We start from the raw sequence: 170,643 nt of genomic DNA, 5'->3' as shown, positions 1-170,643 counted from the left end.
ACCCGCTGGTGAAAACCTTCCAGGGCGTGTCCGAGTCGATGTTCAAAGTCACTCACATGATCATGAACTACGCGCCAATCGGTGTGTTTGCCCTGATCGCCGTGACCGTCGCCAACTTCGGCTTCGCCTCCCTGGTGCCATTGGCCAAGCTGGTGGTGCTGGTTTACGCGGCCATCCTGTTCTTCGCCTTTGCGGTACTGGGCCTGATCGCCAAGCTGTTCGGCTTCTCCGTGATCAAGCTGATGCGCATCTTCAAGGACGAACTGGTACTGGCTTACTCCACCGCCAGCTCCGAAACCGTGCTGCCGCGCGTGATCGAGAAGATGGAAGCCTACGGCGCACCGAAAGCGATTTGCAGCTTTGTGGTACCGACCGGCTACTCGTTCAACCTTGACGGTTCGACCCTGTACCAGAGCATCGCGGCAATCTTTATCGCTCAGCTGTACGGCATCGACCTGTCGCTCAGCCAGCAACTGCTGCTGGTATTGACCCTGATGGTCACCTCCAAAGGCATCGCCGGTGTGCCGGGCGTGTCCTTCGTGGTGCTGCTGGCCACGCTGGGCAGCGTGGGTATCCCGCTGGAAGGTCTGGCCTTTATCGCCGGTGTTGACCGTGTGATGGACATGGCCCGTACGGCCCTGAACGTGATCGGTAACGCCCTGGCGGTACTGGTGATCTCCCGTTGGGAAGGCATGTACGACGACGCCAAGGGCGAGCGCTACTGGAACTCGCTGCCGCACTGGCGCAGCAAGGAAGCCCTGCCAAAAGGTGAGTAACCTCGCCTGGTAGTGCAACTCCCACAAACCCCGGCCCAGGCCGGGGTTTGTTGTTTCTGGGGGTAGGCCGCTATCATTCGCACCATCTTCCAGGAGTTTTCTTGATGCTCAACGGCCTATGGCTCAGCTTTTTCGTCGTCGCTACGGTGTCGGCGCTCGCCCAATGGCTGGTGGGAGGCAATGCGGGGATCTTCTCCGCGATCGTGGAAAGCATCTTCGCCATGGCCAAGTTGTCGGTCGAAGTGATGATTTTGCTCTTCGGCACACTGACGTTATGGCTGGGCTTTTTGCGTATTGCCGAAAAGGCCGGGATCGTGGACTGGCTGGGCAGGGCGCTGGGGCCGCTGTTCAAGCGCCTGATGCCGGAAGTCCCGCCCGGCCACCCGGCGCTGGGCTTTATCACCCTTAACTTTGCCGCCAACGGCCTGGGGCTGGACAACGCCGCCACTCCCATCGGCCTCAAAGCCATGCGCGCCCTGCAAGAACTCAACCCGAGTCCGACCAGTGCCAGCAATGCGCAAATCCTGTTCCTGGTGCTCAACGCCTCGTCCCTGACCCTGTTGCCGGTCACCATCTTTATGTATCGCGCCCAGCAAGGGGCTCCTGACCCGACGCTGGTGTTCCTGCCGATCCTGCTGGCGACCAGTGCCTCAACCCTGGTCGGGCTGCTATCGGTCGCCGTGGTGCAGCGCCTGCGGCTGTGGGACCCGGTGGTGCTGGCGTACCTGGTGCCTGGCGCGTTGATCCTGGGCGGCTTCATGGCGCTGCTGGCGACCCTGTCGGCCACGGCGCTAGCCAGCCTGTCCTCGATCCTGGGCAACCTCACCCTGTTTGGGCTGATCATGTTGTTTCTGGTGATTGGCGCCTTGCGCAAGGTCAAGGTTTACGAAGCGTTCGTTGAAGGGGCCAAGGAAGGCTTCGACGTGGCAAAAAACCTGCTGCCATATCTGGTGGCGATGCTGTGTGCAGTGGGGGTGTTGCGGGCATCCGGGGCCCTGGACTTTGGCCTGGACGGCATTCGTCATGTGGTCGAGTGGTTGGGGTGGGACACCCGTTTTGTCGACGCTTTGCCCACGGCGATGGTCAAGCCTTTCTCGGGCAGTGCTGCACGGGCGTTGCTGATCGAAACCATGCAGACCCAGGGTGTGGACAGCTTCCCGGCGCTGGTGGCGGCCACGGTGCAGGGCAGTACTGAAACCACCTTCTATGTGCTGGCGGTGTACTTCGGTGCCGTGGGTATCCAGCGAGCCCGGCATGCGGTGAGCTGCGCCTTGCTGGCTGAACTGGCGGGTGTCGTGGCCGCTATTTTGGTGTGCTACTGGTTCTTTGGCTAAGATCACACCGTTTACAGCACTGTAGTCGCTGCCGAAGGCTGCGTTGAGGGTCGCGTGAAATTCAGAATAACGGGTTGCTCCGCAACCCTTCGCAGCCTTCGGCAGCGACTACAGGGCTTGTGCAGCGGGCTTGCGCCACACACTCACCAGCCACGGCTGCTGGTCACGGGGCAAGCCCGCCGGGCGATAGTAGTGTTCAAGTTCGGCAAAACCGGCTGCCACCAGCATCGCACGCCAGTTCTCCAGATCGTGATAAGCGCCATAACGTTCACCGTTCCAGCCTTCACGGTTGTCGCCGCGAGGGTTGGAACTGAGCAGTACACCTCCGGGTTTCAAGGTGGCGTGCAGCTTGCCCAGTACCTGGCCCAGTTCCTGGGTCGGCACATGGAACAACGAGGCGTTGGCAAAAATGCCGTCGAAGCGCTCAGCGGGCAAATCAAGCTTGAGAAAGTCTTGGTGCCACACTTCGCAGCCGCTGTCCTCGCGGGCCATTTGGGTGAAACGCTCGGTGCCGTCCAGCCCGACCGCGACATGACCCAGCCGGGTGAAGGTTTGCAGGTCGCGACCCGGACCACAGCCAAAATCCAGAATCGAAAACGGCGAACTGCCCTGGATATGCCGCAGCAGAGCGTTGATGTTCTGGCTCACGTCGTGGTCGCGGGTGCCTTCACGGAAGCCTTCGGCACTCTGTTGATAGTGGCCAAGTGTGATGGCAGCAATCTGTTCGAGGGTCTTTGGATCGAGGGTCATCGCAGGCTCAGTCGGCGTCAGTCAGGCCGCCGACTATACCTCAGCGTTTGTTCAGTGCCAGGGCCAGGCGGTCGCCGCCGAGCTGGATCACGGCCACCAAAATCACCAGCAATACGATCACGGTCAACATCACTTGCGAGTCGAAGCGCTGATAGCCGTAGCGGTATGCAATGTCACCCAACCCGCCTGCACCGATCGCGCCAGCCATTGCCGAAGAGTTGATCATGGTCACCAGGGTGATGGTAAAACCGCCGACGATACCGGGTAAGGCTTCGGGCAACAGCACATGCCAGATGATGTGATGACGCTTGCAGCCCATCGCCTGGGCGGCTTCGATCAATCCGTGATCAACTTCGCGCAGGCTGACTTCGGCAATCCGGGCAAAAAACGGTGTAGCCGCGATGGTCAGTGGTACGACTGCAGCCCAGACCCCGTAGGTAGTGCCTACAATCAGGCGGGTAAACGGGATCAGCGCCACCATCAAAATCAGAAAGGGAATTGAGCGAAACAGATTCACGAACGCACCCAATGCCTTGTTCAGCGTAGGGGCCTCGTAAATACCACCCTTGCCGCTGGTGACCAGAATCACCGCCAGCGGAATACCCAGGATCAGCGCGATCAGCGAAGACACACCGACCATCAAGAAGGTGTCGATCACCCCCTGCCATAAACGATCAAATCCCATAACCCACCACCTCGACCTGTTGTGCCCATTGACCGGCGCGCTTGCGCAGTTCGTCCGCGCCCAGCGACGTGCTGGTCACGCTGAGCAGCAGTTGGCCCAGGGCATGGCCCTGGATGTGCTCGACACCGCCGTGCAGCAGTCGCACCTGCCCACCCAGGGCGCTGAACAACGCGCCAAGATCCGGCTCTTGCGCCTGGTTGCCGGTGAAGCGCAGACGCAGGATCACGCTGGATTGCGAAGACAGCGGTTGCGCGCAAATACGCTTTTGCAGGGCTTCGGGCAGGGTGTCTTGCAGCGGCGCGAGCAGGGTTTTGCTGACATCGTGCTGCGGGTCGCCAAACACTTGCCACACCGGCCCTTGCTCCACCACCCGGCCTTGCTCAAGCACCACTACGCGGTGGCAAATATCCCGAATCACAGCCATTTCATGGGTGATGAGGATGATGGTCAGGCCCAGGCGCTGATTGATTTCGCGCAGCAAGCCCAGAATCGACTGCGTGGTTTCGGGGTCCAGCGCCGAGGTGGCTTCGTCGCAGAGCAGAATCGCCGGGTCGTGAACCAGCGCCCGGGCAATGCCGACACGCTGTTTCTGCCCGCCCGAAAGCTGCGCCGGGTAGGCCGTGTGCTTGCCTTGCAGGCCGACCAGCTCCAGCAGTTCGCGGACTTTCTGCTCGCGTTGCAGCTTGGGAACCCCCGCCACCTTGAGCGGCAGTTCGACGTTCTGCCACACGGTCTTGGCCGACATCAGGTTGAAGTGCTGGAAAATCATGCCGATCTTGCGCCGCAGTGCGACCAGTGTGTCTTCGTCAAAACCGGCGATATCCACCTGGTCAATCAGCACGCGTCCGCTGCTGGGATGTTCGAGGCGGTTAATGGTACGAATCAGCGACGACTTGCCCGCGCCGCTGCGGCCAATAATGCCGAATATTTCACCCCGTTGAATCGCCAGGTCGATGCCTTTGAGGGCATCCACCGGGCCCTGGCGGCCGTCATAGGTTTTGCCGATACCGATAAAACGCACATGGGCGTGGCTCAGCTCGGGGTGCAGCTCGGTGTGGTTCGCGCTGGGCTGCGGCTGATCGAGCCGCTCGCGAGCAATGGCCACGCTCATGATCAGCCTCCCCAGCCGGGTTGGTACAGGTTGCCGTAGGTCTTATCCAGTTGGGCCTTGACCACGGGGGAGTGCTGATAAATGTCGATGAACTTGGCCAGGCGCGGGTCGTCCTTGTTTTTAGGCTGGATCACGAACTGAATCACGTACTCGGGGTGATCGATGCCGTCGAACAGCAACGCCGACTCGGCATCAAAGGTTTTGGCCAGGCGGATGTAGGCAGGGTAGCCCTGAACCAGATCGGCATCGTCGTAGGCACGTACCAGTTGCACGGCTTCAACCTGCAGGATTTTGATCTTCTTCGGGTTGGCGATGATGTCTTCTTCGGTGGCCTTGTAACCGACGCCGGGCTTGAGGGTAATCAACCCGGCCTTGGCCAGCAGTTGCAAGCCGCGCCCGCTGTTGATCGGGTCGTTGGCGATGGCGACAGTGGCGCCTTCAGGCAAGGCGTCGAGGCTTTTGTATTTTTTCGAATACAGGCCCACGTTGTTGATGATGCCTTTGGCGTAAGGCGTCAGGTCAAACCCGGCAGCGGCCTTGGCGTTTTCCAGAAAGGGGATGTGCTGGAAGTAGTTCACGTCGATATCGCCGCTGGCCAGGCTGACGTTAGGTGCGATCCAGTCGGTGAACTCCACCAGTTCGACCTTGAGCCCTTGCTTGTCGGCCTCGGCCACTGCGGTTTCCAGCGGGATGGCGAAAGCGGCGGTGGTGCCGACCTTGAGGGGCTTGTCGGCTGCGTGGATGAGGCCGCTAAACAGCCCGAGGGCCAGAACCAGTGCGTGTTTTTTGTTCATGGTGTTTTCTCAGTCAAATAGTCGGAATTCAAACCCTGTAGTCGCTGCCGAAGGCTGCGAAGGGTTGCTCTGCAACCCGTTTTCTCGAAATCCCCGCAGGCCTGATCGCAGCCTGCGGCAGCGACTACAGGTCTTGATATCTGTAAGCCGCGCCGGTATGGCGTTGTGGCAAGTGCGCATCCCCGTCGACAAACAGCTTTTGCCGCAGGCTGCCGGTGTCATAAGCGGTTTTATAGGAGCCCCTGCGTTGCAGTTCGGGTACCACCAGGTCGATAAAATCGACGTAGCTTTCAGGGGTGACGATGCGGGTCAGGTTGAAGCCATCGAGGCCGGTTTCTGCGATCCACGACTCCAGTTCATCAGCCACGTGTTCCGGCGAACCCACCAGGGTGATGTAGCGCCCTCCCAGCGCGTGCTGTTCGAGCAACTTGCGCCGGGTCCAGTCATTGTTTTGCAGCACTTTGGTCGCCGACTGGATCGCGTTGCTCTTCACGTACTGGATCGGCTCGTCCAGTTCATAGTCGGCAAAGTCGATGCCCGTGGAGCTGGAAAAGTGCGCCACTCCCGCTTCGGCGCTGGCATAGCGCAAGTACTCGTCACGCTTTGCCTGCGCCTGTGCCTCGGTCGGTGCAACGATCACGTTGAGGCCCATGAACAATTTGATGTCGTCAGGGTTGCGACCCGCCGCCACGGCGCTGGCGCGAACCTTGTCGACCTGGGCTTTGGTGGCGGCCTTGGTCTGGCCACTGATAAACACGCACTCGGCATGGCGCCCGGCAAATACCAGCCCGCGATCCGAGCTGCCCGCCTGAAACAGTACCGGGGTGCGCTGGGGCGACGGTTCGCAGAGGTGATACCCCTCCACCTGATAGAACTCACCGTCGTGTTTGACCTTGTGAACCTTGTCGGGCCGGGCGTAGATGCGCTGCACCGGGTCATTGATCACGGCGTCGTTTTCCCAGCTGCCTTCCCAGAGCTTGTAAAGCACTTGCAGGTACTCATCGGCCTGATCGTAGCGACGGTCGTGCTCGACTTGCTCGGTCAGGCCCATGGCCTTGGCTGCGCTGTCGAGGTAGCCAGTGACAATATTCCAGCCTACGCGGCCGCGGGTCAGGTGATCCAGGGTCGACATGCGGCGCGCGAATAAATACGGGGTTTCGTAGGTCAAGTTGGCGGTCAGGCCAAAGCCGAGGTTTTTGGTGACGGCAGCCATCGCCGAAACCAGCAGCAGCGGGTCGTTGACCGGCAACTGGATCGCCTCTTTGAGGGGGACATCAACCGACTGTTGATAAACGTCGTACACGCCCACGATGTCAGCGATGAACAGCCCGTCAAACAGTCCTCGTTCCAATAGCTGAGCCAGCTCTGTCCAGTACTCCAGGGTGTTGAAGGTGGTCGAATTGTCCCGTGGGTGCGTCCACAGCCCGTGATTGATATGGCCAATGCAGTTCATGTTGAAGGCATTGATCAGGATCTTCTTTTTACTCATCAAATGGTCCCCCGCAGTGGCGGGTTGGCATCGTTGAGGTAGTAGTTGCCCACGGCGTGGTACTTCCAGCGCACCGGGTCATGCAGCGTATGGACCCGGGCATTGCGCCAGTGGCGGTCGAGACCGTGTTCGGCCAGGGTGGCCTGGCTGCCCGCCAGCTCGAACAGAGTGCTGCCCGCGGCCAGGGAAATTTCAGTGCTCAGGGCTCGCGCCTCAGCGATGGCTATCGAGGCGGCAGCCACGGTGCTGGCGCTGGTGTCGGTCTGGGCGCTGTCGAGGAATTCCCCGGCCCGCTCCAGCAGGGCCTCGGCAGCATGCAGGCGCACACTCAAGTGGCCGAAGCTTTTCAGGGTCAGGGGGTCTTCGCTGGCGATATCGGTGGTGGCGTCGATCCAGGGCCGGGTTTTGGTACGCACAAAATTCAGGGCGTCTTCAAAGGCGGCGCGGGCAATACCGGTGTCGATGGCGGCGTGCAGAATTTGCGCCAGCGGGCCAACCGGGGTCGGACGCTCGAAGGCGCTTTGAAACGGGATCACGTCCTGGGCGGCGACCGATACGTTGTCGAATACCACCGAGCCACTGCCCGTGGTGCGCTGGCCAAAGCCGCTCCAGTCGTCGATCACGCTCAGGCCGTCGCTGTCGCGGTGGACAAATGCCAGGTGCTGGATACCGTTATCGTCCACCACCGAGGTTGGAATCCGCTGCGCATACAGTGCGCCGGTGGCGTAGAACTTGCGGCCGGTGATGCGATAGCCGTGTTCGGCCTTGGCCAGGTGGGTGGTGCGATCGTGTGCAGTCTTGGTGCCGATTTCGGCCAGGGCATTGCCGAAGCGTTGCCCGGCCAGCACTTCGGCATACAGCCGCTGCTTTTGCTCGTGAGTGCCATTGACCCGAAGAACTTCAAGGGCATAAAAGTGATTCTGCGGGATTTGCCCCAGCGAGGCATCGGCCGCAGCGATCAACGCGACAACCTGGGCCAGGGTGACATTGGACACACCGGCACCGCCGTAGGCCTTGGGCACGGTGATGCCCCACAGGCCGGTGTGGGAAAACAGTTCCAGCTCATCAAAAGGCAGGCGTCGCTCACGATCGCGCAAGGCGCTGTCGCGTTTGAAATGCGCCGCCAGCTCACGGGCTACGCTCAGGGCCTCGGCATCGCTGTGGATAACCGGGACCTGTTTGGATATCAGTGACATGGGTGTCTCCAGGGTCAGATCCAGGAATGCCGGGCAGGCAAGGTGCCGTTGAGGCGGTAAGCGCCAATGGCGTGGTACTTCCAGCGCACCGGGTCGTGCAGGGTATGCACCCGGGCGTTGCGCCAGTGGCGGTCGAGGTTGAATTCGGCAAGGGTGGCGCGGCTGCCGGCGAGTTCGAAGAGCTTTTCGCTGGCCAGCAACGACAGCTCGGTGGTCAACACTTTGGCCTCGGCCACGGCAATGGATGCGCGGGCAGCGGCGGGAGCGTCAATCGCAGCGGCGCTGACTTCGTCCAGCACGCGACCGGCTTTGCGCAGCAGGGCCTCGGCGGCGTGCAACTCAATGTGCAGCTTGCCGATGTCGGCGATCACGTAAGGGTCATCGCTGTTGCGTTCGACCTTGGCGTCGATCCACGGGCGTGAGCGTTCGCGCACAAAACTGATGGTGTCGGCGATGGCGCCCCGGGCAATACCCAGATCGATGGCCGCCTGGATCAACTGCGACACCGCGCCTTGAATATTGGGTGCATCGTTGAGGCGCGAACTGTCGACCACCAGTTCGGCTTCAACTCGAACATTGTTGAGCAGTACGGTGCCGCTGGCGGTGGTGCGCTGACCAAATCCGGACCAGTCATCGACAACGCGCAAGCCCGGTGTGCCGCGACGAACAAAGGCCATGACCGGCTTGCCGTGATCGTTGATTGCCTTTACCGCAATCCAGTGGGCGAACAGGGCCCCGGTGGAATAAAACTTTTGACCGTTGATGACGAAATCGTCGCCATCGGCGGTGATCCGGGCCTTCAGGTCGAGGGTGTTTTTGCTGCCGCGTTCGGGACCTGCATTGCCGATGCGCCAGCCTTGCAGCACGCTGGCGAACAGTTGTTCTTTTTGCGCCTGGGTGGCCGTGGCAGCGATCAGGCTGAGAATGCCGACCTGATTCTGCGGGATCTGCCCCAGCGCCGGATCGGCAGCAGAAATAATCGCGAACACTTCGGCCAGGGTCACGAATGACACCTTGGGCCCGCCAAACTCGCGGCCAATGGAGATACTTCCCAGGCCACTACGGGTAAAGGCTTCTATATGCGACCACGGCAGCTTGCGTTGCTGGTCGCGTTTGCCCGCGTGTTCCCGTGCGCTGGCAGCCAGCGCGCGGGCGGCTTCAAGGGCTTCGTTGTCGGTGCGCAGAACCTGCGCTGCCAGCAACAGAGGCGCGACATCCTGGTCGCTTTGCAGGTGTGCATTGGCCAGATTGGACATTAGTACCGCTCCTTGGCTGCACTCAATGCCCTGGCGTTATGCACAAGGGTGATTGTTTTACGGACCATACCTACCTCACGTTTCATGGGAGCGCCGCTTGAGCGGCGCGGATAAAAGCAGAGAGTCCGGTGGTCCGGTCTATATACCCTAATCGAGTATAAAAATTAAAAGAACTAACTTTTAGGAATATAAATAGATGATTCCATTGCGTCCCCGGCCCTAGCTGCGCCAGTCGGGGTGTGTCTCTGCCGCGTGCAGTGCCTCCCGTGGCGTGGGCTTTAGATAGCGTTTTGGGGCGCCTACCTTGAGTATTCGTGCGGGCGCCCAGCGCGAATTGTTGCCAGCACGGTCGATCACGCAGTAGGTGACTTCCAGTTTGGAGTCTTCACCGGCTTCCTGAATGATGTGTGGGGGGACGAACACGCCCACAGGCTTGTCGATATCCACCTGGCGCAGTTTGGGCAGGTCCAGGCGTACGTCGCCCCACAGCAGGGTGATCGCGTCTTCGCAGGCCATGTTGCGGTAGGGCTCGATGGTCACGGGTACGCCGCGTCTCATCTGGCTGGAGTTAACCCCGTAACGCTGGATGGGCTCGGGAATGATGAGTGGGGCGAGGCCCTGATTTTCATCGCCGACGGCTTCCCCGCCCGGGCAGTCAAGTTTGACAAAGACCTTGAGCTGGGCAGAAAGAGCAGGGGTACTGCCGATATGCATCACACGGTAATAAAGACGTGCCGAGCCACTTTGAATAAAACTTTGAGGCACTCTTAACAGCACAGGGTGGCCAATGTCAGTGTTTAGAATTTTCTGCGAGGTTACATAACAGCCGTCCCAAAACAACTCGACGAGGTCGCCTTCCTCCATGTTTTTATAAGGCGTTATTGTGATAAGCAAATGTTCAGCGGCCCGTGCGCAGATCGTGTTTTTTTCAGGGTTGGAAAGTGCGGGAGGCGCAAGTTTGTTTATGCATGAGGTAAAGGGCATATATAAAAGATTCCTTTCTGGCTGGTCAGTGGGCGACAGGCGTCGCACAGGCGAGCTCCGGGCCTGGTGCCGTGTGATGAAGGGCCTGCGATGAATGTGCGTGGTGGCTGGTGTTAGCTGCACAGTAGGCGATCGATATATAACTACTTCAGTAAGTCAGCCGAGCCGGTTGTTTTATTAGATAAGAGCCTGGAAGTCTGAGTGTCAAGGGAGAATGGAATGCGTGTGAATGTCTTTGGGTTATTCGGAAATCTCCTACTGGTAGAGCGTGTAGATAATGAAAGGCAAGTGCTAGTTGTTCGGTATTAGTGTCTGTGGGGTACTAAAAGTTATAGAGAGTCAGGCCCGAGAGTGGATGGGCGTCTATTTTTATACCTGTGAAGTGAACCGCGCTTTCGATCAATGGCACTCGTTCAATCAGCAAGGACCAGTGCCATCAAGTTTTTTGGCATTTTTACTATTAATTTCACACGCCTTTTGCATAATCATTGCGCGCGAGGCAGTCGGTTTGCCCGCTTTGTGATGTCCAGCATCAGCCAAATCTCATGGAAGCCCACTCAAATGGCAACAGACCCTCAGTTGATTCCGCCTCTCCCCAAGTCCTCTCGCTTGCGCATGCGCTGGTATTACTGGTTATTGCTGCTTGGCGCATTGCTCTATGGACTGGCGTCGATCATGCATTGGGATGACCGCGGTGCATTGTGGGTGCTGGAACGGTTTGAAAGCCCGTCTGAGCAGAACGAAAGTGTGTGGCTGCCTGACTACACCGTGGTGATTGATGCCAAGGTGCTGCCGGGGATGGAAAAGGACGAAGCATCAGATCTGGCTTATAACCCGCTGAGCAAAACGCTGTTTTCGGTGATGGGCAAGAATCCGTTCCTGGTGGAGCTGACCCTTGATGGCGATGTGCTGCGTAAAATTCCTCTGGTGGGCTGGAGCAACCCCGAAGGCCTGACGGTGATGGAAAACGGTCTGCTGGCCATTGTTGACGAGCGTGAGCACATGCTGAGCATCGTTAATATCGATGCCGACACCAAAACCTTGAACATTGCCGACTTCCCCAAGTACGACCTGGGCCCGTCGAAAAACCAGAACAAGGCGTTTGAAGCCATTGCCTGGGATCCCCGCCGCCAGCAGCTGTTGCTGGGTGAGGAGCGTCCGCCGCAGTTGTTTGTATGGAAAAGCGATGGCGGCCAGGTACTCACCGGAAGCAAGCAAAAAGTACCCAGCGATGAACTGGATCTGCGCAATCTGTCTGCCCTGAGCATTGACCCGCGCACGGGGCACACACTGGTGCTGTCGGCTGATTCGCACATGCTCCTTGAACTTGATGAGCTGGGCGAGCAAGTCAGTTTCATGACCTTGCTCGGCGGTTTCAACGGTCTCAAGAACACCATTCCCCGGGCCGAAGGGGTCGCGATCGATGAGCACGGTACGCTCTACATGGTGAGCGAGCCGAACCTGTTTTATCGTTTCGAGAAAAAGGCCAGGTAACCAGCCGTCTTGCGCGCCAGACACGTTGTGTATTGAGGGTTAAGGTTGAGTTCAGGCAGTGGTGGTATTTCTCCTGCCTGATTTTTTAGAGTTCGACCTCAATGCGCCGTGTCAGCCGTCCTTTTGCTCTTGTTCTGGGTGTAATGCTCGTGGCTCTTGTGGCCGCCGGATTCGCCGCGCAACACTTTCGAATCTTTGAACGAGCCTGGTTTCAGGCCAGCCAGCTGTGGCAACCCGCCGATCCGGCTGCGATCAATCTGGGCGAGTACCGCGCCGTGCTGCAAGGCAAGGTGATCGAGGGGCTTGAGGACGATGTGTCGGCCCTGACCTACGATCCGCTGCGCAAAAGCCTGTTCACCGTCACCAATAAAAAAGCCGAGTTGGTCGAGCTGTCCCTCGATGGTCGTCTCTTGCGGCGCATCGCGCTGGTCGGGTTTGGCGACGCCGAGGCCGTTGAGTTTATTGGCGAGAACACTTACGTCATCACCGATGAGCGTCAACAGCGGCTGATCAAGGTAAGGATCGATGACAGCACCCAGGTGCTGGATGCCAAAGATGCGGAGCAATTGACGCTGGGGATCAACCGGTCGGGCAACAAGGGCTTTGAAGGCCTGGCCTATGACTCTGTGGGCAAGCGCCTGTTTGTGGCAAAGGAGCGCGACCCGATGTTGATTTATGAGGTGCGCGGCTTTCCTCAGGCCAATGCGCAGCAACCTTACGCCACCCATGTGGTGACCAATCCGCGACGTGATGCGCGATTGTTTGTGCGGGATTTGTCGAGCTTGCAGTTTGACGAACGCACCGGGCATTTGCTGGCGCTGTCGGATGAGTCCAGGTTGTTGCTGGAGCTGGACCTGGAGGGGCGCCCGATCAGTGTGTTGTCGCTGAAAAAGGGCCGTCATGGCCTGAAGAAGTCAGTGCCGCAGGCAGAAGGTGTGGCCATGGACGAAGACGGGACGGTGTACGTGGTGAGTGAGCCGAATTTGTTTTACGTGTTCAAAAAAACCTGATTTGTAGTCGCTGCCGCAGGCTGCGATGGGTTTGGTGCGCCACTGCGACGCAGCGACCCTGCTTAAAAGCGAAGGCCCTGCGGTCCTTATCGCAGCCTGCGGCAGCGGCTACAAGTTTTGCAGTTACTTGCTCAGGGTTTTGACGCCTTCAGGCGTACCCAGCAACAGCAGGTCAGCCGGGCGGGCGGCGAACAGGCCGTTGGTCACGACGCCAACAATGGCGTTGATCTGACGCTCCAGCTCAACCGGGTTGATGATCTGCATGTTGAACACGTCGATGATGATATTGCCGTTGTCCGTCACCACGCCTTCGCGGTAGACCGGATCGCCACCCAGCTTGACCAGTTCGCGGGCCACGTGGCTGCGGGCCATCGGGATCACTTCAACCGGCAGCGGGAACGCCCCCAATACCGGAACCAGTTTGCTGGCGTCGGCGATGCAGATAAAGGTCTTGGCCACGGCCGCCACGATCTTCTCGCGGGTCAGGGCTGCGCCACCGCCTTTGATCAGGTTCAGGTTTTCGTCGCTTTCATCGGCGCCATCAACGTAGAACTCCAGGTCGCTGACTGTGTTCAGCTCATACACCGGAATGCCGTGGCCCTTGAGGCGGGCAGCGGTGGCTTCCGAGCTGGCCACGGCGCCGTCGAATGCGCCCTTGTGCTGGGCCAGGGCGTCGATGAAGCAGTTGGCCGTGGAGCCGGTGCCGACCCCGACGATGCTCTTGTCATCCAGTTTTGGAAGGATGAAGTCGACTGCAGCCTGGGCTACGGCCTGTTTGAGTTGATCCTGGGTCATGCGGGCTCCGGGGCGGGAAGGTTAAACAAACAGAAGGGCGCAAGTATAACCCAAGCATGTAAAACCTTTGGATTCGTATGGTCGCCCGCGTAAACGCTGGGGTAGACTCCTTGGTCCCTGCCAACCCGCCCAGTGAAGCTTCCCGATGCTCGAACAGTACGTTAAGAAGATCCTAAACTCGCGTGTTTATGACGTTGCCGTAGAAACCCCGTTGCAGCTGGCCAACCAGCTGACTGAGCGGTTGGGCAACCAGATTTGGCTCAAGCGTGAAGATTTGCAGCCGGTGTATTCGTTCAAGATTCGTGGCGCTTACAACAAGCTGATGCACTTGAGCGACGCCGAGCGCGCTTGCGGTGTGGTCACGGCCTCTGCTGGCAACCACGCCCAGGGCCTGGCCCTGGCGGCCAAGGTACTGGGTGTCAAAGCCACTATCGTCATGCCGAAAACCACACCTGAGATCAAGGTCGAAGGCGTGCGTTCCCGTGGCGGCATTGTGGTGCTGCACGGCGATTCCTTCCCGGAAGCGCTGGCCTACTCGCTGCAACTGGTTGAGCAAAAAGGCTACGTCTACGTCCATCCCTACGATGACCCGCACACCATTGCCGGGCAGGGCACCGTGGCGATGGAAATTCTGCGCCAGCACCCGGCGCCGCTGGATGCGATTTTCGTCCCGGTGGGCGGTGGCGGGCTGATTGCCGGTATTGCGGCGTACGTGAAATATCTGCGTCCGGATATCAAGATCATTGGTGTCGAGCCCGATGACTCCAACTGCCTGCAAGCTGCGATGGCGGCAGGCGAGCGCGTGGTACTGCCAACGGTGGGGATTTTTGCCGACGGTGTTGCTGTGGGCCAGATTGGCCAGTACACGTTCGACATCTGCAAAGACTATGTGGATGAAGTGATCACCGTCAGCACTGACGAGATCTGTGCGGCAATCAAGGATATCTTCGACGATACCCGCTCGATCACCGAACCTGCCGGCGCGTTGGGTGTGGCCGGGATCAAGAAGTACGTTGAGCAACGGGGCGTGCGGGGCCAGACCCTGGTGGCGATCGATTCCGGGGCCAACGTCAACTTCGATCGTTTGCGCCATGTGGCCGAGCGTGCAGAGCTGGGTGAAGGCCGCGAAGCCATCATCGCCGTGACGATTCCAGAAGAAGCAGGCAGCTTCAAGGCGTTTTGCCAGGCCATCGGCAAGCGTCAAATCACCGAATTCAACTACCGCTACCACACCGGCAGCGAAGCGCACATTTTCGTGGGTGTGCAGACTCATCCTGAAAACGACCCGCGCAGCGCACTGCTGGCCAGCCTGACAGAGCAAGGCTTTCCGGTGGTCGACCTGACCGAGAACGAACTGGCCAAGCTGCACATCCGCCATATGGTGGGCGGGCATGCGGCGAAGGTCAGTGATGAATTGCTGTTCCGTTTCGAGTTTCCGGAGCGTCCGGGTGCGCTGTTCAACTTCCTGAACAAGCTGGGCGGGCGCTGGAATATTTCGATGTTCCATTACCGCAACCACGGTGCGGCCGATGGTCGGGTCATGGCGGGCCTGCAAGTGCCTGCCGACGAACGCCATCTGGTGCCGGCGGCACTGGCGGAAATCGGTTATCCGTATTGGGATGAGAGCGATAACCCGGCCTATCAGCTGTTTCTTGGCTGATAGCCGCTACGCTGATTGAACGGCTCAAGGGATTAACATATGGAAACGTTCACAGCGTTAAAACTGCTGCATGGCGTGTCGACACTGCTGCTGTTTGTCAGCGCCATTGCCTTGCTGGTCCTGGTGATTCGTCGTTGGCGTGCAGGGGACAAGAACCTGTCGGGCGGGCTGGTGCAGCGGCCCTGGAGCTTTGTCTGGGCGTTGATGGGGGTGTGTTTGCTGGCGTTGCCGGTCAGTGGCTGGTTTCTGGTGCACTTGGCCGGTTGGCCCCTGAGCCAATTGTGGTTACTGGCGGGCAGCTGTTTGTATGTGCTTGGCAGCTTGAGCTGGTTGTGGCTGGTGGTGCGCCTCAACCGGCTGCGGTTGGGACGAATGGCCAGGTATCCGGGCTTTACGCTGGTTTTGGCGATTTTTTGTGCCGTCTGCTTTATCGCCATTGCCGGGCTGATGGGCGCCAAGCCGGTTTAAGAACACTTGCTCGCGATGGCATCACTGCGGTCTTGCAGAAAAACCGCGGCGATCCTATCGCGAGCAAGTCGAATCGTCGCACCGCCGCTCCCACACAGGTTGTGTGTCAGTCGCGCAGCGAGATGACTTCCCAGCCACGCTTGATGGCCTCGGCTCGCAAGTTTGGATCAGGGTCCACTGCCACCGGATGGTCAACCTGCTCCAGCAACGGCAAGTCGTTCATCGAGTCGCTGTAGAAGTAGCTGTCTTCAAGGCTGTAGCCGTTTTCGGCCATCCAGCGGTTCAGGCGCGTGACCTTGCCTTCACGGAAGCACGGTACGTCGGTGCTGCGTCCGGTGTAGCGGCCATCGACGATTTCGCACTCGGTGGCAATCAGATGTTCCACGCCAAGTTTCTGGGCAATGGGGGCCGTGACCACGCGGTTGGTGGCGGTGATGATCACCAGCGTGTCGCCCGCTTCACGGTGCTTGGCAAGCAGGGCCTGGGCCTTGGGCAGCATCAGGCCGTCGATGCAGTCGCGCATGAACTCGCGGTGCCACTGATCCAGTTGCGCCATGTCATGGCGGCCAAAGATTTCCATGCTGAAATTAAGATAGGCAGCGTTGTCGAGCTTGCCGGCCAGGTAATCCTGGTAGAACTCGTCGTTGCGCGCCTTGTAGGCGTCGCCATCGAGAATGCCCCGTTGGCACAGGTAGTCGCCCCAGGCGTGATCGCTGTCACCGCCCAGAAGGGTGTTGTCCAAGTCGAATAAAGCCAGACGCATTGAGGTTACCCGTTGAGTTGCCTGAGAAAAGGCCACAAGAATACGGTCTTTTAATAAGAGTGCACATAAGGCAGGAAGGCGCGTTGCTGCTTTCACAACCTTTGTGGAACAATGCGGTGACATGCGTTTGCGAGGTTGTTGCCGTGATCGACCCCGATGGTTTCCGCCCTAATGTCGGGATTATTCTGACAAATGACGCTGGTCAGGTACTTTGGGCTCGCCGTATCAATCAAGACGCCTGGCAGTTTCCACAGGGAGGCATCAACCCTGATGAGACGCCGGAAGACGCCTTGTACCGTGAGCTGAACGAAGAAGTTGGCCTTGAACGCGAAGATGTAGAAATACTCGCCTGCACGCGAGGCTGGTTGCGTTATCGTTTGCCGCAACGACTGGTGCGTACCCACAGCCAACCGCTGTGTATCGGCCAGAAGCAGAAGTGGTTTTTGCTGCGCCTGGTCTCTAACGAGCAACGGGTGCGGATGGATTTGACCGGTAAACCGGAGTTCGATGGCTGGCGTTGGGTCAGTTATTGGTACCCGTTGGGCCAGGTGGTGACATTCAAGCGCGAGGTCTACCGTCGCGCTCTCAAAGAGCTTGCCCCGCGCCTTTTAACGCGCGCCTGACACGGAGTTCGACCCCGAGCCATGCTCAATACGCTGCGCAAGATCGTCCAGGAAGTTAACTCCGCCAAGGATCTCAAGGCGGCGTTGGGGATTATTGTGTTGCGCGTCAAAGAGGCCATGAGCAGCCAGGTCTGCTCGGTCTATTTGCTTGATCCAGAGACCAACCGCTTTGTCCTGATGGCCACCGAGGGCTTGAACAAGCGCTCGATCGGCAAAGTCAGCATGGCGCCCAACGAAGGCCTTGTGGGCCTTGTGGGCACCCGTGAAGAGCCTCTGAACCTCGAAAACGCCGCCGATCACCCGCGCTATCGCTACTTTGCCGAAACCGGAGAGGAGCGCTATGCCTCTTTCCTGGGTGCGCCGATCATCCACCACCGCCGTGTGGTCGGGGTTCTGGTCATCCAGCAAAAGGAGCGTCGCCAGTTCGATGAGGGTGAAGAAGCCTTCCTGGTGACCATGAGCGCCCAGTTGGCAGGGGTTATTGCCCATGCCGAAGCCACGGGGTCGATTCGCGGTCTGGGCCGTCAGGGCAAGGGTATTCAGGAAGCCAAGTTCGTCGGCGTGCCGGGTTCTCCGGGTGCGGCGGTGGGTACTGCCGTCGTCATGTTGCCTCCGGCGGATCTGGACGTGGTGCCCGACAAGGCCATCACCGATATTCCTGCCGAAATCGCGCTGTTCAAAACAGCCCTCGAAGGCGTGCGCAACGACATGCGCGCCGTGTCGAAAAAACTCGCCACGCAGTTGCGCCCCGAAGAGCAGGCGCTGTTCGACGTGTACCTGATGATGCTCGACGATGCGTCGCTGGGCAGCGAAGTCAAAAATGTCATCAAGACCGGTCAGTGGGCCCAGGGCGCGCTGCGTCAGGTGGTGACTGATCACGTCAACCGTTTTGAATTGATGGACGACGATTACCTGCGCGAGCGGGCGTCGGATGTGCGCGACCTCGGTCGTCGCCTGCTGGCCTACTTGCAGCATGATCGCCAGCAGAGCATGGTCTACCCCGACAACACCATTCTGGTCAGCGAAGAACTGACCGCCACCATGCTCGGCGAAGTGCCTGAGGGCAAGCTGATAGGCCTGGTGTCGGTACTGGGTTCGGGCAACTCCCACGTGGCCATTCTGGCACGGGCCATGGGCATTCCTACGGTCATGGGCCTGGTCGATCTGCCGTACTCCAAGGTCGACGGCATCCAGATGATCGTCGATGGCTATCACGGCGAGGTCTACACCAACCCCAGCGAAGTGTTGCGCAAGCAATACGCCGAGGTTGTCGAAGAAGAACGCCAGTTGTCCCTGGGGCTGGACGCCCTGCGCGAGCTGCCGTGCATCACCCCGGACGGGCATCGCATGCCGCTGTGGGTCAACACCGGCCTGCTGGCCGATGTGGCGCGTGCGCAGCAGCGTGGCGCCGAAGGCGTAGGTCTGTACCGCACCGAAGTGCCGTTCATGATCAACCAGCGCTTTCCAAGCGAAAAGGAGCAGTTGGCGATTTATCGCGAGCAACTCGCCGCCTTCCATCCGCAACCGGTGACGATGCGCAGCCTGGACATTGGCGGCGACAAGTCACTGTCGTACTTCCCGATCAAGGAAGACAACCCGTTCCTCGGCTGGCGCGGGATTCGCGTCACCCTCGACCACCCTGAAATCTTTCTGGTTCAGGCCCGCGCCATGCTCAAGGCCAGTGAAGGCCTGAACAACCTGCGCATTTTGCTGCCGATGATCTCCGGCACCCATGAGCTCGAAGAAGCCTTGCACCTGTTGCACCGTGCCTGGGGTGAAGTGCGTGACGAAGGGACCGACGTGCCGATGCCGCCCATTGGCGTGATGATCGAAATCCCGGCGGCGGTCTATCAGACCAAGGAACTGGCGCGCCAGGTGGACTTCCTGTCGGTGGGTTCCAACGACCTGACTCAATACCTGCTGGCCGTGGACCGTAACAACCCACGGGTCGCGGATTTGTACGACTACCTGCACCCGGCCGTACTGCAAGCCCTGCAATCGGTCGTGCGCGACGCCCACGCTGAAGGCAAGCCGGCGAGTATCTGCGGTGAAATGGCCGGTGATCCGGCGGCAGCGATCCTGCTGATGGCGATGGGTTTTGACAGCCTGTCGATGAACGCCACCAACCTGCCAAAAGTGAAGTGGATGCTGCGCCAGGTCAGCCTGAGCCGCGCCAAGGAGCTGTTGGCTGAAGTGATGACCATCGACAACCCGCAGGTTATTCGCAGCACCATCCACCTGGCCCTGAAAAATATGGGTCTGACGCGGATGATGAACCCGGCGGCAATCAAGCCGTATTGAGAAGCGGCCACGTGTGGGAGCGGGCTTGCTCGCGATAGATTCAACTCGGTCAATCAGTCAGACCGTGGTGTCTGTATCGCGAGCAAGTCCGCTCCCACAGGGTTTATGCCCTCAGGCTTCTATCCTCACTTCCCCCAGCCGCCCCCCGAGCGGTCCGAAGCTGTGCTCCACAACCAACCTTGAACCGTCGGCATTGATGATCAGCGCCGTGCTGGCGCGAGTGCCGTAGCTGGGACTGGCAATGAACACACTCGACAGCAGGCTTTCTGTGGCCAGCCCCACACCGGTATCCGGCAGTTCGCTAAAGGGTGCGGTTTGCGAGTCTTTGAGCAAGGCCAGCAGGGCTTGCGGTTGCGGGTCGTCGAGTACCTCGGCCAGCGCTGCCTTGGCCTTCATCAGCTTGGGCCAGGGAGTGTCGAGCCCGGCATTCGACAAGCCATAAATACCTTCGCCCAGCGGCTGTGGCGCCAGGTCTTTGGAGTTGAAGTGCCAGAGTTGATCGCGGGTGCCCAAAAGCAGGTTAAAGCCAGCATATTCGACGGAACGTCGCCCAATTTGCGTGAAGTACTCTGCAATGGACTGGTTGCCGGTCAAGAAGTCCGCCACCAATTCACCTCGGGAACGCCGCGAAGGTGGCTTGTGGGGTTCGCGGATATTGGTCAGTGCCGCAAAGCGCCCGTCAGCACCAATCCCCAGCCAGGTTCCGCCCGCCTCAAGGTCGCGGCCAGCATACACCTGGGGTGTATTGGCCCATTGGGCAAAGGGTTTGGCGGGGCGCGCATAAAACTCATCGCGGTTGGCCGCAACGACCAAAGGCTGTGCATGGCCGGGGCGCCAAGCGAAGACAATCAGACACATGGGCAGTCCTTAATGTTTTTTTAATCACTCTACTTATAGATTGCTCAGGCCGGTCGCGCCATACCACTGCAGCGCAGTGGAGCCAAAGCCCTTGCTCCGTTACCATGCGGATCAAATTTGGGGGGCGTCATGGAATTTCTGCTCTATCTGGTGCTGGGAGGTTTTGCGGGCGTGCTGGCCGGGCTGTTCGGGGTCGGTGGCGGAATAATCATCGTGCCGGTGCTGGTGTTCAGCTTCACCTTGCAGGGTTTTGACAGCGAGGTGCTGACCCATCTGGCCGTGGGTACGTCATTGGCCACGATCATTTTTACCTCGATCAACTCGATTCGTGAGCACAACCGCAAAGGCGCCGTGCGCTGGCCGCTGTTTGTCTGGATGACACTGGGCATTCTGATCGGCGCGGGTATTGGTGCGATCACGGCAGAAGCGATTGCCGGTCCTCACTTGCAGAAAATTATTGGCGTGTTCGCCCTGTTGATTGCCGTGCAAATGGCCCTGGGGTTGCAGCCCAAGGCCAGCGGCACGGTGCCGGGCAAGCTCGGTCTGACCCTGGCGGGCACCGTGATTGGCTGGGCTTCGGCGATTTTCGGCATTGGTGGTGGTTCGCTGACCGTGCCATTCCTGAGCTGGCGCAGTGTGCCGATGCAGCAAGCCGTAGCCACCTCGGCGGCCTGCGGATTGCCGATTGCGCTGGTGGGTGCATTAAGTTTCATGATCATTGGCTGGCATAACCCCGACCTGCCCGCGCATAGTCTCGGTTTTGTCTACTTGCCGGCGCTGCTCGGGATTGCCCTGACCAGCATGTTTTTCGCCCGTTTTGGTGCGCGACTGGCCCACAAGCTTTCGCCACGCCTGCTGAAACGGCTGTTTGCCGCACTGTTGTTCTGTGTCGGTTTGAGTTTCCTGATCTAACAAGGAGTCGCAATGCTGCCTTACCCGCAGATTGACCCGGTGGCACTGGCCATCGGACCGCTGAAAATCCATTGGTATGGCTTGATGTACCTGATCGGCATTGGCGCTGCCTGGCTGATCCTGTCGCGACGCCTTAACCGCTTCGACCCGACCTGGACCAAGGAGAAACTCTCCGACCTGGTGTTCTGGGTGGCCATGGGTGTGATTGTCGGGGGTCGTTTGGGCTATGTGCTGTTTTACGACCTGAGCGCCTACATCGCCAACCCGCTGCTGATTTTTGAAGTGTGGAAAGGCGGCATGGCGTTCCACGGTGGCCTGATCGGCGTGATGCTGGCTGTCTGGTGGTTCGGCAAGCGCAACGGCAAATCGTTCTTCCAGATCATGGACTTTATCGCCCCTGTGGTGCCGATTGGCCTGGGTGCGGGGCGCATCGGCAACTTCATCAACGCCGAACTGTGGGGCAAGGCCAGTGATGTGCCGTGGGCGATGATCTTCCCTACCGACCCGCAGCAACTGGCGCGCCATCCGTCGCAGCTTTATCAGTTTGCGCTGGAAGGTGTGGCACTGTTCCTGATTCTTTGGCTGTACTCGCGTAAACCTCGGCCAACCATGGCAGTGTCCGGGATGTTCGCCCTGTTATACGGCATCTTCCGCTTTATCGTCGAATTCGTCCGTGTACCGGATGCCCAGCTAGGCTATCTGGCGTTCGGCTGGGTGACGATGGGGCAAATTCTCTGCATCCCGATGATCGCGGGCGGCCTGTTCCTGATCTGGTGGGCTTACCACCGCGATCCAGCGGCTAACAAAGCTGCGCTTTAAATTCGAATCGCAGGGCGCACAACGCCCTGCATTCAAACGGTAGGAAAACCATGAAGCAATATCTCGACCTCGTTGCCAACGTCATCAAAAACGGCACCCTGCAAGCCAACCGCACCGGCGTGAAGACCATCAGTCTGCCCGGCGCCATGTTGCGCTATGACCTCAAGGAAGGCTTCCCGGCCATCACCACCCGACGCATGGCGTTCAAATCTGCCATTGGCGAGATGTGCGGCTTCCTGCGTCCGGTCAACAGCGCCGCCGATTTCCGTGCGCTGGGTTGCAAGGTGTGGGACCAGAACGCCAACGAAAACGCGCAGTGGCTGGCCAACCCGTTCCGCCAGGGTGAAGACGACCTGGGCGAAATCTACGGCGTGCAATGGCGTAAATGGCCGGCTTACAAGCAAATCGAGCGCAGCAACCAGGCGGCTATCGAGTTGTGCCTGAGCCAGGGCTATCGCCAGATCGCCGAAGGTGAAGAAGACGGTCAGGCCTACGTGGTGCTGTACAAAGCCATTGATCAGGTGCGCCAGTGTGTCGACACCATCATCAATGACCCGGGCAGCCGCCGTATTCTGTTCCACGGCTGGAACTGCGCCCAGCTCGACGAAATGGCTCTGCCGCCGTGCCATTTGCTGTATCAGTTCCATCCGAATGTCGAGACCAGGGAAATTTCCCTGACCCTGTACATCCGTTCCAACGACCTGGGCCTGGGCACACCGTTCAACTTGACCGAAGGTGCTGCACTGCTGAGCCTCATCGGCCGTCTGACCGGCTACACGCCACGCTGGTTCACCTACTTCATCGGCGATGCCCATGTGTATGAAAACCACCTGGACATGCTCAATGAGCAACTGACCCGTGAACCGTTCCCGATGCCTAAGCTGGTGATCTCGGATCGCGTGCCGGAATTCGCCAAGACGGGCGTGTACCAGCCGGAGTGGTTGGGCCTGATCGAGCCAAGCGACTTCAGCCTCGAAGGCTATCAGCACCACGCGCCAATGACCGCGCCGATGGCGGTGTAAACCCTCAACGCCAACCCTGTAGTCGCTGCCGCAGGCTGCGATCGAGCCCGAAGGGGTCGCGCTTTTTCAAGAGCGAAGGTCCTTCGGCCCTTGTCGCAGCCTGCGGCAGCGGCTACAGGGTGGTGTCAATGCCCGTGGCTTCTGCCCACATGGCTGGGCTCGCCTTCCGGCGTGCTGACCGATCCGCTGACTTCCAGCTGCTGCAAAATTCCGCAATGTTCCCCGTTCGGCCCTTCGCCACACCGTTGGCGCAGGTCGAACAGTTGTGTCTGCAAGGCCAGCAAGCCGTCGATCCGTGCCTTGACGTGATGAATATGCTCGTCGATCAGCGCGTTCACGCTTTCGCACTGGTCCTGCGGGCTGTCGCGCAGGTTGAGCAGGCTGCGGATTTCTTCGAGGGTCATGTCCAGGCTGCGACAATTGCGGATGAACGTCAGCCGCTCCACGTGGGCCTGGGTGTATAAACGGTAGTTGCCTTCACTGCGCGCGGGCTCCGGCAGCAACCCTTCGCGCTCGTAATAACGGATGGTTTCGACCTGACAATCGGTCAATTTAGCCAGTTCACCAATTTTCATCGCGATTATCTCCGAAAGGTTGCTTGACCCTATAGTGGCTACAGGGTCTTTACTTGGCAACAGGCACCTTTTCCGGACGCAACCTGATGAGCGATTCCATTCACACCCCGCACAAGCACGACCACGATCACGATCACGATCATGGCAAAAAGCATGACCACGCGAGTCATGGCCACAGCTGCTGCTCGACCGCGGCGGGCCCCAGCGTGATCAAGCTCGGCGCTGCCCCTACGGCGGGGGCTCGGCTGAGCAACTTTCGCATCGAAGCAATGGATTGCCCCACCGAGCAAACGCTGATCCAGAACAAGCTGGGCAAGCTGGCGGGTGTGCAGCAGCTGGAATTCAACCTGATCAACCGGGTGCTGGGCGTGACCCACGACCTGCCGTCGACCGAACCGATTATCGCGGCGATCAAATCCCTTGGCATGGTGGCCGACCCCATTGAGTCCGGGGCAGAGGCGGCCCCGGCTGCGCCACCCGTCAAAAAACACTGGTGGCCGCTGGCGGTAGCCGGTGTGGGGGCTCTTGCGGCGGAAGTCCTGCACTTCACCGATGCGGCGCCTACGTGGGTGATCGCGCTGGTGGCCTTGGTGTCGATCCTCAGCGGCGGCCTGACCACCTACAAAAAGGGCTGGATTGCCCTGAAAAACCTCAACCTGAATATCAATGCGTTGATGAGCATTGCGGTGACTGGCGCGGTGTTGATCGGTCAGTGGCCAGAAGCTGCCATGGTGATGTTCCTGTTTACCGTGGCTGAGTTGATCGAGGCCAAATCCCTCGACCGCGCACGCAATGCCATCAGCGGACTGATGCAAATGGCACCGGACAAGGCCACCGTGCAACAGGCGGATGGCAGCTGGATCGAGCTTGAGGTCAAAGACATCGCGCTTGGCGCTATCGTGCGGGTGCGCCCCGGCGAGCGGATCGGCCTTGACGGCGAAGTGATCGCGGGCAGTTCGACGATCGATCAGGCGCCGATCACCGGTGAAAGTTTGCCCATCGAGAAGACAGTGGGCGATAAAGTCTTCGCGGGCACCATCAACCAGGCCGGTGCCCTGGAGTACCGGGTGACGGCAGCGGCCAACAACTCGACGCTGGCGCGGATCATCCACGCCGTGGAGCAAGCCCAGGGCTCTCGGGCGCCAACCCAGCGCTTCGTCGACAGCTTCTCGAAAATCTATACCCCGCTGGTGTTCGTTTTCGCCTTGGCAGTGGCTGTGATTCCGCCCCTGTTCATGGGCGGCGTCTGGTTCGACTGGATCTATCGCGCACTGGTGCTGCTGGTTGTGGCGTGCCCGTGTGCGCTGGTGATCTCGACACCGGTCACCATCGTCAGCGGCCTGGCGGCAGCGGCCCGCAAGGGGATTTTGGTCAAAGGCGGTGTGTACCTGGAAAGCGGCCATAAGCTCGACTTTCTGGCGCTCGACAAGACGGGCACCATCACCCACGGCAAACCGGTGCAAACCGATTACCTGCCCCTTGATCCGTTGGTCACCGACAGCGCCGTGTTGTTGGCCGCAAGCCTGGCCTCGCGCTCCGATCACCCGGTCTCATTGGCGGTCGCCACGGCGGCTGTGGATAAAAACCTGCAACTGAGCGTTGTGGATAACTTCGCCGCCCTGGCGGGTCGCGGTGTGCGTGGCGAGATAGACGGCAAGCTTTACCACTTGGGCAACCACCGTCTGGTAGAGGAGCTGGGCCTGTGCTCGCCTGCCCTTGAAGAAAAGCTGTTTGCCCTGGAAGAGCAGGGTAAAACGGTCATCTTGCTGTGCGACAACTCAGGTCCGATGGCGCTTTTCGCGGTAGCAGACACCGTCAAGGAAACCAGCCGCGAAGCGATTCGGGAATTGCATGAGCTGGGCATCAAAACCTTGATGCTCACCGGCGACAATCCGCACACCGCCAGTGCCATTGCGGCCCAGGTCGGCATCGACGAAGCGCAAGGCAACTTGCTGCCGGAGGACAAGCTCAAGGCGATCGAAGCCCTGTATGCCAAGGGGCATCACGTAGGCATGGTGGGTGACGGAATCAACGACGCCCCTGCCCTGGCCCGCGCCGAGATTGGTTTTGCGATGGCTGCTGCGGGCACGGATACTGCGATTGAGACGGCGGATGTCGCCCTGATGGACGACGATCTGCGCAAGATCCCGGCATTCATTCGCCTGTCACGCCAGACCTCCAGCATCCTCAAGCAGAACATTGCCCTGGCATTGGTCATCAAAGCGATCTTTCTTGCGGTAACCTTCCTCGGTATGGCCACCATGTGGATGGCCGTGTTTGCCGACATGGGCGTGAGTCTGTTGGTGGTGTTCAACGGTTTGCGCCTGCTGCGCAAATAGAGCAAGAGAGGCCGCTGTGCTGAGTGCCGAGCTGAAAGCGTTTTACCGGGTGGCCCAGTTGGGCAGCATTACTCAGGCCGCAAAAAAGCTCGGGCTTAGCCAGCCGACTGTGACCACGCAGATCCGTAACCTCGAAAGCCAGTACGCCGTGGAGCTGTTCTACCGTGGCGGCCGGCGCCTGACACTCAGCGATGAGGGCGTGCGTCTGCTGCCGATGGTCAAGGCGCTGCTGCAGCAAGAAGCCGACATCGAGTTCTTTTTGCGCAACAGCGGCCAGGGCAACGGCACCTTGCGTATCGCCGCCACGGCACCGTATTACATCCTCGATCTGGTGAAGGCCTTTCGCGAACGCTTGCCGCAGATCGAAGTGTCGGTGGACATCGGCAATTCCCAGCAGGTGCTTGAAGCGCTGGATGAATACCGGGTCGACATTGCGGCCTCGTCGCAATTACTCGAAGACCCGCGCCTGATTCGCCGCGTACTCGGCGCCGATCCGCTGGTGCTGGCGGTGCATCGCAATCACCCGCTGGCCAACCTTGAGCACGTGCCGTTGAGTGCGCTGGCCGGGCATTGTCTGTTGATGCGCGAACAGGGTTCGACCACGCGCAAGTTGACGGAAGAACTGCTTGAAAGCGCCGGTGTCAGCTTTGGCCCGCTGCTGGAAATCGGTAGCCGGGAATCGATCCGCGAGGCGGTGCTGCGCAACATCGGCATCAGCATCATTGCCCGGCAAGAAGTGCCCCACGACCCGCAGCTTCGGGTGCTGACCCTGGAACATGCGCCGGTCATCCACGAATACCTGTACTGCCTCAAAGAGCGTAAATCGGCGCGTTTGCCAGCGGCTTTTCTGGGGCTGGCGCAAGAAATGGCCCCGGCCTGACCACAACCACTGTGGGAGCGGGCTTGCTCGCGATGCAGACGATGCGGCCTGTCAGGCAAAACGCGGTAAGGCCATCGCGAGCAAGCCCGCTCCCACAATGACCCTGCACCCATACCCAAATCCACCAATACCACTATCGGCAGCTTTGGCCTTGCTGCCATATCCTGTACGCATTGCGTCTCTAGGATGACCCCCATCTGCTTGATGAGGTGCATCCATGAACAGCTCGAACGCAACCGCTTTGACCCAACCCGGCGTACCGATGAGGGTGCGCAATGTCAGCAAACGCTTTGGCGCCTTTACCGCGCTGGACAGCGTCTCGCTGGAGGTGGCCGCAGGCGAACTGGTGTGCCTGCTCGGGCCGTCAGGTTGCGGCAAGACCACGCTGCTGCGGTGCATTGCGGGGCTTGAACGCCAGGACGACGGCGCGCTGTATCTGGGTGATCGCGATGTGTCCGAGCTGGCACCGCAAGCCCGTGACTACGGGATTCTGTTTCAGTCCTACGCCTTGTTTCCCAATCTGACCGTTGAAGCCAACATCGCTTATGGCCTGGCGGGCAGCAATCGTGATGTGGTGCGCAAGCGCGTTGGCGACATGCTCGAACTGGTGGGCCTGACCGGCAGCGAAAAGAAATACCCGGGGCAGTTGTCGGGCGGTCAGCAACAGCGCGTTGCCCTGGCCCGCGCCCTGGCTCCTTCGCCGTCCTTACTGTTGCTCGACGAGCCGATGTCGGCACTGGATGCCCGTGTGCGTGAGCACTTGTGTACCGAACTGCGCCAACTCCAGCGCAGCCTGGGCATCACTACGCTGATGGTGACGCACAACCAGGACGAGGCCATGTTGATGGCCGACCGCATTGCCGTGATGAACAACGGTAAGGTCGAGCAATACGCCACCCCGCAGGAAATCTACGACAAACCGGCCACCCCGTTCGTGGCCGAGTTTGTGGGGCAGGGCAACTGGCTGCCGTTCCAGCGCAACAGCGCCAGCCACGCCCAGGTCGGCGGGATGAACATGCGCCTGGCAGACGATGCCGGACGTGCCGCCTCGGGCCGCCTGTTTTGTCGCCCTGAAGCCATCAGCGTGAACCCGGTGCTGCATCAGGAAAACCTGTTCCCGGCGCGGGTGCGAGAAATCACCTTTCTGGGCAATCGTTGCCGCATGAGTTTTGAACTCAACCACTTGCCGGGCCATGCGCTGACTGCCGAAGTCGGCAGCCAGGACTTGCCGCGCCTTGGCGCCCCGGACATTTTCGTCGCCCTGCCTCCGGGCAGCTTGCAGGTGTTTGCCTGAGATGGCTGCTGATATGGCCCTGCCACTGCCCGGCAACCTGCCCCGCAAAACTACCCGCGCTGAGCTCGGCGACCGCATGTTTGTAGTCGGCGGCAAACTGCTTTTACTGCTGCTGCTGGGGGTTGCCGTGCTGATGCCGTTGCTGGCGATCTTCTGGCGCGGCTTGAGCGCCGAAGAGGGGCAGGGCGGTGGTTGGGTTGCCGCTCGGGAGCTGGTCACCAGCGATAATTTCCACTGGCTGGTGGGCAATAGCCTCAAAGTGGCGCTCAGCGTAGCGGCCATTGTCGTACCGCTGGCCTACCTGTTTGCCTACGCCCTGCAACGCACCCTGATTCCCGGCAAACCCATCTGGCGCGGCATGTCCCTGTTGCCGCTGATGGCTCCGTCGATGTTGCCGGGCATTGCGCTGGTCTACCTGTTCGGTAATCAGGGCATGTTGCGCGGGCTGATTTCGGACAACATCTACGGCTTCTGGGGAATCGTGCTCGGCGAAGTGATTTATACCTTCCCCCACGCGTTGATGATTTTGCTGTCGGCCTTGTCGCTGGCCGATGCACGTTTGTTTGATGCGGCATCGAGCATGGGCGCCGGGCCATTCAAAGCCTTTCGCAGCATCACCTGGCCGGGCACCCGGCAGGCGGTGTTCGCAGCGTTCTGCCTGGTGTTCACCCTGACCATCACTGACTTCGGGGTGCCTGTGGTGGTGGGCGGTGACTATCAAGTGCTGGCGCTGGAAGCCTACAAGGCCGTGGTCGGTCAGCAGCAATTCGGTCGCGGTGCCCTGATCGGCATGGTCTTGTTGCTGCCTGCGCTGTTCAGCTTCGGGGTCGATGCCTGGCTGCGCCGCCAACACGGCGACGCCATGAGCGGCCGCGCCCAAGTGTTCAAGCCCGTGCCTTCCAAGGTGCGTGACCGCTGCTACCTGGCCATCGTGCTGCTGATTTGCGCCATCCTGCTGCTGGTGTTCGGCATGGCCGTGTACTCGTCGCTGGTCACGTTCTGGCCGTACAACCTGTCGTTGTCGCTCAAGCACTACCAGTTCGGCGACACGGCCGGCGGCGGCTGGCTGGCCTATCGCAACAGCGTGACGATGGCGCTGTGCACGGCCTTGATCGGCAGTGCAGTCATCTTCACCGGTGCCTACCTGATGGAGAAAACCAGGGGCCAGAAGGGACTGACCCTGGCCCTGCGCATGCTCAGCTTCGTGCCGATGGCGGTGCCCGGCCTGGTGCTTGGCCTGGGCTACGTGTTCTTTTTCAATTTGCCCGGCAACCCGCTTCACGTGCTCTACGGCACCATGACCCTGCTGGTGGTGTGCACCATTGCTCATTATTTGACCACCGCACAAATGACCGCCACCACTGCGCTGCGCCAGCTCGACGGCGAATTCGAAGCGGCCGCGCTGTCGCTGAAAGCGCCGCTGTACCGCCATTACTGGCGCGTCACCGTGCCGATCTGCCTGCCAGCGCTGCTGGACATCATCCGCTACCTGTTTGTCTCGGCGATGACCACCGTGTCGGCGGCGATCTTCCTCTACAGCCCCGACACCATCCTTGCAGCGGTGGCGGTGCTGAACATGGACGACGCCGGCAACGTGGGCGGCGCGGCGGCCATGTCGACCCTGATCCTGTTCACCTCGGCGGGTGTGTCCCTGCTGCTGGCCCGGGCTTCGCGCGGCTTGCTGAGTCGCTCCCAGGCCTGGCGCCAGGGCGCTCCTGCGCAATGATGCGTGCCCACACAACCCTGCCCCTACAACCATAAAGGAACCGCACCATGTTCAAGCCACTTGCTCTTGCCGCTGCTGTCCTCACCGCTTTTAGCTTCAATGCGTTTGCTGCCAAAACCGAGCTGACCGTATACACGGCCCTCGAAGCCGAGCAGCTCAAGACCTATAAGCAGGCTTTCGAGAAGGCCAACCCGGACGTTGAGATCAAGTGGGTGCGCGATTCCACGGGCATCATCACGGCCAAACTGCTGGCTGAAAAAGCCCGCCCGCAAGCCGATGCCGTATGGGGCCTGGCTGCGTCCAGCCTGGCGATCCTGGATCAGCAAGGCATGCTGCAAAGCTACGCGCCCAAGGATCTGGCCAAGATTGGCGTCAACTACCGCGATGCGGCCAATCCGCCTGCCTGGGTGGGGATGGACGTGTGGGCTGCGACCATTTGCTTCAACACCATCGAAGCCGAGAAACAGGGCCTGACCAAGCCGGTGAGCTGGCAAGACCTGACCAAGCCCGAGTACAAGGGCAAGATCGTCATGCCCAACCCGGCTTCATCCGGTACCGGTTTTCTGGACGTGAGCGCGTGGTTGCAGACCTTTGGCGAGAAGCAGGGTTGGCAGTACATGGACGACCTGCACCAGAACATCGGCCAGTACGTTCACTCCGGCTCCAAACCCTGCAAGTTGGCCGCTTCGGGGGAATTCCCGATCGGTATTTCGTTTGAATATCCGGCGGTACAGCTCAAGCGCCAGGGTGCCCCGCTGGACATCGTGTTGCCAAAAGAAGGACTGGGTTGGGAAATCGAAGCCACTGCCGTGATCAAGGGGACGCCCCACGAAGAAGCCGCCAAAAAGCTGGCTGACTTCTCCGCCAGCCCCGCAGCGATGGAGCTTTATAAAGAGAACTTCGCCGTCCTCGCCCAACCCGGCATTGCCAAGCCACAGACCGAACTGCCAGCCGACTACGAGCAGCGCCTGATCAAGAACGACTTCGCCTGGGCCTCGCAGAACCGCGACAGCATCCTGGCCGAGTGGCGCAAACGCTATGACGGCAAGTCCGAGAAAGCGGCGCAGTAGTTTTGTAGCCACAAAAGACCTGTGGGGGCGGGCTTGCCCGCGATTGGATAGCCGCAACGCGGCGTTTGTATCGCGAGCAAGCCCGCTCCCACAAGGGAAGTGAAGTTGCCCTTCAGGACATCGTGATGACTCAACCAATCCTTATCGTCGGCGCTGGCATTCTGGGCTTGTCCCACGCCTACGCCGCTGCAAGACGCGGGCTCAAGGTGCGCGTATTCGAGCGTACGGCTACGCCCTTGGGCGCTTCGGTGCGCAACTTTGGCCAGGCCCTGGTCACTGGCCAACCGCCTGGCGTAATGCTCGATCTGGCCCGGGCCAGTCGCCCTGTCTGGGCCGACTGGGCGCAGCGTGCAGGTTTCGAGCTCAAGCGTAATGGCTCATACCTGTTCGCCCGCACCGAAGCCGAAGAGCACCTGCTGGACGCCTTTTGCCAAGGCCGCGCTCGTGAATTCGGCTATCGTGCCGAACTGTTGCGCGGCGCAGACCTGGACGCGCTGTACGGCGGTCAATTCAGCCATCACCGTGCTGCATTGCATGGTCTGGACGATCAGCAGGTCTATTCCCGGGAGGCGATCCCGGCATTGATTGCGTATCTGCAGCGTGACCTGGGGGTCGAGTTTCATTTTTCGACCCTGGTACGCGAGGTCGAGCCCGGCCAAGTCCACACCACAGCGGGCAGTTTCAAGGGCTCGCAGGTGATTGTGTGTTCGGGGCACGATTACCTGACTTTACTGGCCGAGCCGCTGGCCCGGCTCAACCCGCAGATTTGCCGCCTGCAAATGCTGCGTGTGAGACCCAAGGTCGATTTGAAGTTGCAACACGCCCTGCTGACCGGGCTCAGCTGTGTGCATTACGGTGCCTTTGCCGACTTGCCAGAAGCAGCGGCGGTGCAGGACGAAATCCTGCGAGGCAGTCCCCATCTGGATCAGCACGGCATACATCTGCTGATCAGCCCAACGCCCTACGGTGACTTGATTGTCGGTGATTCTCACGATTACAGCCGGGATCCGACACCCTTTAACGGTGAACAGGTTGATAACTGGATGCTGCAGCTGTGCGAGGAAACCCTGGGCTGTGAAGTCCGGGTGGTTGAGCGTTGGCAGGGTGTCTATGGGGCAAAAGGGGCCAAGCCGTTCACCTGGCTGGAGGTGGAGCCGGGGCTGAATGCGGCGCTGATGCACACCGGCGTGGGCATGAGCGTGGGCCCGGCGATGGCCGAGGGCAATATCGCCCGGATGCTGGAGAACATGTGATGACAGCTGCGCAGCAAGTGGTTGAAGAGGTGTTTGGCTTGTATCGGCAATACGGTACTGACGATTACATCGGCGAGCCGGTGTCCCAGATCGAGCATATGTCCCAGGCCGCACAGTTAGCGTTGGCCGAAGGCTGTGACGATGAAGTGGTATTGGCGGCGTTCTTTCACGATATTGGCCACTTCTGCGTCAATGATGCAAAGAACATGGATGGCTATGGCGTGGTCAGCCATGAACGGGTGGGCGCCAATTATTTGCGCCGTGCAGGTTTCAGCGAGCGGGTGGCCAAGCTGGTGGAATACCACGTACAGGCCAAGCGCTACCTGACCTTGCGCCAGCCGGGGTATTACGACTTGCTGAGCGAGGCCAGCATTCGCACGCTGGGGTATCAGGGCGGGGTGATGAGCGAGGCCGAGGCGGATGCATTCGAGCAAGATCCGCTGTGTGCGTTGAGCCTGCGCATGCGGGTCTGGGATGAGCAGGCCAAACAAGAGCATGTCCCCATCATTGACCTGCAAATGCTTAAGGACAAGGCCATCCGCCTGCTGAACAGTTAAAGACAAACTCTTGTGGGAGCGGGCTTGCTCGCGATGCAGGCGATGTGGTCTACCTGCATGACCACGGTGATGCCATCGCGAGCAAGCCCGCTCCCACAGAAAATGTCTTCAGATGTGTGTGGTCAGCCACTTGATCTGCTCCTGGCGCTCGGCCTGGTTCAACTTCGGATGGGGGTTCAGGGACGACCATTGTGGGTGCGCACGGGCTTTGTTCAGGGCTTCGGGCAATTTGCCCTCGCGCCAGGTTTTGTCCTGTGGGGTGGCGACCTTGATGCTGTCGACAGCGGCATGCCCGCGGGCATTGAGGGCGTGCAGCAATTGCCGTTGGCGCAAGGCCAGCAGGCGCAACACGCTGTCGTCCACGGTCAATTCACGCTGGCCCTTTAGTTTGCCCAGCAAGCGGCTGCCATAGCTGCGTGCGGTCTGCAGCGCACCGCCGGCAATGGCGCCGGCCAGTGCGGCCGCACCCAGGGTCAGGCCGCCGACCATCAGGTCCACACCGGCCCCGGCCGCCGCGCCTGCAGCAATCCCGCTACCGACCCGCACACCCAGTTGCTTGAGGGTCTCGGGGTTGAACAAGTCATCGCCCCAGCGCCCGTCAAGCAACGGCAAATCACTGGCCGCCGCATCGCTGGTACGAAAGCCATACAGTTTGAGCATGGCTTCAACGCAGCGCTGCTCACGCTGGCGGATGGCTTCGCGCAGTTGCTGGATGGCCTGTTGTTCGGCGGCTTTTTCGCTGATCACGCTACGACGGCACGCGGCGCAGTCGATCAGCAACTCGGCGATCAAGCGCAGCGCACTGTGCTTGCGGGCTTCTCGTTGAGCCTCCTGGTCTGAAATCAGGCGCTGCAACGCCTCCCGTGAATGCTCCAGCAGCAGGGCCAGGCTTTCATACAAGCGGCGCTCGCCATCTTCGGGCGGGGCCACGCTGTCAAACCGCACCAGAGCATGCAAACCAAGGCGTGCCAGGGCTTCGCGCCATTCAGGCTCGCGGTGCTGCGGGCTGCTGACAAAATTGAGCACCGGCAGCAGCGGCTTGCCGCAACTGGCCAGCACACTGAGTTCGTCGCGGTATTTGGCCAGGACCGGCTCGCGGGCGTCGATCACATACAACCCTGCGTCGGACGCCAGCAGTTGGCGCAGTACCTTGGCCTCCTGCTCAAAACGCTGGCGTGCCTCGCTGCCTTCAAGAAACCGGGCCACCCGCGCCGGGCCATCAAGGCGTTCGCCGGGGTGGTCGAGGCGCTCAAGGTAGTCGAGCAGGGCGATGGCATCTTCAAGCCCCGGGGTGTCGTAAAGCTCCAGCAGGGGCTCGCCGTCTACCGACAATCGTGCACCTTCGACATGGCGCGTGGTACTGGGACGATGGGACACCTCGCCAAAGCCGACATCCCGGGTCAGGGTGCGCAGCAAAGAGGTTTTGCCGACATTGGTGTGGCCGACTACGGCCAGCGTCAGTGGCTTAGTCATGGCCTGTCTCCAGCCAGTTCAAGGGGGCACTGGCGGCGAACGGCAGCCCCAGTTGCTGCAGCGCAGTGTGCCAGTCGCCCAGGCGGTCGGCATCCAGCGCCTGGCCGGGCGGGGCTTGCAGCAGCCACACGCGGGTCTCGCTGGCACTGCGGGCCAGTTCGCCGATCAGCGCCAGGCTGCCGCGGTCCGGCGAGCGCCGCGGGTCGCAAGCGATGGCAAGCCGGGCCGGAGGGAAGCGGGTCATTTGTTCGAGCAGTTTTTGCCGGGACTCGCGGCTGTCGAGTATGCCCGCATCCTTGACCGTGGGCGGCAAGGTGGGTGGCCACGGATGCTGGTCGTCCAGTTCAATGGCCACGATCAATGCGCCATCGGTGTGCAGGTCGCTGTGCCCGCCCTGCACGCTGTGCAATTGCTCGGGGGCGATGTCGTTGACGCCCAGGCGTTCGCTGCTGGGCATCAGCCGTTCGCGCAACTGGCTGTAGCCGGGCAGGTTGAGATCCAGCTCCAGAGCGTTGCGCCCGGTTTTCCAGCGCCACAGGCACAAGGCTGCCAGAAGCAGGCGCGGCAGTACGCCGTAAATCAGTACCACGCCAACCAGCCAGACCGCCCAGGCCTGACGCACCAGTTCGTTGTTGTAGAGGCTGGTGTCGTTGCTGATGCGGATCATCTCTACGGTCGGCACGCTCATGCCCAGCCAGTTGGGCAATGCGCCAAGGGCGCGGGTGGCGGCGACAAAGACGTCGGCGCCCAGAATCGTGGTCTCCCAGATAAACCCGTAGCGGCGGGTGGCCATAAGCAACAGCATCATCACCAGCGCGCTGAGCATTGCCAGCAGCCACAGGCCATTGACCAGTGTGCCGAGCGCCCAGCGATTGAGTTTGCGCCGTTGCAGCAACAGCAGTAACGCGGGGGCCAATTGCGCGGCCTTGGCGTCACGGGCGAGTTTTTCACTGAGCCACAGCCACAGGCGGCCGAGGCTGGCGCCGTGTTCACCGGCAAACAGCAGGCCGGTTGCCCAGCTCAGAAGCAGTATCAGGTTGAGCCCCAGCAGGCTGCCCAGTGCCCAGAACACATTGACCGGGGTTTGCCCGTCGCCCAGTGCCGCAAATGCAAGGCCGGCGCCGCTGATCACGGCCAGCACGGCCAGCACCAGCAACGCCAGCCGGGCGCCTTGCAGCCAGTGCTGCATGGCACTGAGCAAACCATCGCGTTCGGCCAGCCACAGGGCACGGTTTTGCAGGCGTGTGGATAAGTCGCCAGCCGTGGTTCGGGCACGGCGATTGGCTTCCAGGTCGTCCAGCGGGCCTGCGTGTTCTTCGCGCAGGCGTACGGTCTCGGTCAACCAGAGGCGTTGTAATGGGGAAAGTTGAGTCACGCGACATTCCATTCAAGTGAACAAGGAGCATAACCGCTGTTAGTCAGGCGGGGTACTGTCGGCGCAGGTCGCTCTGGTATCCTCGGCGCCATGAAAAAATCACTCCCCCTAAGCCTGATCGCGGCACTCGCTGAAAACCGCGTGATCGGCGTCGACAACAGCATGCCGTGGCATTTGCCTGCGGATTTCAAATACTTCAAGGCCACCACCCTGGGCAAGCCGATCATCATGGGTCGCAAAACCTGGGATTCCCTGGGGCGCCCGTTGCCGGGTCGATTGAACCTGGTGGTCAGTCGTCAGACCGATTTGCAGCTCGAAGGTGCCGAGGTGTTTGCATCACTTGAAGCCGCGGTTGAGCGTGCCGAGCAGTGGGCAACCGAGCAGGGCGTAAGCGAAGTCATGTTGATTGGCGGCGCGCAGCTGTACACCCAGGGCATGGCGGATGCCGACCGGTTGTACCTGACGCGGGTGGGGATGAGCCCGGAAGGCGATGCGTGGTTCCCTGAGTTTGATCAGGCGCAATGGAAGCGGGTGTCAGAAGAGCTGCATGCCGCCGCGGATGACAAGCCGGCGTTCAGCTTTGAGGTGTGGGAAAGGGTTTAAGGCAACCCATTACCCTGTGGACCTGGCTTGCTCGCGATTGCATCACCGCGTTGGTACAGACAAACCGCGTTGCCTGAATCGCGAGCAAGCCCGCTCCCACAAGCGTGGGCGCGGGGTCAGTCAGGTGTTACGCGTGCGCCAGATCACCATGGTCGTCTTCAGCCAGAATGGCCTTGTCGGTCTGGTGCAGAATCTGGCTGGTCACCGTACCGGCGACCATCGAACCGCTGACGTTCAGCGCCGTGCGGCCCATGTCGATCAGTGGCTCAACCGAAATCAGCAACGCCACCAGCGATACCGGCAAGCCCATCGCGGGCAATACGATCAGTGCCGCGAAGGTCGCACCACCGCCCACACCGGCCACACCCACTGAACTCAAGGTCACAATCGCTACCAGCGACGCGATCCACACCGGGTCCAGCGGGTTGATGCCAACGGTCGGGGCAACCATCACCGCCAACATGGCCGGGTACAAGCCGGCACAGCCGTTCTGGCCAATGGTGGCGCCAAACGAGGCGGCAAAGCTGGCGATGGAAGATGGAATCCCCAGGCGACGGGTTTGCGCTTCAATGCTCAGCGGGATGCTGGCCGCGCTCGAACGGCTGGTGAAAGCAAACGTCAGTACTGGCCATACCTTGCGGAAAAAGCGCAGCGGGTTAACGCCGGATACCGACAGGATCACGCCATGAATCACGAACATCAGGGCCAGGGCGATGTAGGACACCACCACAAAGCTGCCCAGTTTGATGATGTCTTGCACGTTGGACATGGCGACCACTTTGGTCATCAGGGCCAGAACACCATACGGGGTCAGTTTCATCACCAGGCGCACCAGGCGCATCACCCAGGCTTGCAGGGTGTCGATGGCGCTGAGGATCTTGCCGCCTTTTTCCGGTTCATCCTTGAACAGCTGCAGTGCAGCAATACCCAGGAATGCAGCGAAAATCACCACGCTGATGATCGAGGTCGGCTTGGCTCGTGCCAGGTCGGCAAACGGGTTCTGCGGGATAAACGACAGCAGCAACTGCGGCACGTTCAGGTCCGACACCTTGCCCACGTAGTCGCTCTGGATCACTTGCAGGCGGCTCATTTCAGCCGCGCCCGCCACCAGGCCATCGGCGGTCAGGCCGAACAGGTTGGTCAGGCCGATGCCCACCAGCGCTGCGATCATGGTGGTGAACAGCAGCGTGCCGATGGTCAGGAAGCTGATCTTGCCCAGGGATGAGGCGTTATGCAGTCGGGCCACAGCGCTGAGGATCGATGCGAAAACCAGCGGGATCACGATCATTTGCAGCAGTTGCACGTAGCCGCTGCCTACCAGATCGAACCAGCCGATGGACGTTTTCAGGGTAGGGCTATCAGCACCGTAGGTCATGTGCAGGCACAGACCGAAGACCACGCCGAGAACCAGTGCCAGCAAGACTTTTTTAGCCAGGCTCCACGCGGTGTGGCGGGTCAGCGACAGGCCAAACAGCAACGCGAGGAACACCAGCAGATTGAGGATCAGCGGGAAATTCATGAAAACTCCGAGGGGACGACGTGTATCAGTATTTGTATGCAGCTATTGCGAACCGGAAATCGTAACAGTTTGAAATAACAGGAAATATACCGTTGTGGAATGACAACCTTCGTTTTTGGAATAAGGCGGTGGCGCATTCACGACGATAGCCGTCGTGTCCGAATCAAAAATTGTCACACAGGTTTGTTAGCTTCGATGCCTTTGACGTGGAGCATAGCTGATGAAACTGACCGCCAAGTTGATCGCTGCAACCCTGTGTCTGGGCCTGACGGGCCAGGCACTGGCCACAGAACTGAAACACTGGCCCGCTGACCAGGCCAGGCAACTGGAGGCCATGATCGCCGCCAACGCGAACAAGGGTAACTTCGCGGTCTTTGACATGGACAACACCAGCTATCGCAACGATCTGGAAGAGGCCCTGCTGCCTTACATGGAGAACAAGGGCCTGATCACCCGTGAAAGCCTGGACCCGTCACTCAAACTGATCCCGTTCAAAGACACCGCTGACCACAAGGAAAGCCTGTTCAGTTACTACTATCGCCTGTGTGAAATCGACGACATGGTCTGCTACCCGTGGGTGGCCCAGGTGTTTTCCGGTTTCACCCTGCAACAGCTAAAGGGTTACGTGGATGAGTTGATGGCGTCGGGCAAGCCGGTGCCGGTGACTTATTTCGAGGGTGATGTGGTCAAGACCTCAGAGGTTCAGCCGCCCAAGGTGTTTACCGGTCAGGTCGAGCTGTTCAACAAACTGATGGAAAACGGCATCGAGGTCTACGTGATGACGGCCGCCTCGGAAGAGCTGGTGCGCATGGTGGCGGCCGATCCCAAGTACGGTTACAACGTCAAGCCGCAGAACGTGATTGGCGTGACCACCTTGCTCAAGGACCGTAAAACCGGGGAGCTGACCACGGCACGCAAGCAGATCAGTGCGGGCACCTATAACGAAAAAGCCAACCTTGGGCTGGAACTGACGCCTTACCTGTGGACTCCGGCGACGTGGATGGCGGGCAAGCAAGCGGCGATCCTGACCTATATCGATCAATGGAAAAAACCGGTGCTGGTGGGCGGTGATACGCCGTCCAGTGATGGCTACATGTTGTTTCACGGGGTTGACGTCGCCAAGGGCGGGATTCACCTGTGGGTCAACCGCAAGGACAAATACATGGCGCAGCTGGAAGGCATGATGGCCAAAAACGCAGCGGCCCAGGCCAAGGAAGGTTTGCCGGTGACGGCGGACAAGAACTGGGTGATCGTCAAGCCTGACCAGATCCAGTAATTCCTGTGGGAGCGGGCTTGCTCGCGATGCAGGCGGCGCGGTCTGCCTGCATGACCACGGCGATGCCATCGCGGGCAAGCCCGCTCCCACACGGGTGGTTATGTTGCCCATAAAAAATCCCGGCACCTGGCCGGGATTTTTGTTGTTGCAGGGTGGCTTACGGCACCAGCTTGTCCAGCAATGCTTTGTCACGCACCGCGCCCTTGTCGGCGCTGGTGGCCAGCAGGGCGTAGGCCTTGAGGGCGGTGGTGACTTTGCGCGGACGCACTTCAACCGGCTTCCAGCCTTTCTTGTCTTGTGCGGCACGGCGTGTCGCCATTTCTTCGTCGCTGATCAGCAGGTTGATCGAGCGGTTTGGAATGTCGATCAGCACTTTGTCGCCGTCCTGCACCAGACCGATCGCGCCGCCAGCCGCCGCTTCCGGCGAAGCATGGCCGATGGACAGGCCCGAAGTACCGCCCGAGAAGCGGCCATCGGTGAGCAGGGCGCAAGCTTTGCCCAGGCCTTTGGATTTCAGGTAGGACGTCGGGTAAAGCATCTCTTGCATGCCCGGGCCGCCTTTCGGGCCTTCGTAGCGGATGATCACGATGTCACCGGCCTGCACTTCGTCCGCCAGAATGCCGCGCACGGCGCTGTCCTGGCTTTCGAAGATCTTGGCATTGCCTTCGAACACGTGGATCGACTCGTCTACGCCCGCCGTTTTAACGACGCAACCATCCAGCGCGATGTTGCCGTACAGCACGGCCAGGCCGCCTTCTTGCGAGTAGGCATGCTCGACACTGCGGATACAGCCGTTTTCACGGTCGTCGTCCAGGGTGTCCCAGCGGGTCGACTGGCTGAACGCGGTTTGGGTTGGAATACCGGCCGGGCCTGCACGGAAGAAGGTATGCACGGCTTCGTCGTCAGTCTGGGTGATGTCCCACTTGGCGATGCCTTCGGCCAGGGTCTTGCTGTGTACGGTCGGCAGGTCGGTGTGCAGCAGACCGCCACGGGCCAGCGAGCCGAGGATGGAGAAAATGCCGCCGGCGCGGTGCACGTCTTCCATGTGGTACTTCTGGATGTTCGGCGCGACTTTGCACAGCTGCGGCACGTGACGCGACAGGCGGTCGATGTCTTTCAGGTCGAAGTCGATCTCGGCCTCTTGGGCAGCGGCCAGCAAGTGCAGGATGGTGTTGGTCGACCCGCCCATGGCGATGTCCAGCGTCATGGCGTTTTCGAATGCCTTGAAGTTGGCGATGTTGCGCGGCAGTACCGATTCGTCGTTCTCGACGTAGTACTGGCGGCACAGGTCTACGATGGTGCGACCAGCTTGCAGGAACAGTTGCTCGCGGTCGCTGTGGGTCGCCAGTGCCGAGCCGTTGCCCGGCAGGGCCAGGCCCAGGGCTTCGGTCAGGCAGTTCATGGAGTTGGCGGTGAACATGCCGGAGCACGAACCACAGGTAGGGCAAGCGCTGCGCTCGTACTCGGCAACCTTCTCGTCAGAAGCGCTGGAGTCGGCCGCGATGACCATGGCATCTACCAGGTCCAGGCCGTGGCTGGCGAGCTTGGTCTTGCCCGCTTCCATTGGGCCACCGGAAACGAAAATCACCGGGATGTTGAGGCGCAACGAGGCCATCAACATGCCAGGGGTGATCTTGTCGCAGTTGGAGATACACACAATGGCGTCGGCGCAGTGGGCGTTGACCATGTACTCGACGGAGTCGGCGATGATCTCGCGGCTCGGCAGCGAATACAGCATGCCGTCATGGCCCATGGCGATGCCGTCGTCTACGGCAATGGTGTTGAATTCCTTGGCAACGCCGCCAGCGCGCTCGATCTCGCGGGCAACCAGTTGACCCATGTCCTTCAGGTGGACGTGGCCGGGTACGAACTGGGTAAAGGAGTTGGCAATGGCGATGATCGGCTTCTTGAAGTCGGCATCTTTCATCCCCGTGGCGCGCCACAAAGCGCGGGCACCGGCCATGTTGCGGCCGTGGGTGGAGGTTTTCGAACGATAGTCAGGCATGGAACAACTCCGGGCGGCTAATCAGGTAACAAACAGGGAAGTGAGCTTCTAATGACTGGCAGACCACACAGAAAATGACTACGTGTCAGCTAGCTGCCTTAAACGCTGCGGGATCGCCGCGCGCCTGGGCCTGAGCTCATAAACCCGCCGGGGATGATTGGCGATGAATCCGTCGATTCTACACGGCTGGCGGGCGGAGGGAATGGGCAGGGCAGTTACGCCAAGGTACAAATGAATGACTCGTGAAGATGTATGGGGCAATAAGTTCTAGTAAGGCGGGACCTACTTTACTGTGGGAAAGAACTATTTTTAAAAAGTGGCAAGATCATTTAATGGGAACCAAGCAATAGTGTGCGATTGGTTTTTTGGTGAGGAGTGCAAATGCTGACGCTTGATCGATCCGTCAAAACGTATCTGGTCATCGGCCTGGTGCAAGGGCTGTTGCTATGGCTGGGCACCGCCATAGGCGAGCCGGGAGTCCAATATGGGCTGATGACTGCAGTGCTGGTGGGTGGCATCAACCTGTTGCTGCTGGGCGAGAAAATCCGTCAGAGCGGCACTGTAGGGTTGGTGCTCGGGCTTACGGCAGTCATGACGGCAATCAGTGCCTGGGTATTTTGGGGCGGCGATGAGTATTGGCGCTCAGGCAGTTGGCTGGTGGGCAGTTGGACCTTCTTCGCCGTCGTCATTACTTATGTGTGCACGGTTTTTATGCTGAGCTGGCCGACGCGCGAGGGGCGCTACCCACGCTACGAAGACCTGTTCCGCCATGCCTGGGACACAGTGTTTATCGTCATGCTGGGCCTGCTGTTGAACGGGGTGTTCTGGGCATTGCTGTTGCTGTGGGGCGGGCTGTTCAAGATGCTCGGCATCGTGACGCTCAACAAGCTGTTCTCAACCGATGGGTTTATCTGCGTCAGCTCGGCGATGGTGTTTGCCCTTGGCGTGCATATGGGCCGCGAAAAAGAGCGGGTTGTCGGCCAGCTGCGCGGGATTTTGCTGGCGCTGTGCCGCTTTCTGCTGCCGTTGAGTGCGCTGATTGTCATTGTGTTCACTTTCGCCTTGCCCTTTACCGGGCTGGAGCCGATCTGGGATACCGGCTATTCGACGCCAATCATGTTGTGGCTGGTGGCGGTCAGTCTGTTTTTGCTCAATGGCGTATTTCAGGATGGCAGCCAGGGCAGCGGTTATCCGGCCTGGCTGGTGCGGGTAATCGACCTGTGCCTGCTGTGCTTGCCGGTGCTGGTGGTGTTGGCGGGGTATTCGACCTGGCTGCGTATCGAGCAGTACGGCCTGACCCCGTCGCGGATTCTGGCCATGGCGCTGGTGCTGATGATTTTTGTTCATTGCCTGGCGGCGGTTTGGGCCGTGTTCGCCACCAAGGCTGTCTGGCTGGGTAGCTTGCGTGCCAGTAATCCGTTGATTGCGCTGCTGTGTGTGGTGTTGCTGCTGGGGCTGCATACGCCGTGGTTCAGCCCGCTTAAGTTGAGCGCGAACAATCAGGTGCAGCGCGTGCTCAGCGGCAAGGCTGCGGTGGATACCTTTGATGCTGATACCTTGCGCAATCGTCTGGGGCCACAGGGCAAGCAGGCGTATGACGCGTTGTTGGCGCAAGTCGAGCAAGGGGTGGTACTGACCGGGCCGAAGCGGCAAGTCTTGTTGAAACGTCTCAAGGAAGCAGGAACGGGCAATGGCCCCAGAGGGTCGGAACGGTTGCTGGAATGGATCGGGCCCAAGGTCGAGGGCAGTGAGCAGTTTGAGGACAAGGAGTTTGACGGGCAGTTGTGCCTGGCGCCAGGTTGCGCCCTGTGGGCCGTGGATCTGGATCAGGACGGGCAGCCGGAGGTGTTGCAGTTACCCAAGAACAAGTGGTCCGAGCCGTTGCACTTCTTCAAGCGTGATGCTCAGGGCAAATGGCGGCGAGCCGGTACTTATGCGGGTGATGAGAGCGCGCTGGAACTGATCGAGAAAATCCGCCAAGGCAATGTGAAGGTGGTGAAACCGAGTTATCAGTCATTGCAGATTGGCGAGGTTGAGCTGACGCCGAAGCTGGAGAAGCCTAGCAAGCCCTGAGCCCCCCGTAACAGCTGCCTTCGTTCCTCGGCAGCTGTTACGGGGCGATGCCCGCCTTACTTAGCTGTTAGGCAGCAAACGGCAGGTGATGCTCTTGATGTAGCGTGTTTCGTTGATGGCCGGGTGTACCGGGTGATCCGGACCCTGGCCACCGCGTTCCAGCAGCTGGATGTTGCGATCCAGATGACGGGCGCTGGTCAGCAGAATGTTCTGCAGGTCGTCTTCCGGCAGGTGCATCGAGCACGATGCGCTGACCAGAATCCCGTCCTTGGTGAGCAGGCGCATGGCTTGCTCATTCAGGCGGCGGTAGGCACCTTCGCCGTTTTTCAGGTCTTTTTTGCGTTTGATGAAGGCCGGCGGATCAGCAACGATCACGTCGAAACGCTCTTCGTTGGCTTTGAGTTCCTTGAGGGCTTCAAACACGTCGCCTTCCATGCAGGTGACTCGCTCGGCAAAACCGTTCAGGGCCGCGTTGCGCTCAACACCGTCCAGGGCGAACGATGAAGCGTCGACACAGGTCACTTCGCTGGCGCCGAAAGCAGCCGCCTGAATGCCCCAGCCACCGATGTAGCTGAACAGGTCCAGGACCTTTTTGCCTTTGACGTAAGGCGCCAGGCGGGCACGGTTCATGCGGTGGTCGTAGAACCAGCCGGTTTTCTGACCGGTCATGACCGGCGCTTCGAACTTGACGCCGTTCTCTTCCAGCGCAACCCACTCCGGCACCAGGCCGAACACGGTTTCGACGTAGCGCTCAAGGCCTTCAGCGTCGCGGGCAGCCGAGTCGTTCTTGAACAGGATGCCGCTTGGCTTGAGGACTTGCACCAGCGCTGCGATCACGTCGTCTTTGTGCTGTTCCATGGTGGCCGAGGCCAGCTGGACCACCAGGATGTCACCGAAACGGTCGACTACCAGGCCCGGCAGCAGGTCTGAATCGCCGTAAACCAGGCGGTAGTAAGGCTTGTCGAACAGGCGGTCGCGCAGGGACAGGGCCATGTTCAGGCGGTGAACCAGCAGCGATTTGTCCAATGGCAGCTTGATGTCGCGTGACAGCAGGCGTGCACAGATCAGGTTGTTGGGGCTCATGGCAACGATGCCCAGCGGCTTGCCGCCGGCGGTTTCGAGTACCGCTTGGTCGCCGGCCTTAAAACCGTTCAGCGGTGTGGCGGCTACATCGATTTCGTTGCTGTAGACCCACAAGTGGCCGGCGCGCAGGCGTCGATCGGCATTGGCTTTAAGGCGCAGGCTTGGCAGGGACATGACGTCGCTCCGGGTATTGAAAAGGGCGCGATTATAGCCTTAGACGTAACCTTGAGGCTTGGCTGATTCACCGCATTGCGTCGGATCACGGAGCTAGTCGCGCAGAAATTTCCGTTAGAATCGCCAGCTATTCCAGAGTACGGAGCCCCCATGCCTGAATTACCTGAAGTCGAAACCACCCAGCGTGGCATCGCCCCGCACCTTGAGGGGCAGCGGGTCAGCCGGGTGATTGTGCGCGAGCGCCGTCTGCGCTGGCCGATCCCCGAAGACCTTGATGTACGGCTGTCAGGGCAGCGCATTGTGCTGGTCGAGCGCCGGGCCAAGTACTTGCTGATCAACGCCGAAGTGGGGACGCTGATCAGCCATTTGGGCATGTCCGGCAACTTGCGGCTGGTGGAGGCGGGCCTGCCCGCTGCCAAACATGAGCATGTGGACATTGAACTGGAGTCCGGGCTGGCCTTGCGTTACACCGACCCGCGCCGGTTCGGGGCAATGCTCTGGAGTCTGGATCCGCTGAACCACGAACTGCTGGTGCGCCTGGGGCCGGAGCCGCTGACGGACCTGTTTGATGGCGATCGACTGTTTCAGCTGTCGCGCAAGCGTTCGATGGCGGTCAAACCGTTCATCATGGACAACGCGGTGGTGGTGGGCGTGGGCAATATTTACGCGACTGAAGCATTGTTTGCTGCCGGGATCGACCCGCGTCGCGAGGCCAAGAGTATTTCCCGTGCGCGCTATTTGAAGCTGGCGATTGAGATCAAACGGATTTTGGCCGCCGCCATCGAGCGTGGTGGCACGACCTTGCGCGACTTTATCGGTGGCGATGGCCAGCCCGGTTACTTCCAGCAGGAGCTGTTCGTGTACGGGCGCGGGTATGAGCCCTGCAAGATCTGCGGCACTGAACTGCGTGATGTAAAGCTGGGTCAGCGCGCCAGCGTGTTCTGCCCGCGTTGCCAGACGTAGCCACCAGTCCTGCGCTGAACGCTTGTGGGAGCGGGCCTGCTCGCGATGCAACCACCTCGGTCGAACGGGTCGATCGCAGTGAATCTATCGCGAGCAAGCCCGCTCCCACACAAATCGCATAGACGATGAATCAGGCCTTCCCGGTAATTGCCCGGTACTTTTCCATCAGCTGTTCTTCGGTTTCCGGGTGGGCTTCATCCAGCGGGATGCAGTCAACCGGGCAAACCTGTTGGCATTGCGGTTCGTCGTAGTGGCCAACGCACTGGGTACACAGGTTGGGGTCGATCACGTAGATCTCTTCGCCCTGGGAAATGGCAGCGTTCGGACACTCGGGTTCGCAGACGTCGCAGTTAATGCAATCGTCGGTGATGATCAGGGACATGGGTACTCCGGCCGGGGCGGTCGGCCCGGGCAACTGAAATCGAATGCGGCAATTGTGCCGCATTGGCGCCCGCAGTGCACGCGGGCGCCGCTTCAGTGGTTATTTCTTGCGAAAACGCTCGGTCAGGGCATCCGCCACGGCCGGGTGTACGAATTTGTTGATATCGCCGCCCAATGCTGCGATTTCGCGCACCAGCGTCGACGATATGAACGAATAACGCTCTGACGGCGTGAGGAACAGACTTTCGACATCGGGGGCCAGTTGGCGATTCATGTTCGCCAGCTGAAACTCGTATTCGAAGTCCGACACGGCACGCAGGCCACGCAGAAAGACATTGGCGTTCTGTTCTTTGGCGAAATGCGCGAGCAGCGTCGAGAAACCGACCACCTCAACATTGGGCAGGTGTTTGGTGACTTCACGAGCCAGCTCCACACGCTGTTCCAGTGGGAATAGCGGGTTTTTCTTGGTGCTGGCAGCGACAGCAATGATCACGTGATCGAACAGGCGCGAAGCGCGTTCGACCAGATCGCCATGGCCCTTGGTAATAGGGTCGAATGTACCTGGGTACAACACTCGGTTCATCGCGTCGTCCTGGCGGGAATCCGTTGGGGAGTCGGATGGTATCGCAGCATTACCGGTCGGCCAAGTCGCCATTCGAAGAAGAAAGCACTATAGACGCGACGAATTAACTGCTTTTTCATGAACTTTTAAGGCGTTCGGCCAGTTGCGTCGCGAGTTTAGCCGTCAATCCGTACACCGATAATTGTGGGTTGGCACCAATGCTCGTGGGGAATAAAGAGCCGTCGTGGACCGATACATTGCGCAATTGATGATGGCGGCCGAGGCTGTCGGTGACGGCCATCTGCGGATTTTCACCCATTGAACATCCGCCCATCACATGGGCACTGGCCAGGCGGGTTCGATACAACTCAAGGCTCAAACTGTCGATCTGGTCACGTGTTTCGCGAAGGCGTGTCATGTAGCGCGCATCGCTGTGCAATGGCATGACTGCGCTGGCACCCGCCGCAAACTGGATTTCGGCCATGCTGTGGAAGGCGCGCTTGAGCCCCTCCCAGCCGTAGGGCGTGAGGGTGTAATCGAGCACCGGGCTGTCATCGCTGCGCAACTCGACACTGCCACCAGGGCTGTCAGGATGAAAACCGTCGCGCATCAGCGCCAGCATCATGTGGGTGGTGGGCAGTTTGGCCATTTGTTCAGCGCTGCTCTGGCCAAAGCCTGAAAACAAGGTGGCGGCCAATGCCGGGTGCAGCGGTGGTACTTCGAGTTTGTAGCCCATAGGGCCTTTGGGACCGTCTTTCCATTGAAAGTGATCTGAGTAAATCGACTGCGGGGCGCCGTAGAAAGGATTGATTGCAGTAGGAAATTGCGCTGCGGAGAAGTTGACCAGATGCAGAAATGTCCGCTTGCCCAGTCGCTTGTGTGGGTCGGGTGCGTCGGAGCGCATCAGCAGGCCGGGCGTATTGATGCCGCCGCCTGCCAGAACGTAGTGGCGGGCCTTGACCGTAATCGTGTGGCCGTTGGGGGTTACGCAGCGGCTGTCCATTGCCTGGCACTCCAGGCCGGTGACATGGTCGCCACTGATGGATAACCGCCACGCGCGGGCCAGATACAGCAGTTCGCCGCCGTTCTCCAGAGTCGCGGGAATGGTTGTGACCAGCATTGATTGTTTGGCGTTGGTCGGGCAGCCCATGCCGCAATAGCCCAGGTTCCAGCAGCCCCGCACGTTGCGGGGGATCACATGCCAGCTGTAGCCGAGCTTTTCGCAGCCGTTGCGGATCACTTCGTTGTTGGCGTTGGGCGGGACTTGCCAGGGCGCAACACCCAGGCGCTGCTCCATGTGTTCGAACCAGGGAGCCATCTGTTCCTCGCTGTGACCTGCGACTGCGTGCTCGCGGGCCCAGTGTTCCAGGGTGGGCGCCGGGGTGCGAAAGCTGGAGGTCCAGTTCACCAGCGTGGTGCCGCCCACGGCCCGGCCTTGAAGAATGCTGATGGCGCCGTCTTTGCTCATGCGCCCCACACCTTCCTGATACAGGCTGGCGTAGGCCTCGTCCTCGAGCAGCTTGAAATCGCTGCTGGTCTTGAGCGGTCCTTCTTCGATCAGTAGGACCTTGTAGCCCGCTGCGCTGAGGATTTCAGCCGTGGTGCCGCCGCCTGCACCGCTGCCGACAATGGCGACGTCTGCCTCCAGTGTCAGGTCGCCTTCCAGTTGCGAGCCATCATGGGTTTTCCAGCCTCGGGCCAGGCCTTCGCGAAACGGATCGGTTACGGGCATCAGGGTTACTCGAGATGAGTGCGGGAACGTAAGTGTTTTTATATTTTTGGCGGACCCGGGTAGCCGCAGGCCGCCCATGATTGCGGGCACTCGTACCAACTCATCATGACCAGCTGCACCAGCGAGCCATGACCCATTTTCAGCAAGCCCAGGCTGCTGTTTTGCCAGCGCTGGAGAAAGTGCCGGATCTGCTCGGGGCTGGCGTTTTCCCAGTGCCCCCAAACGCCGGTCAACGGGCCGCGTGTCATGGGCATGGCCAGCACGTCGAACAGTTGTTGGGTAAGGCTGAGCAGCGCGGGAGACAAGTGGTTGAGGTTGTCGTCCAGAGTATTCAGCGTGGCCTTCGTAGCGTCGGGCATTGAGGACGCAGGCACGCTGCCAGCGAGCATGACCGGGATCAGCGCGCGCAAAAAAATCAGGTCGCTGCTGCGCAATACCGCAAAGCCACTGGCGCTGCTGCTGGCCGAGCAACCGCTAAGGCTGGCACTTAGCCCGGCAGTCGCCAGTAATGCACTGGCACATGCACCGACCTTCAAGACCCCGCGACGTGAAAGCAGGGCGTTCTCGACACTGAGTACAGGCATGGCCAAGGCTCCGCTAGCGGATGAACAGTTTCTGGATCAGGCGCACCAACTGCCGGCCGTAAGGCGGGTAGATCATCAGCGAGCTGTTCCAGCGCTGTTTGACCAGGACCCCTTTGGCCTTGCTGAAGGTCAGAAACCCTTCGTGACCATGGTAATGGCCCATGCCCGAGTGCCCGACCCCGCCAAAAGGCAGGTCGTCGATGGCCACGTGCAGCAGTGTTTCATTGATGCTGACACCGCCCGAGTGGGTGTGCTGGATGACGCGCTGTTGCTCGGCTTTGTTGTAGCCGAAGTAATAAAGCGCCAAGGGGCGAGGTCTGGCGTTGATGTACGCCAATGCCTGATCGAGATGGGTATAGGTCACGACGGGCAGCAGCGGGCCAAAGATCTCGTCCTGCATGACCTGCATGTCGTCGCTGACCTCCAGCACCAGTGCGTGGGGCATGCGTCGCCCCTGGCCTTGTTCATATAACGGAATCAGGCGTGCGCCCTTGAGGGTCGCATCGGCTTGCAGTCGTTCAAGGCGCGCCACCTGGCGTTCGTTGATGATTGCGGTGTAGTCCGGGTTATCGATCAGGGTCGGATAAAAGCTGTGGACCGCCTGGCGGTAGGCGTCGATAAAACCGTCGACCCGGTCCTGGGGCACCAGCACGTAATCCGGAGCGATGCAGGTTTGTCCCGCGTTCAGGGTCTTGCCCCAGGCGATGCGCTGGGCGGCATCCTTGAGCGGTACATCGGCCGACACAATGGCAGGAGATTTGCCGCCCAGTTCCAGGGTGACGGGGGTCAGGTTTTCAGCGGCCGCGCGCATCACCTGCTTGCCCACGTGGGTGGAACCGGTGAACAGCAAGTGATCAAACCCCAGGCTGGAGAACGCTACAGCCACATCGGCTTCGCCCAGCACCACCGTCACCATGTCTTCGGGAAAGATGCGCCCCAGCAAATCCTTGAGCAAACGCCCTGTGGCCGGGGTGAACTCGCTGAGCTTGAGCATGACCCGGTTGCCGGCGGCCAATGCCCCGACCAAAGGGCCAATTGCCAGGTACAGCGGGTAGTTCCACGGCACGATAATTCCGACCACGCCCAGTGGCTGGTACACCACCTTGGCGCTGGCGGGGACAAACATCATGCCGACGCTGCGCGTTGAAGGCTTCATCCAGCGCTTGAGGTGTCTGAGGGTGTAATCAATGCTGTGCAGGCAAGGCATCAGCTCGGCAAACAAGGTTTCGTCCGGACTGCGGTGGCTGAAATCCTGACTGATGGCGTCGATCAAGACTTCACGCTCGGCACTGAGCAGTCGGCGCAGACTTTTTAACCATTGCTGGCGTTGCGCAAGAGGTGCAAACGGATGGGCTGCGTAGGCCTGACGCTGTTTGTCGAGCAGTGAATTGAGCTCATCCTGAAGGGCTGAGACGTTGTGATCGTAGGCACTGTCGACAGACATGGTTGCTCCAGGCGTTTTTTCTATGGGTTTTTATCGTTGGAGAGCAGTAATGTTTTTAGAGCTTGTGCTCTAAGTTGTCAATCGCCGGGCCTGACACCCGTGTTGTTTATCGATTCAAGGTTAGGCCGTAAGATGCCTTTCGTTTTTAAATTAAGCGCAAGCCCATGGCCATACGACTAAAAACCAGCCAGCGCATCGCCAATAGCAGCCTGGAGCTTTTTAACCAGCTGGGCGAACGCAGTGTAAGTACCAACCACATTGCGGCCCATATGGAAATTTCGCCGGGCAATCTGTATTACCACTTCCCGAACAAGCAGGCGATCATCTCGGTGTTGTTCAGTGAGTACGAAGCACTAATATTGAGTTTTTTACACCCGCCAGAAGGGCGTTTGCCCACCGTTGCCGACAAGCGCCATTACTTGCAGCAACTGCTGGATGCCATGTGGCGCTACCGTTTTTTGTACCGCGACATTGAGCATTTACTGCACAGCGATTCGGAACTGGCCATCCGCTATCGACGCTTTTCACAGCACTGCCTGGCTCAGGCGCAGGCGATCTATGCCGGATTCGTCGAGGCCGAAATCTTGCGTATGACCTCCCAGCAAATCGAATCCTTGAGCCTTAACGCGTGGATTATTCTTACCTCGTGGGTCGGATTTTTATGCACCACCCGTGAGAACAGTGAGCAGCTCAGCGAGCAGGCGATCAAGCGTGGTGTGTATCAACTGCTGGTGCTGGAGGCGGGGTTTGTCACCGACCAGGCCCGTGAAGCAGTCGATGACCTGATCAAGGAATATTACGTTCCCCTGGAACATGCGCTGTACGCTCAATAACTGCATTTCACCCCCTCACAGGAGTTCACTATGCCCGTTGCGCAACTGATCAGCCCTCAAGCCCTGAATGAACGTCAGGCGCAGCCCGGTCTGGTTATTCTGGACTGTCGCTTTGCCCTGGAAGACCCGGATTATGGCCGTTGCAGTTATGCCGAAGGGCACATTGCCGGCGCACAGTTTGCCGACCTTGAGCGTGACCTGAGCGGGCCGGTGATCAAGGGCGTGACAGGTCGCCATCCGCTGCCCGATCCGCGCACCCTTGTGGAGCGACTGCGCGCCTGGGGTGTAAATGCCGACAGCGATGTGGTGCTGTATGACGATGGTCCCGGTGCCTTTGCTGCTAGGGCATGGTGGTTGCTGACCTGGCTGGGCAAGCGCGACGGCGTGTTTATCCTGGATGGCGGCCTCAAGGCCTGGCATGGAGCGGGCTTTCCCCTGAGCCTGGATGCGGCCCCGACGTTGCGCGGTACGTTCGAAGGTAAACCTGACAGCCATATGCTGCTCAGCGCGGAGCAACTGCAAAAGCGCCTCGGCAAACCGCAGATGACCTTGATCGACGCCCGTGCGCAGCCGCGCTTTCGAGGCGAGGTGGAGCCCATCGATCCTGTTGCCGGACATATTCCAGGTGCGCAGTGCGCAGCGTTCAGCGAAAACCTTGATAGCACGGGGCGTTTTTTGCCTGCCGAGCAACTCAAGCAGCGGTTCGCCGAAAAGCTGGGGGATCGCTCGCCCGAAGAGCTGGTGGCCTATTGCGGGTCCGGCGTGACGGCGTGTCATAACCTTTTTGCGCTGGGGCTGGCGGGTTATCCGCTGGGCAAACTCTATGCAGGTTCGTGGAGTGAATGGATCAACGATCCGGCGCGTGGCATTGCTACCGGCGATTGATCAACCGAGGGCGGTTTAGTGTGTGGGAGCGGGCTTGCTCGCGATTCAGGCGGCGCGGTCTATCAGGTGAATTGCGCTGATGCCATCGCGAGCAAGCCCGCTCCCACAGAGGCGGAGTGCAATCATCGGCGGTCCGAGTTGGCACTGGCCAAGCGATACGCACCAGGGCCAACGCCATAGACCTTCTTGAATTGCCGGCTCAGGTGGCTCTGGTCGGCAAAACCCAATTGCGTCGCCACTTGTAGCGGCAAGCAGCCTTGTTGCAACAAAGCCCGGGCATGGGCGATGCGCTGCTGCATCAGCCAGGTGTGTGGCGGCATGCCAGTGGCCCGTTGAAACACCCGGGCAAAGTGGAACGCAGACAAGTTGACCGCTGCGGCGAGCTCTTCCAGTGAGGGTGGCTCTGCCAGCCGGGCGTTTAACAGTTCCTTGGCCCGGCTTACGGCGCGATGCTCGACGCCGGGTTTTGCCGGCATCGGCAGGCGGGCATGGCGATTGAGCAGGGCTAGCATCATCTGGCGCCATACAGTTTGCTGGTGCAAGGCCGTTTCTGGCCCTTCGAGCAATTGATGCAGTTTGAACAACCCGTGAAACAGGTCGCTGTCGTACAGCAATGTGTCATTGAAGGTCGGCAAGTGCGTGGCGGGCAGTTCGAGTTCTTCGAGCAATTGTTGAATTTGTGCGTTGTCCGGGTAAAAAGCCCGGTAGCGCCAGCCCGCATCATGGCCTTTGTGCCCATTGTGGACTTCGTCCGGGTTGATCAGCACCAGCGTGCCCGTGGCGGCCAGGTGTTCGGCGCCCCGATAGCGATAACGCTGGGCACCCTCGACGATCATGCCGATCACAAAACCATCATGCACATGGGGCACGAAGCGGTGCTCGATATAGCGCGCCGTGAGCAATTCGACGCCCGTCAGGGGCGGCGTCTGCCAGAAGCGAATCGACTCACCCTGCTGTGCGTCCATTACTCGGACTCAAGCCGCAGCGCGGCCAGCCATTGGGGAATCCGTCGCTCAAGGTAGTAACCCGGCCTGGTCGGCGTACCTTCCAAAAAGCCGACATGTCCGCCTTTGGCGTGCAATTCAAGTTGCGTGCTGGGCGACAGCTCGCTGGCTTCAGGGATACTGTGCTTGAACACGAACGGATCGTCCGTGGACTGGATAATCAGGGTTGGGGTGTCGATAGCACCGAGGAAATAACGGCTGGAGGCGCGACGGTAGTAATCATCGACGTTGAGATAGCCGTTAAGGGGGGCTGTCACACGGTCATCGAATTCCCAGAAGGTGCGCATCTTGCCCAGCGTCTTCACTGAACCCAGCTCGGCCAGCCTGGCCAGGCCTTCGTGTTGGGCATCGAGCTGGAACCGGTGCTTTTTGACTTTGACGTAGGCCAGCATCTCGCGCATGAAATGAGCCTGGTAGACCCTCGAAAACCCGAGGCCGATCCGGTCTGCACACTGGTCAAGGCGGAACGGTACCGACACGGCGACGGCACCTTGCAAGCCACTCTCGTGGCCGCTTTCGCCCAGATACTTGAGCAGCACATTGCCCCCCAGCGAATAGCCCACGGCATACAGCGGCGCCAGCGGGTGTGTGGCGCGCAAATGCGCCACGGCTTCGGCCAGGTCTTCGCTGGCGCCTGAATGATAGCTGCGAGCCAACAGGTTGGGTTCGCCCGAGCAGCCTCTCCAGTTCAGTGCAGCACTGGTCCAGCCGCGTGCGGCAAGGGCGTTTTGCAGCCCCAGAACATAGTGCGAACCCGATGAGCCGGTCAGGCCGTGCAGCACCAGAACGACGGGGGCATATGCCTGCGGCGTGCCGTGCCAGTCCAGATCGAGAAAGTCGCCATCCTTGAGCCAGATGCGTTCGCGCCGATGTTCGATGGCAGGTTTTGTGCGCCATAACGGTCCCCATAACGTCTGGATATGGGGATTACCCAAACCCGACGCCGTGACAAACGGCTTGAGGGGTAAAGCATGGCTGGCTGAAAAAGGCACGGTGGTTCTCATCGGATGACAGGTACGGCGGGTGTCTAAATTGCCACATAGCAGCCCGGCGCCCAAGTGTTGCGTAATGGCCTGTTAGTTATCTGATGGCTGGCATGCAACGGGGTCCCATCAAAAGAACCGGCTGAGCTTGCGAAGGCAGGAGAGGGTGTTGCGCAGGGATTGTGTGTTTGCAGGCGCGCTCAAGGCATCGCTCGGACCGTGGAGCCGCTGCCGTAGGCTGCGATAAGGGCCGAAGAATCTTTGCTCTTGAAAAAGAGCGATCCCTTCGGGCTCGATCGCAGCCTGCGGCAGCGGCTACAGGTTATTGTGCGGCCGCAGCCTCACGCTGCCACAGGGCGTAGTTCACGCCCCCGGCTTTTTGCTCGCGGTGCAGGCGCCAGTTGGCAGGCAGGCTCAGTTCCGATGGACGGACTTCGCTTTCGGTGTAAACCCATGCGTCATCGGCCAGCCAGCCGCGTTGCTCCAGCAGGTCGCAGGCCGGCTTGAGCAGGTCCTTGTTGAACGGCGGGTCCAGGAAAACCACGTCGAACGTGTCAGTTGCCGTCGCGTCCAGATAACGAAGGGCGTCGGTCTGCTGCACTTCGCCGACCGTGCAGCGCAGGATGCCCATGTTCTCGCGAATGTTGGAAATCGCATCGCGGTTGCTGTCCAGTGCCACGCCTTTGGCTGCGCCGCGGGACATGGCTTCAAGGAACAGCGCGCCGCTGCCGGCGAATACGTCCAGTACCTTGGCGCCGCCGATGTGCGGGGCCAACCAGTTGAACAGGGTTTCTCGCACGCGATCCGGTGTCGGACGCAGGCCCTCTACATGGGGGAAGTCGAGCTTGCGGCTGCGCCATTCCCCGCCAATGATGCGTAACTGACCCGCACCTGAGTGCGATGTGTTTTTTGGCTTTGCCATTAATGCTCCGGAACCCCAAGAGGTTGCTCTGAAGGTTTGTCGGTAGGAGGTGGCAGTGGTTTTTGCGGCACGGTTGGGCCAGCGGTCACTACGACCATTTTGTCGGCGCTCAGGTGCTTGTTCATGGCGGCCTTGACCTGATCGGTGGTCAGGTCCTGGGATTTCTGCATGAAGGTTTCAAGATAGTCCAAAGGCAAATCATAGAAGCCCATTGCGCCAAGTTGGCCGACGATGGCTGAGTTGCTGGCAGTGGACAGCGGGAAGCTGCCTGCCAGTTCACGCTTGGCATCGTCGAGTTCTTTTTGCGTCGGACCATTTTTCAGGTAATCAGCCAAAATGTCTTGCACCAATTTGAGCGTACCTTCGCTCAATTCGGCACGGGTTTGCAGGTTGATCATGAACGGGCCACGGGCTTGCATCGGGCTGAAGCCGGAATACACGCCATAGGTCAGGCCGCGCTTTTCACGCACTTCAGTCATCAGACGCGTGCCGAAACCGCCGCCACCCAGGATGCTGTTGCCCAACGCCAATGCGGCATAGTCGGGGTCGTCACGGTCAATGCCCAGTTGGGACACCAGCAAGTGGGTTTGCTTGGACGGGAACTCGATGTGGGTTGCGCCGGGTTTTGGCTCGCTCGGTTGCACTGTTTTTGCAACGGCCGGGCCCTTGGGCAGCGCGGCCGAAACCTGGGCTGCGATGGCTTCTGCTTCAGCGCGAGACAGGTCGCCAACGATCGCAATGACTGCGTTGCCAGCGGTGTAGGCCTTGTTGTGGAAGGCCTTGAGCTGATCGATGGTTATAGAGGTGATGCTTTGGGCGTTGCCATCGCTGGCGTGAGCGTACGGGTGATCGCCGTACAGGCGCTTGAACAGCTCATCGCTGGCCAGTTTTCCAGGGTTTTGCTTCTGGAACTCAAAGCTGGCGAGCAACTGGTTTTTGATCCGCGCCAGGGAGTCAGCCGGGAATGTCGGCTTGCCCACCACCTCGGCGAACAGATTGAGCGCCGGAGTGCGTTTGTCCACATCGCTCAGGCTGCGCAGTGAGGCAACGGCCATATCGCGATAAGCACCATTGCCGAAGTCGGCACCCAGGCCTTCAAAGCCCTGGGCGATGGCGCCTACATCTTTACCGGCCACGCCTTCGTTGAGCATGGCGTTGGTCAGCAGAGCCAGGCCGGGGGTGTTGTCGTCCTGGCTGCTGCCGGCGGCGAAGGTCAGGCGCAGGTCGAACATCGGCAGCTCCCGTGCTTCGACGAACAGCACTTTGGAGCCTTCGGCGGTTTTCCAGGTTTGCACGTTCAACGCACGGTGGCTGGGTGCCTTGCCGTCGAGTTCGGCCAATGACTGGAGTTTTTGCTCGGTCTTGGCCTTGTCCAGCGCCTGGCTTGCAACCGATTGGTCGGGATTGGCAAAAAAGTAGCCGAGTGCGCCAACCAGAACGGCAGCGCTCAGACCGAGCAGGGCGAAGCGGGAGGCTTTACGCTCACTCATGGGTTTTCTCCTCGGGCAGAACATGCGCAACGCTCAGGCGGTCGCGAGTGAAATAGGTGCGGGCGGCTTGCTGGATATCGGCCGGTGTGACCTTTTGCAGGTCAGCCAGCTCGGAGTCCATCAGCTTCCAGGACAGGCCGACGGTTTCCAGTTGGCCAATCGAGGTGGCCTGGCTGGTGATCGAGTCGCGCTCGTAGACCAGGCCGGCAATCACCTGGGCACGCACGCGCTCAAGTTCTTCAGTGGTAGGCGGGGTCTTTTTCAGGTCGTCGAGCAAACGCCACAAACCCGCTTCGGCCTGGGCCATGGTGACTTTTTTCTGGCTGTTGGGCATTGCTGAAAGCATGAACAGGCTGTCGCCACGGGTGAAGGCGTTGTAGCTGGACGATGCCCCGGAGACCAGTTCTTCACCGCGCTCAAGCTGGGTCGGCATGCGTGCGCTGTAGCCGCCGTCCAGCAGCGCAGAAATCAGGCGCAAGGCATTGGCGGTGATCGGGTCTTTGGCCGTCGCAATGCTTGGCACGTTAAAGCCCAGCATCAAGCTTGGCAGTTGGGTCTGTACGTGGATCTTGAGCAGGCGCTCGCCAGGGGTTGGCAGCTCCAGCGGGATTTTGGCGACAGGAATTTCGCGTTTTGGAACAGGCCCGAAGTAGCGTTGAGCCAGGGCTTTGACTTCATCCGGGGTCACGTCGCCGACCACGACCAACGTGGCGTTGTTGGGCGCATACCACTCTTCGTACCATGCGCGCAGTTCGCCAACGCTCATGCGCTCAAGGTCCACCATCCAGCCGATGGTCGGAGTGTGGTAGCCGCTGGACGGGAAGGCCATAGCACTGAACAGCTCGTAGGCTTTGCTCATGGGCTGGTCGTCGGTGCGCAGGCGGCGTTCTTCCTTGATCACTTCGATCTCGCGCTTGAACTCTTCAGGCGGCAGGCGAAGGCTGGCCATGCGATCGGCCTCAAGTTCAAAGGCCACGCCCAGGCGGTCGCGGGCCAGCACCTGGTAATAGGCGGTGTAGTCGTCGCTGGTGAAGGCGTTTTCCTGGGCGCCAAGGTCGCGCAGGATCAGGGAGGCCTCGCCGGGGCCGACCTTGTTGCTGCCCTTGAACATCATGTGCTCAAGGGCGTGGGAGAGGCCGGTCTTGCCGGGCGTCTCGAAACTGGAACCCACTTTGTACCAGACCTGGGAGACCACTACGGGCGCGCGATGGTCTTCGCGCACAATGACTTTCAGGCCATTGTCCAGGCGGAATTCGTGGGTCGGCTGCGGTTCGGCCGCCAGGGCCGAAAGCGGAAGTAAAACTGTGCTGAGCAACAGGCCAGCAGCGCGGCGGGCTAGATTCATTCGTTTTTTAACCTGTTGGGCTACCTGCTCGGCCTTAGCGTCTGCAGGTGAGGAGGTGCTAGGATACTGATCCGTTTTACTGGCGGCCACGCCTATCAGGCCATTGACGATCAGACTAAGGTTGATCGGGCAGTATAGGAGCCCGCTTGGAAGTGTGGATGTATCCCGGTAAATTTCGCATTTTTGCCGACTTTCCCGTGACAGACCCGAGTTAAGACGAAGTTCACGAGGTGCGTTTTACCCTCTGAACACAGTTGCGTGCGAACAAGCTGACAAAATTACAGTCTGTTTCACACCGAATATTATTTGCCGGGGCGCCACAGTGGCGCGCCGCTACGATGAGATAGCCGTCCTCCATGTTTGGTTCCAACGACGACAAGAAGAACCCAGCTGCGGCTGGCGAGAAAAAAGGCCTGTTCGGATGGCTGCGCAGAAAGCCGCAGGAAACCGTCGTGGAACAGCCCGCGCCTGCGCCCGAAATTACCCCGCAGCCGTTGATTGAGGCCACTGTGGTGGTCGTCGAGGCAACGCCTGAAGTGGTCGTCGTGGCCGCAGCACCAGCGGTTGAGCCAGCCATTGAACCGCCTGTCGCCCTTGAGGCGGCGCCCTGGCCGCCGTTGCCTGTTCCCGAAGAGCCGGTGGCACTGGTTGCCGACGTGCAAGCGCCGCATGTCGTGCCTCCGATTCCTGAGCCTGAGGTGGTTGTTCCCGAGCCGGTGATTGCCCCGGAGCCTGTGATTGAAGAGCCCGAGGTGGTTGAACCCATCGTTGAGCCAGAGCCAGAGCCAGTTGCCGTTGTTGAGCCGGTTATCGTGCCAGCTCCGGTGGCTGCAGCCGCTCCTGTGGTTGAAGCCCCGGTGCCGGCTCCGGTGGTTGCCGCTGAACCCAAGACAGGCTTCTTTGCCCGTCTCAAGCAAGGTCTGTCCAAGACCAGCGCCAGCATTGGCGAAGGCATGGCCAGCCTGTTTCTGGGTAAAAAGGCCATTGATGACGATCTGCTCGAAGAGATCGAAACCCGTTTGCTGACCGCCGATGTGGGCGTTGAAGCAACGTCGGTGATCATTAAAAACCTGACGCAGAAAGTCGCACGCAAGCAATTGACCGATGCCGACGCACTGTACAAGTCGTTGCAGGACGAGCTGGCGGCCATGCTCAAGCCGGTTGAACAGCCGCTGAAAATCGAATCGCAAAACAAGCCATTCGTGATTCTGGTGGTGGGCGTCAACGGTGCCGGTAAAACCACCACCATCGGCAAGCTGGCCAAAAAGCTGCAGCTTGAAGGCAAGAAAGTCATGCTGGCGGCCGGTGATACCTTCCGCGCCGCGGCCGTTGAGCAGTTGCAGGTGTGGGGCGAGCGCAACCATATCCCGGTCATCGCCCAGCACACTGGCGCTGACTCGGCATCGGTGATTTTTGACGCCGTGCAAGCCGCCAAGGCCCGTGGCATCGACGTATTGATCGCTGATACCGCCGGTCGCCTGCACACCAAAGACAACCTGATGGAAGAACTCAAGAAAGTTCGTCGGGTTATCGGCAAGCTCGACGCCGATGCCCCGCACGAAGTGTTGCTGGTACTTGATGCCGGCACAGGGCAGAACGCTATCAGCCAGACCAAGCAGTTTGATCAGACCGTTGCCCTCACAGGCCTGGCGCTGACCAAGCTGGACGGCACGGCAAAGGGCGGGGTGATTTTCGCCTTGGCCAAGCAATTCAATATCCCGATCCGCTTTATCGGTGTGGGTGAAGGCATTGATGATTTGCGTGACTTTGAGTCCGAACCCTTTGTCCAGGCTCTGTTTGCGGAGCGGGAGCGTCCATGATTCGTTTCGAGCAGGTCGGTAAGCGCTATCCAAATGGACACGTGGGCCTGCACGAGCTGAGCTTTCGGGTCCGTCGGGGCGAATTCCTCTTTGTGACCGGCCACTCCGGCGCAGGTAAAAGCACGCTGTTGCGCCTGCTGCTGGCAATGGAACGTCCGACCACCGGCAAGTTGCTGCTGGCCGGGCAGGACCTGGGGCAGATCAGCAATGCGCAGATTCCTTTCTTGCGTCGCCAGATCGGCGTGGTGTTCCAGAACCACCAGCTGTTGTTTGATCGCACGGTGTTCAACAACGTCGCCTTGCCGCTGCAGATTCTCGGGTTGTCCAAACCTGAAATCGCCAAGCGAGTCGACTCGGCGCTGGAGCGTGTTGCGCTGTCGGACAAAACCGATCTTTATCCAGGTGACTTGTCCACAGGTCAGCAACAACGCGTGGGCATTGCCCGAGCCATCGTCCATCGTCCGGCCTTGCTGCTGGCCGATGAGCCCACCGGTAACCTCGATCCGCGTCTGGCGGCGGAAATCATGGGCGTATTTGAAGACATCAACCGTTTGGGCACCAGCGTACTGATCGCCAGCCATGACCTGGCCCTGATCGCACGCATGCGCCATCGCATGCTGACTTTGCAGCGCGGGCGATTGATTGGCGACGGGGAGGCCGCTGTATGAGTGCAACACGCAGCTCCAAAGTGTCCGAACGCGTAGCACCCAAGGCAGCCGATCCGCAGCCACCGAAGAAAAAACACGACGATGACGATGGTCCGACCTTTGGCATGTTGTTTCACGCCTGGGTTGAGGCTCACCGTGCAAGCTTGCTAGATAGCCTCAAGCGCCTGGGCAAGCAGCCCATTGGCAGTTTTTTTACCTGTCTGGTGATGGCCGTTGCTCTGAGTCTGCCCATGGGCTTGTCGTTGTTGCTTAACAACGTCGAGCGCTTGGGAGGTTCCTGGCAGCGTGCAGCGCAAATCTCTCTGTACTTGCAGATGGATGCCAGCAGCGAGCAGGGTGAAAAACTCAGCGATCAGATAAAAGGTATGGCGGGGGTGGCTGACGCAGAATTCATCAGCCGTGAAAAAGCCCTTGAAGAGTTCCAGCAGCAGTCAGGGCTGGGCGAAGCGCTAAAAGAACTGCCCGATAACCCGTTGCCGGGCGTAGTGCTCGTGACTCCGGCCGAGGTCGATAAAGCCACGCTTGAGGCGCTTCGCGAGCGTCTTGCGCAGTTGCCAAAGGTGCAACAGGCGCAACTTGATCTAGTCTGGGTCGAGCGCTTGGCGGCCATCTTGAAATTGGGTGACCGTTTTGTGTTTGGCTTGACGGTGTTGCTGGTATCAGCTTTGCTGCTGGTCATCGGTAATACGATTCGTTTGCATATCGAGAATCGTCGTATCGAAATTGAAGTCATCAAGCTGGTCGGTGGTACTGACAGCTATGTGCGCAGGCCATTTCTATACATGGGCGCGCTGTATGGTTTCGGTGCGGGAGTGCTTTCCTGGGGCGTTTTGGCTTTCGGCCTGAATTGGCTAAACGACGCGGTGGTGGGATTGGCTGGTCTGTATGGCAGCAATTTTGCCCTGGCGGGTGTGCCGGTAGCCGATGGTCTGTCTCTCTTGCTTGGCGCGGTGTTGTTAGGGTATATCGGTGCATGGATTGCAGTCGCGCGTCACTTACGTGAGCTTTCGCCCAAGTAGTGTCTTTACACCTGTTGACCTTTTCAGCTTTTTTTGGGAACTTTTTTCCAGGTTTCCGGTCAACTTTCGCAGTGCTGAACTGCACGAGTTATGTAAGACGGAGGTTTTTTCGTATGACCACTTCTTTGCAACCTGCGTATGCGTTGGTCCCTGGTGCGAACCTTGAGGCCTATGTCAACACGGTGAACAGCATTCCACTGCTGACACCGGAGCAGGAGCGTGAACTGGCCGAGAGTCTCTATTATGAGCAGGATTTGGGGGCGGCTCGGCAGATGGTGCTCGCCCACCTGCGTTTTGTTGTACACATTGCCCGTAGTTATTCGGGCTATGGCCTGGCTCAGGCTGATCTGATCCAGGAAGGCAACGTCGGCCTGATGAAGGCGGTCAAACGCTTTAACCCTGAAATGGGCGTGCGTCTGGTGTCGTTCGCCGTTCACTGGATCAAGGCAGAGATCCACGAGTTCATTTTGCGTAACTGGCGGATCGTGAAAGTTGCGACCACCAAGGCTCAGCGCAAACTGTTCTTCAACCTGCGCAGCCAGAAAAAACGTTTGGCCTGGCTGAACAACGACGAAGTTCATCGTGTGGCTGAAAGCCTCGGCGTAGAGCCTCGTGAAGTACGCGAGATGGAAAGCCGCCTGACCGGTCATGACATGGCCTTCGACCCGGCAGCTGAAGCTGACGACGACAGTGCATTCCAGTCGCCAGCCAACTACCTGGAAGACCATCGGTACGACCCGGCGCGCCAACTGGAAGATGCTGACTGGACCGATAACTCCACCAGCAACCTGCATGAAGCGCTGGAAGTGCTGGACGACCGCAGTCGCGACATTCTGTATCAGCGCTGGCTGGCTGAAGAGAAAGCCACGCTGCACGACCTGGCACAGAAGTACAACGTGTCTGCCGAGCGGATTCGTCAGCTTGAAAAAAGCGCGATGAACAAGCTCAAATTGTCGATTGCCGCCTAACCCGGCTCGATAAAAAAACGCCCCGGCTCGCAAGAGTCGGGGCGTTTTTGTGTGTGTTGCAGTTGCGTTCATTCTACGGCGCGGATGGTGTGGGAGCGGGCGTGCTCGCGACGGCATCACTGCGGTTGGCCTGACAAACCGAGCGCTGCGCATCGCGAGCAAGCCCGCTCCCACAAACTCATGGGCGGGGGGCCGCTTCAGTCAGCCCACGGCGCCTTGCGCGAGTTATTCAGGGTGTCGAGGTAGCTATCACCGCCCAACTGGCGCATCTGCTGGCGAATCCAGCCTGCGCGGCGGCTCACGTAGGTGCTGGGGTGGCTGGCGCTCCAGTTCAACGGGCTGGGCAGCACCGCTGCCAGGTAGCTGGCCTGCTGGGTTGAAAGGTTCTTGGCACTCACGCCGAAGTGATGGCGAGCTGCCGCTTCTGCGCCGAATACACCTTCATCCCACTCTGCGCTGTTGAGGTACACCTCAAGAATTCGCTGCTTGGGCCAGAGGATTTCAATCAGCCCGGTAAACCAGGCTTCCAGGCCCTTACGTAACCAGCTGCGGCCCGACCATAAAAACAGGTTCTTCGACACTTGCTGGCTCAGCGTGCTGGCGCCGCGCAATGTGCCGCCCTGCTCGTTGTGCACCAGGGCAGCGCGGATTGCACCGAAGTCGAAACCCCAGTGCTCGGGAAATTTCTGATCCTCGCCAGCCATGACTGCGACTTTGAGGTCGTTGGAGATTTCATCCCACGGCCGCCAGCTGCGCTGCAGGTCGATGGGCTCACCATCGAACCAGGACTCGACCTTGCGCTCGACCATCAGTGCAGTGCCGGGTGGTGGCACCCAGCGAAAGATCAGCACCAGCAATGCGCTGCCCACTGCGAACCAGAGCAGGGCTTTAAGAAAGCGGTGAACAAGAAAACGCAGCATAGATGGCTTGGCCGAACCCGTTGAGCGGGCCATTATACAGACCCTGCGCCATTCGATGATCCTGACTGGAGTTACCCCATGCTGCGCACTTATTTGATGCTGGCCGCTTTCTTTGGCTTTACCGGTGTTGCGCTGGGCGCATTCGCCGCCCACGGCCTGAAAGGTCGCTTGAGTGAGCAGTATCTGGCTATTTTTCATACAGGCGTGACCTACCAACTGGTCCACACCCTGGCCCTTTTCGGCGTGGCATTGCTTGCCACGCATCTGCCCGGACGCCTGGTGACCTGGGCAGGTATCTGTTTCGCCCTCGGGATCGTGCTGTTCTCGGGCAGTCTGTACCTGCTGACCATGACTGGCATCAGCAAGCTGGGGATCATTACACCCTTCGGTGGCCTGGCATTTTTGGCCGGCTGGCTGTGTTTGGGGCTGGCCGCCTGGCGCCTGAGCTGAGGCCACAAGATGAATGGCTTGGGTCGGCCTGACTGATCGGGCTAGAATGCTGGCCCCTTAAAATGAAGGCAGCGTCGCGCATGCTCATTCAGTTGAACGGTGAATCCTTTGAACTACCGGACGGCGAGACCGTCGCGGATCTGCTGGCACGCCAGGAGCTGACGGGCCGTCGGGTCGCGGTCGAGCTCAATCTGGACATTGTCCCGCGCAGCCAGCATGCCGAAACGGTACTCAAAGCAGGCGATCAGGTTGAAGTGGTGCACGCCATCGGTGGCGGCTAGGTTTTGCCACACACTTCACGCCCGGCCCACAGTGCACATAATTAAAGAGGATTCCCGATGAGCAACGTTCGCAGCGACAAGCCCTTTATCCTGGCTGGCCGTACCTATCAGTCGCGTTTGCTGGTAGGCACCGGCAAGTACCGTGACCTTGAAGAAACCCGCCTGGCCATCGAAGCCTCGGGTGCTGAAATCGTCACTGTTGCTGTGCGTCGCACCAACATCGGCCAGAACCCGGGCGAGCCCAACCTGCTGGACGTGTTGCCGCCGGATCGCTACACCATCCTGCCGAACACCGCCGGTTGCTATGACGCGGTCGAAGCCGTGCGCACCTGCCGCCTGGCCCGTGAACTGCTCGATGGCCACAAGCTGGTCAAGCTCGAAGTGCTGGCAGATCAGAAGACCCTGTTCCCCAACGTCATCGAAACCCTCAAGGCCGCCGAGATTCTGGTCAAGGACGGTTTTGACGTCATGGTGTACACCAGTGATGACCCGATCATTGCCCGCGAGCTTGAAGCCATGGGCTGTATTGCCGTGATGCCGCTGGCTGGCCTGATTGGTACAGGTTTGGGGATCTGCAACCCGTACAACCTGCGCATCATTCTTGAAGAAGCAAAAATTCCGGTGCTGGTCGATGCGGGTGTGGGTACTGCCTCCGACGCGACCATTGCCATGGAAATGGGCTGTGAGGCGGTGCTGATGAACTCGGCCATCGCCAACGCCCAGCACCCGATCATCATGGCCGAAGCCATGAAGCACGCCATTGTGGCGGGCCGTCTGGCGTATCTGGCCGGGCGCATGCCGAAAAAACTCTATGCCAGCGCCTCTTCGCCGCTGGATGGTCTGATCAAGTAAGAGCCACTGATGACTGAATCACTAGACACCCCAATCCCGGAAGAAGGCGAAGATCGCCAACACCGCCGCATCAAGAGTTTTGTGATGCGCGCCGGGCGCATGACCGAAGGCCAGCAACGCGGCCTCGATCAAGGTACGCCGCTCTATGTACTGCCGCTGGCTGACGCGCCGGTCGATTTTGATCAGGTGTTCGGCCGCTCCGCGCCGCGTACCCTCGAAATCGGCTTTGGCATGGGCCATTCCCTGCTGGAAATGGCGGCTGCTTCGCCTGAGCAGGACTTCATCGGGGTAGAGGTTCACCGCCCGGGTGTGGGCGCGCTGTTAAATGGCGTGCTGACCCAGGGCCTGACCAACCTGCGGGTTTACGATTGCGATGCGATCGAAGTGCTGACCCGTTGCGTGGCAGACAACAGCCTTGACCGTCTGTTGCTGTTCTTCCCGGACCCTTGGCACAAGAGCCGTCACCACAAGCGCCGGATCGTGCAAGCATCCTTCGCCGAGCTGGTGCGCTCCAAGCTCAAGGCCGGTGGTGTGCTGCACATGGCTACCGATTGGGAACCGTACGCTGAATACATGCTGGAAGTGATGAACGTCGCGCCGGGCTACCGCAACCTGGCTGAAGATGGCCTTTGCGTGCCGCGTCCGCCTGAGCGCCCGGTGACCAAGTTCGAACGCCGCGGCGAACGTCTGGGTCATGGTGTGTGGGATTTGAAGTTCGAAAAACTGGCGTAAGCGGTTTTTCTGATACCGGCCTCACCCTGCTTTGGGGCCGGTCAAGATGTGGGAGCGGGCTTGCTCGCGATGCAGACGGCGCGGTCTACCTGCAGACCCCGGCGATACTATCGCGAGCAAGCCCGCTCCCACAGCAGTTATGTGGTCTCAGCGTCGATCCGCCACAACCCCGATCAACACCAGCACCACCAACAACACCGGCGCCAGGCTGTAGTTGTTGAACTGGCTCAATCCGCGCTCCACCCACGGCGTGGCATAGATCAACGCAGCGCCGCTGCCGATCAGGCACAGCAAGGCCATCAGCGGTACGCGCAAGGCGCCGGCGATGCTGCCCAGACGTTGTTCGACCCAGCCCTTGAAGTCGGCACCAAACAGCACCAGCACACAGCCAATCAATGCCAGAGCGATCTCCGAGAGATGGCTGCGGCTCCAGCGCGATACGGTGGCAAGCAGGTCAAGTACCAAGTCCATTCGAGTTCCTTAGGTCAAAAAGTGCTGCAACAAGTCGTTGAGAAACAGCTGGCCCCGGGCGGTTGCCGCCAGGCGTGACGGTTCGACCTGCAATAAGCCACTTTGTTCGGCTTCTTTGCGTCCAATGCTCAGGCTTTCCAGGGGCAACCCGGTGCGCTGAGGGTAGAGCACCGAGTCGACGCCATCGGTCAGGCGCAAGGCGTTCATTAGAAACTCGAAAGGTAGCTCTTCGGCTGTAAGGGTTTTCTCGCCTGCTTGAAAGTTTTTAGCTGGATTCAGGTAGTCCTTCGGCAGGCGGGTTTTCCAGGTGCGTACGATACGGCCATCGGGATGGCTCAATTTGCCGTGGGCTCCGGCGCCGATGCCGATAAAGTCGCCAAAGCTCCAGTAGTTGAGGTTATGCCGCGCCGCACGACCGGGCTGGGCATAAGCCGAAACTTCGTACTGGGCGTAGCCGTGTTCGGCGAGCAGGGCCTGGCCGGCTTCCTGAATATCCCACAGGGTGTCGTCTTCAGGCAGAACCGGCGGCTGGTTCCAGAACACGGTATTGGGTTCCAGTGTCAGCTGATACCACGACAGGTGGGTCGGCTTGAGTGCGATCGCCTGGCGCAGGTCGCCCAGGGCGTCTTCCAGCGACTGATCGGGCAAGCCGTGCATCAAGTCCAGGTTGAAATTATCAAAGCCCGCCTGACGCGCCATCCCGGCCGCACGCACGGCCTCGTCACCGTTGTGGATGCGGCCCAGGGCCTGCAGTTTTTCTTGCTGGAAGCTCTGGATACCAATCGACAGGCGATTGATCCCCAGTTGGCGGTAGGCCACGAACTTTTCCTGCTCGAACGTACCGGGGTTGGCTTCCAGGGTGATTTCGATATCGCTGGCAAACGGGATACGCGCTTCAACACCCTTGAGCAAGCGCCCCAGGGATTGCGCGCTGAACAGGCTGGGTGTGCCGCCGCCGAAAAATATCGAGCTCAGCTCACGGCCATAGACGGCATGCAGGTCCTGATCAAGATCGGCCAGCAGCGCGTCGACGTACTCGTCTTCGGGCAGCACCGGGCTTGCGGTGTGGGAGTTGAAGTCGCAGTACGGGCATTTGCGCACGCACCACGGGATATGGATGTACAGCGACAGGGGTGGCAATTGGCTCAGCGGCGCGCGCGGCGCCTGCTGGGTAAAGCCAGCCGCGCCCAGATAGAGCGGCTGTGGAGGTGTGTCGTGGGTCATTTCAGGCCCAAACGCTGACGCAGAAGAACCATGGCCCGGGCACGATGGCTCAGCTGGTTTTTCTCGATCGGGCTGAGTTCGGCGCTGGAGCAGTTGCGCTCTGGGACCCAGAACAGCGGGTCATAGCCAAAACCGTGTTCGCCACTGGCCACAGGCAGGATGCGCCCGTGCCACAAGCCTTCGCAGATAATCGGCAGCGGATCATCGGCGTGGCGGACGAGAGCCAGCACGCAGACAAACTGTGCGCCGCGCTCGGCTTCAGGCACGTCCTTGAGGGCGTCCAGCAGCTTGGCGTTGTTCGCCGCGTCACCTTGGCCGTCAGCGTAACGCGCCGAATAGATGCCCGGCGCGCCACCGAGAAAGTCCACCGCCAGCCCCGAATCGTCGGCCAGTGCCGGCAAACCCGAGATGCGCGCCGCATTGCGGGCTTTGAGAATCGCGTTTTCAACAAACGACAAACCGGTCTCATCCGGTTCGACGCTGCTGAACTCTCCAATCGAGCGCAACTGCACCGACTCGCCGAGCATGGCCTGAAGTTCTTTGAGTTTGCCGGCGTTGTGGCTAGCCAGTACCAGTTGCGTGAGGTTCATCATTCGATTGGAGCGACCATTTGAGAAAATTGGATGGTTTCAGAGGTTGCGCCGCCAGCCTTCACATCCATCTTGAAGGTGAAGGTTTGCGGTCCGGCCACCGGGAACTGGGCCAGATAGTTGATTTCGCCGTTCTTGCCCACCTGCCGGAACGTCAGCGGTGTCGGTTTGGCGTCGCCACTCTGGACCGTGCCCTGAACGTTGGCGGCAATGTTTTTGCCGCCCTTGTTCAGGGTGATGTTCAGGACCGCATTGGTTTTGCTGCGGGTGACTTGAAATTCGTTGGCGATGTCCGGCGTCAGGAAAGTCGACGGGAACGCGTTGTAATACACCGTTGTGTCGCCAAACGTCTGCTGACGCTGGGCAGAGGTTCCGTCACCGGCAAACGCCTGCATGCCAAAACACATTGAAAGCAGTAGTAATCCAATACGACCCATTGTCACTCTCCTTGAACTTGCTGGTTTAGACCGCGACCTGATGATCTTGAAGGCCAGGGCTGCTGACACGATAAATGCCAATCTCGCCCAACAGGTTAGGCCATATCTTGCTTGCCCACCCGTGTCGGTGTTGTTGATCCACGGCAAGACGGTTGATCACCCGGGCTTCACGACCACGGCACAGCGCTTCGAAGTCTTCGAAGGTGCAGAAGTGGATGTTCGGCGTGTTGTACCAGGTGTAGGGCAGAAAGTCGGAAACCGGCATCCGTCCCTTGCTGGCCAGGTACCAGCGGCAGCGCCAGTGGCCGAAGTTGGGGAAGGTGATGATGCATTGGCGACCCACGCGCAGCATCTCGTCGAGGATCCGGTCGGGGTAATGCACGGCTTGCAGCGCCTGGGTCATGACCACGATGTCGAAACTGTTGCTGGCGAAGTTGCCCAGGCCTTTGTCGAGGTCTTGCTCGATGACGTTGATGCCCTTGGCAACGCACTCGGCGATATTGTCCGGGTCGTTTTCCAGGCCGTAGCCGGTGACTTGTTTGTTGTCGCGCAGCCAGCTCAGCAGCTCACCATCACCACAACCGAGGTCGAGCACGCGGCTGCCGGCGGGGATCCAGTCTTGGATGATTTCCAGGTCGGCTCTCATGGCGTTCTCACAGTTCTATTCGGTTCATGTAGTTGCGAAAGGCTTGCAGGTAGCGCGGAATCGGGATCAGGAAGGCGTCATGGCCCTGCGGAGCGTCGATTTCCAGATAGCACACGTCTTTTTTCGCGGCCATCAGGGCATCCACCAGCTCCCGCGAACGGGCCGGCGAGAAGCGCCAGTCGGTGGTGAACGACATCACGCAAAAGCGCGCCTTGGCACCGGCAAAGGTTTTGGCCAGGTCGTCGTCGAAATTGGCCGCGGGGTCGAAGTAGTCCAGCGCCTTGGTCATCAGCAGGTAGGTATTGGCGTCGAAACGGCCGGAGAACTCTTCACCCTGATAACGCAGGTAACTCTCGACCTGGAACTCGACGCTGTGGAAGTCGTAGTTGAGGTTTTCGTTTTTCAGGCCACGGCCGAATTTTTCACCCATCGAGTCATCGGACAGATAAGTGATGTGCCCTACCATGCGTGCCAGCATCAGGCCGCGCTTGGGGATTACGCCTTTTTCCTGGAACGAACCGCCGTGGAACTCGGGGTCGGTGAGGATGGCCTGGCGGGCGACTTCGTTGAACGCGATGTTTTGCGCAGACAATTTGGGTGCCGAGGCAATCGCCAGGCAATGGCGCAGGCGATCCGGGTAGCTGATGCTCCATTGCAGCGCCTGCATGCCGCCCAGGCTGCCACCGATCACGGCGGCCCACTGGTAGATACCCAGCCGGTCGGCCAGACGTGCCTGACTGTGGACCCAGTCTTCGACGGTCAATACCGGGAACTCGGCGCCAAACGGGCGACCGGTTTCGGGGTTGGTGCTGCTGGGGCCGGTAGAGCCGTTGCAGCCGCCCAGATTGTTCAGGCTGACGACGAAGAACTTGTTGGTGTCGATTGGCTTGCCGGGACCGATGCAGCTGTCCCACCAGCCGGGCTTGCGATCATCGGCGCTGTGATAGCCCGCCGCATGATGGTGCCCTGACAGCGCATGACAGATCAGTACCGCATTGCTGGCGGTGGCATTGAGCTGGCCGTAGGTTTCGTAAATCAGGTCGTAGGCAGGCAGCGAGCGGCCGCAGGCTAACGCCAGGGGCTCGTTGAAGTGCGCCGTTTGCGGCACAACCAGACCAACGGAATCGGGGGGAAAGGCAGCTGGCATCGACCTGCTCTCATTTAAATGAGGCGTAAGTCTAATGAGCGGGGGACCCAGCAGCAAGGACAAGAAATTCCGTAGCAGCTGCCGAAGGAACGAGGCTGCGTTCGGCGGCGAAGCCGTCGTAATTTCAGGTAATGCGGTGTGTCAGTTAAAAAGGACATGCTGGTTTTATGATCGCTTCGCAATCGAACGCAGCCTCGTTCCTTCGGCAGCTGCTACGAAAGTGTGGGCCTGGCCAGCCCCGGCAGGTCCGGCAGTTTTTTCGGGCCGTGCAAGCGCACCCGTTTCTGACGGTTCAGTTCGCCGCTGATCAGGCTTACCTGGCTTTTGGAGATGCCAAACGCCTTGGCCAGAAAAGCCATCAGGTGGGCATTGGCCTTGCCTTCTACCGGCGGGGCAGTGAGGCGGATTTTCAGACGATCACCGTGCAAGCCAGCGAACTCGTCGCTGCTGGCCTTGGGTTGCAGGTGACAGTCGAGAATCAGGTCCTCGCCGTCCCAACGGAAGTAGCTCATCAGATCAGGCCGAACAACACGACCGGCATGCCGACGTACATCGCCAATGGCGGGATCACGTAGCTCTGGATCAACTGGATGACCATGAACGCCAGGATCGGCGAGATATCCAGGCCGCCCATGCTTGGCAGGAAGCGGCGAAACGGTGCCAGGGCAGGCTCGGTGATCTGGTTGACCAGTTCAGCGCCCGGGCTGGTGCTGCCCGGTGCAACCCACGACAGGATCACGCTGATGATCATGGCGAAGAAGAACACCTTCAAAAACAGTGCGGTCACGCCAATGATCGCCCATAACAGCAGGCCCAGCACGTTGAACGACATGTAGCTGAGCGTCAGTACCACGGCGAAAATCACCATCTGCACGACGATTGCCAGTACCAGGGACGACATGTCCAGGCCGAACAGGCTTGGAATCACCCGGCGCAGAGGCTTGAGCAAAGGCTGGGTGGCCTTGACCGTGAACTGGCACAGCGGGTTGTAGAAGTTGGCGCGCACCAGCTGCAGGATGAACCGCAGCAGTACGATCAGCAGGTAGAGGCTACCCAGGGTTTGAATTACGAAAATGGCTGCGCCATTTAGTCCTGACATCATGTGCTCCTTATTGACCCAGTTGTTCGGCCATTTCGGCCGAGCGGTGCGCGGCGGCACTCAATGCTTTTTCGACCGAGGCTGCGAAGCCGTCGGCCTGGAATGATTTGATTGCAGCTTCGGTGGTGCCGGCAGGCGAAGTCACGCGGCGGCGCAGTTCGGCGGCGTCGACATCGCTGCCCACGGCCATGTGCGCGGCGCCCAGGGCGGTCTGCTCGGCAAGCTGCTTGGCGACTTCGCGGGGCAGGCCGAGCTTGACGCCAGCCTCGGTCATGGCTTCGATCAGCAAGAAGAAGTACGCAGGACCACTGCCGGACACGGCGGTCACGGCATCGATCTGCGCTTCGGTATCAACCCACACCACAATGCCCACGGCGCTCAACAGTTGCTCGGCCAGCTGGCGTTGCTCGGCGCTGACGCCGGAGGTGGCGTACAGGCCGCTCACGCCTTTGCCCAGCAGCGCCGGGGTGTTGGGCATGCAGCGTACCAGCGGTTGGTTGCCCAGCCAGTTGAAGAGGCTGGCGCAGGTAATGCCTGCGGCAATCGATACCAGCAACTGATGCGGCAAGAGGTGCGGGCGCAGGTCCTGGCACACGGCTTTCATGGCCTGTGGCTTGACTGCGATCACAATCACATCGGCGTCTTGAATGGCTTGGGCGTTATCGGCAAACAGCTCGACACCGTGCTCGGCGGCCACTTTGGCCCGGGTCTCGGCACCGGGATCGCTGGCGCGGATCTGTGCTGCATCCAGACCTTTGGCCAACAGGCCGCCGATCAGGCTGGAAGCCATGTTGCCGGCGCCGATAAAGGCAATACGCGTTTTGCTCATAACCGATCCTTATAAAAAAAGAGAAGGCCCCTTCAGGCCTGGCCGTAGTCGCGGGCGCCAAATAATGCGGTGCCAATGCGCACCCAGGTGGCACCTTGGGCAATAGCCGACTCAAGGTCGTGGCTCATGCCCATCGAAAGCGTGTCGAGCCCCATGTTCAGGCTCTCTTGCAGCGTGCGTACCGCCGCAAATGCGGCGTCCTGCTCGGCGCGGTCTTGCGTTGGTTCCGGAATCGCCATCAAGCCGCGCAGTTTCAAACGGGGCAGCGCGCTGATTGCGGCCGCCAGCGCAGGCAAGTCTGCCGGGTTACAGCCCGATTTACTGGCCTCGCCACTGACATTGACCTGAATGCAGATGTTGAGCGGCGGCAAGTCTGCCGGGCGCTGGTCAGACAAGCGCTGGGCAATCTTGAGCCGGTCAACGGAATGCACCCACGCAAAATGCTCGGCGATGTCGCGCGTCTTGTTCGATTGAATGGGGCCGATGAAGTGCCAACACAAGGGCAGGTCGGCTAATTCGACCTGTTTGGCGCGGGCTTCCTGCAGGTAGTTTTCGCCAAAGTCGCGAACCCCTGCGGCATAGGCTTCACGCAGTGCGGCGGCAGGTTTGGTCTTGCTGACAGCGAGCAGGTGAATGCTCGTTACATCACGTTGCACAGCCAGTGCTGCTGCACGGATGCGAGCCTCAACCTGTGCAATGTTGCCTGCTATCGTGGACATTCGTTTAAGCCCGCCGTTGTGAAAGTCTGCGGCATTCTACTGGAATTGGGAGGGGGGATGGATATCGCCGACCTGTTGGCGTTAAGCGTCAACCACGGGGCTTCGGACTTGCACCTGTCAGCGGGCATGGTGCCGATGCTGCGCATTGACGGTGACATGCAGCGTTGCGATTTGCCGGTGCTGGAGGCAGGGCAAGTGCGAAGGCTAGTCCAGGGCGTCATGAGTGAAGCACAGCGCCGAGGGTTTGAGGCGCTACTCGAAGCCGATTTTGCGTACGCCCTGCCGGGGCTGGGTCGCTTCAGGGTCAATGTTTTCGAACAGCAGCGCGGCCCCGGAGCCGTGTTTCGCCGCATAGCCGAGACAGTGCCCAGCCTTGAATCGCTGGGCCTGGGCGCCGTATTCAGCCAGCTCTGCCAGGCACCCCACGGGCTGGTCCTGATCACGGGCGCGACGGGCTCGGGCAAGACCACCACCCTGGCGGCGATGATTGATCACCTCAACCGCACCCGCCAACGGCACATCCTCACCCTTGAGGACCCGATCGAGTTTATCCACCCGCCGCGTCAGTCCCTGATCAGCCAGCGCGAGGTGCATCGCCACACCCACAGCTTTGCAGCCGCGTTGCGTTCGGCCATGCGCGAAGACCCGGATGTGATCATGCTGGGCGAGATGCGCGACCTGGACACCATCAGGCTGGCGCTGACAGCGGCAGAAACCGGGCATCTGGTGTTTGCCACGCTGCACACATCGTCGGCGGCCAAGACCATCGACCGGATGGTGGATGTGTTTCCCGGCGACGAAAAGGCAATGGTGCGCGCCCTGCTCTCGGAGTCACTGCTGGCCGTGGTTTCCCAGACACTGGTGAAAAAAGCAGGAGGGGGGCGTGTGGCAGCTCACGAAATCATGCTGGCCACGCCTGCGATTCGACATCTGATTCGGGAGAACAAGGTGGCGCAGATGGTTTCAGCGATCCAGACCGGCGCGGCGGTGGGCATGCAGACGCTGGAAATGGGCCTGAACAGGCTGAGGGAGCAGGGACTGACGCAATAACGGGGTGGGGGTGTTGTTTCTGTGGGAGCGGGCTTGCTCGCGATCCAGGCGGCGCGGTTCAGCGGGTGAACCACATCGCTCCCATCGCGAGCAAGCCCGCTCCCACAGCTTTAGCGTTGTACAACCTGCAGCGGGGCTTTCTCTTTAGGCAGTACGCGCTTGGCGACCACGTAGTGGCTCTGCCAGTAAGGCTTTTTCAGCGTGTCGATAGTGACCGACTTGCCGCGACGCGGAGCGTGGATGAACCGGTCGTTGCCCAGGTAGATGGCAACGTGGTTGACCTTGCGGCTCTTGATGTTGAAAAACAGCAAGTCGCCAGGCTTCAGATCCTTGCGTTCGACCTTCTGACCATGACCACTGGCCATTTCGCTTGAAGTGCGCGGCAAGTCGACTGCTGCAACGTCATTGAAGGCATATTTGACCAGGCCGCTGCAGTCAAACCCTTTGCTTGGGCTGCTGCCGCCCCAACGATAAGGGGTGCCCAACACGTTTACAGCGCGGCTCAGGACCGTGCTGCTTTGCTTGTTGGCGGCTGCCAGTGAAGCGGTCGCAATTTTGCCTGGGGCTTTGCGGTGGGCTTTACTGGCTGCAGGACGTGCTACGGTCTTGCTGTTAGAGGCAACGTAAGCGGCGCCCGCAGATGACTTTGCGGTGTAGCCGGTGAAGCCTGAAGGAAGATGTTGCTCACGATTGGTGGCGTGGGCGGCCAGTGGCAATAATAGGCAAATGGTTAGCCATGTCTTGAATATAGGACGCATTCGGCAGGGCTCAATGGTTATAAACGCGAAACTTTATAACAGCTTTTTTGTCCTTTCTCAGGCCATTTGTCAGTTGGACTATGGGGTCAAATTCAGCAAAGGTGGTGGCAAATTGTCACATGGTGACGGCGCAGGTCAGGTCCTATAAGGCTTTGCGCCATTTCTTGTAAGACACTTTTACCTTTTGCACGACAGTAAAAAAGTCACAAAAAACTTCACAATATTTTTCTATCAGCAGCAACGAGGGCATTTATGAGCGGCTATCGAGACGATATACAACGCGATACTCACAGCAAAGTGCTGGGCTACCTGCTGTGGATTTTCGGTTTTCTGGGGGCGCATCGCTTCTATTACGGCAAGCCGGTGACCGGGACGATCTGGTTTTTCACCTTGGGCTTGTTGGGAATTGGCTGGTTGATCGACTTGTTCCTGATCCCGAGCATGGACCGTGAAGCTGACTTGCGATTCACCTCAGGCGACACAGACTACAGCGTGGCCTGGATTCTGCTGACGTTTCTGGGGTTGTTCGGCGTACACCGCATGTACATGGGCAAATGGATCACCGGGATCATCTACCTGTTTACCGGTGGTTTGTTCTTGATCGGTATCCTGTATGACTTCTGGACCTTGAACGAGCAGATCTCGATCAAGAACGCAGAGCGTCGTTAAGCCGTCGCACATTAAAGCCTGTGGGAGCAGACTTGCTCGCGATTCAGGCACCTCGGTCTTTCTGAAAGACCGAGTTGATCCAATCGCGAGCAAGCCCGCTCCCACAGGGTGCACTTCAGGCTTCAGCCTTCGTAACTGATCCGACCATCCACCAGCGTGTAACGCACGGCACTCGGCAGGCAATGGCCGAGGAACGGGCAGTTATCGCCTTTGGAATGCCATTTTTCGCCGACCAGGGTCGAGGCCGCCGGGTCAAACAGCACCAGGTCTGCAGCCGAGCCTACCGCCAGCTTGCCGGCCGGTAGGCGCAGTGCCTGAGCCGGGCCTGCGCTGAGACGAGAAAGCAGTGTCGGCAAGTCCAGCAGGCCGTCTTCTACCAAGGTCATCGCCAGCGGCAGCAATACTTCAACACTACTCATGCCCGGTTCGGTAGCGCCGAACGGTGCCAGTTTGGCGTCACGTTCGTGGGGCTGGTGATGGCTGGAGATGGCTTGCACCACACCCGACTTCACCGCCTCGCGCAGGCCATCTCGGTCGGCACGGGTACGCAACGGCGGTTGCACGTGGTAAACGCTGGAGAAATCCTCCAGGGCCTCATCCGTCAAAATAAGCTGATACAGCGCCACATCGGCCGTGACCTTGAGGCCGCGTGCCTGGGCCTGGGCGATCAGGGCCACGCCCCGTGCACTGGTCAGTTGACTGAAGTGCGCGCGCACGCCGCTTTGCTCAACCAGCAGCAGATCCCGGGCCAGCGCCACGGTTTCGGCGGTTTCCGGGATGCCCGGCAAACCACGGAACGCGGCCATCGCGCCATCGTGGGCAATACCGCCTTCGGCCAGGTCACGGTCCTGGGAGTGGAAAATCACCGTCAGGTCGAACGTGGCCGCGTATTCCAGTGCCCGGCACAGGGTGCGGGTGTTGGTGAAGCTGTTGAGGCCATTGCCAAACGCCACACAGCCGGCATCGCGCAAAGCGATCAGCTCTGCAAGCTGCTCGCCCTCCAGGCCCTTGCTCAGTGCGCCAATGGGGAACACTTTGCAGTTTCCGGCTTCGCGGGCGCGGTCCAGGATCAGCTCGGCCACCGCCGAGGTATCCAGTACCGGCTTGGTGTGCGGCGGGCAGCACAGGCTGGTGACGCCACCGGCTGCCGCAGCACGGGTTTCGCTGGCAATGGTGCCTTTGCGGCTGTAACCCGGCTCGCGCAGGGCGACGTTCAGGTCAACCAGGCCGGGGGCGGCCACCAGGCCCTGGGCCTCAATGGTTTGAGTCGGGGTGAAACCGGCTGGCGCTGCGCCAATGGCAATGATCTTGCCGGCTTCCAGATGCAGGTCAGTCACTTGATCCAGCTGGGTGCCCGGATCAATTACACGGGCGCCGAGAATGCTGAGCTTCACTGGGCGTTCTCCTGTTCGAATTGGCGCTGGGCGGTTTGTCCGCTCATGGTCATGGACAACACGGCCATGCGTACGGCAATGCCGTAGGTCACTTGGTTGAGAATCACCGAGTGCGGACCGTCGGCCACGGCGGATTCGATTTCGACCCCGCGGTTGATGGGGCCCGGGTGCATCACGATGCAATCGGGCTTGGCGCCGGCCAGGCGCGCAGTGGTCAGGCCGAACAGACGGTAGAACTCGCCTTCGCTCGGCAACAGGCCGCCGGACATGCGCTCGCGCTGCAGGCGCAACATGATCACCACGTCGACGTCTTTCAGGCCTTCGGTCATGTCGGTGTAGACCTTCACGCCATATTGCTCGATGCCGATCGGCAGCAAGGTCTTGGGTGCAATCACGCGGATGTCAGGGCAGCCGAGGGTCTTGAGGGCGATCATGTTCGAGCGCGCGACCCGCGAGTGCAGGATGTCGCCGACGATGGCCACCGACAGGTTCTCAAAACCGCCCTTGTGCCGACGAATGGTCAGCATGTCGAGCATGCCCTGGGTCGGGTGCGCGTGACGGCCGTCGCCACCGTTGATGATCGCTACCTGAGGGCACACGTGCTCAGCAATGAAGTGGGCGGCGCCGGAGTCGCCGTGGCGTACCACGAACATGTCAGCGGCCATGGCTTCAAGGTTGCGCAGGGTGTCGAGCAGGGTCTCGCCCTTGCTCGCCGACGAGGTCGACACGTTGAGCGTGATCACGTCGGCAGACAGGCGCTGGGCGGCCATTTCAAAGGTGGTACGGGTGCGAGTGGAGTTCTCGAAGAACACGTTGCATACGGTCTTGCCGCGCAGCAACGGGACTTTTTTCACCGCTCGGGCACCGACTTCAAGGAACGAGTCAGCGGTGTCTAGGATTTCAGTCAGCAGCTCGCGGCGCAAACCGTCGAGCGACAGAAAGTGGCGCAGCTGGCCCTGATCATTGAGCTGCAGCGGGCGCTTGGCGTCTGTAGGCGTCATCGCAATGGTCTCATCTCTTAATGGGCAGGAAGGGCTAGGTCTTGAAGTTCGAGTGTCAGTGGCGCAGGGCCGGACAACTTCACCCGCTCGCTCGGCTTGAGGCACAAGGTCGCCCCCACCACATCCGGCCGGATCGGCAGCTCGGCCGCGTCCAGGTCCAGCAGGCTGACCAGCGTCACGCTGGCCGGACGTCCATAGTCGAACAGCTCGTTAAGTGCCGCGCGGATGGTGCGACCGCTCATCAGCACGTCGTCGATCAGCACCAGGTGCTGGCCTTCGATTTCGAACGGCAGCTCAGAGGGACGCACTTGGGGGTGCAGGCCGTTCTGGCTGAAGTCATCGCGGTAGAACGATACGTCCAGCGTACCCAGCGGAGCATCGCTGTTGAGCGCCCGCAGCAGCGCCTGGGCAACCCAGATGCCGCCAGTGCGGATACCGATAAAATTCGGTTCAGTAATGCCGCGACGGGCAAGGTGGGCCTTGAGATCAAGGGCCATCTGGGAGATCAGTTCAGCGGGAACAGGCAGGATCATGGTGGCTCCTTTAAAGGCCCGCGCAGCAAAACGTGCAGCGGCGGGCGCAAACAACGGGGCGGGTCAAGTGATACAAGCGCCGGGTCAGTCCTGGGATTGAGCCGGGTTTTCGTCGAGCCAGCCTTGCAGCACCAGCTTGGCGGCGATGGCATCGACGGGGTTGTCGCGGTAGCTGCCGCGCTGGCCGCCCTGGGCCCGGCGTTCGCCCTTGGCCTCGAAGGTGGTCAGGCGTTCATCGTGGGTGAAAACGGGCAGATTGAAGCGGCCATTCAGACGGTTGGCAAATTTTTGCGCACGGGCGCAGAAGTCGCTCGGGGTACCGTCCATGTTCAACGGCATGCCGACCACCATTGCGTCGGGCTGCCATTCCTTGATCAGCTTTTCAATTTCTTCCCACCTGGGAATGCCATTTTCGGCTTTCAAGTTGCATAGCTCGCGGGCTTGGCCGGTAATCATCTGGCCGACAGCGACACCGATGGATCGGGTGCCGTAGTCAAAGCCCAGCAGTAAACGAAGGCCGGCCATCAGGAATGGCCTGCTTGGGTGCTTAACAAATTGAGGTTCACTCCGAGGTGTTTCGCGGCCGCGTCGAGGCGCAGCTCGCTAGGGGTTTCAAACAGGACATCAGCGGAATACGGGCAGGTCAGCCACGCATTGTCGACCAGTTCGGCTTCCAGCTGGCCAGCGTCCCACCCGGCATAGCCCAGGCAAATCAGGCTGCGGTTCGGGCCGTGCCCGTCGGCAATGCTGAACAGCACATCGGCCGAGGTGCTGAGGGCCAGCCCGTCAGCCAGCTCGACGGTGGCGTCAAAGCTCATTCCCGTGGGGTGCAGGACAAATCCACGGTCAGTCATCACTGGCCCGCCGCCATAGATCGGAACGTGCTGGCACAGGGCCGAGGAGAGTTTTTCCGGACGCAACTGCTCAAGAATGTCCGCCAGGCTCAGTTCCAGCGGGCGATTGATCACCAGTCCCATGGCCCCACTGGCCGTGTGCTCGACGATGTAGGTCAAGGTGTGGGCAAAATTCGGGTCGGCCATGTGCGGCATGGCGATCAGGAATTGATGCTTGAGGTAAGTCGGTGCGTGGTTTTTCATGAGTCTTAGTGTGGCGCTGGCAACGTGAACTGACAAGTTTGAGGATGATAAAAGCCCTGTAATCACTGCCGAAGGCTGCGATAAGGTCCGCAGGACCTTCAAAAGCCAGGGCCGCGGTGCGCCCCATCGCAGCCTTCGGCAGCGACTACAGGTTTTACCTCAGTTGCTCGAAAGCCGATCGCCCTGGGCGAACTTCCAGGTGCGGATGATTTCGAGCCGGTCGATGTCCGCCAGGTCGCCCGTGAACGGTGCAAAGGGTGCGGCCAGGCGCACGATGCGTTGAGCAGCCTGATCCAGCAGCGGCTGGCCCGATGATTCAAGCACCAGCACTTCATGCAGCGAACCGTCCCGGTTGATCGACACCAGCAGTCGCAGCTTGCCGTAGATTTTTTCGCGACGTGCCTGTTCGGGGTAATTCAGGTTGCCGATGCGCTCGATCTTCTTGCGCCAGTCCTCTTTGTACCAGGCGCCCTTGTCGCGCATGGTCGAGGCCGCACTCATGCGGTAGATCTTCGGACGCTTGGCGTACAACTGCTGCTCGTTGGCCAGTTCGGCCTCCAGGCTGGATATCTCGCTGGACAGCTGGGAGCTGTCGAACGTTGGAATGCTGGCCTTGGGCGCGGCTTCGGTCTTGACCTTTTGCGGCTGGCTCGGGGCTTTTTTCGGGGCTGGCGCCACGGTGGTCACGGCAGCCTTGGGTGCGGTTTGGGTCTGCTCGGGCTTGGCGGCCGGCGGCGGAGTGACCTTTTTGACGCTGTTGTCCTGGAAAGGAGCAATTTCAGTGGTCTTGGGCACGGCTTTTTTATCCAGCGTGCCGCTGCCTTGCTGATTGTCCTGAGCCAGAAAGTCCGCTTTCTCCGGGGCCTTTTCGCTTTTGAATGTGGAGAGCGTGATCTCCAGGGTTTTACTGATCTGTTTGGGTTCGGTCATGCTGAAACCCACGCCCACAATCACCGCGATATGAATCAGCGCCGCCACAAACAGGGTAAATCCAAGGCGATCGGCCGCTCGCACGCCTTTATGGCTGAGTTCGGGGGGCAGGTCGCTGGGGAGTGTCATGGCAAAAAGACCAACATCGCGGGTTTCACAGGGTGCGCATGATAGCGCAATGTTGGTCGATTACTGGGTGTTGCAGATCAGCGCGCGGCGAGCTTGCGCTCAATCGCGTCCATCAGCAGGGCGCCGATATTGGTACCGAACGCATTGTCGATCTCGCGGATGCAGGTCGGGCTGGTGACGTTGATTTCGGTCAGGTGCTCACCGATCACGTCCAGGCCGACAAACAGCAGCCCTTTTTCACGCAGCGTCGGGCCTACCTGAGCTGCAATCCAGCGGTCCTTGTCGCTCAACGGACGGGCTTCGCCCCGACCGCCTGCAGCCAGGTTGCCACGGGTTTCGCCAGCTGCCGGGATGCGCGCCAGGCAATACGGAACAGGCTCGCCGTCGATCATGAGGATGCGTTTGTCGCCGTCCTTGATCGCCGGTAAATAGCCTTGAGCCATGATTTGCTGGGTGCCGTTGGCGGTCAGGGTTTCGAGAATCACCGACAGGTTCGGATCGCCCACACGGTGACGGAAGATCGACGTTCCGCCCATGCCATCCAGGGGTTTGAGAATCACGTCACCGTGCAGGGCGGCGAACTCACGCAATACATCGGCGCGGCGGCTGACCACGGTGGGCGGCGTGCACTGGGTGAACTGGGTGGCGAACAGCTTTTCGTTGCAGTCGCGCAGGCTTTGCGGCTTGTTGACGATCAGTACGCCATCACGCTCGGCCTGCTCCAGCAGGTAGGTGGAGTACACGAACTCCATGTCGAAGGGCGGGTCCTTGCGCATCAGGATCACGTCCAGGTCGCTCAGGGCCGTGTCGGTTTCGGCGTCCAGCTCGAACCATTTTTCAGGGTTGGCGAACACCTTCAGCGGCTTCATGCGCGCCCGTGCCTTGCCTTCATTCAGGTAAAGGTCTTGCTGTTCCATGTAGAACAGGGTCCAGCCGCGATCCTGGGCGGCCAGCAACATGGCCAGCGAGCTGTCCTTTTTATAGGAGATGCCCGCAATGGGGTCCATGACAATCCCGACTCGAACGCTCATGGCAAATTCCTCAATAAATAATGGGCAAAAAGGCTCTGAAAAGTGGCGCCAGAGTGGCGCTGAGTGTGGCCCCGGTCAAGGAAAAACCACCTGCTCCAGCACGCCTTGGGCGGTTCGATAGATTGACGGTCGTGACTGTGCTAAAAAGGCTGGCACAGTGCTTTGAGCCCTTGTCCATCAAGGAGTTGGGGTTTTAAGTCGCACAGTTGTAACAAAATGGGTCGCCGTGGCGATGGTAGAGCACATATGGAAAAACATTCCAGCGCCTTGAAGGTGATGGTAATCGACGATTCGAAAACCATTCGCCGCACCGCCGAAACGCTGTTGAAAAACGTGGGCTGCGAGGTCATTACCGCCATCGACGGTTTCGATGCGCTGGCCAAGATTGTCGACCATCATCCGCACATCATCTTTGTCGACATCATGATGCCGCGTCTGGATGGCTATCAGACCTGCGCACTGATCAAGAGCAACCGGGCGTTCAAGTCGACCCCCGTGATCATGCTGTCGTCCAAGGACGGCCTGTTCGACAAGGCCAAGGGACGAATTGTGGGTTCTGATCAATTTTTGACCAAGCCCTTCAGCCGTGATGAATTGCTGAGCGCAATCAAGGCCCATGTGCCAGCCTTCAACATCGTACAAAGTGCTCAATGAAGCCCGGCCAGCCGGCCAACCACCTTATAAATGGGGAACACCATGGCTCGCATTCTGATCGTCGATGACTCGCCGACTGAAATGTACAAATTGACCGGCATGCTGGAAAAGCACGGCCATGAAGTGCTCAAGGCTGAAAACGGCGCCGACGGCGTTGCCCTGGCACGCCAGGAAAAGCCCGATGTGGTGTTGATGGACATCGTGATGCCGGGCCTCAATGGTTTTCAGGCCACGCGTCAGCTGACCAAAGATCCGGAGACCAGCTACATCCCGGTTATCGTTGTGACGACAAAGGATCAGGAAACCGACATGGTCTGGGCCCAACGACAAGGGGCCAAGGGCTACCTGACCAAGCCGGTCGATGAAGAGCAACTGATCCTCAAGGTGAAAAAAGTCCTGGAAGAAAACCCTCCAAAATGACGGCCGCCTTATGCCTGGCTCACTGACGGCCTTCGAACTGCTGCTTGAAATCGACCAGCGCTGTCGCCAGCTGGCAGCGGGCCTGGTGCCTGCACAAGCGCAACTCGATACCTGGAGCGGGATCGGCTTTCGCATCGGCGAGCATTGTTTTGTGGCGCCGATGGGCGAAATTGCCGAAATCCTCCATGAGCCGCGATTCACCTTGTTGCCCGGTGTAAAGCCCTGGGTCAAGGGCGTGGCCAATCTGCGCGGGCAATTGCTGCCGGTCATGGACCTGTGCGGCTTTTTCGGGGTTGAGCTGTCGCCCTTGCGTAAACAGCGCCGGGTGCTGGTGCTGGAATATAAAGACGTGTTTGTCGGGTTGCAGGTGGACGAAGTGCAGGGCATGCAGCACTTTGCCCATGCCGATCTCAATGCCGATACGCACGCGTTGCCTCATCCGATGTTCGCGCCTTATGTGCAGGGGCATTTTGCTGGCGAACACCCTTGGTGGGTATTCAGCCCGTTTGCCCTGGCTCAGGCGCCGCAATTCTGGGCGGTGGCCGTGTGATCAGGCCTCGCGCTTTAAAACGGGATCTCAGGACCTGATTGATGACCACAGCCAATACCGCTAAACCAATGGAAGGGTCGCGCAGTCGTTCGCAGATCATCGTGCTTTTTATCGCCCTGATCGTGTTCATCATGCTGTTGTTCGCCAACTTTGCTTACCTCAACACCCAATCCAACTACGACAAGCAATACATCAGCCACGCGGGTGAATTGCGTGTCCTGTCCCAGCGTATTGCCAAAAACGCCACTGAGGCCGCAGCCGGAAAGGCTGCCGCGTTCAAGTTGCTGATCGATGCGCGAAACGATTTCAGCCAGCGTTGGGGCTATCTGAAAAAAGGCGATCCGGTCACTGGCCTGCCTCCCGCGCCTCCTGCAGTCCACAAGGAAATGCAGGCGGTTCAGCGTGACTGGGAGCTGTTGCTGAGCAACGTCAACGCCATTTTGGCCAGTGAGCAAACCGTACTGTCATTGCATCAAGTGGCCGCGACACTGGCCGAAACCGTGCCGCAGCTGCAGGTCGAATACGAAAAAGTCGTCGAAATCCTGTTGCAGCGTGGCGCGCCAGCCAGCCAGGTGGCCCTGGCGCAGCGTCAGTCATTACTGGCCGAACGCATTTTAGGCGCGGTGAATACGGTGCTGGCCGGTGATGAAAATGCAGCCCAGGCCGCCGGTGCTTTCGGGCGCGATGCCAACCGCTTCGGGCAAGTGCTCAACGGCATGCTGGAAGGCAATGACGGGATGAGGATTACCCAGGTCGAAGACAAGGACGCCCGTGCCCGCTTGCAGGAAATTTCCGAGCTGTTCCAGTTTGTGTCGGGCTCAGTGGATGAAATCATTGAAACCTCGCCGCAGCTGTTCCACGTTCGTGAAGCCGCAAACACCATATTCAGCCTGTCGCAAACCCTGCTTGATGAAGCGTCGACCCTGGCCAACGGCTTTGAAAATCTCGCCACCGGGCGCTCGCTCGACATCATTGGCGGTTACGTATTGGGCTTGCTGGCACTGGCATCAATCATCCTGATCGGGCTGGTGATGGTGCGCGAAACCAATCGCCAACTGCGTGAAACGGCCGAAAAGAACGAGCGCAACCAGAACGCGATCATGCGTTTGCTGGACGAAATTGCCGATCTGGCCGACGGCGACCTGACGGTGACGGCCTCTGTCACCGAAGATTTTACGGGGGCCATTGCCGACTCCATCAACTACTCGATCGACCAACTGCGCGAGCTGGTGGCCACGATCAACCACACCGCAGGTCAGGTCGCGGCAGCCGTGCAGGAAACCCAGGCAACCGCCATGCAGCTGGCTGAGGCTTCCGAGCATCAAGCCCAGCAAATTACCGAGGCTTCGGGAGCCATCCAGCAAATGGCCCATTCCATCGATCAGGTGTCGGCCAACGCTTCGGAGTCTTCAGCGGTGGCGGAGCGCTCCGTGGCGATTGCCAACAAGGGCAATGAAGTGGTGCATAACACCATTCATGGCATGGACAACATTCGTGATCAGATCCAGGACACCGCCAAGCGGATCAAGCGGTTGGGCGAGTCTTCCCAGGAAATCGGCGACATTGTCAGCCTGATTGATGATATTGCCGATCAAACCAATATCCTGGCGTTGAACGCGGCCATCCAGGCCTCGATGGCCGGCGATGCCGGGCGCGGGTTTGCCGTGGTGGCCGACGAAGTCCAGCGCCTGGCCGAGCGCTCATCGGCGGCTACGCGGCAAATCGAAACCCTGGTGCGGGCGATTCAGGCCGACACCAACGAGGCGGTGATTTCCATGGAGCAAACCACCACCGAAGTGGTGCGCGGTGCCCGTCTGGCCCATGACGCCGGAGTGGCGCTGGAGGAGATCGAAGGCGTGTCGCAAAATCTGGCGGACCTGATTCAAAGCATCTCCAACGCCGCGCAGCAGCAGACCACTTCGGCGGCGCAGATCTCCCTGACCATGAACGTCATTCAGCAAATCACCAACCAGACCTCGTCGGGCTCCACTGCAACCGCCGACAGCATCGGTAATCTGGCCAAAATGGCCAGCCAGCTGCGGCGTTCGGTATCTGGCTTCACATTGCCTGCGCCGCCTAAAGACCTTGGTCCACAGTAATGCGCTGCAATTCTGACTGGAGTCGTTATGGTTGACCGGCACGACTATGTGGCCCTTGAGTGGGTCAAAGGCGAAATTGCCCACACGCTAAAACAGGCCCGCGTGGCGCTGGATGCCTACGCGCAACAGCCTGCCGCCGACACGCTGGAGCAGTGCCTGGCCTGTATTCATCAGGTGCATGGCAGCTTGCTGATGGTCGAGTTCTACGGCGCGGCGTTGCTTGCAGAAGAGATGGAGCAGTTGGTCATTGCCTTGCAACAGGGCCGCGTCAGCCAGCTCGACGAAGCCCTGCGGTTATTGCAGCAAGCCTTCAGCCAATTGCCGTTGTACCTGGACCGTGTACACAGCGCCCGACGGGATTGGCCATTGGTGGTGTTGCCGTTGCTCAATGACTTGCGCAGCGCCCGTGGCGAAGCCCTGCTCTCGGAAACCAGTCTGTTCAGCCCGCCCTTGCAAGTGTTGCCCCCATTAGACCCGGCCGCCCTGGCCCGTTTGCTCCCCGCTGACTTGCCGCGGGAGCTGCGGATTCTGCGCCATACCTTGCAAACAGCGTTTTTGGGTTTGCGCCGTGGCGAAGCCGTGCAGGCCCATCTGGAAATGATGGCCGGGGTGTTCGCACGGCTTCAAAGTCTGTGCCTGGGTTCGCCGCTCAACGCCCTGTGGAAAATAGCCGCGGCCCTGGTCGATGGCATGCTCAAGGGGCGGGTCCCGAACAGCCCGGCCCTGCGCAGCCTGCTTAAAAAGTCCGACAAGGAACTCAAGCGCCTGCTGGAGCAAGGTATCGAGGCCGTCAATCAGCCTGCGCCCGAAGAGTTGCTCACCAGCCTGCTGTTTTACATCGCCAAGGCCGAGCATCCGACCTCGAAAATGCTCGCCCTGAAAAACCATTACGAACTGGATCAGGCCATGCCCGATGCGGCGATGGTCGATGAGGAGCGGGCGCGGCTGGCTGGCCCCGACCGCGACGCGATGCGCTCAGTGGTTGCGGCATTGTGCGAAGAACTGGTGCGGGTCAAGGAACGCCTCGACCTGTTTGTGCGCAGCGACCGTTTGCACGTCTCGGAACTGAGCAGCCTGATGGCCCCGTTGCGCCAGATCGCCGACACCCTGGCGGTGCTGGGGTTTGGTCAGCCGCGCAAAGTCATCATCGATCAACTGGCGGTGATGCAAAGTCTGGCCCAGGGCCAGCGCGAGCCAACCGATGCGGTGTTGATGGATGTCGCGTCAGCCTTGCTCTACGTAGAGGCCACATTGGCTGGCATGGTTGGCAGCGTTGAGCCCTCGCAGCGCGAAGAGAGCCGTTTGCCCACCACCGACCTCATGCAGATCCATCAACTGGTGATCAAGGAGGCGCGTATCGGCCTTGAGGAAGTGAAGGATCTGATCGCCGATTACGTGATGGCCGGCCATGACCGCCTGCACTTGCAGCCACTGCCTGCGCTGATCACACAAATCCGTGGCGCGCTGGCAATGATCCCCCTGAGCCGCGCTGCCAGCCTGCTGCAAGCCTGCCATGACTATCTGAGCGAGCGCCTGCTGCAGGGGCCTGATATCCCGACAGCGCAGCAACTGGATCATCTGGCCGAAGCCCTGAGCAGCATCGAGTATTACCTGGAGCGTCTGTCCCATGACCCGGGAGCCGCGGGCGAGCGGGTGCTGGATTGGGCCGAAAACAGCTTGGCCAGGCTGGGCTATGCCCCGGCCGAGCCTGCCGGACCGTTGCTGGATGACGCCTGCAGCCCCGCGGATCAACCGCTGATGCCGGATCTGCAGGGGAACCTGGCCGATGTGCTGGCGAGTCCGCTGTCTGCGCTCAATCCGCCTGCGCAGCACATGCCCGCCAGCCTGCTACCGCCGCCGATGGATGAAGAGCCCCTGGATGAAGAGTTGCTGGACGTCTTTCTGGAAGAGACCGACGAAGTACTGATCACCCTGCACGATTGCCTGCCGCAATGGGTCGCCAACCCGGCGGACAGCGCCGCACTGGCTGAACTGCGCCGCGGCTTTCACACCCTAAAGGGCAGCGGGCGCATGGTGCGTGCGCTGGTGCTGGGGGAATTGGCGTGGGCGGTCGAGAACCTGCTCAATCGCGTGATTGAGCGCAGCGTGGCGCCGTCCCCAGAGATCTTTCAACTGCTTGAAGACGTGCTGGTGATGCTGCCCGAGCTGATCCAGGCGTTTGCCGAGCAAAGCCAGCGTCAGCGCGAAGACGTCGACCAACTGGCCGCTCAGGCACAGCGCCTGGCCAAAGGTGAGCCGCAGCCGCTGCTGATTGCCCAGGACGCCAGCCATTTCGACCCGCAGTTGCTGGACATCTTCCGACAGGAAGCGCAAACCCACCTTGAGCGTCTTGACCGGTTTCTGGATCGGGCCCGCGAGCAAATGCCGCTGTATGCCAGCGACGACCTGCAACTGGCCATGCACACCCTCAAAGGCAGTGCGCACATGGCGGGCGTGGTGCACATGGCCGAACTGGCGGCGCCACTGGATCATCTGGTCCGTGAGTACAAGGCCCATCATCTTGCCCTCGGGCAGGAAGAAATTGAGCTGTTGCGGGAGGCTGATGGCTTGTTGCATCGCGGCCTCAAGCAACTGGACAGTGACCCGCTGGCCGAGATCAAGGGGGCCCGCTCCCTGATCGAGCGCACCGAGCGACTGATCGCCACCCGTCTTGAAACCCTGCTCAATACGCCCACCAGCAGTTGGGTGGCCCAGCGCGACCCGCAACGGATTACCGAGTTTCTGGGCGAAAGCATGGACATCCTGTTTGACGCCGAAGAGCTGCTTAAAAACTGGCATCAGAACCCCCAGCAGCGGGAGGGCCTGGATACCCTGCTGGACCAGCTGACTGCCTTGGCCCAGGCCGCACACCTGCTGGACCTGCAACCCATTGATGCCGTGTGCGAAGCCTTGCTCGACCTGTATGGCGCCGTTGAGGAAAGCAGCCTGGCGGCCAGTGAGCGGTTCTTCGAGGCGGCCGATGATGCTCAGGAAGCGTTGATCAACATGCTCGATCAACTGGCGGCGGGGCAAGAAATCATCCCGCAACCTGAGCTGATCCAGACCTTGCATGCGCTGCTGCACGAAGGGCTGGCGCCTGACGCCACGGGGCTGATTCGCCGTGATGGCGGCCAGACGCTGGACATCACCGAACTGGGCGCCGCGACTGACCAGTTGGGGGCGGGGCTGGACGATGATGTCGACGAGGAAATCGTCGAAATCTTTCTCGAAGAGGCGGTGGATATTCTCGACAGTGTCGGGCAGGCCCTGCAGCGTTGGCTGGGCGCTCCCGACAGCCTCGCTTCGCTGTCTTCCTTGCAGCGCGATTTGCACACCCTCAAGGGTGGGGCGCGCATGGCCGGGATCGAGCCGATTGCCGATCTGGCCCATGAATTGGAGCACCTCTACGAAGGTCTGCTGGACCGGCGCCTGAGTGAAAGCCCGGCATTGAGCCACTTGCTTGAGCGCAGCCATGAGCAACTGGCACTGATGCTCGATCAGCTCAAGCACAAGCAGCCGTTGAGCGAGTCTTATGAACTGATTGAGGCCATTCGCGGGTTTCGTCTCTACAGCCATTCGCCTGTCGAGCCGGGCAATACTGAAGCCGAGCCCGCTGCAGCGTTGAACACGGCCGACCCTGAATTGCAGGATATCTTCCTCGACGAGGCTTTCGACATTCTCGAAAGCTCGGGCACGGCGTTATCGCGCTGGCGGGCCGACCCCCAGAGCCACCTCGAAGTCGAAAACCTGCTGCGTGACCTGCATACCCTCAAAGGTGGGGCGCGGATGGTTGAGGTTGCCGCCATTGGCGACTTTGCCCATGAACTTGAAACCCTCTTCGAAGATATTTCGGCTGGCTTGCTGGCACCCAATGCCGAGCTGTTTGTGCTGCTTGAGCGTTGCCATGACCAGCTTGCACAAATGTTCGATGCGTTGCGCAGTGGCCAGCCGCTGCCTTCGCCTCAGACGCTGATAGAAAAAATCCGCAGGATTGAACGCAACACCCGTCAGGAGGCTCCCGCAGCTTCCAAGTCCGAGCCTGTGGCGCCGCCATTGCCCGAAGGTGAGCGCACGGGGCTGGACACCCTCAAGGTGCCGGCCGAGTTGCTGGAAGACCTGGTCAACCTGGCAGGCGAAGCCTCGATCATCCGTGGGCGCGTTGAGCAGCAGGTCAACGATGGTCAGATCGCTCTCAACGAAATGCAGACCACCCTTGAGCGGATGCAGGACCAACTGCGTCGCCTCGACAGCGAAACCCAGGGGCGCCTGCACAGCCGCTCGCACACCGAAGCCGATGGCGTGGCTTACGACGAATTCGATCCCCTGGAGATGGACCGTCATTCCCTGCTGCAACAGCTGTCCCGTGCATTGTTCGAATCGGCTTCGGACTTGCTCGACCTCAAGGCCACACTGGCTGCGCGCAATCAGGATGCCCACGGCCTTTTGCAGAAGCAGGCGCGGGTAAATACCCAGCTGCAGGAAGGCCTGATGGGTACGCGCATGGTGCCGTTCGAGCGCGTATTGCCGCGCCTCAAGCGGGTCGTGCGCCAGGTGGCCAGTGAACTGGGCAAGCAGGTCGAATTCAGCGTGATCAATGCCGAGGCCGAAATCGACCGCAACGTGCTTGAGCGCATGGTGGCGCCGTTGGAACACATGTTGCGCAACGCCGTCGACCACGGTCTCGAGCCTGCAGATATCCGTCACGCCAGCGGCAAGCCGGAGCAGGGATTGATCAGTCTGGAGCTGTCTTACGACGGTGGCGACGTGGTCTTCGACATGCATGACGATGGCGCCGGCGTGCCGCTTGAAGCTGTACGGCGAAAAGCTATTTTGCGCGGCCTGCTGGATCCGCAGGCGACGATCAGCGACCGCGATGTCTTGCAGTTCATCCTGCAACCGGGGTTCTCCACCGCTGAAAAAATCACTCAGATTTCCGGGCGCGGCGTCGGCATGGACGTGGTTCACGAAGAAGTCCGGCAGTTGGGCGGCAGCATGACCATCGACTCGGTGGCCGGGCAGGGCGTGCACTTTCAGATCCGCCTGCCCTTCAGCGTCTCGCTCAACCGGGCGCTGATGGTGCAATGCGCCGACGAGCAATACGCCATTGCCCTCGACACCGTCGAAGGCATCGTGCGAGTCATGCCCAATGAGCTGGAGGGGTATTACCAGCTCAATCCCCCGCTGTATCACTACGGCGGGCAGACCTATGAGTTGCGTTATCTGGGGGAGCTGCTGCAAACCGTGGGCAAACCCAAGCTCGTGGGCGAAAGCCATTCGTTGCCGGTGTTGCTGGTGCATTGCCAGGATCAGCGTGTGGCGTTGCAAGTCGATGCGCTGGCGGGCTCGCGAGAAATCGTGGTCAAAAGCCTCGGCCCGCAATTTACCGGGGTGCAGGGGTTGTCGGGTGCGACCATTCTGGGGGATGGCCGGGTGGTGCTGATCCTCGATCTGCTGGCTTATATTCGCGCCCATCAGGCGCGTCAGCCATTGCAGCGGGCGCATCACGAAGCCGTCGGCGCGCTGGAGTTCACCCCGGCCGTGCGCCCGCCGTTGGTGCTGGTGGTGGATGACTCGGTCACGGTGCGCAAAGTCACCAGTCGCCTGCTGGAGCGCAACGGCATGAACGTCATCACCGCCAAGGACGGGGTCGACGCCATGAGCGTGCTCGAAGAACACACCCCTGACCTGATGCTGCTGGACATCGAAATGCCGCGCATGGACGGCTTTGAAGTGGCCACCCGCGTGCGCAACGACCCGCGTCTCAAAGACTTGCCGATCATCATGATCACCTCGCGCACCGGGCAAAAACACCAGAACCGTGCGATGGCCATTGGCGTCAACGACTACCTGGGCAAACCGTATCAAGAGTCGGTGTTGCTGGAGCGCATCGCCTACTGGAGCAACTTTCATGCTTGATCATCGTGTGGGCAGCCTGACCGGTTTGCTGCTGCCGCTGGCTGACCGCTATCTGCTGCTGCCCAACGTTGCCATTGCCGAACTGATCGGCTGGCAGCGCGGCGACCCCAGCAGCGACTCACCGCCCTGGCACCTGCGCCAGATCACCTGGCGCGACCACCAGCTGCCGTTGATCAGCTTTGAAGCCGCCTGCGGCGGGCCGCTGGTGATCGGTGAGCGTGCGCGGATCGTCATCCTCAACACCCTGGGCGGCGACCCGGCGCTCAAGTTTATCGCCTTGGTGGTACAAGGCATCCCGCGTTCCTATCGCCTCGACAGCCAGCTGAGCTTTGTCGACGTACCGCTCAGCCTGCTGGAGCGTGCGGCGGTGCAAGTGGGGGACCACGTGGCGAAAATCCCGGACTTGCTGGCGCTGGAAAGGTTGGTGCGCGGGGCTGCGGATTAATCCCGCTCTAACAGGTCAAGCTTGATCAGTCCCTAAAAGGGACTTATCGTTCCCTTTTTGGGACTCTTAGGCGGAGCCGTCAACATGTTATCGCTCAGTGATGCGCTCTTTACCACCACGCAGCAAAAAGTGCTGGGCCTGCTTTTTGGCAAGCCAGGCCAGAGCTTTTACGTCAACGAAATTGCACGTTGGGCAAAGGTAGGCAAAGGCAGTTTGACGCGCGAGCTGGGGCGTCTAGAGCGATCAGGCATTCTCACTGTGACCCGTCAGGGAAATCAGGCTCACTACCAGGCAAATGCACAGTGCCCGATTTATCAGGAGCTGCTGAGCATTATCCGCAAGACCTCGGGGCTCTCTGAACCGCTGCGTGTGGCGCTGATGCCTTTCGCAGAACAGTTGCAATGGGCATTTGTATATGGCTCGGTTGCCAAGGATCAGGCACACGTCGGCAGTGATATCGACCTTATGCTGATGGGTGAAAACCTGCATTACAGTGACGTCATGGAGCACCTGATGCCGCTTGAAGAATCGTTGGGTCGTACCATCAACCCGACGCTCTACACCCCTCAAGACTGGGCCGCCAAGCTGGCTGCCGGAAACAGCTTTGTCGTGAGGGTTGCGCAACAGGAAAAAATCACGCTGATCGGTCATGACCCGCTGGAGCCCGTGGATGGAGAAAAATGAAAACCTGGAAAATCTGGTACGCACTGGAGGCTTGAAGGTTGAACCACCCGATCGCAAGGAGTGTGAAGGGCTGCTGCGTTCGGCGGTTGATCGCCTGAAAGATGCAGGCAGCGCCCAGTTGTCTTTCGCCAGTCGTTTCGATCTGGCTTACAACGCAGCCCACGCCATTGCACTGACCGCCTTGCGGCTGTATGGGTATCGATCAGACCGGCGCTATCTGGTTTTTCAAAGCCTGATCCATACGTCAACAATCGACAAAGTGCAGGTGCGTTTGTTTGCCTTGTGCCATGAGCGCCGTAACCTCGCGGAATACGAAGGTTACATGGATGAAGATGAGGGATTGTTGGCGAGCCTGTTGGGCAGCACGCAGCAGTTGCTTGAACAGGTGCTGATGCTGCGGTTTGAAGCATTTGGCGATTAACGAGAAGCGCCTGCAGCCAACGCTGGCGAGTTTCTGGATCATGTGGGAGCGGGCTTGCTCGCGATGCAGGCGATGCGGTCTTTCAGTTGAACCGTGGTGCTACCATCGCGAACATATCGAATCGCGGCATTGCCCTTTAACTTCACACCCCTGACCCTTATCTAGTAACCGGGTGACACAGTCGCACTGTCAGTTTTTGAGGATGTTGCACATGTATCACGGTGAAAAGCTCAACGCCTGGACTCATCTGGTGGGTGCGGTTGCAGCAGCAGTGGGCAGTATCTGGTTGCTGGTGATGGCGTGCCTGGATGGCAGCCCGCAAAAGATTGTCAGTGTGGCCATTTATGGCGTCACGCTGGTGCTGTTGTACAGCGTATCGACCGTGTACCACAGCGTGCGCGGGCGCTCCAAGGTGATCATGCAAAAGTTTGATCACTTGTCGATTTACCTGCTGATTGCGGGCAGTTACACGCCGTTTTGCCTGGTCACGCTACATGGCCCGTGGGGCTGGTCGCTGTTCGGGATTGTGTGGGGCATGGCGGTGATCGGCATGCTGCAAGAGATCAAGCCACGCTCCGAGGCGCGCATTCTGTCTATCGTGATTTACGCGGTGATGGGCTGGATTGTGCTGGTGGCCGTCAAGCCGTTACTCGCGGCGCTGGGCACCGCGGGCTTTATCTGGCTGGCCACGGGCGGGGTGATGTACACCGTGGGGATTATCTTTTTTGCCCTGGACCACCGCCTGCGCCATGCCCACGGTATCTGGCATCTGTTCGTGATTGCCGGCAGCCTGCTGCACTTTGTGGCCATCGCGCATTACGTGATCTGATTCAGGGCAGTTTTTTAGTGTCACTGCGAACCTGCGCGTGACTGATCAGGGCAAAAATAAAACTGCCACCGATGATATTGCCGGCCAGGGTAGGGCCGGCAAAGATCAGCCAGAAGTCTTTCCAGGGCAGTTCCCCGGCAAACACCAGATAGGACACTTCGGCCGTACCGACCACGATGTGGGTGAAGTCGCCCAGCGCCATCAAGTAGGTGATGAGGATGATGATCCACATCTTGGCACTCTCCATGGACGGGATCATCCACACCATGGTGGCGATCATCCAGCCCGAAACGATGCCCTTGGCAAACATCTGACTGGCGTCGTTTTCCATGACCTTGCGGCCGATTTCAAGAAAGGCCTTGTCGGTTGGCGTGTCGAAAATCGGCAGGTGCAGCATGACGTAGGCCACCAGCAGGGTGCCCATCAGGTTACCCACCAGCACCACCCCCCAGAGCCGCAGCAGGCGCCCGAAATTGTTGAGCGTGGGTTTGCTCATGACCGGCAACACGGCGGTCAGGGTGTTTTCGGTGAACAGTTGCTGGCGGGAAAGGATGACGGCCAAAAAACCGGCGCAGTAGCCGAAGCTGGCGATGACCTTGAAGGCTTCGCCGTCGGGCAGACGCGAGTTGAGCAAGCCCATGGCCATAAGCGACAGGCCCATGGTCAGCCCTGCAGCGAGAGCCGACCAGAACAGGGCGGCGATGCTGCGCTCCAGCTCCTGATCGCCCTGCAAGCGAATGATCTCGTGCAGGACGGCGGCGCGTGGTGGCTGGTTTTTGGTGACGTCGTGCTCTTCTTCAGCCGACAGGTTGGGGGTTTTGCCGGACTTTTGGGTTTCCATGAGCTTCATGACCGTGGCGTGTGTAAAGGTACGACACGCAGGGGCTGTAGCTGTTCACTCAAAACCTGTAGTCGCTGCCGAAGGCTGCGATGGGGCCAATGGGCCTCCAATTAAACGGGTTGCTGCGCAACCCTTCGCAGCCTGCGGCAGCGACTACACAGGCCAGGCATCAAACCCGGTCATCAGTCCTGAAACTGGTCTTTGACGTATTTGATCTCGGTGCGCCCGTGCGGTGCGGGCAGGCCGTCCTCGCCCAGGTTGACGAAGACCATCTTGTCCACCGTCAGGATGCTTTTGCGGGTGATCTTGTTGCGCACTTCGCAGGTCAGGGTGATCGAGGTGCGGCCAAATTCAGTGGCGGTGATGCCCAGTTCGATGATGTCGCCCTGGCGCGATGCACTGACAAAGTTGATTTCGGAGATGTACTTGGTGACCACGCGCTGGTTGCCCAGTTGGACGATGGCGTAAATCGCGGCTTCTTCGTCGATCCAGCGCAGCAAGCTGCCACCGAACAGGGTGCCGTTGGGGTTGAGGTCTTCGGGTTTAACCCATTTGCGGGTGTGAAAATTCATATTCGCTCCTGACCGTCTTGCCTTAGATGCGGGCCATGATGTCAGACCACGGCACTTAGCTCTATTAACCTTGGACTATGGTCTCGATAGGGTCAAAGAAAAAGCCTTGGGATCACTTGCCCGGATGGCTATAATAGCCCCCGTTTCAAAACGGTCATTTTTACCCAGTACCGTTCCCGCCACCTGTCCGAGGGGCGCTGCAGCAGGTTCAACCTGTCAGGCTCGGATGGGGCGTTGTTTGATCAGGGTCCCCTGTTCAGGCACTAAACGCACAACGGCGCCCATTCGCGATTAAACGAATGGAGGCTCTTGATGAGCGCTGTAAACACGCCTGCAGGTTTTACCGACTATAAAGTCGCTGATATGTCCCTCGCCCAATGGGGCCGTCGCGAAACGTTCATCGCCGAGTCCGAAATGCCAGCCCTGATGGGTCTGCGCCGCCGTTATGCAGCAGAACAACCGCTCAAGGGCGCGAAGATTCTGGGCTGCATTCACATGACCATCCAGACCGCCGTACTGATCGAAACCCTGGTTGCCCTGGGTGCCGAAGTGCGTTGGTCCTCGTGCAACATCTTCTCGACTCAGGATCAGGCTGCCGCTGCTATCGCTGCTGCCGGTATCCCGGTTTTCGCCTGGAAAGGCGAGACTGAAGAAGAGTACGAGTGGTGCCTTGAGCAAACCATCCTCAAAGATGGCGAGCCTTGGGATGCCAACATGATCCTCGACGACGGCGGCGACCTGACCGAGCTGCTGCACAAGAAATACCCGGCCATGCTGAAAAAGATCCACGGCGTGACTGAAGAAACCACCACCGGTGTTCACCGTCTGCTGGACATGCTGGCCAAAGGCGAGCTGATGATCCCTGCGATCAACGTCAACGACTCGGTCACCAAAAGCAAAAACGACAACAAGTACGGCTGCCGTCACAGCCTGAACGATGCCATCAAGCGTGGTACTGACCACCTGCTGTCCGGCAAGCAAGCACTGGTCATCGGCTACGGTGACGTGGGCAAGGGTTCGGCCCAGTCCCTGCGTCAGGAAGGCATGATCGTTAAAGTGTCCGAAGTTGACCCGATCTGCGCCATGCAAGCCTGCATGGACGGTTTTGAAGTGGTTTCGCCGTTCATCAACGGCCAGAACGACGGCACTGCTGCCAGCATCGACGCTGCGCTGCTGGGCAAGATCGACCTGATCGTGACCACCACCGGTAACGTCAACGTGTGCGACAAAAACATGCTGGCTGCGCTGAAAAAACGCGCCGTAGTGTGCAACATCGGTCACTTCGACAACGAAATCGACACCGCTTTCATGCGCAAGAACTGGGCATGGGAAGAAGTGAAGCCACAGGTTCACAAGGTTCACCGTACTGGCCTGGGCGAATTCGACCCACAGAACGACGACTACCTGATCCTGCTGGCCGAAGGCCGTCTGGTTAACCTGGGCAACGCCACAGGTCACCCAAGCCGCATCATGGACGGTTCGTTCGCCAACCAGGTTCTGGCCCAGATCTTCCTGTTCGCCCAGAAGTACGCTGACCTGCCAGCCGAGCTGCAAGCCGAGCGCCTGACCGTAGAAGTTCTGCCGAAGAAGCTGGACGAAGAAGTGGCCCTGGAAATGGTTCGCGGCTTCGGCGGCGTGGTCACGCAACTGACCAAGCAACAGGCTGACTACATCGGCGTCACCGTCGAAGGCCCGTTCAAGCCAGACGCTTATCGCTACTGATTAAAAAAGGCGGTCAGGCTTGCACTGACCGCCTTTTTTTTGTGTGAGTTCAGCGTCAGGGGGCATCACTGGCCTCCTTCGCGTACGCAAGGGTATTCCCATGTCTCAAGACCGTCGTTTCAGCTTCGAGTTCTTCCCGACCAAGACCGATGCTGGACATGAAAAGCTGATGAACACGGCTCGCCAACTGGCGACCTACAACCCGGATTTTTTCTCCTGCACCTATGGTGCCGGTGGCTCGACCCGCGACCGCACGATCAATACTGTGCTGCAGCTGGAGAGCGAAGTAAAAGTGCCTGCTGCACCGCACCTGTCCTGCGTGGGTGACAGCAAGGCCGATTTGCGCGGCCTGTTGGCCCAGTACAAGGCTGCAGGTATCAAACGCATTGTTGCACTGCGCGGCGACCTGCCTTCGGGTATGGGCATGGCCAGTGGTGAGCTGCGCTACGCCAATGACCTGGTGAGCTTCATTCGTGAAGAAACCGGCGATCACTTCCACATCGAAGTGGCCGCCTACCCGGAAATGCACCCGCAAGCGCGCAACTTCGAAGACGATATCAGCAACTTCGTACGCAAGGCCCAAGCTGGCGCTGACAGTGCGATCACCCAGTACTTCTTCAACGCCGACAGCTACTTCCGTTTTGTCGAGCGCGTGGAAGCTGCAGGCGTGATGGTTCCCATCGTGCCGGGCATCATGCCGATCACCAACTACAGCAAGCTGGCGCGTTTTTCTGACGCCTGTGGTGCTGAAATCCCGCGTTGGATCCGCAAGCAACTTGAAGCCTATGGCGACGATACGCAGAGCATCCAGGCGTTTGGCGAGCAGGTCATCAGCGAAATGTGCGAGCGCCTGCTTGATGGCGGCGCACCGGGGTTGCACTTCTACACCCTGAACCAGGCTGATCCGAGCCTGGCGATCTGGAACAACCTCAAGCTGCCGCGCTAAACAGAAAACGGTAGTCGCTGCCGCAGGCTGCGAGAAGGTCCGATGGGCCTTCGAGGGAACGGGTTGCTTCGCAACCCTTCGCAGCCTTCGGCAGCGACTACAGGTTTTTTGGCTTCTCTTGAAAAAACCGTTGGGCAGCATGAAATCGGCGCGCCGTGATTGCTCTGTTATACTCCGGGCTTTCCGCCAGGCTTACGCCCGGCCGCTCGTCCTTGTACAAGCCACTCAACCCCCGCTACTGCGCAGCTCTTGCCCGCGCGAGCGGTGCGCATGAGCCTTGTGGACTGGAGCAGGACCGGACGGGATTGCGTCATCTTAAACGCCATTCACGCCAGGCAAGACTATCCCTTTGGGCCAAGCCCTAACTAGAACAGGATTTCTCATGTCCTTTGCTTCCCTCGGTCTCTCCGAGGCTTTAGTCCGCGCCATTGAAGCTGCGGGCTATACCGAGCCTACTCCGGTGCAACAGCGGGCCATCCCCGCCGTGTTGCAAGGTCGCGACCTGATGGTTGCGGCTCAGACAGGTACTGGTAAAACCGGCGGCTTCGCTCTTCCGATCCTGGAAAAGCTGTTTCCCAATGGCCACCCGGACAAATCCCAGCGCCACGGCCCACGCCAACCACGCGTGCTGGTCCTGACACCGACCCGCGAACTCGCCGCCCAGGTGCACGAGAGCTTCAAGCTCTATGCCCGCGACCTGAAGTTCGTCAGCGCCTGCGTGTTCGGCGGTGTGGGTACCAACCCTCAGGTCCAGGCTCTGGCCCGCGGTGTTGACGTACTGGTTGCCTGCCCGGGTCGTTTGCTCGACCTGGCCGGTCAAGGCAGCGTAGATCTGTCCCACGTTGAAATCCTGGTGCTCGACGAAGCCGACCGCATGCTCGACATGGGCTTCGTCCATGACGTGAAAAAAGTCCTCGCGCGTCTGCCAGCCAAGCGTCAAAACCTGCTGTTTTCGGCGACGTTCTCCAAGGACATCACCGATCTGGCCGGCAAGCTGCTGCGCAACCCGGAACGTATCGAAGTTACGCCACCCAACACCACGGTCGAGCGTATCGAGCAACGGGTTTTCCGTCTGCCCGCTACCCACAAGCGTGCCCTGCTGGCGCACTTGATCACCGCAGGCGCCTGGGAACAGGTTCTGGTCTTTACCCGGACCAAGCACGGTGCCAACCGTCTGGCCGAGTACCTGGACAAGCACGGCCTCAGCGCTGTGGCCATCCACGGCAACAAGAGCCAGAACGCACGAACCAAAGCCCTGGCCGACTTTAAAGCCGGTGCCGTACGCATTCTGGTAGCGACCGATATCGCCGCTCGCGGCCTGGATATCGATCAGTTGCCACACGTGGTCAACTTCGAGCTGCCAAACGTCGACGAAGATTACGTTCACCGTATCGGCCGTACTGGCCGTGCCGGTCGTTCGGGTGAGGCCATCTCGCTGGTCGCTCCGGACGAAGAAAAACTGCTGAAAAGCATCGAGCGCATGACCCGCCAGAAAATCGCCGATGGCGATCTGATGGGTTTTGACTCCAGCACCGTAGAGGCCGAAAAGCCTGAAGTACGCGAGCGTCCAGATGTGCGTAACCCGCGCAACACGCCACGCGGTCCACGTGGCGACGGTCCGGGTAACCCGGGCGGTGGCGGCGGTCGTAAAGACAAGGGCAAGGAAAAGAGCAAAGAAAAACCGGCGGCTGCTCGCAGCGAGCGTCCAGCTCGTGAGCAAAAGCCACGCGAAGCTCAGCCTGCCCGTGAGCAGCGTCAGCCAGCGCCTCGTTCAGACGCCAACCGTGCGCCGGACGAGTTCCGTGATGACGATGTGGACAACTTTGGTAACCGCGCTGATTACGTCAGCCCGTACCAGAACAAAAACAACCAGAGCCGCGGCCGTCGTCCGGGAGCTCCGGCTCAAGGCACTGGCGCAGCACCTGCCGCGCGTACCGGTGGTCGTCAGAATGCTCCACGTACTGGCAGCGGCGCTACCACTGGCACACCGCCTGCCAAGCGCAGCGGTCCACGCAGTGGTGCCCCGCGTGACGGTCAAGCCCGTCGCGAAAACCGCCCGGCCCGTGACGATGCCCGTCAAGAGCCAGCGGTTAAAGGCCCACGTGAGAATCAGCCGAAGATCATGCACAAAGAGTCGAAAAGCGATCGCTTCCCGACGCCTGAGCAGCTCGATCAACTGCCGAACCGCCCTCGTGGCGAGAAGCCGGCACTGCTGACGCGTAACCGCTAAAGATTGTGGGAGCGGGCTTGCTCGCAATTCAGGCACCTCGGGTTAACGGCTACACCGAGGCGACCCAAGCGCGAGCAAGCCCGCTCCTACGACAGTACACAAAAAAACGCCCCGGCTTTCGCAAGCCGGGGCGTTTTTTGTTAGCCGTATAAAAGCGCTATTACTTGGCCTTCACGCCTTCGAGCGAGATATCCAGGCTCAGGGTCTGATCCTTGCTTGGGGATTTGATGCCGAAGTCGCTCAGGTTCACAGTCGTGGTCGCGTTGAAGCCAGCGCGTTCGCCACCCCATGGGTCCTTGCCTTCGCCGTTGAACGTTGCCTTGAAGGTCACAGGCTTGGTCACGCCGTGCAGGGTCAGGTCGCCTGTCACGTCAGCTGTTTTTTCGCCAGTCGGCACAACCTTGGTCGACTTGAAGGTCGCTTCCGGGTACTTGCTCACGTCCAGGAAATCTTTGCTGGCGATGTGCTTGTCACGTTCTGCGTGGTTGGAAAACAGGCTGGCGGTTTTCAGGGTCACGTCAATCTTGCTGTCGGCAGGCTTGGCTGCATCCCACGAGAATGTGCCGCTCCAGTCCTTGAAAGTACCGTGAATGAAGCTGAAGCCCAGGTGGCTGACTTTCCAGTCGATAAAGGCGTGCTGGCCTTCTTTGTCGATGGTGTAGTCAGCAGCCATGGCCTGGCCTGCGGTCAGCAGTGCGGTACCGAGAGCGAGCGCAGCGAGGGTCTTTTTCAACATGCTTTCTTTTCCTTTTGAGTTGAGGTCGAGCATCAGGCTTTGCGCCCCAGCATACGAGTCAGGGTCGCATCACGATCTATAAAGTGGTGTTTCAAAGCGATCAGACCATGCAAACCGGCAAAAATCACCACGGTCCACGCCAGGTATAAGTGCACGACACCGGCCACATCGGCCTGGTCGGGCAGGTTGGAAATCAGTGCAGGGACTTCAAACAGGCCGAAGACCGGGATGCCCACGCCTTCTGCGGTGGAGATCAGGTAGCCGGCGATCATCACGGCAAACAGGCTCAGGTACAAAAAGCCGTGGCCGAGTTTGGCCCCAATACGCGTTGCCTTGCTGTAACTGGCCAGTGCCGGTGGCGCCGGGCTGATCCAGATCCACAGGACACGCAGCACCATCACGGCGAGCAACGTCAGCCCAATGCTTTTATGCAGGTCAGGGGCTTCTTTGCGCCAAGGGCTGTAGTAGTCCAGACCGACCATCCATAAACCCAGGGCGAACAGTCCGAACACCGCGAGCGCAACGGTCCAGTGCATGAGAATGCTGACGGCACCATATCGAGAAGAAGAGTTACGTAGCTGCATTGCCAACATCCTGTAGGAACTTGGATCTAAGACTAATGGTTTACCTATCGATTGAAAGCTCATTTTTTAGCTGCAAGGTATCGATAAATACGATGTGTAGCCTGTGAGGCAATAATTAAGCAAACGTTAACAATATTTAGTGTCCTTCTTGCCAGTCTGCAAGCGTCTATACGCTGCCGGAATTTGTAATGGGTTGTGACACGCCTGCGTATTGCATAGGCTTGCGCGATTGTTTACCCGCAGATGCCGGGAACCAGCGCCAGGAGAGTGGAAATGGGCCTGAATAATCAGTGGATGCAGCGCGACCTTGCCGTGTTATGGCACCCCTGCACCCAAATGAAGGATCACGAGCAACTGCCGTTGATCCCGATCAAGCGCGGCGAAGGTGTGTGGCTTGAAGACTTCGAAGGCAAGCGTTACCTGGATGCGGTGAGTTCCTGGTGGGTCAACGTGTTTGGCCACTGCAACCCGCGTATCAATCAGCGCATCAAGGATCAGGTCGATCAACTGGAGCATGTGATCCTTGCCGGTTTCAGCCATCAGCCGGTGATCGAACTGTCCGAGCGTCTGGTGAACATGACGCCTGAAGGGCTGACTCGTTGCTTCTACGCCGATAACGGTTCGTCGTGTATCGAAGTTGCGCTGAAGATGAGCTTTCACTACTGGCTCAATCGCGAACAGCCGAACAAAAAACGCTTCGTGACCCTGACCAACAGCTACCACGGCGAAACCATGGCGGCGATGTCGGTGGGTGATGTGCCGTTGTTCACCGAAACCTACAAGGCATTGCTGCTCGACACCATCAAAGTGCCTAGCCCCGATTGCTACCTGCGCCCCGAAGGCGTGAGTTGGGAAGCGCACTCGCGCACGATGTTTCTGGCCATGGAACAGACACTGGCCGAGCACCACGACACGGTTGCGGCGGTGATCGTTGAGCCGCTGATCCAGGGCGCGGGCGGCATGCGCATGTACCACCCGGTCTACCTCACACTGCTGCGCGAGGCCTGTGATCGCTACGGTGTGCACCTGATCCTCGATGAAATCGCCGTGGGCTTTGGTCGAACCGGGACGATGTTTGCCTGTGAACAGGCGGGCATCACACCGGACTTCCTGTGCCTGTCCAAGGCGCTGACCGGTGGCTATTTGCCGCTGGCTGCATGTGTCACCACGGACGAGGTGTACAGCGCGTTTTATGACGACTACCCGACCTTGCGCGCCTTTCTGCATTCCCACAGCTACACGGGCAATCCGCTGGCCTGCGCGGCGGCCCTGGCGACGTTGGATATCTTCGAAGAAGACAACGTGATCGAAAACAACAAGGCCCTGGCGCAACGCATGGCCAGCGCCACCGCGCATCTGGTAGACCATCCCCATGTTTCGGAGGTGCGTCAGACCGGTATGGTCCTGGCCATTGAAATGGTCCAGGACAAAGCCAGCAAAACCGCATACCCGTGGCAGGAACGTCGAGGCCTGAAAGTCTTCCAGCACGCGCTGGAGCGGGGCGCGTTGTTGCGTCCATTGGGCAGCGTGGTGTATTTCTTGCCGCCTTACGTGATCACCCCGGAGCAGATCGACTTTTTGGCCGAGGTGGCCAGTGAAGGGATCGACCTTGCGACGCGCAACGACATCAGCGTGGCCGTGCCGTCGAACTTTCATCCAGACTTCCGTGACCCGGGTTAAACCGGGCCGTACTTATATCCACTGTGGGAGCGGGCTTGCTCGCGATGCAGGCTGCACGGTATTGCTGAACCACCGCGTAGATACAATCGCGAGCAAGCCCGCTCCCACAGGGATGTGTGATCAGCACTCGAATTTCCAGAGAATATAAATGAGATTGTCCCGCTTCTTTATCGATGCTCCCTTGAGCCTTGGTGAACATGAGTTGCCTGAGGCCCAGGCGCATTACATTGGCCGCGTGCTGCGTATGGCCGAGGGCGATGCCCTGCAGGTATTCGACGGCTCGGGCCAGGAGTTTCTGGGGCGCTTGCTGGAAGTCGGCAAAAAACGCGTGCGCGTGTTGCTGGACGAAACCTTTGTCGGGCAAATCGAATCGCCATTGGCCATTCACCTCGGCCAGGGCCTGTCCCGTGGCGAGCGCATGGACTGGGCGATTCAAAAGGCCACTGAACTGGGGGTCACTGAAATCACGCCGATCATGAGCGAGCGCTGCGAAGTGCGGCTCAAGGACGAGCGCGCCGACAAGCGCCTGGCCCACTGGCGGCAAGTGGCGATCAGTGCGTGCGAGCAATGCGGCCGTTCGCGGGTGCCGGTGATTCATCCGCCAGTGCTGCTCGGCGACTGGATCAAAACCACGCAGGCTGACTTGAAACTGGTGCTGCACCCGGTATCGGAGCCCTTGGCCAGTCACGCCAAGCCTGCGACGCTGGCGTTCTTGATCGGCCCTGAAGGCGGCCTGACCGACAACGAAATCGATCTGGCCCAAGCCGCCGGCTACCAGCCTGCACGCCTTGGTCCACGGGTGCTGCGCACCGAAACCGCGCCGGTGGTAGCCCTGGCCGTGGCGCAGCAGTTGTGGGGCGATTTCTAAGTCAGCCTCAGCCCTTTTTTGCTTTTGTGGGAGCGGGCTTGCTCGCGATTGGATCGACGCGGTTATCCAGATAAACCGCGGCGCCTGCATCGCGAGCAAGCCCGCTCCCACAGAAGGGTGTGTTAAAGCAGCACGCGCCTGAGTGCAGCAGGCGCGTCTTGGGACAGCTGGTTTGAAGGTGAGGGTGTAACGGAAGACTTTTTTTGACGCCCTTACTCCACCGGATCACTCACCGGTTTGGCGATGATCTGTTTTAGCTCGGCGGTCATCGGGAATTCCAGGTTCAGGCCGTTAGGCGGGATCGGTTGTTCGAACCAGCGCTGGTAAATGCTGGTGATTTCACCGGACTGGTACAAATCAGCCAGGGTCTTGTTGACCACCGCCAGGAACTGCGGGTCGTCCTTGCGCACCATGCAGCTGTAGATTTCCCGGGATTGTTCATCCCCTACAACCACCCATTTGTGCGGATCACGGGCTTTGGCGCGTTCGCCGTAAAGCAGCGCGTCGTCCATGTAAAACGCTACGGCGCGGCCGGTTTCGAGCATCTTGAAGGCTTCGCCATGGTCTTTGGCGCTGATGACGTTCATGCCCATTTTGTGGTCGGCGCTGTAGCTTTTGATGAAGCGCTCATTGGTGGTGCCAGCCGTCGTGACGACGTTCTTGTCCCGCAAATCATCGAAGCCCTTGATGCCGCTGTCCTTGGCGGTCAGTAATTGGCCTTTGACGTAAATAAACCCATAGGAAAACGCTACCTGCTTTTGCCGCTCGGTGGTCACGCCGGTTGAGCCGCATTCCAGGTCAACGGTGCCGTTCTGCACCAGCGGGATACGGGTTTGCGAAGTCACCAGGTTGTATTTGACCTTCAGCGGTTTGTCGCCCACTTGCTGCTGGATACGTTCAACGATTTTGTTGGCCAACTCCACCGAATAGCCCATCGGTTTGCCGCTGTTGTCCCCGACATACGAAAACGGCACCGAGGCATCGCGATAACCCAAGGTAATACTTCCGGAGTCGGCGATTTTCTTTAGCGTGCCTTGCAGCGGCGTCTCATTGGCTTGCACGGTGTGGCTGATCAACAGGCCCAGGGTGCAACTGATCAAGGTAAGTTTTTTCATGTTGTTGTTTTCCCTTAAAACAGATTAATGACGAACGGCAATCACGCTTATTTCCACCAACACCTGAGGCCGTGCCAGTTCGGCTTGCAGGGTGGTGCGGGTAGGCGCCTTGCCTGCCGATAGCCAGGCTGACCACACGGCATTCATGGCGGCGAAGTCGCGCTGAATGTCTTGCAGGTAAATGGTGGCGTTGAGGATGTGGTCCTTGTCGCTTCCGGTTTCGGCCAGCAGTGCGTCGATTTTGCTCAAGACCTCTTGAGTCTGTGCCGTGATGTCCTCGCTTTGCGTAGGAACTTGTCCGGACAAAAATACCAGCGCCTCGAACGTCGCGGCGGCGCTCAAACGGTCATTGCTGTTGATGCGGTCAATCGTCATCGGGCATTCCTTCTGGTTGGGAGGGTGCACTCAGGCAGCCAGGCCTTGCAGGTCAATGGACGTTTTACGGTGTGCAATTAGCTCGCTCAGCAAGCGCCCGCTGCCACAGGCCAGGGTAAAGCCCAGCGCGCCGTGGCCCAGGTTGAGCCACAGGTTGCGGTAGCCACTGGCGCCAAGAATGGGAACGCCACTCGGGGTAGCAGGACGCATGCCAGCCCACTCGATAGCGTCGTGATAATCGCCCGCTTCCGGGAAAGTACTGCTGGCCAGTTGGCGCATTTGCGCCAGGCGCTTGGGGTCCAGCGAGGGATCGAAGCCGACAATGTCGACCATCGCGGCAATGCGCAATTGCTCGCCAATACGGGCGTAGACAATTTTGCGGTCGTAGTCGGTGATGCTCACCTGTGGCGCTTTTTGCGGGTCGGTCAGGGCCAGCGTGAGGCTGTAGCCTTTGAGCGGGTACAGCGGCAGGTTCATCCCGGGCAGGCGCAGGGCCGGGCTGTTGTGCCCCGCTGCGAGCACAAGTTGATCCACTGCCAGCACTTCGTCGCCCATTTCCACAGCCTGGACTTCACCGTTGGCATGACGCAGGCGGGTGACAGTTTTACCCAGCAAGAACGTGCAACGGCCACTGGCCTGCAAGCGGGCGACCAGTTGTTGGCAGAACGCGTGGCAGTCACCGACCTCTTCGCTCGGGGTGTAGATGCCTCCCACAAATGCCGAGCCTTGCAGGCCGGGTTCCAGGCTGGCGCATTCGCTGGCGGACAGCGCCTGTTGAAATGAGCTGTGGATAACTTTTTTGCGCGCTTTGTCGAAGTGGCTGCGTTCACGAAACGCCACCAGTTTGCCGTTGCGCTGCCAGGCGAAACCGTCCAGCTGATCTTCTTCGCGCCATTGCTGCAATGTGGCCTGGCTGAGCAATGCCAGACGCAGCAAATGCGCGCCATTGCGCTGGTTCACCGAACTACGGCACGCGGCCATAAACGACGCCAGCCAGCGCCATTGGGCCGGGTCCATGCGTGGGCGCAGCTTGAGCGGCGAGTCGCCGCGCAGCATCCAGCCCACCGCTTGCAAGGGCACTCCGGCATCGGCCAGCGGGGCGACGTAGCGGTAGGAAAGCTGACCGCCATTGGCAAAGCTGGTCTGGCTGCCCAGGGTGGGCTGGGCCTCGATCACGCTCACGTCAAAGCCGTCGCGCACCAATGCATACGCCGTTGCCAGCCCGATAACGCCCCCGCCGATGATGCAAACTCGCTGTGCCATGTCAGTCCCTAGCCACTGTTGAACAGGCTTCAGGTTAGGGGCAGGTGACAGGCGGCGAACAATGAATAAAGATGGTCCTCCCATAAACAAAGGTTATGGACTGCTGCCATGCGCTTGCGTCATATCGAAGTGTTCCAGGCGATTCGCCAAACCGGGTCGGTGAGTGCGGCTGCCCAGTTGCTGCATGTCTCCCAGCCTGCAGTGAGCAAGGTGCTGCAACACGCTGAACAGCGGTTGGGGTTCCCGCTGTTTCTGCGGGTGCGCGGCAAGTTGCAGCCCACCCCCGAGGCGCTGTTGCTGGAGCGCGAAGTCGACAAGGTGACCGAGAGCCTGCAAGGCGTGCAGCGCCTGGCCGAAAGCCTGCGCCGTGAGCCGGGGCATCGTTTGCGCATTGGCAGCACGCCCGCGCTGGCGTTGTCACTGTTGCCGCCGGTGATCAGCGAGTGGACCCGTCGTTATCCCGATATCAACTGTGAACTGGCCAGCGCCCACAGCCGTGAGTTGGTGCAAAACCTGTTGATGCGCGAACTGGACGTGGCCCTGACCTTCAAGCTGCCCGATCATCCGGGGCTCAAGGCGCGGGCGCTGGCCCACGGTGTACTCGTAGCGCTGGCGCCGCGGGGTTACTGGGCGGATGAAAGCGAAGGCGTACCGCTGGCACTGGATGAGCTGGCGGACGCGCCGTTGATCGGGCTGAGCAGTGCCGATCCGCTGTTTGCCCGGCTGGACAGCTACCTGCAAGCAGTAGAGCCACCGCCGCGCATCAGCATCGCGGTGCAGACCTATTCGCTGGCGCGGGCGATGGTGGAGTCGGGTGCGGGGTTGGCGGTGATTGATCCGTTTACGGCGTTGGGTGCTTCACGGGCAAGCACCTTGATCCGGCCCTTGAGCCCGGCGCTGCCGATTACGCTGTACGCGGTGACCCGGGTGGACGAAGCCCCGGCGCATACGCTGGAAGGGTTGCTGCAATTATTCGCCGAGCGGGCCAGCGAGCAGTTGCAGCGGTTGGCGGGCTGATCAAACATCCGTGTAGTCGCTGCCGCAGGCTGCGATCGAGTCCAAAGGGTTCGCGTTTTTTCCAAGAGCGAAGGTCCTTCGGCCCTTATCGCAGCCTGCGGCAGCGACTACAGGTTATTTCCTGTTACTTGGGCAGTGCGTACACCACCACCTGGTCCCCTACCTGATCTTTCATGATCGAGTTGCCGCCTGCCACAAACGCCACATATTGTCGGCCTTTGTATTCATACACGGCAGGGTTGGCGACGGCAGGGGCCATGACGATGTCCGACCACAGCTCTTTGCCGTCTTCCAGGGCATAGGCACGGACCTTGGCATCCATCGATGCACCAATGAACACCACGCCACCTGCGGTCACAGCCGGGCCACCAATGGTCGGCGAGCCCATGTCTTCAGGCATGTACCAACCCCACTGCTGGACGGCGCCCATCGGACGACGCCATTTCACGTCACCGGTGCGCATGTCGATCGCCACGATTTCACCGAAAGGCGGTGCCCAGCACGGCATGCCAGCCCAGTTCTGCGCGTTGAGCAAACTCATGCCGTAAGGCGCGCCGATCTGTGGGTAGAAGCCGTTCTCGTTGCCTGCAGTTTTGGGTTGCTTGTCGTAGGAGGCGCGGTCCCACAGCTTGATCATCTGCACAATGTGCGAGGTGTTCACAATGGCGACCTGGCTGACCGGATCAAACGCTACACCGCCCCATTGCACGCCACCGGCACTGTCCGGGTAGGCCAGTACGCCGTTGCCTTTGGTGCTGGGCGGCGAATACATGCCGTTGTATTCCAGGCCGTCCCACATTTTCGTGCACTGGCCAAAACCGACAATGTCGGCGATTTTCCAGATCGCCGGTTTTTTCGACTGATCCATCAACGGTGCAGGCTTGGTCGGGAACGGTTGGGTTGGCGAGTACACCTCTCCAGCAGCATCACCCTGGGGTACAGGGCGCTCTTCAATCGGCCATACGTCCTCGCCGGTGCGGCGGTCAACGGTGAACAAAAAGCCCATCTTGGTCGCTTGCACCAGTGCTGCCACGGGCTTGCCGTTGACGGTGATGTCCATCAGCGTCGGGGCCGAGTTGATGTCGTAGTCCCATATGTCGTGGTGAACCCACTGACGAGACCACACGACCTTGCCGGTGTTGATATCCAAGGCCGTGGTGGAAGTGCCCAGCGGAATCGGCTTGGTCCGGTTGCCGCCCCAATAGTTGGGTGAAGGCGAGGACACGGGGATATACAGCAAGCCCAGCGCCGGGTCATACGACATGGCTGTCCAGATGTTGGCAGTGCCGGTTTTGCCTGCTTCTTCCTCGGGGATCGGCTTGAATTCCCACTCCAGCGCGCCGGTGCGGGCATTGAGGGCAAACAGCGAGCCTGGGGATTCAACTTCGTATTCCCAGTCTTTACCGGCCCAGCCCACGATCAATTTGTCACCGATGACGGTGGGTGGCTGCAACTGCGACAGCGGCCATTTCGCGTTCATGGTGTTCCATTGGTTGACGTCCACCACCCCGTTTTTGCCGAAGCCTTCGCAAGGCTTGCCGGTGTCGGCGTCTACCGCGTAGAGCTGCGCGGTCATGTTGCCCAGGTAGACGACCTTCTGGCAGGCCACGCCCGCTTGAGGGGTTTTTTCCTGCCAGTAGGCCACGCCACGTGATTTGAGCGCGGGCTGGGTTTCGGCGACCAGTTTCGACTTGGTGTCGTAGGTCCACTTTTCTTTGCCGGTCTCGGGCTCCAGGGCAATGATCCGGTAAAAAGGCGTGCCGACGTACAACGTGTCATTGGCAAAAATAGGTGTCGCGGACCAGACCGACGGCGGGATTTTGCCGGTGCCCGTGGACATGTCGCCGGTGAAGTATTCCCAGACCTTGGTCAGTTTTCCGACGTTGTCTTTGTTGATTTGAGTCAGGGGCGAATACTTTTGCGAGCTCAGTTGTCCGTGGAAACTGTCCCACTCCTTGCCGCTGGGGATCGGCAGTTTTGCGTCCTCGGCAGAGATGCTGGACGGTGCCAGCAAAGTCGGCGGGACGGTGTAGGTGTCTTGCGCGTGGACGCTGGAAACACCCGCCAGCAAGCACAAGGCCGGAGCTGTCAAAAACTGTTTTGTGATCGCGCTCATATCGCGCTCCTTGTTGGCTTGCCGGCAAAGGTTTCAATGATCACACCCAGGGCGTAGATCCCCAGAACGGCGGCTGTCCACCAACCGTGCAGCAGGCATGCGGCAAACGTTGTTCCGATCACACCGACCCAGGCCAGGAAGAGGACGAAATTTCGCAGGCCTCCCGCCCTGGCTTGAGCCAGCACCACCCCCAGGACAAACAGCACAAACTCGGCCAGCATCGCCGTCATTGCCCCCCCGGAATCTGTCACCCCGGACAAGGGAGTGAAGAACCGCCAGGCGGTAATGCCCAGAGCAATCAATGCCGTGATGATCATGATGTTGGCGCCCAGAGGGCGCCTGGGTGGTGCATAGGCAGCAGAAGTACTCATCCCGTTCCCCTTTGTGTGTCATGCCTTAAGGCCTCAGGAACGTGAGTGTAGCCAAGGCGGGGGAAAACACCGGGATCAGTGCGCGTGCTCAACCTCTACCGGCGCATCCTTGGTCACGTGCTTGACCAGTTTGCCGATGGTCAAACCCTGGAACAGGATCGAGGACAGCACCACGATGTAGGTGATACTCAGGATCAGGTCACGCTCCGGGCCCAGTGGCAATGCCAGGGCCAGCGCCACCGAAACACCGCCGCGCAGGCCACCCCAGGTCAAGATGCGGATGGTGCCCCGTGGCACGGTACGCCAGCGGCGCAGCAGGACAATGGCCGGTGCCACGGTCAAGAGGCGCGACAGCAAAATGGCCACGGCCAGAACGCTGGCCGCCAGCAAATGCAGCCACGAGAACGGCAGCAGCAAGAGTTCCATGCCAATCAGCGCGAACAGCAGCGCGTTGAGCATGTCATCAAGCAACTCCCAAAAACCGTCCATGTAGCGACGGGTCATCTCGTTCATGGCCTTGTTGCGGCCCAGATTACCGATGATCAGACCGGCGACAACCATCGCGATCGGCGCCGACACATGCAGTTCACTGGCCATGGCCGAGCCGCCGATCACCAGTGCCAGGGTCAGCATCACTTCGATCTGATACTGCTCGATGCTCTTGATCATCCGGTACACCAGGTAACCGATCAAACCACCGAACACCACGCCGCCGATGGCTTCGTGAACAAACAGCATGGCCGTGGCACTCAGGCTCGGGGTTTCGCCCAGTTGCAGGATGCCGAGCAACACGGTGAACACCACAACAGCGGTGCCGTCATTGAACAGCGACTCGCCCACGATGGTGGTTTTCAGCGGTTTGGAGGCGTTGGCGGTCCGCAGTACACCCAGCACGGCAATCGGGTCGGTGGGGGAGATGAGTGCGCCGAACAGCAGGCAGTACAGGAAACTGATATGCCAGCCGAACAGGGCAAAAATCCAGTACGCCAGGCTGCCGATCACGGTGGTGGCGATCAGCACACCGACGGTGGCCAACAGGCCAATCGGCCAGCGATAGCTGCGGACATCATTGATATTGACGTGCAGGGCGCCTGCAAACAGCAGGAACGACAGCATCCAGTTCATCAGCAGATCGCCGAAGTCGATCTGGCCGATCAGTTCTTGCACGCGCTCTTCAAGGCCCGGATAACCGATAAAGCTCAAGCCTTGCAGCAGCAACGAAAACATTAGGGCAGTGACCATCACGCCAATCGTCGGCGGCAGGCCGATAAAGCGGAAGTTCACGTAAGTCAGTAGTGAGGTCAGGCAGATAAACGCAGCAACAAGCTCAAGCATCCGGGATCCTGTGGTGGCGAGAGTGAATGGAAACCCGATCAGTACGGGCTATGTTTGGATGCAGGCGCGGGCATCAGGGGCACATCCCCGGGGTGTGGCAAATGGGCGCGATGTGCGAGGTCATTGACCACGCAGTTGCACTGAGGTTGCATGTGCGCACTGGCGCTGTAGCAGGCCACCCATACTCGTGTTGAAACTTTAAAAAGGAAATTCCAATGACGGTTGCCTTCTGGTGTGTGCTGATTGCCTTCTGTTTGACCTATGTGTGTACCGCTTTTGCCAAGTTCAGCGACGGCAAGTTCGGGCCCAAACAAAACCATGATCCACGTACGTTTCTGGACAACCTCCAAGGTTTTGCCAAGCGTGCCCACAGCGCCCAGCTCAACAGCTTCGAAGTGACCCCGGCCTTTGCGGCGGCGGTGATCATTGCCGATATCGTAGGGAACGCCCAGCCCGTGACCATTGATGTGCTGGCGGTTTTGTTCGTTACCAGCCGCATGCTGTACATCATCTGCTACCTGGCCGACTGGGCGATCCTGCGCTCCATCGTGTGGTTTATCGGCATGGGGCTGGTGGTCAGCTTCTTTTTTGTGTCGATGTAAACGCAAGCCAATGACGAATGTGTGGGAGCGGGCTTGCTCGCGATCCAGGCGATCCGGTTTGCCTGATGCACTGCGGTGATGCCATCGCGAGCAAGCCCGCTCCCACAAAGGTTTGGTTTCATTGCATGCAGGTGGTTTTACTGCGGCAGCGCCGCGCCTTTCGGCCATAGCAGCCAGATATTGCCCTTCTGCTTCATGTCGCCCGCAATCTTCCCGGCTTCAGGGCCGGTGCCCACGAAGAAGTCGGCCCGCACTTCGCCAGCAATGGCGCCACCGGTGTCCTGGGCGGCTACCGGGCGTACGATGGGCTGGCCATCAGCCTGGGTGGTCGACAACCACAGCAGGCTGCCCAGCGGGATGACCTTGCGGTCCACCGCCACGCTGTAGCCAGCCGTCAGCGGCACGTTCAGCGAGCCGCGCGGGCCTTCGTTGCTGTCCGGGTTCTGGGTGAAAAACACGTAGCTCGGGTTGCTGGCCAGCATCTCGTGGACCCGTTGCGGGTGAGCCATGGCCCAGGCGTGAATGGTGCCCATGGTCACGTCTTCTTTTTTCAGCTCGCCCTGTTCAACCAGCCAGCGGCCAATCGGCTTGTACGGATGGCCGTTCTGGTCGGCATAGCCGATGCGCAGCTGGCGGCCATTGTCGAGTTGAACCCGGCCCGAGCCCTGGATTTGCAAAAACTGCAGGTCCATCGGGTCGGTCAGCCACGCCAGTACCGGTGCTTGCAGGCCTTTGCTGTTAATGGTCTCTGCGGTGTCGTAAGGCTTGAGCACACGGCCCTCAAGGCGACCGCGCAGGCGTTTGCCTTTGAGCTCGGGGTAGATGCTGTCCAGGTTGACCACGATCAAGTCAGCCGGTACGCCATAGATGGGTACGTTGGCGGCCTGGGTCGGCTTGAGACTGCCGGGGTAAACCGGTTCGTAGTAACCGGTGATCAGGCCGTCGCTGCTGCCTTCGGCCGAGCGCAGGCTGTACACGTCGAGGTGGGTTTGCAGGAAGTTGCTGATGTCGGCCACGCTCGGGCTGGCAGGCAAGACGGCTGCGTCGCTGCACACGGGGCCCCAGTTGGGGTCGGCCTTGAGTCGGGTACAGGCGCTGCGCCATGAAGCAAAACCGCTTTGCAGGTCGCTGCCCGTCACTTCAGGCAGTGCGCTCCAGTCAGCCTTGCTGTAGGTCGTGTGGGGTTCTGGCTGGGTGGCATTTTTGTCGGCGTCCTTGTCGGTGCCGTTACATCCGGCCAGCAACAGGGCAACGGGCAACGCCCAGGCCAGAGGCTTGAAAAATGTGTTCATTGGCGAAATTCCTTCGAGGTTTGCCGAGGCCGGGTAACCCTCTGGCAATCCTTGTATTCAATAGGGGTATTGGTCTTTGCAGGTGACGCGAGGATACTGGCGACCGATTTCCGTGACCTGAAGCGACCATGACTTTTAAACGATTGACTGTTGTTGTGCTGGCCTGCCTGACGTTGTCTGCGTGTGGCGGGGTGGATCCCGATTCGCCGCTGGGCCAGCGTAAAGCGATTTTCAAGCAGATGCTAAAAACCAGCGAAGACCTGGGGGGCATGTTGCGAGGTCGGATTCCCTTTGACGGTCCGCGCTTTACCGAAGGTGCCCTCAAGTTGGACGCTTTGGCTCACGAGCCGTGGAAGCATTTCCCACAGGTTAAGGAGTCTGACCTGACCAGTGCTACCGATGATGTCTGGCAAAAGCAGGAGCGTTTTCAACAACTGGCGCGCCAGTTGGAGGGCGCAACCGGTGAGTTGGTGATCGCCAGCCAGGTACAACCCTACAAAGCCAGTAACCTGACGCCTGCCGTGCAGAAAGTGGAAGACACCTGCAGTGCGTGCCACAAGGAATTCAGGAATCACTGAGTAAAGATCAGCCGGTACCCGCCTTCTGTGGGAGCGGGATTGCTCGCGATAAGCACGACTCGGGACTTCTGAATCACCGAGGTGCTGCCATCGCGAGCAAGCCCGTTCCCACACAGGAGATCTGTATCGCGAGACTTATTTATCCAGCTGATCCAGCGCTTCTTGCAGTTCTTTGCGCGATTCAGCCAGCTTGTTTTTGCGTTTGTCGATTTTCTCCGGGTCGCCTTTCTTCATGGCTTTGTCCAGATCAGCCTGGCGTTTGCTCACTTCGTGCTTGGCTTCCAGCACCTTGTTTTCACGTTCCTTGCGCAGGCCAGCGTCAGTGCAGTGCTCGGTGACTTCGCTCAGGGCTTTTTCCAGGCCCGCGACCTGGTTGCTGTTGCCGTGCGCGCGGGCCTGCTCAAGTTGCAGGGTGATGGCTTGTTTCTTGGCAGCGCAACCGGTCAGTTCCGGCGCTGCGTCTGCGGCCATCAGAGGCGTTGCCAGCAGGCCGCAAACAGTCAACAGGGCGAGCGGTGAAAGTAATTTCATAAATGGCTCCATGACAAAAGATGACAATTAAATAAGGCTGAAAAAACGCCACGCAAGCGCGTTTCGGCGGATCCAAACCGTGGATGTTAGCAGCATCCGCAGGCAAGCAATCCGTCGAACGTTACCCATGAGCAGCAAAAAGCCCCGAACAGTCACCTGTCCGGGGCTTCTGGTGCAGCAGGCTTAATTACAAACCGGCGGCAGCGCGCAGCTCTTCGGCGCGGTCGGTACGCTCCCACGTGAACGTGGTGAAGGTATCGTCGCCAACGGTCTTGATCTGCGGCGTGCGACCGAAGTGGCCGTATGCTGCAGTTTCCTGGTACATCGGGTGCAGCAGGTCAAGCATGGTGGTGATGGCGTATGGACGCAGGTCGAATACGTCACGTACCAGCTTGATGATTTTCTCGTCGGAAATTTTGCCAGTACCAAAGGTGTTCAACGAAATCGAAGTCGGTTGAGCGACGCCGATAGCGTAGGAAACCTGAATCTCGCAGCGCTCAGCCAGGCCGGCAGCCACGATGTTCTTGGCCACGTAACGACCGGCGTAAGCAGCCGAACGGTCAACCTTGGATGGATCCTTGCCCGAGAACGCGCCGCCGCCGTGACGGGCCATGCCGCCGTAGGTGTCAACGATGATCTTGCGACCGGTCAGGCCGCAGTCGCCCACCGGGCCACCGATGATGAACTGGCCGGTAGGGTTGATGTGGAACTGGGTGTCCTTGTGCAACAGCTCGGCTGGCAGCACGTGCTTGACGATCAGTTCCATCACGCCTTCGCGCAGGTCGGTGTACGACACTTCAGGGTTGTGCTGGGTCGACAGCACGATGGCGTCGATGGCGACAACCTTGCCGCCTTCGTAACGGCACGTTACCTGGGACTTGGCGTCCGGGCGCAGCCACGGCAGCAGGCCGGATTTACGGGCCTGGGCCTGGCGCTGTACCAGTTGGTGCGAAAAGGTGATCGGTGCAGGCATCAGCACGTCGGTTTCGTTGCTGGCGTAGCCGAACATCAGGCCCTGGTCGCCGGCGCCCTGATCTTCAGGCTTGGCACGGTCAACACCCTGGTTGATGTCAGGGGACTGCTTGCCGATGATGTTCATCACGCCGCAGGTCGCACCGTCGAAGCCGACGTCGGAGCTGGTGTAGCCGATGTCGGTGATCACGTCACGAACGATCTGCTCCAGGTCGACCCAGGCCGACGTGGTGACTTCGCCCGCGATGATTGCTACGCCGGTTTTCACCAGAGTCTCGCACGCCACACGGGCGAACTTGTCTTCAGCAATGATGGCGTCCAGCACCGCGTCAGAAATCTGGTCGGCGATTTTGTCCGGATGCCCTTCAGACACGGACTCGGAGGTGAAAAGGGAGTATTCGCTCATCTCGACGGTTTCCTAATATTTACCGATGGTGAGTGTCGCCAGTTGGCCGCTGAAAGTGGCGGACCTGAAGCTGGAAACCATTACGTAAGCCTACATAGAGGCTTTCCCCGGGAACGAGTCCCGCAGCGGTGGCCCAATGGGCCAGATCATCTTGTTCAAAACCCAGCCACAAATCACCGCATGCCTCGCGGGCCCACGCCTGATTATGGCTGCACAACTCTGTTATCAGCAGGCTGCCGCCCGGCTGCAGCAAGGTTGCCAGTTGCTGAAGTGCTTCGGCCGGTGCGGCGAAATGGTGCAGGACCATGTTCACGACAACGCAGTCGGCTTGCAGCTGTGCATCGTGTAACGCGTCGGCCAGGATCAGGCTGACGTTGCTCAGTGACTCGCGTTCACAGAGCTGGCGGGCCAGCCCAAGCATGACCGGGCTGTTGTCCAGCGCCGTGACCTGATGGAAGCGGCGAGCCAGGTCGGGCAAGAAGCTGCCATCGCCGGGGCCGACTTCCAGGGCCGTGGCCGCCGGGTCGAAGCTCAGTTTGTCGAGCAGCGTCAAAACGCTGTCCCGGTATTGCGGCAAGCCGGCGATCAAATCCTGTTGAGCGCGAAACTTCTCGGCTACGCGTGAGAAAAAGTCCTGACTGGCGGCTGCACGCTGTGCATGTACTGCGCTGATTCGCGCTTGTACATCGGTGGGCAAGGTCAGGTTATCGACCTCTTCCAGCAGCGCAGCGTGGAGTTTTCCGCCTGGTTGTTCGGTGTGGGGCAGGGCACGGCGATAAAAAATCGCATTGCCTTCGCGTCGTGTTGCGACCAGCCTGGCTTGAGACAGCACCTTGAGGTGGTGACTCATGCCTGATTGGCCAGTGGCAAAAATCTGCGTCAGCTCCAGCACACCAAACGAATCGTTGGCCAACGCGCGCAGCACATTGAGTCGCAGCGGATCGCCTCCAGCCTTGCACAGGGCAGAGAGCTCGTCGCTATCGTCATGGCGGATTGAAGGCACGCGTAAGTTCATGGGGCCGCAGTCTAGTTACCCCGTACAGCCCCCGCAAGTTCAATATCGAAAAGTTTTGATATTGGTCGATAAGTGGCGCGCTTGTCGGAGAGTGTGTGCTTATTAACGAAACGAAATGTCCGATCCTTAACAGGTTGAACGGTTAAGCACAGGAAAAACGCCTCTTGCGACTATCTGTCATTGCCCCGAGGGCGTTGCCTGAGGGAAAATGCTCGCCTTTTTTCCGTTTCGATTTAACTTTCAATACCCAGGAGAACAGCGATGCCCAGCCGTCGTGAGCGTGCCAACGCCATTCGTGCACTCAGCATGGATGCCGTGCAAAAAGCCAACAGCGGCCATCCAGGTGCCCCTATGGGTATGGCGGATATCGCCGAAGTACTGTGGCGCGATTATCTGAAGCACAACCCGAGCAACCCTTCGTTCGCTGACCGTGACCGCTTTGTGCTGTCCAACGGCCACGGTTCGATGCTGATCTACTCGTTGCTGCACCTGACCGGCTATGACCTGTCGATCGACGACCTGAAAAACTTCCGCCAGCTGCACAGCCGCACCCCGGGTCACCCGGAGCTGGGCTACACGCCGGGCGTTGAAACCACCACTGGCCCGCTGGGTCAGGGCCTGGCCAACGCTGTGGGCTTTGCCCTGGCAGAAAAAGTCATGGGCGCTCAGTTCAACCGCCCTGGCCATAACGTCGTTGATCACCACACCTACGTGTTCCTGGGTGATGGCTGCATGATGGAAGGCATTTCCCACGAAGTTGGCTCGTTGGCCGGCACTCTGGGTCTGAGCAAGCTGATCGCGTTCTACGACGACAACGGCATCTCTATCGATGGCGAAGTTGAAGGCTGGTTCACCGACGACACGCCAAAGCGTTTCGAAGCCTACAACTGGCAAGTGATCCGTAACGTTGACGGTCACGACCCGGAAGAAATCAAGACCGCGATCGAAACCGCACGCAAAAGCGACCAGCCAACGCTGATCTGCTGCAAAACCACCATCGGTTTCGGCTCGCCGAACAAGCAGGGCAAGGAAGACTGCCACGGTGCTCCACTGGGCAACGACGAAATCGCCCTGACCCGCCAGGCCCTGAACTGGAACCACGGTCCGTTTGAAATCCCGGCTGATATCTACGCCGAATGGGATGCCAAGCAAGCCGGTGCTGCGGTTGAGTCCGAGTGGGACAAGCGCTTTGCTGCCTACGCGGCCGAGTTCCCTGAACTGGCCGGCGAGCTGTCCCGTCGCCTGAGCGGCAAACTGCCTGCTGACTTCGATGCCAAGGCCAACGCCTACATCGCTGAAGTTGCGGCCAAGGGCGAAACCATCGCCAGCCGTAAAGCCAGCCAGAACGCATTGAATGCCTTTGGCCCACTGTTGCCAGAACTGCTGGGCGGCTCCGCTGACCTGGCCGGTTCCAACCTGACCCTCTGGAAAGGCTGCAAAGGTGTTTCGGCTGAAGACGCCAGCGGCAACTACGTGTACTACGGCGTACGCGAGTTCGGCATGAGCGCCATCATGAACGGTGTTGCCCTGCACGGCGGCCTGGTGCCTTACGGCGCGACCTTCCTGATGTTCATGGAGTACGCCCGCAACGCCATCCGCATGTCGGCCCTGATGAAGCAGCGCGTGATCTATGTGTTCACCCATGACTCCATCGGTCTGGGCGAAGACGGCCCGACGCACCAGCCGGTCGAGCAACTGACCAGCCTGCGTACCACGCCGAACCTGGACACCTGGCGCCCAGCCGATGCGGTGGAATCCGCAGCGGCCTGGAAATTCGCCCTGGAGCGCAACGACGGCCCGTCCGCGTTGATCTTCTCGCGTCAGAACCTGAACCACCAAACCCGTGATGCTGGCCAGATTGCCGACATCAACCGTGGTGGTTACGTGCTGAAGGATTGTGCAGGCGAGCCTGAACTGATCCTGATCTCGGCCGGTTCCGAAGTGGGCCTGGCGGTTCAGGCTTACGAGAAGCTGACCGAGCAAGGCCGCAAGGTACGTGTTGTATCGATGCCATGCACCAGCGTGTACGAAGCTCAGGATGCAGGCTACAAGCAGTCGGTTCTGCCGCTGCAGGTGAGCGCCCGTATCGCGATCGAAGCGTCCCACGCGGACTACTGGTACAAGTACGTGGGCCTGGAAGGCCGCGTCATCGGCATGACCACCTACGGCGAGTCGGCGCCTGCGCCTGCCTTGTTCGAAGAGTTCGGCTTCACCCTGGAAAACATCCTGGGTCAGGCTGACGAGTTGCTGGAAGACTAAGTACTAAAGTGTGCCGTCTGGACTGCCGCTTTCGCGAGCCAGCCCGCTCCCACAAGGATTGTGAAGATCCTGTGGGAGCGGGCTCGCTCGCGATCACGGTGGTTCAGTCTCCGCTGTCATGAAGGTTTCACCCACAATAGAGAACCCCATGCCTCAACCGCGTCCTTACAAAGTTGCACTCAATGGCTACGGCCGGATTGGTCGTTGCGTCTTGCGTGCGTTGTTGGAACGAGGGGCGGATGCCGGGTTTGAAATTGTTGCACTCAATGATTTGGCCGATATGGCCAGTCTCGAATATTTGACGCGCTTCGACTCCACCCATGGCCGGTTTCCCGGCGAGATACGGATCGAAGGCGACTGCCTGCATATCAATGGCGACTGCGTGAAAGTGTTCCGCAGTGCCACCCCCGAGGGGATCGACTGGGCTGCCCTGGGAGTTGACCTGGTGCTGGAATGCTCCGGCGTCTACAACACCCGCGCCGACGGCCAGCGTTTCCTTGATGCCGGGGCTCCCCGCGTGCTGTTTTCGCAACCGATGGCCAGTGACGCCGATGTCGACGCCACCATCGTCTACGGCGTTAACCAGCACAGCCTGACCGGCGAAGAACGACTGGTGTCCAACGCCTCCTGCACGACCAACTGCGGCGTGCCGCTGCTGCGTTTGCTGGATGAGGCATTGGGTCTTGAGTATGTATCGATTACCACCATTCACTCGGCGATGAACGATCAGCCCGTGATCGATGCCTACCATCACGAAGATCTGCGTCGTACACGTTCGGCCTTTCAGTCGGTCATTCCGGTCTCTACCGGCCTGGCCAAGGGCATTGAGCGTTTGTTGCCGGAACTTGCCGGCCGAATTCAAGCCAAAGCGGTGCGGGTACCGACATTGAATGTGTCGTGCCTGGATATCACCCTGACCACGGCACGGGACACCGATGCCGCAGAGGTGAACCGCCTGCTGCGCGAAGCGGCCACCTGCGGCCCGCTCAAAGGCTTGTTGGCCTACACCGAGTTGCCCCACGCCAGCTGTGATTTCAACCATGACCCGCATTCGGCCATTGTCGATGCCAGCCAGACCCGCGTTTCCGGCCCCCGGCTGGTGAACCTGCTGGCCTGGTTCGACAACGAATGGGGTTTTGCCAATCGAATGATCGATGTGGCAGAGCACTATTTGCACGTTACCCACCCCAAACCCGCTCTCTAACATTAGAAACTCAGGAACTGCGACCCATGACCGTGTTGAAGATGACCGACCTCGATCTGCAAGGTAAGCGCGTACTGATCCGCGAAGACCTCAACGTCCCAGTCAAGGACGGTGTAGTCACCAGCGATGCGCGCATCCTTGCTTCGCTGCCGACCATCAAGCTGGCGTTGGAAAAAGGCGCGGCGGTTATGGTCTGCTCGCACCTGGGACGTCCGACTGAAGGCGAGTTCTCGGCTGAAAACAGCCTCAAGCCTGTAGCCGATTACTTGAGCAAGGCCCTGGGCCGCGAAGTGCCGCTGGTCAGCGACTACCTCAATGGCGTCGACGTTAAAGCGGGCGACATCGTGTTGTTCGAAAACGTGCGCTTCAACAAGGGCGAAAAGAAAAACGCCGACGAGCTGGCCCAGCAATACGCCGCCCTGTGCGACGTGTTTGTGATGGATGCTTTCGGTACTGCCCACCGCGCCGAAGGCTCGACCCACGGCGTGGCCAAGTTTGCCAAGGTTGCGGCTGCTGGCCCGTTGCTGGCTGCCGAGCTGGACGCACTGGGCAAGGCACTGGGCGCCCCGGCCAAGCCGATGGCCGCTATCGTTGCCGGCTCCAAGGTGTCGACCAAGCTTGAAGTGCTCAACAGCCTGAGCCAGATCTGCGACCTGCTGATCGTGGGTGGCGGTATCGCCAACACCTTCCTGGCAGCTGCCGGGCACCCGGTTGGCAAATCGCTGTACGAACCTGATCTGCTGGACACCGCCCGCGCCATCGCCGCCAAGGTCAATGTGCCTCTGCCGACTGACGTGGTCGTGGCCAAGGAATTCGCTGAAAGCGCTGCTGCAACCGTCAAGCTGATCGCTGATGTGGCTGCCGACGACATGATTCTGGACATCGGCCCACAAACCGCCGCGCATTTCGCCGAGCTGCTGAAGTCGTCAAAGACTATCCTGTGGAACGGCCCGGTAGGTGTGTTCGAGTTTGACCAGTTCGGTAACGGCACCAAGGTTCTGGCCCAGGCCATTGCTGACAGCGCAGCGTTCTCGATCGCGGGTGGCGGCGACACCCTCGCGGCTATCGACAAGTACGGTATTGCTGATCAAATTTCCTACATCTCCACCGGCGGTGGTGCCTTCCTTGAGTTCGTTGAAGGCAAGGTACTGCCTGCTGTCGAAATTCTGGAAAGCCGCGCCAAAGCCTGAAGGTGTTTCAGGCCCTGAAAGGAAGCATGGACATGGTCAAGTTGTTACCGCTGTTGATGATCGTGGGCTTTTTGGCCGGTTGCGCCAGTTCGGGCAAGCCGACGCCCGAAGCTGCAACCCCTGAAGAGAGTGGTTGCTACCAGGCAGACTGGCAGGCGCAAAGCGTGCCGCTGGTCAATAAACGCTCAGGTCCTGAAGCGCTGGAAAAATACGAGTCGCCCAAGGCTTCACAAGAGCGTGGGTGCCCTTGATTTGATATGGGTTTTTGCGTGGGAGCGGGCGTGCTCGCGATTGCATCACCGCGGTTCGGCAAATAGACCGAATTGCCTGCATCGCGAGCAAGCCCGCTCCCACAATCAGGCCGCATAGCTATAGCTGGAGCTGTATCGTTTCAGCTAAATCGGATTGGCAGAATGGGGCACAACCCCCGATCTGCAATAACTTGAATAGCAGCCGCCGCTACGGCAGGCTTGCACGATTAACGACCCTTGTCCGGGAGAGACACTCACAATGGCACTTATCAGCATGCGCCAGATGTTGGACCACGCCGCCGAATTCGGCTACGGCGTTCCAGCCTTCAACGTAAACAACCTTGAGCAGATGCGCGCCATTATGGAAGCCGCTGACAAGACCGACTCCCCGGTGATCGTTCAGGCTTCGGCCGGTGCGCGCAAGTACGCAGGTGCTCCCTTCCTGCGTCACCTGATCCTGGCTGCAATCGAAGAATTCCCGCATATCCCGGTGTGCATGCACCAGGACCACGGCACCAGCCCTGACGTGTGCCAGCGCTCGATCCAGCTGGGCTTCAGCTCAGTCATGATGGACGGCTCGCTGGGCGAAGACGGCAAAACCCCAACCGACTACGACTACAACGTTCGCGTTACTCAGCAAACCGTTGCCCTGGCACACGCGTGCGGTGTGTCGGTTGAAGGCGAGCTGGGCTGCCTGGGTTCGCTTGAAACCGGTATGGCTGGCGAAGAAGACGGCATCGGCGCAGAAGGCGTTCTGGATCACAGCCAGATGCTGACCGACCCGGAAGAAGCCGCTGACTTCGTCAAGCGCACTCAAGTGGATGCCCTGGCCATTGCCATCGGTACTTCCCACGGCGCTTACAAGTTCACCAAGCCACCTACTGGCGACGTGCTGGCGATCGACCGCATCAAAGAAATCCACAAGCGTATCCCGAACACTCACCTGGTGATGCACGGTTCGTCTTCTGTTCCACAAGAATGGCTGGCGATCATCAACGAGTTCGGCGGCGACATCAAAGAAACTTACGGTGTGCCGGTAGAAGAAATCGTTGAAGGCATCAAGCACGGCGTGCGCAAGGTCAACATCGACACCGACCTGCGTCTGGCATCGACTGGCGCCATGCGTCGTCTGATGGCAACCAACCCGAGCGAGTTCGACCCGCGCAAGTTCTTCGGCGCCACCGTAACGGCCATGCGTGACGTGTGTATCGCTCGTTACGAAGCTTTCGGTACTGCCGGTAACGCTTCGAAGATCAAGCCGATCTCCCTGGAAGCCATGTACCAGCGTTACCTCAAAGGTGAGCTGAACGCCAAGGTCAACTAAGACCGGCGCGTACTAAAAAGCCCGCAGCGATGCGGGCTTTTTTGTGGGTGCGATGTTCATGCAGATCGGTGTAATTGTTCCGGATCAACGCCATTGGCCTTGAGCAGGGCACTCACCAGCGAGCGGGACATCTCGACCGAATGCACCAATGACCATATCAGCCCGCGCTCAATGCCACTGGCATACTCGGTGATTTCATCCGAGACCTCTTCTGCGCTCTTGAGCATCAACCAGATGTGAGACAAGGCCTCTATTGCCCGGATATCAGGCCGCACGGCAAAGGGTGATTTGGGGCTGACATGTTGCGCATTGGTGGGCTTGAGGCTGTCGAGGTCAACAGGCGGGGCACTGAGCACGGCATCGAGAATACGGCGGGTGGCCTCATCGTGCTGATGATCATCACGGGGGGTGTGATTTGTTTTGGGATCGTCGGGCGTCGTCTTTTTCATGTCTCTTCCACGGGGATCATCGGCGACTGGTGAAGATAGCCCCGAGGCTTTTCGGGCTGCAAGCGACGCTTGTCGGCACCGGGTTTTCTCGGAAATGTCTGGCTTTTGTTCGCGTAAAAGTCTGACGTGGGCGCCTTTGGGTCGAATTCGCTACACTGGCGCCCTTCTATGCTGTGCGTTGGCGTCCCATGACCGTTCTCAAGTACCTCCAGGCCTACCCCCAGACCTTGCAAGAGCAGGTTCGCCAATTGATTGAGCGCGATCAGTTGGGCAGCTACCTGAGCGAACGCTACCCGCAGCGTCACGCGGTGCAAAGTGACAAGGCGCTGTATACCTACGCGCTGGAACTGAAGCAGGAATACCTGCGCAATGCGCCGTCCTTCGACAAGGTGCTGTTTGATAACAAGCTCGACCTGACTCACCGTGCGCTGGGATTGCATACCGCCATCTCGCGGGTTCAGGGTGGCAAGCTCAAAGCCAAGAAAGAACTGCGTGTGGCCTCGTTGTTCAAGGAGGCGGCGCCTGAATTCCTGAAGATGATCGTGGTTCACGAACTGGCCCATCTCAAGGAGTCGGACCACAACAAGGCCTTTTACAAATTGTGCGAACACATGTTGCCGGGTTACCACCAGCTGGAGTTTGACCTGCGGGTGTATCTGACGTGGCGTGACTTGGCAGGAAACCCCCAACCCTGAACCCGCTCCCACAGAAAGCCAGCAATCATCCGCATCAGGAGTTCTGAATGGACGTCAGCAAAACCAAAAGCAGCTTTTACCGGCGCTTGTACGTGGCCTGGTTAATCGATAGCCAGATTGCCAGCAGCGTGCCCGCACTGACCGAAGTGACCGGGATGCCGCGCCGTACCGCGCAGGACACCATCGCGGCGCTGGCTGATCTGGATATTGTCTGCGAGTTCGAGCAGCAGGACGGCGCCCGTAATCATGCCGGGCGTTATCAGATTCACAGTTGGGGCCCTGTCGACAAAACCTGGGTCGGCGAGCATCTGGTGCAGATCAAGCAGGTGCTGGGTTATCCCTGAGGTGTCAGGCGCATGCCGATGTGCGGGATGTCATCTTCAAGATACATTTCGCCCTCGGCGCGAAACCCGTGTTGCCCGTAGAACGGCTGCAAGTGCGCCTGGGCGGACAAGAACACGGGCTGCCCCGACCAGTAATCCTCGATGTTTTCCAGGGCTTTCTCGATCAGGACATGCCCCAGCTTTTGCCCGCGACCCTCGGGGGCAATGATCACGCGGCCGATCACCACGTCGCCGCCCTGGGATTCAGGGTCGAGCACGCGGGCATACGCCACCAGTTGATCGTTCTGCCAGCCCATCACATGCAACGTGTCCCCCGTCAGGTCTTGCCCGTCGACGTCCTGGTAGGCGCATTTCTGCTCGACGACGAATACTTTCGAGCGCAATTCCAGAATAGCGTAGAGCTGTTCCTTGCCCAGGTCGTTGTGGTGTTTGCAGAGCCAGTCGGTGGTCACGATCGCGTCCTTCTTGGTGAGTGTATGACCCGATAGTAGGCGCGATGTGTACTCGCGCCAAGTTCTAAGGTGCCTTGACCAAATGTGCGGCCAGGGTGCGCAGCGGCCCGAGCTGACGGCAAATCAACGCCAGTTGGGTTTGCACCAGACGCTGGTTTTCATCGATCTCGTCGGGCATTTGCTCAAGCTCGCTGGCCAGTGCTTCTTCATCATCACTTTGTACCGCCACCGCCTGTTTGGAGGCCAGATCCTGTGCGATCTGGTCAATGCTGTCGGCAATCCTGCGTCCGGCGCCCTCGATCAACTGTTCCCGCACTTCACCGGGCAGCTCGGTGTCACGGTGAGCGCCCAGTCCTGACAAATAGCTGAGCAAGGTGTGGGACAGCACCAGAAAGCGGAAGCCCATGTCGGCATCCTTACGGAAGTGCCCCGGTTCCATCAGCATATTGGCCAGTGTGGTCGACAGCGCCGCATCGGCGTTATGGGCGTTACGCCGCGCAAGGCGATAGGCGAGGTTGTCGCTTTTGCCCTGGGCGTACTGCTGCATGATCTGGCGCAGATACTGGCTGTTGCAGCTCAAGGTATTGGCCAGTACCTGATTCAGGCGTCGGCCCTGCCAGTCCGGCAAGAACAGGAATACCGCTGCCGCCGCAATCACGCTGCCCACCAGGGTATCGAACAGTCGCGGCAGGAACAGCCCGTAGCCGTCGCCCACCTGGTTGAAGCAAAACAGGATCATCAGGGTGATGGCTGCGGTGCTCAAGGTGTAGCGCGTGGTGCGGTTGATAAAGAACACCACACCGGCCACCACTGCAAACATCGACTGCACCAGCGGGTTGGGGAACAGATCGAACAGCGCCCAGCCCACGGCCAGGCCGATGGCCGTGCCGATAATGCGCTGGCTGAATTTGCGTCGGGTGGCGCCGTAACTTGGCTGACACACGAACAGCGTGGTGAGGATGATCCAGTAACCCTGGCTCGGGTGAATCCAGTGCACCATCGCAAAACCGATGCTCAGTGCCAAAGGCAGGCGCAAGGCGTGGCGAAAGATCAGCGACGTGGGTGTGAGGTGCTGACGCAGGCGCGACCACACGTCCTTGAGGTTGCGTGGCGAACGGTCCAGCAGGCTGCTGTCGGTGGCATCTGCCAGGTTGTCGGGGTTACTGGCGTCGCTCAACAAACGGTCGAGGGTGCCCAGGTTGGCGGCCAGCGCCCGCAGTGAACGCAACAGTCCGCGCCAGGCCGGGTTGCTCTGGATGCGCAAGTGTTCGAGGGAGGCGTGCAAGTCGCTCAGCGCTTCGGCAAAGCTGTCGTCGTAGACAAACGGCTGGCGCAGCTTGATCGACTCCGACAGGCGCTGACAGGCCACGCCTTGCTGGCGCAGCAGGCGTTGGCAGCGGAACATCACGTCACTGTGGAAGAAGGCTTCGGCCAGGGCGTTGTAGGGGTAGTGCGAGGAGCTGGCGCGTTCGTGGATGTCCTGCGCCAGGAAGTACAGCTTGAGGTAGCGGCTGAGCTTGGAGCCCGGCCGGGAGTTGCCGACCCGGTGCAGAATGATCTCTTTGGCGGTGTTGAGCGCGGCCACCACACGTCCGTTTTGCCGCGCCAGTTCCAGTCGGCCGGCTTCGACATCCAGCTTGCGGATCGGCTCGAACAGCGACGATTTAATCTTCAGGTACAGGCCCAGCTCCCAGAACAACCGCGCCAGGCTTTGCTGTACCGGTTGATTGGAAAACAGCGCCTGCCACAGTACTGACAGCATCCCGTACCAGGCCGCGCCCGCCACCAGCAGCAAGGGTTCATGCCAGAAATTTGTGACTTCGCCACCCCGTTGGTCGACGCCAATCATGGTGTACACGGCCAGAATCAGTGTGGCCGAAGCAATCGCCCCGTAGCGCTCGCCCAGTGCACCGAGCATGGTCAGGCCGAAGCTGGCCAGGGCAAGCGCGCAGACCATCAGCCAGGGATAGGGGAAGAGCAGTTCGACACTGAGTGCCGAGGCGGTGAAGCACACCAGCGTTACCAGCAAAGCGTTCAGTCGGCCTTGCCAACTGTCATCAGTCTCGGACAGCGCGCTGGCGATAATCCCCAGGAACAGCGGGATCAGCAGCGACATTTCATCCTGATACCAGCAAAAAGCCATGCTGCCGGTCAGGGCGACAAACACCCGCACGCTGTAACTGAACTTGTCCAGCGCCCACAAGCGGCGCAGGGAATGCTGAAAGCTTTTCGATGACATGGAGTGGCGGTGCCTGGCTCGTGATTCGCTAACTTGAGCCAGTTAAGACGACAGCGCAATGGCACTGTCACATCGAACACGAAATATTTTTAATGCCGCCTGGCGTTAAACGTACTGCGCCGCCGCATACCCCGAAGCCCACGCCCACTGAAAGTTGAAGCCGCCCAGGTGGCCGCTCACATCCAGCACTTCACCCACAAAGTACAGGCCGGGGCTTTTCAGCGACTCCATGGTCTTGGAAGACACTTCGCGGGTATCAACCCCGCCCAGGGTCACTTCAGCGGTGCGGTAGCCTTCGGTGCCAGCCGGTATCACTTTCCAGCTCGCCAGTTTGTCAGCCACGTGCGCCAGTTCACCCGGGGTGTACTGCTTCATGGGCTTGGACTCGAACCAGTGCTCGGCCAACAGGTTGGCCATCTTCTTGGTGAAAAGCTCACCGAGCAGGGTTTTCAGTTCGCTGTTGGGGCGTTCGGCCTGCTGGGTTTGCAACCAGCTCAGCGCGTCGAGGTCGGGCAGCAGGTTGATTTCAACCGTGTCGCCGGTATTCCAGAACGACGAAATCTGCAAAATCGCCGGTCCGCTCAAGCCCCGATGGGTGAACAGGATATTTTCCCGGAAGCTCTGATCGTTGCAGCTCACCAGGCAGTCGACTGACGTGCCCGAGAGTTCGGTACAGATCTCTTTGAGCTGGTCGGTGATGGTGAACGGCACCAGGCCCGCGCGGGTGGGCAGCAAGGTGTGGCCAAATTGCCTGGCGATTTGATAGCCGAAGCCGGTGGCACCGAGCGTCGGGATCGACAGGCCGCCGGTGGCGACCACCAGCGACAGGCAATCAATCGGCCCCAACGTTGTGTTGAGGCTGTAACCGTTGTCGGTTTTTTCGATCTGCTCGACCGAGGTGTCCAGGTGCAGGCTGACGCCTGCTTTTTGGCACTCATCGAGGAGCATTTCCAGGATGTCGCTGGATTTGTTATCGCAGAACAGTTGGCCGAGTTTTTTCTCGTGATAGGGCACGCCGTGTTTGGCGACCATCTCGATAAAGTCCCACTGGGTGTAGCGGGCCAGGGCCGACTTGCAGAAGTGCGGGTTCTGCGACAGGAAATTGTTGGGTTCGGTGTACATGTTGGTGAAGTTGCAGCGGCCACCGCCCGACATCAGGATCTTTTTGCCCGCCTTGTTGGCGTGGTCGATGAGCATGACCTTTCGCCCGCGACCGGCAGCGGTCAGCGCGCACATCAAACCAGCGGCGCCAGCGCCAATAATCACAACGTCGGTAGAGCGCAAAGCGGTGTCCTCACAAAATTTATAGTCAATCCAAACCTAATGTGGGAGCGGGCTTGCTCGCGATTGCAGCACCCCGGTGATTCAGCTGAACCGAGTTGTTTGCATCGCGGGCAAGCCCGCTCCCACATGTGATCGCCAGTGTTCAGGCGATCGCTTACAAAACCCGAACGCGCAATACGCGGCCTTTGATTTTGCCTTCGCTCAAGCGCTGGGCAGCCTGTTTGGCCACGGTGCGGTCAACGGCCACGTAGGCCTGGAAGTCAAAGATCGCGATCTTGCCAACCTGGGCACCCGGGATGCCCGCGTCACCCGTCAGGGCACCGAGGATATCGCCCGGACGAACCTTGTCTTTACGACCGGCACCGATCACCAGCGTGCTCATGGCCGGTAGCAACGGTGCGCCGCCCTGGGAGGTCAGGGTGTCCAGGGTTTCCCAGTTCAGCGGGGCTTTCTGCAGCTGCTCGATGGCCTGGGCGCGGTGCGCTTCGGACGGGGCAACCAGGCTGATCGCAACCCCTTTTTCGCCAGCGCGGCCGGTACGGCCAACACGGTGAATGTGGATTTCCGAATCACGGGCCAGCTCAACGTTGAGCACCATGTCCAGCGCGTCGATGTCCAGACCACGGGCCGCTACGTCGGTGGCAACCAGTACTGAAGTCGAGCGGTTGGCAAACATCGCCAGCACCTGGTCACGGTCGCGCTGTTCCAGATCGCCATGCAGGCCAACAGCCGAAATGCCTTTGGACGTCAGGTGATCAACGGTTTCCTGAACCTGCTGCTTGGTGAAGCAGAACGCTACGCAAGATTGCGGGCGGAAATGGCCCAGCACCTTGGTCACAGCGCTCATGCGCTCTTCAGGGGAGATTTCGTAGAAGCGTTGTTCGATCTGGCTGTCAGTGTGCAGCGCCTCGGCTTTTACTTGCTGAGGGTTGCGCATGAACTTGGACGACAGTTGCTTGATACCGGCCGGGTAGGTGGCCGAGAACAGCAGGGTCTGGCGACGCTCCGGGGTTTTTACAATGATGTCTTCGATGGCATCGTAGAAACCCATGTCCAGCATGCGGTCCGCTTCGTCCAGTACCAGAGTGTTCAGACCGTCCAGTACCAGCGAGCCTTTGCGCAAGTGCTGCTGAATGCGGCCCGGCGTGCCGACGATGATGTGCGCACCGTGCTCCAGCGAGCCGATTTGCGGACCGAAAGACACGCCGCCACACAGGGTCAGCACTTTGATGTTGTCTTCGGCGCGGGCCAGACGGCGGATTTCCTTGGCAACCTGGTCAGCCAGTTCGCGGGTCGGGCAGATCACGAGGGCCTGGCAGCCGAAGAAGCGCGGGTTGATCGGGTTCAGCAGGCCGATGCCGAAGGCGGCAGTTTTGCCACTGCCGGTCTTGGCCTGAGCGATCAGGTCCATGCCTTTGAGGATCACCGGCAAGCTCTGCGCCTGAATCGGCGTCATCTGGGCATAACCGAGGGAGTCGAGGTTAGCCAGCATGGCGGCGGACAGAGGCAGAGTGTTAAAAGCGGTGGCAATGGTGGTCACGGGACTGGCCTGCAAAACAAAATGTCGCGCAGTGTACCAGTCCCATGCCCTTTGCCTGAACATTCTGGACGAGATGTCATCCAGTTCTGATTAAAAAGTCGCTTAATGTTCCAGGTCATGCTCCGAGTTGGCCTTGGGTTTGCGGCCGTCCTGCGGTGACAGTTGCAGGAAAATAGCCGCCGCCAGCATCGCCATAATCCCGACTGTGAGGAAGGTCAGCTGGAACGCCCCGAGCACCGTGTCCACCCCGTCGCTGCCGCCATCGCCAGTGAAGCCGCCGAGCAATGCCCCGGCGCAGGCCACGCCCAGGCTCAAGGACAATTGCGCCACCACCGACAGCAAACTGTTGCCGCTGCTGGCGCTGGCGTCATCGAGGTCGATCAGGGTGACGGTATTCATCGCGGTGAACTGCAACGAGTTGATCGCCCCCAAAACGGCCAGCATTGACAGCAACAGCGGGTAGGGCGTGTGTTCGGTGACCAGGCCCATGCTGGCCAGCATCAGGCCCAGGGCAAAGGTGTTGGCCGTGAGTACCGTGCGATACCCCACGCGCTCGATCAGCGGTCGGGCTATCCACTTGGCCAGCATGGCGGCTGCGGCCAGTGGCAGCATGCTCATCCCGGCTTGTGACGGCGAGTAGCCCAGCGCCACTTGCAGCAGCAACGGCACCAGGAACGGCAGCGCACCGCTTCCCAGGCGAGCAAACAGGTTGCCCAGAATGCCCACCGCAAAGGTTTTGGTTTTGAACAGTGCCGGCGAGAACAGCGGGTTGCTGATATTGCCCGCCCGCAACCAGTAGGCCGCCAGGCACGCCATCCCGGCGAAGAGCAGCAACATCACGCGCAAGTGCGGCATGTGCAACTCGCCCAGCCCCTCCATCGCAATGGTGATAAATATCATCGCGGCGCCAAACAGCACGAAACCCAACCCGTCGAAGCGGGTGCGCTCGCTGCCGCGCAGGTCCGGAATGAAGTGCCAGACTGCCCAGCAGCCCAGAACGCCCACCGGCAGATTGATCAGGAAAATCCAGTGCCAGCTCAGGTACTGCACCATCCAGCCGCCCATCGTGGGGCCGATCAATGGACCGAGCAGGCCCGGGATGGTGATAAACCCCATGATCCGCACCAACTCCGAGCGCGGGTAAGCCTTGAGCACCACCAGCCGTCCGATGGGCAGCATCAGCGCACCGCCCAGGCCCTGGATGATCCGTGCGCCAATCAGCTCGTTGAGAGTGTTGGACAGCGCACAAAGCAACGAGCCGAAACTGAACAGCAGAATGGCGCTGAAGAAGATTTTCTTGGTGCCGAAGCGGTCGGCAATCCAGCCCGAGGCAGGGATCAGCAGGGCCACGGTAAGCATGTAGGCAACGATCACGCCTTGCATGCGCAGCGGGTTTTCTTTCAAGTCCCTGGCCATGTCGGGCAGGGCGGTATTGAGGATGGTGCCGTCGAGCGACTGCATGAAAAACGCGATGGCCACAACCCACGGCAACCAGCGCAGGGTTTCAGGACTCAGAACCGGGCGTACGGGCATAAGACCTCTTTTTTATGGCGATTGGAGATGGAGATCCTGTGGGAGCGGGCTTGCTCGCGATGCGGCGCCCCGTTGCATCTGGGCACCGCAGTGATGCTATCGCGAGCAAGCCCGCTCCCACAGGGTTACAGCGTCAGCGTGAGCTTCTTGACCAACGCTCCCGGCAGCAGATTCGACGCAGTCTGGCGCTGGTCGTAGGTGCTGGCCGACAGCAACAACTCACGATCTGCCGTCAGTGCCTCCAACTGCGAGCCCAGCAGACTATAGACGCTGTCATCAAAACGCATGGTGTTGACCGGGGCCTTTATCTCGCCGTTTTCGACCCAGAAGGTGGCAAAACGGGTCATGCCGGTCAGGCGCGCGGCCGGTTGGTCCGAGTAGTTCAAGTACCACAGGTTGCTGATGTACAACCCGGTGCCCAATTGCTTGAGAATATCGGCCTGCTCCAGCGTACCCGCCGCCATCGCCAGTGCGCTCGGCGCCTCGCCCTGTGGCGCGCCGTTGACCTCAAGGCCATATTCGGCAGCACTGCGCGAACCCACCAGTTGCTGGTTGGCCTTGCCGTGCTTGACCAGGGACAAGTCCTGGCGCGGATACCCTTCGCCGGAAAACGCCGGGCTCAGGGACTGGCTGACCTGCTCGTCAAATGACACCAGGGGGCTCAGTTGCGCATCACCGCCGTACAGTCGCTGCAATGGGCTGGATTTGCTGGCCAGCGCCTGTGCCGAAAAACCGCCCCAGCACAACATGCTCATCACTTCTTCCAGCGCCGCCGGGGCCAGGTAGGCCCTGTACTCGCCGGGTGCCAGGGCATGGAGCGGGCGATCCAGAAAGCTCAGTTGCTCACGGGCCAGTTGCATGCGCTGGGCGAAACGTTCGCTGTCCCAATCGGCCCCGGCGTAGCTGGCTTTCACCGCTTGGCCGTTGCTGTGGAAGAGGCTCCAGTCGAAGTTGAAACTGTTGGCCTGATGCCAGCCAAACGCACCTTCGGAACTGGCGTAGCCATAGCTGATCGGGCCGCAGGCATAAAACCCCACCAGATCGACGCCTTCGCACGCACGGCGGATTTCATCCAGCACCCGAGCGGTGTCCGGCAGTGGATGGTCCTGCACCTCATGACTGTGCCAAGGCTGGGGGTTCAGCAATAAATAAGGGTCGGCGGGCAACAACGGCAAGGTGTCACGCAGTTGTTGCACCGCATCGGCCAGGCGCTGTTTGTCGACATCCGGCTCACCGGCCAGGGTAAGGCGGATATCCCCGTGGCGACCGTCGTTGATCAGTTTCAGGCTCAGGCTGGCCTGCTGCACACGCCCGGCCTGGCGCACCTTGCCCTTGTTGAAACGGATGAACTCCGAGGCTTCGGCGTCGTAGCCCAGGGTGAACTGCTCTGGCGGTCGAATGGCCTTGCCCAGCCATTCGACCAACGCCTTGAACTGCTCGGCCTGACTCAATGGGGTACTCATCAGGCATCGCCTCCAAACACATCAATTTGATTGAACACGCACGCGGGTGACGCATGCCCCACGCGAATCACCTGATTGGGTTCGCCCTTGCCGCAGTTCGGCGTGCCCAGCACCTTGAAGGTACTGGCGTCACCCACGGCGCTGAGGTTGCGCCAGAACTGATCGGAAATACCCCGGTAGTTGGGGTTTTTCACCACGCCCTTGAGTTCGCCGTTCTCGATCAACTGGCCCCACTCGCAACCGAACTGGAACTTGTTGCGCGCATCGTCAATCGACCAGGAACGGTTAGTGGCCATCAGGATGCCGTGTTCAATGCCGCCAATCAGTTGGGCCATCGACTGGTCGCCAGGTTCGATATTGAGGTTGGCCATGCGGTCGATCGGAGGGCGGTTCCAGCCGCAGGCGCGGCTGTTGGCCACGCCATCAAGGCCCGACCGGAACTGCGACAGCGCACCGCCCAAAGGCCGCAGCAGCAGGCCTTCGCGGATCAGGAACTCCTTGTGGGCCGGTGTGCCGTCATCGTCGAAGCTGTAGCTGGCCAACTGCTCGGGAATGTCAGGGTCGAAGGTGACGTTCAGCAGTTTGGAACCGTACTGCAGGCTGCCAAAGTCGCTGGCCTTGACGAAGCTGGTGCCTGCGTAATTGCGCTCGTCACCGAGGATGCGGTCCAGTTCCAGCGGGTGGCCGATGGATTCGTGGATTTGCAGGATCATCTGGTCGGGCATCAGCAGCAGGTCGCGTTTGCCGCTTGGGGCATTGGGTGCCAGCAGCAATTGCAGGGCCTGGTCGGCGACCTTTGGCGCGGCTCCGATCAACCCGCAGCGGCTGATCACGTCGGCGCCACCTTGCTGACCGAAGTTTTCGCGGCCCAGGCTGCGGGTCTGGCTGTCGTTGCCGTCATAGGCGGTGACGCTGATGCCCGGGTAGACAAAACGTTGTGCCCGGCGCAACTCGGCGCCAGCGCTGTTGAGATAGATCTGCTCGACGTGATTGAGGCCCAGCGAAACGTCCCAGCTGACCAGCCGCTCGTCCTTGGGGACGGCAGCCGACTCAGCGCCCAACAGTTCAAAGCATTCGTTGAGTGACGGGAATGCTTGATCGAGATGGGGCGAGTAGTAGTCAGCGCGTTCGTGGGACACCGGCTCCTGGCTCAGATCGAGCAGGGCGTGGGCAGCAATCAGTTGAACCTGTGCCTCGGCACGTTCCAGAGCTGCCTGCAAACCGGCTTGCGACAGGTCATTGGTGGCGGCGTAGGCTTCGACACCCTTGAGCCGCACCGTGAGCATCGCGCCCTGATCGTGATTGAATGAAGGGGGTTCTGCGACGTTCTTGCGTACCGACAGGTATTGCCCGGACTCGCGCACATAACGCAGCGAAAAGAACTCGGCCCGGGTGCGCAACGCGCCAAAGCGTTGCTTGAGCTGAGGGTAAAAATCGAACATGCACTGACCTCCGAAAAACGGGAAACGTATCGAGGTTTGGAATAGGGGAGCGAAACGAGGCAACAGAGTAGGCCTGCGTTGAGGCCGGGGGCAAGCGGGGGGGAGATGAAATCAAACACGGCGACAAACCTGTAGTCGCTGCCGAAGGCTGCGATCGGGCCCGAAGGGTTCGCTCATTTCAAAAGCGAAGGTCCTTCGGCCCTTTTCGCAGCCTGCGGCAGCGACTACAGGGTGGTGTGCTTACTGCGCGGTACGGCTGACTTCACGCAGCGGCTTGCCGCGAACCGGTGCATCGCCTGCCACGTAGTAGTCGGCAGTGCTGCGCGGCAACGGCTGGCGACCACGGATCTTGTCGGCGATTTTCTCGGCAATCATGATCGTCGGTGCGTTGAGGTTGCCAGTCGTGATCAGCGGCATGATCGACGCATCGACCACACGCAGACTCTGCATCCCATGCACGCGGCCTTCGGCGTCTACCACGGCCATCTCGTCGGTGCCCATCTTGCACGAGCAGGACGGGTGGAATGCAGTCTCGGCGTGTTCGCGGATAAAGGTATCCAGCTCTTCGTCGGTCTGCTTGTCGATACCAGGGCTGATTTCTCGGCCACGGTACGCATCCAGCGCAGGCTGCTGCATGATTTCGCGGGTCAGGCGGATGCCGTCACGGAATTCCTGCCAGTCTTGCTCGGCTGCCATGTAGTTGAACAGGATGCTCGGGTACTCACGCGGGTCCTTGGACTTCACGTTGATCCGGCCACGGCTTGGCGAACGCATGGAGCCCATGTGCGCCTGGAAACCGTGTTCTTTTACGCCATTGCTGCCGTTGTAGTTAATCGCTACCGGCAGGAAGTGGTACTGAATGTTCGGCCATTCGAATTCTTCGCGGGTGCGGATAAAACCACCGGCTTCGAACTGGTTGCTGGCACCAATGCCTTTGCCCAGGAACATCCACTCGGCGCCAATGGCCGGCTGGTTCCACCACAAGAGCGACGGGTACAGCGAAACTGGCTGGGTGCAGGCGTACTGCAGGTACAGCTCAAGGTGATCCTGCAGGTTCTGGCCAACGCCCGGCAGGTCGTGAACGACCGGAATATCGAGGCTGTTGAGCAGTTCGGCCGGGCCGACGCCGGAGCGTTGCAGCACGGTTGGCGAACCGATTGCGCCGCTGCACAGCAGCACTTCTTTACGGGCCTTGGCCTGGATGCGGGTGTCGCTGTCGCCGACCATGTAGGAAACGCCAACGGCGCGCTTGCCTTCAAAAACGATCTTGTCGGTCAGGGCGTGGGTCACGATGGTCAGCGTCGAGCGCTGCTTGGCGGTGTCCAGGTAGCCACGGGCGGTACTGGCGCGACGACCGTTAGGCGTCACGGTGCGGTCCATCGGGCCAAAACCTTCCTGCTGATAGCCGTTCAGGTCTTCGGTACGCGGGTAGCCGGCCTGTACGCCTGCTTCAACCATGGCGTGGAACAACACGTTGTTCCCGGCTTTGGGCGTGGTCACGCTGACCGGGCCATCGCCACCGTGGTAATCGTTGGGGCCGATGTCGCGGGTTTCGGCTTTACGGAAGTACGGCAGGCAGTTCAGGTAATCCCAGTCTTCGAGGCCTGGCAGTTTTGCCCAGCCGTCGTAGTCCATCGCGTTGCCACGGATGTAGCACATGCCGTTGATCAGGGACGAACCGCCCAGACCCTTGCCACGGCCACATTCCATGCGGCGATTGTCCATGTGTGGCTCTGGATCGGTTTCGAAGGCCCAGTTGTAGCGACGACCCTGCAGCGGGAATGCCAGGGCGGCCGGCATCTGGGTACGGAAGTCGAAACGGTAGTCCGGGCCGCCCGCTTCAAGCAGCAGCACGGTGACGCCTTGGTCTTCAGTCAGACGGGTCGCCAGGGTGTTACCGGCAGAGCCGGCACCAATGATGATGTAATCGAATTCTTGGGACATAAAATGCACCCTCTTTGAAATAAACAAGCCTGTAGTCGCTGCCGAAGGCTGCGAAGGGTTGCTCAGCAACCCGTTTTCCCGAAGCCTTCACGGACTTCATCGCAGCCTGCGGCAGCGACTACAGGTAATCGGCTGCCAGTTGGGTTTAGAACACCGAGACGTAGTCGCCCAGCTCTACCTGTACCGATTTGATCCGGGTGTACTGAGCCAGCGAGCTGATGCCGTTTTCACGGCCAATGCCCGATTGCTTGTAGCCGCCTACCGGCATTTTTGCGTCGGACTCGCCCCAGGCGTTGATCCAGCAAATACCCGCTTCCAGTTGATGGATGACGCGGTGGGCGCGGTTCAGGTCCCGGGTCACGACGCCCGCAGCCAGACCGAACTCGGTGTCGTTGGCGCGGCGGATCACTTCTTCTTCGGTGTCGTAGGTGAGGATGCTCATCACCGGGCCGAAGATTTCTTCTTTGACGATGGTCATCTCGTCGGTGCAGTCGGTGAACACGGTAGGTGCCACGAATGCGCCCTTGGCCAGGTCGCCCTGGGTCAGACGTTCGCCGCCGCACAGGACGCGGGCGCCTTCTTCTTTGCCCTTGGCAATGTAGCCCAGCACACTTTCCATGTGAGCAAAGCTGACCAGCGGGCCGAAGTTGGTGTTTTCGTCTTCCGGGTTGCCGATGCGGATGCGCGCAACGCGCTCCAGGATCTTGGCTTCAAACGCAGCCTTCATGGCCGTCGGGATAAACACGCGAGTGCCGTTGGTGCACACCTGACCCGAGCTGTAGAAGTTGGCCATCATCGCGGTATCTGCGGCGCGATCCAGGTCGGCGTCGTCGAAAATGATCAGGGGCGACTTGCCGCCCAGTTCCATGGTCACATCTTTCAAGGACGAGCTGGTGGCGCTGGCGGTGACTTTCTTGCCGGTGTCGGTGCCGCCAGTGAACGAGATTTTTTCGATGCGCGGGTGCTCGGTCAGCCAGGTACCGACTTCACGGCCACTGCCGGTCAGTACGTTGAACACGCCATCCGGCAGGCCCGCCTGGGTGAAGACCTCGGCCAGCTTGAGGGTCGTCAGGGAGGTGACTTCGCTTGGCTTGAAGATCATCGCGTTACCGGCAGCCAGTGCCGGTGCGGCTTTCCACAGGGCGATCTGGATCGGGTAGTTCCACGCGCCGATACCGGCTACAACGCCCAGCGGCTCGCGGCGGGTGTAAACGAAAGAGGTGGTGCGCAGCGGGATTTGCTCGCCTTCAATGGCGGGTGCAAGGCCTGCATAGTATTCGAGTACATCGGCACCGGTCACGATGTCGACGTAACGGGTTTCGGAGTACGACTTGCCGGTGTCCAGGGTTTCCAGGGCGGCCAGTTCATCGTTGCGCTCGCGCAGGATTTCAACGGCGCGACGCAGGATGCGCGAACGCTCCATGGACGTCATGGCGGCCCAGATTTTCTGGCCCTTTTCAGCGCTGACAACCGCGCGCTCGACGTCTTCTTTGGTTGCGCGTTGCACTTGAGCGAGGACTTCGCCGTTAGCCGGGTTGATGGCATCGAAAGTAGCGTCGCTACCGGCGTCGGTGTAGCCGCCGTCGATGTAGAGTTTTTGCAGTTCGAAACGGGCCATAAAATCCTCGCAAGTGCATAAGTGGTTGGCGTTGATCGTGAGCCGGGTGCCATCTGATTGGGGCAACTCAAACTCACGACAGTTCAGGGGTTAAGCATTTATTGGGGCCTAACTCACCTGTTTCGCCAGTTGTAGATCCATGTATTCGTAGCAGATGCGTTGTGCCTGTTCGGTGTCGAACGCGTCTCCCGACAGGGCACCCCGCAACCATAGACCATCGATGAGAGCTGCCAGGCCCCGTGCTGCATTGCGGGCCTGGGCCTGCGGCAGTACGCGGCGAAACTGGCAGCACAGATTGGAATACAAGCGGTGATCGTTGATCCGCTGCAATCTGTGCAACGACGGCTGGTGCATGCTGGCGGCCCAAAAGGCCAGCCAGGTTTTCATTGCCGGGCCACTGACCTGGCTGGCGTCGAAGTTGCCTTCAACAATCACCTGCAGATGAGCCCGTGGGCTGTCATCGCTTAACGCCAGGCGGCGCTCGGTGACGTTGTCGATCAAGACGTTCATCAAGTACCGCATGGTGGCGGCAATCAGACCGTTCTTGTCTTTGAAGTAGTGACTGATGATGCCGTTCGACACACCGGCCAGACGGGCAATCAGCGCAATGCTGGCATCTGCCATCCCGACCTGATCGACCGCCGTCAACGTGGCTTCGATCAACTGCTGGCGGCGTATGGGTTGCATACCGACCTTGGGCATTTCGCAAATCTCCTTGGGCCGGCGAGCAGTGCATAAGCATCACTGAACGACAGCCAGTCTATTTTGTTTTGATTGAACGTTCAATCAACAAAGAATAAGCTCTGCGACAAATCGTCGCGATTTATGTCGTTTCCCTACGCATGAATGGCGCAAAACGACACGGTAAATTCCCATGGAACCTAGGCAGAAGCTGGCTTTCGCAGGCGCTGACAGGAGGTCCAAACAGGCATAACGCACCAGACCACGCGGGGCAGCCCTTGATTTCAAGGGGACGCACACAGGTTCTGAACGCGGTCTGGGCGGGTCCGGTTTTTTAGCGGTGTCTTTATATCACTCGACCGTTGGTCGTAATCCAACCCTTTGGTCGAGTGGTGCGTTGCCTTAAGTCCTTGTCTCGCACTGCCTGGAGCACCCGTGCAATGAGTTCTGCCTCTCTTATAAAGACCCCGCCGCAAAAGGTGACGGTCAATGGTTGGGTGTTTTACACCTCCACTGCCTTGATATTGTTGTTGACTGCCATCTTGATCATTGCCCCCGAAGAAGCGGGTCGTATTCTGGGTGTTGCCCAGGAATGGCTGTCGCGCAGCTTCGGTTGGTATTACATGGTGGTGATCGCCGCTTACCTGATCTTCGTGGTCGGTCTGGCGTTTTCGTCCTACGGCAAACTGAAGCTGGGCACCAAGCAAGACACCCCGGATTTCAGCTATGGCGCCTGGGCCGGGATGTTGTTTTCGTCCGGTATCGGTATTTCCTTGCTCTATTTCGGCGCTTCCGAGCCGCTGGATCACTACTTCAACCCGCCTGAAGGCGTGTCGGGCAGCCACGAAGCCGCGCGTCAGGCGTTGCAACTGACCTTCCTGCACTGGGGCCTGCACGGCTGGGCGATTTACGCGCTGGTCGGCCTGGCCGTGGCGTATTTTGCCTACCGTCACAACCAGCCGCTGGCGCTGCGTTCGGCGCTGTATCCGTTGATGGGCGAGCGTTGGGTCAAAGGTGCTGCTGGCCATGCGGTGGACGGCTTCGGCATGTTCGTAACCCTGCTGGGGCTGGTGACCAACCTGGGCATTGGCTCGATGCAGGTGTCGTCCGGGCTTGAGAACCTGTTCGGCATGGAACACAGCAATACCAACCTGCTGATCGTGATCATCGTGATGAGCACCGTGGCCACCATCGCCGCTGTCTCTGGCGTTGAAAACGGCATCCGCCGGTTGTCCAACCTGAACATCGTGTTGTTCAGCGGCTTGCTGATTTTCGTGTTGTTGTTCGGCCCCACCCTGCACCTGCTCAACGGCTTTGTGCAAAACACCGGTGACTACCTCAACGGTATCGTCATGAAAACCTTCGACCTGTACGTGTATGAAGGCGACAGCAAGAAAACCGAGGGCTGGCTGGGTCTGTGGACCCTGTTCTACTGGGCGTGGTGGATTTCCTGGGCACCATTCGTAGGGATGTTCATCGCGCGTATTTCCCGTGGTCGTACCGTGCGTGAACTGGTGGCGGGCGTGTTGTTGATTCCGCTGGGCTTCACCCTGGCCTGGCTGTCGATCTTCGGTAACTCGGCACTGGACCTGGTGGTTAACCACGGTGCGGTGGAGTTGGGGAAAACGGCGCTTGAACAGCCGTCGATGGCTATTTACCAACTGCTTGAGCATTACCCGGCGTCGAAAATCGTCATCGGCGTGTCGATCTTTGTGGGCTTTGTGCTGTTCCTGACCCCGGCGGATTCCGGCGCGGTGATGATGGCCAACCTGTCGTGCAAAGGCGGCGATGTGGATGAAGACGCGCCGCACTGGCTGCGTATCTTCTGGTCTGCGGTGATCACTCTGGTGACCATCGGCCTGTTGTTCGCCGGTAACTTTGCGGCCATGCAAACCATGGTGGTGCTGGCCGGTCTGCCGTTTTCGGTGGTATTGGTCCTGTTTATGTTTGGCCTGCACAAAGCGATGCGCCAGGACACCCTGGTTGAGCAGGAACAAGCCGAGTTGGCCGCCCGTGGTCGTCGTGGTTTCAGCGAGCGTTTGACTGCCCAGGACCTGCAACCGACCCAGGCGGTGGTGCAGCGCTTCATGGACAAACACGTGACCCCGGCCCTGGAAGATGCGGCAGAACAGCTGCGCAGTCGGGGCCTGGAGGTGCAAACCCTGCTGGGCAGTGCCAAGCGTTGCATGGGCGTGCGGGTGGAGATGGAAGAGGGCAACCCGTTTGTCTACGAAGTCAGCCTGGACGGCTATCTGGCCGCACCGAGCGAATCCGAACAGGATGAGGTGCGCAGTCGTTATTACCGGGCCGAGGTGTATTTGCACAACGGCAACCAGGAGTACGACCTGATGGGCTTCACCCAAGAGCAAATCGGTCGTGACGTGCTCGATCAGTTTGAAAGCCATCGCCAACTCCTTGGCAGGGTGTACAGCTAAACCGCGTGTGGGAGCGGGCTTGCTCGCGATAGCATCAACGGGGTGTACCTGATACGCCCCGTTGACTGCATCGCGAGCAAGCCCGCTCCCACAGGATGAGTGCGCGTCAGCCCAGGTTCTTGCCCAACAACGCGTGATACAACTCGGTATCGCCCAGTATCCCCACCACTTTCTGGTTGTCGTGCAGCACCAGTTTGTTGCCCGTCTGGTAGCGGATTTGCAGCGCGTCGCGCATGCCAATTCCCGAATCCACCAGGGTCGGCCCCCGGCCCAGACCTTCCACCGCCTGCCCGCTGCTCCAGCGCTGCAGCTCCACGGCACCGGCGCCCTGACGCACACCCTTGATGGTGTTGCCTTCCGCCAGATCAATCCACGAGTCATCCCCCGGATCGATGCACACCGAGCCGTTGATGCGTTTGCAGTTGTCCAGCGTGCGCATCAGGCTGCGCCCGCACAGAACGTTCAACGGGTTGGTGTGGGCGACGAAGGTGCGCACATAGTCGTCGGCAGGGTTGAGTACGATCTCTTCGGGCTTGCTGTACTGCACGATCTTGCCGTCTTTCATGATCGCAATGCGGCTGCCCAGCTTGAGCGCTTCGTCAAGGTCATGGCTGACAAACACAATGGTCTTGTTCAGCTTGTGCTGCAGCTCCAGCAGCTCATCTTGCAGGCCTTGGCGGATCAACGGGTCGAGGGCTGAAAAGGGTTCGTCCATCAGCAGAATATCGGCATCCATTGCCAATGCTCGCGCCAGGCCAACCCGTTGCTGCATGCCGCCGCTCAACTCATCGGGCTTTTTGTTGCGCCATTGGGTCAGACCCACCAGCTCCAGCTTTTCATCCACCAGGGTACGTCGTTCTTTCTCGGGGCGGCCCTGCATCTCCAGGCCGAAGCTGATGTTCTCGCGCACTGTCAGCCAGGGCATCAGGGCGAACTTCTGAAACACCATGGCGATGCGCTTGGTGCGCATCATTTTCAGTTCGGCGGGGGTACATGAAGCAATGTCGATCTGCTTGCCTTCGTGCTCCACATACAACTGGCCACGGCTGACCGTATTGAGTCCGTTGATGCAGCGCAACAGGCTGGACTTGCCCGAGCCGGACAAGCCCATCAGCACACAGATTTCGCCTTTGTCGATATCCAGGCTGGCCTTTTCGACGCCCACAATCTGCCCGGTCTTTTTCAGGATCTGATCCCGCGAAAGGCCTTGATCCAGCAGGCTGAGTGCCTCACGGGGGTCTTTGGCGAAGATGACGTCCACATTATCAAAACGAATAATACTCATGCGTCGGCTCCTGTCTTGGCTTCCGGCTGTTTGCAGATCCGGTCGAGCATGATTGCCAGCAGCACAATCGCCAGCCCTGCTTCAAAGCCCAGCGCAATGTCGGCGGTATTGAGTGCGTTGACCACCGGTTTGCCCAGGCCATCGGCGCCTACCAGGGCAGCGATCACCACCATCGACAGCGACAGCATGATGCATTGGGTAATCCCGGCGGCGATGCTCGGCATGGCGTGGGGCAGTTCAATGCGTGTGAGCAACTGGCGGCGTGAGCAGCCAAACGCCTTGCCGGCATCCAGCAGTTCATGGGGCACGTCGCGAATGCCCAGGTACGTCAGGCGGATGGGCGCTGCAATCGCAAACACCACCGTGGAGATCAGCCCCGGCACCACACCCAGGCCAAACAGGGTCAGGGTCGGGATCAGGTAAACGAAGGTAGGTACGGTCTGCATCAAGTCCAGTACCGGGCGCATGAAGGTATAAAACATCGGCTTGTGGGCGGCGAGAATCCCCAGCGGCACGCCGATGATCACGCACACGAAGGTCGCGAACAGCACCTGGGCCAGGGTTTCCATCGTTTCTTGCCAATAACCCAGGTTCAGGATCAGCAGAAACGACATCGCCACGAAAACAGTGAGCCCCCATTTACGTTGAATAAAGTGGGCAAACAAGGCGATCAGGCCGATGAACACGAAAGGGTTGAACCAGGTCAGCGCAAACGTCACGCCGTGGATCATCGTTTCAAGTGTCAGCGCAATGGCATCGAAGGTGCTGGCACCGTTTTTGGTCAGCCAGTCGACGAAGCTTGCGATGTACTCGCCCAGAGGAATTTTTTGATCAATCAGCATGGTAGTGAACGTCCGCATGCAGGGGGATTAAAACGGAGCCAGGCGGGGTTGGCCGCCTGGCGCCCGCGATTACTTCGCGAGGCTGGCTTGAACGGCTGCAAGACCCGGTTTGCCATCAATCGTGGTTACACCTGCGAGCCAGGTTTGGAGCACTTGCGGGTTCTGTTTGAGCCAGGCCCTGGCGGCCACGTCCGGTTTGATCTTGTCGTCCAGGACCTTGCCCATCAGGGTGCTTTCCATGTCGAGGGTGAACACAAGATTTTTCAGCAGTTGACCGACGTTGCTGCACTCTTCGCTGTAGCCCTTGCGGGTGTTGGTATAGATGGTCGCCTGGCCATAGTTGGGGCCGAAGAAGTCATCGCCGCCGGTGAGGTATTTCATTTTGAAACGGGTGTTCATCGGATGGGGTTCCCATCCCAGGAACACCACTTCAGTGCCACGGCGCTGGGCGCGATCGACCTGCGACAACATCCCGGCTTCGCTGGATTCCACGACCTTGAAGCCCGCGTCTTTCAAGCCGAACGCGTTCTTGTCGATCATGGTCTGGATCATGCGATTGCCATCGTTGCCCGGCTCGATGCCATAGATCTTGCCGTCCAGTTCCTTCTTGAATTTGGTTATATCCGAGAAGTCCTTGAGGCCCTTGTCATAGAGAGCCTGGGGGACAGCGAGGGTGTATTTGGCGTTCTCCAGGTTGGCACGCACGGTCTCGACGGTGCCCGCCTCGCGGTAAGCCTTGATGTCGTTTTCCATGGTCGGCATCCAGTTGCCCAGGAACACGTCCATGTTCTTGCCATCGGCGAGCGACTTGTACGTGACCGGTACTGAAATCATGGTGGTTTTGGTTTTGTAGCCAAGGGCCTTGAGCACTTCGCTGGTGACTGCGGTGGTGACGGTGATGTCGGTCCAGCCGACATCCGAGAAGTTGACCGTGCTGCATTGCTCCGGTTCTGCTGCCTGGGTGATGACGGGCAGACTCAGCAATGCAGCCAACAACAACGATGAGGAATGTTTCATGGAACGACTCCTGTGTGTCTGGGATGCGGTTTTCGATCGAAAGCCGCACGTATCAGTTGCGGTTGGGTGATGCACGGCAGGGGTGTTGCCAGCGCATCTTGCAATCGAGTCAGGACTGATCATGTAACAGCGAAAATCAAACGCCTACAGGGGGCGTCGCATCCAGTACAGGCAGGGTCGTATCTGATACTTGGGAGGTCGTATATAGACGTTTCATGAGTAAAAACCGCTTTTTTCATGCCTCTGCACCGTATAAAACGTCGGGGGCGCTGGCAGGCAAAGGTGAGTCGTAGCTGGACGTTTTTGCAGATCGCAAACACCCCATGATGCGGGCACACACCCTTAAGGTTCGTGCTCATGGCTATCAGCGTATTTGACCTGTTCAAGATCGGTATCGGTCCCTCAAGCTCCCACACCGTAGGCCCGATGCGGGCTGCTGCGCTGTTTGTGCAGGGTTTGCGCGAACGGGACCAACTGCAGCAGGTACATCGCATCGAAGTGCAGCTCTATGGCTCGCTGTCGGCCACCGGCATTGGCCACGGCAGTGACAGCGCGGTGATCATGGGCCTGATGGGTGAGTGGCCCGATGCAATTGATCCGGCGCAGATAGCCCCGCGCATTGCCCAGCTTCATCACAGCCAGACGCTGCTGCTGGATGGGTACATGCCGATCCCGTTCGTGTGGTCGCAAGACATGCGCCTGATCGACGAAAACCTGCCGTTCCATCCCAACGCCATGACCCTGGTCGCAGAAACCGAAGCCGGTGAACTGCACCGCGACACTTACTACTCGGTGGGCGGCGGTTTTGTGGTGGACGCTGCGCAAGCGGCAAGCGGTGTGCTGGACATGGACCGCACCGAACTGCCCTACGATTTCAATTCTGCCGTCGAGTTGCTCGACTTGTGCCGCAAGCACCATCTGAGCGTGGCGGCATTGATGATGGCCAACGAACGCACATGGCGCAGCGAGGACGAAATTCGTTGTGGCCTGATCAAGCTTTGGCGCGCCATGCAGGACTGCGTTGAGCAGGGTTTGAAACACGAAGGCATCCTGCCCGGCGGCCTGAATGTGCGCCGTCGCGCTGCCCGCCTGCACCGCAGTCTGCAGGAGTTGGGCAAACCCAATGTGATCGGTTCAACCCTGAGCGCGATGGAGTGGGTCAACCTGTTTGCACTGGCGGTCAACGAAGAGAATGCGGCGGGCGGGCGCATGGTGACCGCACCCACCAACGGTGCAGCGGGGATCATCCCGGCGGTGCTGCACTACTTTATGAAATTCAGCGATGAAGTCAGTGAAGCCCATGTGGTCGACTACCTGTTGAGCGCGGCGGCGATCGGCATTCTGTGCAAAAAGAATGCGTCGATTTCCGGAGCCGAAGTGGGATGTCAGGGCGAGGTCGGATCGGCCTGCGCGATGGCGGCTGCGGGGCTGGCGCAAATCCTCGGAGCGAGCCCTGAACAACTGTGCAACGCGGCTGAAATTGGCCTGGAACACAACCTGGGTTTGACCTGCGATCCGGTGGGCGGGCTGGTGCAGGTGCCGTGTATCGAGCGCAACGCCATTGCGGCGGTCAAGGCGATCAACGCGGCGCAAATGGCCTTGCGCGGTGACGGGCAGCACTTTATCTCCCTGGACCGAGTGATCCGGACCATGCGCGACACCGGCGCCGACATGCACGACAAATACAAGGAAACTTCACGGGGTGGCCTGGCGGTCAGTGCGGTGGAATGCTGAAAACCCTTGTGGGAGCGGGCTTGCTCGCGATGCAGGCGACACGGTTGGCCTGGACGCCATCGCGAGTAAACCCGCTCCCACAGAAGAGGCACACCTGCCAGCGCTGTTTCAGCGCACGCCGACCTTTTTTGGCGCACTCGTACTTTTCGTGACATTTGATTACCGCCCTGTTTCTGCCCCCTTCCCACAAGTGATACCAATGTGCTCAACAGCGCTGGATCACACCCGTGCAGCCCTGCTGGGCCGTAGTTTTGGCAGGACCTGCCTAGACCCTTTGCGACGTCGTTTTCAGACTTTATTGAATACCCATCCAAGTTTAGGCATGGCATTTGCGTTGCCATCTAAAAGCCCCGTTCAACGAGGGCAAAAACAAGAGCCCGCGCCTGGGGCCATCACCCGCTTTGTGTGAGGAGATATCGCGATGACGTCGTTCAACTCCGGGGTCCAACCCCAGAACCGTACGCCTCAATCCATCGGCTTTCTGCTGCTGGACAATTTCACGCTCATTTCCCTGGCGTCCGCGATAGAACCCTTGCGTATGGCCAACCAGTTGTCGGGCCGTGAGTTGTATCGCTGGAGCACCCTCAGCGCGGATGGCAGCCAGGTATGGGCCAGTGATGGTCTGCAAGTGACCCCCGACGCCAGCATGCACAAGGCACCGGCACTGGACATGGTGATCGTGTGCGGCGGTATCGGCATTCAACGCACCGTGACCCGCGAGCACGTGTCATGGCTGCAAAGCCAGGCGCGCCAGTCGCGCCGTCTGGGCGCCGTCTGTACCGGCAGCTGGGCGTTGGCGTATGCGGGCTTGCTCGACGGTTTTGATTGCAGCGTGCATTGGGAGTGTCTGGCGTCCATGCAGGAAGCCTTTCCGCGGGTTGTCATGAGCACACGCCTGTTTACCCTTGACCGCAGCCGCTTCACCAGCTCGGGGGGCACTGCGCCACTGGACATGATGCTGCACCTGATCAGCCGTGATCATGGTCGCGAACTGTCGGCCGCCATCTCGGAAATGTTTGTGTATGAGCGCATTCGCAACGAGCAGGACCACCAGCGCGTGCCGCTCAAGCACATGCTGGGCACCAATCAGCCCAAGTTGCAGGAAATTGTCGCGCTGATGGAAGCCAACCTCGAAGAGCCGATCGACCTGGATGAGCTGGCGGTGTACGTCACCGTCTCGCGGCGCCAGTTGGAGCGCCTGTTTCAGAAGTATCTGCACTGCTCGCCGTCGCGCTACTACCTCAAGTTGAGGTTGGTGCGGGCGCGGCAGTTGCTCAAGCAAACCCCCATGTCGATCATTGAAGTGGCGGCTGTCTGCGGCTTTGTGTCCACGCCGCATTTCTCCAAGTGCTACCGCGAATACTTCGGCATTCCGCCACGGGACGAGCGCGTGGGTTCCAACACGGCGCAGCAGACCACGCTTGTGCAGATCCCGCAGTCACTGTTGCTGTCCCCGCTGGCCGGGCCGATGTCCGCCTTGAATCAGGCGCGTAACGAATCGACGTTTGCCAGTGTGAGGTTGTAGCAAGCCGTTGTGGGAGCGGGCTTGCTCGCGATACAGGCACTGCGGTTCAACACACAGACCGCATTTTCTGCATCACGAGCAAGCCCGCTTGCGTACGGCTCAGTGCAATTGCTTTTGCTTGAACGCCATCAGCCCCGGCAACAGTTGCTGATCAATGGCCTGGCGTACCGCCGGTAAAATCGTTGCGCTGCCGGTGTAGAGCTTTTCGACCATGCCCTTCAAGGCCCGGGCATTGGTTTCATTCAGCCCGCATACCGCCGCCGAGCAGGCCTGTTCGGCACTGCCCGACACCTCGAACCCCAAGGCACGCAGTTGGCCCAGCAGGTCCTGCTCATCTATCAAATCCGCGTGCATCATGGTTTTGTCCTTTTATGAAGCGCGATTGAAGTTTGATTCTGGTAGGGCTTTGGTCCGTGGGCAAGGCCGGTTTGGCGATATGTCTGATCTGCCTAAGAACAGGTCGTTTTAAGGCAAGGGCAAGGCAATCACCCGCCCCACATGCTCGGGTTTCGGGAGATCACGTTGCTGGTGCTCGATGGCCTGCAACAAGGCCAGGGTGTGTTCGCCAAACGGCGCGGAACGCGGGCCTGCCAGGTCGACATGCAACAGCATTTGCTCATTGCCCGCCAGGGCTCTCTCGTCACCGGCCAGGTGCAGGCTGTGATAGACATGCAGGCGTTTTTTGTCGTGGCCGATGAGTTGGGTGCGCACTTCAACCTGTGCCCCGAGTTTCACCTCGTGCAGGTAATTGAGGTGCACTTCCAGAGTAAACAGTGAATGGCCGCTGGCTTCACGGTTCTGGCTGTCGAGCCCCATGCGGTCCATCAGGGCATCGGTGGCGTAGCTGAAAATCAGCAGGTAAAACGCGTCGCGCAAATGGCCGTTGTAATCGACCCATTCTTCAAGAATGGGGGTGCTGTAGGTGGTGAGCGCGGGCATGCTGAACCTCGTTCAATCGTTGATGGCAATGCCATGTTTGAGTTTGGTCGCGTTAACCGCTTCCATTACGGCCAGCAGGCAGTCATCACGATAGCGTTCCAGCGCGCCGATGCTGTGGCTGCCCAGTTGCTCAGTGGTGCCTTCGACCACGTCGTCGATCAGTTTTTCGCTGAGCTCAGGGGCGGGCAAATACGTCCAGGGCAGTTGCAGGGCCGGGCCGAACTGATTCATGAAGTGACGCATCCCGGCATCGCCCCCCGCCAGGGTATAGGTCAAAAAGGTGCCCATGAACGACCAGCGCAAACCTGCGCCAAAGCGGATGGCGTCGTCAATCTCGCCGGTGGTGGCGACCCCGTCATTGACCAGGTGCAGCGCTTCGCGCCACAAGGCTTCAAGCAGGCGGTCGGCAATAAAGCCGGGCACTTCCTTGCGCACGTGCAAGGGGCGCATGCCCAGGGATTGATAGACCTTGATGGCCGCCTGAATGGCCTCGGGGGCGGTTTTTTGCCCGCCGACCACTTCGACCAATGGCAGCAGGTAAACCGGGTTGAACGGATGGCCGACAACACACCGTTGCGGGTGGGTGGAGGTTTCGTAGAACTCGCTGGGCAGCAGGCCCGACGTGCTGGAGCCAATCAAGGCATCGGGTTTGGCCGCAGCGCTGATTCTGCGGTGCAAATCCAGTTTGAGATCGAGCCGCTCGGGGGCGCTTTCCTGAATGAAGTCGGCCTCGCTCACGCACGCTTCGATGGTGCTGACAAAGCGCAGCCGGTCTTGGGATGCGCCTTGGGCCAAGCCGCTTTTTTCCAGCGCCGGCCAGGCCTTGGCGACGCGCTTGCGCAGGGCCGCTTCGGCGCCGGGGGCCGGGTCCCAGGCGACAACGTCAAGTCCGTGGGCAAGGGCGCGAGCGACCCAGCCGCTGCCGATGACACCGCTGCCAAGGGCAGCGAAGGTTTTGATCTCGGTAATAAACGTCATGAAAGTGTCCTGAATTGAACCGTAGGAAAACGCAAAGACGATGGGCTTATCGGGAGGTGAGACCCATCTTCACCCGACCTTCTGCCGGGCTCAGCACCCGGGCGCCCAGGCGACTGAGGATTTCAGTGGCGCGTTCCACCAGTTGCCCGTTAGTGGCCAGTACCCCGCGATCCAGCCACAAGTTGTCTTCCAGCCCGACCCTCACGTTGCCGCCCAGCAGCACCGCTTGCGCGGCCATCGGCATTTGCATGCGACCAATCCCGAATCCGGCCCACACCGCGTTGGCGGGCAAATTGTCGACCATGGCTTTCATGCTGGTGGTGTCCGCCGGAGCCCCCCACGGGATGCCCAGGCACAGCTGAAACAGCGGGTCATCGAGCAAGCCTTCCTTGATCATCTGTTTGGCGAACCACAGGTGGCCGGTGTCGAAAATTTCCAGTTCGGCTTTCACGCCCAGTTCCTGGATACGCTTGGCGCCCGCCCGCAGTTGCGCCGGAGTGGAGACGTAAATCGTGTCGCCGTCGCCAAAGTTCAGGGTGCCGCAATCCAGGGTGCAGATTTCCGGCAGCAGCTCCTCGACGTGAGCCAGACGGGTCAGCGGCCCGACCAGATCCGTGTGGGGGCCAAACTCCATCGGGTTCTCGCCGGGACCGATATGCAAGTCACCGCCCATGCCGGCGGTGAGGTTGACGATGATGTCGATATCCGCCTCGCGGATGCGTTCCATCAGTTCGCGGTACAGCGCCACATCGCGGCTGAACTGTCCGGTCTTTGGATCACGTACATGGCAATGCACCACCGTGGCTCCGGCCTTGGCCGCTTCCACGGCTGCTTCGGCAATTTGTTTGGGCGTGACTGGCACTAAAGGGCTGCGCCCGCTGGTGTCGCCGGCACCGGTGAGTGCGCAGGTGATGATGACGTCGTGGTTCATGGGGCATTTCCTTGGGGCGTAGAGCGCCACAACGCAGCCATCAAGGGCCGCGAAGGTGGGCTTGGTGTTTGATTATTTAGCGCTGAGCTTCAAGTGTTCGGCAGCGGGTTTGCCATCCACGGTGGTGACGCCTTCAAGCCAGCGCTGAAGGTCTTGCGGATGGTCCTTGAGCCACTGGCGGGCCGAGACTTGTGCATCTTTGTGATCGAGCAGCGGCTGCATCATGCGGCTCTCGTCCTCGGCGCTGAAGGTCAGGTTGCTGAGCAAACGGCTGACATTGGGGCAGCGGCTGGCGTAGTCCGGGGTGGTAACGGTCCATACCGTGGCCAGGCCTTCATCCGGGCCCAGTGCACCTTCGCTGCCGGTCAGATACGTCATTTTCTGATTGATGTTCATCGGGTGCGGTGTCCAGCCAAAGAACACAATCGGCTCGTTGCGATTCACTGCGCGTGACACCGCCGAGAGCATCCCGGCTTCACTGGACTCCACCAGCTGGAACTTGCCCAGGCCAAACTGGTTTTTCTCGATCATGGCCTTGATCTGGGTATTGGCGCCGGAACCCGGCTCGATCCCGTAAATCTTGCCCCCCAGTTCCTTCTCGAACCTGGCGATGTCGGCAAAGCTCTTGAGCCCCTTGTCAGCCATGTAGGTCGGAACGGCGAGCATGGCCCTGGCGTCTTTAAGGCTCGGCTCGGCCAGGACCGTGACCTGTTTGGCGTCCACGAACGGGGTAATGCTCTGGTTCATGATCGGGTTCCAGTAACCCAGAAACATGTCCAGCCGCTTGTCGCGCAGGCCAGCGAAGATGATTTGCTGGGAGGCGCTGGTTTGCCTGGTTTTATAGCCGAGACCGTCGAGCAGGGTTTGCGCCATGGCGCTGGTGGCGATTACGTCGGTCCAATTGACCACGCCCATGCGTACGTTCTTGCACGATGCATCTTCAGCAGCCAGGACGCAGGGGCTCAGTACCAACAGGCAACAGCTGATCAGTCGTTTCATGGGTGGGGCCTCGGCAGGTTGTTATTGGGGGATCGGCGTCTTTGTGCGCCGTGATGCCAAGGTACGCAGCCAGCGTGCCGCGCAACCGCACTGGGGCGACGTGGTTTTGCACTGCAGCGACCTGACTGTGTTTCAATCCGTTGAACCGACTTGCGAGCGCTCCCATGGCCCAGGATTTTTACTTCCTTCTGCTGCCCGGCTTTTCATCAATGGGCTTTATTTCGGCCATCGAGCCGTTGCGGGTAGCCAACCGTTTTCGCGGCGAGCTGTACCGCTGGCACGTGCTCAGTTGCGAGGGTGGCGCCGTGCTCGCGAGCAACGGTATGTCGGTCAATGCCGAGGGCGGGCTGGGGGTACTTGAAGCCGGTGCGACACTGTTGGTGGTGGCCGGTTTTGACCCGCTGACCCACGTGACACCGGCGCTTAATCAGTGGTTGCGACGCCTGGACAACGACGGCGTAACCCTGGGCGCCATCGACACGGGCAGCGTGGTACTGGCGCAGGCTGGCCTGCTCGACGGCTATCGGTTGACCCTGCACTGGGAGGCGCTGGAAGCGTTCAAGGAGTCATACCCCGCATTGCATGTGACTCAGGAACTGTTTGAAATCGACCGCCAGCGCATCACTTGTGCGGGCGGCACCGCCTCCATTGACCTGATGCTGGACCTGATCGCCCAGGCCCACGGTCCGGAGTTGGCGATTCAGGTTTCCGAACAGTTCGTGCTTGGCCGCATCCGCCCGCGCAAGGATCACCAGCGCATGCAGGTCGCCAGCCGCTATGGCATCCACAATAAAAAACTGGTGCAGGTCATTGGCGAGATGGAGCAACACAGCGAGCCGCCCCTGAGCACCTCGCAACTGGCGCTTGGGATCAACGTGACCCGGCGCCAACTGGAGCGCCTGTTCCGTTTGCACCTGCACGACACCCCGCGCAACTTCTACCTGGGCCTGCGCCTGGAAAAAGCCCGGCAACTGCTGCGCCAGACCGACATGAGCGTGCTCGACATCAGCATTGCGTGCGGTTTTGAATCACCGTCGTATTTCACCCGCAGCTACCGGGCGCGGTTTGGCTGCGCGCCGAGGCAGGACCGGGTGACGGGGGGGTGATGCTTAGCCGTTGATCATCGCGGCACACGCTGCATTAAGCGTGGTCGGGCCACTGGCGCAATCGCCTGATTGCAGGTCGTTTTTGACTAAGTGCCCGCACGCGGCGCTGGGCAAACTGAATTCAGCAGCACTGTCGATGGTTTGGTCACCGTATCGGCATCTCACACCATTGGCCCCGAACCTGTCACGGCAGGTTCGGGGCTTTTTTGTCATGCCAGCCTGCTAAACATACTGGTTAAGATGGAATGAAGTCCCTCGCACGCTGGCATCATTGCTTGAGGCGACCCACGTTCTTTTTGGATTCATCGAGGTGACGTCGTTATTGATATCCGCCCCTTCAAAACCCAGCGCCTCAGCGCCCTCGAGTACGTAGGAACCGGTCAGTACCCGCGCTTCAGCAAGCGTTCCCAGTGATCTTTCCAGGATGGCGCTGGTCTGGGTGCCGGGTTCCATCCCCGTTTGGGCGATCGCTGCCCCCAGCCCGGCCGTGGTGGCTGCCACCGCCATTCGAGTCAAGGCACCGTGCACGGTGCCTTGACGCTTGGCGGCACTGACCGGGTTGGTGAGTTCCCACTTGCCGGGGTTGAATTTTGCATCAGGGTGTAAACCGCGCGTAAGCGTCCCGCCAGCAGAACCCATCATTTCCCCTGCCGTGCCGCCAGCAATACTGCTCACGGCTTTGGGTACCAAGTGCTGGCCGGCCCCTATCCCGGCCAGCGATGCGCCATAGATGGCACTTGAGCCAGCAAGCCCCGACACTCTGGGGCGATCATTCCAGGCAATTCTTGGGCCGAGCTCTGCAGACGCTTGCTGGAAGATTTCGCGGGTCATCGCGTTTGCGGTGGCGCCAATTTGACTAATGGCCGCCTGATTATGGCTGGGCGCCGCTGTATTCAAACTGCTCATGGCGCTGAAATACCCCAGAATCGAGGGTGCGGCCCCCGCAGCGGCGCCCAGCAGGCCGCCAACACCGGCCCCGGTCCACACGGCTGCCTGGGAGTCGCGAAATCGGCTGTTGGCCACAATATTAGCCCCCAGGCCACCGCCCACATAAAGCCCCGCGACACCCCCCGACAAAGCACCTGCGACGGTCATGGCTGTGATACTGGCTGCCGTCACAGGCTGGCTGCTCAGTGCTTCAGCCGTAAAATACCGAGCAGTAGCCCCCATTGCCGAGGAAACACCGTCACGCATCATCCCGGCCCCGACGGCCTGAGCTATCTGGCTGGGTTCGCTGATTGTTCCTTGAGCATCGACATGAGCAACGGGGTTGTTATGCACCATGACAAACAGGTTGAGCCCGTCCACTTCCCCAAGCGGGTCAGGGTTGATCCAGCGTTGCAGCCAGGGTGCGTAGTACCTTGATCCGTAATAATACAAACCGCTCGCATCGCACTCCTTGCCCGAGTAACGGATCACCTTGGTGGCGGCATCAACCTGATTGCGCGCTGCCCACCAGGCCGTGCCGCCGTAGGGGTAATAGTCCTCGTGACTGATCACATCCCCCCCTTCATTCAGTTCCAGCGTGCTGCTGCCCAAGTGATTGCCCACACCGAATCGCCACTGCGGGGCCGGTATGGCCTTGCCATGCGCTACCCAGTGCAGGTGCCTGACGTTCATGCGGCCCACACGCAGTGTGGTGACGTGCAACACTTCGCCTGTGGCCGTGTTGGTGCGGATCTCCAGCCCCGGCAGATAGCGAACTTGGGCCACATTCTCGACAGCTTTGGCGTGATGAACGCGGATCTTGCGCTGGCGTTGCCCGCCCGCGCCGTACACATACACTTCGTCGTCATTCGCGCTGTCTTCACGCACTACCTGAGTGATGCGTTGCAACTGGTTGCGCGCATCCCAGTGCATTGTCTGTGCGCCTTCTAGGCGAAGCAGATTGCCATTGGCATCGAAGCTGTTGTTGATTTCCGGCGGGTGGTCCGCGTCGGCCTGATACAGGCTGCGGTTGCTAAAAGTGTCTACGTTCATCAGGCGTTTTGGCAGTTGACCGTGCTTCAAACTCAGCAGATTGCCCGCCTCGTCATAGCGGAACACTTGGGTGTAATTGCGCAACCTGCTGGCGTCACCACCACCGGGCAGTACCAGCCCTGGCAGGCCAGGCTGGAAGCCAGCCAACACACTTTCGCGGCCTCGGGCCTCGATAAGCTGGCCCAATGTGTCGTAGACATAATGATTGACCGCATCCACTTGTTCACCATCGAACCAGTCTGTCGGCTGCGCCGCATTTTCGATGCTCATGACGTTGCCTGACGGGTCGTAGGTGTGGCTCAGGTCCTGCAGCACCTTGTTTGCTTTTACGGTACGCAGTTGCTGCAACCGGCCATCCACAGGCGAGTAGATCGCCGTGGCAATGATGCCGTTGCCCAGGGTCTGGCTGTGTAATTGACCGAGTGCGTTATAAAACATGTTCTGGAACAGCGGCGTGGTACGGGGTTGATCCGCTGGTTTGAGGCTGACCATCGCCAGTTGCCCGGCGATGTCGTACTCATTGAACCGAGTGTTGCCCAGCGCATCGCAGTGGCTCAGGGTCTTGGCCGTCGCGTCGTATTGCCAGCGCGTTGTCCAGGTCAGCACTGTGCCGTGTTCATCCTGCTCAAGCAGTGCATCGCGCCCGCTCAGCGATGGCGGCCAGTGGGGTGTTTGCAGATCGCGGAGAAACCCTTGTGTCAGCTTCAGGTCCTGGCCCAACAGGCCGTAGTCCTCGTAAGTCCGGCAGCCTGCGGGGTCATTGTGACGAATAAGCCTTGTGCATTGGTTATGCGCTGCGGACACCAGGCTGCACGCTGCGTAGGTGAAACGCTCGGTGACACAAGGCGACGCACTGCTCGCCTGTTCGATAATGGCAACAGGGCGCAGCGCATCGTCGTACTCGGTCTGGCGTTGATTGAGTCGACCATCCCATTCACAGCGGATCTCTGCAGCGGCCCCATGCAGCCTCAAGCACCAGCCGGCATCGACGCTCTTGCGCAGCAGCACCTGGGAGGAGAGTGAAAACGCTGTGGTCAGGTTCGGCGCACTTGGAGTGGCTGGCAAGCGGGCATCACGATGGGCGACTGCGCGTCCGGTTGCGTCGAATACATGACAGGTCGAGCGTGCATCTGCGTGCTGTCCAGGCGTTTCGCGGTGATAAGCCACCTCCCGGATCTTCATACCACGGGCGTTGATAACCACAAGGTTGGGGGTCAGGGAGTGAAGGTAGCTGGGCATAGTTATCAACCAGTGATGTGTTTGATAGCTACGCTGCGCTCTTGTTGATTTGTTGTGAACTGTCAGAAATTACAGTCGTATCAACCCTTCAGCAACGCCGCACACGCGGCCTTGAACGCTTCATGCTGATACTTGTTCAGCGAGGCGGGCAGGTCGAAGGCGTGCTTTTTGTATTGGGCGTTGAGGGTTTGCGGGGATAGCAGCTGCACCTCGCAATCGTCCAGCAACTGGATAAGGCCTTCGATCTTGAACGTGATCGGGCCACCGGCGAACTCACCCTTTTTACTGCGCTTTTTGATCACGATCCGGGTGATGGCGTTGGCCTTCACAAAAGCGGCCATCTGCGCTGCGAAAGCTTTGACGCTGGCGGCGTCTTCATCGTCGTCCAGGGCGAGTTTCTTGGTGGCGTTGGCCACATGCTCAAGGTCCTGGTTGGCGAGGGCGAAAATAGCTTCGCTGCCTTTGATTTCGATACCGCAAATAGTCATAAAAACCTGATCGATTAGTTGAAACTGTTCTTGTGGGAGCGGGCTTGCTCGCGATGCAAGCGACCCGGTCTTCAGGTTGGACCGTGGTGATGCTATCGCGAGCAAGCCCGCTCCTACACCCGGAAGGGGTCAATCCTGTCCGATCGACTCCAGAAACTCAGAACGGTCGTCGCTGATGCGGGCCATGCAGTCGTTTTGGGCGATGTTGAATGCCTCGGTGCCAGCAGTGGCCGGGAACACCGCAATCGCGCAATCGGCGTCGCGCTGGTGCAACCACAGCGCCTGGGCCGCCTTGATCTTGCTGAGGATGTTATTGAGCTGGGTCGCGTTATTGCCGTACAGGGTCGTCATGCGCTCCTGCAGGGCTTCATAGTTTTCGGTCAGCAACTGCTCGGCAGCATTTTTGCTGAACACCGAACACGCCAGGGTTTGCCGGTCGTTTTCTACCGCGTCGCACGGGTTGTAGTCGGCATCATCGGCCGCATGGGCTCCGCTGGTGATCAACGCCAAGGCCAGGAGAATCGATTTCATTGCGGCTTCCTAATCCATAGATGGGGCGGATTCTGGCTTAAGCGTCGGCCAAAGAACAGTCGCGCAGCATAGGCCATGTCATCGCGGTTGCGCGCTTTGTCGTGGATTGACGCTTTCGGCAATTGCGCTGTCGCTTTTGCACCCGGCTGCTTTTAACCCCGGGCCTATGCTGGCCCCAAAGCGCCGGCAGACGATTCGGCGCAGCAAACGCCAATATGGGGACGCCTGATGAGCCCAGCCGAGTTGCACGCAGACAGCATCGTTATCGACGGGCTGATCATTGCCAAATGGAACCGTGAACTGTTCGAAGACATGCGCAAAGGCGGCCTCACTGCTGCCAACTGCACCGTCTCGGTATGGGAAGGCTTTCAGGCCACGATCAATAACATCGTTGCCAGCCAGACCCTGATTCGCGACAACAGCGATCTGGTCATCCCGGTCAAAACCACCGCCGACATTCGCCGCGCCAAGGAGCAGGGCAAAACCGGGATCATTTTCGGCTTCCAGAATGCCCATGCGTTTGAAGACCAGTTGGGCTACATCGAGATCTTCAAGCAGCTCGGGGTTGGCGTGGTGCAGATGTGCTACAACACCCAGAACCTGGTGGGCACCGGCTGCTACGAGCGCGATGGCGGGCTTTCGGGTTTTGGCCGCGAAGTGGTGGCTGAAATGAACCGCGTCGGGATCATGTGCGACCTGTCCCACGTTGGCTCGAAAACCTCGGAAGAGGTGATTCTGGAATCGAAAAAACCGGTCTGCTACTCCCATTGCCTGCCGTCCGGTCTCAAAGAACACCCGCGCAACAAGTCCGATGCTGAACTCAAATTCATTGCCGACCATGGTGGTTTTGTCGGCGTGACCATGTTCGCGCCGTTTCTGGCCAAGGGTATCGATTCGACCATCGACGACTATGCCGAAGCGATCGAGTACACGATGAATATCGTTGGCGAAGACTCGATTGGCATTGGCACCGACTTTACCCAGGGCCACGGTCAGGACTTCTTCGAAATGCTGACCCACGACAAGGGCTATGCCCGCCGTCTGACCAGCTTCGGCAAGATCATCAACCCGCTGGGCATCCGCACCGTGGGCGAGTTCCCCAACCTTACCGAAACCTTGCTCAAGCGCGGTCACAGCGAGCGTGTGGTGCGCAAGATCATGGGCGAAAACTGGGTCAACGTCCTGAAAGATGTCTGGGGCGAATGAGCCGTCAACGATCACGTTTTGCGTAGTCGCTGCCGAAGGCTGCGAAGGGTTGCGCAGCAACCCGTTTCCCCAAAGACCCCACATACCTGATCGCAGCCTTCGGCAGCGACTACAGAGCCCGGGTCAAAACCGAATTTTGGAGCTGTATCCATGGCTAAAATCGCCCCGCAACTGCCTATCGAAGTCGACAGCGAAACCGGCGTCTGGACCTCAGACGCGCTGCCGATGCTCTACGTGCCACGGCACTTTTTCGTCAACAACCACATGGGGATCGAGGAAGTCCTGGGGGCTGACGCCTACGCCGAAATCCTCTACAAAGCCGGCTACAAATCCGCCTGGCACTGGTGCGAAAAAGAAGCCGAATGCCACGGCCTCGAAGGTGTCGCCGTATTCGAGCACTACATGAAACGCCTGTCGCAACGCGGCTGGGGCCTGTTCACCATTCAGGACATCGACCTCGATAAAGGCACCGCCACGATCAAGCTCGAACACTCCTGCTTTGTTTATGTGTACGGCAAGGTCGGGCGCAAGGTCGACTACATGTTCACCGGCTGGTTTGCAGGCGCTATGGACCAGATTCTACAAGCGCGCGGCAGTGATATCCGCACCGTAGCCGAACAGGTCTACAGCGGATCGGAAGAAGGCCACGACCACGGCCTGTTTATCGTCAAGCCGTTGTAAGTCGAGGATCGGGATATGGCGTTCGAAGCAATGTTTGAGCCGATTCAAATCGGCAAACTGACCATCCGCAACCGTGTGCTCAGCACCGCACACGCCGAGGTCTATGCCACCGATGGCGGCATGACCACCGAGCGTTACGTGCAGTACTACGAGGAAAAAGCCAAGGGAGGTATCGGCCTGGCGATTTGCGGCGGTTCATCGGTGGTGGCCATCGACAGCCCGCAAGAGTGGTGGAGTTCAGTCAACCTGAGCACCGACCGCATTATCCCGCACTTCCAGAACCTGGCCGACGCCATGCACAAGCATGGCGCCAAGATCATGATCCAGATAACCCACATGGGCCGTCGGTCCCGTTGGGACGGTTTCAATTGGCCGACCCTGATGTCGCCTTCCGGCGTGCGTGAACCGGTTCACCGCGCTACCTGCAAGACCATCGAGCCTGAAGAAATCTGGCGCGTGATCGGCAACTACGCCAGCGCCGCCGGCCGGGCCAAAAAGGGCGGGCTGGACGGTGTTGAACTGTCGGCCGTGCACCAGCACATGATCGATCAGTTCTGGAGCCCGCGAGTCAACAAACGCACCGATGAGTGGGGCGGCAGCTTCGAAAATCGCATGCGCTTTGGCCTCGAAGTGCTCAAGGCGGTGCGTGCTGAAGTCGGCCCTGATTTCTGCGTGGGCATCCGCCTGTGCGGCGACGAATTCCACCCCGATGGCTTGAGCCATGAGGACATGAAGCAAATCGCCAAGTACTACGACGACACCGGCATGCTCGACTTCATCGGTGTGGTCGGTTCGGGTTGCGACACCCACAACACCCTGGCCAACGTCATCCCGAACATGAGTTATCCACCGGAGCCGTTTCTGCATTTGGCTGCGGGTATCAAGGAAGTGGTCAAGGCCCCGGTGTTGCATGCACAGAACATCAAGGACCCGAATCAGGCGACGCGGATTCTGGAGGGGGGATACGTGGATATGGTGGGCATGACCCGCGCCCATATCGCCGACCCGCACCTGATTGCCAAGATCAAAATGGGCCAGGTGGACCAGATCAAACAGTGTGTGGGCGCCAACTACTGCATTGACCGTCAGTATCAAGGCCTGGACGTGCTGTGCATTCAAAATGCGGCCACGTCCCGTGAATACATGGGTGTGCCGCACATCATCGAAAAAACCACCGGGGTTAAACGCAAGGTGGTGATCGTCGGCGCAGGCCCTGCCGGTATGGAAGCAGCGCGGGTGGCGGCTGAACGCGGGCATGACGTGACCCTGTTCGAGAAAAAGGAGGCTATCGGCGGGCAAATCACCACGGCGTCCAGAGCCCCGCAGCGTGACCAGATGGCAGGCATCACGCGCTGGTTCCAACTGGAACTGGCGCGCCTGAAGGTTGACCTGCGCCTGGGGACGGCCGCGGACGCGGCGACGATCATGGACCTGCGCCCGGACATCGTGGTGCTGGCTGTAGGCGGGCATCCGTTTGTGGAACAGAACGAACACTGGGGCGCTGCCGAAGGGCTGGTGGTGAGCAGTTGGGACGTGCTCGACGGCAAGGTCGAGCCGGGCAAGAACGTGCTGGTGTACGACACCATTTGCGAGTTCACCGGTATGTCTGTGGCCGACTACATGGCGGACAAAGGGGCCCAGGTCGAAATCGTCACCGATGACACCAAGCCTGGCGTGGCGGTTGGTGGCACGTCATTCCCGACCTACTACCGCAGCCTGTACCCCAAGGAAGTGATCATGACCGGGGACATGATGCTCGAGAAGGTCTACCGCGAGGGCGACAAACTGATTGCCGTGCTCGAGAACGAATACACCGGGGCCAAGGAAGAGCGCGTGGTGGATCAAGTGGTGATTGAAAACGGCGTGCGTCCGGACGAAGAGCTGTATTACGGGCTCAAGCCGGACTCGCGCAACAAGGGCCAGATCGACGTCGAAGCCTTGTTCGCGATCAAGCCGCAGCCATGCCTGAGCGAAGCGGGGGACGGCTACTTGCTGTTCCGCATCGGTGACTGCGTGGCCCAGCGCAACGTGCATGCAGCGATCTATGACGCGCTGCGGTTGTGCAAGGATTTCTGATCCGATACCGAACCAAGGTGGGAGCGGGCTTGCTCGCGAAAACAATCACGCGGTGTGTGAGATGCACCGTGTTGCCTGAATCGCGAGCAAGCCCGATCCCACACTAGACCTGTGTGGTCTTTGGGAGCTTCACCATGCTGACAATCGTTCTCCCCATTCTGTTGTTCGCGGCACTGGTCCTCGCCGTGATCGGCGCCATCCGTCGAATGAACATGTGGCGCCGTGGCCGTCCGGCCAAGGTCGATTTGCTGGGTGGCCTGCTGGCCATGCCCAAGCGCTATATGGTCGACCTTCACCACGTCGTTGCCCGCGACAAATACATGGCCAACACCCACGTCGCCACCGCGGGCGGCTTTGTGCTGGCGGCGGTGCTGGCGATTCTGGTGCACGGCCTGGGGCTGCATAACCGCATCCTGGGCTATGCCTTGCTGTTCGCCACGGCGCTGATGTTTATCGGCGCCCTTTTTGTGTTCAAGCGCCGTCTCAACCCACCGTCGCGCCTGTCCAAAGGCCCCTGGATGCGCTTGCCCAAAAGCCTGCTGGCGTTTGCCGCAAGCTTTTTCATGCTCACCCTGCCGGTGGCCGGCTTGCTGCCTGAAAACTTTGGCGGCTGGCTGCTGGCGGCGGTGTTGAGCGTTGGTGTGCTGTGGGGCGTGACGGAGCTGTTCTTCGGCATGACCTGGGGCGGCCCGATGAAACACGCCTTTGCCGGCGCTTTGCACCTGGCCTGGCACCGGCGTGCCGAACGCTTTGGCGGCGGTCGATCCACCGGTTTGAAACCCCTGGACCTGAATGACCGCGCCGCGCCGTTGGGGGTGGAAAAACCCGAGGACTTCACCTGGAACCAGTTGCTCGGTTTCGACGCCTGTGTGCAGTGCGGCAAGTGCGAAGCTGCGTGCCCGGCGTTTGCCGCCGGGCAGCCGCTCAACCCCAAGAAGCTGATTCAAGACATGGTGGTGGGGCTGGCAGGTGGCACCGATGCAAACTTCGCCGGCAGCCCGTACCCTGGCAAACCGATAGGTGAGCACGGCGGCAATCCCCATCAGCCCATCGTCAACGGTCTGGTCGACGCGGACACGCTCTGGTCTTGCACCACTTGCCGGGCCTGTGTCGAAGAGTGCCCGATGATGATCGAGCACGTGGATGCCATCGTCGACATGCGCCGATTCCTGACCCTGGAAAAAGGGGCGACGCCTAACAACGGTGCCCAGGTGCTGGATAACCTGATTGCCACCGACAACCCCGGCGGTTTTGCACCGGGCGGGCGGATGAACTGGGCGGCGGATTTGAACCTCGACCTGATGCGCGACAAACCCTCGGCGGACGTGCTGTTCTGGGTCGGCGACGGTGCGTTCGACATGCGCAACCAGCGAACCCTGCGCGCCTTCGTCAAAGTGCTCAAGGCCGCGCAGGTCAACTTTGCCGTGCTGGGGCTGGAAGAACGGGACAGCGGAGATGTGGCTCGGCGTCTGGGGGATGAGGCCACGTTCCAGGCCTTGGCCAAGCGCAATATCCAGACCCTTGCGCAGTACCGCTTCACGCGCATCGTCACCTGCGACCCCCACAGCTTTCATGTGCTTAAAAACGAATATGGCGCCCTTGGCGGTGACTATCTTGTGCAGCATCACAGCACATACATGGCCGAGTTGATCGACGCAGGGTTGCTCAACCTGGCTGCGGATACAGGGGGCAGCGTGACCTATCACGACCCGTGTTACCTGGGCCGCTACAACGGCGAATACGAGGCGCCACGCGCGGTGTTGCGAGCGCTGGGCATTGAAGTCAAAGAAATGCAGCGCTCGGGGTTTCGCTCCCGTTGCTGCGGAGGCGGTGGCGGTGCTCCGATCACCGACATCCCCGGCAAGCAGCGTATTCCCGACATGCGCATGGATGACATCCGCGAGACCCTCGCCGAGCGCGTGGCAGTGGGTTGTCCGCAATGCACCGTCATGCTCGAAGGCGTGGTTGAGCCCCGTCCGCTGATCAAAGACATTGCCGAACTGGTAGCCGATGCCCTGATTGAAGGCGCCGTGCCTGCCCAACCGGCCAGGCGCGCAGCCCCGGAGGTGATCGCATGAGTGACATTATTCGCCGCGATCCGCGCGCCGAGTGGATCGCCCGCAACCGCCTGCACCCGTTGCACGCCGCCATGCAACCCCACCAGCAAAGCTGGATGGGGCCTAACGGCGTACTTCGCAAAAACGTGCACGGGGTGGGTTTCATCGGCCCCAACGGCATCAAGCGCATCGACCGCAGCGGCGCGCAGCAGGGAGGTACAAGCAAGCGTGCGGCCAGTGCCCAGGTGCAACTGGTGCTGCATCAAGTGTCAGCACCGGCGTTTTATATTGGCGTGGTACCGGACATGGTCGGCGGGCGCCTGAGCAGTCATGACCGCGACCTGTTGGGCCTGGCCCGGCAGTTGGCGGGTAGCGACGGCGCGGTGTTGGCGGTGGTGTTTGGCGAATCAAAAGAAACCGCTTTTGCCACGGCGGGCGTGGATCGGCTGCTGCTGCTCGACAGTGAAGGTTATGCACCGGAGCAACAGGTACTGGGGTTGCGGGCTGTGGATAACCAGTTTGCACCCAGGCATTGGTTGTTGCCTGACAGCCGCAGCGGCGGGGCGGAGTTGGGTCGGCGCTTTGCCGCAAGCCTGGGCGAACGCCCGGCCACGCGGGTGTGGCAGGTCAAGGACGGGGCTTGTGTGGGACGCGCTGGCGCGGGCCTGCAAGACGTAGCGCAGCCATTGCCGCGTTTGATCCTGGCCGCCGCCGAGTGCGCCGAACCGGTCAGCGAAACCCGTCACGAAGCCTTGGAGGTGCAGTTATCCACAGCGATTGCGAGCTGCCTGCCACGGATTGAAGATTTGGGCGCGGTGGCGGTCGATCCGGCTGCGATACCCATGGCTGAAGCCGAATTTATCCTCAGTGGCGGTAACGGGATTAAAGACTGGGGACTTTTCCACAAGGCTGCCGTTGCCCTAGGGGCCACTGAAGGGGCTTCCCGTGTGGCGGTGGATGATGGCTTTATGGCCAGGGAGCGTCAGGTCGGTGCCAGTGGGGTTTGGGTCACGGCACGGGTCTACGTGGCGGTCGGTATCAGCGGTGCAATTCAGCATCTGCAAGGGATTGGCGCCTGCGACAAAGTGGTGGCGATCAACCTGGACCCCGGTTGCGACATGATCAAGCGCGCTGACCTGTCGGTGATTGGCGATGGAACGGCTGTGCTCGAGGCATTGATTGTGGCTGTGGATAACTGGCGCAACGCATCTTCTGGGGGGGCGGGCTTGCTCGCGAATCAGGCGACCCGGTCTGCCTGATACACCGAGGCGATCCTGCGCAGGCAGCCCGCTCCCACATTGTCTGGAGATTTATTAATGAGCATCGCCACCGTTGCACTGGTTTCAATCGGCGCCCACCCGGCTTCAGGCCGCGCCCGCCGCGCCGAGCAGGACGCCCGCGCTGTCGAACTGGGCCTGGAGCTGGCTGGGGATAACTTGCATGTGCTGCACGCTGGCAATCCCCACGAGTCCGCCTTGCGCGCCTATCTGGGCATGGGACTGGACGAGTTGCATGTGCTGGAGCAACCGGATGGCGCCGATGTGGTCCCGGTATTGCGCGATTACATCCGTGAAGCGGGCGTACAGCTGGTGCTGACCGGCAGCCAGGCTGAAACCGGCGAAGGTTCTGGCATGTTGCCGTACCTGTTGGCCGAGCAATTGGGCTGGCCGCTGGTGGTGGGTGTGGCACAGATCGAATCTATCCACAGCGGTGTGGCGCAGGTGCTGCAAGCCCTGCCTCGGGGGCAGCGTCGTCGGTTGCAAGTACGGCTGCCATTTGTGATCACTGTGGATAACGCCGCCCCCAAGGCCCGACAAAGCGCTTATGGCCCCGCCACCCGGGGGCTGGTCAACGCTGAAGTGGTTGAAGTCACGGTGGATGAGTTATCCACAACGGGTGTGCTGCAACCTGCCAAGCCGCGGCCCAAGCGCTTGAAAGTGATCAAGGCCAAAAGTGGCGCAGATCGCATGAAAGCAGCCACAGCCAAGGCCGTTGGTGGCTCCGGGCAAGTACTCAAGGGTGTGAGTGCCGAAGAGGGTGCCCAGGCTATTTTGAAGCTGCTGGTTGAAGAAGGCGTGGTGCGCTGATACTTGCCCACAAAGTCTGTTAGCGCTTATGTGGATAAGTTGTTTGCTGTCGTCTAAGACCCATACAAACCGTGGCTTACAGGCTTCTGATCAAAAAACACCCAATTCATTGCTTTATCCACCGCCTGGCTGTTAAACCCTTGAATAATCGGTGCCTTAAGGGGTTTTCCACAGTGAAACGAGGCGGTGCATAAGTTGCGCACAATCTCTGTTGGTGGATATGTGGATAAGGTGTTCGCGGCTGGCTACAGGCCACGTGTTTCGTGGCTTACAGTGCCCTGTACAAAAAACGATCAATTGATCATTCGGGCATAACTTGTCCACTTCCCCACAATTGCTGTGGGTGTGCCTGTGGACAAGATGTTGGTGAAGGGCTGTAGGCCTTTGAATGCATGGCCTGCAGACTGTTGGTCAAAAATTGATCATTGAGTGGCAATATCTGGTTATACAGGTGGCCCGCCGTGGCCTTGTAGCCCTGGATGAGGCCGGGCTAAAAAGGGCGCCCAACGTCCTGTGGAGTACAGAAAATGAGTGTTTTATTTCGTCCGGCCGAGCGCGCCGATGCGCGGGAGATTGCTCGCCTGTTTCAAATTTCGTCCGAAGGATGTGCCGACTATATCTGGAGCCTGATCGCACAACCGGGGCAGGCGCTGCTGGACGTGGGTGAAATGCGTTACGCACGCGAAGGCGTTGTTTTTTCCTATGAAAACTGCCTGATTGCCGAGGCCGAGGGCCAGGTGATTGGCATGATGCACAGCTTTGTGATGCATCACGACCCTGATGCCGTGGCTGAGACCGATCCGGTGTTGGCGCCTTACGCGGACATGGAAATCCCGGACACGCTGTACATCTCTAGCCTGGCCCTGCACGAGGGTTGGCGAAGCCTTGGGCTGGGAGCCCGATTCCTGCAGCACGCCAGGGAGCGCTGCGCCGAACTGGGCCTGACGGGCTTGAGCCTGATCGACTATGCGGCGAACACGGGTGCCCGCCGGTTTTATGAGCGCCATGGTTTCGAGATCGTCAAAACCTGTCAGGTCACGCCCCACCCGCTGATTCGCGTGACGGGTGAGGCGTATTTGATGCTCTGGCCGTTGTCCAGCTAGCCACCTCTGCTTCCACAAGCGGGTGTCTATTGGGCAACTATGCCCTTGAGGTACGGCGCTGGCGCCGCCCCCAGGTTGTTCAGCAGCCGCTCGCTGTACCAGTCGATAAAGTTCACCACGCCAAACTCGTAGGTCTTGGAGTAAGGCCCAGGCTGGTAGGCGATTGAGTTGATGCCGCGCTGGTTCTCTTCGGCCAGCCGGCGGTCCTGGTCGTTGGTGGCGTCCCAGACTTTGCGCATGCGTTCCACGTCGTAATCCACGCCCTCAACCGCATCCTTGTGGACCAGCCATTTGGTGGTGACTATGGTTTCTTGCGCGCTGATCGGCCACACGGTAAACACAATGATGTGATCGCCCATGCAGTGGTTCCACGAGTGCGGCAGGTGCAGGATGCGCATCGAGCCCAGGTCCGGGTTTTTGATCCGCCCCATGAGTTTTGCACAGCCTTGCTTGCCATCCAGGGTCATGGACACGGTGCCCTTGAGCAGCGGCATGCGCACAATACGGTTACGCAGGCCGAAACTGGCGTGTGCATAAGGGATCTTTTCTGCGTCCCAGGCAGCGGCCGACGCGGCTACGTGATCCTTGAATGCCTGATCGGCCCGTGGATCGGTGACGTCGTCCCACTCCAGCAGGGTCTTGAGCAGTTCGGGGTGGGACGCGTTGCAGTGATAGCACTCGCGGTTGTTTTCCAGCACCAGCTTCCAGTTGGCTTTTTCCACCAGGGTGGTCTGAATCGCCACCTTGGTGTTTTCCATGTCGTAGGGTTCCATGTAGTGGTTCAGCGTGGCCAGGAACTCGTCGATGGCAGGCGGGTTCTCGGCCAGGCTGATAAAGATGTAGCCGCCCGCGGTTTTGACGTTTACCGGCTTGAGGCCGTATTGCTTCATGTCGAAATCTGCGCCCATCTCGGTGCCGGCAAACAGCAGGCGCCCGTCCAGTTCGTAGGTCCACTGGTGGTAATGGCACACCAGCTTGGCAACCTTGCCCTTTTCGCTGGTGCACAACCGTGAGCCGCGATGGCGGCACACGTTATGAAAGGCATGCACCTGGCCTTCGGCGCCGCGAATCACGATGATCGGGTTCTTGCCTATTTGCAGGGTCAGAAAGTTGCCCTTGGCCGGGATCTCGCAGGTCATGCCTGCAATCAGCCACTCTTTCTGGAAGATCTCCTGCATGTCGATGTCGAACAGGCGCTCGTCGTTGTAAAACGGCTGCGGCAGCGAAAACGTGCGTTCGCGGTTCTGCAACATCTCGGCGGTGGCCTTGCGTGCGGGTTCCAGTGGATCGCCCAGGCTCAGGTTTGCGGTGACGTCCATCGTTGTAATCCTCATGGCCATCGTATGTGGCCTAAAAGTGGCTGATCAGGGGTGCGACGCAAGGCAAAGCATTTACGGTAGTGAGTGGCGCTGAGTGTGCGTTCGAAGTGTTGCGATGCCTTATCTGCGGGCGACATGGCCAAATCTGTTCCCGACGCGCGAGCCCCTGTTTTCAGGGGCTGGTCGCCATAAGCATGTGAATGTCGCGAATAGATAAATGGCCGCCTCGGGGCATGCGCAGAATCGCCAGCAAGAGGCCGGTTGTCGGCCGTGGAGAAACGCATGTCCAACAGCTTTCTGAACCCTGTAACCACCCAGACCTGGGCTAACGGCCGACACATCGTGCGATGCGTCAAAGTCATTCAGGAAACCTGGGACGTGCGCACCTTCTGTTTTATGGCCGACCAGCCGATTCTGTTCTTTTTCAAGCCGGGGCAGTTCGTCACCCTGGAGCTGGAAATCGATGGCGACCCGGTGATGCGCTCGTACACCATCTCCAGCTCGCCTTCGGTGCCCTACAGCTTTTCGGTGACGATCAAGCGTGTCCCGGGCGGGCGGGTGTCCAACTGGCTGCACGACAACCTGCAGGAAGGCCAGGAACTGGCCGTACACGGGCCGGTCGGGCTGTTCAACGCCATTGATGCACCGAGCCCCAAGGTGCTGTACCTGAGCGGCGGCGTCGGGATTACCCCGGTCATGTCGATGGCGCGGTGGTTTTACGACACCAACGCCAATGTCGACATGGTGTTTATCCACAGCGCCCGTTCGCCCAAAGACATCATTTATCACCGTGAGCTGGAGCACATGGCTTCGCGCATCGACAACTTCAGCCTGCACCTGATCTGTGAAAAGCACGGGTTGGGTGAGCCGTGGGCCGGGTATCGCGGCTATCTGAACCATAAAATGCTTGAGCTGATGGCGCCCGATTTCATGGAGCGCGAGGTGTTCTGCTGCGGGCCTACGCCTTACATGAATGCGGTCAAGCGCCTGCTGGAGAACAACGGCTTTGACATGAGCCGGTATCACGAGGAGTCCTTTGGTGCGACGCCGCCCGAAGCCCGGGCCGATGCGGTGGAGCAAGCCGAGCAGGCGGCCGAGGCGCCGGAGCTGGACCTGGCGGATTTGAATCAGGTGGAATTTACCGCGTCGGGCAAGAGCATCCGCGTGGGCCCGGCTGAAACCGTGCATGCTGCGGCGGCCAAGCTGGGGCTGCTGATTCCCAAGGCATGCGGCATGGGGATTTGCGGCACCTGCAAGGTGCTTAAGCTGGGCGGCGAAGTCGAGATGGACCACAACGGCGGCATCACCGACGAAGACGTTGCCGAAGGCTATATTCTGTCGTGCTGCAGCGTGCCCAAGGGCGATGTGCGGATCGAGTTTTAAGGTGCATTCAAGGCAGCAGGGCGACGATTGCTGTGCAAGCGGTTAGCGCCCCGATGGTGTGGTTTAGCTGGTTCATGCTGTTTCTTGCACCGCCAGCGCGGCGAGTTCGGCTTCGCGCTTGGCGATGGCGTGTTCAAGCTCGGGGGAGCGTTTGGCCCATTGTTCAGGTGGGAGGGGTTTTGACCATTCGATGATGTCGGGGTAAGGGAGGTCTGGGGGCGGGTTCAGTTTCCAGCGTTCAAGCACGTCAATCAGTAGTGTGTTGAAGATGAAGATCCCGAAAAAGCCTTCCCACAAGATTGTGACTGGCCAGCCTCTCAACTTCGCACCCTTTATGAGATCGTCCAAATAGGTCGCCCATATGCCTTTGGATCTATCGAAGCGTGCTGTTTGATCTTCAACAGCATCAGGCCCAATTTCCATATAACTGCGCATGCACTCCCACAGCGCCATCGCCGTGGTGCCGCCGCCGCAATTGAAGGCGAAGTAAAAGTGTTTATTGCCTTCCTTGGCCAAGGGGTCCGGGTTTTCGAAACCCACGATCAATAAACCCATCGTGTTTTTACCCGCCTGGCTTGTCGATGAGTGTTGAGTGGCGGCGGCGGTGACACTTTCCCACGGCACAATCCAATAGTCGCCGTCTTCCATCGGTACGCAGACTTCTCGGCGTTGACGATTGAAGCGTACGGGAAGGGGGACTTCGCGGAAGAGGCCTTGGATAAAGAAAAATATGGGGATGATCATAATCAATACACCTAAAATCAGGATGTCGAGATCATTCAAAGCATACGAGAGTCCAAGAAATAATATGACCATCGGCCACATAGTCATTACAGCAGACCCGATGCTGTAATTCCCGATATCAATAAACACATCGTTCTTGCGCCAAATGGTGTTGAGCACATCTGAAGGTTTTCTGCCTGTCGGAATAGGCAATGGTGCCAAGTAGTCATCACGCGAAAAAATCCGTTTTCTAGTGGTTCCAGCCGGTGGGGTGCTCATGGCTTGTCCTTGGGTTGCAGGTAAATGGCGCCGGGATGGCCTTTACCGAGGGCGTAGGTTGGCACTCGATCCAGCTCGGGAGTTGGGTCGTTACGCAGGCTTATCACCCCGTCGTTGTTGGTGAGGGTAAAAGCAACGCCCCGTTCGCCACCGACAAAGTTGTGAGCGCCCAGCGTGGCAATCAAGGGTGTGCGATAGCGCAAACGAAGCGAAACCGTGGCTGGCGACGTGCTTAATACGTTCGACAGAGTTTTAAACGGGCCACTCAGGCGCAAGCCTTGGCCTTCCTGGAACGGTATCCACTGGCACACGCTGCTGGACAGCCAATGAGGTGCCATGTCACGCCAGGGACGAGGGGGTTTGTAGTTATTGTGAGGGCTGTTTTTGATCAGGTAACGGTAGGCTTGGGAGTCCACGGGGTCGCCCATCATGTTCAGTTCAAGGTAGGCGGTACCCGGTTCTGCTCCCGGCAAGTCGATGGTCAGGGCATTGATGGAGCTGACGAAGGACAGCCCAGATGGTCCATTGGAACCGCCTGTCTCTGAGCTGCTTTGCATGCTGACGCGGGGTGTATACAGGATGCCGTATAGCGCATGGAGCTCGTTTTGCTGAGCTTTGGCGGAAATCGGGTCTAAGTTTCTGGCCCGTCCTTTGGACCAACAGCAGGAGTTTAAGAAGCTTTGTACCGGCGTTTGCTGAAAGAACCAGGAGATCAGGTACAACACGCCCAGCGCAGCAATAATCCAGTTTAACGGTCCCATGTACAGTGTGTAACGCATGATGGCGACTTCTACTTCGATCAAGCCTGCCAAGGCCCGCATGGTCTGGCCGACGCCGAGTAATGCCTGTGCCCCATAAGCGATGACTTGCCCTCCTACCACCGTTCGGCGCATCTCCAGCCATGGATCGATATGAGTTTGCGAACTTTCCAGCTGTATTTGCAGGGATTTGAATTCCTGTAGCGCTGCGATGGCCGACAACCCACCAATCACCCCCCCAAACAGTGTAAGTGTTGGGGCTGCTGACAAACGAATCATGAACCGATCCCTACCCAACCCCTTCCTAACCTGACTATCAACCACCGCCACTAACGCCGCCGAGGCATACAGCGAAGCCGATACCGTGTCGTTGACCCGCTGATCATCCATCCCTTCCAGCGCTGCGGCCTGGCTCAGGTAGTTGTTCGCATTGAGCGTGTTGAGCAGCAACGCCGCCAATGGCACCACGCCGCCGCTGTTGCTGATCAGCGGGGAGTTGGTCACGCGTTCCATGCGCCCGGCACCTATGGCTTGTCCCGTGGCCTTGACCCAGTGGTTGAGGCCCTCGGCTTTTTCTCCCAGCAGGGTCCACATCTGCCTGCCCGCGTGGGTCACAGCCTGCAAGCGCGCATCGCTGCCCAGGCGTGCGGCGACGAAGATACCCACCCAGGCGCTGCTCAAGGTGGTGTCGCCCTTGAGGACCAGCAGCGCCGCCGCCAACCGGTTGACCAGTACGCTCCAGCGCCCATGAGCGTCGCGGGCCATGGCGGCGATGTCGTTGGCAATCACGGCGCTCAGGGGGGCAAACAGCTGACGGGTTGCCTCGCGGTTTTCAGAACCCAAAGCCGCCAGTATTTCCCCCAGGCGACCGGTGCCGA

The 170,643-nt window shown here is 59.7% G+C and carries 154 protein-coding genes, 1 pseudogene and 1 riboswitch; of the genes and pseudogenes, 70 read left to right on the top strand and 85 right to left on the bottom strand.

Going from position 1 to position 170,643, the window contains the following annotated elements; all coding sequences use genetic code 11:
• Together AACY07_RS21385 and AACY07_RS21380 are read left to right on the top strand one after the other, a co-directional pair.
• Positions 1-776: cation:dicarboxylate symporter family transporter (locus AACY07_RS21385; RefSeq protein WP_339477353.1), on the top strand; the 776-nt coding region annotated here is incomplete at its 5' end.
• Positions 777-880: 104 nt separating this feature from the next.
• Complete coding sequence (locus AACY07_RS21380; protein WP_133075112.1) at positions 881-2,110, top strand: nucleoside recognition domain-containing protein; 1,230 nt, start codon at positions 881-883, stop codon at positions 2,108-2,110.
• Positions 2,111-2,218: 108 nt separating this feature from the next.
• Here AACY07_RS21380 and AACY07_RS21375 read toward each other — a convergent pair whose 3' ends face one another.
• The 8 genes from AACY07_RS21375 to AACY07_RS21340 all read right to left on the bottom strand — a co-directional run bounded on the left by AACY07_RS21375 (position 2,219) and on the right by AACY07_RS21340 (position 10,156).
• Positions 2,219-2,860, bottom strand: coding sequence for a class I SAM-dependent methyltransferase (locus AACY07_RS21375; RefSeq protein ID WP_339477351.1), 642 nt, complete (start codon positions 2,858-2,860; stop codon positions 2,219-2,221).
• A 40-nt stretch (positions 2,861-2,900) separates the two neighbouring features.
• Positions 2,901-3,545, bottom strand: coding sequence for a methionine ABC transporter permease (locus AACY07_RS21370; RefSeq protein WP_261740514.1), 645 nt, complete (start codon positions 3,543-3,545; stop codon positions 2,901-2,903).
• On the bottom strand, positions 3,535-4,656 hold the full coding sequence (locus tag AACY07_RS21365; protein WP_339477349.1) for a methionine ABC transporter ATP-binding protein: 1,122 nt from the start codon (positions 4,654-4,656) through the stop codon (positions 3,535-3,537). The genes AACY07_RS21370 and AACY07_RS21365 overlap by 11 nt, the downstream gene beginning before the upstream one ends.
• A 2-nt stretch (positions 4,657-4,658) precedes the next feature.
• Entirely contained in the window at positions 4,659-5,450 is a 792-nt protein-coding gene (locus AACY07_RS21360) for a MetQ/NlpA family ABC transporter substrate-binding protein (RefSeq protein ID WP_326425017.1), read from the bottom strand.
• A 124-nt stretch (positions 5,451-5,574) separates the two neighbouring features.
• Positions 5,575-6,939, bottom strand: a complete 1,365-nt coding sequence (locus tag AACY07_RS21355) for an LLM class flavin-dependent oxidoreductase (RefSeq protein ID WP_133075116.1) — start codon at positions 6,937-6,939, stop codon at positions 5,575-5,577.
• On the bottom strand, positions 6,939-8,135 hold the full coding sequence (locus AACY07_RS21350; protein WP_339477345.1) for an SfnB family sulfur acquisition oxidoreductase: 1,197 nt from the start codon (positions 8,133-8,135) through the stop codon (positions 6,939-6,941). The genes AACY07_RS21355 and AACY07_RS21350 overlap by 1 nt, the downstream gene beginning before the upstream one ends.
• Positions 8,136-8,149: 14 nt before the next feature.
• Entirely contained in the window at positions 8,150-9,391 is a 1,242-nt protein-coding gene (locus tag AACY07_RS21345; RefSeq protein WP_219262689.1) for an SfnB family sulfur acquisition oxidoreductase, read from the bottom strand.
• A gap of 219 nt (positions 9,392-9,610) precedes the next feature.
• Entirely contained in the window at positions 9,611-10,156 is a 546-nt protein-coding gene (locus AACY07_RS21340; RefSeq protein WP_445261394.1) for a hypothetical protein, read from the bottom strand.
• 780 nt (positions 10,157-10,936) lie between these two features.
• Between AACY07_RS21340 and AACY07_RS21335 the strand changes: the two genes are divergently transcribed.
• Together AACY07_RS21335 and AACY07_RS21330 are read left to right on the top strand one after the other, a co-directional pair.
• Entirely contained in the window at positions 10,937-11,869 is a 933-nt protein-coding gene (locus AACY07_RS21335) for an SdiA-regulated domain-containing protein (RefSeq protein WP_339477343.1), read from the top strand.
• A gap of 101 nt (positions 11,870-11,970) precedes the next feature.
• Entirely contained in the window at positions 11,971-12,879 is a 909-nt protein-coding gene (locus AACY07_RS21330) for an SdiA-regulated domain-containing protein (protein WP_339477341.1), read from the top strand.
• A gap of 123 nt (positions 12,880-13,002) precedes the next feature.
• Here the strand turns inward: AACY07_RS21330 and rpiA are convergent, their stop codons facing one another.
• Positions 13,003-13,674 carry a ribose-5-phosphate isomerase RpiA gene (gene rpiA, locus AACY07_RS21325; protein ID WP_133075121.1) on the bottom strand — a complete coding sequence of 224 codons (672 nt, stop codon included), beginning with the start codon at positions 13,672-13,674 and terminating at the stop codon, positions 13,003-13,005.
• A gap of 145 nt (positions 13,675-13,819) precedes the next feature.
• On the opposite strand from rpiA, the gene ilvA reads away from it, so the two are divergent.
• Together ilvA and AACY07_RS21315 are read left to right on the top strand one after the other, a co-directional pair.
• A complete protein-coding gene (ilvA, locus tag AACY07_RS21320) occupies positions 13,820-15,334 on the top strand; it encodes a threonine ammonia-lyase, biosynthetic (protein ID WP_133075122.1) in 1,515 nt (504 codons plus the stop codon).
• A 39-nt stretch (positions 15,335-15,373) separates the two neighbouring features.
• Positions 15,374-15,802, top strand: coding sequence for a DUF2269 family protein (locus AACY07_RS21315; RefSeq protein ID WP_133075123.1), 429 nt, complete (start codon positions 15,374-15,376; stop codon positions 15,800-15,802).
• Positions 15,803-15,908: 106 nt separating this feature from the next.
• Here the strand turns inward: AACY07_RS21315 and AACY07_RS21310 are convergent, their stop codons facing one another.
• The gene (locus AACY07_RS21310) at positions 15,909-16,565 is read right to left on the bottom strand and encodes an HAD family hydrolase (protein WP_133075124.1); all 657 of its coding nucleotides are present in this window, start codon (positions 16,563-16,565) and stop codon (positions 15,909-15,911) included.
• 143 nt (positions 16,566-16,708) lie between these two features.
• Between AACY07_RS21310 and AACY07_RS21305 the strand changes: the two genes are divergently transcribed.
• Positions 16,709-17,188 (top strand): RNA pyrophosphohydrolase, encoded by a 480-nt coding sequence (locus AACY07_RS21305; RefSeq protein WP_019828104.1) that lies wholly within the window; start codon positions 16,709-16,711, stop codon positions 17,186-17,188.
• A gap of 21 nt (positions 17,189-17,209) precedes the next feature.
• Positions 17,210-19,489, top strand: a complete 2,280-nt coding sequence (gene ptsP / locus AACY07_RS21300; protein ID WP_133075125.1) for a phosphoenolpyruvate--protein phosphotransferase — start codon at positions 17,210-17,212, stop codon at positions 19,487-19,489.
• Between the two features lie 111 nt (positions 19,490-19,600).
• Here ptsP and AACY07_RS21295 read toward each other — a convergent pair whose 3' ends face one another.
• Positions 19,601-20,347, bottom strand: a complete 747-nt coding sequence (locus AACY07_RS21295) for an NRDE family protein (RefSeq protein WP_339477337.1) — start codon at positions 20,345-20,347, stop codon at positions 19,601-19,603.
• A gap of 129 nt (positions 20,348-20,476) precedes the next feature.
• Between AACY07_RS21295 and AACY07_RS21290 the strand changes: the two genes are divergently transcribed.
• From AACY07_RS21290 to AACY07_RS21280, 3 genes are read left to right on the top strand one after another with little or no spacing between them, the layout of a single operon-like run.
• On the top strand, positions 20,477-21,259 hold the full coding sequence (locus tag AACY07_RS21290; protein ID WP_339477335.1) for a sulfite exporter TauE/SafE family protein: 783 nt from the start codon (positions 20,477-20,479) through the stop codon (positions 21,257-21,259).
• Between the two features lie 12 nt (positions 21,260-21,271).
• Positions 21,272-22,078: a prolipoprotein diacylglyceryl transferase gene (lgt, locus tag AACY07_RS21285; RefSeq protein ID WP_339477333.1), complete on the top strand. Its 807-nt coding sequence runs from the start codon at positions 21,272-21,274 to the stop codon at positions 22,076-22,078.
• Between the two features lie 50 nt (positions 22,079-22,128).
• The gene (locus AACY07_RS21280) at positions 22,129-23,100 is read left to right on the top strand and encodes a thymidylate synthase (protein ID WP_219262684.1); all 972 of its coding nucleotides are present in this window, start codon (positions 22,129-22,131) and stop codon (positions 23,098-23,100) included.
• Between the two features lie 125 nt (positions 23,101-23,225).
• Here AACY07_RS21280 and cadR read toward each other — a convergent pair whose 3' ends face one another.
• Positions 23,226-23,675 carry a Cd(II)/Pb(II)-responsive transcriptional regulator gene (gene cadR, locus AACY07_RS21275; protein ID WP_339477329.1) on the bottom strand — a complete coding sequence of 150 codons (450 nt, stop codon included), beginning with the start codon at positions 23,673-23,675 and terminating at the stop codon, positions 23,226-23,228.
• 86 nt (positions 23,676-23,761) lie between these two features.
• On the opposite strand from cadR, the gene AACY07_RS21270 reads away from it, so the two are divergent.
• From AACY07_RS21270 to AACY07_RS21240, 7 genes are all read left to right on the top strand, one after another.
• Positions 23,762-26,014 carry a heavy metal translocating P-type ATPase gene (locus AACY07_RS21270; RefSeq protein ID WP_339477326.1) on the top strand — a complete coding sequence of 751 codons (2,253 nt, stop codon included), beginning with the start codon at positions 23,762-23,764 and terminating at the stop codon, positions 26,012-26,014.
• A gap of 16 nt (positions 26,015-26,030) precedes the next feature.
• The gene (locus AACY07_RS21265; RefSeq protein WP_339477323.1) at positions 26,031-26,894 is read left to right on the top strand and encodes a LysR family transcriptional regulator; all 864 of its coding nucleotides are present in this window, start codon (positions 26,031-26,033) and stop codon (positions 26,892-26,894) included.
• 217 nt (positions 26,895-27,111) lie between these two features.
• Positions 27,112-28,188 carry a putative 2-aminoethylphosphonate ABC transporter ATP-binding protein gene (locus AACY07_RS21260; RefSeq protein ID WP_133075133.1) on the top strand — a complete coding sequence of 359 codons (1,077 nt, stop codon included), beginning with the start codon at positions 27,112-27,114 and terminating at the stop codon, positions 28,186-28,188.
• 1 nt (position 28,189) lies between these two features.
• Entirely contained in the window at positions 28,190-29,914 is a 1,725-nt protein-coding gene (locus AACY07_RS21255) for a putative 2-aminoethylphosphonate ABC transporter permease subunit (RefSeq protein WP_339477322.1), read from the top strand.
• A gap of 47 nt (positions 29,915-29,961) precedes the next feature.
• A complete protein-coding gene (locus AACY07_RS21250) occupies positions 29,962-30,984 on the top strand; it encodes a putative 2-aminoethylphosphonate ABC transporter substrate-binding protein (RefSeq protein WP_133075135.1) in 1,023 nt (340 codons plus the stop codon).
• Positions 30,985-31,109: 125 nt separating this feature from the next.
• Positions 31,110-32,237, top strand: coding sequence for a TIGR03364 family FAD-dependent oxidoreductase (locus AACY07_RS21245; protein ID WP_339477321.1), 1,128 nt, complete (start codon positions 31,110-31,112; stop codon positions 32,235-32,237).
• Positions 32,237-32,794, top strand: coding sequence for a phosphonate degradation HD-domain oxygenase (locus AACY07_RS21240; RefSeq protein WP_339477320.1), 558 nt, complete (start codon positions 32,237-32,239; stop codon positions 32,792-32,794). The genes AACY07_RS21245 and AACY07_RS21240 overlap by 1 nt, the downstream gene beginning before the upstream one ends.
• Positions 32,795-32,902: 108 nt before the next feature.
• Here the strand turns inward: AACY07_RS21240 and AACY07_RS21235 are convergent, their stop codons facing one another.
• Positions 32,903-34,267 (bottom strand): GTPase/DUF3482 domain-containing protein, encoded by a 1,365-nt coding sequence (locus tag AACY07_RS21235; protein ID WP_339477319.1) that lies wholly within the window; start codon positions 34,265-34,267, stop codon positions 32,903-32,905.
• Positions 34,260-35,642: a DUF2868 domain-containing protein gene (locus tag AACY07_RS21230; protein WP_339477318.1), complete on the bottom strand. Its 1,383-nt coding sequence runs from the start codon at positions 35,640-35,642 to the stop codon at positions 34,260-34,262. The genes AACY07_RS21235 and AACY07_RS21230 overlap by 8 nt, the downstream gene beginning before the upstream one ends.
• 90 nt (positions 35,643-35,732) lie before the next feature.
• On the opposite strand from AACY07_RS21230, the gene AACY07_RS21225 reads away from it, so the two are divergent.
• A complete protein-coding gene (locus AACY07_RS21225) occupies positions 35,733-36,245 on the top strand; it encodes a dihydrofolate reductase (protein ID WP_339477317.1) in 513 nt (170 codons plus the stop codon).
• Between the two features lie 127 nt (positions 36,246-36,372).
• On the opposite strand, the gene AACY07_RS21220 is transcribed toward AACY07_RS21225, so the two are convergent.
• Complete coding sequence (locus tag AACY07_RS21220) at positions 36,373-37,764, bottom strand: L-cystine transporter (RefSeq protein WP_133075141.1); 1,392 nt, start codon at positions 37,762-37,764, stop codon at positions 36,373-36,375.
• A 220-nt stretch (positions 37,765-37,984) separates the two neighbouring features.
• Between AACY07_RS21220 and AACY07_RS21215 the strand changes: the two genes are divergently transcribed.
• On the top strand, positions 37,985-39,040 hold the full coding sequence (locus tag AACY07_RS21215) for a haloacid dehalogenase-like hydrolase (RefSeq protein ID WP_219262677.1): 1,056 nt from the start codon (positions 37,985-37,987) through the stop codon (positions 39,038-39,040).
• 157 nt (positions 39,041-39,197) lie between these two features.
• On the opposite strand, the gene ilvD is transcribed toward AACY07_RS21215, so the two are convergent.
• Positions 39,198-41,045 carry a dihydroxy-acid dehydratase gene (gene ilvD, locus AACY07_RS21210; RefSeq protein WP_133075143.1) on the bottom strand — a complete coding sequence of 616 codons (1,848 nt, stop codon included), beginning with the start codon at positions 41,043-41,045 and terminating at the stop codon, positions 39,198-39,200.
• 381 nt (positions 41,046-41,426) lie between these two features.
• Here ilvD and AACY07_RS21205 point away from each other — a divergent pair, with 381 nt between their 5' ends.
• Entirely contained in the window at positions 41,427-43,118 is a 1,692-nt protein-coding gene (locus AACY07_RS21205) for a DUF4153 domain-containing protein (RefSeq protein ID WP_339477316.1), read from the top strand.
• A gap of 60 nt (positions 43,119-43,178) precedes the next feature.
• On the opposite strand, the gene AACY07_RS21200 is transcribed toward AACY07_RS21205, so the two are convergent.
• Positions 43,179-44,375, bottom strand: a complete 1,197-nt coding sequence (locus tag AACY07_RS21200; protein ID WP_019828076.1) for a class I SAM-dependent rRNA methyltransferase — start codon at positions 44,373-44,375, stop codon at positions 43,179-43,181.
• A gap of 150 nt (positions 44,376-44,525) precedes the next feature.
• Here AACY07_RS21200 and mutM point away from each other — a divergent pair, with 150 nt between their 5' ends.
• Complete coding sequence (gene mutM / locus AACY07_RS21195) at positions 44,526-45,338, top strand: bifunctional DNA-formamidopyrimidine glycosylase/DNA-(apurinic or apyrimidinic site) lyase (RefSeq protein ID WP_339477315.1); 813 nt, start codon at positions 44,526-44,528, stop codon at positions 45,336-45,338.
• A 130-nt stretch (positions 45,339-45,468) separates the two neighbouring features.
• Here the strand turns inward: mutM and AACY07_RS21190 are convergent, their stop codons facing one another.
• The 5 genes from AACY07_RS21190 to AACY07_RS21170 all read right to left on the bottom strand — a co-directional run bounded on the left by AACY07_RS21190 (position 45,469) and on the right by AACY07_RS21170 (position 50,041).
• The gene (locus AACY07_RS21190; RefSeq protein ID WP_016782613.1) at positions 45,469-45,720 is read right to left on the bottom strand and encodes a YfhL family 4Fe-4S dicluster ferredoxin; all 252 of its coding nucleotides are present in this window, start codon (positions 45,718-45,720) and stop codon (positions 45,469-45,471) included.
• Between the two features lie 99 nt (positions 45,721-45,819).
• Positions 45,820-46,302, bottom strand: a complete 483-nt coding sequence (coaD, locus tag AACY07_RS21185) for a pantetheine-phosphate adenylyltransferase (protein WP_004419754.1) — start codon at positions 46,300-46,302, stop codon at positions 45,820-45,822.
• Positions 46,303-46,417: 115 nt separating this feature from the next.
• On the bottom strand, positions 46,418-48,013 hold the full coding sequence (locus AACY07_RS21180) for a GMC family oxidoreductase (RefSeq protein WP_133075146.1): 1,596 nt from the start codon (positions 48,011-48,013) through the stop codon (positions 46,418-46,420).
• Positions 48,014-48,051: 38 nt separating this feature from the next.
• Positions 48,052-48,597, bottom strand: coding sequence for a twin-arginine translocation pathway signal protein (locus tag AACY07_RS21175; protein ID WP_339477313.1), 546 nt, complete (start codon positions 48,595-48,597; stop codon positions 48,052-48,054).
• 13 nt (positions 48,598-48,610) lie between these two features.
• Positions 48,611-50,041: a coniferyl aldehyde dehydrogenase gene (locus tag AACY07_RS21170; RefSeq protein WP_339477312.1), complete on the bottom strand. Its 1,431-nt coding sequence runs from the start codon at positions 50,039-50,041 to the stop codon at positions 48,611-48,613.
• Between the two features lie 164 nt (positions 50,042-50,205).
• On the opposite strand from AACY07_RS21170, the gene AACY07_RS21165 reads away from it, so the two are divergent.
• Together AACY07_RS21165 and AACY07_RS21160 are read left to right on the top strand one after the other, a co-directional pair.
• Positions 50,206-50,874: a TetR/AcrR family transcriptional regulator gene (locus AACY07_RS21165; RefSeq protein ID WP_339477310.1), complete on the top strand. Its 669-nt coding sequence runs from the start codon at positions 50,206-50,208 to the stop codon at positions 50,872-50,874.
• 30 nt (positions 50,875-50,904) lie between these two features.
• A complete protein-coding gene (locus AACY07_RS21160; RefSeq protein WP_339477309.1) occupies positions 50,905-51,759 on the top strand; it encodes a sulfurtransferase in 855 nt (284 codons plus the stop codon).
• 122 nt (positions 51,760-51,881) lie between these two features.
• Here the strand turns inward: AACY07_RS21160 and AACY07_RS21155 are convergent, their stop codons facing one another.
• The 5 genes from AACY07_RS21155 to AACY07_RS21135 all read right to left on the bottom strand — a co-directional run bounded on the left by AACY07_RS21155 (position 51,882) and on the right by AACY07_RS21135 (position 57,503).
• Positions 51,882-52,724, bottom strand: a complete 843-nt coding sequence (locus tag AACY07_RS21155) for an AraC family transcriptional regulator (protein ID WP_339477308.1) — start codon at positions 52,722-52,724, stop codon at positions 51,882-51,884.
• The gene (locus AACY07_RS21150; protein ID WP_339477307.1) at positions 52,724-53,767 is read right to left on the bottom strand and encodes a hydrolase; all 1,044 of its coding nucleotides are present in this window, start codon (positions 53,765-53,767) and stop codon (positions 52,724-52,726) included. The genes AACY07_RS21155 and AACY07_RS21150 overlap by 1 nt, the downstream gene beginning before the upstream one ends.
• Positions 53,768-54,068: 301 nt before the next feature.
• On the bottom strand, positions 54,069-54,668 hold the full coding sequence (rsmD, locus tag AACY07_RS21145) for a 16S rRNA (guanine(966)-N(2))-methyltransferase RsmD (RefSeq protein ID WP_133075153.1): 600 nt from the start codon (positions 54,666-54,668) through the stop codon (positions 54,069-54,071).
• A complete protein-coding gene (locus AACY07_RS21140; RefSeq protein ID WP_133075154.1) occupies positions 54,668-56,158 on the bottom strand; it encodes an insulinase family protein in 1,491 nt (496 codons plus the stop codon). Before AACY07_RS21140 ends, rsmD begins: the two co-directional genes overlap by 1 nt.
• Positions 56,151-57,503, bottom strand: coding sequence for a M16 family metallopeptidase (locus AACY07_RS21135; protein ID WP_133075155.1), 1,353 nt, complete (start codon positions 57,501-57,503; stop codon positions 56,151-56,153). Before AACY07_RS21135 ends, AACY07_RS21140 begins: the two co-directional genes overlap by 8 nt.
• Positions 57,504-57,859: 356 nt before the next feature.
• On the opposite strand from AACY07_RS21135, the gene ftsY reads away from it, so the two are divergent.
• From ftsY to rpoH, 4 genes are all read left to right on the top strand, one after another.
• Complete coding sequence (ftsY, locus tag AACY07_RS21130; protein WP_339477304.1) at positions 57,860-59,323, top strand: signal recognition particle-docking protein FtsY; 1,464 nt, start codon at positions 57,860-57,862, stop codon at positions 59,321-59,323.
• A complete protein-coding gene (gene ftsE / locus AACY07_RS21125) occupies positions 59,320-59,991 on the top strand; it encodes a cell division ATP-binding protein FtsE (RefSeq protein ID WP_019828060.1) in 672 nt (223 codons plus the stop codon). Before ftsY ends, ftsE begins: the two co-directional genes overlap by 4 nt.
• Positions 59,988-61,010, top strand: coding sequence for a permease-like cell division protein FtsX (gene ftsX, locus AACY07_RS21120; protein ID WP_339477300.1), 1,023 nt, complete (start codon positions 59,988-59,990; stop codon positions 61,008-61,010). Before ftsE ends, ftsX begins: the two co-directional genes overlap by 4 nt.
• 113 nt (positions 61,011-61,123) lie before the next feature.
• Entirely contained in the window at positions 61,124-61,978 is an 855-nt protein-coding gene (rpoH, locus tag AACY07_RS21115; RefSeq protein ID WP_004419731.1) for an RNA polymerase sigma factor RpoH, read from the top strand.
• Positions 61,979-62,175: 197 nt separating this feature from the next.
• Here rpoH and mtgA read toward each other — a convergent pair whose 3' ends face one another.
• Positions 62,176-62,931: a monofunctional biosynthetic peptidoglycan transglycosylase gene (gene mtgA, locus AACY07_RS21110; protein ID WP_133075158.1), complete on the bottom strand. Its 756-nt coding sequence runs from the start codon at positions 62,929-62,931 to the stop codon at positions 62,176-62,178.
• A 45-nt stretch (positions 62,932-62,976) separates the two neighbouring features.
• On the opposite strand from mtgA, the gene AACY07_RS21105 reads away from it, so the two are divergent.
• From AACY07_RS21105 to trmB, 4 genes are all read left to right on the top strand, one after another.
• Positions 62,977-63,348, top strand: a complete 372-nt coding sequence (locus AACY07_RS21105) for a DUF423 domain-containing protein (protein ID WP_133075159.1) — start codon at positions 62,977-62,979, stop codon at positions 63,346-63,348.
• 80 nt (positions 63,349-63,428) lie between these two features.
• The gene (thiS, locus tag AACY07_RS21100) at positions 63,429-63,629 is read left to right on the top strand and encodes a sulfur carrier protein ThiS (RefSeq protein ID WP_016782550.1); all 201 of its coding nucleotides are present in this window, start codon (positions 63,429-63,431) and stop codon (positions 63,627-63,629) included.
• Positions 63,630-63,686: 57 nt separating this feature from the next.
• Positions 63,687-64,481 carry a thiazole synthase gene (locus AACY07_RS21095; RefSeq protein ID WP_048361267.1) on the top strand — a complete coding sequence of 265 codons (795 nt, stop codon included), beginning with the start codon at positions 63,687-63,689 and terminating at the stop codon, positions 64,479-64,481.
• A gap of 9 nt (positions 64,482-64,490) precedes the next feature.
• Entirely contained in the window at positions 64,491-65,213 is a 723-nt protein-coding gene (gene trmB, locus AACY07_RS21090; protein WP_133075160.1) for a tRNA (guanosine(46)-N7)-methyltransferase TrmB, read from the top strand.
• A gap of 147 nt (positions 65,214-65,360) precedes the next feature.
• Here trmB and AACY07_RS21085 read toward each other — a convergent pair whose 3' ends face one another.
• The 10 genes from AACY07_RS21085 to AACY07_RS21040 all read right to left on the bottom strand — a co-directional run bounded on the left by AACY07_RS21085 (position 65,361) and on the right by AACY07_RS21040 (position 72,375).
• Positions 65,361-65,684 carry a DUF3392 domain-containing protein gene (locus AACY07_RS21085; protein ID WP_019828049.1) on the bottom strand — a complete coding sequence of 108 codons (324 nt, stop codon included), beginning with the start codon at positions 65,682-65,684 and terminating at the stop codon, positions 65,361-65,363.
• A 9-nt stretch (positions 65,685-65,693) separates the two neighbouring features.
• Positions 65,694-66,908: a radical SAM family heme chaperone HemW gene (gene hemW / locus AACY07_RS21080; RefSeq protein ID WP_326425038.1), complete on the bottom strand. Its 1,215-nt coding sequence runs from the start codon at positions 66,906-66,908 to the stop codon at positions 65,694-65,696.
• Positions 66,905-67,501 (bottom strand): RdgB/HAM1 family non-canonical purine NTP pyrophosphatase, encoded by a 597-nt coding sequence (gene rdgB / locus AACY07_RS21075; RefSeq protein ID WP_133075162.1) that lies wholly within the window; start codon positions 67,499-67,501, stop codon positions 66,905-66,907. Before rdgB ends, hemW begins: the two co-directional genes overlap by 4 nt.
• A complete protein-coding gene (locus tag AACY07_RS21070; protein WP_339477294.1) occupies positions 67,498-67,935 on the bottom strand; it encodes a DUF4426 domain-containing protein in 438 nt (145 codons plus the stop codon). The genes rdgB and AACY07_RS21070 overlap by 4 nt, the downstream gene beginning before the upstream one ends.
• A 25-nt stretch (positions 67,936-67,960) precedes the next feature.
• Positions 67,961-68,581, bottom strand: a complete 621-nt coding sequence (gene metW / locus AACY07_RS21065; RefSeq protein WP_133075164.1) for a methionine biosynthesis protein MetW — start codon at positions 68,579-68,581, stop codon at positions 67,961-67,963.
• Between the two features lie 7 nt (positions 68,582-68,588).
• Positions 68,589-69,728: a homoserine O-succinyltransferase MetX gene (gene metX, locus AACY07_RS21060; RefSeq protein WP_339477293.1), complete on the bottom strand. Its 1,140-nt coding sequence runs from the start codon at positions 69,726-69,728 to the stop codon at positions 68,589-68,591.
• A gap of 212 nt (positions 69,729-69,940) precedes the next feature.
• Complete coding sequence (locus AACY07_RS21055) at positions 69,941-70,240, bottom strand: DUF167 domain-containing protein (protein ID WP_048352495.1); 300 nt, start codon at positions 70,238-70,240, stop codon at positions 69,941-69,943.
• Positions 70,240-70,827 carry a YggT family protein gene (locus AACY07_RS21050; protein ID WP_133075167.1) on the bottom strand — a complete coding sequence of 196 codons (588 nt, stop codon included), beginning with the start codon at positions 70,825-70,827 and terminating at the stop codon, positions 70,240-70,242. Before AACY07_RS21050 ends, AACY07_RS21055 begins: the two co-directional genes overlap by 1 nt.
• A 10-nt stretch (positions 70,828-70,837) precedes the next feature.
• Complete coding sequence (gene proC, locus AACY07_RS21045) at positions 70,838-71,656, bottom strand: pyrroline-5-carboxylate reductase (protein ID WP_326425043.1); 819 nt, start codon at positions 71,654-71,656, stop codon at positions 70,838-70,840.
• A 32-nt stretch (positions 71,657-71,688) separates the two neighbouring features.
• Positions 71,689-72,375 (bottom strand): YggS family pyridoxal phosphate-dependent enzyme, encoded by a 687-nt coding sequence (locus AACY07_RS21040; protein ID WP_326425045.1) that lies wholly within the window; start codon positions 72,373-72,375, stop codon positions 71,689-71,691.
• Between the two features lie 57 nt (positions 72,376-72,432).
• On the opposite strand from AACY07_RS21040, the gene AACY07_RS21035 reads away from it, so the two are divergent.
• The gene (locus AACY07_RS21035; RefSeq protein WP_339477290.1) at positions 72,433-73,425 is read left to right on the top strand and encodes a type IV pilus twitching motility protein PilT; all 993 of its coding nucleotides are present in this window, start codon (positions 72,433-72,435) and stop codon (positions 73,423-73,425) included.
• 110 nt (positions 73,426-73,535) lie between these two features.
• Here the strand turns inward: AACY07_RS21035 and AACY07_RS21030 are convergent, their stop codons facing one another.
• Entirely contained in the window at positions 73,536-74,183 is a 648-nt protein-coding gene (locus AACY07_RS21030; protein ID WP_133075171.1) for a C40 family peptidase, read from the bottom strand.
• A gap of 252 nt (positions 74,184-74,435) precedes the next feature.
• On the opposite strand from AACY07_RS21030, the gene AACY07_RS21025 reads away from it, so the two are divergent.
• The gene (locus AACY07_RS21025) at positions 74,436-74,852 is read left to right on the top strand and encodes an NINE protein (protein WP_133075172.1); all 417 of its coding nucleotides are present in this window, start codon (positions 74,436-74,438) and stop codon (positions 74,850-74,852) included.
• A 122-nt stretch (positions 74,853-74,974) separates the two neighbouring features.
• On the opposite strand, the gene AACY07_RS21020 is transcribed toward AACY07_RS21025, so the two are convergent.
• From AACY07_RS21020 to gshB, 7 genes are all read right to left on the bottom strand, one after another.
• On the bottom strand, positions 74,975-76,246 hold the full coding sequence (locus AACY07_RS21020) for a dihydroorotase (protein WP_133075173.1): 1,272 nt from the start codon (positions 76,244-76,246) through the stop codon (positions 74,975-74,977).
• Entirely contained in the window at positions 76,243-77,247 is a 1,005-nt protein-coding gene (locus tag AACY07_RS21015) for an aspartate carbamoyltransferase catalytic subunit (protein ID WP_019828034.1), read from the bottom strand. The genes AACY07_RS21020 and AACY07_RS21015 overlap by 4 nt, the downstream gene beginning before the upstream one ends.
• A gap of 17 nt (positions 77,248-77,264) precedes the next feature.
• Positions 77,265-77,780: a bifunctional pyr operon transcriptional regulator/uracil phosphoribosyltransferase PyrR gene (gene pyrR, locus AACY07_RS21010; protein WP_133075174.1), complete on the bottom strand. Its 516-nt coding sequence runs from the start codon at positions 77,778-77,780 to the stop codon at positions 77,265-77,267.
• Between the two features lie 84 nt (positions 77,781-77,864).
• Positions 77,865-78,305, bottom strand: a complete 441-nt coding sequence (gene ruvX / locus AACY07_RS21005; protein WP_339477287.1) for a Holliday junction resolvase RuvX — start codon at positions 78,303-78,305, stop codon at positions 77,865-77,867.
• Positions 78,305-78,877: a YqgE/AlgH family protein gene (locus AACY07_RS21000; protein ID WP_133075176.1), complete on the bottom strand. Its 573-nt coding sequence runs from the start codon at positions 78,875-78,877 to the stop codon at positions 78,305-78,307. The genes ruvX and AACY07_RS21000 overlap by 1 nt, the downstream gene beginning before the upstream one ends.
• 159 nt (positions 78,878-79,036) lie before the next feature.
• Complete coding sequence (locus AACY07_RS20995; protein WP_219262663.1) at positions 79,037-79,936, bottom strand: energy transducer TonB; 900 nt, start codon at positions 79,934-79,936, stop codon at positions 79,037-79,039.
• A gap of 77 nt (positions 79,937-80,013) precedes the next feature.
• A complete protein-coding gene (gene gshB, locus AACY07_RS20990) occupies positions 80,014-80,967 on the bottom strand; it encodes a glutathione synthase (protein ID WP_133075178.1) in 954 nt (317 codons plus the stop codon).
• Between the two features lie 246 nt (positions 80,968-81,213).
• Here gshB and pilG point away from each other — a divergent pair, with 246 nt between their 5' ends.
• From pilG to trhA, 9 genes are all read left to right on the top strand, one after another.
• Positions 81,214-81,621, top strand: a complete 408-nt coding sequence (pilG, locus tag AACY07_RS20985; RefSeq protein WP_019828024.1) for a twitching motility response regulator PilG — start codon at positions 81,214-81,216, stop codon at positions 81,619-81,621.
• 42 nt (positions 81,622-81,663) lie between these two features.
• Entirely contained in the window at positions 81,664-82,041 is a 378-nt protein-coding gene (gene pilH, locus AACY07_RS20980; RefSeq protein WP_095027494.1) for a twitching motility response regulator PilH, read from the top strand.
• 10 nt (positions 82,042-82,051) lie between these two features.
• Complete coding sequence (locus AACY07_RS20975) at positions 82,052-82,591, top strand: chemotaxis protein CheW (RefSeq protein WP_133075180.1); 540 nt, start codon at positions 82,052-82,054, stop codon at positions 82,589-82,591.
• A 41-nt stretch (positions 82,592-82,632) separates the two neighbouring features.
• On the top strand, positions 82,633-84,690 hold the full coding sequence (locus AACY07_RS20970; RefSeq protein WP_445261393.1) for a methyl-accepting chemotaxis protein: 2,058 nt from the start codon (positions 82,633-82,635) through the stop codon (positions 84,688-84,690).
• A 27-nt stretch (positions 84,691-84,717) separates the two neighbouring features.
• Positions 84,718-90,606: an Hpt domain-containing protein gene (locus tag AACY07_RS20965; RefSeq protein WP_339477278.1), complete on the top strand. Its 5,889-nt coding sequence runs from the start codon at positions 84,718-84,720 to the stop codon at positions 90,604-90,606.
• Positions 90,599-91,051, top strand: coding sequence for a chemotaxis protein CheW (locus AACY07_RS20960; protein WP_339477275.1), 453 nt, complete (start codon positions 90,599-90,601; stop codon positions 91,049-91,051). Before AACY07_RS20965 ends, AACY07_RS20960 begins: the two co-directional genes overlap by 8 nt.
• Before the next feature lie 84 nt (positions 91,052-91,135).
• Entirely contained in the window at positions 91,136-91,735 is a 600-nt protein-coding gene (locus AACY07_RS20955) for a transcriptional regulator (RefSeq protein WP_257623007.1), read from the top strand.
• The gene (locus tag AACY07_RS20950; protein WP_133075185.1) at positions 91,722-92,156 is read left to right on the top strand and encodes a hypothetical protein; all 435 of its coding nucleotides are present in this window, start codon (positions 91,722-91,724) and stop codon (positions 92,154-92,156) included. The genes AACY07_RS20955 and AACY07_RS20950 overlap by 14 nt, the downstream gene beginning before the upstream one ends.
• Positions 92,157-92,367: 211 nt before the next feature.
• A complete protein-coding gene (gene trhA, locus AACY07_RS20945) occupies positions 92,368-92,985 on the top strand; it encodes a PAQR family membrane homeostasis protein TrhA (RefSeq protein ID WP_086795678.1) in 618 nt (205 codons plus the stop codon).
• A gap of 1 nt (position 92,986) precedes the next feature.
• Here trhA and AACY07_RS20940 read toward each other — a convergent pair whose 3' ends face one another.
• Both AACY07_RS20940 and AACY07_RS20935 read right to left on the bottom strand, forming a co-directional pair.
• Positions 92,987-93,826 (bottom strand): formate/nitrite transporter family protein, encoded by an 840-nt coding sequence (locus tag AACY07_RS20940; RefSeq protein ID WP_339477272.1) that lies wholly within the window; start codon positions 93,824-93,826, stop codon positions 92,987-92,989.
• A 182-nt stretch (positions 93,827-94,008) separates the two neighbouring features.
• The gene (locus tag AACY07_RS20935) at positions 94,009-94,398 is read right to left on the bottom strand and encodes an acyl-CoA thioesterase (RefSeq protein WP_048361238.1); all 390 of its coding nucleotides are present in this window, start codon (positions 94,396-94,398) and stop codon (positions 94,009-94,011) included.
• Between the two features lie 183 nt (positions 94,399-94,581).
• Positions 94,582-94,688: riboswitch (S-adenosyl-L-homocysteine riboswitch) on the top strand.
• A gap of 22 nt (positions 94,689-94,710) precedes the next feature.
• On the opposite strand from AACY07_RS20935, the gene ahcY reads away from it, so the two are divergent.
• From ahcY to AACY07_RS20920, 3 genes are all read left to right on the top strand, one after another.
• Positions 94,711-96,120: an adenosylhomocysteinase gene (ahcY, locus tag AACY07_RS20930; RefSeq protein ID WP_219262660.1), complete on the top strand. Its 1,410-nt coding sequence runs from the start codon at positions 94,711-94,713 to the stop codon at positions 96,118-96,120.
• A 100-nt stretch (positions 96,121-96,220) separates the two neighbouring features.
• A complete protein-coding gene (gene metF / locus AACY07_RS20925; RefSeq protein ID WP_133075187.1) occupies positions 96,221-97,066 on the top strand; it encodes a methylenetetrahydrofolate reductase [NAD(P)H] in 846 nt (281 codons plus the stop codon).
• Positions 97,067-97,448: 382 nt separating this feature from the next.
• Complete coding sequence (locus AACY07_RS20920; RefSeq protein WP_133075188.1) at positions 97,449-99,296, top strand: DEAD/DEAH box helicase; 1,848 nt, start codon at positions 97,449-97,451, stop codon at positions 99,294-99,296.
• Positions 99,297-99,456: 160 nt separating this feature from the next.
• Here the strand turns inward: AACY07_RS20920 and AACY07_RS20915 are convergent, their stop codons facing one another.
• The gene (locus AACY07_RS20915; protein WP_339477267.1) at positions 99,457-100,032 is read right to left on the bottom strand and encodes a YceI family protein; all 576 of its coding nucleotides are present in this window, start codon (positions 100,030-100,032) and stop codon (positions 99,457-99,459) included.
• A 32-nt stretch (positions 100,033-100,064) separates the two neighbouring features.
• On the bottom strand, positions 100,065-100,616 hold the full coding sequence (locus AACY07_RS20910) for a cytochrome b (protein WP_133075190.1): 552 nt from the start codon (positions 100,614-100,616) through the stop codon (positions 100,065-100,067).
• Between the two features lie 273 nt (positions 100,617-100,889).
• Here AACY07_RS20910 and AACY07_RS20905 point away from each other — a divergent pair, with 273 nt between their 5' ends.
• Complete coding sequence (locus tag AACY07_RS20905) at positions 100,890-102,296, top strand: adenosylmethionine--8-amino-7-oxononanoate transaminase (RefSeq protein WP_219262658.1); 1,407 nt, start codon at positions 100,890-100,892, stop codon at positions 102,294-102,296.
• 148 nt (positions 102,297-102,444) lie between these two features.
• Positions 102,445-103,164 (top strand): 16S rRNA (uracil(1498)-N(3))-methyltransferase, encoded by a 720-nt coding sequence (locus AACY07_RS20900; RefSeq protein WP_219262657.1) that lies wholly within the window; start codon positions 102,445-102,447, stop codon positions 103,162-103,164.
• A gap of 212 nt (positions 103,165-103,376) precedes the next feature.
• On the opposite strand, the gene AACY07_RS20895 is transcribed toward AACY07_RS20900, so the two are convergent.
• Genes AACY07_RS20895 through AACY07_RS20885 form a run of 3 tightly spaced genes read right to left on the bottom strand, consistent with a single transcriptional unit; the run spans position 103,377 to position 105,917 of the window.
• A complete protein-coding gene (locus AACY07_RS20895; RefSeq protein ID WP_339477262.1) occupies positions 103,377-104,279 on the bottom strand; it encodes a transporter substrate-binding domain-containing protein in 903 nt (300 codons plus the stop codon).
• 24 nt (positions 104,280-104,303) lie between these two features.
• On the bottom strand, positions 104,304-104,654 hold the full coding sequence (locus AACY07_RS20890; protein WP_133075194.1) for a RidA family protein: 351 nt from the start codon (positions 104,652-104,654) through the stop codon (positions 104,304-104,306).
• Positions 104,655-104,684: 30 nt separating this feature from the next.
• On the bottom strand, positions 104,685-105,917 hold the full coding sequence (locus AACY07_RS20885) for a D-amino acid dehydrogenase (RefSeq protein ID WP_339477260.1): 1,233 nt from the start codon (positions 105,915-105,917) through the stop codon (positions 104,685-104,687).
• 108 nt (positions 105,918-106,025) lie between these two features.
• Between AACY07_RS20885 and AACY07_RS20880 the strand changes: the two genes are divergently transcribed.
• The gene (locus AACY07_RS20880) at positions 106,026-106,934 is read left to right on the top strand and encodes a LysR family transcriptional regulator (RefSeq protein WP_339477258.1); all 909 of its coding nucleotides are present in this window, start codon (positions 106,026-106,028) and stop codon (positions 106,932-106,934) included.
• 124 nt (positions 106,935-107,058) lie between these two features.
• On the opposite strand, the gene AACY07_RS20875 is transcribed toward AACY07_RS20880, so the two are convergent.
• The 3 genes from AACY07_RS20875 to AACY07_RS20865 form a co-directional block, all read right to left on the bottom strand.
• A complete protein-coding gene (locus tag AACY07_RS20875) occupies positions 107,059-109,050 on the bottom strand; it encodes a pyrroloquinoline quinone-dependent dehydrogenase (RefSeq protein ID WP_339477256.1) in 1,992 nt (663 codons plus the stop codon).
• Positions 109,047-109,421, bottom strand: a complete 375-nt coding sequence (locus AACY07_RS20870) for a hypothetical protein (protein WP_133075198.1) — start codon at positions 109,419-109,421, stop codon at positions 109,047-109,049. The genes AACY07_RS20875 and AACY07_RS20870 overlap by 4 nt, the downstream gene beginning before the upstream one ends.
• A gap of 75 nt (positions 109,422-109,496) precedes the next feature.
• Entirely contained in the window at positions 109,497-110,756 is a 1,260-nt protein-coding gene (locus AACY07_RS20865) for a cation:proton antiporter (RefSeq protein WP_133075199.1), read from the bottom strand.
• A 215-nt stretch (positions 110,757-110,971) separates the two neighbouring features.
• Here AACY07_RS20865 and AACY07_RS20860 point away from each other — a divergent pair, with 215 nt between their 5' ends.
• The gene (locus AACY07_RS20860; RefSeq protein ID WP_133075200.1) at positions 110,972-111,358 is read left to right on the top strand and encodes an MAPEG family protein; all 387 of its coding nucleotides are present in this window, start codon (positions 110,972-110,974) and stop codon (positions 111,356-111,358) included.
• Positions 111,359-111,495: 137 nt separating this feature from the next.
• On the opposite strand, the gene mltA is transcribed toward AACY07_RS20860, so the two are convergent.
• Entirely contained in the window at positions 111,496-112,650 is a 1,155-nt protein-coding gene (gene mltA, locus AACY07_RS20855) for a murein transglycosylase A (protein ID WP_339477254.1), read from the bottom strand.
• A gap of 128 nt (positions 112,651-112,778) precedes the next feature.
• On the opposite strand from mltA, the gene AACY07_RS20850 reads away from it, so the two are divergent.
• Positions 112,779-113,228 (top strand): c-type cytochrome, encoded by a 450-nt coding sequence (locus AACY07_RS20850; protein WP_339477252.1) that lies wholly within the window; start codon positions 112,779-112,781, stop codon positions 113,226-113,228.
• 135 nt (positions 113,229-113,363) lie between these two features.
• Here the strand turns inward: AACY07_RS20850 and AACY07_RS20845 are convergent, their stop codons facing one another.
• The 3 genes from AACY07_RS20845 to AACY07_RS20835 all read right to left on the bottom strand — a co-directional run bounded on the left by AACY07_RS20845 (position 113,364) and on the right by AACY07_RS20835 (position 116,152).
• The gene (locus AACY07_RS20845) at positions 113,364-113,759 is read right to left on the bottom strand and encodes a DUF1090 domain-containing protein (RefSeq protein ID WP_133075203.1); all 396 of its coding nucleotides are present in this window, start codon (positions 113,757-113,759) and stop codon (positions 113,364-113,366) included.
• Between the two features lie 187 nt (positions 113,760-113,946).
• Entirely contained in the window at positions 113,947-115,137 is a 1,191-nt protein-coding gene (metK, locus tag AACY07_RS20840; RefSeq protein ID WP_133075204.1) for a methionine adenosyltransferase, read from the bottom strand.
• A 19-nt stretch (positions 115,138-115,156) separates the two neighbouring features.
• A complete protein-coding gene (locus AACY07_RS20835; RefSeq protein ID WP_339477249.1) occupies positions 115,157-116,152 on the bottom strand; it encodes an ArsR/SmtB family transcription factor in 996 nt (331 codons plus the stop codon).
• Between the two features lie 261 nt (positions 116,153-116,413).
• Between AACY07_RS20835 and tkt the strand changes: the two genes are divergently transcribed.
• From tkt to fba, 5 genes are all read left to right on the top strand, one after another.
• Positions 116,414-118,411 (top strand): transketolase, encoded by a 1,998-nt coding sequence (tkt, locus tag AACY07_RS20830; RefSeq protein WP_133075206.1) that lies wholly within the window; start codon positions 116,414-116,416, stop codon positions 118,409-118,411.
• Positions 118,412-118,559: 148 nt separating this feature from the next.
• Positions 118,560-119,615, top strand: coding sequence for an erythrose-4-phosphate dehydrogenase (gene epd, locus AACY07_RS20825; protein ID WP_339477247.1), 1,056 nt, complete (start codon positions 118,560-118,562; stop codon positions 119,613-119,615).
• 26 nt (positions 119,616-119,641) lie between these two features.
• A complete protein-coding gene (locus tag AACY07_RS20820) occupies positions 119,642-120,805 on the top strand; it encodes a phosphoglycerate kinase (RefSeq protein ID WP_019827977.1) in 1,164 nt (387 codons plus the stop codon).
• A 32-nt stretch (positions 120,806-120,837) separates the two neighbouring features.
• Positions 120,838-121,056 carry a hypothetical protein gene (locus AACY07_RS20815; protein ID WP_019827976.1) on the top strand — a complete coding sequence of 73 codons (219 nt, stop codon included), beginning with the start codon at positions 120,838-120,840 and terminating at the stop codon, positions 121,054-121,056.
• A 259-nt stretch (positions 121,057-121,315) separates the two neighbouring features.
• Entirely contained in the window at positions 121,316-122,380 is a 1,065-nt protein-coding gene (gene fba, locus AACY07_RS20810; RefSeq protein WP_004419605.1) for a class II fructose-bisphosphate aldolase, read from the top strand.
• A 56-nt stretch (positions 122,381-122,436) separates the two neighbouring features.
• Here the strand turns inward: fba and AACY07_RS20805 are convergent, their stop codons facing one another.
• Entirely contained in the window at positions 122,437-122,829 is a 393-nt protein-coding gene (locus AACY07_RS20805; RefSeq protein WP_339477244.1) for a hypothetical protein, read from the bottom strand.
• Between the two features lie 188 nt (positions 122,830-123,017).
• On the opposite strand from AACY07_RS20805, the gene AACY07_RS20800 reads away from it, so the two are divergent.
• Both AACY07_RS20800 and AACY07_RS20795 read left to right on the top strand, forming a co-directional pair.
• On the top strand, positions 123,018-123,524 hold the full coding sequence (locus tag AACY07_RS20800) for a M48 family metallopeptidase (protein ID WP_339477242.1): 507 nt from the start codon (positions 123,018-123,020) through the stop codon (positions 123,522-123,524).
• Positions 123,525-123,571: 47 nt separating this feature from the next.
• Positions 123,572-123,868 carry a winged helix-turn-helix domain-containing protein gene (locus AACY07_RS20795; RefSeq protein WP_133075211.1) on the top strand — a complete coding sequence of 99 codons (297 nt, stop codon included), beginning with the start codon at positions 123,572-123,574 and terminating at the stop codon, positions 123,866-123,868.
• On the opposite strand, the gene AACY07_RS20790 is transcribed toward AACY07_RS20795, so the two are convergent.
• The 10 genes from AACY07_RS20790 to betI all read right to left on the bottom strand — a co-directional run bounded on the left by AACY07_RS20790 (position 123,859) and on the right by betI (position 138,085).
• A complete protein-coding gene (locus AACY07_RS20790; RefSeq protein WP_133075212.1) occupies positions 123,859-124,320 on the bottom strand; it encodes a GNAT family N-acetyltransferase in 462 nt (153 codons plus the stop codon). The two genes, AACY07_RS20795 and AACY07_RS20790, sit on opposite strands and share 10 nt — an antisense overlap.
• Positions 124,321-124,384: 64 nt before the next feature.
• Positions 124,385-126,559, bottom strand: coding sequence for a YccS family putative transporter (gene yccS, locus AACY07_RS20785; RefSeq protein WP_133075213.1), 2,175 nt, complete (start codon positions 126,557-126,559; stop codon positions 124,385-124,387).
• 105 nt (positions 126,560-126,664) lie between these two features.
• On the bottom strand, positions 126,665-127,843 hold the full coding sequence (locus AACY07_RS20780; protein ID WP_339477238.1) for an NAD(P)/FAD-dependent oxidoreductase: 1,179 nt from the start codon (positions 127,841-127,843) through the stop codon (positions 126,665-126,667).
• 154 nt (positions 127,844-127,997) lie between these two features.
• Complete coding sequence (gene dbpA, locus AACY07_RS20775; RefSeq protein WP_241486165.1) at positions 127,998-129,335, bottom strand: ATP-dependent RNA helicase DbpA; 1,338 nt, start codon at positions 129,333-129,335, stop codon at positions 127,998-128,000.
• Positions 129,336-129,485: 150 nt separating this feature from the next.
• Positions 129,486-130,916, bottom strand: coding sequence for a multidrug transporter subunit MdtD (mdtD, locus tag AACY07_RS20770; protein WP_339477235.1), 1,431 nt, complete (start codon positions 130,914-130,916; stop codon positions 129,486-129,488).
• Positions 130,917-131,041: 125 nt separating this feature from the next.
• Positions 131,042-132,379 carry a TldD/PmbA family protein gene (locus AACY07_RS20765; RefSeq protein ID WP_339477232.1) on the bottom strand — a complete coding sequence of 446 codons (1,338 nt, stop codon included), beginning with the start codon at positions 132,377-132,379 and terminating at the stop codon, positions 131,042-131,044.
• Positions 132,379-133,821, bottom strand: coding sequence for a TldD/PmbA family protein (locus tag AACY07_RS20760; protein ID WP_339477229.1), 1,443 nt, complete (start codon positions 133,819-133,821; stop codon positions 132,379-132,381). The genes AACY07_RS20765 and AACY07_RS20760 overlap by 1 nt, the downstream gene beginning before the upstream one ends.
• Before the next feature lie 240 nt (positions 133,822-134,061).
• A complete protein-coding gene (gene betA, locus AACY07_RS20755) occupies positions 134,062-135,765 on the bottom strand; it encodes a choline dehydrogenase (protein ID WP_339477226.1) in 1,704 nt (567 codons plus the stop codon).
• 145 nt (positions 135,766-135,910) lie between these two features.
• The gene (gene betB / locus AACY07_RS20750; RefSeq protein ID WP_339477224.1) at positions 135,911-137,383 is read right to left on the bottom strand and encodes a betaine-aldehyde dehydrogenase; all 1,473 of its coding nucleotides are present in this window, start codon (positions 137,381-137,383) and stop codon (positions 135,911-135,913) included.
• Positions 137,384-137,491: 108 nt separating this feature from the next.
• Entirely contained in the window at positions 137,492-138,085 is a 594-nt protein-coding gene (gene betI / locus AACY07_RS20745) for a transcriptional regulator BetI (RefSeq protein WP_339477222.1), read from the bottom strand.
• Positions 138,086-138,561: 476 nt separating this feature from the next.
• On the opposite strand from betI, the gene AACY07_RS20740 reads away from it, so the two are divergent.
• The gene (locus AACY07_RS20740; protein ID WP_326399150.1) at positions 138,562-140,499 is read left to right on the top strand and encodes a BCCT family transporter; all 1,938 of its coding nucleotides are present in this window, start codon (positions 138,562-138,564) and stop codon (positions 140,497-140,499) included.
• Positions 140,500-140,605: 106 nt separating this feature from the next.
• On the opposite strand, the gene choV is transcribed toward AACY07_RS20740, so the two are convergent.
• From choV to AACY07_RS20725, 3 genes are all read right to left on the bottom strand, one after another.
• Entirely contained in the window at positions 140,606-141,784 is a 1,179-nt protein-coding gene (gene choV / locus AACY07_RS20735; RefSeq protein ID WP_133075221.1) for a choline ABC transporter ATP-binding protein, read from the bottom strand.
• Positions 141,781-142,626, bottom strand: coding sequence for a choline ABC transporter permease subunit (gene choW, locus AACY07_RS20730; protein ID WP_133075222.1), 846 nt, complete (start codon positions 142,624-142,626; stop codon positions 141,781-141,783). Before choW ends, choV begins: the two co-directional genes overlap by 4 nt.
• A 69-nt stretch (positions 142,627-142,695) precedes the next feature.
• The gene (locus AACY07_RS20725) at positions 142,696-143,643 is read right to left on the bottom strand and encodes a choline ABC transporter substrate-binding protein (RefSeq protein WP_133075223.1); all 948 of its coding nucleotides are present in this window, start codon (positions 143,641-143,643) and stop codon (positions 142,696-142,698) included.
• Positions 143,644-144,000: 357 nt separating this feature from the next.
• On the opposite strand from AACY07_RS20725, the gene AACY07_RS20720 reads away from it, so the two are divergent.
• The gene (locus tag AACY07_RS20720) at positions 144,001-145,377 is read left to right on the top strand and encodes an L-serine ammonia-lyase (protein WP_133075224.1); all 1,377 of its coding nucleotides are present in this window, start codon (positions 144,001-144,003) and stop codon (positions 145,375-145,377) included.
• A gap of 421 nt (positions 145,378-145,798) precedes the next feature.
• Entirely contained in the window at positions 145,799-146,902 is a 1,104-nt protein-coding gene (locus AACY07_RS20715; protein WP_133075225.1) for a GlxA family transcriptional regulator, read from the top strand.
• Positions 146,903-147,001: 99 nt separating this feature from the next.
• Here the strand turns inward: AACY07_RS20715 and AACY07_RS20710 are convergent, their stop codons facing one another.
• From AACY07_RS20710 to choX, 5 genes are all read right to left on the bottom strand, one after another.
• On the bottom strand, positions 147,002-147,259 hold the full coding sequence (locus tag AACY07_RS20710; RefSeq protein ID WP_133075226.1) for a hypothetical protein: 258 nt from the start codon (positions 147,257-147,259) through the stop codon (positions 147,002-147,004).
• Positions 147,260-147,367: 108 nt separating this feature from the next.
• On the bottom strand, positions 147,368-147,841 hold the full coding sequence (locus AACY07_RS20705) for a thioesterase family protein (protein ID WP_339477216.1): 474 nt from the start codon (positions 147,839-147,841) through the stop codon (positions 147,368-147,370).
• A 12-nt stretch (positions 147,842-147,853) separates the two neighbouring features.
• Positions 147,854-148,819, bottom strand: coding sequence for an L-carnitine dehydrogenase (locus AACY07_RS20700; protein ID WP_339477214.1), 966 nt, complete (start codon positions 148,817-148,819; stop codon positions 147,854-147,856).
• A 46-nt stretch (positions 148,820-148,865) separates the two neighbouring features.
• A complete protein-coding gene (locus tag AACY07_RS20695; RefSeq protein WP_326398598.1) occupies positions 148,866-149,750 on the bottom strand; it encodes a 3-keto-5-aminohexanoate cleavage protein in 885 nt (294 codons plus the stop codon).
• 72 nt (positions 149,751-149,822) lie between these two features.
• Positions 149,823-150,749 (bottom strand): choline ABC transporter substrate-binding protein, encoded by a 927-nt coding sequence (gene choX / locus AACY07_RS20690; RefSeq protein WP_339477211.1) that lies wholly within the window; start codon positions 150,747-150,749, stop codon positions 149,823-149,825.
• Between the two features lie 164 nt (positions 150,750-150,913).
• Between choX and AACY07_RS20685 the strand changes: the two genes are divergently transcribed.
• Complete coding sequence (locus tag AACY07_RS20685; RefSeq protein WP_339477208.1) at positions 150,914-151,855, top strand: GlxA family transcriptional regulator; 942 nt, start codon at positions 150,914-150,916, stop codon at positions 151,853-151,855.
• Positions 151,856-152,077: 222 nt separating this feature from the next.
• Here the strand turns inward: AACY07_RS20685 and AACY07_RS20680 are convergent, their stop codons facing one another.
• The 3 genes from AACY07_RS20680 to AACY07_RS20670 all read right to left on the bottom strand — a co-directional run bounded on the left by AACY07_RS20680 (position 152,078) and on the right by AACY07_RS20670 (position 156,093).
• Positions 152,078-155,074 (bottom strand): RHS repeat domain-containing protein, encoded by a 2,997-nt coding sequence (locus AACY07_RS20680; RefSeq protein WP_339477205.1) that lies wholly within the window; start codon positions 155,072-155,074, stop codon positions 152,078-152,080.
• A gap of 80 nt (positions 155,075-155,154) precedes the next feature.
• Positions 155,155-155,562 carry a DUF3010 family protein gene (locus AACY07_RS20675; RefSeq protein WP_235572043.1) on the bottom strand — a complete coding sequence of 136 codons (408 nt, stop codon included), beginning with the start codon at positions 155,560-155,562 and terminating at the stop codon, positions 155,155-155,157.
• Positions 155,563-155,691: 129 nt separating this feature from the next.
• Complete coding sequence (locus tag AACY07_RS20670) at positions 155,692-156,093, bottom strand: lysozyme inhibitor LprI family protein (RefSeq protein WP_133075233.1); 402 nt, start codon at positions 156,091-156,093, stop codon at positions 155,692-155,694.
• Positions 156,094-156,321: 228 nt separating this feature from the next.
• Between AACY07_RS20670 and AACY07_RS20665 the strand changes: the two genes are divergently transcribed.
• The 7 genes from AACY07_RS20665 (at position 156,322) to AACY07_RS20635 (ending at position 165,303) form a co-directional block, all read left to right on the top strand.
• Entirely contained in the window at positions 156,322-157,299 is a 978-nt protein-coding gene (locus AACY07_RS20665; RefSeq protein ID WP_095036151.1) for a dipeptidase, read from the top strand.
• 150 nt (positions 157,300-157,449) lie between these two features.
• Positions 157,450-157,980, top strand: coding sequence for a DUF5943 domain-containing protein (locus AACY07_RS20660; protein ID WP_339477198.1), 531 nt, complete (start codon positions 157,450-157,452; stop codon positions 157,978-157,980).
• Between the two features lie 15 nt (positions 157,981-157,995).
• Positions 157,996-160,056, top strand: coding sequence for a dimethylglycine demethylation protein DgcA (gene dgcA / locus AACY07_RS20655; protein WP_339477196.1), 2,061 nt, complete (start codon positions 157,996-157,998; stop codon positions 160,054-160,056).
• Positions 160,057-160,190: 134 nt separating this feature from the next.
• Complete coding sequence (gene dgcB, locus AACY07_RS20650) at positions 160,191-162,134, top strand: dimethylglycine demethylation protein DgcB (RefSeq protein ID WP_339477194.1); 1,944 nt, start codon at positions 160,191-160,193, stop codon at positions 162,132-162,134.
• Positions 162,131-163,372, top strand: a complete 1,242-nt coding sequence (gene etfA / locus AACY07_RS20645) for an electron transfer flavoprotein subunit alpha (RefSeq protein ID WP_339477193.1) — start codon at positions 162,131-162,133, stop codon at positions 163,370-163,372. The genes dgcB and etfA overlap by 4 nt, the downstream gene beginning before the upstream one ends.
• 57 nt (positions 163,373-163,429) lie before the next feature.
• Entirely contained in the window at positions 163,430-164,200 is a 771-nt protein-coding gene (gene etfB / locus AACY07_RS20640; RefSeq protein WP_339477192.1) for an electron transfer flavoprotein subunit beta, read from the top strand.
• Between the two features lie 527 nt (positions 164,201-164,727).
• Positions 164,728-165,303, top strand: coding sequence for a GNAT family N-acetyltransferase (locus tag AACY07_RS20635; protein ID WP_339477191.1), 576 nt, complete (start codon positions 164,728-164,730; stop codon positions 165,301-165,303).
• A gap of 26 nt (positions 165,304-165,329) precedes the next feature.
• Here the strand turns inward: AACY07_RS20635 and gbcA are convergent, their stop codons facing one another.
• Positions 165,330-166,622, bottom strand: coding sequence for a glycine-betaine demethylase subunit GbcA (gene gbcA / locus AACY07_RS20630; RefSeq protein ID WP_133075240.1), 1,293 nt, complete (start codon positions 166,620-166,622; stop codon positions 165,330-165,332).
• Positions 166,623-166,904: 282 nt separating this feature from the next.
• On the opposite strand from gbcA, the gene gbcB reads away from it, so the two are divergent.
• The gene (gbcB, locus tag AACY07_RS20625; protein WP_133075241.1) at positions 166,905-168,005 is read left to right on the top strand and encodes a glycine-betaine demethylase subunit GbcB; all 1,101 of its coding nucleotides are present in this window, start codon (positions 166,905-166,907) and stop codon (positions 168,003-168,005) included.
• A 72-nt stretch (positions 168,006-168,077) separates the two neighbouring features.
• Here the strand turns inward: gbcB and AACY07_RS20620 are convergent, their stop codons facing one another.
• On the bottom strand, positions 168,078-169,007 hold the full coding sequence (locus AACY07_RS20620) for a hypothetical protein (RefSeq protein WP_339477189.1): 930 nt from the start codon (positions 169,005-169,007) through the stop codon (positions 168,078-168,080).
• Positions 169,004-170,643, bottom strand: a pseudogene (locus AACY07_RS20615) (toxin VasX); the annotation flags it as partial. The pseudogene AACY07_RS20615 and the gene AACY07_RS20620, both read right to left, overlap by 4 nt.

Origin of the sequence: Pseudomonas sp. RL_5y_Pfl2_69, assembly GCF_963970465.1 — a bacterium.
GTDB lineage: Bacteria > Pseudomonadota > Gammaproteobacteria > Pseudomonadales > Pseudomonadaceae > Aquipseudomonas.
The sequence above is the reverse complement of the archived record's forward strand: the minus strand, read 5'-3'. Positions and strand labels throughout refer to the sequence as shown.

Coding starts and splice junctions, on each gene's coding strand:
- AACY07_RS20685 (WP_339477208.1), top strand. CDS start 150,914: ATGGCCCAGGATTTTTACTTCCTTCTGCTGCCCGGCTTTTCATCAATG.
- AACY07_RS21040 (WP_326425045.1), bottom strand. CDS start 72,375: ATGTCCACGATAGCAGGCAACATTGCACAGGTTGAGGCTCGCATCCGT.
- AACY07_RS20715 (WP_133075225.1), top strand. CDS start 145,799: ATGACGTCGTTCAACTCCGGGGTCCAACCCCAGAACCGTACGCCTCAA.
- betI (WP_339477222.1), bottom strand. CDS start 138,085: ATGCCCAAGGTCGGTATGCAACCCATACGCCGCCAGCAGTTGATCGAA.
- AACY07_RS20820 (WP_019827977.1), top strand. CDS start 119,642: ATGACCGTGTTGAAGATGACCGACCTCGATCTGCAAGGTAAGCGCGTA.
- AACY07_RS20815 (WP_019827976.1), top strand. CDS start 120,838: ATGGTCAAGTTGTTACCGCTGTTGATGATCGTGGGCTTTTTGGCCGGT.
- AACY07_RS21025 (WP_133075172.1), top strand. CDS start 74,436: ATGAGCGGCTATCGAGACGATATACAACGCGATACTCACAGCAAAGTG.
- AACY07_RS21250 (WP_133075135.1), top strand. CDS start 29,962: ATGTTCAAGCCACTTGCTCTTGCCGCTGCTGTCCTCACCGCTTTTAGC.
- betB (WP_339477224.1), bottom strand. CDS start 137,383: ATGGCCCGTTTCGAACTGCAAAAACTCTACATCGACGGCGGCTACACC.
- AACY07_RS20800 (WP_339477242.1), top strand. CDS start 123,018: ATGACCGTTCTCAAGTACCTCCAGGCCTACCCCCAGACCTTGCAAGAG.
- AACY07_RS20950 (WP_133075185.1), top strand. CDS start 91,722: ATGGAGAAAAATGAAAACCTGGAAAATCTGGTACGCACTGGAGGCTTG.
- AACY07_RS21255 (WP_339477322.1), top strand. CDS start 28,190: ATGGCTGCTGATATGGCCCTGCCACTGCCCGGCAACCTGCCCCGCAAA.
- AACY07_RS21235 (WP_339477319.1), bottom strand. CDS start 34,267: ATGACTAAGCCACTGACGCTGGCCGTAGTCGGCCACACCAATGTCGGC.
- AACY07_RS20635 (WP_339477191.1), top strand. CDS start 164,728: ATGAGTGTTTTATTTCGTCCGGCCGAGCGCGCCGATGCGCGGGAGATT.
- AACY07_RS20700 (WP_339477214.1), bottom strand. CDS start 148,819: ATGACGTTTATTACCGAGATCAAAACCTTCGCTGCCCTTGGCAGCGGT.
- AACY07_RS20680 (WP_339477205.1), bottom strand. CDS start 155,074: ATGCCCAGCTACCTTCACTCCCTGACCCCCAACCTTGTGGTTATCAAC.
- AACY07_RS21220 (WP_133075141.1), bottom strand. CDS start 37,764: ATGAATTTCCCGCTGATCCTCAATCTGCTGGTGTTCCTCGCGTTGCTG.
- proC (WP_326425043.1), bottom strand. CDS start 71,656: ATGAGCAAAACGCGTATTGCCTTTATCGGCGCCGGCAACATGGCTTCC.
- AACY07_RS21240 (WP_339477320.1), top strand. CDS start 32,237: ATGACAGCTGCGCAGCAAGTGGTTGAAGAGGTGTTTGGCTTGTATCGG.
- AACY07_RS20940 (WP_339477272.1), bottom strand. CDS start 93,826: ATGGAAACCCAAAAGTCCGGCAAAACCCCCAACCTGTCGGCTGAAGAA.
- AACY07_RS21165 (WP_339477310.1), top strand. CDS start 50,206: ATGGCCATACGACTAAAAACCAGCCAGCGCATCGCCAATAGCAGCCTG.
- pilH (WP_095027494.1), top strand. CDS start 81,664: ATGGCTCGCATTCTGATCGTCGATGACTCGCCGACTGAAATGTACAAA.
- rpoH (WP_004419731.1), top strand. CDS start 61,124: ATGACCACTTCTTTGCAACCTGCGTATGCGTTGGTCCCTGGTGCGAAC.
- AACY07_RS21055 (WP_048352495.1), bottom strand. CDS start 70,240: ATGAGCTACTTCCGTTGGGACGGCGAGGACCTGATTCTCGACTGTCAC.
- AACY07_RS20955 (WP_257623007.1), top strand. CDS start 91,136: ATGTTATCGCTCAGTGATGCGCTCTTTACCACCACGCAGCAAAAAGTG.
- AACY07_RS21310 (WP_133075124.1), bottom strand. CDS start 16,565: ATGCGTCTGGCTTTATTCGACTTGGACAACACCCTTCTGGGCGGTGAC.
- AACY07_RS21370 (WP_261740514.1), bottom strand. CDS start 3,545: ATGGGATTTGATCGTTTATGGCAGGGGGTGATCGACACCTTCTTGATG.
- AACY07_RS21365 (WP_339477349.1), bottom strand. CDS start 4,656: ATGAGCGTGGCCATTGCTCGCGAGCGGCTCGATCAGCCGCAGCCCAGC.
- rsmD (WP_133075153.1), bottom strand. CDS start 54,668: ATGGCAAAGCCAAAAAACACATCGCACTCAGGTGCGGGTCAGTTACGC.
- AACY07_RS20670 (WP_133075233.1), bottom strand. CDS start 156,093: ATGAAATCGATTCTCCTGGCCTTGGCGTTGATCACCAGCGGAGCCCAT.
- etfB (WP_339477192.1), top strand. CDS start 163,430: ATGAGCATCGCCACCGTTGCACTGGTTTCAATCGGCGCCCACCCGGCT.
- cadR (WP_339477329.1), bottom strand. CDS start 23,675: ATGAAAATTGGTGAACTGGCTAAATTGACCGATTGTCAGGTCGAAACC.
- AACY07_RS21205 (WP_339477316.1), top strand. CDS start 41,427: ATGCTGACGCTTGATCGATCCGTCAAAACGTATCTGGTCATCGGCCTG.
- metF (WP_133075187.1), top strand. CDS start 96,221: ATGTCTCAAGACCGTCGTTTCAGCTTCGAGTTCTTCCCGACCAAGACC.
- trhA (WP_086795678.1), top strand. CDS start 92,368: ATGTATCACGGTGAAAAGCTCAACGCCTGGACTCATCTGGTGGGTGCG.
- pyrR (WP_133075174.1), bottom strand. CDS start 77,780: ATGATCCTGCCTGTTCCCGCTGAACTGATCTCCCAGATGGCCCTTGAT.
- AACY07_RS21280 (WP_219262684.1), top strand. CDS start 22,129: ATGAAGCAATATCTCGACCTCGTTGCCAACGTCATCAAAAACGGCACC.
- yccS (WP_133075213.1), bottom strand. CDS start 126,559: ATGTCATCGAAAAGCTTTCAGCATTCCCTGCGCCGCTTGTGGGCGCTG.
- AACY07_RS21360 (WP_326425017.1), bottom strand. CDS start 5,450: ATGAACAAAAAACACGCACTGGTTCTGGCCCTCGGGCTGTTTAGCGGC.
- ilvD (WP_133075143.1), bottom strand. CDS start 41,045: ATGCCTGACTATCGTTCGAAAACCTCCACCCACGGCCGCAACATGGCC.
- dgcB (WP_339477194.1), top strand. CDS start 160,191: ATGCTGACAATCGTTCTCCCCATTCTGTTGTTCGCGGCACTGGTCCTC.
- AACY07_RS20875 (WP_339477256.1), bottom strand. CDS start 109,050: ATGAGCGCGATCACAAAACAGTTTTTGACAGCTCCGGCCTTGTGCTTG.
- AACY07_RS20975 (WP_133075180.1), top strand. CDS start 82,052: ATGCCTGGCTCACTGACGGCCTTCGAACTGCTGCTTGAAATCGACCAG.
- AACY07_RS20760 (WP_339477229.1), bottom strand. CDS start 133,821: ATGTTCGATTTTTACCCTCAGCTCAAGCAACGCTTTGGCGCGTTGCGC.
- metX (WP_339477293.1), bottom strand. CDS start 69,728: ATGCCAGCTGCCTTTCCCCCCGATTCCGTTGGTCTGGTTGTGCCGCAA.
- trmB (WP_133075160.1), top strand. CDS start 64,491: ATGACTGAATCACTAGACACCCCAATCCCGGAAGAAGGCGAAGATCGC.
- AACY07_RS21015 (WP_019828034.1), bottom strand. CDS start 77,247: ATGACGCCTACAGACGCCAAGCGCCCGCTGCAGCTCAATGATCAGGGC.
- AACY07_RS21270 (WP_339477326.1), top strand. CDS start 23,762: ATGAGCGATTCCATTCACACCCCGCACAAGCACGACCACGATCACGAT.
- mdtD (WP_339477235.1), bottom strand. CDS start 130,916: ATGCCCGTACGCCCGGTTCTGAGTCCTGAAACCCTGCGCTGGTTGCCG.
- AACY07_RS20710 (WP_133075226.1), bottom strand. CDS start 147,259: ATGATGCACGCGGATTTGATAGATGAGCAGGACCTGCTGGGCCAACTG.
- tkt (WP_133075206.1), top strand. CDS start 116,414: ATGCCCAGCCGTCGTGAGCGTGCCAACGCCATTCGTGCACTCAGCATG.
- gbcB (WP_133075241.1), top strand. CDS start 166,905: ATGTCCAACAGCTTTCTGAACCCTGTAACCACCCAGACCTGGGCTAAC.
- AACY07_RS20725 (WP_133075223.1), bottom strand. CDS start 143,643: ATGAAACATTCCTCATCGTTGTTGTTGGCTGCATTGCTGAGTCTGCCC.
- epd (WP_339477247.1), top strand. CDS start 118,560: ATGCCTCAACCGCGTCCTTACAAAGTTGCACTCAATGGCTACGGCCGG.
- AACY07_RS20900 (WP_219262657.1), top strand. CDS start 102,445: ATGAGATTGTCCCGCTTCTTTATCGATGCTCCCTTGAGCCTTGGTGAA.
- choX (WP_339477211.1), bottom strand. CDS start 150,749: ATGAAACGACTGATCAGCTGTTGCCTGTTGGTACTGAGCCCCTGCGTC.
- metK (WP_133075204.1), bottom strand. CDS start 115,137: ATGAGCGAATACTCCCTTTTCACCTCCGAGTCCGTGTCTGAAGGGCAT.
- AACY07_RS21355 (WP_133075116.1), bottom strand. CDS start 6,939: ATGAGTAAAAAGAAGATCCTGATCAATGCCTTCAACATGAACTGCATT.
- AACY07_RS20970 (WP_445261393.1), top strand. CDS start 82,633: ATGACCACAGCCAATACCGCTAAACCAATGGAAGGGTCGCGCAGTCGT.
- rdgB (WP_133075162.1), bottom strand. CDS start 67,501: ATGATGAACCTCACGCAACTGGTACTGGCTAGCCACAACGCCGGCAAA.
- ftsX (WP_339477300.1), top strand. CDS start 59,988: ATGAGTGCAACACGCAGCTCCAAAGTGTCCGAACGCGTAGCACCCAAG.
- AACY07_RS20870 (WP_133075198.1), bottom strand. CDS start 109,421: ATGAGTACTTCTGCTGCCTATGCACCACCCAGGCGCCCTCTGGGCGCC.
- metW (WP_133075164.1), bottom strand. CDS start 68,581: ATGAGAGCCGACCTGGAAATCATCCAAGACTGGATCCCCGCCGGCAGC.
- pilG (WP_019828024.1), top strand. CDS start 81,214: ATGGAAAAACATTCCAGCGCCTTGAAGGTGATGGTAATCGACGATTCG.
- AACY07_RS21155 (WP_339477308.1), bottom strand. CDS start 52,724: ATGGACGCACAGCAGGGTGAGTCGATTCGCTTCTGGCAGACGCCGCCC.
- AACY07_RS21330 (WP_339477341.1), top strand. CDS start 11,971: ATGCGCCGTGTCAGCCGTCCTTTTGCTCTTGTTCTGGGTGTAATGCTC.
- AACY07_RS21070 (WP_339477294.1), bottom strand. CDS start 67,935: ATGGGTCGTATTGGATTACTACTGCTTTCAATGTGTTTTGGCATGCAG.
- AACY07_RS21380 (WP_133075112.1), top strand. CDS start 881: ATGCTCAACGGCCTATGGCTCAGCTTTTTCGTCGTCGCTACGGTGTCG.
- AACY07_RS21105 (WP_133075159.1), top strand. CDS start 62,977: ATGCTGCGCACTTATTTGATGCTGGCCGCTTTCTTTGGCTTTACCGGT.
- fba (WP_004419605.1), top strand. CDS start 121,316: ATGGCACTTATCAGCATGCGCCAGATGTTGGACCACGCCGCCGAATTC.
- AACY07_RS21375 (WP_339477351.1), bottom strand. CDS start 2,860: ATGACCCTCGATCCAAAGACCCTCGAACAGATTGCTGCCATCACACTT.
- AACY07_RS20675 (WP_235572043.1), bottom strand. CDS start 155,562: ATGACTATTTGCGGTATCGAAATCAAAGGCAGCGAAGCTATTTTCGCC.
- AACY07_RS20960 (WP_339477275.1), top strand. CDS start 90,599: ATGCTTGATCATCGTGTGGGCAGCCTGACCGGTTTGCTGCTGCCGCTG.
- AACY07_RS21135 (WP_133075155.1), bottom strand. CDS start 57,503: ATGAATCTAGCCCGCCGCGCTGCTGGCCTGTTGCTCAGCACAGTTTTA.
- rpiA (WP_133075121.1), bottom strand. CDS start 13,674: ATGACCCAGGATCAACTCAAACAGGCCGTAGCCCAGGCTGCAGTCGAC.
- hemW (WP_326425038.1), bottom strand. CDS start 66,908: ATGACCCACGACACACCTCCACAGCCGCTCTATCTGGGCGCGGCTGGC.
- AACY07_RS21350 (WP_339477345.1), bottom strand. CDS start 8,135: ATGTCACTGATATCCAAACAGGTCCCGGTTATCCACAGCGATGCCGAG.
- AACY07_RS21050 (WP_133075167.1), bottom strand. CDS start 70,827: ATGTCAGGACTAAATGGCGCAGCCATTTTCGTAATTCAAACCCTGGGT.
- choV (WP_133075221.1), bottom strand. CDS start 141,784: ATGAGTATTATTCGTTTTGATAATGTGGACGTCATCTTCGCCAAAGAC.
- AACY07_RS20795 (WP_133075211.1), top strand. CDS start 123,572: ATGGACGTCAGCAAAACCAAAAGCAGCTTTTACCGGCGCTTGTACGTG.
- AACY07_RS21295 (WP_339477337.1), bottom strand. CDS start 20,347: ATGTGTCTGATTGTCTTCGCTTGGCGCCCCGGCCATGCACAGCCTTTG.
- ftsY (WP_339477304.1), top strand. CDS start 57,860: ATGTTTGGTTCCAACGACGACAAGAAGAACCCAGCTGCGGCTGGCGAG.
- AACY07_RS20895 (WP_339477262.1), bottom strand. CDS start 104,279: ATGAAAAAACTTACCTTGATCAGTTGCACCCTGGGCCTGTTGATCAGC.
- AACY07_RS21260 (WP_133075133.1), top strand. CDS start 27,112: ATGAACAGCTCGAACGCAACCGCTTTGACCCAACCCGGCGTACCGATG.
- AACY07_RS20695 (WP_326398598.1), bottom strand. CDS start 149,750: ATGAACCACGACGTCATCATCACCTGCGCACTCACCGGTGCCGGCGAC.
- ilvA (WP_133075122.1), top strand. CDS start 13,820: ATGCTCGAACAGTACGTTAAGAAGATCCTAAACTCGCGTGTTTATGAC.
- AACY07_RS21140 (WP_133075154.1), bottom strand. CDS start 56,158: ATGAGTGAGCGTAAAGCCTCCCGCTTCGCCCTGCTCGGTCTGAGCGCT.
- AACY07_RS21035 (WP_339477290.1), top strand. CDS start 72,433: ATGGATATCGCCGACCTGTTGGCGTTAAGCGTCAACCACGGGGCTTCG.
- AACY07_RS20665 (WP_095036151.1), top strand. CDS start 156,322: ATGAGCCCAGCCGAGTTGCACGCAGACAGCATCGTTATCGACGGGCTG.
- AACY07_RS20885 (WP_339477260.1), bottom strand. CDS start 105,917: ATGGCACAGCGAGTTTGCATCATCGGCGGGGGCGTTATCGGGCTGGCA.
- dbpA (WP_241486165.1), bottom strand. CDS start 129,335: ATGCTGGCTAACCTCGACTCCCTCGGTTATGCCCAGATGACGCCGATT.
- AACY07_RS20935 (WP_048361238.1), bottom strand. CDS start 94,398: ATGAATTTTCACACCCGCAAATGGGTTAAACCCGAAGACCTCAACCCC.
- AACY07_RS21290 (WP_339477335.1), top strand. CDS start 20,477: ATGGAATTTCTGCTCTATCTGGTGCTGGGAGGTTTTGCGGGCGTGCTG.
- AACY07_RS21190 (WP_016782613.1), bottom strand. CDS start 45,720: ATGTCCCTGATCATCACCGACGATTGCATTAACTGCGACGTCTGCGAA.
- AACY07_RS20705 (WP_339477216.1), bottom strand. CDS start 147,841: ATGCCCGCGCTCACCACCTACAGCACCCCCATTCTTGAAGAATGGGTC.
- AACY07_RS20880 (WP_339477258.1), top strand. CDS start 106,026: ATGCGCTTGCGTCATATCGAAGTGTTCCAGGCGATTCGCCAAACCGGG.
- AACY07_RS20620 (WP_339477189.1), bottom strand. CDS start 169,007: ATGAGCACCCCACCGGCTGGAACCACTAGAAAACGGATTTTTTCGCGT.
- AACY07_RS20860 (WP_133075200.1), top strand. CDS start 110,972: ATGACGGTTGCCTTCTGGTGTGTGCTGATTGCCTTCTGTTTGACCTAT.
- AACY07_RS21315 (WP_133075123.1), top strand. CDS start 15,374: ATGGAAACGTTCACAGCGTTAAAACTGCTGCATGGCGTGTCGACACTG.
- AACY07_RS21170 (WP_339477312.1), bottom strand. CDS start 50,041: ATGTCTGTCGACAGTGCCTACGATCACAACGTCTCAGCCCTTCAGGAT.
- dgcA (WP_339477196.1), top strand. CDS start 157,996: ATGGCGTTCGAAGCAATGTTTGAGCCGATTCAAATCGGCAAACTGACC.
- AACY07_RS21175 (WP_339477313.1), bottom strand. CDS start 48,597: ATGCCTGTACTCAGTGTCGAGAACGCCCTGCTTTCACGTCGCGGGGTC.
- ahcY (WP_219262660.1), top strand. CDS start 94,711: ATGAGCGCTGTAAACACGCCTGCAGGTTTTACCGACTATAAAGTCGCT.
- AACY07_RS20765 (WP_339477232.1), bottom strand. CDS start 132,379: ATGAGTACCCCATTGAGTCAGGCCGAGCAGTTCAAGGCGTTGGTCGAA.
- AACY07_RS21245 (WP_339477321.1), top strand. CDS start 31,110: ATGACTCAACCAATCCTTATCGTCGGCGCTGGCATTCTGGGCTTGTCC.
- lgt (WP_339477333.1), top strand. CDS start 21,272: ATGCTGCCTTACCCGCAGATTGACCCGGTGGCACTGGCCATCGGACCG.
- AACY07_RS21160 (WP_339477309.1), top strand. CDS start 50,905: ATGCCCGTTGCGCAACTGATCAGCCCTCAAGCCCTGAATGAACGTCAG.
- AACY07_RS20850 (WP_339477252.1), top strand. CDS start 112,779: ATGACTTTTAAACGATTGACTGTTGTTGTGCTGGCCTGCCTGACGTTG.
- AACY07_RS21150 (WP_339477307.1), bottom strand. CDS start 53,767: ATGAGAACCACCGTGCCTTTTTCAGCCAGCCATGCTTTACCCCTCAAG.
- AACY07_RS20865 (WP_133075199.1), bottom strand. CDS start 110,756: ATGCTTGAGCTTGTTGCTGCGTTTATCTGCCTGACCTCACTACTGACT.
- AACY07_RS20965 (WP_339477278.1), top strand. CDS start 84,718: ATGGTTGACCGGCACGACTATGTGGCCCTTGAGTGGGTCAAAGGCGAA.
- AACY07_RS20845 (WP_133075203.1), bottom strand. CDS start 113,759: ATGAAATTACTTTCACCGCTCGCCCTGTTGACTGTTTGCGGCCTGCTG.
- mltA (WP_339477254.1), bottom strand. CDS start 112,650: ATGAACACATTTTTCAAGCCTCTGGCCTGGGCGTTGCCCGTTGCCCTG.
- AACY07_RS20905 (WP_219262658.1), top strand. CDS start 100,890: ATGGGCCTGAATAATCAGTGGATGCAGCGCGACCTTGCCGTGTTATGG.
- AACY07_RS20805 (WP_339477244.1), bottom strand. CDS start 122,829: ATGAAAAAGACGACGCCCGACGATCCCAAAACAAATCACACCCCCCGT.
- AACY07_RS21200 (WP_019828076.1), bottom strand. CDS start 44,375: ATGTCCCTGCCAAGCCTGCGCCTTAAAGCCAATGCCGATCGACGCCTG.
- AACY07_RS20720 (WP_133075224.1), top strand. CDS start 144,001: ATGGCTATCAGCGTATTTGACCTGTTCAAGATCGGTATCGGTCCCTCA.
- AACY07_RS21225 (WP_339477317.1), top strand. CDS start 35,733: ATGAAAAAATCACTCCCCCTAAGCCTGATCGCGGCACTCGCTGAAAAC.
- AACY07_RS21180 (WP_133075146.1), bottom strand. CDS start 48,013: ATGCCCGTAACCGATCCGTTTCGCGAAGGCCTGGCCCGAGGCTGGAAA.
- AACY07_RS20910 (WP_133075190.1), bottom strand. CDS start 100,616: ATGCAGCTACGTAACTCTTCTTCTCGATATGGTGCCGTCAGCATTCTC.
- betA (WP_339477226.1), bottom strand. CDS start 135,765: ATGTCCCAAGAATTCGATTACATCATCATTGGTGCCGGCTCTGCCGGT.
- AACY07_RS20915 (WP_339477267.1), bottom strand. CDS start 100,032: ATGTTGAAAAAGACCCTCGCTGCGCTCGCTCTCGGTACCGCACTGCTG.
- AACY07_RS21030 (WP_133075171.1), bottom strand. CDS start 74,183: ATGCGTCCTATATTCAAGACATGGCTAACCATTTGCCTATTATTGCCA.
- AACY07_RS20660 (WP_339477198.1), top strand. CDS start 157,450: ATGGCTAAAATCGCCCCGCAACTGCCTATCGAAGTCGACAGCGAAACC.
- choW (WP_133075222.1), bottom strand. CDS start 142,626: ATGCTGATTGATCAAAAAATTCCTCTGGGCGAGTACATCGCAAGCTTC.
- AACY07_RS20890 (WP_133075194.1), bottom strand. CDS start 104,654: ATGACGATTGACCGCATCAACAGCAATGACCGTTTGAGCGCCGCCGCG.
- ruvX (WP_339477287.1), bottom strand. CDS start 78,305: ATGGCCGGCCTTCGTTTACTGCTGGGCTTTGACTACGGCACCCGATCC.
- AACY07_RS21085 (WP_019828049.1), bottom strand. CDS start 65,684: ATGGACTTGGTACTTGACCTGCTTGCCACCGTATCGCGCTGGAGCCGC.
- AACY07_RS21215 (WP_219262677.1), top strand. CDS start 37,985: ATGAAACTGACCGCCAAGTTGATCGCTGCAACCCTGTGTCTGGGCCTG.
- etfA (WP_339477193.1), top strand. CDS start 162,131: ATGAGTGACATTATTCGCCGCGATCCGCGCGCCGAGTGGATCGCCCGC.
- AACY07_RS21345 (WP_219262689.1), bottom strand. CDS start 9,391: ATGTCCAATCTGGCCAATGCACACCTGCAAAGCGACCAGGATGTCGCG.
- AACY07_RS20920 (WP_133075188.1), top strand. CDS start 97,449: ATGTCCTTTGCTTCCCTCGGTCTCTCCGAGGCTTTAGTCCGCGCCATT.
- AACY07_RS21000 (WP_133075176.1), bottom strand. CDS start 78,877: ATGAAAAACCACGCACCGACTTACCTCAAGCATCAATTCCTGATCGCC.
- thiS (WP_016782550.1), top strand. CDS start 63,429: ATGCTCATTCAGTTGAACGGTGAATCCTTTGAACTACCGGACGGCGAG.
- coaD (WP_004419754.1), bottom strand. CDS start 46,302: ATGAACCGAGTGTTGTACCCAGGTACATTCGACCCTATTACCAAGGGC.
- mutM (WP_339477315.1), top strand. CDS start 44,526: ATGCCTGAATTACCTGAAGTCGAAACCACCCAGCGTGGCATCGCCCCG.
- AACY07_RS20835 (WP_339477249.1), bottom strand. CDS start 116,152: ATGAACTTACGCGTGCCTTCAATCCGCCATGACGATAGCGACGAGCTC.
- mtgA (WP_133075158.1), bottom strand. CDS start 62,931: ATGGCCCGCTCAACGGGTTCGGCCAAGCCATCTATGCTGCGTTTTCTT.
- AACY07_RS20995 (WP_219262663.1), bottom strand. CDS start 79,936: ATGACACTCCCCAGCGACCTGCCCCCCGAACTCAGCCATAAAGGCGTG.
- ftsE (WP_019828060.1), top strand. CDS start 59,320: ATGATTCGTTTCGAGCAGGTCGGTAAGCGCTATCCAAATGGACACGTG.
- AACY07_RS21095 (WP_048361267.1), top strand. CDS start 63,687: ATGAGCAACGTTCGCAGCGACAAGCCCTTTATCCTGGCTGGCCGTACC.
- AACY07_RS21335 (WP_339477343.1), top strand. CDS start 10,937: ATGGCAACAGACCCTCAGTTGATTCCGCCTCTCCCCAAGTCCTCTCGC.
- ptsP (WP_133075125.1), top strand. CDS start 17,210: ATGCTCAATACGCTGCGCAAGATCGTCCAGGAAGTTAACTCCGCCAAG.
- gbcA (WP_133075240.1), bottom strand. CDS start 166,622: ATGGACGTCACCGCAAACCTGAGCCTGGGCGATCCACTGGAACCCGCA.
- gshB (WP_133075178.1), bottom strand. CDS start 80,967: ATGAGCGTTCGAGTCGGGATTGTCATGGACCCCATTGCGGGCATCTCC.